Annotated in this window: 219 protein-coding genes, 4 tRNA genes and 1 pseudogene (1 of these 224 running past the window's edge); 137 read left to right on the top strand and 87 right to left on the bottom strand. The window is 73.5% G+C overall.

Annotated features, from left to right (window positions below):
- On the bottom strand, positions 1-87 hold the 5' end (the start) of the coding sequence (locus AB0N29_RS16625) for an SDR family oxidoreductase (protein WP_364868393.1). 795 nt of this gene lie to the left of the window's left edge; only the first 87 of its 882 coding nucleotides appear in the window; it begins with the start codon at positions 85-87; the stop codon falls past the left edge of the window.
- Positions 84-1,853: a GMC family oxidoreductase gene (locus AB0N29_RS16620; protein WP_364868391.1), complete on the bottom strand. Its 1,770-nt coding sequence runs from the start codon at positions 1,851-1,853 to the stop codon at positions 84-86. The genes AB0N29_RS16625 and AB0N29_RS16620 overlap by 4 nt, the downstream gene beginning before the upstream one ends.
- Before the next feature lie 79 nt (positions 1,854-1,932).
- Here AB0N29_RS16620 and AB0N29_RS16615 point away from each other — a divergent pair, with 79 nt between their 5' ends.
- On the top strand, positions 1,933-2,220 hold the full coding sequence (locus AB0N29_RS16615) for a DUF1905 domain-containing protein (protein WP_364868389.1): 288 nt from the start codon (positions 1,933-1,935) through the stop codon (positions 2,218-2,220).
- 90 nt (positions 2,221-2,310) lie between these two features.
- Here AB0N29_RS16615 and AB0N29_RS16610 read toward each other — a convergent pair whose 3' ends face one another.
- Positions 2,311-2,733 (bottom strand): DUF309 domain-containing protein, encoded by a 423-nt coding sequence (locus AB0N29_RS16610; protein ID WP_302267486.1) that lies wholly within the window; start codon positions 2,731-2,733, stop codon positions 2,311-2,313.
- A gap of 50 nt (positions 2,734-2,783) precedes the next feature.
- The gene (locus tag AB0N29_RS16605) at positions 2,784-3,392 is read right to left on the bottom strand and encodes a TetR/AcrR family transcriptional regulator (protein ID WP_302267485.1); all 609 of its coding nucleotides are present in this window, start codon (positions 3,390-3,392) and stop codon (positions 2,784-2,786) included.
- Between the two features lie 93 nt (positions 3,393-3,485).
- Between AB0N29_RS16605 and AB0N29_RS16600 the strand changes: the two genes are divergently transcribed.
- From AB0N29_RS16600 to AB0N29_RS16585, 4 genes are all read left to right on the top strand, one after another.
- Entirely contained in the window at positions 3,486-4,901 is a 1,416-nt protein-coding gene (locus AB0N29_RS16600; protein ID WP_364868386.1) for a cytochrome P450, read from the top strand.
- Positions 4,898-6,724, top strand: coding sequence for a succinic semialdehyde dehydrogenase (locus AB0N29_RS16595; protein WP_364868384.1), 1,827 nt, complete (start codon positions 4,898-4,900; stop codon positions 6,722-6,724). The genes AB0N29_RS16600 and AB0N29_RS16595 overlap by 4 nt, the downstream gene beginning before the upstream one ends.
- Complete coding sequence (locus tag AB0N29_RS16590) at positions 6,714-7,553, top strand: SDR family oxidoreductase (protein WP_364868382.1); 840 nt, start codon at positions 6,714-6,716, stop codon at positions 7,551-7,553. The genes AB0N29_RS16595 and AB0N29_RS16590 overlap by 11 nt, the downstream gene beginning before the upstream one ends.
- Positions 7,554-7,619: 66 nt before the next feature.
- Positions 7,620-8,009 carry a hypothetical protein gene (locus tag AB0N29_RS16585; protein ID WP_364868380.1) on the top strand — a complete coding sequence of 130 codons (390 nt, stop codon included), beginning with the start codon at positions 7,620-7,622 and terminating at the stop codon, positions 8,007-8,009.
- A 10-nt stretch (positions 8,010-8,019) separates the two neighbouring features.
- On the opposite strand, the gene AB0N29_RS16580 is transcribed toward AB0N29_RS16585, so the two are convergent.
- Positions 8,020-8,466, bottom strand: coding sequence for a four-helix bundle copper-binding protein (locus AB0N29_RS16580; protein ID WP_364868378.1), 447 nt, complete (start codon positions 8,464-8,466; stop codon positions 8,020-8,022).
- A 130-nt stretch (positions 8,467-8,596) separates the two neighbouring features.
- Here AB0N29_RS16580 and AB0N29_RS16575 point away from each other — a divergent pair, with 130 nt between their 5' ends.
- Positions 8,597-9,259 (top strand): hypothetical protein, encoded by a 663-nt coding sequence (locus AB0N29_RS16575; protein ID WP_364868376.1) that lies wholly within the window; start codon positions 8,597-8,599, stop codon positions 9,257-9,259.
- A 106-nt stretch (positions 9,260-9,365) separates the two neighbouring features.
- On the opposite strand, the gene AB0N29_RS16570 is transcribed toward AB0N29_RS16575, so the two are convergent.
- Positions 9,366-10,937: an MXAN_6640 family putative metalloprotease gene (locus AB0N29_RS16570; protein ID WP_364868374.1), complete on the bottom strand. Its 1,572-nt coding sequence runs from the start codon at positions 10,935-10,937 to the stop codon at positions 9,366-9,368.
- A gap of 86 nt (positions 10,938-11,023) precedes the next feature.
- Positions 11,024-11,422 carry an adenylyltransferase/cytidyltransferase family protein gene (locus AB0N29_RS16565; protein WP_302267475.1) on the bottom strand — a complete coding sequence of 133 codons (399 nt, stop codon included), beginning with the start codon at positions 11,420-11,422 and terminating at the stop codon, positions 11,024-11,026.
- A 44-nt stretch (positions 11,423-11,466) separates the two neighbouring features.
- On the opposite strand from AB0N29_RS16565, the gene AB0N29_RS16560 reads away from it, so the two are divergent.
- Together AB0N29_RS16560 and AB0N29_RS16555 are read left to right on the top strand one after the other, a co-directional pair.
- Entirely contained in the window at positions 11,467-12,732 is a 1,266-nt protein-coding gene (locus tag AB0N29_RS16560) for a DUF445 domain-containing protein (RefSeq protein WP_302267474.1), read from the top strand.
- Positions 12,732-13,025, top strand: a complete 294-nt coding sequence (locus tag AB0N29_RS16555; RefSeq protein WP_302267473.1) for an RNA-binding S4 domain-containing protein — start codon at positions 12,732-12,734, stop codon at positions 13,023-13,025. Before AB0N29_RS16560 ends, AB0N29_RS16555 begins: the two co-directional genes overlap by 1 nt.
- A gap of 15 nt (positions 13,026-13,040) precedes the next feature.
- Here the strand turns inward: AB0N29_RS16555 and AB0N29_RS16550 are convergent, their stop codons facing one another.
- From AB0N29_RS16550 to AB0N29_RS16525, 6 genes are all read right to left on the bottom strand, one after another.
- Positions 13,041-13,409, bottom strand: a complete 369-nt coding sequence (locus tag AB0N29_RS16550) for an FKBP-type peptidyl-prolyl cis-trans isomerase (protein ID WP_302267472.1) — start codon at positions 13,407-13,409, stop codon at positions 13,041-13,043.
- Positions 13,410-13,434: 25 nt separating this feature from the next.
- The gene (locus AB0N29_RS16545; RefSeq protein ID WP_364868370.1) at positions 13,435-13,845 is read right to left on the bottom strand and encodes a hypothetical protein; all 411 of its coding nucleotides are present in this window, start codon (positions 13,843-13,845) and stop codon (positions 13,435-13,437) included.
- Positions 13,829-15,130, bottom strand: coding sequence for an FAD-dependent oxidoreductase (locus tag AB0N29_RS16540; RefSeq protein WP_302267470.1), 1,302 nt, complete (start codon positions 15,128-15,130; stop codon positions 13,829-13,831). The genes AB0N29_RS16545 and AB0N29_RS16540 overlap by 17 nt, the downstream gene beginning before the upstream one ends.
- Before the next feature lie 29 nt (positions 15,131-15,159).
- Entirely contained in the window at positions 15,160-16,029 is an 870-nt protein-coding gene (locus AB0N29_RS16535; RefSeq protein WP_302267469.1) for a DICT sensory domain-containing protein, read from the bottom strand.
- A gap of 177 nt (positions 16,030-16,206) precedes the next feature.
- Positions 16,207-16,638 (bottom strand): CBS domain-containing protein, encoded by a 432-nt coding sequence (locus tag AB0N29_RS16530; RefSeq protein WP_364868367.1) that lies wholly within the window; start codon positions 16,636-16,638, stop codon positions 16,207-16,209.
- 64 nt (positions 16,639-16,702) lie between these two features.
- Positions 16,703-17,611, bottom strand: a complete 909-nt coding sequence (locus AB0N29_RS16525) for an inositol monophosphatase family protein (RefSeq protein ID WP_302267467.1) — start codon at positions 17,609-17,611, stop codon at positions 16,703-16,705.
- 54 nt (positions 17,612-17,665) lie between these two features.
- Between AB0N29_RS16525 and AB0N29_RS16520 the strand changes: the two genes are divergently transcribed.
- Positions 17,666-18,115, top strand: a complete 450-nt coding sequence (locus tag AB0N29_RS16520) for a DUF2231 domain-containing protein (protein WP_302267466.1) — start codon at positions 17,666-17,668, stop codon at positions 18,113-18,115.
- 31 nt (positions 18,116-18,146) lie between these two features.
- On the opposite strand, the gene AB0N29_RS16515 is transcribed toward AB0N29_RS16520, so the two are convergent.
- Genes AB0N29_RS16515 through AB0N29_RS16495 form a run of 5 tightly spaced genes read right to left on the bottom strand, consistent with a single transcriptional unit; the run spans position 18,147 to position 22,655 of the window.
- Positions 18,147-19,040 carry a GTP-binding protein LepA gene (locus AB0N29_RS16515; protein WP_302267465.1) on the bottom strand — a complete coding sequence of 298 codons (894 nt, stop codon included), beginning with the start codon at positions 19,038-19,040 and terminating at the stop codon, positions 18,147-18,149.
- A 51-nt stretch (positions 19,041-19,091) separates the two neighbouring features.
- Positions 19,092-19,772 carry an RDD family protein gene (locus AB0N29_RS16510; RefSeq protein ID WP_364868363.1) on the bottom strand — a complete coding sequence of 227 codons (681 nt, stop codon included), beginning with the start codon at positions 19,770-19,772 and terminating at the stop codon, positions 19,092-19,094.
- A gap of 45 nt (positions 19,773-19,817) precedes the next feature.
- A complete protein-coding gene (rsgA, locus tag AB0N29_RS16505; RefSeq protein WP_364868361.1) occupies positions 19,818-20,813 on the bottom strand; it encodes a ribosome small subunit-dependent GTPase A in 996 nt (331 codons plus the stop codon).
- Positions 20,814-20,820: 7 nt separating this feature from the next.
- Entirely contained in the window at positions 20,821-22,101 is a 1,281-nt protein-coding gene (gene aroA, locus AB0N29_RS16500) for a 3-phosphoshikimate 1-carboxyvinyltransferase (protein WP_302267462.1), read from the bottom strand.
- 23 nt (positions 22,102-22,124) lie between these two features.
- Entirely contained in the window at positions 22,125-22,655 is a 531-nt protein-coding gene (locus AB0N29_RS16495) for a DoxX family membrane protein (protein WP_364868359.1), read from the bottom strand.
- Positions 22,656-22,740: 85 nt separating this feature from the next.
- Between AB0N29_RS16495 and AB0N29_RS16490 the strand changes: the two genes are divergently transcribed.
- The 4 genes from AB0N29_RS16490 (at position 22,741) to rsrA (ending at position 25,237) form a co-directional block, all read left to right on the top strand.
- Positions 22,741-23,553: an SOS response-associated peptidase gene (locus AB0N29_RS16490; protein ID WP_364868357.1), complete on the top strand. Its 813-nt coding sequence runs from the start codon at positions 22,741-22,743 to the stop codon at positions 23,551-23,553.
- Entirely contained in the window at positions 23,550-24,200 is a 651-nt protein-coding gene (locus AB0N29_RS16485) for an alpha/beta family hydrolase (RefSeq protein ID WP_302267458.1), read from the top strand. Before AB0N29_RS16490 ends, AB0N29_RS16485 begins: the two co-directional genes overlap by 4 nt.
- A gap of 108 nt (positions 24,201-24,308) precedes the next feature.
- Positions 24,309-24,959, top strand: a complete 651-nt coding sequence (locus AB0N29_RS16480; RefSeq protein ID WP_302267457.1) for a sigma-70 family RNA polymerase sigma factor — start codon at positions 24,309-24,311, stop codon at positions 24,957-24,959.
- A complete protein-coding gene (gene rsrA, locus AB0N29_RS16475) occupies positions 24,956-25,237 on the top strand; it encodes a mycothiol system anti-sigma-R factor (RefSeq protein ID WP_302267456.1) in 282 nt (93 codons plus the stop codon). The genes AB0N29_RS16480 and rsrA overlap by 4 nt, the downstream gene beginning before the upstream one ends.
- A gap of 211 nt (positions 25,238-25,448) precedes the next feature.
- Here the strand turns inward: rsrA and AB0N29_RS16470 are convergent, their stop codons facing one another.
- From AB0N29_RS16470 to AB0N29_RS16455, 4 genes are read right to left on the bottom strand one after another with little or no spacing between them, the layout of a single operon-like run.
- A complete protein-coding gene (locus AB0N29_RS16470; protein ID WP_364868353.1) occupies positions 25,449-25,889 on the bottom strand; it encodes a thioesterase in 441 nt (146 codons plus the stop codon).
- A gap of 1 nt (position 25,890) precedes the next feature.
- Positions 25,891-26,373 (bottom strand): GNAT family N-acetyltransferase, encoded by a 483-nt coding sequence (locus tag AB0N29_RS16465; RefSeq protein WP_364868351.1) that lies wholly within the window; start codon positions 26,371-26,373, stop codon positions 25,891-25,893.
- Positions 26,373-28,079: an acetolactate synthase gene (locus AB0N29_RS16460; protein ID WP_364868349.1), complete on the bottom strand. Its 1,707-nt coding sequence runs from the start codon at positions 28,077-28,079 to the stop codon at positions 26,373-26,375. The genes AB0N29_RS16465 and AB0N29_RS16460 overlap by 1 nt, the downstream gene beginning before the upstream one ends.
- Before the next feature lie 25 nt (positions 28,080-28,104).
- Positions 28,105-28,965, bottom strand: coding sequence for a DUF2785 domain-containing protein (locus AB0N29_RS16455; protein WP_364868347.1), 861 nt, complete (start codon positions 28,963-28,965; stop codon positions 28,105-28,107).
- Between the two features lie 88 nt (positions 28,966-29,053).
- On the opposite strand from AB0N29_RS16455, the gene AB0N29_RS16450 reads away from it, so the two are divergent.
- Positions 29,054-30,574: a PAS domain-containing sensor histidine kinase gene (locus tag AB0N29_RS16450; protein WP_302267450.1), complete on the top strand. Its 1,521-nt coding sequence runs from the start codon at positions 29,054-29,056 to the stop codon at positions 30,572-30,574.
- Positions 30,575-30,589: 15 nt separating this feature from the next.
- Here AB0N29_RS16450 and AB0N29_RS16445 read toward each other — a convergent pair whose 3' ends face one another.
- Positions 30,590-30,841: a WhiB family transcriptional regulator gene (locus tag AB0N29_RS16445; protein ID WP_011755173.1), complete on the bottom strand. Its 252-nt coding sequence runs from the start codon at positions 30,839-30,841 to the stop codon at positions 30,590-30,592.
- A gap of 236 nt (positions 30,842-31,077) precedes the next feature.
- Here AB0N29_RS16445 and AB0N29_RS16440 point away from each other — a divergent pair, with 236 nt between their 5' ends.
- Positions 31,078-31,503, top strand: a complete 426-nt coding sequence (locus AB0N29_RS16440; RefSeq protein ID WP_364868343.1) for a hypothetical protein — start codon at positions 31,078-31,080, stop codon at positions 31,501-31,503.
- 22 nt (positions 31,504-31,525) lie between these two features.
- Here the strand turns inward: AB0N29_RS16440 and AB0N29_RS16435 are convergent, their stop codons facing one another.
- From AB0N29_RS16435 to sodN, 3 genes are all read right to left on the bottom strand, one after another.
- Positions 31,526-32,341 carry an RNA polymerase sigma factor SigF gene (locus AB0N29_RS16435; protein ID WP_364868341.1) on the bottom strand — a complete coding sequence of 272 codons (816 nt, stop codon included), beginning with the start codon at positions 32,339-32,341 and terminating at the stop codon, positions 31,526-31,528.
- 2 nt (positions 32,342-32,343) lie between these two features.
- Positions 32,344-32,781 (bottom strand): anti-sigma factor, encoded by a 438-nt coding sequence (locus tag AB0N29_RS16430; RefSeq protein ID WP_364868339.1) that lies wholly within the window; start codon positions 32,779-32,781, stop codon positions 32,344-32,346.
- Positions 32,782-33,025: 244 nt separating this feature from the next.
- Complete coding sequence (gene sodN / locus AB0N29_RS16425; protein ID WP_364868337.1) at positions 33,026-33,427, bottom strand: superoxide dismutase, Ni; 402 nt, start codon at positions 33,425-33,427, stop codon at positions 33,026-33,028.
- 142 nt (positions 33,428-33,569) lie between these two features.
- Here sodN and AB0N29_RS16420 point away from each other — a divergent pair, with 142 nt between their 5' ends.
- Genes AB0N29_RS16420 through AB0N29_RS16400 form a run of 5 tightly spaced genes read left to right on the top strand, consistent with a single transcriptional unit; the run spans position 33,570 to position 37,120 of the window.
- Positions 33,570-33,884, top strand: a complete 315-nt coding sequence (locus AB0N29_RS16420; protein ID WP_364868335.1) for a S24/S26 family peptidase — start codon at positions 33,570-33,572, stop codon at positions 33,882-33,884.
- A gap of 58 nt (positions 33,885-33,942) precedes the next feature.
- The gene (locus AB0N29_RS16415) at positions 33,943-35,166 is read left to right on the top strand and encodes an NADP-dependent malic enzyme (RefSeq protein WP_302267443.1); all 1,224 of its coding nucleotides are present in this window, start codon (positions 33,943-33,945) and stop codon (positions 35,164-35,166) included.
- Between the two features lie 55 nt (positions 35,167-35,221).
- A complete protein-coding gene (locus AB0N29_RS16410; RefSeq protein ID WP_364868332.1) occupies positions 35,222-36,196 on the top strand; it encodes a zinc-binding dehydrogenase in 975 nt (324 codons plus the stop codon).
- Between the two features lie 4 nt (positions 36,197-36,200).
- On the top strand, positions 36,201-36,893 hold the full coding sequence (locus AB0N29_RS16405) for an SDR family oxidoreductase (protein ID WP_364868330.1): 693 nt from the start codon (positions 36,201-36,203) through the stop codon (positions 36,891-36,893).
- Positions 36,894-36,922: 29 nt separating this feature from the next.
- Positions 36,923-37,120, top strand: coding sequence for a hypothetical protein (locus AB0N29_RS16400; RefSeq protein WP_364868328.1), 198 nt, complete (start codon positions 36,923-36,925; stop codon positions 37,118-37,120).
- Positions 37,121-37,129: 9 nt separating this feature from the next.
- Here the strand turns inward: AB0N29_RS16400 and AB0N29_RS16395 are convergent, their stop codons facing one another.
- On the bottom strand, positions 37,130-37,759 hold the full coding sequence (locus AB0N29_RS16395; protein ID WP_364868326.1) for a TetR family transcriptional regulator: 630 nt from the start codon (positions 37,757-37,759) through the stop codon (positions 37,130-37,132).
- A gap of 144 nt (positions 37,760-37,903) precedes the next feature.
- On the opposite strand from AB0N29_RS16395, the gene AB0N29_RS16390 reads away from it, so the two are divergent.
- From AB0N29_RS16390 to AB0N29_RS16380, 3 genes are read left to right on the top strand one after another with little or no spacing between them, the layout of a single operon-like run.
- Positions 37,904-38,983: a ferredoxin reductase gene (locus tag AB0N29_RS16390; RefSeq protein WP_364868323.1), complete on the top strand. Its 1,080-nt coding sequence runs from the start codon at positions 37,904-37,906 to the stop codon at positions 38,981-38,983.
- A 14-nt stretch (positions 38,984-38,997) separates the two neighbouring features.
- The gene (locus AB0N29_RS16385) at positions 38,998-40,164 is read left to right on the top strand and encodes an acyl-CoA desaturase (RefSeq protein ID WP_364868321.1); all 1,167 of its coding nucleotides are present in this window, start codon (positions 38,998-39,000) and stop codon (positions 40,162-40,164) included.
- 35 nt (positions 40,165-40,199) lie between these two features.
- A complete protein-coding gene (locus tag AB0N29_RS16380; RefSeq protein WP_302267436.1) occupies positions 40,200-40,436 on the top strand; it encodes a hypothetical protein in 237 nt (78 codons plus the stop codon).
- Positions 40,437-40,449: 13 nt separating this feature from the next.
- On the opposite strand, the gene AB0N29_RS16375 is transcribed toward AB0N29_RS16380, so the two are convergent.
- The 3 genes from AB0N29_RS16375 to AB0N29_RS16365 form a co-directional block, all read right to left on the bottom strand.
- The gene (locus AB0N29_RS16375) at positions 40,450-41,097 is read right to left on the bottom strand and encodes an acetoacetate decarboxylase family protein (protein WP_364868319.1); all 648 of its coding nucleotides are present in this window, start codon (positions 41,095-41,097) and stop codon (positions 40,450-40,452) included.
- Positions 41,098-41,112: 15 nt separating this feature from the next.
- Positions 41,113-41,289 (bottom strand): DUF6104 family protein, encoded by a 177-nt coding sequence (locus AB0N29_RS16370; protein ID WP_302267433.1) that lies wholly within the window; start codon positions 41,287-41,289, stop codon positions 41,113-41,115.
- Positions 41,290-41,381: 92 nt separating this feature from the next.
- On the bottom strand, positions 41,382-45,179 hold the full coding sequence (locus tag AB0N29_RS16365; protein WP_364868316.1) for a multifunctional oxoglutarate decarboxylase/oxoglutarate dehydrogenase thiamine pyrophosphate-binding subunit/dihydrolipoyllysine-residue succinyltransferase subunit: 3,798 nt from the start codon (positions 45,177-45,179) through the stop codon (positions 41,382-41,384).
- 209 nt (positions 45,180-45,388) lie between these two features.
- Between AB0N29_RS16365 and AB0N29_RS16360 the strand changes: the two genes are divergently transcribed.
- Entirely contained in the window at positions 45,389-46,027 is a 639-nt protein-coding gene (locus AB0N29_RS16360) for a hypothetical protein (RefSeq protein ID WP_364868314.1), read from the top strand.
- Positions 46,027-46,947 (top strand): LCP family protein, encoded by a 921-nt coding sequence (locus tag AB0N29_RS16355; RefSeq protein ID WP_364868312.1) that lies wholly within the window; start codon positions 46,027-46,029, stop codon positions 46,945-46,947. Before AB0N29_RS16360 ends, AB0N29_RS16355 begins: the two co-directional genes overlap by 1 nt.
- 81 nt (positions 46,948-47,028) lie before the next feature.
- On the opposite strand, the gene AB0N29_RS16350 is transcribed toward AB0N29_RS16355, so the two are convergent.
- Together AB0N29_RS16350 and AB0N29_RS16345 are read right to left on the bottom strand one after the other, a co-directional pair.
- A complete protein-coding gene (locus tag AB0N29_RS16350) occupies positions 47,029-48,450 on the bottom strand; it encodes a hypothetical protein (protein ID WP_364868310.1) in 1,422 nt (473 codons plus the stop codon).
- Between the two features lie 281 nt (positions 48,451-48,731).
- Positions 48,732-48,807 (bottom strand) — tRNA-Arg (locus AB0N29_RS16345).
- A gap of 92 nt (positions 48,808-48,899) precedes the next feature.
- On the opposite strand from AB0N29_RS16345, the gene argS reads away from it, so the two are divergent.
- From argS to AB0N29_RS16215, 26 genes are all read left to right on the top strand, one after another.
- Complete coding sequence (argS, locus tag AB0N29_RS16340) at positions 48,900-50,555, top strand: arginine--tRNA ligase (RefSeq protein WP_364868308.1); 1,656 nt, start codon at positions 48,900-48,902, stop codon at positions 50,553-50,555.
- Positions 50,556-50,559: 4 nt separating this feature from the next.
- Positions 50,560-51,960: a diaminopimelate decarboxylase gene (lysA, locus tag AB0N29_RS16335; protein ID WP_364868306.1), complete on the top strand. Its 1,401-nt coding sequence runs from the start codon at positions 50,560-50,562 to the stop codon at positions 51,958-51,960.
- Entirely contained in the window at positions 51,960-53,279 is a 1,320-nt protein-coding gene (locus tag AB0N29_RS16330) for a homoserine dehydrogenase (protein ID WP_364868304.1), read from the top strand. The genes lysA and AB0N29_RS16330 overlap by 1 nt, the downstream gene beginning before the upstream one ends.
- A complete protein-coding gene (thrC, locus tag AB0N29_RS16325; RefSeq protein ID WP_364868302.1) occupies positions 53,276-54,367 on the top strand; it encodes a threonine synthase in 1,092 nt (363 codons plus the stop codon). The genes AB0N29_RS16330 and thrC overlap by 4 nt, the downstream gene beginning before the upstream one ends.
- Positions 54,364-55,269 carry a homoserine kinase gene (gene thrB, locus AB0N29_RS16320; protein ID WP_302267421.1) on the top strand — a complete coding sequence of 302 codons (906 nt, stop codon included), beginning with the start codon at positions 54,364-54,366 and terminating at the stop codon, positions 55,267-55,269. Before thrC ends, thrB begins: the two co-directional genes overlap by 4 nt.
- A gap of 285 nt (positions 55,270-55,554) precedes the next feature.
- Positions 55,555-57,618: a transcription termination factor Rho gene (gene rho / locus AB0N29_RS16315; protein ID WP_364868299.1), complete on the top strand. Its 2,064-nt coding sequence runs from the start codon at positions 55,555-55,557 to the stop codon at positions 57,616-57,618.
- 207 nt (positions 57,619-57,825) lie between these two features.
- The gene (locus tag AB0N29_RS16310; RefSeq protein ID WP_302267419.1) at positions 57,826-58,197 is read left to right on the top strand and encodes a response regulator; all 372 of its coding nucleotides are present in this window, start codon (positions 57,826-57,828) and stop codon (positions 58,195-58,197) included.
- A 41-nt stretch (positions 58,198-58,238) separates the two neighbouring features.
- Positions 58,239-59,846: an ATP-binding protein gene (locus AB0N29_RS16305; protein ID WP_364868297.1), complete on the top strand. Its 1,608-nt coding sequence runs from the start codon at positions 58,239-58,241 to the stop codon at positions 59,844-59,846.
- Between the two features lie 164 nt (positions 59,847-60,010).
- Entirely contained in the window at positions 60,011-60,226 is a 216-nt protein-coding gene (gene rpmE / locus AB0N29_RS16300; RefSeq protein ID WP_302267417.1) for a 50S ribosomal protein L31, read from the top strand.
- Positions 60,227-60,337: 111 nt separating this feature from the next.
- Positions 60,338-61,411 (top strand): peptide chain release factor 1, encoded by a 1,074-nt coding sequence (gene prfA, locus AB0N29_RS16295; RefSeq protein ID WP_364868294.1) that lies wholly within the window; start codon positions 60,338-60,340, stop codon positions 61,409-61,411.
- Complete coding sequence (gene prmC, locus AB0N29_RS16290) at positions 61,408-62,289, top strand: peptide chain release factor N(5)-glutamine methyltransferase (protein ID WP_364868292.1); 882 nt, start codon at positions 61,408-61,410, stop codon at positions 62,287-62,289. The genes prfA and prmC overlap by 4 nt, the downstream gene beginning before the upstream one ends.
- Before the next feature lie 4 nt (positions 62,290-62,293).
- Positions 62,294-62,965, top strand: a complete 672-nt coding sequence (locus AB0N29_RS16285) for an L-threonylcarbamoyladenylate synthase (protein ID WP_364868290.1) — start codon at positions 62,294-62,296, stop codon at positions 62,963-62,965.
- On the top strand, positions 62,965-64,122 hold the full coding sequence (locus AB0N29_RS16280) for an MraY family glycosyltransferase (RefSeq protein WP_302267413.1): 1,158 nt from the start codon (positions 62,965-62,967) through the stop codon (positions 64,120-64,122). Before AB0N29_RS16285 ends, AB0N29_RS16280 begins: the two co-directional genes overlap by 1 nt.
- 67 nt (positions 64,123-64,189) lie before the next feature.
- Positions 64,190-64,720: a hypothetical protein gene (locus AB0N29_RS16275; protein ID WP_364868287.1), complete on the top strand. Its 531-nt coding sequence runs from the start codon at positions 64,190-64,192 to the stop codon at positions 64,718-64,720.
- Between the two features lie 30 nt (positions 64,721-64,750).
- The gene (locus AB0N29_RS16270) at positions 64,751-65,005 is read left to right on the top strand and encodes an AtpZ/AtpI family protein (protein ID WP_302267411.1); all 255 of its coding nucleotides are present in this window, start codon (positions 64,751-64,753) and stop codon (positions 65,003-65,005) included.
- A 10-nt stretch (positions 65,006-65,015) separates the two neighbouring features.
- Positions 65,016-65,837, top strand: a complete 822-nt coding sequence (gene atpB / locus AB0N29_RS16265; protein WP_364868285.1) for a F0F1 ATP synthase subunit A — start codon at positions 65,016-65,018, stop codon at positions 65,835-65,837.
- A 108-nt stretch (positions 65,838-65,945) separates the two neighbouring features.
- Positions 65,946-66,152 carry an ATP synthase F0 subunit C gene (gene atpE, locus AB0N29_RS16260; RefSeq protein WP_300953539.1) on the top strand — a complete coding sequence of 69 codons (207 nt, stop codon included), beginning with the start codon at positions 65,946-65,948 and terminating at the stop codon, positions 66,150-66,152.
- A gap of 37 nt (positions 66,153-66,189) precedes the next feature.
- Positions 66,190-66,756 carry a F0F1 ATP synthase subunit B gene (locus AB0N29_RS16255; protein ID WP_302267410.1) on the top strand — a complete coding sequence of 189 codons (567 nt, stop codon included), beginning with the start codon at positions 66,190-66,192 and terminating at the stop codon, positions 66,754-66,756.
- A 13-nt stretch (positions 66,757-66,769) separates the two neighbouring features.
- Positions 66,770-67,588: a F0F1 ATP synthase subunit delta gene (locus tag AB0N29_RS16250; RefSeq protein ID WP_364868282.1), complete on the top strand. Its 819-nt coding sequence runs from the start codon at positions 66,770-66,772 to the stop codon at positions 67,586-67,588.
- 44 nt (positions 67,589-67,632) lie between these two features.
- Complete coding sequence (atpA, locus tag AB0N29_RS16245; RefSeq protein ID WP_302267408.1) at positions 67,633-69,270, top strand: F0F1 ATP synthase subunit alpha; 1,638 nt, start codon at positions 67,633-67,635, stop codon at positions 69,268-69,270.
- Between the two features lie 3 nt (positions 69,271-69,273).
- Positions 69,274-70,203 carry a F0F1 ATP synthase subunit gamma gene (locus AB0N29_RS16240; protein ID WP_302267407.1) on the top strand — a complete coding sequence of 310 codons (930 nt, stop codon included), beginning with the start codon at positions 69,274-69,276 and terminating at the stop codon, positions 70,201-70,203.
- Between the two features lie 5 nt (positions 70,204-70,208).
- Positions 70,209-71,666 carry a F0F1 ATP synthase subunit beta gene (gene atpD / locus AB0N29_RS16235; RefSeq protein ID WP_302267406.1) on the top strand — a complete coding sequence of 486 codons (1,458 nt, stop codon included), beginning with the start codon at positions 70,209-70,211 and terminating at the stop codon, positions 71,664-71,666.
- Positions 71,667-71,676: 10 nt separating this feature from the next.
- Positions 71,677-72,069 (top strand): F0F1 ATP synthase subunit epsilon, encoded by a 393-nt coding sequence (locus AB0N29_RS16230; RefSeq protein WP_302267404.1) that lies wholly within the window; start codon positions 71,677-71,679, stop codon positions 72,067-72,069.
- An 88-nt stretch (positions 72,070-72,157) separates the two neighbouring features.
- Positions 72,158-72,601 carry a DUF2550 domain-containing protein gene (locus tag AB0N29_RS16225; RefSeq protein WP_302267403.1) on the top strand — a complete coding sequence of 148 codons (444 nt, stop codon included), beginning with the start codon at positions 72,158-72,160 and terminating at the stop codon, positions 72,599-72,601.
- Positions 72,594-73,802, top strand: coding sequence for an MFS transporter (locus tag AB0N29_RS16220; protein ID WP_302267402.1), 1,209 nt, complete (start codon positions 72,594-72,596; stop codon positions 73,800-73,802). Before AB0N29_RS16225 ends, AB0N29_RS16220 begins: the two co-directional genes overlap by 8 nt.
- Positions 73,799-74,119 carry a SelT/SelW/SelH family protein gene (locus AB0N29_RS16215; RefSeq protein WP_364868277.1) on the top strand — a complete coding sequence of 107 codons (321 nt, stop codon included), beginning with the start codon at positions 73,799-73,801 and terminating at the stop codon, positions 74,117-74,119. Before AB0N29_RS16220 ends, AB0N29_RS16215 begins: the two co-directional genes overlap by 4 nt.
- Here AB0N29_RS16215 and AB0N29_RS16210 read toward each other — a convergent pair.
- Positions 74,116-74,709, bottom strand: a complete 594-nt coding sequence (locus tag AB0N29_RS16210; RefSeq protein ID WP_302267400.1) for a cob(I)yrinic acid a,c-diamide adenosyltransferase — start codon at positions 74,707-74,709, stop codon at positions 74,116-74,118. The genes AB0N29_RS16215 and AB0N29_RS16210 overlap by 4 nt on opposite strands.
- Positions 74,710-74,751: 42 nt before the next feature.
- On the opposite strand from AB0N29_RS16210, the gene AB0N29_RS16205 reads away from it, so the two are divergent.
- The 3 genes from AB0N29_RS16205 to AB0N29_RS16195 all read left to right on the top strand — a co-directional run bounded on the left by AB0N29_RS16205 (position 74,752) and on the right by AB0N29_RS16195 (position 77,938).
- Complete coding sequence (locus AB0N29_RS16205; RefSeq protein ID WP_364868274.1) at positions 74,752-75,372, top strand: hypothetical protein; 621 nt, start codon at positions 74,752-74,754, stop codon at positions 75,370-75,372.
- A gap of 102 nt (positions 75,373-75,474) precedes the next feature.
- A complete protein-coding gene (locus AB0N29_RS16200; protein WP_364868272.1) occupies positions 75,475-75,780 on the top strand; it encodes an STAS domain-containing protein in 306 nt (101 codons plus the stop codon).
- Between the two features lie 103 nt (positions 75,781-75,883).
- Positions 75,884-77,938 carry a protein meaA gene (locus tag AB0N29_RS16195; protein WP_364868270.1) on the top strand — a complete coding sequence of 685 codons (2,055 nt, stop codon included), beginning with the start codon at positions 75,884-75,886 and terminating at the stop codon, positions 77,936-77,938.
- 21 nt (positions 77,939-77,959) lie between these two features.
- Here the strand turns inward: AB0N29_RS16195 and AB0N29_RS16190 are convergent, their stop codons facing one another.
- Positions 77,960-78,775, bottom strand: coding sequence for a DUF72 domain-containing protein (locus AB0N29_RS16190; protein WP_302267396.1), 816 nt, complete (start codon positions 78,773-78,775; stop codon positions 77,960-77,962).
- 94 nt (positions 78,776-78,869) lie between these two features.
- Here AB0N29_RS16190 and AB0N29_RS16185 point away from each other — a divergent pair, with 94 nt between their 5' ends.
- From AB0N29_RS16185 to AB0N29_RS16170, 4 genes are read left to right on the top strand one after another with little or no spacing between them, the layout of a single operon-like run.
- Positions 78,870-79,103: a hypothetical protein gene (locus AB0N29_RS16185; protein ID WP_302267394.1), complete on the top strand. Its 234-nt coding sequence runs from the start codon at positions 78,870-78,872 to the stop codon at positions 79,101-79,103.
- On the top strand, positions 79,103-79,627 hold the full coding sequence (locus tag AB0N29_RS16180) for a ferritin (protein ID WP_302267393.1): 525 nt from the start codon (positions 79,103-79,105) through the stop codon (positions 79,625-79,627). The genes AB0N29_RS16185 and AB0N29_RS16180 overlap by 1 nt, the downstream gene beginning before the upstream one ends.
- 33 nt (positions 79,628-79,660) lie before the next feature.
- Positions 79,661-80,623 (top strand): FAD-dependent oxidoreductase, encoded by a 963-nt coding sequence (locus AB0N29_RS16175; protein ID WP_364868267.1) that lies wholly within the window; start codon positions 79,661-79,663, stop codon positions 80,621-80,623.
- A gap of 10 nt (positions 80,624-80,633) precedes the next feature.
- The gene (locus tag AB0N29_RS16170) at positions 80,634-82,085 is read left to right on the top strand and encodes a PAS domain S-box protein (protein WP_302267390.1); all 1,452 of its coding nucleotides are present in this window, start codon (positions 80,634-80,636) and stop codon (positions 82,083-82,085) included.
- On the opposite strand, the gene AB0N29_RS16165 is transcribed toward AB0N29_RS16170, so the two are convergent.
- Positions 82,054-82,626, bottom strand: coding sequence for a DUF952 domain-containing protein (locus AB0N29_RS16165; RefSeq protein ID WP_364868264.1), 573 nt, complete (start codon positions 82,624-82,626; stop codon positions 82,054-82,056). The two genes, AB0N29_RS16170 and AB0N29_RS16165, sit on opposite strands and share 32 nt — an antisense overlap.
- An 11-nt stretch (positions 82,627-82,637) precedes the next feature.
- A complete protein-coding gene (gene nucS, locus AB0N29_RS16160; RefSeq protein ID WP_302267387.1) occupies positions 82,638-83,315 on the bottom strand; it encodes an endonuclease NucS in 678 nt (225 codons plus the stop codon).
- Positions 83,316-83,432: 117 nt separating this feature from the next.
- Between nucS and AB0N29_RS16155 the strand changes: the two genes are divergently transcribed.
- On the top strand, positions 83,433-84,605 hold the full coding sequence (locus tag AB0N29_RS16155; RefSeq protein WP_364868262.1) for a 3-hydroxyacyl-CoA dehydrogenase NAD-binding domain-containing protein: 1,173 nt from the start codon (positions 83,433-83,435) through the stop codon (positions 84,603-84,605).
- Here AB0N29_RS16155 and AB0N29_RS16150 read toward each other — a convergent pair.
- Together AB0N29_RS16150 and AB0N29_RS16145 are read right to left on the bottom strand one after the other, a co-directional pair.
- A complete protein-coding gene (locus AB0N29_RS16150; protein ID WP_364868260.1) occupies positions 84,593-85,498 on the bottom strand; it encodes a hypothetical protein in 906 nt (301 codons plus the stop codon). The genes AB0N29_RS16155 and AB0N29_RS16150 overlap by 13 nt on opposite strands.
- A 1-nt stretch (position 85,499) precedes the next feature.
- Complete coding sequence (locus AB0N29_RS16145) at positions 85,500-86,027, bottom strand: polyketide cyclase (protein ID WP_364868258.1); 528 nt, start codon at positions 86,025-86,027, stop codon at positions 85,500-85,502.
- Between the two features lie 32 nt (positions 86,028-86,059).
- Here AB0N29_RS16145 and AB0N29_RS16140 point away from each other — a divergent pair, with 32 nt between their 5' ends.
- Genes AB0N29_RS16140 through AB0N29_RS16130 form a run of 3 tightly spaced genes read left to right on the top strand, consistent with a single transcriptional unit; the run spans position 86,060 to position 89,152 of the window.
- Entirely contained in the window at positions 86,060-87,553 is a 1,494-nt protein-coding gene (locus AB0N29_RS16140; protein ID WP_364868256.1) for an MFS transporter, read from the top strand.
- A gap of 31 nt (positions 87,554-87,584) precedes the next feature.
- Complete coding sequence (locus AB0N29_RS16135) at positions 87,585-88,343, top strand: hypothetical protein (RefSeq protein WP_364868254.1); 759 nt, start codon at positions 87,585-87,587, stop codon at positions 88,341-88,343.
- A 5-nt stretch (positions 88,344-88,348) separates the two neighbouring features.
- Positions 88,349-89,152 (top strand): endo alpha-1,4 polygalactosaminidase, encoded by an 804-nt coding sequence (locus AB0N29_RS16130; RefSeq protein ID WP_364868252.1) that lies wholly within the window; start codon positions 88,349-88,351, stop codon positions 89,150-89,152.
- A gap of 28 nt (positions 89,153-89,180) precedes the next feature.
- Here AB0N29_RS16130 and AB0N29_RS16125 read toward each other — a convergent pair whose 3' ends face one another.
- Positions 89,181-89,720, bottom strand: coding sequence for a CGNR zinc finger domain-containing protein (locus AB0N29_RS16125; protein ID WP_302267380.1), 540 nt, complete (start codon positions 89,718-89,720; stop codon positions 89,181-89,183).
- Between the two features lie 39 nt (positions 89,721-89,759).
- Between AB0N29_RS16125 and AB0N29_RS16120 the strand changes: the two genes are divergently transcribed.
- The gene (locus AB0N29_RS16120) at positions 89,760-90,728 is read left to right on the top strand and encodes an EamA family transporter (protein ID WP_302267379.1); all 969 of its coding nucleotides are present in this window, start codon (positions 89,760-89,762) and stop codon (positions 90,726-90,728) included.
- A 13-nt stretch (positions 90,729-90,741) separates the two neighbouring features.
- On the opposite strand, the gene AB0N29_RS16115 is transcribed toward AB0N29_RS16120, so the two are convergent.
- The 4 genes from AB0N29_RS16115 to mce form a co-directional block, all read right to left on the bottom strand.
- Positions 90,742-91,917 (bottom strand): AI-2E family transporter, encoded by a 1,176-nt coding sequence (locus tag AB0N29_RS16115; protein WP_364868248.1) that lies wholly within the window; start codon positions 91,915-91,917, stop codon positions 90,742-90,744.
- On the bottom strand, positions 91,914-93,164 hold the full coding sequence (locus AB0N29_RS16110) for a hypothetical protein (RefSeq protein ID WP_364868246.1): 1,251 nt from the start codon (positions 93,162-93,164) through the stop codon (positions 91,914-91,916). The genes AB0N29_RS16115 and AB0N29_RS16110 overlap by 4 nt, the downstream gene beginning before the upstream one ends.
- Before the next feature lie 138 nt (positions 93,165-93,302).
- On the bottom strand, positions 93,303-94,652 hold the full coding sequence (gene ccrA, locus AB0N29_RS16105) for a crotonyl-CoA carboxylase/reductase (protein ID WP_364868244.1): 1,350 nt from the start codon (positions 94,650-94,652) through the stop codon (positions 93,303-93,305).
- Positions 94,653-94,772: 120 nt separating this feature from the next.
- A complete protein-coding gene (gene mce, locus AB0N29_RS16100; protein WP_302267375.1) occupies positions 94,773-95,234 on the bottom strand; it encodes a methylmalonyl-CoA epimerase in 462 nt (153 codons plus the stop codon).
- A 164-nt stretch (positions 95,235-95,398) separates the two neighbouring features.
- On the opposite strand from mce, the gene AB0N29_RS16095 reads away from it, so the two are divergent.
- The 7 genes from AB0N29_RS16095 (at position 95,399) to AB0N29_RS16065 (ending at position 101,635) form a co-directional block, all read left to right on the top strand.
- Complete coding sequence (locus AB0N29_RS16095) at positions 95,399-96,589, top strand: acetyl-CoA C-acetyltransferase (protein ID WP_364868241.1); 1,191 nt, start codon at positions 95,399-95,401, stop codon at positions 96,587-96,589.
- Entirely contained in the window at positions 96,589-97,578 is a 990-nt protein-coding gene (gene meaB / locus AB0N29_RS16090) for a methylmalonyl Co-A mutase-associated GTPase MeaB (RefSeq protein ID WP_364868239.1), read from the top strand. The genes AB0N29_RS16095 and meaB overlap by 1 nt, the downstream gene beginning before the upstream one ends.
- Positions 97,579-97,680: 102 nt before the next feature.
- Positions 97,681-97,842, top strand: a complete 162-nt coding sequence (locus AB0N29_RS16085) for a hypothetical protein (RefSeq protein ID WP_302267372.1) — start codon at positions 97,681-97,683, stop codon at positions 97,840-97,842.
- Positions 97,843-97,849: 7 nt separating this feature from the next.
- Positions 97,850-98,371 carry a PH domain-containing protein gene (locus AB0N29_RS16080; RefSeq protein ID WP_302267371.1) on the top strand — a complete coding sequence of 174 codons (522 nt, stop codon included), beginning with the start codon at positions 97,850-97,852 and terminating at the stop codon, positions 98,369-98,371.
- Positions 98,372-98,408: 37 nt separating this feature from the next.
- Positions 98,409-99,626 (top strand): acetyl-CoA hydrolase/transferase C-terminal domain-containing protein, encoded by a 1,218-nt coding sequence (locus AB0N29_RS16075; RefSeq protein ID WP_302267370.1) that lies wholly within the window; start codon positions 98,409-98,411, stop codon positions 99,624-99,626.
- A 10-nt stretch (positions 99,627-99,636) separates the two neighbouring features.
- Positions 99,637-100,617, top strand: coding sequence for a tetratricopeptide repeat protein (locus AB0N29_RS16070; protein WP_364868236.1), 981 nt, complete (start codon positions 99,637-99,639; stop codon positions 100,615-100,617).
- Positions 100,618-100,684: 67 nt separating this feature from the next.
- The gene (locus AB0N29_RS16065) at positions 100,685-101,635 is read left to right on the top strand and encodes a hypothetical protein (RefSeq protein ID WP_364868234.1); all 951 of its coding nucleotides are present in this window, start codon (positions 100,685-100,687) and stop codon (positions 101,633-101,635) included.
- 47 nt (positions 101,636-101,682) lie between these two features.
- Here AB0N29_RS16065 and AB0N29_RS16060 read toward each other — a convergent pair whose 3' ends face one another.
- Entirely contained in the window at positions 101,683-102,570 is an 888-nt protein-coding gene (locus AB0N29_RS16060) for a LysR family transcriptional regulator (RefSeq protein ID WP_364868232.1), read from the bottom strand.
- Between the two features lie 73 nt (positions 102,571-102,643).
- Here AB0N29_RS16060 and AB0N29_RS16055 point away from each other — a divergent pair, with 73 nt between their 5' ends.
- Complete coding sequence (locus AB0N29_RS16055; protein WP_364868230.1) at positions 102,644-103,036, top strand: EamA family transporter; 393 nt, start codon at positions 102,644-102,646, stop codon at positions 103,034-103,036.
- 18 nt (positions 103,037-103,054) lie between these two features.
- Complete coding sequence (locus tag AB0N29_RS16050) at positions 103,055-103,564, top strand: EamA family transporter (protein ID WP_364868228.1); 510 nt, start codon at positions 103,055-103,057, stop codon at positions 103,562-103,564.
- A gap of 9 nt (positions 103,565-103,573) precedes the next feature.
- On the opposite strand, the gene AB0N29_RS16045 is transcribed toward AB0N29_RS16050, so the two are convergent.
- From AB0N29_RS16045 to AB0N29_RS16020, 6 genes are all read right to left on the bottom strand, one after another.
- A complete protein-coding gene (locus tag AB0N29_RS16045) occupies positions 103,574-104,332 on the bottom strand; it encodes an NUDIX hydrolase (RefSeq protein WP_302267365.1) in 759 nt (252 codons plus the stop codon).
- 53 nt (positions 104,333-104,385) lie between these two features.
- Entirely contained in the window at positions 104,386-105,621 is a 1,236-nt protein-coding gene (locus tag AB0N29_RS16040; RefSeq protein WP_364868225.1) for an acetamidase/formamidase family protein, read from the bottom strand.
- A 119-nt stretch (positions 105,622-105,740) separates the two neighbouring features.
- Positions 105,741-107,942, bottom strand: coding sequence for a 1,4-alpha-glucan branching protein GlgB (glgB, locus tag AB0N29_RS16035; RefSeq protein WP_364868223.1), 2,202 nt, complete (start codon positions 107,940-107,942; stop codon positions 105,741-105,743).
- Positions 107,939-109,384: a phosphotransferase gene (locus tag AB0N29_RS16030; RefSeq protein WP_364868221.1), complete on the bottom strand. Its 1,446-nt coding sequence runs from the start codon at positions 109,382-109,384 to the stop codon at positions 107,939-107,941. The genes glgB and AB0N29_RS16030 overlap by 4 nt, the downstream gene beginning before the upstream one ends.
- A complete protein-coding gene (gene treS, locus AB0N29_RS16025) occupies positions 109,381-111,105 on the bottom strand; it encodes a maltose alpha-D-glucosyltransferase (RefSeq protein ID WP_302271694.1) in 1,725 nt (574 codons plus the stop codon). Before treS ends, AB0N29_RS16030 begins: the two co-directional genes overlap by 4 nt.
- Before the next feature lie 56 nt (positions 111,106-111,161).
- Positions 111,162-113,147 carry an alpha-1,4-glucan--maltose-1-phosphate maltosyltransferase gene (locus tag AB0N29_RS16020; protein ID WP_364868219.1) on the bottom strand — a complete coding sequence of 662 codons (1,986 nt, stop codon included), beginning with the start codon at positions 113,145-113,147 and terminating at the stop codon, positions 111,162-111,164.
- Between the two features lie 194 nt (positions 113,148-113,341).
- On the opposite strand from AB0N29_RS16020, the gene glgP reads away from it, so the two are divergent.
- Positions 113,342-115,918 (top strand): alpha-glucan family phosphorylase, encoded by a 2,577-nt coding sequence (gene glgP, locus AB0N29_RS16015; protein ID WP_364868217.1) that lies wholly within the window; start codon positions 113,342-113,344, stop codon positions 115,916-115,918.
- A gap of 9 nt (positions 115,919-115,927) precedes the next feature.
- Here glgP and glgX read toward each other — a convergent pair whose 3' ends face one another.
- Positions 115,928-118,081 (bottom strand): glycogen debranching protein GlgX, encoded by a 2,154-nt coding sequence (gene glgX, locus AB0N29_RS16010; protein WP_364868215.1) that lies wholly within the window; start codon positions 118,079-118,081, stop codon positions 115,928-115,930.
- Between the two features lie 125 nt (positions 118,082-118,206).
- Between glgX and AB0N29_RS16005 the strand changes: the two genes are divergently transcribed.
- The 3 genes from AB0N29_RS16005 (at position 118,207) to AB0N29_RS15995 (ending at position 120,429) form a co-directional block, all read left to right on the top strand.
- Positions 118,207-118,533, top strand: a complete 327-nt coding sequence (locus tag AB0N29_RS16005; RefSeq protein ID WP_302267358.1) for a hypothetical protein — start codon at positions 118,207-118,209, stop codon at positions 118,531-118,533.
- Between the two features lie 145 nt (positions 118,534-118,678).
- Positions 118,679-119,455 carry an electron transfer flavoprotein subunit beta/FixA family protein gene (locus AB0N29_RS16000; RefSeq protein WP_302267357.1) on the top strand — a complete coding sequence of 259 codons (777 nt, stop codon included), beginning with the start codon at positions 118,679-118,681 and terminating at the stop codon, positions 119,453-119,455.
- Between the two features lie 20 nt (positions 119,456-119,475).
- Complete coding sequence (locus tag AB0N29_RS15995) at positions 119,476-120,429, top strand: electron transfer flavoprotein subunit alpha/FixB family protein (RefSeq protein ID WP_302267356.1); 954 nt, start codon at positions 119,476-119,478, stop codon at positions 120,427-120,429.
- Positions 120,430-120,519: 90 nt separating this feature from the next.
- On the opposite strand, the gene AB0N29_RS15990 is transcribed toward AB0N29_RS15995, so the two are convergent.
- Positions 120,520-121,182 carry a hypothetical protein gene (locus AB0N29_RS15990; RefSeq protein WP_364868212.1) on the bottom strand — a complete coding sequence of 221 codons (663 nt, stop codon included), beginning with the start codon at positions 121,180-121,182 and terminating at the stop codon, positions 120,520-120,522.
- An 87-nt stretch (positions 121,183-121,269) separates the two neighbouring features.
- On the opposite strand from AB0N29_RS15990, the gene AB0N29_RS15985 reads away from it, so the two are divergent.
- From AB0N29_RS15985 to AB0N29_RS15960, 6 genes are all read left to right on the top strand, one after another.
- Positions 121,270-122,529: a glutamate-5-semialdehyde dehydrogenase gene (locus AB0N29_RS15985; protein ID WP_364868210.1), complete on the top strand. Its 1,260-nt coding sequence runs from the start codon at positions 121,270-121,272 to the stop codon at positions 122,527-122,529.
- Positions 122,530-122,555: 26 nt separating this feature from the next.
- Complete coding sequence (locus AB0N29_RS15980; protein ID WP_302267353.1) at positions 122,556-122,711, top strand: hypothetical protein; 156 nt, start codon at positions 122,556-122,558, stop codon at positions 122,709-122,711.
- A gap of 5 nt (positions 122,712-122,716) precedes the next feature.
- Positions 122,717-123,364 carry a nicotinate-nucleotide adenylyltransferase gene (gene nadD, locus AB0N29_RS15975; protein WP_302267352.1) on the top strand — a complete coding sequence of 216 codons (648 nt, stop codon included), beginning with the start codon at positions 122,717-122,719 and terminating at the stop codon, positions 123,362-123,364.
- Positions 123,361-123,738 (top strand): ribosome silencing factor, encoded by a 378-nt coding sequence (gene rsfS / locus AB0N29_RS15970; protein ID WP_302267351.1) that lies wholly within the window; start codon positions 123,361-123,363, stop codon positions 123,736-123,738. Before nadD ends, rsfS begins: the two co-directional genes overlap by 4 nt.
- Positions 123,739-123,741: 3 nt before the next feature.
- On the top strand, positions 123,742-124,398 hold the full coding sequence (locus tag AB0N29_RS15965; protein WP_364868206.1) for a histidine phosphatase family protein: 657 nt from the start codon (positions 123,742-123,744) through the stop codon (positions 124,396-124,398).
- 50 nt (positions 124,399-124,448) lie between these two features.
- Positions 124,449-124,521 (top strand) — tRNA-Ala (locus AB0N29_RS15960).
- A 79-nt stretch (positions 124,522-124,600) separates the two neighbouring features.
- Here the strand turns inward: AB0N29_RS15960 and AB0N29_RS15955 are convergent.
- The gene (locus AB0N29_RS15955) at positions 124,601-125,056 is read right to left on the bottom strand and encodes a hypothetical protein (protein ID WP_302267349.1); all 456 of its coding nucleotides are present in this window, start codon (positions 125,054-125,056) and stop codon (positions 124,601-124,603) included.
- A gap of 140 nt (positions 125,057-125,196) precedes the next feature.
- On the opposite strand from AB0N29_RS15955, the gene AB0N29_RS15950 reads away from it, so the two are divergent.
- Both AB0N29_RS15950 and AB0N29_RS15945 read left to right on the top strand, forming a co-directional pair.
- A complete protein-coding gene (locus AB0N29_RS15950) occupies positions 125,197-126,858 on the top strand; it encodes an acyl-CoA synthetase (RefSeq protein ID WP_364868203.1) in 1,662 nt (553 codons plus the stop codon).
- Between the two features lie 62 nt (positions 126,859-126,920).
- Complete coding sequence (locus AB0N29_RS15945) at positions 126,921-127,448, top strand: DNA starvation/stationary phase protection protein (RefSeq protein ID WP_364868201.1); 528 nt, start codon at positions 126,921-126,923, stop codon at positions 127,446-127,448.
- 28 nt (positions 127,449-127,476) lie between these two features.
- Here AB0N29_RS15945 and AB0N29_RS15940 read toward each other — a convergent pair whose 3' ends face one another.
- Entirely contained in the window at positions 127,477-128,937 is a 1,461-nt protein-coding gene (locus AB0N29_RS15940; RefSeq protein WP_364868199.1) for an NAD(P)/FAD-dependent oxidoreductase, read from the bottom strand.
- Positions 128,938-129,007: 70 nt separating this feature from the next.
- Between AB0N29_RS15940 and AB0N29_RS15935 the strand changes: the two genes are divergently transcribed.
- The gene (locus tag AB0N29_RS15935; RefSeq protein ID WP_364868197.1) at positions 129,008-130,000 is read left to right on the top strand and encodes an AraC family transcriptional regulator ligand-binding domain-containing protein; all 993 of its coding nucleotides are present in this window, start codon (positions 129,008-129,010) and stop codon (positions 129,998-130,000) included.
- Here AB0N29_RS15935 and AB0N29_RS15930 read toward each other — a convergent pair.
- Together AB0N29_RS15930 and AB0N29_RS15925 are read right to left on the bottom strand one after the other, a co-directional pair.
- Entirely contained in the window at positions 129,993-130,754 is a 762-nt protein-coding gene (locus AB0N29_RS15930) for a 3-oxoacyl-ACP reductase family protein (protein WP_302267343.1), read from the bottom strand. The two genes, AB0N29_RS15935 and AB0N29_RS15930, sit on opposite strands and share 8 nt — an antisense overlap.
- A gap of 10 nt (positions 130,755-130,764) precedes the next feature.
- Positions 130,765-131,760 carry an NAD-dependent epimerase/dehydratase family protein gene (locus tag AB0N29_RS15925; RefSeq protein WP_364868194.1) on the bottom strand — a complete coding sequence of 332 codons (996 nt, stop codon included), beginning with the start codon at positions 131,758-131,760 and terminating at the stop codon, positions 130,765-130,767.
- 207 nt (positions 131,761-131,967) lie between these two features.
- On the opposite strand from AB0N29_RS15925, the gene leuS reads away from it, so the two are divergent.
- The 5 genes from leuS (at position 131,968) to holA (ending at position 140,060) form a co-directional block, all read left to right on the top strand.
- On the top strand, positions 131,968-134,469 hold the full coding sequence (gene leuS, locus AB0N29_RS15920) for a leucine--tRNA ligase (RefSeq protein ID WP_364868192.1): 2,502 nt from the start codon (positions 131,968-131,970) through the stop codon (positions 134,467-134,469).
- Between the two features lie 4 nt (positions 134,470-134,473).
- Positions 134,474-135,355 (top strand): DegV family protein, encoded by an 882-nt coding sequence (locus tag AB0N29_RS15915; RefSeq protein WP_364868190.1) that lies wholly within the window; start codon positions 134,474-134,476, stop codon positions 135,353-135,355.
- A gap of 331 nt (positions 135,356-135,686) precedes the next feature.
- Positions 135,687-136,730 carry a helix-hairpin-helix domain-containing protein gene (locus AB0N29_RS15910; protein WP_364868188.1) on the top strand — a complete coding sequence of 348 codons (1,044 nt, stop codon included), beginning with the start codon at positions 135,687-135,689 and terminating at the stop codon, positions 136,728-136,730.
- Positions 136,723-139,017: a ComEC/Rec2 family competence protein gene (locus AB0N29_RS15905; RefSeq protein WP_364868186.1), complete on the top strand. Its 2,295-nt coding sequence runs from the start codon at positions 136,723-136,725 to the stop codon at positions 139,015-139,017. The genes AB0N29_RS15910 and AB0N29_RS15905 overlap by 8 nt, the downstream gene beginning before the upstream one ends.
- A 53-nt stretch (positions 139,018-139,070) precedes the next feature.
- The gene (holA, locus tag AB0N29_RS15900; RefSeq protein ID WP_302267337.1) at positions 139,071-140,060 is read left to right on the top strand and encodes a DNA polymerase III subunit delta; all 990 of its coding nucleotides are present in this window, start codon (positions 139,071-139,073) and stop codon (positions 140,058-140,060) included.
- Between the two features lie 79 nt (positions 140,061-140,139).
- Here holA and rpsT read toward each other — a convergent pair whose 3' ends face one another.
- The 3 genes from rpsT to AB0N29_RS15885 all read right to left on the bottom strand — a co-directional run bounded on the left by rpsT (position 140,140) and on the right by AB0N29_RS15885 (position 142,486).
- Positions 140,140-140,400 carry a 30S ribosomal protein S20 gene (rpsT, locus tag AB0N29_RS15895; protein ID WP_302267336.1) on the bottom strand — a complete coding sequence of 87 codons (261 nt, stop codon included), beginning with the start codon at positions 140,398-140,400 and terminating at the stop codon, positions 140,140-140,142.
- A gap of 149 nt (positions 140,401-140,549) precedes the next feature.
- Positions 140,550-141,512, bottom strand: coding sequence for a hypothetical protein (locus AB0N29_RS15890; protein WP_364868183.1), 963 nt, complete (start codon positions 141,510-141,512; stop codon positions 140,550-140,552).
- Positions 141,513-141,547: 35 nt separating this feature from the next.
- Complete coding sequence (locus tag AB0N29_RS15885) at positions 141,548-142,486, bottom strand: sterol desaturase family protein (RefSeq protein WP_364868181.1); 939 nt, start codon at positions 142,484-142,486, stop codon at positions 141,548-141,550.
- 98 nt (positions 142,487-142,584) lie between these two features.
- On the opposite strand from AB0N29_RS15885, the gene lepA reads away from it, so the two are divergent.
- Positions 142,585-144,471 (top strand): translation elongation factor 4, encoded by a 1,887-nt coding sequence (gene lepA, locus AB0N29_RS15880; RefSeq protein WP_364868179.1) that lies wholly within the window; start codon positions 142,585-142,587, stop codon positions 144,469-144,471.
- A 7-nt stretch (positions 144,472-144,478) separates the two neighbouring features.
- Here lepA and AB0N29_RS15875 read toward each other — a convergent pair whose 3' ends face one another.
- A complete protein-coding gene (locus AB0N29_RS15875) occupies positions 144,479-145,519 on the bottom strand; it encodes a GNAT family N-acetyltransferase (RefSeq protein ID WP_364868177.1) in 1,041 nt (346 codons plus the stop codon).
- Between the two features lie 110 nt (positions 145,520-145,629).
- Here AB0N29_RS15875 and AB0N29_RS15870 point away from each other — a divergent pair, with 110 nt between their 5' ends.
- Positions 145,630-146,748, top strand: coding sequence for a hypothetical protein (locus AB0N29_RS15870; protein ID WP_364868175.1), 1,119 nt, complete (start codon positions 145,630-145,632; stop codon positions 146,746-146,748).
- 2 nt (positions 146,749-146,750) lie between these two features.
- Here AB0N29_RS15870 and AB0N29_RS15865 read toward each other — a convergent pair whose 3' ends face one another.
- Positions 146,751-147,494, bottom strand: coding sequence for a hypothetical protein (locus AB0N29_RS15865; protein WP_364868173.1), 744 nt, complete (start codon positions 147,492-147,494; stop codon positions 146,751-146,753).
- A 21-nt stretch (positions 147,495-147,515) separates the two neighbouring features.
- On the opposite strand from AB0N29_RS15865, the gene AB0N29_RS15860 reads away from it, so the two are divergent.
- From AB0N29_RS15860 to AB0N29_RS15830, 7 genes and pseudogenes are all read left to right on the top strand, one after another.
- Entirely contained in the window at positions 147,516-149,063 is a 1,548-nt protein-coding gene (locus tag AB0N29_RS15860) for an oligosaccharide flippase family protein (RefSeq protein ID WP_364868171.1), read from the top strand.
- Positions 149,060-149,887 (top strand): polysaccharide deacetylase family protein, encoded by an 828-nt coding sequence (locus tag AB0N29_RS15855; RefSeq protein WP_364868169.1) that lies wholly within the window; start codon positions 149,060-149,062, stop codon positions 149,885-149,887. Before AB0N29_RS15860 ends, AB0N29_RS15855 begins: the two co-directional genes overlap by 4 nt.
- Positions 149,881-151,242 carry an O-antigen ligase family protein gene (locus AB0N29_RS15850; RefSeq protein ID WP_364868167.1) on the top strand — a complete coding sequence of 454 codons (1,362 nt, stop codon included), beginning with the start codon at positions 149,881-149,883 and terminating at the stop codon, positions 151,240-151,242. The genes AB0N29_RS15855 and AB0N29_RS15850 overlap by 7 nt, the downstream gene beginning before the upstream one ends.
- Positions 151,239-152,327: a glycosyltransferase family 4 protein gene (locus AB0N29_RS15845; protein WP_364868165.1), complete on the top strand. Its 1,089-nt coding sequence runs from the start codon at positions 151,239-151,241 to the stop codon at positions 152,325-152,327. The genes AB0N29_RS15850 and AB0N29_RS15845 overlap by 4 nt, the downstream gene beginning before the upstream one ends.
- Positions 152,324-153,391: a glycosyltransferase gene (locus AB0N29_RS15840; RefSeq protein WP_364868163.1), complete on the top strand. Its 1,068-nt coding sequence runs from the start codon at positions 152,324-152,326 to the stop codon at positions 153,389-153,391. Before AB0N29_RS15845 ends, AB0N29_RS15840 begins: the two co-directional genes overlap by 4 nt.
- Positions 153,392-153,419: 28 nt before the next feature.
- Entirely contained in the window at positions 153,420-154,688 is a 1,269-nt protein-coding gene (locus tag AB0N29_RS15835) for a Wzz/FepE/Etk N-terminal domain-containing protein (protein ID WP_364868161.1), read from the top strand.
- A 43-nt stretch (positions 154,689-154,731) separates the two neighbouring features.
- Positions 154,732-155,775, top strand: a pseudogene (locus tag AB0N29_RS15830) (glycosyltransferase); the annotation flags it as partial.
- Positions 155,776-155,791: 16 nt separating this feature from the next.
- Here the strand turns inward: AB0N29_RS15830 and AB0N29_RS15825 are convergent.
- Positions 155,792-157,246 (bottom strand): sugar transferase, encoded by a 1,455-nt coding sequence (locus tag AB0N29_RS15825; protein WP_364868159.1) that lies wholly within the window; start codon positions 157,244-157,246, stop codon positions 155,792-155,794.
- Positions 157,247-157,316: 70 nt separating this feature from the next.
- On the opposite strand from AB0N29_RS15825, the gene AB0N29_RS15820 reads away from it, so the two are divergent.
- The 8 genes from AB0N29_RS15820 to hemW all read left to right on the top strand — a co-directional run bounded on the left by AB0N29_RS15820 (position 157,317) and on the right by hemW (position 168,782).
- Positions 157,317-158,123: an aminoglycoside phosphotransferase family protein gene (locus AB0N29_RS15820; protein WP_364868157.1), complete on the top strand. Its 807-nt coding sequence runs from the start codon at positions 157,317-157,319 to the stop codon at positions 158,121-158,123.
- An 89-nt stretch (positions 158,124-158,212) separates the two neighbouring features.
- Positions 158,213-158,860 (top strand): MOSC domain-containing protein, encoded by a 648-nt coding sequence (locus AB0N29_RS15815; protein WP_364868155.1) that lies wholly within the window; start codon positions 158,213-158,215, stop codon positions 158,858-158,860.
- 157 nt (positions 158,861-159,017) lie between these two features.
- A complete protein-coding gene (locus tag AB0N29_RS15810) occupies positions 159,018-160,841 on the top strand; it encodes an AMP-dependent synthetase/ligase (RefSeq protein WP_302267320.1) in 1,824 nt (607 codons plus the stop codon).
- Between the two features lie 88 nt (positions 160,842-160,929).
- A complete protein-coding gene (locus AB0N29_RS15805) occupies positions 160,930-161,592 on the top strand; it encodes a hypothetical protein (protein WP_302267319.1) in 663 nt (220 codons plus the stop codon).
- 2 nt (positions 161,593-161,594) lie between these two features.
- Entirely contained in the window at positions 161,595-163,145 is a 1,551-nt protein-coding gene (locus AB0N29_RS15800) for a DNA polymerase Y family protein (RefSeq protein WP_364868152.1), read from the top strand.
- Positions 163,145-166,561, top strand: a complete 3,417-nt coding sequence (locus AB0N29_RS15795; protein ID WP_364868431.1) for an error-prone DNA polymerase — start codon at positions 163,145-163,147, stop codon at positions 166,559-166,561. The genes AB0N29_RS15800 and AB0N29_RS15795 overlap by 1 nt, the downstream gene beginning before the upstream one ends.
- 45 nt (positions 166,562-166,606) lie before the next feature.
- Positions 166,607-167,512 (top strand): intradiol ring-cleavage dioxygenase, encoded by a 906-nt coding sequence (locus tag AB0N29_RS15790; protein WP_364868150.1) that lies wholly within the window; start codon positions 166,607-166,609, stop codon positions 167,510-167,512.
- A gap of 49 nt (positions 167,513-167,561) precedes the next feature.
- Positions 167,562-168,782: a radical SAM family heme chaperone HemW gene (gene hemW, locus AB0N29_RS15785; protein ID WP_364868147.1), complete on the top strand. Its 1,221-nt coding sequence runs from the start codon at positions 167,562-167,564 to the stop codon at positions 168,780-168,782.
- A 3-nt stretch (positions 168,783-168,785) separates the two neighbouring features.
- Here hemW and AB0N29_RS15780 read toward each other — a convergent pair whose 3' ends face one another.
- From AB0N29_RS15780 to AB0N29_RS15760, 5 genes are read right to left on the bottom strand one after another with little or no spacing between them, the layout of a single operon-like run.
- A complete protein-coding gene (locus AB0N29_RS15780; RefSeq protein WP_364868145.1) occupies positions 168,786-169,301 on the bottom strand; it encodes a DUF4870 domain-containing protein in 516 nt (171 codons plus the stop codon).
- Complete coding sequence (locus AB0N29_RS15775) at positions 169,298-170,149, bottom strand: DUF3097 domain-containing protein (protein WP_364868143.1); 852 nt, start codon at positions 170,147-170,149, stop codon at positions 169,298-169,300. Before AB0N29_RS15775 ends, AB0N29_RS15780 begins: the two co-directional genes overlap by 4 nt.
- Positions 170,150-170,201: 52 nt before the next feature.
- Positions 170,202-170,438 (bottom strand): hypothetical protein, encoded by a 237-nt coding sequence (locus tag AB0N29_RS15770; protein ID WP_364868141.1) that lies wholly within the window; start codon positions 170,436-170,438, stop codon positions 170,202-170,204.
- A gap of 18 nt (positions 170,439-170,456) precedes the next feature.
- A complete protein-coding gene (locus AB0N29_RS15765; RefSeq protein ID WP_364868139.1) occupies positions 170,457-171,302 on the bottom strand; it encodes an MBL fold metallo-hydrolase in 846 nt (281 codons plus the stop codon).
- A 47-nt stretch (positions 171,303-171,349) separates the two neighbouring features.
- Positions 171,350-172,084, bottom strand: coding sequence for a hypothetical protein (locus AB0N29_RS15760; protein WP_364868137.1), 735 nt, complete (start codon positions 172,082-172,084; stop codon positions 171,350-171,352).
- Between the two features lie 168 nt (positions 172,085-172,252).
- On the opposite strand from AB0N29_RS15760, the gene hrcA reads away from it, so the two are divergent.
- Genes hrcA through AB0N29_RS15745 form a run of 3 tightly spaced genes read left to right on the top strand, consistent with a single transcriptional unit; the run spans position 172,253 to position 175,252 of the window.
- Entirely contained in the window at positions 172,253-173,287 is a 1,035-nt protein-coding gene (hrcA, locus tag AB0N29_RS15755; protein ID WP_302267310.1) for a heat-inducible transcriptional repressor HrcA, read from the top strand.
- A gap of 52 nt (positions 173,288-173,339) precedes the next feature.
- Positions 173,340-174,512 (top strand): molecular chaperone DnaJ, encoded by a 1,173-nt coding sequence (gene dnaJ / locus AB0N29_RS15750; protein ID WP_302267309.1) that lies wholly within the window; start codon positions 173,340-173,342, stop codon positions 174,510-174,512.
- The gene (locus AB0N29_RS15745) at positions 174,512-175,252 is read left to right on the top strand and encodes a 16S rRNA (uracil(1498)-N(3))-methyltransferase (RefSeq protein WP_364868134.1); all 741 of its coding nucleotides are present in this window, start codon (positions 174,512-174,514) and stop codon (positions 175,250-175,252) included. Before dnaJ ends, AB0N29_RS15745 begins: the two co-directional genes overlap by 1 nt.
- Positions 175,253-175,259: 7 nt before the next feature.
- Here AB0N29_RS15745 and AB0N29_RS15740 read toward each other — a convergent pair whose 3' ends face one another.
- The gene (locus tag AB0N29_RS15740; RefSeq protein WP_364868132.1) at positions 175,260-176,195 is read right to left on the bottom strand and encodes a Gmad2 immunoglobulin-like domain-containing protein; all 936 of its coding nucleotides are present in this window, start codon (positions 176,193-176,195) and stop codon (positions 175,260-175,262) included.
- Between the two features lie 69 nt (positions 176,196-176,264).
- Between AB0N29_RS15740 and AB0N29_RS15735 the strand changes: the two genes are divergently transcribed.
- Positions 176,265-176,609 carry an HIT domain-containing protein gene (locus tag AB0N29_RS15735; RefSeq protein WP_302267306.1) on the top strand — a complete coding sequence of 115 codons (345 nt, stop codon included), beginning with the start codon at positions 176,265-176,267 and terminating at the stop codon, positions 176,607-176,609.
- Between the two features lie 29 nt (positions 176,610-176,638).
- On the opposite strand, the gene AB0N29_RS15730 is transcribed toward AB0N29_RS15735, so the two are convergent.
- The 3 genes from AB0N29_RS15730 to AB0N29_RS15720 form a co-directional block, all read right to left on the bottom strand.
- Positions 176,639-177,016 carry a hypothetical protein gene (locus tag AB0N29_RS15730; protein ID WP_364868130.1) on the bottom strand — a complete coding sequence of 126 codons (378 nt, stop codon included), beginning with the start codon at positions 177,014-177,016 and terminating at the stop codon, positions 176,639-176,641.
- Positions 177,017-177,381: 365 nt separating this feature from the next.
- A complete protein-coding gene (locus AB0N29_RS15725; RefSeq protein WP_364868128.1) occupies positions 177,382-177,906 on the bottom strand; it encodes a hypothetical protein in 525 nt (174 codons plus the stop codon).
- A gap of 268 nt (positions 177,907-178,174) precedes the next feature.
- Complete coding sequence (locus tag AB0N29_RS15720; RefSeq protein WP_302267303.1) at positions 178,175-178,471, bottom strand: hypothetical protein; 297 nt, start codon at positions 178,469-178,471, stop codon at positions 178,175-178,177.
- Between the two features lie 122 nt (positions 178,472-178,593).
- On the opposite strand from AB0N29_RS15720, the gene AB0N29_RS15715 reads away from it, so the two are divergent.
- From AB0N29_RS15715 to era, 9 genes are read left to right on the top strand one after another with little or no spacing between them, the layout of a single operon-like run.
- Positions 178,594-179,607, top strand: a complete 1,014-nt coding sequence (locus AB0N29_RS15715; RefSeq protein WP_302267302.1) for a PhoH family protein — start codon at positions 178,594-178,596, stop codon at positions 179,605-179,607.
- On the top strand, positions 179,604-180,053 hold the full coding sequence (ybeY, locus tag AB0N29_RS15710) for an rRNA maturation RNase YbeY (RefSeq protein ID WP_302267301.1): 450 nt from the start codon (positions 179,604-179,606) through the stop codon (positions 180,051-180,053). Before AB0N29_RS15715 ends, ybeY begins: the two co-directional genes overlap by 4 nt.
- The gene (locus AB0N29_RS15705; RefSeq protein ID WP_364868124.1) at positions 180,038-181,357 is read left to right on the top strand and encodes a hemolysin family protein; all 1,320 of its coding nucleotides are present in this window, start codon (positions 180,038-180,040) and stop codon (positions 181,355-181,357) included. Before ybeY ends, AB0N29_RS15705 begins: the two co-directional genes overlap by 16 nt.
- Positions 181,354-181,707: a cytidine deaminase gene (locus AB0N29_RS15700; RefSeq protein WP_302267299.1), complete on the top strand. Its 354-nt coding sequence runs from the start codon at positions 181,354-181,356 to the stop codon at positions 181,705-181,707. Before AB0N29_RS15705 ends, AB0N29_RS15700 begins: the two co-directional genes overlap by 4 nt.
- 4 nt (positions 181,708-181,711) lie before the next feature.
- Entirely contained in the window at positions 181,712-182,410 is a 699-nt protein-coding gene (locus tag AB0N29_RS15695; protein WP_364868122.1) for a DUF6226 family protein, read from the top strand.
- 56 nt (positions 182,411-182,466) lie between these two features.
- Positions 182,467-183,825 (top strand): FAD-binding oxidoreductase, encoded by a 1,359-nt coding sequence (locus AB0N29_RS15690; RefSeq protein WP_364868120.1) that lies wholly within the window; start codon positions 182,467-182,469, stop codon positions 183,823-183,825.
- Positions 183,822-185,090, top strand: coding sequence for a class I SAM-dependent methyltransferase (locus AB0N29_RS15685; protein WP_364868118.1), 1,269 nt, complete (start codon positions 183,822-183,824; stop codon positions 185,088-185,090). Before AB0N29_RS15690 ends, AB0N29_RS15685 begins: the two co-directional genes overlap by 4 nt.
- Positions 185,091-185,103: 13 nt before the next feature.
- Complete coding sequence (locus AB0N29_RS15680) at positions 185,104-185,913, top strand: siderophore-interacting protein (RefSeq protein WP_364868116.1); 810 nt, start codon at positions 185,104-185,106, stop codon at positions 185,911-185,913.
- Positions 185,906-186,838, top strand: a complete 933-nt coding sequence (gene era, locus AB0N29_RS15675) for a GTPase Era (RefSeq protein WP_302267294.1) — start codon at positions 185,906-185,908, stop codon at positions 186,836-186,838. Before AB0N29_RS15680 ends, era begins: the two co-directional genes overlap by 8 nt.
- A gap of 181 nt (positions 186,839-187,019) precedes the next feature.
- On the opposite strand, the gene AB0N29_RS15670 is transcribed toward era, so the two are convergent.
- From AB0N29_RS15670 to AB0N29_RS15660, 3 genes are read right to left on the bottom strand one after another with little or no spacing between them, the layout of a single operon-like run.
- Positions 187,020-187,859: a septum formation family protein gene (locus AB0N29_RS15670; RefSeq protein ID WP_364868114.1), complete on the bottom strand. Its 840-nt coding sequence runs from the start codon at positions 187,857-187,859 to the stop codon at positions 187,020-187,022.
- Positions 187,859-188,647 carry a septum formation family protein gene (locus AB0N29_RS15665; RefSeq protein WP_302267292.1) on the bottom strand — a complete coding sequence of 263 codons (789 nt, stop codon included), beginning with the start codon at positions 188,645-188,647 and terminating at the stop codon, positions 187,859-187,861. Before AB0N29_RS15665 ends, AB0N29_RS15670 begins: the two co-directional genes overlap by 1 nt.
- 31 nt (positions 188,648-188,678) lie before the next feature.
- Positions 188,679-189,464 carry a sigma-70 family RNA polymerase sigma factor gene (locus tag AB0N29_RS15660; RefSeq protein ID WP_302267291.1) on the bottom strand — a complete coding sequence of 262 codons (786 nt, stop codon included), beginning with the start codon at positions 189,462-189,464 and terminating at the stop codon, positions 188,679-188,681.
- A 259-nt stretch (positions 189,465-189,723) separates the two neighbouring features.
- Between AB0N29_RS15660 and AB0N29_RS15655 the strand changes: the two genes are divergently transcribed.
- Complete coding sequence (locus AB0N29_RS15655) at positions 189,724-191,631, top strand: SpoIIE family protein phosphatase (protein WP_364868112.1); 1,908 nt, start codon at positions 189,724-189,726, stop codon at positions 191,629-191,631.
- A 16-nt stretch (positions 191,632-191,647) separates the two neighbouring features.
- On the opposite strand, the gene AB0N29_RS15650 is transcribed toward AB0N29_RS15655, so the two are convergent.
- Positions 191,648-192,133 (bottom strand): NAD(P)H-dependent oxidoreductase, encoded by a 486-nt coding sequence (locus AB0N29_RS15650; RefSeq protein ID WP_364868110.1) that lies wholly within the window; start codon positions 192,131-192,133, stop codon positions 191,648-191,650.
- A gap of 292 nt (positions 192,134-192,425) precedes the next feature.
- On the opposite strand from AB0N29_RS15650, the gene leuA reads away from it, so the two are divergent.
- Positions 192,426-194,114, top strand: a complete 1,689-nt coding sequence (gene leuA / locus AB0N29_RS15645; protein WP_364868429.1) for a 2-isopropylmalate synthase — start codon at positions 192,426-192,428, stop codon at positions 194,112-194,114.
- 43 nt (positions 194,115-194,157) lie between these two features.
- Here leuA and AB0N29_RS15640 read toward each other — a convergent pair whose 3' ends face one another.
- Positions 194,158-196,947 carry an ATP-binding protein gene (locus AB0N29_RS15640; protein WP_364868108.1) on the bottom strand — a complete coding sequence of 930 codons (2,790 nt, stop codon included), beginning with the start codon at positions 196,945-196,947 and terminating at the stop codon, positions 194,158-194,160.
- Between the two features lie 31 nt (positions 196,948-196,978).
- On the opposite strand from AB0N29_RS15640, the gene AB0N29_RS15635 reads away from it, so the two are divergent.
- The 4 genes from AB0N29_RS15635 (at position 196,979) to AB0N29_RS15620 (ending at position 201,085) form a co-directional block, all read left to right on the top strand.
- A complete protein-coding gene (locus AB0N29_RS15635; RefSeq protein ID WP_364868106.1) occupies positions 196,979-197,836 on the top strand; it encodes an alpha/beta fold hydrolase in 858 nt (285 codons plus the stop codon).
- Positions 197,837-197,854: 18 nt separating this feature from the next.
- On the top strand, positions 197,855-198,583 hold the full coding sequence (recO, locus tag AB0N29_RS15630; RefSeq protein ID WP_364868104.1) for a DNA repair protein RecO: 729 nt from the start codon (positions 197,855-197,857) through the stop codon (positions 198,581-198,583).
- A gap of 24 nt (positions 198,584-198,607) precedes the next feature.
- A complete protein-coding gene (locus tag AB0N29_RS15625; RefSeq protein ID WP_364868102.1) occupies positions 198,608-199,375 on the top strand; it encodes an isoprenyl transferase in 768 nt (255 codons plus the stop codon).
- Positions 199,376-199,477: 102 nt separating this feature from the next.
- Positions 199,478-201,085: a HAMP domain-containing sensor histidine kinase gene (locus AB0N29_RS15620; RefSeq protein ID WP_364868100.1), complete on the top strand. Its 1,608-nt coding sequence runs from the start codon at positions 199,478-199,480 to the stop codon at positions 201,083-201,085.
- A 104-nt stretch (positions 201,086-201,189) separates the two neighbouring features.
- Here the strand turns inward: AB0N29_RS15620 and AB0N29_RS15615 are convergent, their stop codons facing one another.
- From AB0N29_RS15615 to AB0N29_RS15600, 4 genes are read right to left on the bottom strand one after another with little or no spacing between them, the layout of a single operon-like run.
- Positions 201,190-201,582 carry a Fur family transcriptional regulator gene (locus tag AB0N29_RS15615; RefSeq protein ID WP_364868098.1) on the bottom strand — a complete coding sequence of 131 codons (393 nt, stop codon included), beginning with the start codon at positions 201,580-201,582 and terminating at the stop codon, positions 201,190-201,192.
- Between the two features lie 44 nt (positions 201,583-201,626).
- Positions 201,627-202,628: a metal ABC transporter permease gene (locus AB0N29_RS15610; protein WP_364868096.1), complete on the bottom strand. Its 1,002-nt coding sequence runs from the start codon at positions 202,626-202,628 to the stop codon at positions 201,627-201,629.
- Positions 202,625-203,425, bottom strand: coding sequence for an ABC transporter ATP-binding protein (locus AB0N29_RS15605; protein ID WP_302267280.1), 801 nt, complete (start codon positions 203,423-203,425; stop codon positions 202,625-202,627). Before AB0N29_RS15605 ends, AB0N29_RS15610 begins: the two co-directional genes overlap by 4 nt.
- Positions 203,422-204,447, bottom strand: coding sequence for a metal ABC transporter substrate-binding protein (locus AB0N29_RS15600; protein ID WP_364868093.1), 1,026 nt, complete (start codon positions 204,445-204,447; stop codon positions 203,422-203,424). The genes AB0N29_RS15605 and AB0N29_RS15600 overlap by 4 nt, the downstream gene beginning before the upstream one ends.
- Positions 204,448-204,509: 62 nt before the next feature.
- On the opposite strand from AB0N29_RS15600, the gene AB0N29_RS15595 reads away from it, so the two are divergent.
- From AB0N29_RS15595 to AB0N29_RS15550, 10 genes are all read left to right on the top strand, one after another.
- Entirely contained in the window at positions 204,510-204,827 is a 318-nt protein-coding gene (locus AB0N29_RS15595) for an antibiotic biosynthesis monooxygenase family protein (protein ID WP_364868091.1), read from the top strand.
- Positions 204,828-204,875: 48 nt separating this feature from the next.
- Complete coding sequence (locus AB0N29_RS15590) at positions 204,876-206,276, top strand: glycine--tRNA ligase (RefSeq protein ID WP_302267276.1); 1,401 nt, start codon at positions 204,876-204,878, stop codon at positions 206,274-206,276.
- A 26-nt stretch (positions 206,277-206,302) separates the two neighbouring features.
- The gene (locus AB0N29_RS15585; RefSeq protein WP_364868088.1) at positions 206,303-207,040 is read left to right on the top strand and encodes a hypothetical protein; all 738 of its coding nucleotides are present in this window, start codon (positions 206,303-206,305) and stop codon (positions 207,038-207,040) included.
- Positions 207,041-207,134: 94 nt separating this feature from the next.
- A complete protein-coding gene (dusB, locus tag AB0N29_RS15580) occupies positions 207,135-208,271 on the top strand; it encodes a tRNA dihydrouridine synthase DusB (RefSeq protein ID WP_364868086.1) in 1,137 nt (378 codons plus the stop codon).
- Between the two features lie 133 nt (positions 208,272-208,404).
- The gene (locus AB0N29_RS15575) at positions 208,405-209,295 is read left to right on the top strand and encodes a mucin-2 protein (RefSeq protein WP_302267273.1); all 891 of its coding nucleotides are present in this window, start codon (positions 208,405-208,407) and stop codon (positions 209,293-209,295) included.
- 60 nt (positions 209,296-209,355) lie between these two features.
- Positions 209,356-210,624 (top strand): deoxyguanosinetriphosphate triphosphohydrolase, encoded by a 1,269-nt coding sequence (locus AB0N29_RS15570; protein WP_364868083.1) that lies wholly within the window; start codon positions 209,356-209,358, stop codon positions 210,622-210,624.
- A gap of 35 nt (positions 210,625-210,659) precedes the next feature.
- Entirely contained in the window at positions 210,660-211,574 is a 915-nt protein-coding gene (locus AB0N29_RS15565; RefSeq protein WP_364868081.1) for a 2-hydroxyacid dehydrogenase, read from the top strand.
- A 28-nt stretch (positions 211,575-211,602) separates the two neighbouring features.
- Positions 211,603-213,504: a DNA primase gene (gene dnaG, locus AB0N29_RS15560; RefSeq protein ID WP_364868079.1), complete on the top strand. Its 1,902-nt coding sequence runs from the start codon at positions 211,603-211,605 to the stop codon at positions 213,502-213,504.
- Complete coding sequence (locus AB0N29_RS15555) at positions 213,501-213,992, top strand: hypothetical protein (protein WP_302267269.1); 492 nt, start codon at positions 213,501-213,503, stop codon at positions 213,990-213,992. Before dnaG ends, AB0N29_RS15555 begins: the two co-directional genes overlap by 4 nt.
- 65 nt (positions 213,993-214,057) lie before the next feature.
- Positions 214,058-214,130, top strand: a tRNA-Asn gene (locus tag AB0N29_RS15550).
- A 278-nt stretch (positions 214,131-214,408) separates the two neighbouring features.
- Here AB0N29_RS15550 and AB0N29_RS15545 read toward each other — a convergent pair.
- The 4 genes from AB0N29_RS15545 to AB0N29_RS15530 form a co-directional block, all read right to left on the bottom strand.
- Positions 214,409-214,482: transfer RNA gene (locus AB0N29_RS15545), tRNA-Ile, on the bottom strand.
- A gap of 55 nt (positions 214,483-214,537) precedes the next feature.
- Positions 214,538-214,855, bottom strand: coding sequence for a hypothetical protein (locus AB0N29_RS15540; protein WP_364868077.1), 318 nt, complete (start codon positions 214,853-214,855; stop codon positions 214,538-214,540).
- Positions 214,856-215,035: 180 nt separating this feature from the next.
- On the bottom strand, positions 215,036-216,232 hold the full coding sequence (locus tag AB0N29_RS15535) for a ScyD/ScyE family protein (RefSeq protein ID WP_364868075.1): 1,197 nt from the start codon (positions 216,230-216,232) through the stop codon (positions 215,036-215,038).
- Positions 216,233-216,355: 123 nt separating this feature from the next.
- Positions 216,356-216,877 carry a DUF2243 domain-containing protein gene (locus AB0N29_RS15530; protein WP_364868073.1) on the bottom strand — a complete coding sequence of 174 codons (522 nt, stop codon included), beginning with the start codon at positions 216,875-216,877 and terminating at the stop codon, positions 216,356-216,358.
- 213 nt (positions 216,878-217,090) lie between these two features.
- On the opposite strand from AB0N29_RS15530, the gene AB0N29_RS15525 reads away from it, so the two are divergent.
- Positions 217,091-217,903: an MBL fold metallo-hydrolase gene (locus AB0N29_RS15525; protein ID WP_364868071.1), complete on the top strand. Its 813-nt coding sequence runs from the start codon at positions 217,091-217,093 to the stop codon at positions 217,901-217,903.
- A gap of 28 nt (positions 217,904-217,931) precedes the next feature.
- Here the strand turns inward: AB0N29_RS15525 and AB0N29_RS15520 are convergent, their stop codons facing one another.
- The 3 genes from AB0N29_RS15520 to AB0N29_RS15510 form a co-directional block, all read right to left on the bottom strand.
- Positions 217,932-218,216, bottom strand: a complete 285-nt coding sequence (locus tag AB0N29_RS15520; RefSeq protein ID WP_364868069.1) for a DUF3072 domain-containing protein — start codon at positions 218,214-218,216, stop codon at positions 217,932-217,934.
- Between the two features lie 51 nt (positions 218,217-218,267).
- Positions 218,268-218,885, bottom strand: a complete 618-nt coding sequence (locus AB0N29_RS15515; RefSeq protein WP_364868067.1) for a response regulator transcription factor — start codon at positions 218,883-218,885, stop codon at positions 218,268-218,270.
- 130 nt (positions 218,886-219,015) lie between these two features.
- Positions 219,016-222,228: a response regulator gene (locus AB0N29_RS15510; RefSeq protein WP_364868065.1), complete on the bottom strand. Its 3,213-nt coding sequence runs from the start codon at positions 222,226-222,228 to the stop codon at positions 219,016-219,018.
- Positions 222,229-222,374: the final 146 nt, after the last annotated feature.

Here is a 222,374-nt window from a genome sequence, read left to right as displayed (position 1 = left end):
CAGCGCGGCGCCGATGCCCGAGCCGCCTCCCGTGACGAGGGCCTGGCGGTCGGCGAACCGGTCCTGCGGCGGGTCCTGCTGGGTCATGCGTGCTCCTCGACCGGGGGTGCGGGCGTGACGGGTGTGAGGGGGATCAGCCGGAGCGCGCCCGGGGCGGTGGCCGGCACGGCGGGGGAGCGCGGGGGCACCGGGTCCAGCCGCTGGTACGCCGCACCGAGCGGCGGGCGGGGATCGGGCTCGCCGCGGTTGGGCCAGAACGACATCGCCCGCTCCGCCATCGCGGTGATGGTCAGCGAGGGGTTCACCCCGAGGTTGGCCGCGACGGCCGAGCCGTCGACGACGTGGACGCCGGGGTGGCCGTGCAGCCGGTGCCAGGGGTCGATCACGCCGGTGGCCGGCCCGGTCCCCATCGGGCAGCCGCCGAGGAAGTGCGCGGTGGTCGGCACGTCGAGGACCTCGGTCCACCCGGCGCCGGGGATGCCGTCCATCCGCGCGGCCATCGCCCGGCCGATGGCGTTGGCCTCGGGGATGTGGGTGGGGTTCGGCTCGCCGATGCCCTGCCGGGTCGTCATCACCCGGCCCCGGCCCAGGCGGCGGCGCCGGGTGTAGGTGGTCAGCGAGTTGTCGATGCTCTGCATGACCAGGACCCCGATCGACTGCTCGGACCACCGGCGCGGCACGTGCAGCCGGCGCAGGTCGCGCCGCCCGCGCCACATCTCCCGCGCCATCACCAGCGCGCGGCTGCGCCCGGGCACCGGGTCGGTCATCGTCGCCATCGCCATGCCCATCGCGTTGCTGCCCCGGCCGTAGCGGCACGGCTCCACGTGGGTCCGCTCGTCGAGGTGCACCGAGGAGGTGATCGCGACCCCCTCGGTGTAGTCCATGTCGTCGCCGCGGGCGCGCACCGCCAGGCCCGCCTCGGAGTTGGTACGGGTCAGCTCGCCGAGCCGGGGCGAGACGTGCGGCAGGCTGCCGGAGTCGCGCAGGTGGTGCAGCAGCCGCTGGGTCCCCAGTGCGGCGGCCGAAAGGACCACCTGCTCGGCGGTGAAGGTGCGCCCGCGCCGCCGCAGCGGACCCGTGCGCCGCGTGGACACGGCGTACCCACCTCCGGGCAGGGGCCGCACGTCGGTGACCGTCGTCAGCGGGTGGACGACGGCGCCGGCGGCCTCGGCGAGGTGGAGGTAGTTCTTGGGGAGGGTGTTCTTGGCGTTGTGCCGGCAGCCGGTCATGCACTCCCCGCAGTGCAGGCAGGCGTTGCGGTCCGGGCCGGCGCCGCCGAAGAACGGGTCCGGGACGCTGCGGCCGGGCACCGGGTCGAGCAGCACCCCGACGTCGGTGGGCCGCCAGGTGCCGCCCGCGCCCAGGTCGGCGGCCGCGTCGCGCAGCACGCGGTCGGCCGGCGTCACCCGGTCGTACGTCGTCACGCCGAGCATCCGGCGGGCCTGGTCGAAGTACGGCGCCAGCTCGCCGCGCCAGTCGGTCAGGTCGCGCCAGTGCGGGTCGTCGTAGAAGGCGTCCGTCGGCTCGTAGAGGGTGCCGCCGTAGACCAGCGAGCCGCCGCCGACGCCGGCGCCGCTGATCACCAGTGCGTTGCGCAGCAGGGTCACCCGCTGGATGCCGAGCAGGCCGAGCGCCGGTGCGAAGACGTATCGGCCCAGCCGCCACGACGTCCGCGGCAGGTCGGCGTCGGTGAACCGCCGACCGGCCTCGAGGACGGCGACGTCGTACCCCTTCTCGACCAGGCGCAGCGCGCTCACGCTCCCGCCGAAGCCCGAACCGACGACCACGACGTCGTGGTCGAAGCCGCGCTCGCCGCTCCGCCGGTCCGGCCGGGCCTGTGTCGTCCGCCACACGAGGTCAACACTGTTGACAGGCGTCAGGTCTGTCAATGGCCCGGGCGGGCCGGTCCTCCGCCCACTAGGGTCCGCTGGTGTGGAGCTCGACGTGACCGGACCGGTCTTCGAGTGGCGCGGCCCGGCGCCGCACCACTTCGTGGCGCTGCCCGAGGACGCCGCCGCCGTCGTGCGCGACGTCGCCGCCGCGGTGACCTACGGCTGGGGGATGGTCCCGGTCACCGTGCGGATGGGCGAGGCGCGGTGGACGACCTCGCTGTGGCCCAAGGACGGCACGTACGTCGTGCCGCTCAAGCTCGCCGCCCGCCGCACCGAGGGCGTCGTCACCGGCGACGTCGTCGACCTGGTGGTGACCATCGACGTCTGATCCGTGACCACCGCCGGCCGGTGTCCCCGCGGCGGTCTCTCATATCCCGCCAGGCAGGCCCGCGCCAGCCAGTCGCTAGTCAGTCGCCGATCAGTCGGCGAGCGTCGTGCGCACGCACGCGACGACCGCCGCCAGGTCGAGGTCGTACGTCGGCCCGCCGCCGCGCTCGTGGCTCGCCAGCCGGCCGGCCGCCCGGTCCAGCAGCCGCGCCGCGCCGACGGTGTTGCCGCGGGCGTGGTGGGTGAGCGCCACGCACAGCTGCGCCAGCCCCTGCCAGAGCTCGCGCTCGTCGGCCGGGCAGGACTTCCACCGGACCTCGAGCGCCTCGTGCGCGGCGAACGGCCGCCCCGCGTCGAGCAGCTCCCGGGCGTAGGCGAGGGTCCCGGCCGGCGGCAGCGGCTCCTCGGAGATCGGCTCGACCCCTGTGGCGCCGTACGGCAGCGGGCGGCCGAGCTCGTCGCGCGGTCGCGCCTGCTCGGCGCGGCCCAGGTGGTTGCGGTCGCGGTCGACCACGGCGGCCTCCTTCGGGACGTGGGGGTGCCCGTCTCGGGGCGGTGGGGGAGTCAGCGGAAGACGCCGACGAAGATCCGGGTCGCGGTCTCGACGAGCTCCTGCGGCGTCGCGTCGAGCGCACCGTCGAGCCAGGCGGTGATCAGCTCGGCCATCCCGCCGATGAAGAGCAGGCCGACCAGCTCGCCCTCCCGGGTGCCCCAGTCGACGCCGTGCTCGCGCGCCTCCTCGGCCGCCCGGTGCGCGAAGTGGCGCAGCAGCTGGGTGCGCCGCGGGCGCAGCGCGGGCATCGCGCCGGCCTCGATGATCGCCACGCGACCCTTGCGCGGGTCGGCCTCGATCAGCTCGACGAAGGCCAGCACCGACGCGCGGACCCGGGCGGTGGGGTCGTCGCCCGCGGCGTCGGCCGCCGCCAGGCTGACCTGCTCGATCTCGGTCGCGATCGACTCCACCACCGCCGTCAGCGCGTCGTCGAGGGAGCGGAACGACTCGTAGAAGTAGCGCTCGGTGAGGCCGGCGGCCGCGCAGATCCGGGTCATCGTCGGCCGGGCGCCGGCCGGGTCGGCCCAGACCGCCAGGGTGGCCTCGAGCAGCCGCTCGCGGCGCTCGGCGGCGCGGTCCTCGGCGCTGACGCCGCGGTAGGTACCCGACTGCACAGCCATGTCGCCACCCTCTCACAGAAGGTTGACAGGGTGTCCTGTCTGAATGATGCTGGCGGGACCGCCGTGCCCGTCACCCACCCCAGGGGGCCATCCGTGTCGCTCGACCTCAGCAGTGCGCCCGCCCGGCCCGGCCGCACCGCGCCCGACCCCGCGGAGGTCCGCGACCTCCCGCCGATCCGCCGCGAGGACCGCGGGAAGCCGCTGCTCGGGCGGGCGTTCGAGTACGCCAAGGACCCCTTCGCGCTCTTCCGCCGGCAGTGGGACCACTACGGTCCGGTCGCGCCGATCTCGATGCTCGGCCAGCGCTGGGTGATGCTGCTCGGCCCCGACGCCTGCGAGGAGGCGTTCCGCAACAAGGACAAGGCCTTCGCGAACGGTCCGGCCTGGACCTACCTCGTCGGCCCGTTCTTCGACCGGGGACTGATGCTGCTCGACTTCGAGGAGCACCACATGCACCGCCGGATCATGCAGCAGGCGTTCACCCGCGACCGGCTCGAGGCGTACGCCGCGCGGATGCACGCCCCGATCGAGGCCGGCCTCGCCGGCTGGGCCGCGAGTGGCGGGCGCGCCGGCCGCGGCCGCGACCGGGACTTCCGGGCGTACCCCGCCCTCAAGCAGCTCACCCTCGACGTCGCCGCCGACATCTTCATGGGCGGGGCGGAGGACACCACGCCCGAGCAGATGGTCGAGGTCAACCGGGCGTTCATCGCCTGCGTCCAGGCCGCCGCAGCGGTCGTGCGCAAGGACCTGCCGCTCACCCGCTGGGGCCGGGGTCACCGCGGGCGCGAGGTGCTCGAGGAGTTCCTGCGTCACTACCTGCCCTCGCGCCGCGCGACCGAGACCGACGACCTGTTCTCCCAGCTGTGCCACATCGAGAGCGACGAGGGCGAGCGGTTCAGCGACGACGACGTCGTCAACCACATGATCTTCCTGATGATGGCGGCGCACGACACCTCCACCATCACCCTCTCCACCATGCTGCAGCTGCTCGGCCAGCACCCGGCCTGGCAGGACCGCTGCCGTGCCGAGTCCGAGGCGCTCGGCCCGCGGCCCACGCTGGCCGAGCTCGAGGGGCTGGAGTCGCTGGACCTGGTGATGAAGGAGTGCCTGCGCCTGCGCGCCCCCGTCCCGGTCGTGCTGCGCAAGGTCGTCAAGGACACCGTCGTCCAGGGCGTCCGGATCCCCGCGGGCACCTTCGTCACCGTCGCGCCGCAGTTCGCCCAGGTGATGGAGGAGCTGTGGACCAACCCGCTCGTCTTCGACCCCGAGCGGTTCTCGCCCGAGCGCCGCGAGGACAAGTCGCACCGCTACGCCTGGAACCCCTTCGGCGGCGGCGTCCACAAGTGCCTCGGCATGTACTTCGCCGGAGCCGAGGTCAAGGCCGTCATGCACCACCTGCTGCGCGGGTGGGAGTGGAGCGTCGACCCCGGGTACGTCGCCCCGATGAACAACCACTCGCTGCCCTTCCCCCAGGACGGCCAGCCCATCGACCTGCGGAGGACCCGATGACCGCCACGCTCGAGCCCACCGCCGGCCCGGGTGGCGGCGCCCCCGGCGCGGGTGCCTCGGTCTGGCCCGCCTGGGTCACCGGGGCCAGGCTCGCGTCGTGGAACCGGTGGGTCTCGGTCCCCGTCTCCGGCGGCGACGGCACGCTCACCGCGACCGCGCCGTACGACGCACAGCCCACCGCGCCGGTCCCCGCGTGCACCGCCGACGACGTGGCCGCGACCGTCGTGCGCTCGCGCGCGGCGCAGCCGGGCTGGGCCGGCCTGACCGTGGCGGCCCGGGCCGAGGTGCTGATGCGCTTCCACGACCTGCTGCTCGAGCGGCAGGACGAGGTCCTCGACCTCGTGCAGTGGGAGATGGGCAAGGCCCGCTACCACGCGTGGATGGAGGTCCTCCAGGTCGCCAACCTGACCCGGCACTACGCCAAGCGGGCCGCGGCGTACCTCGCCGACCGCCCGGTGCGCGGCGCGCTGCCGCTGCTCACCAAGGTCCGCGAGGTGCGCGTGCCCCGCGGGGTCGTCGGCGTCGTCTCGCCGTGGAACTACCCGCTCTACCTCGGCGTCGGCGACGCCGTCCCCGCCCTGCTCGCCGGCTGCACCGTGGTCAGCAAGGCCGACCCGCAGACGCCGCTGACCCTGCTGTGGACCCGCGCGCTCATGGCCGAGGCCGGGCTGCCGGCCCACGTGTGGGACGTCGTCGCCGGTCCCGGCGCCGAGGTCGGGACCGCGCTGGTCGGGGCCGCCGACTACGTCTGCTTCACCGGCTCCACCGCCACCGGGCGGGTCGTCAGCGAGGCCGCGGCCCGCCGCCTGGTCGGCGCGTCGCTGGAGCTCGGTGGCAAGAACCCGCTTCTCGTCCGTGCCGACGCCGACCTCGACAAGGCCGCCGCCGGAGCCGTCGACGCGGTCTTCACCAACACCGGCCAGATGTGCATCCACGTCGAGCGCGTCATCGTCCACGAGGGGGTGTACGCCGCGTTCCGCGACCGGCTCGTCGCCGCCACGCGCGCGCTCGCCGTCGGCCAGGCGTTCGACTTCTCCTGCCAGGTGGGCTCCCTGGCCAGCGCGGCCCAGCTCGCCACGGTGGCCGCGCACGTCGAGGACGCCGTCGCGAAGGGCGCGACCGTGCTCTGCGGTGGCCGCGCCCGGCCGGACCTGGGCCCCTACGTCTACGAGCCGACCGTCCTGGAGGGCGTCACCGACGACATGGACGTCTGCCTCGGTGAGACCTTCGGACCGGTCGTCGCCCTGCACCGGGTCGGCAGCGACGACGAGGCGGTCGCCCTGGCCAACCAGGGCACCTACGGCCTGTCGGCCGGCATCTTCAGCCGCGACACCGCCACCGCCGAGCGGCTGGCCCGGCGCATCCGCGCCGGCTCGGTCGGCATCAACGACGGTGCCGCGCTCGCCGCCGGGTCCGTCGAGGCCGGGATGGGCGGCATGGGCGACAGCGGCCTCGGCCGCCGCCACGGCGTCCAGGGCATCCAGCGCTTCACCGAGACCCAGACCATCGCCCTGTCCCGGATCGGCCCGGTCGGCCCGCCCCCGGGCATGCCCCTGGAACGCTTCGTCCGGCTCGGCAACGCCCAGCTGCGCGTGCTCCGTCGGCTGCGCGCGCTGAGGCCTGCGCTCGCACCACCACGATCGTGCAATTGCGCGATTCGGGTGGGCCTGGTGCCGCCGTCCCGCGCCGGGCGCCACCACAGCCGTTCAATTGAACGATCCGGGTGCCCCGCGACCACCTCCACCGTTGACACACCCACCGCCACTGCCCAGACTGACAGGAAGCCCTGTCAGAATCGAGAGGATCCCCGTCATGCCCCGTGAGATCTCCGGCTTGTCCGTCATCGTCACCGGCGGTGCCCGCGGCATCGGGCGGGCGACCGTCGAGCGCTTCGCCCGCCAGGGCGCCAAGGTCGCCATCGGTGACCGCGACGTCGACCTCGCCACGACCGTCGCCGCGCCGTACGGCGACCGCGTCACGGCCGCGGCGCTCGACGTGACCGACCCGGCGTCGTGGCGGGAGTTCCTCGACGCGGTCGCCGCGCTCGGGCCCTTCGACGTGCTGGTCAACAACGCGGGGATCATGCCGCTCGGGTCGGTGCTCAAGGAGCCGGACGCCGTGGCCAGGGCGATCGTCGACGTCAACCTGCACGGGGTCATCAACGGCACCAAGGCGGTCGCCCCTGGCATGGTCGAGCGCGGGACCGGCCACATCGTCAACGTCGCCTCGGCGGTCGGCCGGCTGGCGGTGGCCGACGGGGCGACGTACTCCGCCTCGAAGTTCGCCACCGTCGGCTTCAGCGAGGCCACCCGCTCCGAGCTGCGCCCGCACGGCATCGACGTCACCGTCGTCCTGCCGACCGTCGTGCAGACCGAGCTGGCCGCCGGCGTCCCGGCGGCCAGGGGCGTGAAGCCGGTGACGGCCGACGACGTCGCGAAGGTGATCGAGCAGGCCGTGCGCTCGCCCAAGGCCGAGATGTGGGTGCCGCGCTGGTCCCAGGGCCTGGTCAAGGTGACCTCGATGCTCCCGCGCAAGGTGCAGGACGCGATGGCGAGGATGACCCACGCCGACTCGGTGCTGGCCGAGGCCGACCCGGCGGCCCGGGCGGCGTACGAGGAGCGCGCGCGCCGCTCCGCCGGCCCGCAGGTCTAGACGGCGCGGCCCGGGGGGACCGGGACCGCGGCGTGCGCGTCGTGCGCCCCGGAACCGGAGGTGCCCATGGGTGGCGCGATCCCCCTGCTGATCTTCCTCGTCATCGCCCTGGTGGTGCTGTACTTCCTCAGCACCAGCGGTGTCGTCGCGCTCGGCGGTCGCCGCGCCGGCGGGACGCGGGTGCCCGAGGAGATGCCGGCCGCCCGGCTCGGCTACGCGGTCCCGCTCGGCCAGGACCCGGCGGCGGTGGTGGCCGCCCTCACCCGCCAGGGGTACGACGCGGCGCTGGCGCCCGACGAGGAGGTCGACGGCCGGCAGGTCATCCACGTCGCGCGCCCAGACGACGCCCGGCCCGACCGCGAGGACGTCCGTCGCGTGATCCGGGAGGACGCCACGCTGAACCTCGAGGGGCACCGGCCCGACACCGGGCCGGTGCGCTTCGTCGACGAGACGTAGCCCAGCAGCGTCAGCCCAGCGCCGCGAGCAGGTCGCGGCAGGCCCGCTCGCACCGGCGGCAGGTCTCGGCGCAGGCCCGGCAGTGCTCGTGCATGCCGGCGTGCCGCTCGCACTCGGTGGCGCACGCGCCGCAGGCGGCGGCGCACGCCTCCACCAGCGACCGGACGAGCGAGGGGTCGGTCGGGCGGCGGACCAGCACCGCGGCGGTCGTCGCGCACACGTCGGCACAGGTCAGGTCGGTCCGGATGCACGCGACGAGCTCGGCGACCATCTCCTCGTCGAGGCAGGCGTCGGCACACGCCCGGCAGGCCGCGGCGCACTCGGTGAGCGCCTCGACGGCGTCGGTGAGCACGGTGAGGTCCACGTCGTGCTCGCCGGGGTGGCTGCGGAGGACGGCGGTCAGGCCGGTGCCGGTCGGGTCGGTCGGGTCGGTCGGGTCGGTCGGGTCGGTGGTCATGGTCGCCGGGTAGCCCCGGCCGCTCCGGTCCATACCGCTGCGCGCCTCGGGCTCCGGCCGTTACCGTGGTCGGGCTCGGTCGTTGTCGGCTTCGGGCAACGGGGGAGACGCACGACGACCAGGAGGACCGGTGGGCTTCAGCGCGCCGCTGAGCAGGACCCAGCGCGACCTGCGGCTGGGGTACGGCGCCGTCGGGATCGGCGCCCTGGCCTTCGTCGCGATGACGGTGACGACGCTCGTGGTCACCGACACCGACCTCCCGGGCCTGCCGGTCGCGCAGCCGCCGTCGGCCGGTGCCCCGGACGCCCAGCAGGTCGCCGGCGCGCGGGTGCTCGTGCGCGCCGACCCGGCCACGCCAACCGCGGGGACCGCGGGACCGACCGCCACCGGCGGCCCCGCAGCGGGCGGCCTCGCCGCGACCGGCGGCGTCGTACCGGTCGCCGGCCCCGGAGCCGGGACCTCCGCCGAGGACGGCACCTCCCCGACCGGTGGACCGTCCGCCCCGACCGGCGGCACCGGCGGCACCGGCGGCACCGGCGGCACCGGCCCCTCGGACCCGCCCGGCACCCCGCCGAGCGGGCCGGGCCCCACCGGCCCCGGCCCGCAGGGACCGGTCCGCGGCCCGGTCTCCGCCCTCGTGGACCCCGTCGTGGCAGGTGTCGTCACCGCCGTCGACGGCCTGACCGGCGGCGGGCTCGCCCCGGTCACCGGCACCGTGCAGGGGACCACCGACGGCCTCACCGACACGGTGGACGGCCTGCTGGGCAGCGCCCTGCTCGGCGGTCGTCACTAGCCACCGCCCCACCCGAGCCGGCCGCAGCCCCGCCCCAGGACGCCGCCGGCCCGGCACCTACGCCACGAGGGCGTCGGTGCCGGGCCGGTGAGGGCCGTGCAAGGGGTCAGCGCTTGCGCTTGACCGCCTTGACCTTGACCTTGAAGGACTTCTTCTGGTCCACGGCCTTGCCGCGGCACGACAGGTTCGTGCCGCGCGAGCACCGGTAGCGGGTGGAGGCGTTGGCCAGGGTGATCGTCACGCCGGCGACCTTCGCGCCGTTGAAGCTCAGGACCTTCTTGCCGTGGCCCTTCGCGCTCAGGGCGATGGTCTTGCGCGACCAGGCCCCCTTCTTGTTGCGCACCAGCACGTGCACGGCCGGGCTGGAGGAGCGGTTCGGGGCGTTGACGACGACCCGCAGCCGCCACTTCTTCCCGCGGAGGTCCGAGCCGGGCTTGACCGTGATGCTGCGCGAGGCGAGGTGGTTGATCCGCACCGACGCCGAGCCCTTGCGGTCACCCTTGGTGAGCCGGATCTTCTTGCTCATCGGGGACTTCGGCCACGCCGAGCCCTCGGGGTAGTACCGGGCCGGCACGGTGTTGGAGGCGGCGTACGCCGCGAAGACCGAGGCGAACCCGCCGCCCTTGCCGCCGACGGCCTTCTTCAGCGCCTTGGCGGAGTACATGTTCGGGGCGCCCTTGAACGCACCGGCCTTGTTCCACACCGACTTCACGATGCCGTTGCCGAAGCGGCGGCTGAGGTACTCCCAGAACGTCCAGTTGCCGTACTGCGCGAAGCCGGAGGGCTGGAAGACGTCCAGCGAGCTGCTCGGGTCGGCGACCTGGCTGGCGGAGAGGTACTGGCGGTTGTCGTTGATGTCGTCGGCGACCCGCTCCTCCATCCACGTGGCGGTGGACTCCAGGAGCCACGGGTCCTCGTGGTAGTCGTAGGCGAACTGGACCGCGTGGAAGAACTCGTGCGCGGCCGTCACCTTCAGGCTCTTGGCCGGGGGCGCGCCGTACTGGGCCTGCGCGAAGTCGTTGTCGAGCACGCAGTAGCCGGAGGCCACCCACTTGGTGCCCTTCTTGCGGTACTCCGGGGCGCAGTAGCCGTAGAGCCGCTTGGCGCCCAGCTCCTTGAGGTAGACGTCGAACTTGCCGTTGCCGCCGTGGTTGCCGTCCTTGACCGGCGGGCGGAAGCCCATCTTGCCGACCTCGGTGCGCCAGACCTTGTCGAGCACCTTGAGGTTCCTCCCCACCCACGCCTTCGACGGCGGGGCGTCGGCGGTGCTGGTGACGTAGTGCAGGCAGAAGTGGCTCGAGCACTTCTTCCGGGAGCCGACGGTGTAGCCGTCGCCGTACGGGTCGCGGCTGCCGTTGGTGGGCCGGGCGAGGAGGGCCTCGGCCCGCTCACGCTCGGTGCCACCGAGGGCGGGCACCGCCTCGAACAGGTCGCGCATCAGCAGGGTGGTGTCCGGCGCGTCGGTCACCGCCTCGGCGCCGCCGCCGGCCAGGACGTCGCTCGCCTGCGCCAGGGTGCGGCGGGCGGTCGCCGCGGTCACGGTCCCGTCGTCGACCGGGGTCACGGTGTCGACGACGGGAGCGCCCGGGTCGGTGGTGGCCGCGGACGTCGCCGTGGCGGGGAGCACCGCGAGACCGGTGCTCAGGGCGACCAGGGCGGCCGCGAGGGTACGACGCATGTGAGGGGTTCCTCTTCTCCGGGGTGAGGGGGCGGTGGAGCAAGCCTGCCCGTGGGTCCTGGGACGAAACCGGGGCGTCGAGCGGGTCAGGAGGTGGCGGAGATCTTCTCGATCAGCGCGGTCGTCGAGATGGCGGGCGTGCGCGGGAGGTAGACGACCTCGCACACGTCGTTGAGCTCGTCGAAGCGCCCGGCCCAGTCGTCGCCCATGACGAGGACGTCCGCTCCGTGCTCGAGGATGTAGTCGCGCTTCAGCTCGAGGCTCTCCTCGACGAAGACCGCGTCCACCGGCTTGAGCGCCGCGACGATCGCGAGCCGCTCGGCCTGGCTGAAGACGGGCTCACGGCCCTTCTTGCGCAGGTTCAGCGCATCGGCCGAGACGCCGACGACCAGCCGGTCGCCGAGGGCCGCCGCCCGCTCGATCACCCGGAGGTGGCCGACGTGGAAGACGTCGAACGTGCCGAAGGTGATCACCGTGCGAGACATGCGGGTGATTCTGGCACGTGGGTCCGTGGGCAAGGATGGCGGTGATGACCACGACGATGCCGATGATCACCGCCGACCCCGAGGCCGACGCCCTGCGACGCAAGGGCCTGCGCCAGATGCGGGCGATCGCGGTCGGGCTGCTCCTGCTCGCCGCCGCGGTGTACGCCGCCACCCTCGGCCAGGACGGGGTGCTCGGCTTCGTCAACGCCGGCGCGGAGGCCTCGATGGTGGGTGCCATCGCCGACTGGTTCGCGGTGACCGCGCTGTTCCGGCACCCGCTGGGGCTGCCGGTGCCGCACACGGCCCTGATCCCCAAGCGCAAGGACGAGCTCGGCCGGGGCCTGGAGGAGTTCGTCGGCGAGAACTTCCTGCAGGAGGACATCATCCGCGACCGGGTGACCGCCGCGACGATCTCGCTGCGGGTGGGTCGCTGGCTGGCCGAGCCGGCGCACGCCCAGCGGGTGGTCGACGAGGTGGCCGACGTCGCGGTGATCGCGCTGGGCAAGGTCCGCGACGACCACGTCGAGGGGCTGATCCGCGAGGCGCTCGTGCCGCGGTTCCGCGAGGAGCCGATCTCGCCGCTGCTCGGTGGGCTGCTGAGCGAGACGCTGCGCGACGACCTGCACCACGGGCTGGTCGACCTGGCCCTGACCGAGCTGCACGACTGGCTCGTCGACAACCCCGACACGGTCACCGAGATCCTCGGCGAGCGGGCGCCGTGGTGGTCGCCGCCGAGCGTCAACGACCGGGTCAGCGCGCGCGTCCACCTCGAGCTGGTGCGCTGGGTGGCCGACATCCGCGACGACCCCCGCCACCACGCCCGACGCGCCCTGGACTCGATGCTCGAGCAGCTCGCGCACGACCTGCTCGAGGACCCCAGCACCCAGGAGCGCACCGAGCGGCTCAAGGAGCGGCTGCTGGACCACCCGCAGGTGCTGGCCTCGAGCGTCTCCCTGTGGAACGCGCTGCGCCGCGGGCTCACCGGCTCCCTGCGCGACCCCGAGGGCGCGGTCCGTCAGCGGCTGCTGACCGAGGCGGCCGCCTTCGCCGACCGGCTGCTGGCCGAGGAGGAGCTGCGCGCGCGGCTCGACGGGCTCGCCGCCGACGCCGCCGTCTTCGCCGTCGGTCGGTACGGCGCGGAGCTGACGACCGTCATCACCAGCACCATCGAGCGGTGGGACGGCAAGGAGGCCGCGCGCCGCATCGAGCTGCACGTCGGCCGGGACCTGCAGTTCATCCGGATCAACGGCACGATCGTCGGCGGGCTCGTCGGTGTGCTCATCCACGCGATCTCGGTCATCATCCACTGATGCGCCTGCCGTGGAAGAAGAGCCAGCCGGACCCGGAGCCGGACCCGACGCCCCAGCCGGTGGACGTCGCGATCCGCGACGAGATGATCCGGCTCGGGCAGTTCCTCAAGCTCGCGAACCTCGTCGAGACCGGGGCGGAGGCCAAGCCGGTCATCGCCGACGGGCTGGTGCGCGTCAACGGCGAGGTGGAGCTGCGCCGGGGGCGCCAGCTGCGCGTCGGTGACGTCGTCGAGCTGGCGGGGCAGGCCGCCCGGGTGTCCGACGAGGACGCCGCGGACGACCTGCCCTGGTGAAGCGGGTGCTGCGGGTCAGCTGACGCCGAGCAGGTCGACGACGAAGATCAGCGTCTCACCGGGCTTGATGGCGCCGCCAGCACCGCGGTCGCCGTACCCCAGGTGCGGCGGGATGACCAGCTTGCGGCGGCCGCCGACCTTCATGCCCTGCACGCCGGTGTCCCACCCGGAGATGACCTGGCCGATGCCGAGGCGGAAGCGCAGGGGCTCGCCGCGGTTGTACGACGCGTCGAACTCCTCGCCGGTGGAGTGGGCGACGCCCACGTAGTGGACCTCCACCGTGTTGCCGGCGGCGGCCTCCGGGCCGTCGCCGACGGTGATGTCGGTGACCTGCAGGTCGGTGGGCGGTTCGAAGTCGGGGAAGTCGATCTCGGGCTTGTCCATGCCGCTCACCCTACGGCGGGGTGGCTCAGGCGAGGACGGCCGCCACGGCCGCGACCAGGGCGAGCACGGAGGCGACGGCACGCACCCGGTCGGCGCGGAGCAGCCGCGCCACCAGCCGGTCGTCGCGCTCGGTGAGCCGGCCGTGCAGGGGAGCGGCGAGCGTCGCGGTGGTGCCCAGGGCCACGGCGCTCGCGGCCACGGCCGCCACGTCGGCCGGCCCCGCGTCGGCCAGCGCCGCCGCGCAGGCGGCCAGCACGGCGACGTACACGACGGCGACGAGGGGCGTGATCCGCCGGCTGTGCCGGCCGTGCACGCGGCGCCAGTCGGGGGCCGAGGTCTCGGCCAGCCGGGGGTAGACCAGGACCGTCACCGTCACCTGGAAGCCGGCGTGGAGGGCGGTCGCGCCGAGCAGCAGCGTCTCAGGAGTGCCGGGCACCGGCCCGGTCCCGGGAGGCCAGCACCGCGCGGGCGGCGCGCTGGCCGCTGACCAGGGCACCCTGGATCGAGGCGGTGTCGCGGTGGTCGCCGCACACGACGAGCCCGGGGGACAGCTCGACCGGCTGCCGCGCCGCGAAGGGCACCGGCTGGGCGGGCAGCGCCTGCGGCAGCTCGTGCCGCGCCACCTCCGTCCAGCCCTCGGCCCCGATGCCGAGCAGGTCCGCCGCGTGCCGGCGCATGCGTCCCTCCGAGGGCACGGTGGCGCCGGTCCCGAGCAGCGCGGAGGCCTGCACCAGGTGCCGGCCGGGCGGGGCGTAGGACGGTGCGGCCGAGGAGACCACCGCGGTGTTGACCACCGGGCCGCTGGGCCGGGTCCGGGCGTCCACGGCGAGCACGCCGGGCGCCTCGCGGTCACGACGGCCGGTGAGGTCGTCGACCGCCCACCACTGGGTGACGACGCCGCGGGGGACCGGCGTGGGCGTCCCGACGAGGCGGTGCGCGGTCGCCCCGTCGGTTGCCACGACCACGTGCCGGGTGCGGGTCGTCCCGGCGGCGGTCAGCAGCACCGGCTCGGGGCCGGTGGTGTCGACCGCCTCGACCGGCGTGCGCAGCAGGACCCGGTCGCCGAGCGCGGCCGCGAGCTGGGCCGGCAGCGCCTGCATGCCGGCCGCCGGCAGCGAGGGGGTCCCGGTCGCGAAGCTCCGGGCGAGCAGGAGGGCGTAGGCGTCGGCCGTCGACCCCGACGCGTCGAGGACGACGCCGGCCAGGAAGCGGTCGACGACGTTGCGCAGGAAGCCGTGGACACCGGCCCGGTCCAGCGAGTCGCGCAGCGTCACGTCGCCGCGCCGGGGCGTCACGCGGTCGGCCAGCCCGGTCCCGCGGCCCACGAGCGGCCGCGCCCAGCGCAGCACGGCGAGCACCTCGCGGGGCCGGACCGCGACCGAGCGCGCCGTACGACCCGTGAGGCCGAGCTCGCGCAGCGGGTCGGCGAGCAGCTCGGCGTCCTCGGCGGTCCGGGCCAGCACGCCGGCCGGGAACGGCTGCAGGTCGAGCGCGTCGACATCGACCCAGCGCCGGACGGCCGGGTAGGCGGGGTTGAGCAGCTGGAAGCCCTGGTCGACCAGGAAGCCGTCGACCCGGTCGGTCCGGACCCGGCCGCCCACCCGGCCGGTGGCCTCGCAGACCACGACGTCCAGGCCGGCGTCCTGGAGCACGCGGGCGCAGCGCAGGCCGGCCAGGCCGGCTCCGACGACCACGACGTCGGCCTCGGTGCGTCCACCCACGGTGTCCCCTCCTGACGATCCGCGCGGCCTCAGCCGCGCCCGTAGCGGTCGACGTACCCGACGACCCGGTTGAACAGCGTCGACACGGTGGCGAGGTCGACGACTCCCGGTGCAGGGTCGTCGGCCAGCTCGAAGAGCACCGGACGCGCCGCGGCCACGCCGGCATCGGCGGCCACCCGCGCGCAGACCCGCGCGGCGTCGCGCACCGCGCCGGGGTCCACGCCCCACACCGCCTCGAACACACGCTCGCGGTCGGGTACGTCGTCCTGGCCCGGCAGCTCCCAGGCGGCCAGGACGGCCGGGAGGTCGACGGAGTCGCAGACGACCGTCCACTCGCGGCGCAGCGGGGAGTCCTCGGCGAGCGGCACGTGGTGGACGTGCGTCGCGCGCGGGTCCGGGCCGCCGGCGGCCAGCGCGAACGCCGCCCGCGAGACCCGGGCCAGCTCTTCCCATCGGGGCGCCGCCGGGGCGTAGAACCGCTCGTCCTGGAACGACCCGAAGATGGTGGCCCGGTCCGCGCGGGCGCAGAACTCGTCCTCGATCGCCCAGGACAGCGCCAGCAGCGTCGCCTTGCTGAGCCGCTGCGGCTGCAGCTGCGGGTGCCGCCGGCGCAGCTCGGCGAAGACCGAGTCGGGTGTCGGCGCCGCCGCGGCCCGCGCCTGCTCGACCGCGTGGCCGATCGCCCGGTCCAGCCGCACGCCCTCCTCGCGCCGGCGGACCACCTCGCGGACCGCCTCCACGTCGGACTCGGCGTACCGCCGGTGGCCGGACTCGCGCCGGACCGGCTCGGGGAAGCCGTGCCGGGTCTCCCACATCCGCAGCGTCGCCGGCGACACCCCGGTGCGGTCGGCCAGGTCACCGATGGACAGGCCCGGCTCAGACTTCAACAGGTTGTTCACATTTCCCACTGTAGCCCTCGACGGCGTGATGCAAACCGTCCGCGGAAGTTTCATCGGCTGGCCGATGAAACTGTCGGTTGGCCGCTGAAGCTTCATCGGCCAACCGCGAGTTCCAGCGGCTGGCCGCTGAAGCTCCCGCGCGACCGCACGGACCCCGACCGGCACGACGCCCACGCCTCAGGTCTGGTGCACGTAGCTGTCGAGCTGGTCGCGCTCGAACTGGAGCTCGCCGATCTTGTGCTTGACCAGGTCGCCGATGCTGACGATGCCGACGAGCCGGCCGTCCTCGACGACAGGGACGTGCCGGACGCGTCGGTCGGTCATGGTCCGCATCAGCTCGTCGAGCGCGGAGGCGGGGGAGCAGGTGGTGACCTCGGAGGTCATGATCGCGGCGACCGGCACCTCGGCGACAGCGGCGTCGGCGTGCAGGCGGCGCACCACGTCGCGCTCGCTGACGATGCCGTCGACCGACGTGCCGTCGACGCTGACGACCAGCGCGCCCACGTTGTGCTCGGCCAGGAGGGCGACCAGCTCGCCCACGACGGCGTCCGGGCGGATGGTGACCACGTCGGAGCGCGGCTTGCGGCTGAGGACCTCACCGATGTGCACAGGACACCTCCGGTCGGACGGGTCCCTCGCACGGTACTCAGCCGGCGGGGTGCTGGATAGTGCTTCAGTCCAGCGGCAGGTCGCCGACCTCGGGGCGGCGGCGCGAGCGCAGGTCGGAGACGGAGCCCGGGCCGGTGCGCGGCCAGTCCGGGTCGTCGGGGTCGCCGCCGAGGTCGGGCAGCGCGCCGATGAACGACAGCGCCGCCTCGTGGAGGTGGCCGTTGGAGGCGAGCGCGTTGCCGCCGAACGGCCCGTCGACCCCGTCGAGGGAGGTGAACCGCCCGCCGGCCTCGCGCACGATCACGTCGAGGGCCGCCATGTCGTAGACCTCGAGCTCGGGCTCGGCGGCGATGTCGACCGCGCCCTCGGCGAGCAGCATGTAGGACCAGAAGTCGCCGTAGGCGCGGGTGCGCCAGACGCGCCGCATGAGGGCGAGCAGGTCCTCCAGCCGGCCGCGCTCGTCCCAGCCGGAGAGCGAGGAGTAGGACAGCGACGCGTCCTCGAGGCGACGTACGTCGGAGACGCGGCACTGGGTCGCCTTGAGCAGCGACCGGCCGGTCCAGGCGCCTCCGCCCACCGAGGCCCACCAGCGGCGCTGCAGCTGCGGGGCGGACACGACGCCGAGCACGACCTCGTCGTCGACGACGAGGGAGATGAGCGTCGCCCACACCGGCACGCCGCGCACGAAGTTCTTCGTGCCGTCGATCGGGTCGACGATCCAGCGCCGCTGGCTGTGCCCGGTCGAGCCCTGCTCCTCGCCGGTGACGGCGTCGCGCGAGCGGACCCGCGAGAGCGTGCGCCGGATCCCCTCCTCGACGGCCTGGTCGGCGTCGGTCACGGGGGTCAGGTCCGGCTTGCTCATGACGTGCAGGTCGAGCGCCTTGAACCTCGCCGTCGTGAGCGAGTCGGCGTCGTCGGCGAGCACGTGCGCGAGGCGCAGGTCGTCGGTGTAGTCGGGGTGCGGGGTGGCCACGAACGCACAGGCTACTTTCAGCCACCGCCGAGCGGGGTGGTGCAACATTCATCCATGGAGATCAACGGCCTGCCGCTGCACGCACTCGTCGTCCACGCCGCCGTCGTGCTGGGTCCGGTGGCGGCCCTGTTCGGCATCGCGTACGCCGCCGTGCCGCGCTGGCGGGACTGGATCCGGTGGCCCATGGTCGCCCTCGCCGTGCCGGCCGCGATCGCGGTCTGGGTGGCGTACCTCTCCGGCGAGCAGCTCACCGAGGCCAACCAGTACGGCGGCCCGCTGCTCGCCCTGGTCGAGACCCACGAGTCGCGCGCCGAGGTCTTCCGGCTGGTCGTGCTCGCCTTCGCCGTCGTCGCGGTGCTCGCCGCCGCGCTGCACCGCCGCGCGGGTGCCGTGCGGTGGGTCCTCGCCGCGCTGGTGGCCGTCTCCGGCGTCGCGACCGTCGTCTACGCGGTGCTCACCGGCGACGCCGGGGCGCAGGTCGCCTGGTACGGCGTGGAGGGCTGACCGGGCCGCCGCCCCCGGGGCGGCAGGCCGCTCAGGCGGCCAGCGCCACGCGCTCCCGGGCGAGCTCGAGGCACTCGCGGAAGGACCGCACGATGTACGGCGGCACCGCCAGCCCGGCCTCGGCCGCCCCGAGCAGCTCGGCCTCGGTCCGCGCGACCGTCTGCACGAACTCCTCGGACGCCTCGGGGGTGCCGATGCCGAGCGCGATCATCATGTCGCCGACGTCGGCCTTGCGCGTGTCGTCGCCGGCGGCGACCGGCGCGAACGACACCGCCCGCAGCCGCCGCACCAGCCAGCGCTGCCACTCCGAGAGCCGCGCCCACAGCCCGCGGGCGGAGAGCTGGTAGAAGGCGAAGTGGCCCGGCTCCTGGCGCCGGATCGGCGCGATGACGGTCCGGACGACGGCCGTCTCGCCCATCTCGGTCAGGCCGTCCTGGAGCCGGTGGTAGGCCAGCAGCGCGGAGCGCTCGGTGGTCATGCCGGTCAGGTAGTAGAGCATCCGCACGACGTCCTGCAGCGCGCCGACGTGGGCGAGCGCGCCGACCGCGCGGATCTTCGGCGAGATCGTCGTGAGGTCGGTCAGCGCCGGCGGGAGCCCGAGCCGGACCTGCAGCTCGTCGAGGGCCAGGCCGTGGCGGGACTCCTGGGGCTGCCAGACCTCGCGGTAGAAGTACCGGTCGACGTCGGGGGCGTGGGGCAGCAGGACGCCGAGCTCGAGGGTGTTGCGCTCGACCTCGAGCTCGGCGCGCGCCATGTAGTCCAGGACCGGCGCGAACCGCGCCACCACCGCGTCCCGGTCGCGGACGGTGAAGTCGCAGGTGGCGAGCTCGATCGGCGGGTGCTCCTCGGCGAGCCGGTCGACGTGGGCGACCAGGCGGGGCTCGGACCAGGGCTCGGGACGGCGGAGGGTGGAGGAGAGACGCACGGGACGGGTTCGGAGCCGGACCGCCGACGGATCGGTCCGGCTCCCGCCCGGTCAGACCTTCGGCCGGAGCACCACGGTGGTCGTGCAGAGCATGTCGGCGAACGTGCGGTTCTTGGCGTCGAACAGCGGCCACACGAAGCCCAGGTAGCAGGGCAGCGCGTCGAGGATGTGTGCGAAGCTCCGCCCGATGTTCAAGGCGATGCCCGGCGGCACGTCCGTGCCGTCCTTGACCAGCTTGATGCCCAGCACCTGCTTGCCGAGGGAGTAGCCGGTGCGGCCCTGGCGGATCCACTGGTTCCAGATCGTGAAGGCCAGCGCGACGAGGTAGAGCACCGCGGCGACCGCCAGGCCGGTCGCGGTCGGGTCGGTCGTGGTCTCGGTGCGGGTGCCGAGGAACGCGTCGGTCGTGGTCCGGGTCGTGGTCTCCGACGTCGCGGCCAGCACGCCGCCCGCGATCGCGTACGCCACCAGCGGGATCACCCCGTCGACCAGGTAGGCGGCGATCCGGCGCCCCCAGGAGGCGTACGTCGGCGCGGGCCCGCCGTACGGCGCCCCGCCGTACGGCTGGCCGTACTGCGGCTGGCCGTAAGGGGGCTGGCCGTAAGGGGGCTGGCCGTACTGCGGCTGGCCGTACTGCGGCTGCGCCGGGGGCTGTCCGTAGGGCGGGCCGGGCTGCTCGGGCTGCTGGCCGTGGGGAGGGGGACCGGGGTTCTGGCCGTAGGGGTCGCTCACGGGTGGCTGCCTACCCGAGGGGGAGGCGGGCAAACCGGGGGGAGCTCAGTAGTCCGGACCAGTGCTCCGCGCGGCGAGCAGGCGGCGGAAGGACTGCACCCGCTCGGGATCGGCCTGGCCGGCGGCGACCGCGTCGTCGAGCCCGCACTCCGGCTCGTCCTCGCCGTGGGTGCACCCGCGGGGGCAGTCCTCGGTCATCTCGTCGAGGTCGGGGAACGCCTCGATCAGGTGCTCGGGCTCGACGTGGGCCAGGCCGAAGGAGCGGATGCCGGGGGTGTCGATGATCCAGCCGCCCCGGCCGCCGGGCAGCGGGAGCATGTACGCCGACGTCGAGGTGTGCCGACCGCGACCGGTCACCGCGTTGACGTGGCCGACCTCCCGGTGGGCCTCGGGCACCAGCGCGTTGACCAGGGTGGACTTGCCGACCCCGCTGTGGCCGACCAGCACGCTGGTGCGGCCCTCGAGCCGGGCGCGCACCTCGGTGAGGTCGTCGCCGCGCCGGGTGACCACCCAGGGCACGCCGAGCGAGCGGTAGGTCACCAGCAGCGACTCCGGGTCGCGCAGGTCGGACTTGGTCAGGCACAGCAGCGGCTGCATCCCGGCGTCGTACGCCGCGACGAGCGCCCGGTCGATCAGCCGCGGGCGCGGCTCGGGGTCGGCCAGGGCGGCCACCACGACCAGCTGCGAGGCGTTGCTGACGATCACCCGCTCGACCGGGTCGTCGTCGTCGGCGGTGCGCCGCAGCACGGTCTCGCGCTCGCGGACCTCGACGATCCGCGCCAGCGAGCCCGGCGCGCCGCTCGTGTCGCCGACCACCCGGACCCGGTCGCCGACCACCACGCCCTTGCGGCCCAGCGGACGCGCCTTCATCGCCATCACCGTGGCGCCGTCGACGAGCAGGGTGAACCGCCCGCGGTCGACGGTGACGACGACCGCGTCCACCGCGTCGTCGTACGACGGGCGCTCCTTGGTCCGCGGCCGGGTGTGGCGGCGCGGCCGCTCGTAGTGCTCCTGGTCGTGCTCGTAGTAGCGACCCGACATCGCGTCCTCAGCCGAGCAGCCCGGCCCAGAAGCCGGCGAAGTCGGGGAAGGTCTTCCCGGTGGTGGCGACGTCCTCGACGAGGACGCCGTCGACGGCGGCGCCCACGACCACGCCGGCGTGGGCCATCCGGTGGTCGGCGTAGGTGCGGAACACGCCGCCGTGCAGGGGCGCGGGACGCAGCTCGAGGCCGTCGGGGTGCTCGGTGACGTCGGCGCCGAGGCGGCCCAGCTCGGTCGCGAGCGCGGCGAGCCGGTCGGTCTCGTGCCCGCGGATGTGGGCGATGCCGCGCAGGTGCGAGGGGGTCGAGGCCACCGCGCACAGGGCGGCCACGGCGGGGGCCAGCTCGCCGACGTCGTGCAGGTCCAGGTCGACACCGAGGAGCCGGTCGGGTCCGGTCACCGAGAGGCCGTCGTCGGTGAGCGCGACGGTGCACCCCATCGCGGCGAGGATGCCGCGCAGCGCGTCCCCGGCCTGGGTGGTGCTGCGGGGCCAGTCGCGGACGGTCACCGTGCCACCGGAGACCGCCGCCAGCGCCAGGAACGGTGCGGCGTTGGACAGGTCCGGCTCGATGACGTGGTCGACCGCGCGCACGGGACCGGGCGCGACCGCCCAGCGGTCGGGCTCGGCGTCGTCGACCTCGACGCCGTGGTCGCGCAGCATCGCGACGGTCATGTCGATGTGCGGGAGCGAGGGGACCGGTGCGCCCTCGTGCCGCACCTCGACGCCACGGTCGTAGCGGGCGCCGGCCAGGAGCAGCGCCGAGATGAACTGCGAGGAGGCCGAGGCGTCGACCACGACGGTGCCGCCCGGGACGGAGCCGGTGCCGCGGACCGTGAACGGCAGGGCGTCGCCCTCGACGTCGATGCCGAGGCCGCGCAGCGCGCCGAGCACCTCGCCGACCGGGCGCTTGCGCATGTGGGGGTCGCCGTCGAACGCCACGGCCCCCGACGCGAGGCCGGCGACGGGGGGCACGAAGCGCATCACGGTGCCGGCCAGGCCGCAGTCGACCCGTGCACCGCCGGCCAGCGGTCCGGGCGTGACGGCCCAGTCCTCGCCGGAGGTGTCGACGTGCGCGCCCAGCGAGGTGAGGGCCGCGGCCATCAGCGTGGTGTCGCGCGAGCGCAGGGCGCGGCGCACGACCGAGGGGCCGTCGGCCACGGCGGCCAGCACCAGCGCGCGGTTGGTGAGCGACTTGCTGCCGGGCAGCGTGACGGTCGCGCGGACCGGCCCCCGTGCGCGCGGCGCGGGCCAGGGGTCCTCGACGGCGGGGCGCGCGGGCTCGGTCACGCGCCGCACTCTATCGGCGCCGCTCAGGCCACCTTCGCCTTCACCAGCTTGGCCTCCTGGCGGGCGGAGACGGCGAGGTGCCGGGCCTCCCGGCGGGCGTCCTTGGCGACCCGGCGCGCGCGCCAGGCGACGCCCGGTCGGCCCTCGGTGTCGCCGGCGGCGATGAGGAGCCCGCCGAGCACCGAGAGGTTCTTGAAGAAGTGGAGCTGCTGCTGGGTCTTCGTGGCCTGGTCGTCGGCCTCCCAGAACCGGTGGCCGGCGAGCGTCGTCGGCGCGAGCGACGCGGCGAGCACGGCGGCGGAGGTGCGGGGACCGCGGCCGGTCGCGAGCGCGGCGGCCGCGGCGATCTGGACGGCGGCGTTGATCCGGACCAGCGTCTGCGGGTCGTCGGGCAGGGGCGCCTGCGGGACGGCCTTCTTGATCGTCCCGACCAGGGTGTCGGTGACCGGCTCGGCCTTGGCGGCGAGCGCACCGCTGTTCTTCAGGGCGTTGACGGCACCCACCACGAAGACCGAGGCGAGCATGGGACGGGCGACGAGTCGGCTGAGGGACATGCCGCCTCGATACCCGCTCGGTCGCCCCGGTACACGACGCCGTGCGCGACGGGACCGGAGTCGAGGCGGCACTAGGCTGCGTCGCATGTGCGGTCGCTACGCCTCCAGCCGCCGGGCCGAGGACCTCGTCGAGGAGTTCGAGGTCGACGTCCTGCGGATCGCCGAGCCGCTCGAGCCCGACTACAACGTGGCGCCCACCAAGGACGTGTACGCCGTGGTCGAGCGGCCGCCGTCGAAGGAGCACGCCGAGCGCTCCCGGCAGCACGACCCCGAGCAGCACGACCCCGAGCAGCACGACTCCGGTCAGGACGGCCCCGAGCGGCAGCTGCGCGTGGTCCGCTGGGGGCTGGTGCCGTCCTGGGCGAAGGACGCCTCGATCGGCAACCGGATGATCAACGCCCGGATGGAGACGGTGGCGGAGAAGCCGGCGTACAAGCGCGCCTTCGCCAAGCGGCGCTGCCTGCTGCCGGCCGACGGCTACTTCGAGTGGTACCCCACCCAGCAGACGACGAAGGCGGGCAAGCCGCTCAAGCAGCCCTTCTTCATCCGACCGCGCGACGGCGGCTCGCTGGCGATGGCCGGGCTCTACGAGATCTGGCGGGACCCCGCGCGGCCCGACGACGACCCCGACCGCTTCCTGTGGAGCTGCACGGTGATCACCACCGACGCCGAGGACGAGCTGGGCCACATCCACGACCGGATGCCGCTGATGGTCGAGCGCGACCGGTGGTCGGCCTGGCTGGACCCGACCGCGTCGCAGGGGACGCTGCTCGACCTGCTGGTGCCGGCCGCGCCGGGTGCCCTGGAGGCGTTCCCGGTCTCCCGCGAGGTCAGCAACGTGCGCAACAACGGCCCGAGCCTCGTCGAGCCGCTGCCGCTGGAGGAGGTCGTCGAGTGACCCGCAGCGAGCGCGTCGTCGACACCCCGCACGGCCCGGCCCGACTGGTCACCGATCGCGCGCCCCGACCGGTCGGCACCCTGCTGCTCGGCCACGGCGCGGGCGGCGGCATCGACGGGCCGGACCTGACCGCGCTGGCCACGCACCTGCCGCGGCAGGGCTTCACCGTCGTCCGCCTCGAGCAGCCGTGGAAGGTCGCGGGTCGCCGGATCGCACCGGCGCCGCGGATCCTCGACGAGGGGCTGGTCGCGGCCTCGGACCGGCTGCGGGTGCGGACCCCGCTGGTCGTCGGTGGCCGCTCGGCGGGCGCGCGGTCGGCGGTGCGGTGCGGCCGGCGCCTGGGCGCCGTCGCCTGCCTGGCGCTCGCCTTCCCGCTGCACCCCCCGGGCAAGCCGGAGAAGTCGCGGCTCGAGGAGCTGCGCGGCGCCCGGCTGCCCACCCTGGTGGTCCAGGGGGAGCGCGACGCCATGGGCCGGCCCGAGGAGTTCCCCGAGGACGTCGAGATGACGGTCGTCCCGGGCGCCGACCACGGGTTCGGGGTGGCGGCCGCGGGGCCGCTCTCCACGGCCGAGGCGATGGACCTGCTCGTCGAGTGCACCCTGGAGTGGCTGGTGCGTGAGGTGACCGGGAACAAGCACCCGGGGTGAGGTGTTCTGACCGGCGTGACCGCACTCATGGAACGCCCTCCGATCCTGGTGCCGGTGGTCGAGCCTCTCGGGACTGCCGGGCCCGCCGCGCGGGTACCCTGGACGACGATGACTGACTCCGTCACTGACCCGCTGGAGGCCGCGACCGCCGACCCGGTCGACGTCGCCTCCGAGACCGACGAGGAGCGCTCGCTGCGCTTCGAGCGCGACGCGCTGCCGTTCCTCGACCAGCTCTACTCCGCCGCGATGCGCATGACGCGCAACCCGGCCGACGCCGAGGACCTCGTGCAGGAGACGTTCGCCAAGGCGTACTCCTCCTTCCACCAGTTCAAGCCGGGCACCAACCTCAAGGCCTGGCTGTACCGGATCCTCACCAACACCTTCATCAACACCTACCGCAAGAAGCAGCGCCAGCCGCAGCAGTCGATGTCCGAGGACGTCGAGGACTGGCAGCTCGCCCGGGCCGAGTCGCACACCTCGACCGGCCTGAAGTCCGCGGAGATGGAGGCGCTCGAGCACCTGCCCGACTCCCAGGTCAAGGACGCCCTGCAGCGCCTGCCCGAGGAGTTCCGGCTCGCCGTCTACCTCGCCGACGTCGAGGGGTTCGCGTACAAGGAGATCGCCGAGATCATGGACACGCCCATCGGCACCGTCATGTCGCGGTTGCACCGCGGACGTCGCCAGCTGCGCGACATGCTCTCGGACCACGTCCGGGCCAACGACCTGCTGACCGTCGGCCGCGACGGGGGCAAGCGATGAGCGAGCCGGGCCGCAGCCACGACCACGTGGACCCGCAGGAGTGTGCGGACTACCTCGAGCAGATCGTGTACTTCATCGACAACGAGCTCGCGGAGGCCGACTGCGCCGCCGTCCGGGTCCACCTCGACACCTGCAACCCGTGCCTGGAGAAGTACGACCTCCAGCGCACCGTCAAGCAGGTCGTCGCCCGCTCCTGCTCCGAGCCGGCGCCGAGCGAGCTGCGCGAGCGCGTCATGCTCCGCATCCGCGAGGTGCAGGTGCGGATCACCGAGGGCTGAGGCCCGGCGCCCCGCGCCGCCCGCACCAACCGCACCAAAGCAAGGACCCCCGGCCGTTCGGCTCGGGGGTCCAGTGCTGTGTGGCAGCGCTCAGGCGTTGGGGCGCTTGCCGTGGTTCGCGCCCTTCTTCTTGCGAGCGCGGCGCTTGCGGCCGGTCTTGCCCATGGTGTCCTCCTGGGGATCGATGTACGTCGCCCCGAGGGGCCAACGATCAGTCTCCCAGATCGGCCGGGGCAGGCGAAATCCGCCCCAGGAACCGCTCGGCGTCCACGACGACCCGGGTGACCTCGCCCGTGGCGACCACCTTGCCGGGCACCGGGCCCTCCGGTCCCACCTCCACGTGGCGGGCGGCCACGCTGAACCGGCGCAGCCGCCCGTCGGCGTACGAGGTGGTGGCGGTGACCTCCACCAGGCGGCCGACCGGGCTGGCGCCCTGGTGCTCGAGGGTGACCCGGGTGCCGACCGACGTCTCGCCGTCGGCCAGCGACGGCTCGACCGCGGCGCACGTGACGGCCTCGCACCAGGCGAGCAGCCGGGGGGTCCCGAGGACCGGCAGCGAGCCGGAGCCGACGGCGAGCGCCGTGTCGTCGTCGGTCACCGTGAAGTGCAGCGTGGCCGACGTCGAGGTCGAGGCGCTGGGGGTGGTGTCCATCTCAGAGGTCCCTTCCGAAGGCGAGCAGGTGGACGTCGGGCACGGGGGAGAAGTCCCGGTCGGGCAGGCGGGTGAACCCGCGCCGACCGTAGAGCCGGTGCGCGCCGGTCATCTCCGGCAGGCTCGAGATCACCACCGCGCGGGCACCGTCGGCGCGGAACCGCTCGAGCACCAGGTCGACCAGGGCGATGCCCACGCCGCGGCCCTGCGCGGCCGGGTCGACGGCGAGCATGCGGAACTCGCCCTCGCCCTCGCGGGACACCTCCCGCCACGGGGACCCCGGCGGGCAGACCGTGACCGACCCGAGGACGGTGCCGTCGTCGTCGGCGGCCACCCACAGCTCGGCCTCGCGGTCGCGGCGGGCGGCGTCGCGCAGCCGCGCGACGTACGGGTCGTCCTCGCCCAGGACGAAGCCGGCGTACGCCGCGACGGTGATGCGCCCGACCTGCTCGAGGTCGCCGGGGGCGGCTCGTCGCAGCAGCATCAGATCCCGAAGGTGCTGCGCGGGTAGGCCGCGTCGACGTCGGTGATGACGTTGACGAGGTAGGGCACGTCCGCGGCGAACGCGCGGTCCAGCGCCGGTCCCACCTGGCGCGGGTCGGTGACGGTCTCGCCGGCGCCGCCGAGCGCCTTGACCACCTCGTCGTACGCCGTGCGCGGCGCGAGGTCGGCGACCACGTCGTAGCCGTAGAGCATCTGCATGGGGCCCTTCTCCAGGCCCCACGCGGAGTTGTTGCCCATGACCATCACGACCGGCAGGCCGTGGCGGACCAGCGTGTCGACGTCCATCAGGGAGAAGCCGGCCGCGCCGTCGCCGAGCAGCAGCACGACCTGGGCCGACGGGCGGGCGATGCGGGCGGCGATCGCCGCGCCGAGGCCGGCGCCCAGGCAGCCGTACGGACCCGGGTCGAGCCACCCGCCGGGCCGCTTGGGCTCGACGAACTTGCCGGCGAAGCTGACGAAGTCGCCGCCGTCGCCGATCACCACGGCGTCCTCGGCGAGCCGGGGCACCAGCTCCCCGTAGATCCGGGCGGGGTGGATCGGGTCGGCCTCCGCGGTGAGCAGCGCCCGGTCGCGCTCGACGCCGGCCCGCACGGTGTCCTGCAGCGTGCTGGTCCACGCCGACCAGTCCGGTCGCCGCGGCGAGCGCTCGAGGCCGGCGAGGATGCCGTCCAGGGCGGTGGTCAGGTCGCCGGCGACGGACGCGGCGAGGTTCGCATGCGCGGAGAGCTGGCCGGGGGAGTCGGCGACGTGGACGACCAGCGCGTCGCCGAAGACGCCGTAGGAGAGCCGGAAGTCCAGCGGCGTGCCGACCACGACCACCAGGTCGGCCTCCTTGAGGGCCTGGCTGCGGGCCTTGGTGACCAGCAGCGGGTGACCGCCGGGCACGACGCCGCGGCCCATGCCGTTGGTCAAGGTCGGGATGCCGGCGGACTCCACGAGGCGCAGCGCGGCCTCCTCGGCGCGGTCGGCCCACACGTCGGTGCCCAGGACGAGCACCGGGCGGGAGGCGTCGGCCAGCAGGCCCGCGATCCGGCCGACGGCCTCGCTGTCGGGCTCGGCGCCGCGGGGCAGCACGCCCGCCGTGGCCGCGGGCACGGTCGCCTGCGCGAAGAGCTCGTCCATCGGCACGTCGACGAAGACCGGGCCGCGGTGGGAGGAGCCGGCGGCGCGGAACGCCCGGTCCAGGCCGGGGGCGACGTCCGCGGCGGTCATCAGCGTGCGGGCCTCCTTGGAGACCGACGCGACGATCGGCGGCTGGTCGAGCTCCTGCAGGCTGCCGCTGCCCCAGCGGTTCTGCGGGGCGCGGCCGCCGACGACCACCATGGGCGAGCCGGCGAACTGCGCCTGCGCGATCGCGCTGACGCCGTTGGTGACGCCCGGGCCGGCGGTCAGGACGGCCAGGCCCGGGACGCGGGTCAGCTTGCCGGTCGCCTCGGCGGCGAACGCGGCGGTCTGCTCGTGCCGGACGTCCAGCAGCCGCATCGGCGTCCCGGCCTTGACCGCGCCGTCGTAGAGCGGGAACACGTGGGCCCCCGACAGCGTGAACATCGTCTCCACGCCGTGGGCCTGCGCCACCGCCACGGCCAGCTCACCGGCGTGGCCGCGCACGTGGCCCTCCGGCACGGGGGTGTCGGCCGTCAGGTCGGGCCAGGTCTCAGCGGTGTCGGGCGTCGCGGCGTCGGTCATGCCCGAAGGCTATGTGCAACGCACGTCACACGGGGGCCGAAGCGCCCGTCGGCGACAGCCACGGGTTCGTGTGCCGCAGCGCGTCCACGACGACGAGGAGGAGGTCGGACCGGACGGCGGGCGGCCGGGAGCCGAGGGCGAGCTGGAGGTGCAGCGCGCGGAGGAACGCCTCGGCGTTGCCGCCGGCCAGGTGCGGGTCGCGGTCGTCGTACGTCGCCCGGCCGGTCGCGCCGGCGGCGAGCCGCGCGATCCAGGGCTCCAGCACCTGCAGCGGCACCTCGTCGCGCCGGAGCACCGCCATGGTGGCGGCCGCCAGGCGGTCGGGCTCGCCGTTGACGAAGAGGCTGTCGACCGGCTGCAGCACCCGGTCCGCGACCACGTCGAGCACGACGGTCAGCTCCGGCGTGCCCAGGTGGGGGGAGCGGGCCAGCGCGGCGAGCGCGTCGGCGCCGTGGCCGACGGCGAGCGCCCACCCCTTGCCGGGCACGAAGCCGCGGGTGTCCTGCTCGCGCAGCAGCCAGGTCGCGACCCGGTCGCCCCAGTCGAGCACCGTCCCGGTCGAGACCAGCCCGTGGACGTTGTCGCGCTCGAGGCACTCCGCGATCACGCGGGCCGACCAGCTGCGGCGGAAGACGGTGTCGGTGCCGGTCTCGCCGAGCCCGGTCCGCAGGCCGGCGGCCATGCCGTCGCCCAGCCCGACCAGCAGGTCGTCGTACACGCCGCGGCCGATCCACGTCGACAGCGCCGGGAAGGCGGTGCCGTCGCGGAGCTCGGGGTCGGTCTCGCCCAGCATCGCGGTGAGCTCGGCGGTCAGGTCGCCCAGCGGCCGGTCCTCGGGGACCGCGAGACCGCGGGCGTGAACCTGCTTCCAGTACTGCCCCGACATGCGGCCCATCCTGCCAGGGACCGACGCGTAGACCGAGCCCGCGCGGGCCTCGGGGGAGCCGCAGGTCGGCGTCGGTAGGGTCACGGAGGTGCCGACCCTCCCCGACCTGGTGCGCAGCCACACCGACCTGAGCGACGAGGACGTCGCCTGGCTGCAGCTGCTGCAGGCCGACTGGCAGATCATCGCGGACCTCTCCTTCGCCGACCTGGTGCTGTGGCTGCCCGACCGGTCCGGGGCGGGGTTCTGGGCCGGCGGCCAAATGCGGCCGACCACCGGACCGACGGCGTACGTCGACGACGTGGTCGGCACGTTCGTGCCCGCGGGACGGCGCCCCCTCCTCGACGCGGCGTACGCCGAGGGGCGGCTCGTCCGCGAGGGCGACCCCGAGTGGCGCGACGACGTGCCGGTGCGCGTGGAGACCATCCCCGTGCGCCGCGCGGACCGGGTGATCGCCGTGGTCGCGCGCAACACCAACCTGCTCGGTGTCCGGACCCCCAGCCGCCTGGAGCTCTCCTACCTGCAGACCGCCGCGGACCTGACCCAGATGATCGCGCAGGGCTGGTTCCCCGGGCCGGGCCAGCGCAGCGACCACGCGGACTCACCGCGCGTCGGCGACGGCTTCCTGCGCGTCGACGCCCGGGGGCACGTGGTCTACGCGAGCCCCAACGCGCTCTCGGTGTACCGCCGGCTCGGCCTCTCCGGCGACCTCGCCGGGCTCTCCCTGGCCGACCTGACCCGCGAGCTGGTCCCGCCGCGGCGCCGGCCCGACGAGGAGACGCTCAGCGCGGTGCTGGGCGGCCGGGCGCACCGCGACACCGAGATCGGCACCGACACCGTCTCGCTGATCGTGCGCGCGATCCCGCTGCGGCCGGAGGGCACGCACATCGGTGCGCTCGTGCTGGTCCGCGACGTCACCGACCTGCGGCGGCGCGACCGGGAGCTGGTCACCAAGGACGCCACGATCCGCGAGATCCACCACCGGGTGAAGAACAACCTGCAGACCGTCGCCGCGCTGCTGCGGCTGCAGGCGCGGCGCATCGACTCCGAGGCGGCCAAGCTGGCCCTGGAGGAGGCGGTGCGCCGGGTGGGCTCGATCGCGATCGTCCACGAGACGCTGAGCCAGGCGGTGGAGGAGAACGTCGACTTCGACGAGATCGCCGACCGCCTCGGCTCGATGGTGACCGAGGTCAGCGCGGTCGGCGGACGGGTCCGGGTCGTGCGCGACGGCGGGTTCGGCACGCTGCCCTCGGAGTCGGCCACCGCCCTGGCGATGGTGCTGACCGAGGTGCTGCAGAACGCCGTGGAGCACGGCTACGAGGTCGACCAGTCCGTCGAGCCCGCGGTGCCGGCGGACCTCACCGACGTCGGCCACGACGGTGCGGGCGGCACGATCACCGTGACGGTGCGTCGCCTGGTCGGCCGCCTCCACCTCACCGTGGACGACGACGGGCGCGGCCTGCCGGAGGGGTTCGACCTCGACGGGTCGACGAACCTCGGGCTCTCGATCGTGCGCACGCTGGTCGAGTCCGAGCTCGGCGGTCAGCTCGAGCTCGGTCCGGTGCCGGGCGGGCGCGGGACGCGGGCGGCTGTCGACGTACCTCTCGGGTGAGGGAGGTGGCTGCGGTCAGGCGGTGCGGACGCGGGCCCGGGCGTTGCGGCGCTTGAGGGCGCGACGCTCGTCCTCGCTGAGGCCGCCCCAGACCCCGTGGTCCTGACCGGCCTCGAGCGCCCACGCGAGGCACTGCTCGCGCACCTCGCAGCGTCGGCACACCTGCTTGGCCTCCTCGATCTGGAGAATGGCCGGACCGGTGTTGCCGATCGGGAAGAACAGTTCCGGGTCCTCGTCGAGGCAGGCGGAACGGTGGCGCCAATCCATGGCTGGGAAATCCCTACTCTCTACTACGTACGTGCAGGCAAGGGGCAGCTCAGGCCTGCGGGGCTCGCGCGCGGGGGCACGGCGTTTGAACGCGTTCGGCGAGCGAGTGTCCAGCCTGGCAATCTTTGGAACGTTATACAAGCGTTTGCGATGGTCTCTTCCGTCACAAGCGTCCCGCCTGGGCGCCCCTCGTGCCGGTCCGGGTCCCGCCTGTCGGGCCCGGCTACCCTCGACCGGTGCCCCCGAGCGACCACCTCGATACCGCCCCCGGCGCCGCGCCCGAGCAGAACCCGGCGCCGCTGGTCGTCGCCGCCTCCCTGACCGCGGTCGAGGGGGCGGTCCTGGTCCTGCTGGCCCTCGCCGAGGTGGTCCACCTCTCGCCCGAGCGGGTCACCATGAACGTCACCACCACGGCGTTCTTCGCGCTCTGCGGCGCGGCGCTGCTGGTCTGCGCCCGCGGGCTGCAGCGGCACGCGACGTGGTCCCGCAGCCCCGCCGTCCTCGCCCAGCTGATCGCGCTGGGGGTGGCCTGGTCCTTCCGGGGCGGCGACACCACGCTGCTCGCGGTGAGCCTCGCGGTGGTCGCCGCGGTCGTGCTCGCGGGCATCTTCCACCCGGCCAGCACGGCCGTCCTCACCGACGACCCGACCCGCTCGGAGTGACCGCCCGCGGGCGTCGGGCGGTCTAGTCCGCCTGCTCCAGGGAGGCGCGCAGCTGCACCAGGGTCCGGTTGAGCAACCGGGAGACGTGCATCTGGGAGACGCCGATCTCCTCGGCGATCTGCGACTGGGTCATGTTCTTGAAGAACCGGAGCAGGAGGATCTTCTTCTCCCGCGGGTCCAGGCGGTCCAGCAGCGGCTTGATCGACTCGCGGATCTCGACGTGCTCGAGGCCGGCGTCGTCCACGCCGATCGCGTCGAGCATCGAGGCGGCGCCGTCCTCGGAGTCGTCGCTGGCGTCGAGCGACAGCGTCGAGTAGGCGTTGCTGGACTCGATGCCCTCGATGATCTCCTCGACCGTGCAGCCGATCGCCTCGGCGAGCTCGCGCGGGGTGGGGGAGCGGCCCAGGGACTGGGTGAGCTCGGCCGTCGCCGAGCCGATCTGCATGCGCAGCTCCTGCAGCCGGCGCGGGACCCGGATCGCCCAGCCCTTGTCGCGGAAGTAGCGCTTGATCTCGCCGATGATGGTCGGGGTGGCGTACGTCGAGAACTCCACGCCGCGGTCGGTGTCGAAGCGGTCGACGGACTTGATCAGCCCGATCGTGCCGACCTGGACGAGGTCCTCGAACGGCTCGCCGCGGTTGCGGAACCGGCGCGCGCAGTGCTCGACGAGCGGCAGGTGCAGGTGGACGAGGTCGTCACGCGCGCCGTCGCGGACGTGCTGGGGCGCGTCGGCGTCGTGCAGGTCGCGGAACAGCTCGGCACTGCGCTGACGGGTCAGCTCGACACCGGTCAGCGGTGCCTCCGCCTCCGGTACCTCCTGCGTGCGCGAGCCGTCCATGGTCAGAGACCGGCTCCGAGCGCTGCTTCGAGGTCGGTCCCGAGGTCGAGTGCCTTCATGGTCATGGTGACGCCGAACCGGCCGTCGGCCGACTGCACCGACGCGCTCGAGGCCAGCGTCGTGAGGACCTGCCAGGCGAAGCTGTCCTCGTCGGGGGCGGAGGGGGCCGCGGAGGCCACGCTCACCGACACCGTCATCCGGCCCGGGTGCAGCCAGAAGCGGCACAGCAGCTCGGAGTCCGGGTCGGCCTCCGGCAGGACCATCGCGCTCGCCTCGCCGACCGCGATCCGCAGGTCCTCGATGTCGTCGATGGTGAAGTCCAGGCGCGCGGCGAGGCCGGCGGTGGTGGTCCGGAGCACCGAGACGTAGGCGCCGTCGGCGGGGATCCGCAGCTCGACGTCGGCACGGTCCTGGTCGGGACCGCTGGCCGTGACAGACATGTGGTTCGTCCTTCTTCCCTGGGGCCGTCGGGCTGACCATAGTGGTCGGGGCCGGCCACCGGGTGCTTCCCCGGTGACCGGCCCCGCAAACAGCCGTGCTGGCGAGCCTCAGGCCTTCTTGTCACGACGACTTCGCGAGCTCAGTCGTCGATGAAGACGAAGAGGCTTTCGCAAGCTCAAGCCTTCTTGTTACGACGACTTCGCACGCTCAGTCGTCGATGAAGACCAAGCTGGCCCTCGTTCCTCAGGCCTTCTTGGTCTCCCAGAAGATCTCGGCGATCTCGTCGATCTTCGCGAGCAGCTGGTCGGCCTTCTCCGCGTCGAAGACCGCCTTGGTGCCGGTGCCGCTGGCCAGCTTGCACGCCTCGTTGACCAGCATGTGCAGCTGCGGGTACTTCTCGAAGTGCGGCGCCTTGAAGTAGTCGGTCCACAGCACGGTCAGGTGGTGCTTGACCAGCTGGGAGCGCTCCTCCTTGATCAGGATGGCGCGGGTGCGGAAGTCGGGGTCGTCGTTGTCGGCGACCTTGCCGATGATGGCCTTGATGGACTCGGCCTCGATGCGGGCCTGGGCGGGGTCGTAGACGCCGCACGGCAGGTCGCAGTGGGCCGAGACCTCGATGGTGGGAGCGAAGAGTCGCGCGAACATTGCCGTCCTCTCAGATGGGTGGCTCGGGGAGATTGAGCTGTGGCGTTGATCGGGGTGGGTCCACCGGGTGGACCCTGGTCCGCCTGCGACACTACTCCGCGTGTCACGTGACGCACGAGCAGGTCGCCGCGGCTCCCGACCAGTGCCCAGGATCGGCCTCGCGCACGTCTCGGGGGAGTCGATGCGGCCCACGCTGGCACCCGGCGACCAGCTCCTGGTCGTGCACGGCGCGCTCCCGCGACCGGGTCGGCTGGTGGTCGCCCGGTTCCCCGACGGGACGGTCGCGGTCAAGCGGGCCGTCGAGCGCCGTACGACGGCGGCGGGCCGCCCGGGGTGGTGGCTGCTGAGCGACGCCCCGGACCGCGGGATCGACTCGCGCCACCGCGGGCCGGTGGCCGAGGAGGCCGTCGTGGCGGTCGTCCGCGCGCGGCTCTGGCCCCGCCCGCGGCTGCTGTGATCCACACCATGATGGACAGCACGGACCGCCGTCCCCGGCTGTGCCAGAGTGGCCGACCATGGCGACACCGCACGAGACGACCGACGCTCCCGAGGCACCGCAGGCCGCAGCCCCCGACCACCCCCTCGCCGGGGACCCGGTCTTCGACCTGCACGTAGGCGGGAAGCTCGAGACGGTCTCCACGGTCTCGCTGGCGGGCGCCGAGGAGCTGTCGATGGCGTACACCCCCGGGGTCGCCCGCGTCTGCACGGCCATCGCCGAGGACCCCTCGATGACCCAGCACTACACGTGGGTCCCGAACACGGTCGCGGTCGTCACCGACGGCACCGCCGTCCTCGGCCTCGGCGACATCGGCCCGGCGGCCGCGATGCCGGTGATGGAGGGCAAGGCGGTGCTGTTCAAGCAGTTCGGCGGCGTCGACGCCGTGCCGATCTGCCTCGACACCACCGACACCGAGGAGATCATCGAGACCGTCGCCCGGCTCGCGCCGAGCTTCGGCGGCATCAACCTCGAGGACATCTCCGCGCCGCGCTGCTTCGAGATCGAGGACCGGCTCAAGGAGCGCCTCGACATCCCGGTGTTCCACGACGACCAGCACGGCACGGCCGTGGTCGCGCTCGCGGCCCTCAAGAACGCGCTGCGCCTGACCGGCCGCACCCCGGCCGGCACGCGCGTCGTCATCTCCGGCGCCGGCGCGGCCGGTGTCGCCGTGGCCCGGATCCTCCTCGAGGCCGGGATCACCGACCTCGCGGTCACCGACCGCAAGGGCGTGCTCAGCTCCGACCGCGACGACCTCACGCCGGTCAAGCGCGTCGTCGCCGAGCTGACCGCCGACAACACGGGCCGCTCGGGGTCCCTGGCCGACGTCCTCGTAGGCGCGGACGTCTACATCGGGGTCTCCGGCGGCACGGTGCCCGAGGAGCACGTCGCGACGATGGCCGACGACGCCATCATCTTCGGCCTGGCCAACCCCACGCCCGAGGTGCTCCCCGAGGTCGCCCACCGCCACGCCCGCGTGGTGGCCACGGGCCGCTCGGACTTCCCGAACCAGATCAACAACGTGCTGGCCTTCCCGGGGATCTTCCGCGGCACCTTCGACGTGCGCGCGACCGCGATCACCGAGGGCATGAAGCTCGCGGCGGCCGACGCGCTGGCCGGCCTGGTCGGCGACGACCTCGCCGAGGACTACATCATCCCCTCGCCGTTCGACGACCGCGTCGGCCCGGCGGTCTCGGCCGCCGTCGCCGAGGCGGCCCGCCGCGACGGCGTGGCGCGCCGCTGACCACGTCCGCACCAGCCGGCCGCTGAGCCGCCGCCGAGAGGGGAACCGGGCCGCCGTGCTCGCCGTCTACGCCGACCGCTTCGCCCCCGACGACCCGCTCTCCGCCCTCGTGGTGGGGGAGCGGCCGAGCCCGCAGGTGCCCGAGGGGTGGGCGGCGGTGCGGATCCGCGCCGCCGCGCTCAACCACCACGACCTGTGGACCCTGCGGGGGGTCGGCATCAAGGCCGAGGCCCTCCCGATGGTCCTCGGGTGCGACGGGGCGGGGGTCGACGAGGACGGCAACGAGGTCGTCGTCCACGCGGTCATCGGCGACCCCGGCGTCGCCGACGACGAGACGCTCGACCCCGACCGCGCGATCCTCTCCGAGCGGCACTGGGGGACCTTCGCCGAGACGGTCGTCGTGCCCCGGCGCAACCTGGTCCCCAAGCCCCCCTCGCTGAGCTTCGAGGAGGCGGCGTGCCTGCCGTCGGCCTGGCTCACGGCGTACCGGATGCTCTTCACCCAGGGGGGCTGCCGCCCCGGCCAGACCGTGCTCGTGCAGGGCGCCGGCGGCGGGGTGTCGACCGCGCTGGTCATGCTCGCGAGCGCCGCGGGCCTGCGGGTGCTGGTGACGAGCCGCGACGAGGCCAAGCGCGAGCGGGCGCTCGAGATCGGGGCGCACGAGGCGTACCCCTCCGGCGAGCGGCTGCCGGTGAAGGTCGACGCGGTGATGGAGACCGTCGGCCGGGCCACGTGGTCGCACTCGGTGCGCTCGCTGCGTCCCGGTGGCGTCATCGTCGTCTCGGGGACCACTTCCGGTGCCCAGCCCGACGACGCCGAGCTGACCCGGATCTTCTACCGCCAGCTGCGGGTCGTGGGCTCCACGATGGGCACCCGCAACGAGCTGGCCGCGCTGGTGCAGATGCTGGACGCCACCGGGGTGCGCCCGCTCGTCGACCGGGTGCTGCCGATGCGCGAGGCCCGCGCCGGGTTCGAGGCGATGGCCGGGGGAGACCTGTTCGGAAAGGTGGTGTTCACCCTCCATGACTGAGCCGATGCCTACCCCGACGACCGCCCGCACCCACCTGGTCACCGGCGCCGGCTCCGGCATCGGCGCCGAGCTCGCCCGCCGCCTGCACGACCGCGGGGACCGCCTGGTGCTGCTGGCCCGGTCCGCCGGCCGGGCCGAGGACCTCGCCGCGGCGTACGCCGGCGCCAGCGTGCTCGTCGCCGACCTGGCCGACCCCGCCGCCCTCGATGCGCTCGAGCTGCCCGACCGGCTGGATTCGGTCGTCCACGCGGCCGGCGTCGTCGAGCTGGGCGCCGTCGGCGAGCTGTCCACCCAGGCCTGGCAGGAGACCGTGGCGGTCAACCTCGTCGCCCCTGCCGTGCTGACCCGGCTCGCGCTGCCCGCCCTGCGGGCCGCCCGAGGCACGATCGTGCTCGTCAACTCCGGCGCTGGCCTGGTCGCCAACCCGCAGTGGTCGGCGTACGCCGCCTCCAAGCACGGCCTGCGCGGGTTCGCCGACGCGCTGCGGGCCGAGGAGGCGGGCGCCGGCGTGCGGGTCACGTCGGTCTTCCCCGGGCGGACCGCCACGCCGATGCAGGAGGAGGTGCACCGCCAGGAGGGCAAGGAGTACGACGCCGCCGCCTGGATCCGTCCCTCGACCGTGGTCGACCTGGTCCTGCACGTGCTCGACCTGCCCGAGGACGCGGTCGTGCCCGAGGTGGTCGTCAAGCCGCGCTGACGCTGGCACACTCGGTCCAGGAGGCCCTCATGACCAGCACCCGGACCACCAGCACCAGCAGGACCGCCGGCACCGCCGGCACCGACGGCGGCCCCGGCCGCTACCGCCGGCTGCCCGCGCCCGTGCGGCTCGAGGACACCGTGACCTCGCAGCAGACCGCGGTGCCGCCCGACAGCCCGCCGGAGAAGGACCCCGAGCGCGACTTCATGCTCCGCTACGTGGGCTGACCGGCCTGCTCACGGCTCCGAGCGCCACTGCAGGGCGCCGACGAGCACCATCCGCAGCTGGGTGCGGGCGGTCTCGGCGACCTGGCGCTCGGCGTCGGGCCGTCCCGCGGCGCCGAGGATCGCCTCCGCGGTGGCCACCATCGCGGTGACGATGAGGTTGGAGAGCACCCGGAGGTCCTCGCCGGACCACTGGTCGGTGCCGGGGAAGCGGGCGAGGTCGGTGGCCAGCTCGCGCTCGCAGAGCTCGATCTCGTGGCGGATCGCCGCGCGCACCGACGGCGGGCCGGCCGCCCGCTCGCGCGCGATGAAGAGGAAGTGCTGGCGCTGCTGGTGGACGTGCTCGACCAGGATGCTGACCGAGGAGTCCACGATGCCGGCGAACCCGCCGGTCGCGGCGTCGGCGCGGCGCACGTCGCGCAGCATCGCCCGCAGCGAGACGAACGACTCGTCGACGAGAGCCAGTCCCAGCGCCTCGATCGAGTCGAAGTGCCGGTAGAAGGCCGTCGGCACGATACCGACCTCCTTGGCGACCTGGCGCAGCGACAGCGCGACCAACGAGCTGTCCTCGCACAGCGTCAACGCGGCATCCAGGATCGCGCGGCGGGTGCGCTCCTTGCGCTCGACCCTGGTCTCGGTCATCCCCTCATCGTAGCCGCCGTCACATCGACGGTGGACGTGTGTGCACCCTCACCCGGCAGCTGCCTTGACCCTGCGCCCTGACCCTCGGCACAGTGTGGGTGCACAGTCGTTCACCGAACCAGTGCCGCCACGAAGGAGCAGCCCATGGGGATCGCCACCTCCGTCCTGCGCAGCCGCACGCTCGCCGCGCTCACCTCGCCCCACGGCGTCGACCGCTACCTCGAGCTGGTCAACCCGATGTGGGCGGCCCACGAGGTCCGCGCCCGGGTCGTCGACGTCCACCGCGAGGTCGACGTCCCCGGCCACCCGCCGGTCGCCACGATCACCCTCCAGCCCACCTCGACCTGGCGCGGCCACCGCGCCGGGCAGCACGTGCAGGTCGGCGTGGAGGTCGACGGTGCACGCCGCACCACGCGGGTCTTCACCATCTCCAGCCCCGACAGCCGCCCCGGGGACCGCTTCACGATCACGCTGCGGGCCAACCCCGACGGCGTGGTCTCCCGCCACCTCGTCGAGCAGGCCCGGCCCGGCACGACGGTCCACCTCTCCCAGGCGCAGGGCGAGTTCGTCCTGCCCGACGCGGTGCCGGAGCGGATCCTGCTGGTCTCCGGCGGCTCCGGCATCACGCCCGTCATGTCGATGCTGCGTTCGCTCCAGCGCCGCACCCACCGCGGCCACGTGACGTTCCTGCACTACGCCCAGAGCCCCGAGCACCAGATCTTCGCCACCGAGCTCGACGAGATCCGGCGGTCGGGCCACGGCATCGACGTCCGGCTCCTGCACCCCGAGCTCGGCGACCCGGCGCTGTCGCCGGCGTACCTCGAGCGGCTGGTGCCCGGCTACCGCGACGTGCCCACCTGGGCCTGCGGCCCGGCGCCGCTCATCGAGGCCGTCCAGCGGTGCTACGGCGACTCGCCGGCCCTGCGCCTGGAGTACTTCAAGCCGCCGCGGGCCGCCGGCTCCGACGCGGCCGAGGGCGACGTCGTCTTCAGCCGCTCCGGGGCCTCCGGCGCCAACACCGGCGACACCCTGCTCGACCAGGCCGAGGCGCTCGGCCTGCAGCCCGAGTCCGGCTGCCGGATGGGCATCTGCTTCTCCTGCGTCTCCCGCAAGAGCGAGGGGACCGTCCGCAACGTCCTGACCGGCGAGCAGTCCTCGCTGCCGGACGAGGACATCCGCATCTGCGTCTCCGCCCCCGTCGGCGACTGCACCGTCGACCTGTGAGGAAGGACCACCCGATGACCACCAGCCTGAACGCCCCCCGCACGACCCCGGACGACCCGACCGGCGCCCCCGCGGGCACCGCCACGATCCCCGGCCGGCTCACCCCCGAGCAGCTCGAGACGTTCGGCGAGGAGATGGACGCCATCCGCCAGCGCGTCCTGGCCGACCTCGGCGAGGCCGACGCGGCGTACATCCGCAACGTCGTGAAGGCCCAGCGCGCCTTCGAGGTCGCCGGCCGTGCGCTGTTCTACCTGCCGCCCGCCTGGCCGCTGGCCGTGGCGTCGCTGAGCGTCTCCAAGATCCTCGACAACATGGAGATCGGCCACAACGTCATGCACGGCCAGTACGACTGGATGGGCGACCCGGGGCTGAACTCGCGGATGTACGAGTGGGACAACGTCTGCCCCAGCGAGCAGTGGAAGAACAGCCACAACTACATCCACCACACCTACACCAACATCCTCGGCAAGGACCGCGACATCGGGTACGGCGTCCTGCGGATGGACGAGGACCAGCCCTGGCACCCGTACTACCTCGGCAACCCGCTCTACGCGTTCCTGCTGATGGTGTTCTTCGAGTGGGGCGTGGCGATGCACGACCTCGAGGTGGAGAACCTCGTCGCCGGCAAGCGCAAGGTCTCGGAGAACAAGGCGCTGCACGCCGGGATCATGCGCAAGGTCAAGCGCCAGGCGGTCAAGGACTACCTGCTCTTCCCGGCGCTGACCGGTCCGCTGTTCCCGCTCACCTTCGCCGGCAACGCCACGGCCAACCTGGTCCGCAACGTCTGGGCGTTCAACATCATCTTCTGCGGTCACTTCCCGGCCGGCGTCGCGACCTTCTCCCAGGAGGAGTGCGAGGACGAGAGCCGCGGCCAGTGGTACTTCCGCCAGCTCCTCGGCTCGGCCAACATCACCGGCGGCAAGCTCTTCCACCTGATGACCGGCAACCTCAGCCACCAGATCGAGCACCACCTCTTCCCCGACCTGCCCGCCCGGCGCTACCCCGAGATCGCCGAGGAGGTCCGGGAGATCTGCGAGCGCTACGAGCTGCCGTACAACACCGGCCCGCTGGGCAAGCAGCTGTTCAGCGTCGCCCGGAAGATCTGCCGGCTCGCGCTGCCGGGCCGGCCCTCGGCCGCCGCCGACACCGCGCCCGTCCCCGAGGCGGCGGTGGCCGCCTGAGGGCGGTCCCGCCGCCCCTGGGCCACACTGGTGCCATGAAGGACCACCTCAGCAAGGCCGAGATCCGCAAGGACGCCGTGCAGGGTGCGGTCGAGGCGACCGCCACCACCGTCGGCGACGTGGCCACGATCCTCACCCGGGCCGTCCGTGAGGTCGCGGGCGCCCTGGGCGGGCTCGCCACGGAGGTCTTCGAGCTCCGCGACGCCGCCCGCCGTGCCTCGGTCGAGTCCGGCGACGAGCGCGCGGAGCACCCGGGGCTGCCCGAGGCCTGAGCGGCGCGCCGGCTCAGCCGAAGGACATCCGGAAGCCGCTCATCCGGAACGACGCGATCGCGCGCCGTCCCGCAAGCCAGCCCAGCGGGCCGTCGGCGTCGAACTCCCACGCGCCCCAGCACGGCATCGCCTTCGCCGACCCCTGCAGCGTGGCGCGGCGCTCCTCGCCGCCGGTGTCGGCGATCCCGGGCTGCCAGGTCTGGCCCTTGAACGGCACCCGGGGGACGACCCGCGCGGCGTCGGTGAACCGGGCGCTCGCGATCGGCCGGCGGTCCAGGGCGGCCGACCACTCGGTGCGGGCGAAGGGTCCGCGGTGCTCGGACTCGAGCCGGAAGTCGCACAGCCCCTTCGGGATGGCCCACAGCTCGCGGCCGCCTGCCACGGACGCGGGCGAGTCGACCCAGATGTCGGTGATGCTCACCCGTCGGCCGCGTCCGCCCGGCACCTTCACGGGGCGCGCGACCAGCAGCTCGGAGTAGCTCAGTGGGCTCGGCTCCTCGTAGGAGACGAACGCCGCGCCGTACACGCCGGCGGGACGGAGCTCGTCGACCGCGGTGGGGACCCGGAACAGCGACAGGAACAGCTGTCCGGTCATCTGCCAGGGCGCTGCGGGGTACGCCGGTGCGCCGGCCGAGGGCGCGGGGGAGGACGTCTCGGTCATCCCCGCATCATCGCCTCAGTCCTCGGGGTCGTCCAGCCGCGCCAGCCACGTGGCGAGACGCTCCACGGCCACCTCGAACTCCGGGTGGGAGTCGGTGAACGCCTGCAGCTGCTCGGCGAGCCACGCCAGGGTGACCTCCTCGTCGCCCCGTCGCCGCTCGAGCTCCTCGATGCCTCGGTCGGTGAAGTACATCCTCGTCTCCTCGTGTGTCGGTGCCCAGACGCGAGATGGCCCGCGTCCGCTGCCGGACGGGGCCATCTCGGTCCTGCGTGCGTGTGCGTCGGTCAGGCGAACGCCCGGGCCAGCAGCTCCTTCTGCTCGGCCTGGTGCCGCTTGACGGTGCCGACGGCGGGAGAGGACCCCTCCGGCCGGCAGACCGGCACGACCTTCGCGTCGACCTCGGGCGCGACGTTGAGCGCGTAGTGCGGCCACGGGCCCATGTTCTGCGGCTCGTCCTGCACCCAGCGCACCTCCTTGAGGTGGGGGTAGCGCGCGATCTCGGCCCGGATGTCGTCGATCGGTCGCGGGTAGAGCTGCTCGACCCGGCCGATCGCGAACCGCTCGCCGTGCTCCTGCTTGGCGCGCTCGACCATGAGGTCCCAGGTGACCCGGCCCGAGCACAGCAGCAGCGTGTCGACCTTCTCCGGGTCCGCGTCCGCGTCGGCGATGAAGGGACGGAACGTGCCCTCGGTGAAGTCCGACGGCTGCGAGGCCGCCTCCTTGCGCTTGAGCATCGACTTCGGCGTGAAGACGATCAGCGGGCGGTGCCGCTCGCCGAGCGAGTGCTGGCGCAGCAGGTGGAAGTGCGACGCCGGGGTGCTCGGCTGGGCGACGACGAACGCGTCGTCCGCGGCCATCGCGAGGAACCGCTCGATCCGGGCGGACGAGTGGTCGGCCCCCTGGCCCTCGTAGCCGTGCGGCAGCAGCAGCACGACGCCGGACTGCTGGCTCCACTTGCTCTCGCCGGCGGTGATGAACTCGTCGATGACGATCTGCGCGCCGTTGACGAAGTCGCCGAACTGCGCCTCCCACAGCACCAGCGCCTCGGGGCGCGCGACGGAGTAGCCGTACTCGAACCCGAGGGCGGCGTACTCGGAGAGCAGCGAGTCGTAGACGTGGAACTTCGCCTGGTCCTCGGTGAGCGAGCCCAGCGGGGTCCACTCGTCGGCGTTGCGGCGGTCGATGATCGTCGCGAACCGCTGCACGAAGGTGCCGCGACGCGAGTCCTGCCCGGCCAGCCGGACCGGCCGGCCGTCCATCAGCAGCGAGCCGAAGGCGAGGATCTCGCCGGTGCCCCAGTCGATGGGCCCCTCGGTGATGGCCTGCGAGCGGCGCTGCAGCTGCGGCATCACCTTCGGGTGGACGGTGAAGCCCTCCGGCGGCGTGGTGTAGGCGTCGGCGATCCGCTTGAGGACCTCCTGGGAGACCGCCGTGCTGGTCTCGCTGGCGGGCTTGTCCGGGTAGTCCGGGACGGTCGTCCACTCCGAGGGCTGCGTGCTGGCCTCGCGGACCTCGGTGAAGACCCGCTCGAGCTGCTGCTGGTAGTCGCGGAGGACCTGCTCGGCCTCCTCGACCGTGATGTCGCCACGGCCGATGAGGGACTCGGTGTAGAGCTTGCGGACCGAGCGCTTCTGCTCGATGAGGTCGTACATGAGCGGCTGGGTGTACGACGGGTCGTCGCCCTCGTTGTGACCGCGGCGGCGGTAGCAGACGAGGTCGATGACGACGTCCTTGTTGAACGCCTGGCGGTACTCGAAGGCCAGCCGCGCGACGCGGATGCACGCCTCGGGGTCGTCGCCGTTGACGTGGAAGATCGGCGCCTGCACCATCCGCGCCACGTCGGTGGCGTAGAGGGAGGAGCGCGAGGACCCCGGCGAGGTCGTGAAGCCGACCTGGTTGTTGACGATCACGTGGATCGTGCCGCCGGTGCGGTAGCCGCGCAGCTGGGAGAGGTTGAGCGTCTCCGCGACCACGCCCTGCCCCGCGAACGCCGCGTCGCCGTGGACCAGCAGGGGGAGCACGGGGTACTCCGCGCCGCGGTCGAGCACGTCCTGCTTGGCGCGGGCGATGCCCTCGAGCACCGGGTCGACCGCCTCGAGGTGCGAGGGGTTCGCCGCGACCGAGACCTTGACCTTGTGGCCGGAGTCTGCCTCGAACTCGCCCTCGGCGCCGAGGTGGTACTTCACGTCGCCGGAGCCCTGGACGGTGCGCGGGTCGATGTTGCCCTCGAACTCCCGGAAGATCTGGGAGTACTTCTTGCCCACGATGTTCGCCAGCACGTTGAGGCGGCCGCGGTGGGCCATGCCGATCGCGACCTCGTCGAGGTCGGCCTGCGCCGCGGCCTCGCAGATCTCGTCGATGACCGGGACCGTGGTCTCGCCGCCCTCGAGGGAGAACCGCTTCTGCCCGACGAACTTGGTCTGCAGGAAGGTCTCGAACGCCTCGGCCTGGTTGAGCTTCAGCAGGATCCGCAGCTGCTCCTCGCGCGGCGGCTTCTGGTGCGGCTGCTCGACGCGCTGCTGGATCCACTGCCGCTGCTCGGGGTCCATGATGTGCATGTACTCGATGCCGGTGGTGCGGCAGTAGGAGTCACGCAGGGTGCCGAGGATGTGGCGCAGCTTCATGAAGCGCCGGCCCTCGCCGCCGAAGGAGCCGGTGGGGAACTCCCGGTCCAGGTCCCACAGGGTCAGCCCGTGGGACTCGATGCGCAGGTCGGGGTGGCTGCGCTGGCGGTACTCCAGCGGGTCGGTGTCGGCCATCAGGTGGCCGCGCACGCGGTAGGCGTGGATCAGCTCGAGGATCCGGGCCTGCTTGTCGATCTCGTCGTCGTGGGAGGCCGAGACGTCGGCGTTCCAGCGGATCGGCTCGTAGGGGATGCGCAGCGAGCGGAAGATCTCGTCGTAGAACCCGTCCTGGCCCAGGAGGTACTTGTGGACCTGGCCCAGGAACTCACCCGACTGCGCGCCCTGGATGACGCGGTGGTCGTAGGTGGAGGTCATGGTCATGATCCGCGAGATCGCGTTGCGCGAGATCGTCTCCTCGGAGGCGCCCTGGAACTCCGGGGGGTAGTCCATGGAGCCGACGCCGATGATGGCCGCCTGGCCCTGCATCAGGCGCGGGACCGAGTTGTTCGTGCCCAGGCCGCCGACGTTGGTGAGGCTGACCGTCGTGCCGGAGTAGTCCTCCATCGTCAGCTTGTTGTTCTTGGCCTTGCGGACGATGTCCTCGTAGGCGGTCCAGAACTGCGCGAAGTCCATCGACTCGCAGGCCTTGATCGACGGGGCGACCAGCTGGCGGCTGCCGTCGGACTTGACCTGGTCGATGGCGAGGCCGAGGTTGATGTGCGCGGGGGTGACCAGGGTCGGCTTGCCGTCGACCTCGCCGTAGGTGTTGTTCATCGCCGGCAGCGCCTTGATCGCCTTGATGATGGCGTAGCCGATGAGGTGGGTGAAGGACACCTTGCCGCCGCGCGCGCGCTCGAGGTGACCGTTGATGACGATCCGGTTGTCCCACAGCAGCTTGACCGGCATGTTGCGCACGGACGTCGCGGTCGGCACCGACAGCGAGATGTCCATGTTCTTCGCCGTGGCCGCGGCGATGCCGCGCAGCACGGTGAACGACGGCTCGTCGCTCGCCGTGGCGGGGTCCGCCGGGCGCGACTCCTTGGGGGTGGGGGAGGAGGTGCCCTTGGCCGGCTCGGCGGCCTTCGTCTCCGGGCGCGGCGTGGCCTTGGGCTCGGTCGGCTGCGCGGCCTTCGCCGGCGCGGCCTTCGCCGGCGCGGCCTTCGCCGGTGCGGCCTGCTTGGGTGCGGCCTGCTTGGGGGCGGGCTCGGCGGCCTTCGGCTTCGCGGGCGCCTGCTGGGTCGGCCCGTTCGCGGAGGCGCCGTTCGGCGCGCCGTTGCCTGCTCCGGCGCCGGCCTCGTCGCTCGTGAAGTACTTCACCCACATCGGGTCGACGCTGCCGGGGTCACGCTTGTACTGCTCGTGCATCTCCTCGACGAGCCACTCGTTGGCTCCGAAGTCAGCGGGTGGTTCCGAGACGGACGAACGTTCGGAGGAGTGGTTGCCAGAGGACTGCGGCACGACTTGCTTCGCCTCTTCCCAAGTGAGCGCGCGGGGGTGGGTGTCGAGGGCCAAGGCTAGTCCCCCGGGGAAGGGAATGCGCGGGTCAGGGTCGCCTGTCGAACGCGGTATGACCCGATCCACACCGGCGCGGCTACCGTCGTCCCGTCGCCCGTGGGTGAACATGAGTGCGCTCGATCGACTTAGTGCACTCAAGGAGCGCGGCCACGATGACCCGGACCCCTCACGGGACGCCCCTCGACGGGCCTCGAGGGCCCCGACGGCCCGGACGCCTCGTCGCGACGCTGGTCGCGGCGGCGCTGATGCTGGGCGCCACCGCGTGCTCCGGCGACGGCGCGCCGGACGCCGAGCGGGGCGGCCACCGGCAGGCGGCCCTCGTCCGCGCGGAGGCGGGATCCGTCCCGACGACGACCACGGTCACGGAGGTGACCGGCCGGCTGCCCGCCGCCCGGCGGGCGCGGCTGAAGAAGGACGTTGCGCGCGTCGTCGACGGCTGGCTGGACGCGGCGTACGTCGGTGGCGACTTCCCACGCGAGGGCGGCTTCCGGCAGGCGTTCCCCGGGTTCAGCAGCGGGGCGAAGGACGAGGCGCGCCGCGACCTCCGGCTGATGACGAACGTCGGCCTCGCCGGCCGCATCGACGGCGTCGACGTACGTCGCCGCGAGCTGCGCCTCGACGTGCTCGCCGTGCGCGGCCGGCCGGTCGGCGTGACGGCCCGGGTGCTGCTCGGGTTCACCACGAGCGGGCAGGTCGAGCGGCGCGACCGCGTGCAGGGGCGGCTGTACCTCGCCCGTCGCGAGGGCGCCTGGCAGGTCTTCGGCTACGACGTCTCGCGGGGGAGGTCCTGATGCGGTCCCGGTTCGCACGGGTGCGGAGCGCGGTGCGGGCCGGCGTGCTCGCGGCCGTCCTGGCGACGGCGGCGCTCGTCGTCCCCGACGCTGCGGTCCACCCCACCGACCTGGTGCTGGTCGAGGTCGACCGCGCCGACGGCGTGGCGGTCCAGGACTCCGACGTGCTGTGGGTGCTGGCGGTCGGGTCCGACGCCCGTCCCGGCCAGTCGATGCTGGACGTGCGCGCCGACGCCATCCAGCTGGTCGGCCTCAACACCCGCACCGGCTCGGCGGTCGCGATCGGCGTGCCGCGGGACTCCTGGGTCCCCATCCCCGGGCACGGCCACGGCCGGGTGAACTCGGCACTGACCTACGGCGGGCCCCAGCTGGTCGGCCGGACGGTCGGGGACCTCGTCGGCGTCCAGCCGCAGTACGTCCTCGTGACCCGGTTCCCGTTCTTCGAGGACATGGTCGACGACATCGGGGGCATCCACGTCCGCAACCCGCGGCGCTTCTCCGACGAGCACCTCAAGCCCCAGGGCTTCGCGCGCGGCCGGATCAGGCTCGACGGGTACGGCGCCATGGCGTTCTCCCGGGTCCGCAAGTCGCTCGCCGGCGGGGACTTCGACCGCTCCGCGAACCAGCAGCGCGTGCTGCGCGGGATCCAGCAGGCCGTCCGGGCCCGGGCGGACGAGCCGGGCTTCATCGCGCGCGGCGTGCTGACCGTCATGGAGCACCTCCACACCGACCTCCCGCCCGACGAGCTGTTCCGCCTCGCCCAGGCGCTCGCGCACATCGACCCGACGAAGGTCACGACCTGCGTCGTCCAGGGCACGATCGGCACCGTCGGTCCCGCCTCGATCGTCCGGCCCTCGGTCGCCCAGGCGCGCCGGTACGGCGCCGCGGCGCGCTCCGACGCCTCCCTCCGGGGCTGCTGAGCGACCGGCCGGCGCACCGACGACAGCCGGGCCGGCCCCTCGAGGGGGCCGGCCCGGCGGGTCTATCGGGTCGTGCGGGCGTCAGCGCGGGAAGATGCGGCCCGCGGACGAGGCCAGGTCCAGGACGCCGATGCCGGCGAGCTGGAGGGTCAGGCCGTGGACGCCGATCCCGTGGAAGGTGCGGTCGAAGAGCTTCTTGAAGTTCAGGAAGTTCCCGTCACCCAGGTCGTAGGAGTCCCCGGCGCGCAGGCTGACGGGCCGGCCGTCGTGCAGGATCTGCAGGTACTTGGTCGTGACCCTGGGCGCCACCTTGCCGGAGGTGGTCGAGCGCTTGAGGTGCACCAGGGAGGAGAGGCCCTTGATCTCCAGGCCCAGGGTCGGGACGGCGACGGTCCCGAGGTCGGTGCCGATCATGGCCTTCGCCGCGCCGCCCCTGAGGTGGTCGCCCATGAGCTTGTAGGTCACCCCGCTGACGTCGACGAGCCCGCCGAGCAGCGAGTAGTGCGCGGCCTTCTGGGTGACGACCCTGCCGTCGGTGCCCTCGCAGGGGATCGATCGCTGGCCGAGGTTGCCGAGGTTCAGCAGCGGGACGTCGCCGAGGATGTTCGCGCCGGTGGCGGTGCCGCGGAAGACGCCGGCGGGGCCGGCCTCGGAGATCCGGGTGCGGGCGCGGCCGAGCTGCAGGACCGTCGGGTTGCCCGTCGCGGTGATCTCGAGCTTGAGGGCGTACGCCTCGGAGGTGCCGGAGGTGGCGTTCGCGCTGCCCTTGGCGGTGCCGAGCGCGAGCGAGCCCAGCCCGGGGATCCGGATCGCCTGGCCGGGCAGCAGGCTGGTCAGCAGGTCGATGACCTGGTTGACGACCTGGGAGACCGGCGCGGTGACCTGGTTGAGGATGTCGAGCAGAGCGGCGAGCGGCGTGCCGTCGACGACGGTGCCGTCGTAGTCCAGCGAGATGCCCTTGAAGCCGAAGGACTCCTCGTGGTCGAAGGAGCGGCCGTCGTGGAAGGCGTCGGCGACCGACTGCAGGCCCTCGATCTTGAGCCGGGGGAGCTCGCCGAGGCCGGGGACCTCGCCGCCGACGGCGATGTCGGCGATGGTGCTGATCCCGCGGACGCCGGTGCGGCCGCCCTCCTGGTAGGTCTCCGAGCGCTGCTTGGTGAGGGAGAGGTCCACCAGCGGCACGAGGTCCTCGGGCAGGGCGAGCTGGGACTGCTTCTCCGCGACGCGGCCGGCCATGGTCGTGCAGCGCTGCTGGGCGTAGCCGTCCTTGAGGCCGCGGACCTCGACGCCCTCGAGCAGCACCTTGGCGCCGAAGACGTCGGCCTTGTAGCCGAAGCCGGTCCTCTCGAGCCGGCCGCTCGTGGTGAGCGCCCCGGCCGGGGCGGAGACGGCGGCCTTCGGGGCGGTCTCGGCGGTGGCGGTGGGGGTGACGACGAGAGCGGCGGCGAGGCCGGCCGTGCTGGCCGCGGTGACCGCGACCGCCCTGCTCAGGGTCTTCTTCACGCTTTCCTGCTTTCGTGGCTGGCGTCGCTCGACCCTCCCCGGCCGGGCGACGGGACCTGGTGACCGGACCGCGAGGGGCCCGTGGCCGGTGCGGACAGCCGAGGCCCGTCCTCCGGGAGCCGGCCCGGGGAAGCCGCCTCACCGCCTGCAACGGGCACCCCGAGGGTTCGTTACGTGCGTCACGTGGGAGGGGGAGGGGTGTCTAGACCCGTGCGGGCGGGTACCCGGTGGGGCCAGGAATACGGAACGGCCCCCCGGGATGCCCGGGAGGCCGTTCGGTGTGGCGCCTCCGGCAGGATTCGAACCTGCGACACCTGGTACCGGAAACCAGTGCTCTATCCCCTGAGCTACGGAGGCACGCGCCGCCCCAGCACTTCGGGGCGCGCGGTGGAACCGTACCCGGCCCCGGCCGTGCGGGAGAAACCGGTGCCCGCCGATAGGCTTGGACGGTGACTCCCGCGCAGCTCTCCACGACCATCGTCGACGGCCTGACGGCCCTCGTCGAGCAGGGTGCGCTCACCTTGCCCGACGGCGTACCCGCGGAGGTCACCGTCGAGCGTCCCCGTCAGAAGGGGCACGGCGACTACGCCACGAACGTCGCGCTGCAGCTGGCCAAGAAGGCCGGGACGAACCCCCGTGCGCTGGGCGAGCTGCTGGCCGACCGACTGCGCGCCGCCGAGGGGATCAGCGACGTCGAGGTCGCCGGGCCCGGGTTCCTCAACATCACCGTCGAGGCCGCGGCCCAGGGCGTGGTGGCCGCCGAGATCGTCGCGGCCGGTGAGCGGTACGGCCACACCGCGACGCTCGCCGGACAGCGGGTCAACGTCGAGTTCATCTCGGCCAACCCGACCGGCCCGCTGCACCTGGGGCACACCCGGTGGGCGGTGCTCGGCGACGCGATCGGCCGGGTGCTCGCGGCCGCGGGCGCCGAGGTGACCCGCGAGTTCTACATCAACGACCGCGGCGTGCAGATGAACCACTTCGCCGACTCGATCATCGCCGCCGCGCTCGGCCGGCCCGCGCCGGAGGACGGGTACGCCGGCGCCTACATCGGCGACCTGGCCAAGGCCGTCGGCGAGGCGAGCCCGGGGATCTTCGACCTCCCGGCCGAGGAGCGGCGCGCGGCCGTGCGCGAGAAGGGCTACGAGCTCCAGCTGGCCCAGCAGCAGGCGCAGCTCGCGGCGTTCAACACCCACTTCGACGTGTGGTTCTCCGAGCTCTCGCTGCACGAGTCCGGCTCGGTGCCCGAGACGCTCGCGCGGCTCAAGGAGCTCGGCACGGTCTACGAGGAGGGCGGCGCGCTGTGGATGCGCACGACCGACTTCGGCGACGACAAGGACCGGGTGCTCATCAAGTCCGACGGCGAGCTGACGTACTTCGCCTCCGACACCGCCTACTACCTCGACAAGCGGGGCCGCGGCTTCGACCGCTGCATCTACCTGCTCGGCGCCGACCACCACGGGTACGTCGGCCGGCTGCGCGCGATGGCCGCCTGCGTCGGGGACGACCCCTCGCAGACGCTCGAGGTCCTCATCGGCCAGCTGGTCAAGATCCTCCGCGACGGCGAGGAGCTGCGCCTGTCGAAGCGCGCCGGCACCATCGTCACCCTCGAGGAGCTCACCGACGAGATCGGCGTCGACGCCCTGCGCTACTCGCTGGCGCGCTACCCGGCGGACTCCCCGCTCGTGCTCGACGTCGCCGAGATCACCCGGCAGTCCAACGAGAACCCCGTCTTCACCGTGCAGTACGCCCACGCCCGCGTCGCGAGCCTGCTGCGCAACGCCGCCGACCTCGGCGTCGAGGCCGCCCCGCACCCCGAGCTCCTCACGCACGAGAAGGAGGGGCTGCTGCTGCGGGCGCTCGCGGAGTTCCCGCGCGTGGTCGCGAGCTCCGCGGAGCTCCGCGAGCCGCACCGCGTCGCCCGCTACCTCGAGGAGCTGGCCGGCACCTACCACCGGTTCTACGACAGCTGCCGCGTGCTGCCCATGGGCGACGAGGAGACCACCGACCTGCACCGGGCGCGCCTGCTGCTGGTCCAGGCGACGCGGACCGTCCTGGCCAACGGCCTGGACCTCCTCGGCGTCACCGCCCCCGACCGGATGTGAGCAGATGACCCACGAAGCAGGCTGGGCGCACGCGCCCGGCGCCTTCCGCGGCCCCTCCTGGCTGCGCCCGCCCGCCGACCCCAACGACCTGGTCCCGCAGCTGTGGTCGACCACGGCGCACAAGGACGACGCCGGCGTGCTGACCGTCGGCGGCGTCGCGCTGACCGACCTGGTCGCCGAGCACGGCTCGCCGGCGTTCGTCCTGGACGAGGCGGACTTCCGCGGGCGCGCCCGCGCCTTCCGCGACGCCTTCGCCGACTACGACGTCTACTACGCGGGCAAGGCCTTCATCTCCGTGGCGGTCGCGCGCTGGATCGCGGAGGAGGGGCTCTGCCTCGACGTCTGCAGCGGCGGCGAGCTCTCGGTCGCCGAGCGCGCGGGGTTCCCGATGGAGCGGGTGGAGTTCCACGGCAACAACAAGTCCGAGGGCGAGCTGCGCCGCGCCGTACGACTCGGTGTCGGGCGGGTCATCGTGGACTCCTTCCACGAGATCGAGCGGCTGGCCCGGATCGCCGCCGAGGAGGGCGCCAGCGTCCCGGTGATGGTCCGCGTGACCGCCGGGGTCGAGGCCCACACCCACGAGTACATCGCCACCGCCCACGAGGACCAGAAGTTCGGCTTCTCGATCACCTCCGGCCACGCCCTGGACGCAGTACGTCGCGTGCTCGCCGCCGAGGCGCTCGAGCTGCGGGGCCTGCACTCCCACATCGGCAGCCAGATCTTCGACTCCGCGGGCTTCGAGGTGGCCGCCCGCCGGGTGCTGGCGCTGCACGCCACCGTGTCCCGCGAGCTCGGCGTCGACATGCCGGAGATGGACCTCGGCGGCGGCTTCGGCATCGCCTACACCACCCAGGACGACCCGGCCGAGCCCGCACGCCTGGCCGCCGAGATGACCGCGATCGTCGAGCACGAGTGCCGGGCGCTCGGCATCGACCGGCCGGCGCTGTCGATCGAGCCGGGCCGCGCGATCGTCGGACCCTCGATGTGCACCGTCTACGAGGTCGGCACCGTCAAGGAGGTCAGCCTCGACGGCGGCGCCTCGCGCACCTACGTCTCCGTCGACGGCGGGATGAGCGACAACATCCGCACCGCGCTCTACGACGCCGACTACTCCTGCACGCTCGCCTCCCGCACCTCCGACGCAGACCCGGTGCTCGGCCGCGTCGTCGGCAAGCACTGCGAGGCCGGCGACATCGTGGTCAAGGACGAGTTCGTGCCCGGCGACCTGGCTCCCGGCGACCTCGTCGCCGTCCCCGGGACCGGCGCCTACTGCCGCTCGATGGCCTCCAACTACAACCACCTCCTGCGGCCTCCGGTGATCGCGGTGCGGGACGGTGCGTCGCGCGTGCTCCTGCGGCGGGAGACTGAGGACGACCTGTTGGCGACTGACGTGGGTGATCTGTGATGGAGGGCGACAAGCGACCCGGCACGCTCCGGGTGGCGGTGCTCGGCTGCGGCTCGGTGGGCTCCCAGGTGGTGCGGCTGCTGCGGGACCAGGCCGACGACCTCGCGGCCCGGGTGGGCGTGCCGGTCGAGCTGGCCGGCGTCGCCGTGCGCCGCCTCGACGCACCGCGCGAGGTGGAGGTCCCCGACGGCCTGATCACGACCGACGCGGCGGGCCTGGTGGCCCGCGACGACGTCGACCTGGTGGTCGAGGTGATCGGCGGGATCGAGCCCGCCCGCTCGCTCATCCTCTCCGCGCTGGAGAACGGCGCGAGCGTGGTGACCGCCAACAAGGCGCTGCTCGCCGAGGACGGTCCGACGCTCTTCGAGGCCGCCGAGAAGGCCGGGCGCGACCTCTACTACGAGGCGGCCGTCGCCGGTGCCATCCCGATCCTGCGGCCGCTGCGCGAGTCGCTGGCCGGCGACCGCGTGACGCGCGTGCTGGGCATCGTCAACGGCACCACGAACTTCATCCTCGACAAGATGGACTCCTCCGGCGCCGGCTTCACCGAGGCCCTCGAGGAGGCCCAGGAGCTCGGGTACGCCGAGGCCGACCCCACCGCCGACGTGGAGGGCTTCGACGCCGCCGCGAAGGCCGCGATCCTGGCCTCGCTGGCGTTCCACTCCCGCGTGACCGCCTCCGACGTGCACCGCGAGGGCATCTCCGAGGTCACCGCCGCCGACGTCCGGTCCGCCGCCGACATGGGAGCGGTCGTCAAGCTGCTCGCGATCTGCGAGCTGCGTTCGGGCGAGGACGGCGAGGAGGCGGTGGCCGTCCGCGTCCACCCCGCCATGATCCCGCGCTCGCACCCGCTCGCCTCGGTCCGCGAGGCCTACAACGCGGTGTTCGTCGAGTCCGAGGCCGCCGGACAGCTGATGTTCTACGGCCCCGGAGCCGGTGGGTCGCCGACCGCCTCGGCGGTCCTCGGCGACCTGGTCACGGTGGCGCGGAACCTGCTCGCCGGCACGCGCGGCGCGGGGGAGTCGGCGTACGCCGACCGGGCCGTGCTGCCGATGGGGGAGGCGCGGACGCGCTACCACGTCGCGATCGACGTCGACGACCGCGCCGGCGTGCTGGCCGCGGTCGCGACCGCCTTCGCCGAGCACGGCGTCTCGATCCAGACCGTCCGCCAGGAGGGTCGTGACGACGACGCCCAGCTGGTCGTGGTCTCGCACGAGGCGACCGACGCCCAGCTGAGCGCCACCGTGGAGCACCTGCGGGGCATGGAGATCGTCCGCGAGGTCACCTCGGTGATGCGGGTGGAAGGGGAGCAGGAGTGAGCACGCGCACGGCCACCCACCAGTGGCGGGGTGTCATCGAGGAGTACCGCGACCTGCTGGAGATCCCCGCCGGCACGCCCGCGGTCACCCTCCGGGAGGGCGGCACGCCGCTCGTCCACTCCGGCTGGCTCTCGGGCCTCACCGGTGCCGACGTCTGGCTCAAGGTCGAGGGCAGCAACCCGACCGGCTCCTTCAAGGACCGCGGCATGACCGCGGCCATCTCCTGCGCGAAGGCGGAGGGTGCCGAGGCCGTGGTCTGCGCGTCGACGGGCAACACGTCGGCGTCGATGGCGGCGTACGCCGCGAAGGCCGGCCTCAAGCCGCTCGTGCTCGTCCCCGAGGGCAAGATCGCCGCCGGCAAGATGGCCCAGGCGATCATGCACGGCGGCCAGGTGGTCATGGTCCGCGGCAACTTCGACGACTGCCTCGCCCTGGCCCGCCAGCTCGCCTGGGACTTCCCTGTCGCGCTGGTGAACTCGGTCAACCCGGTGCGGCTCGAGGGCCAGAAGACCGCCGCCTTCGAGATCGTCGACTTCCTCGGCGACGCCCCCGACTACCACCTGCTGCCGGTCGGCAACGCCGGCAACATCTCGGCGTACTGGCTCGGCTACACCCAGTACGCCGCCCTCGGGATGGCGACGCGGACGCCGGTCATGCGCGGCTTCCAGGCCGAGGGCGCGGCGCCGCTGGTGACCGGTGAGCCGTTCCCCGACCCGGAGACCAAGGCGACCGCGATCCGGATCGGCAACCCGGCCTCCTGGAAGCTCGCCGAGGCCGCCCGCAACGAGTCCGGCGGCCGGTTCGGCTCGGTCAGCGACGACCAGATCCTCAGCGCGCAGCGCCAGCTCGCCGCCCACGACGGGGTCTTCGTGGAGCCCGCCTCCGCCGCCGGCATCGCGGGGCTGCTGCAGGAGCTCGCGGCCGGGGAGTCCTACGCCGGCAGCACCGTGGCGATCACGGTCACCGGCCACGGGCTCAAGGACACCGCCACCGCGCTCGAGGGCTTCGCCGCCAGCGGCCAGAGCATCGTCGACACCGTCATCGACGCCGACGTCACCGCGGCGGCCGAGGCCGCCGGCCTGGCGTGACCCGGTTCGTCGAGGGGCCGGTGCGGGTCTCCGTGCCGGCCACCTCGGCCAACCTGGGCCCCGGGTTCGACAGCCTCGGCCTTGCCCTGGACCTGCGCGACGAGCTCGAGGCGGAGGTGCTCGCGGACGGCCTCGTGGTCGAGGTCGACGGTGCCGGAGCGGGCTCGGTGCCGCTCGACGGGTCGCACCTCGTCGTCCGGGCGATGCGGGTCGCCTTCGAGGCCCTCGGCGCCGAGCCGCCGGGGTTCCGCCTGCGGTGCACGAACGTGGTGCCGCACGCCCGCGGGCTCGGCTCCTCCTCCGCCGCGATCGTCGGCGGGCTCGCCCTCGCGCGCGCCCTCGTGGCTGGCGGCACCCTCATCCTCGACGACGCGGCGCTCTTCGAGCTGGCGGCGCGGATGGAGGGCCACCCGGACAACGTCTCGCCGGCGCTGCACGGCGGCTTCACGATCTCGGGCCACGACGACGACGGGTTCTGGACCGTCGGCTCGCCGGTCGACCCCCGCGTCGCGGTGGCGGTGTTCGTCCCCTCCGACCCGGTCTCGACCGAGGTCGCCCGCGGCCTGCTGCCGGCACAGGTCCCGCACGCGGAGGCCGCGGCGGACGCCGGGCGCACGGCGCTGCTCGTCGCCGCCCTCGCCGGGCGGCCCGAGCACCTGCTCCGCGCCACCCGCGACTACCTCCACCAGGAGCAGCGCCGGCCCGCGATGCCGGCCTCCCTGGCGCTCGTCGACGCGCTGCGCTCCGACGGCGTGCCCGCGGTCGTCTCCGGCGCCGGTCCCACGGTGCTGGCCTTCGTCGACGGGCCGGCCGGGGGGAAGCGGCTGCTCGACCGCTGCCCGGACGGCTGGGCCGCGCACGTGCTGGCCGTCAGCACCGACGGCGTCCGCGTCCTCGACTGAGCCGACCCACCCCGCCGCGCCGATCCCCGTGGTCCGCCCCACGGCCGTCCGGGCCGGTGGTACATTGACGGCGCGCCGCACATCTGGCGTAGCACCCGATCGCGACTCCCGGGCCAGTCCGGACCCGGCGGGTGCACACTCCCTCTCGTTCGTCGCGGAGATCCTCCGCGCACCGGTCCGTCCTCGCCGCTGGCGACGCCGGCCCGGGAGTGGGAGCCCTGACGAGCAGCCGGACGGACCGCGTGGGCGGCCGCGGCACTGACGACGTGGGAAGGACCCCCTCACGTGACGGAGACGATCGAACCCACCACCTCCGGCGGCGCAGCCAGGAAGCGCGGTGGCGGGCTCAGCTCGATGCTCATCGCCGACCTGCGCTCGATGGCCGGCGGCATGGGCATCCCGGGCGCGGCCACGATGAAGAAGGCCCAGCTCGTCGAGGCCATCAAGGGCGCACAGACCGGCGGGCGACCCGCCGCCGAGCCGGCCGCCGCGGAGCCGGCCGCCGCGGAGCGACCGGCGGACCGACCGGCCCGTGGCCGGGGCGCCAAGCGTGGCGGCCAGCCCGGCGAGGCGACCGAGCAGGCCGCCGAGCAGCCCGCCGAGCAGCCCATCCCGCAGTCCACGGAGCAGCCCACCGTGGTGCGCGCCGAGCCGCAGGCCGAGCTCCCCGTCGAGCCGGCCGCCGAGCAGCAGCCCGCCGGGCAGCAGGACGGCGAGCGCCGCCGCGAGCGCAACCGGGACCGGCAGCAGGAGCGCCAGGGGCGCGACCGCCAGGACCGGGCGCAGGGCAGGTCGCAGGACCGGGCGCAGGACCGGGCGCAGGACAAGGCCCCGGAGAAGGCCCAGGAGAAGCAGGACCAGGACCGCCAGGACCAGGGCGGCCGGCAGGGTGGCCAGAAGCAGGGCCAGCGCAACCAGGGACAGAAGCAGGAGCGCCGCGACCCGCAGGACCGCCAGGACCGCGACCGTCAGGACCGGGACCGCCAGGACCGCGACCGCCAGCAGGAGCGCGAGCGGCAGCAGGACCGGGACCGCCAGCAGGACCGGGAGCGGGAGCGCCAGCAGGACCGCGTGCGCGAGCAGCAGGACCGCGACCAGCAGGACCGCGACGACGACGACCACGACGGCGGCGGGCGGAACCGGCGTCGCCGGGGACGCGACCGAGAGCGCGGTCGCGGGCAGCGCAACGAGCCCGACACCACGATCCTCGAGGACGACGTCCTCGTCCCGGCCGCCGGCATCCTCGACGTCCTGGACAACTACGCGTTCGTGCGGACCAGCGGCTACCTGCCCGGGCCCGACGACGTCTACCTGTCGCTCTCGATGGTGCGGAAGTTCGGCCTGCGCCGCGGCGACGCGGTCGTCGGACAGGTCCGCCAGCCGCGCGAAGGCGAGCGCCGGGAGAAGTTCAACCCGATGGTGCGCCTCGACAGCGTCAACGGCACCGACCCCGAGGCGAGCAAGCACCGCGTCGAGTTCTCCAAGCTGACACCGCTCTACGCCAGCGAGCGGCTGCGCCTGGAGACCGGCCCGGACAACCTCATCGGGCGGGTCATCGACATCGCGGCACCGATCGGCAAGGGCCAGCGCGGCCTCATCGTCTCCCCGGCCAAGGCCGGCAAGACGATGGTGCTGCAGTCCATCGCGAACTCGATCACCACGAACAACCCCGAGTGCCACCTGATGGTGGTCCTGGTCGACGAGCGGCCCGAGGAGGTCACCGACTTCGAGCGCTCGGTCAAGGGGGAGGTCATCTCCTCGACGTTCGACCGGCCGCCGGCCGACCACACCATGGTCGCCGAGCTGGCGATCGAGCGCGCCAAGCGCCTGGTCGAGCTCGGCCACGACGTCGTGGTGCTGCTCGACGGCATCACGCGCCTGGGCCGGGCCTACAACCTGTCGGCGCCGGCGAGCGGACGCATCCTGTCCGGCGGCGTGGACTCCGCGGCCCTCTACCCGCCGAAGCGGTTCTTCGGCGCCGCCCGCAACATCGAGAACGGCGGCTCGCTGACGATCCTCGCGACGGCGCTGGTCGAGAGCGGCTCGAAGATGGACGAGGTCATCTTCGAGGAGTTCAAGGGCACGGGGAACATGGAGATCCGCCTGCGGCGGGACTTCGCCGACAAGCGGCTCTTCCCGGCCATCGACGTCGTGCAGTCCGGGACCCGGCGTGAGGAGCTGCTCCTCTCCAAGGAGGAGCTGGCGATCATCTGGAAGCTGCGCCGGGTGATGTCGAACCTGGAGAACCAGCAGGCGCTGGAGCTGCTGCTCGAGCGGCTGCGGAAGTCGCAGACGAACATCGAGTTCTTGATGCAGGTCCAGAAGACGACGCCGGCCGACGACGACTGAGCCCGCTCGTACGACGAGCCCGGACCCGCGCCGCGCGGGGCCGGGCTCGTCGTACGCCGCGGCGCGACGGGGCCGGTGCGCCGATCTGCGCAACCGCCGTCCGCGCCGCACGCGGACCCCGTAGGCTGACCGCCACGAGCGGGCTCCCCGACTCGGCACCGACGAAGCGGCAGCCCGGCTGCCCGACGAACCAGGGAGGGCAGGACCGTGGCACGCATCCTGGTCGCTGACGACGACGTCGACATCCGGGAGCTGGTCGAGTTCAAGCTCTCGACGCTGGGTCACGACATCGTGGCCGTCGCCGACGGCGCCGCGGCCGTGGAGGCCTGCCAGGCCGAGCGTCCCGACCTCGCGGTCCTCGACGTGATGATGCCGGGCTTCTCCGGCCTCGACGCGATCCGCGTCATCCGCGCCGACCCCGCGCTCGCCGACCTGCCGGTGATCCTGCTGACCGCCCGCGCGCAGGAGTCCGACGTGGAGACCGGGTTCGATTCCGGCGCCGACGACTACATCACCAAGCCGTTCAGCCCGCGCGAGCTCGCCTCCCGGGTCGAGGCGCTCCTCGCCCGGGCCCAGTGACACCGGACGTCCCGTCCCGGTGACCGCTCGATGAGCGCTCGATGACGACCGCCCAGCGTGGCCGTCCCGCCACCGGTGCGCCCGCCGCCCCGGCTCCCGCCGGCGGGCGGCCCGTGGCGCGGCTGCTGGCGCCGGTGCTCCTGCGCCTGGGCCTGCTGCTCGCCCTGATGGCGGCGATCTGCGTGGCCGGTGTGCTCGCCTCCACCCAGGCCGTCGACCACCTGACCGACGAGCTGCTGCCAGCGGCCAGCGCCAACGAGGACGTCCTGCAGGACCTCACCGACATGGACGCCGCCGTCGGGGCCTACGCCCGCAGCGGCGACCAGGGCGCCCTCGCGGACTACGAGCAGGCCCTCCAGCGCTTTCCCGGGCACGAGCAGCGGGTGCGCGAGTTCGCCCGCGGCGACGCGGGGCTCGAGCTGCTGGTCACGCGCCAGCAGGACGCCGCCGACGCCTGGCTGACGCAGTACGCCGAGCCGCGGGTCGAGGCGCCCGGCGGGCCGGGCACCTTCCAGCGGGCGCGCTACACCCGCGGCCAGCGCCTCTTCGACGAGGTGCGTGAGGCCCACCTGGCCACGCACGCGGAGTTCGACCGTCGTCAGCGCGAGGCCAGCTCGGACGCGCAGTGGCGCTTCCGGGGCACGATCGTCGCGGTCGTCGCCCTGGGCCTGCTCGGCTGGTTCCTCGTCGGGCGCGCCCGGCGCCGGCTCGAGCGCGAGCTGTCCGAGCCGCTGCTGGCGATCGAGTCCACCGTGCAGCGGATCTCGCGCTCGGAGCCCGACGTGCACGCCGCGGTTGCCGGCCCGCGCGAGGTGCGGGCGGTCGCCGTGGCGCTCAACGACCTGGTCGAGCAGCAGGCCCGGGCCCGGGCCGTCGAGACGCGGATCCAGTCCGAGCTGCGGGCGCTCGACACCGCGCGCGACGACTTCGTCTCCAACGTCTCCCACGAGCTGCGGACCCCGCTGACGACCATCAGCGGGTACCTGGAGATGGTCGCCGAGGAGTTCGAGGACGACATGGCGCCCCGCCACGAGCGCATGCTCGAGGCCACGCGGCGCAACGTCACCCGGCTCAAGACGCTCATCGACGACCTGCTCACGCTGTCCAAGGCCGAGAACCGGGGGACCGACCTCGAGCAGGTCGACCTCGACCAGGTCGTGCGCGACGCGGTGACCGACGTACGGATCACCGCCGCACGCCGCGGCATCCGCGTCGAGGTGACCGCCCCCGGTGACCCGCTGCCGGTCCTCGCCGACCGGGCAATGCTCAACCGGGCGTTCCTCAACATCCTCAGCAACGCGGTGAAGTTCAGCAAGGACGGCGACCCGGTCGAGGTCGAGGTGACCGCGTCGATGGGGACGGTGCGGGTGGCGGTGACCGACCACGGCATCGGCATCCCGGCCGCCGAGCTCGACCGCCTCGGCACGCGCTTCTTCCGCGCGTCCAACGCCGTCTTCAACGAGATCGCCGGCACCGGCCTCGGGGTGCGGATCGTGCAGACCATCATCGACAAGCACCAGGGCGAGGTGCTCTTCGAGTCCGAGGAGGGTGCCGGCACGACGGTGGTCGTCGTGCTCCGTCTCCAGGGCGATCGCGTGCCGCCCGCACCGGCTCCCGCCGAGCTCGAGGCCGGCGCGCAGCAGGCGTGACGCACGGCACGAGGCCGGTGGTGTCCGGTGGGCGGCACGGGCCGGCCACCGGGGAACAACCACGATTGGGCCGGCGTTCGTACCGGTGGCACAATTCCGTGCTGGTTCCGGTTCACGTCCCGGCCGCAGGGCGCGGCGGACGACCCGGCGACTGAGAGGACACCATGAAGAAGGACATCCACCCCGAGTACGTCGAAACCCAGGTGACCTGCACCTGCGGCGCCGAGTTCACGACTCGCAGCACCGTCTCGTCCGGCCAGATCCGCTCGGACGTCTGCTCGCAGTGCCACCCGTTCTACACCGGCAAGCAGAAGATCCTCGACACCGGCGGCCGCGTCGCCCGCTTCGAGGCCCGCTACGCCAAGGCAGCCAAGAAGTAGCTGTCACCGAGCGCCGGTCCCTGCCGCATGGCGGGGGCCGGCGCTCGTCATTTGTCCGTCACCCCCAGCCACCCGTCCCGGCCACCGTCCCAGGACCTGCGAGGAGCGCCGATGTTCGAGGCCGTCGAAGGCATGCTCGTCGAGCACAGCGCGCTCGAGCAGCAGCTCGCCGCCCCGGAGACCCACGCGGACGCACGGCTCGCGAAGCGGCTCAACCAGCGCTACGCCCAGCTCTCCTCGGTGATCGGGGCGTGGCGGGACTGGCAGGGGCTCGAGGACGACCTCGGGGCCGCCCGCGAGCTGGCCGCCGAGGACCCGACGTTCGCCGAGGAGGCCGAGGCGCTGGTCCCGCGCCTGGCCGCCGCGGAGGAGCGCCTGCGCCGGCTGCTCGTGCCCCGGGACCCGGCCGACGACAAGGACGCGATCCTCGAGCTGAAGTCCGGCGAGGGCGGCGAGGAGTCGGCGCTGTTCGCCGGCGACCTGCTGCGGATGTACACCCGCTACGCCGAGACGCGCGGCTGGAAGGTCGAGCTGCTCGACGCCACCGAGTCCGACCTGGGCGGCTACAAGTCGGTGACCGTGGCCGTCAAGGCCAAGGGGACCCCCGAGCCCGGCGAGGCGCCGTACGGCCTGCTGAAGTTCGAGGGCGGTGTCCACCGCGTCCAGCGGGTCCCGGTGACCGAGTCCCAGGGCCGGGTGCACACCAGCGCCGCCGGCGTGCTGGTGCTGCCCGAGGCCGAGCAGGTCGACGTCACGGTCGACGAGAACGACCTGCGCATCGACGTCTTCCGCTCGAGCGGTCCCGGCGGCCAGAGCGTCAACACGACCGACTCGGCCGTGCGGATCACCCACCTGCCGACCGGCATCGTGGTGTCCTGCCAGAACGAGAAGAGCCAGCTGCAGAACAAGGAGCAGGCCATGCGCATCCTGCGCGCGCGGCTGCTCGCCGCCGCGCAGGAGGCCGCCGACGCCGAGGCGAGCGACGCTCGGCGCAGCCAGGTGCGCACGGTCGACCGCTCCGAGCGGATCCGCACCTACAACTTCCCGGAGAACCGGATCTCCGACCACCGCACCGGCTACAAGGCCTACAACCTCGACCAGGTGCTCGACGGGGACCTGCAGCCGGTGCTCGCCTCCTGCCTCGACGCCGACCTCGCCGGCCGGCTCGAGGCGCTCGAGCAGTGACCGCGCCGGGCACGCCGGCCACGCCGGCCGCGCGCCGCACCGTGCTGGCCGAGGCGACCGCGCGGCTGCGCGAGGCCGGGGTCGCCAGCCCCGACCACGACGCGGCCGAGCTGCTCGCCCACGTCCTGGGCACCACCCGCGGCCGGCTGGTGCTGGTCGACCAGGTCGGCCCCGCCCACCTCGAGCAGTACGCCGCGCTCGTCGCGCGGCGTGCGGCGCGCGAGCCGCTGCAGCACCTCACCGGGTCCGCGTGGTTCCGCCACGTCGAGCTCGCGGTCGGCCCGGGCGTCTTCGTGCCGCGGCCGGAGACCGAGCTGCTCGCCGGGTGGGCCGTCGACCGGGCCACCGCGCTGGTCGAGGAGGGCCGGACACCGGTCGTGGTCGACCTCTGCACGGGCTCCGGCGCGATCGCGAAGGCGGTGGCCCACGAGGTGCCGCAGGCGGTGGTGCACGCGGTGGAGCTGGACGAGCCCGCGCACCGCTGGGCGGTCCGCAACCTGGCCGGCACCGGGGTCGACCTGCGCCAGGGCGACCTGGCGACCGCCTTCGACGACCTGGCCGGCGAGGTGGACGTGATCACCTGCAACCCGCCGTACATCCCGCTGGACGCCTGGGAGTCGGTCGCGCCCGAGGCGCGGGACCACGACCCGCACCTGGCGCTGTTCTCCGGCGACGACGGGCTCGACGCGATGCGGGTCCTCGAGCGGCGCGCCGCGCTGCTGCTGCGGCCCGGGGGAGTGGTCGGGGCGGAGCACGCCGACGCGCAGGGCGACCTCGCCCCGGCGGTCTTCACCGCGACCGGCCGGTGGACCGAGGTCCGCGACCACCTCGACCTGGCAGGTCGGCCGCGCTTCCTGACGGCGCGGCTGGCACGATGACCGGGTGAGCGAGCGCTACCCGACCGACACCGAGGAGGCCCGCGAGGCCGCCGTCGAGGCTGCGACGCTGGCGGTCCAGCGCGGCGAGCTCGTCGTGCTCCCGACCGACACCGTCTACGGCATCGCCGCCGACGCCTTCGACCCCGCCGCCGTCCGCGACCTGCTCGACGCCAAGGGCCGCGGCCGCGACATGCCGCCGCCCGTCCTCGTCAGCTCCCCGACGACGCTCGACGCGCTCGCCGTGCGGGTGCCCGGGTACGCCCGGGCGCTGGTCGAGCGGTTCTGGCCCGGGCCCCTGACCGTGGTCTGCCACCAGCAGACCTCGCTGCAGTGGGACCTCGGCGACACCCGGGGCACGGTGGCGGTGCGCATGCCCGACCACCCGGTGGCCCTGGAGGTCCTGGAGCGGACCGGCCCGCTGGCGGTCTCCTCGGCGAACCTCTCCGGCATGCCGGCCGCGACCGACGCCGACCAGGCCGAGGAGATGCTCGGCGACGAGGTCGCCGTGCTCGTCGACGCGGGGGAGTCGCCCGGCGGCGAGGCCTCCACGATCGTCGACTGCACCGGCGACCAGGGCCGGGTCCTGCGCCGCGGCGCCCTCTCGCTCGAGGCGCTGAACGAGGTCCTCGAGCCGCTCGGGGCGACGCTGACCGACGAGGGCCGGGCGACCACGTAGTGCGGGAGTACCTCCTCGTCTTCCTCGTGGCCGCGACGGTGACCTACCTGCTCACCGTCGTGGCGCGGGAGATCGCGATCCGGACGGGCGCCGTGGCCGCCGTGCGCGACCGCGACGTGCACGACGAGCCGATCCCCTACCTCGGCGGGCTGGCGATGCTCGGCGGGCTGGTGGCGGCGTACCTCGTCGCCCGGGAGCTGCCGTTCCTCTCCCTCAGCGGGCCGTTCGTGTTCCGCGACGCGGGGGTCGTGCTCATCGCCGGCGCGCTGATCTGCGCGGTGGGCGTGCTCGACGACATCTTCGAGCTCGACGCGCTCACCAAGCTCGGGGGACAGGTCCTGGCGGCCGGGTTCCTCATCGCCTTCGGGATCCAGTACGTCTTCTTCCCGCTCACCAACGGCGACATCTTCTCCCTGGACCCCTCCCAGGGCGCGCTGCTGACCGGGTTCGTCGTCGTCGCCACCGTCAACGCGGTGAACTTCGTCGACGGTCTCGACGGCCTGGCCGCCGGCGTGGTCGGCATCGGCGCGATCGCGTTCTTCGTCTTCTGCTACCAGCTCACCCGCCTCAACGACGCCCCGCGCGCGACGACCGCGGCGCTGCTCAGCGTGGCGCTCGCCGGGGTGTGCCTGGGCTTCCTGGTGCACAACTTCCACCCCGCGCGGCTGTTCATGGGTGACTCCGGCTCCATGCTGATCGGGCTGGTGCTCTCGGCGAGCGCGGTGACGCTCACCGGCCAGTTCTCCGGCACCGAGATCTCCCGCGGCGCCTCGGGCACGCAGGCGAGCCTGCTGCCGACGCTGCTGCCGGTCCTGCTGCCCGTCTCGATCCTGCTGGTCCCGCTGCTGGACCTGGTGATGGCCGTGGTCCGGCGCACCCGGGCCGGACGCTCGCCGTTCGCCCCGGACAAGCAGCACCTGCACCACCGGCTGCTCGAGATCGGCCACTCCCAGCGGCGCGCGGTGATGATCATGTGGCTGTGGGCGGCCCTGATCGCCTTCGCCACGGTGCTCGCGAGCCTCTACACCGGGGTGTGGGTGTGGCTCGCGGTCGGGGCGCTCGCGCTCGTCACGGTGGTGCTCACGTTCGTGCTCCCGGTGCTGCGCAAGCCCCAGGTCCTGGAGGTGCTCGATGAGCCCTCGCCGGAGACCTTGTGATAGTTTTCACGAGCGGCCCCCGGGCCGCTGACGACCGCGACGAACCCCTCCCAGAACGGCCGCCGAGATGACGACCGAGACACCGCGCGAGACCGCGAGGACCCGCCGTGACGGTGGGACTGCGGTGCTCCTCGGGGCCGCGCTCGGGACCGTCGTCGCCGGCCTCGCCGCCGCGGCGGTGGGCGCCCTGGTCGACGGCAGCCCCGCGGCGTACGGCGCTCTCGTCGGCAGCGCGCTGGTGGTCGTCGTCTTCGCCTTCGGCTCCGCGACGGTGCACGCCGTCGCCGGGCTGCTGCCCGCGGCCTCGCTGGTCGTGGCGCTGCTGACCTACGCCCTGCAGCTGCTGGTCGTCCTGGTCGTGCTCTCGGCGCTCGACGCCTCGGGCGCGGTCGACGACACGCTGTCGCGGGGGTGGCTCGCGGGGGCCGTCATCTGCGGCGCGCTGGCCTGGACCTTCGTCCAGGTGGCGCTCGCGTCCAGGGTGCGGATCCCGGTCTACGACCTCTCCGCGGGCGACGGTGCCACGGGCGCCGGCGCCGCCGAGGAGGCCCCGGGTGAGGCCACCCTGACCACCTCGCAGCCCGGGTGTGATCGATGACCTCCCGACCCTGCTATCGTCCGGGGCGCCATGAGTCAGCAGGACCAACCAGCTGTTCCTCAGGACGGCCCGAAGGGCGATCCGTGGCACGCCTTCGGCTACATGGTCTCGGGCGTCGCGGTGTACGGCGTCCTGGGGTGGCTCGCAGACCGGTGGCTCGGCACGACCTTCCTCGTTGCTGTCGGCATCCTGATCGGTGCCACGCTCGGGATCTACATGACCTTCGCTCGTTTCAACCGTGCCCGGCCGGACGACCAGCCGCACGAGCAGTCGCACGACAAGTAGAGGAGAACTGGTGAACGTCGCAGCCGTGGTGCGTTCCGCAGACGGGTTCACCCCGCCCGGACCGGCCGACTTCGACCTCCCCGCCATCGGCGGCGGCTCGACGATGGACTTCCTCGGTCAGGAGGCGGTGCTCGGTGTCACGAAGCCGATGCTCCAGCTGGTCCTGGCGGCCTTCCTGGTCTTCGCTTTCTTCAAGGTCGCCTCGGCCAAGCGCGCGATGGTGCCCGGGAAGCTGCAGTTCGTGGGCGAGGAGGCGTACGGCTTCGTCCGCAACTCCCTCAGCCGCGACATCATCGGCAGCCACGACTTCCAGAAGTACACGCCGTACCTCTTCTCGTTGTTCTTCTTCATCCTGCTGAACAACCTCTTCGCGTCGATTCCGCTCCTGCAGTTCCCGACGTTCTCCCGTTCCGGGATGGTCTACTCGCTGGCCCTGCTCAGCTGGGTCGTCTACAACGTCGCCGGCATCCGCAAGCACGGCTTCGTCGGCTACTTCAAGCTGCAGTCGGTCCCGGCCGGCATCGGCGGCCCGATGCTGATCCTGCTCGTGCCGCTCGAGTTCATGTCCAACATCCTGGTCCGCCCGGTCACCCTGGCGCTGCGACTCTTCGCGAACATGTTCGCCGGCCACCTGCTGCTGATCCTCTTCGCTCTCGGCGGCGAGTACCTCGTGACCGAGATGGCGATCCAGTACGCCCCGGTCGGCATCATCGCGTGGCTGCTCTTCATCGCGGTCGCCTTCCTGGAGATCCTGATCCAGTTCCTCCAGGCCTACGTCTTCGTCCTGCTCAACGCCATGTACATCAGTGGCGCGATCGCGGACGAGCACTGAGCAGCGGCCCCGCCGCACGCACCTCGCTCAGCCAGCAGCACCCCTGACCAGCACCACCCGAGTTAGTAGCAGGAACACACCGAAAGGAAGATTGCCGTGGAAGGCACTCTGAACGGCTCGCTCAACATGATCGGCTACGGCCTCGCGGCCATCGGCCCCGGTATCGGTATCGGTCTGATCTTCGCGGCCTACATCGCCGGCGTGGCCCGTCAGCCGGAGGCCCAGAGCCGCCTGCAGTCGATCGCGATCCTCGGCTTCGCTCTCGCCGAGGCGCTCGCCATCATCGGCATCGCCCTCGCGTTCGTCCTCAGCTGATCACGCCCTCCGCCTGTAGGACCCGGAAGGACCTGGCATGCAAGCACTTGTGACCTCCATGGTGGTGAGGGCCGCCGAGGGGGAGGAGCACGAGCTCAACCCGCTCATCCCGCACCCGATCGAGCTCGTCCTGTCGCTCGTCGTCTTCGCGATCCTCTTCTTCCTCGTGAAGAAGTTCGTCGTGCCGGCGTTCGAGACGACCTACGCCGAGCGCACCAAGGCGATCGAGGGCGGCCTCGCCGCGGCCGAGACCAAGCAGGCGGAGGCCGACGCCAAGCTCGCCGAGCTCGAGAAGCAGCTCGGCGACGCCCGGCACGAGGCTGCGCGGATCCGCGAGGAGGCGCGCGAGCAGGGGGCGGCGATCATCGCCGAGATGCGGGAGCAGGCCCAGGCCGAGTCCACCCGCATCGTCGAGCACGGCAAGGCCCAGATCGAGGCGGAGCGCCAGCAGGCGGTCACCTCGCTCCGCGCCGAGGTCGGCACCCTCGCGACCTCGCTGGCCGGCCGCATCGTCGGGGAGTCCCTCGACGACGACGACCGCCAGCGCCGCGTCGTCGACCGCTTCCTCGCCGACCTCGAGGCCGGCACGCCGGGCCGGAACTGATGGGGGAGCACTGATGTCCGCCTCGTTCCGCGGCGCCTCGGCAGAGTCGCTGGCCGCGCTCGTCGACGAGCTCGGTGGTGCTGTCTCGGGCTCCTCGGAGTCCGCGGCAGTCGTCGCCGGCGACCTGTTCTCGGTGTCGCAGACCCTGCGGTCCGAGGGCGCCCTGCGCCGGTTCCTCACCGACGTGTCCCTCCCGGCAGAGGCCAAGACCGGCCTCGTCGGGCAGGTCCTCGGGGGCAAGGTGTCCGACGCGACCCTGGTGGTCGTCCGCGCCGCGGTCTCGCGCCGGTGGATCTCCACCGGTGACCTGCCGAACGCGCTCGAGCACCTCGGCGTCGTCGCTGCCGTCCGCTCGGCCGGCGACCAGGCCGGTCGCCTCTCCGACGAGCTGTTCTCCTTCGCCCAGACGGTCAAGGACAACCCCGCGCTGCGGGACGCGCTGTCGGACCCGGCGCGTACGCTGGAGGCCAAGGCCGGGCTCGTGCGGTCGCTGCTGGAGGGCAAGGCCCTCCCCGCGACGGTCGCACTGGCCATCCAGTCGCTGGCCGGCACCCACCGCACGGTGGGCGCTGCGCTCGCGGAGTACCAGAAGGTGGCGGCCGAGGCCCACGGCCAGCGCGTGGCCACGGTCCGTGTGGCCCGCGACCTGACCGACGGTGAGCGCGACCGGCTCGCCGCGGCGCTCCACCAGCAGTACGGACGGCCCGTGCACCTCAACCTGCTCGTGGACCCCGCGGTCCTCGGCGGGATCCGCGTCGAGATCGGTGACGACGTCATCGACGGCACCGTGTCCAGCCGGCTCGACGACGCCCGTCGTCGACTCGCCGGCTGACCCACCCCCGCACTTCACGAAGAGACAAGAGAGAAGGAACCGAGATGACGGAGCTCTCCATCCGTCCGGAGGAGATCCGCGACGCGCTGCAGAAGTACGTCGCCGACTACCAGCCCGAGGCGGCCAGCCGCGAAGAGGTCGGCCTCGTGGCGGAGGCCGGCGACGGCATCGCGCGCGTCAGCGGGCTCCCGTCGGCCATGGCCAACGAGCTGCTGCAGTTCGAGGACGGCACCCTGGGCCTCGCCCTGAACCTCGACGCCCGCGAGATCGGCGTCGTCATCCTCGGTGACTTCGACAAGATCGAGGAGGGCCAGACGGTCCGCCGGACCGGCGAGGTCCTCTCGGTCCCCGTCGGCGAGGGCTACCTCGGCCGCGTCGTGGACCCGCTGGGCAACCCGATCGACGGCCTCGGCGACATCGAGACCTCGGGCCGCCGCGCCCTCGAGCTGCAGGCGCCCTCGGTGATGCAGCGCAAGTCGGTGCACGAGCCGCTCGCCACCGGCATCAAGGCGATCGACTCGCTGACCCCGATCGGCCGCGGCCAGCGCCAGCTGATCATCGGCGACCGCGCGACCGGCAAGACCACGGTCGCGATCGACACGATCATCAACCAGAAGCAGTACTGGGAGACCGGCGACCCGAGCAAGCAGGTCCGCTGCATCTACGTCGCCGTCGGCCAGAAGGGCTCGACCATCGCCTCCGTGCGTGGCGCCCTCGAGGAGGCCGGCGCGCTGGAGTACACCACGATCGTCGCGTCGCCGGCGTCGGACAGCGCGGGCTTCAAGTACCTCGCTCCGTACACCGGCTCGGCCATCGGCCAGCACTGGATGTACGACGGCAAGCACGTCCTCATCGTCTTCGACGACCTGACCAAGCAGGCCGAGGCCTACCGCGCCGTGTCGCTTCTGCTGCGCCGGCCGCCGGGCCGCGAGGCCTACCCGGGTGACGTGTTCTACCTGCACAGCCGCCTGCTCGAGCGCTGCGCCAAGCTCTCCGACGACCTCGGTGCCGGCTCGATGACGGGTCTTCCGATGGTGGAGACCAAGGCCAACGACGTGTCGGCGTTCATCCCGACCAACGTCATCTCCATCACCGACGGCCAGATCTTCCTGCAGTCGGACCTCTTCGCCGCGAACCAGCGCCCGGCGATCGACGTCGGCGTCTCGGTCTCCCGCGTGGGTGGTGCGGCGATGACCAAGGCGCTCAAGGCCGTCACCGGCTCGCTCAAGGTCGACCTCGCGCAGTTCCGCGCGATGGAGGCGTTCGCGATGTTCGCCTCCGACCTCGACGCGGCCTCGCGCCAGCAGCTCGACCGCGGCCAGCGCCTGATGGCGCTGCTCAAGCAGCCGGCCTACTCGCCGTACCCGGTCGAGGAGATGACCGTCTCCCTGTGGCTCGGCACGACCGGTCGCCTCGACCGCGTCCCGGTCGACGACGTGCTGCGCTTCGAGCGCGAGTTCCTCGACTACCTGCGCCGCTCCCACGAGGGCATCCTCAGCGCGATCCGTGAGTCCCTGAAGTTCGAGGACGACACGGCCTCCGCGGTCGAGGGCGCCTACACCTCCTTCCTCGACCAGTTCGAGACCTCCGAGGGCGGGTCGATCAAGGTCGGCCACGAGGCTGCGGCCGAGGCGCTCGAGGACGAGGACCAGGAGCAGATCGTCAAGCAGAAGCGGGGCTGACGCATGGCCGTATCGCTGCGTGAGTACCGCGCGCGGATCAAGTCGACGGAGTCGATGAAGAAGATCACGCGCGCCATGGAGCTCATCGCTGCGTCCCGGATCATCAAGGCGCAGCAGCGGGCGCAGGCGGCAGCGCCGTACGCCCGTGAGCTGACCCGTGCGGTGTCGGCGGTGGCGACGTTCTCGAACGTCGACCACCCGCTGACCCGCGAGGAGGAGAACCCCAAGCGGGCGGCCGTGCTGATCGTGACCAGCGACCGGGGCCTCGCCGGTGCCTACTCCTCGAGCGTGCTCAAGGAGGCCGAGCGGCTCGCGGAGAAGCTGCGTGCCGAGGGCAAGGAGATCGACACCTACATCTGCGGCCGGAAGGGCGAGGCGTACTACAAGTTCCGCCAGCGCCCGATCGTGCAGGCGTGGACGGGCTTCTCCGACCAGCCGTCGTACGACGTGGCCGCCGAGATCGGTGCCGCGCTGATCGAGTCGTTCCTCAAGGAGCAGGGTGAGGACGGCGACGTGGACGAGGTCCACCTCGTCTACACGCGCTTCCGCTCGATGCTCACCCAGGAGCCGACGGCCGTGCGGCTGCTGCCGCTCGAGGTCGTCGAGGCCGAGGAGAGCGTGCAGGGCGAGAAGCCCGGCGCGTCCGACGTGCTCCCGCTCTACGAGTTCGAGCCGTCGGCAGAGGCGGTCCTCGACGGGCTGCTGCCGCAGTACGTCCAGAGCCGGATCTTCTTCGCGCTGCTCCAGGCCGCGGCCTCGGAGCTGGCCGCGCGCCAGAAGGCGATGAAGTCCGCGACCGACAACGCCGACGAGCTGATCAAGAAGTACACGCGCATCGCCAACCAGGCCCGCCAGGCCGGTATTACCCAGGAAATCAGCGAGATCGTCGGTGGCGTCAACGCACTCGCCGACGCGAACTCCGGGAGTGAGTGAGAGACATGACTGCCACCTTCGAAGAGACCCAGCAGGGCTCGGCGGCCGGTGCCACCGGCCGTGTGGCCCGGGTGACCGGCCCCGTCGTCGACGTCGAGTTCCCCGCGGACGCGATGCCGGAGATGTACAACAAGCTCGAGGTCGACCTCGAGCTCGAGGGCGAGACCAGGACCCTGGTCCTCGAGGTCGCGCTGCACATCGGTGACGGCGTCGTCCGCGCCATCTCGATGAAGTCGACCGACGGCCTGGTCCGCGGTGCCTCGGTGCGCGACACCGGCGGCCCGATCACCGTCCCCGTCGGCAACGGCACCCTCGGAAAGGTCTTCAACGCGACCGGCGACGTGCTCAACCTCGAGGAGGGCGAGCGGTTCGAGGTCAACGAGCGCTGGGGCATCCACCGCAAGGCGCCGGCCTTCGACCAGCTGGAGTCGAAGACCCAGATGTTCGAGACCGGCATCAAGGTCATCGACCTGCTCACGCCGTACGTCCAGGGCGGCAAGATCGGCCTCTTCGGTGGTGCGGGCGTCGGCAAGACCGTCCTCATCCAGGAGATGATCGCCCGCGTCGCCAAGGACCACGGTGGTGTGTCGGTGTTCGCCGGCGTCGGTGAGCGCACCCGCGAGGGCAACGACCTCATCGTCGAGATGGAGGAGGCCGGCGTCCTCGGGCAGACCGCCCTCGTCTTCGGCCAGATGGACGAGCCGCCGGGCACCCGCCTGCGGGTCGCGCTGTCCGCGCTGACGATGGCGGAGTACTTCCGCGACGTGCAGAACCAGGACGTGCTGCTCTTCATCGACAACATCTTCCGGTTCACCCAGGCCGGCTCGGAGGTCTCGACCCTCCTCGGCCGGATGCCGTCCGCGGTGGGCTACCAGCCGAACCTGGCCGACGAGATGGGCCAGCTGCAGGAGCGGATCACCTCGACCCGCGGTCACTCGATCACCTCGATGCAGGCGATCTACGTCCCCGCGGACGACTACACCGACCCGGCGCCGGCGACCACCTTCGCCCACCTCGACGCCACGACCGAGCTGTCCCGCGAGATCGCGTCGCTGGGCATCTACCCGGCCGTGGACCCGCTGACCTCGACCTCGCGGATCCTCGACGCCCAGTACATCGGGCAGGCTCACTACGACTGCGCGATCCGCATCAAGCAGATCCTCCAGCGCAACAAGGAGCTGCAGGACATCATCGCGATCCTCGGTGTCGACGAGCTCTCCGAGGAGGACAAGATCATCGTCTCCCGGGCCCGTCGCATCCAGCGGTTCCTGTCGCAGAACACCTACGTGGCCAAGCAGTTCACCGGCATCGAGGGCTCCACGGTCCCCGTCGCCGACACCATCGAGGCGTTCAACAAGATCGCCGACGGTGAGTACGACCACGTGGCCGAGCAGGCGTTCTTCATGTGCGGCGGTCTCGACGACGTCGAGGCCAAGTGGGCCGAGATCCAGAAGAACCTCTGAGGACCTGACGATGGCTGAGAACCTCACGGTGGAGCTCGTCGCGGCCGACCGCACGGTCTGGTCCGGCGAGGCCACCATGGTCATCGCCCGCACGGTGGAGGGGGACGTCGGCGTGCTGCGCGGTCACGCGCCGATGCTCTCCCTGCTCACCGACGCGGTCGTCGAGATCGCCGAGACCGGCGGCGACGTGGTCGTCGCGGCGGTCGACGGCGGGTTCCTCTCCGTCGCGGCGGACCGGGTCTCGATCCTCTCCGAGCGGGCCGTGCTCGCCTCGGAGGTGGACGTCGACCAAGCGCGCGCCGAGCTCGACGAGGCCCGTGGCCTCGTCGGCGCGGAGGACGAGGCCGAGCGCCGCGTCCGCCGGGCCGAGGCGCGGATCCGCGCCGTCGAGCGGGCCCGCTGAGGCCCGTCGTACGACCTGCACGACCCGGCACCTGTCCCGCCGTCGCCGCCCGCTAGGGTGACGGCACTTCGTAGGGAAAGGGGACCAGATGCCGGTGTGGCAGTGGCTGCTCGACGCAGCCGGCCTGCTGCTCCTGCTCGTCCTGCTCTACGGCGTCGCCCTGATCGTGCGCCGCCGAGTGCTCTCCCGCAACGGGGGCACCTTCGAGCTCAGCCACCGCGTCCGGTCCGAGAGGGCCGGACGCGGTTGGCTTCTCGGGCTCGGGCGCTACTCCGGCGAGACGCTGGAGTGGTTCCGCATCTTCTCCCTCTCGCCCCGGCCGAAGCGGTGCTGGCAGCGCGACGAGATGGCCTACGACGGGCGGCGCGAGCCCGAGGGGCCCGAGCAGATGTCGCTCTACCCCGACCACGTCGTCATCTCCTGCCACACCCGCGAGGGCGAGGTGGAGCTGGCGATGAGCCCCGCCTCGCTGACCGGCTTCCAGGCCTGGCTCGAGGCCCGACCTCCTGGCACCGACTGGACCCGTGGCTGACACCTCGACGCCCCCCGCCCCCACCGGACCGACCGACCCCGCACTCCTGCGCACGCGCAACTCGGTGGGGCTGGCCTTCGGCCTCAACGGCTTCCTCTTCGCCACGCTGGTGGCCCGGCTGCCCGACATCCGCGAGCACCTCGACCTCGACAACGCCGCGCTCGGCCTGCTGCTGCTCGCGATCTCGATCGGCTCGATCCTCGCGCTGCCGGCGACCGGTCGGCTGATCGGGCGGTACGGCGCCTCGCGGGTGGTCCGCGCCGGCGTCGTGGCGTGCGCCGTGGGGCTCTCCGCCGCCGGCCTGGCCGCGGGCGTGCTCGAGTCGGTGCCCGCGACGGCGGTCGCCTTCTTCGTCTACGGCATCGGCATCGGGGTCTGGGACGTCGCGATGAACGTCGAGGGCGCCGAGGTCGAGCGGCGGCTCGGGCGCACCGTGATGCCGCGCTTCCACGCCGGCTGGTCCTTCGGGTCGATCGCGGGAGCGGGGCTCGGCATCCCGCTGACCGCGCTCTCGCTGCCGATGCCGGTCCACGTCGTGGCGGGCTGCCTGGTCGCGGTGCTGGTGGTCTGGCCCGCCGCTGCGACGTTCCTGCCGTCCGAGGCGCCGCCCGAGCACACCGAGAAGCCGCGGTCGGCGTGGACCGAGCCCCGGCTGCTGGCCCTGGGCGTGATGGTCCTGGCGTTCGCGGTCGCCGAGGGGTCGGCCAACGACTGGCTGGCGCTGGCGCTCATCGACGGCTACGGCGCGGAGCACTGGGTCGGGGTGGCCGGCTTCTCGCTGTTCGTGACCGCGATGACCGGTGGCCGCCTGCTGGGCCCGGTGCTGCTGGACCGGTTCGGCCGGGCGCCGGTGCTGTGGGCCAGCTGCGCCGCCGCGTGCGCAGGCATCCTGCTCGTGGTCCTGGGCGGCCACGTCGTCCTCGTCTCGGTCGGCATCCTGGTGTGGGGCCTGGGCTCGGCGCTCGGGTTCCCGGTCGGCATGAGCGCCGCGGCCGACGACCCCGTCCGGGCCGCGGCCAGGGTCAGCGTGGTCTCGACCATCGGGTACGGCGCGTTCCTCGCCGGCCCGCCGCTGCTCGGCCTGCTCGGGGACCACGTCGGCACCTTGGACGCGCTCCTCGTGGTGTCGGCGCTGATGGTGCCGGCGGCCGTCGCCGTCCTGGCCGCACGGCCGCGGGTCCCGGCGGGGGAGGCCGGGTGACCTCTCGCCCCCGGGTCGCCATCACCTACTGCCGGCAGTGCCGGTGGTTGCTGCGGGCGCAGTGGTACCAGGGCGAGCTGCTCACCACGTTCGCCGAGGAGCTCGGCGAGGTGGCGCTGGTCCCGGCCACCGGTGGCGTCTTCCGCGTCGACGTCGACGGTGAGCCGGTCTGGAACCGCAAGCGCGACGGCGGCTTCCCCGAGGTCACCGAGCTCAAGCGGCGGGTCCGCGACCTCGTCGCCCCGGGACGCTCGCTCGGCCACGCCGACCAGGCCCCCGGCCAGGAGCCGGGCGATCCCGGCGACAGGTCCGGCTAGTCGGACCGGCCCGGCCGGCTGCGCTCGCCGCCCGGCACCCAGAGCACGTCGCCCTCGTGGCGGTTGGCGTGGCGGGCGAGGATGAACAGCAGGTCCGAGAGCCGGTTGAGGTAGGTGATCGCGAGCTTGTTCATCGACTCCGCATGCACCTCGAAGGCGGCCCACGCCGAGCGCTCCGCACGCCGGACGACCGTCCGGGCGACGTGGAGGTGGGCGGCGCCCTCGGTGCCGCCGTTGAGGATGAACGAGCGCAGTGCCGGCAGCGCGTCGTTGTACTGGTCGCACCAGGCCTCGAGCCGGTCGACGTAGTCCTGCTCGATCCGCAGCGGCGGGTACTCGGGGTCCGGCACGACCGGGGTGCAGAAGTCCGCGCCGACGTCGAAGAGGTCGTTCTGCACGTGGGTGAGGACCGCGACGACGTCCTCGTCGAGCCCGCCGCGGACCACGGCGAGGCCGAGGTGGGCGTTGGCCTCGTCCACGTCGGCGTAGGCGTGCAGCCGCAGGTCGTTCTTGGTGGTGGTGCTCATGTCGCCGAGACGGGTCTCGCCGCCGTCGCCGGTCCGGGTGTAGATCCGCGTCAGGTTGACCATGACCCGGAGGCTATCCACCGTCCGGTCGGTACGGTCGTCGGCATGGACCGCCGGGCGTACGCCGTGCTGCTCGCGCTCCCGGGCCTCGCGCTGGCCGGTGTGGGCCTGGTCCACCCCCACCACCTGTCCTACGAGACCGCCGACCGCTGGTTCGGGGTGCACCTGCCCGGCCTCGTGGTCTTCCCGCTGGTGGGGCTGGCGCTGGCGGCGCTGGTCGGTCGGCGCACCGACGCCGTCGCCTGGCTGGTCCGGCTGGCGGCGTACACCTACGCCACCTTCTACACCGCCCTCGACGTCGTCAGCGGGATCGCCGCCGGCTGGGTGACGCGCGAGCTGGGCCCGGGGGTCCCGCGGCCCGACGAGGTGCGCCTGCTGTTCCGGATCGGCACGCCGCTCGGGGAGGTCGGCTCGTGGGCCCTCCTCGTCACCGTGGTCGTGCTGCTGGCCGACCAGCTGCGCCGGCACGGCGTCCGGGCGGCCGGGGGAGTGCTGCTGCTCCCGGGTGCCTGGCTGGTGCACACCGACCACATCTTCTCGCCCGGCGGGGTCGTCGGGACGGTGCTCCTGGGCCTCGGCACCGCCGCTCTCGCGCTCGCCCGCCCGGTGGCAGGTGCGGTCGTGGTTGAAGAACCCACGACCGACACGCGAAGAAATCGCCCGTAGGGAGGCAACCTTCCCGGTTCCTGCGGCGTCACTATGGGTGAAGCGGGGGACGACCGCAGGCGAGCCCAGCACCGGAGGACCTCCGGGACGGGAAGGGGCGACATGGACATCGTGGCCGACGGACCCACGCTCGTGCTGAGCGGTGACTTCGACGTGCGGAGCACGACGGAGGCCCGCGACGCCATCTACGACCACCTCGCCGGGCACGACGACGTCGTCCTCGACCTGACCGAGGTCTCCACCGTCGACCTGACCGCGCTCCGGCTGCTGGCGGTCGCCACGCTGGTCGCCACCCGCGACGGGCACCACATGGTGCTGCGCGGGTGCGGGCCGGCGGTGCGCCGGATGCTCCACCTCTCGCGGCTGCGCAGCGTGGTCGAGCTCGAGCGCGAGGCCGTGAGCGCCTGACCGGTGCCCCCGCGGCGGTGCCGCGGTCGGGCCCCCGGTGTGTCGGCCATCCCACACGGACGACCGGTTACCAACCGGTATCAAGCGTCCTACCCTTCCCTCCATGACGCAGATGGATCGCCCCCAGACGGACCGGCCCCAGCGCGACCGGCCCTGGGTGATGCGGACGTACGCCGGCCACTCGACCGCCGAGGCGTCCAACGCGCTCTACCGCTCGAACCTCGCGAAGGGGCAGACCGGGCTCTCGGTGGCCTTCGACCTGCCCACCCAGACCGGCTACGACCCGGACTCGGTGATGGCGCGCGGCGAGGTCGGCAAGGTCGGAGTGCCGGTCCCGCACCTGGGTGAGATGCGCAAGCTGTTCGACTCCATCCCGCTGACGGAGATGAACACCTCGATGACCATCAACGCCACGGCCATGTGGCTGCTGGCGATGTACCAGGTGGTGGCCGAGGAGCAGGCGGGCGTGCCCGAGGGGAGGGCGACGCCGGAGGAGGTCGCCGCGCAGCTGGCCGGCACCACCCAGAACGACATCATCAAGGAGTACCTCTCGCGCGGGACCTACGTGTTCCCGCCGGAGCACTCGCTGCGGCTGATCGGCGACATGATCGCCTACACGGTCCACCAGATCCCGAAGTGGAACCCGATCAACATCTGCAGCTACCACCTGCAGGAGGCCGGCGCGACGCCGACGCAGGAGCTGGCGTACGCGCTGTGCACCGCGATCGCCGTGCTGGACCAGGTGAAGGCCTCGGGCCAGGTCTCCGAGGACGACTTCGAGAAGGTCGTCGGTCGCATCTCGTTCTTCGTCAACGCCGGCGTGCGGTTCGTCGAGGAGATGTGCAAGATGCGCGCCTTCGTCGAGCTGTGGGACGAGATTACCCGCGAGCGGTACGGCGTGACGGACGCCAAGATGCGCCGGTTCCGGTACGGCGTGCAGGTCAACTCCCTCGGCCTGACCGAGGCCCAGCCGGAGAACAACGTCCAGCGCATCGTGCTGGAGATGCTCGGCGTGACGCTGTCCAAGGACGCCCGCGCCCGGGCGATCCAGCTGCCTGCGTGGAACGAGGCGCTCGGCCTGCCCCGCCCGTGGGACCAGCAGTGGTCGCTGCGGCTGCAGCAGGTGCTGGCCTTCGAGTCCGACCTGCTCGAGCACGACGACATCTTCGCCGGCTCGACGGTCGTGGAGGCCAAGGTCGCCGAGCTCGTCGCCGGCGCGAGGGCCGAGATCGACCGGGTGCAGGCGATGGGCGGGGCGATCGCCGCGGTCGAGTCGGGCTACATGAAGCAGGAGCTGGTCTCCGCGCACGCCGCCCGCCGGGCCCGGATCGAGTCCGGCGACGAGGTCATCGTCGGGGTCAACAGGTTCGAGACCACCGAGCCCTCGCCGCTGACCGCCGACCTCGACGGCGCGATCATGACCGCCGACCCGCAGGCCGAGGCCTCCGCGATCGCCTCGGTGCAGGCGTGGAAGGCCGAGCGCGACGAGGACGAGGTCGCCCGCGCGCTGGCCGCGCTCGCCGACGCGGCCAAGACCGATGCGAACCTGATGCTCCCCACCCTGGCCGCAGCGCGGGCGGGTGCGACCACCGGCGAGTGGGCCGGCACGCTGCGCGAGGTGTTCGGCGAGTTCCGCGCCCCGACCGGCGTCTCCGGCGCCGTCGTGGCCGCCTCGGCCGGCAAGGCCGGCGCGGAGCTGTCGGCCGTGCGCGAGCGGGTCCAGGCGACGGGGGAGGAGCTGGGCGGCCGGCTGCGGCTGCTCGTGGGCAAGCCCGGGCTCGACGGGCACAGCAACGGCGCCGAGCAGGTCGCGGTCCGCGCCCGCGACGCCGGCTTCGAGGTGATCTACCAGGGCATCCGCCTGACCCCGGAGCAGATCGTGTCGGCCGCGGTCGCCGAGGACGTCCACTGCGTCGGCCTCTCGATCCTCTCCGGCTCGCACATGGAGCTGGTCCCGGCCGTCCTCGAGGGCCTGCGCGAGGCCGGCATGGGCGACGTCCCGGTCATCGTCGGCGGGATCATCCCCGACTCCGACGGGCGCCGGCTGGTGGAGCAGGGCGTCGCGGCCGTCTACACGCCCAAGGACTTCGGCCTCACCGAGATCATGGGCGGCATCGTCGACGTCATCCGGCGGGCCAACGGCCTCGCGGCCGGCTGAGCGCCGGCGCCGGGCCGGCGCTCAGCGGCCGACGCGCTCGATGAGGGCGAGCGCGTCGTGCGGTGCGTACCCCTTGGCGTCGTTGTCGAAGTAGACGAAGACGTCGCCGTGCTCGGCCCAGGACCGGCACTTCTCCGCCCAGCGGTCGAGCGCCTCGGGGCCGTAGCCGCTCGCGTAGAGCTCGGTGTCGCCGTGCAGGCGCACGTAGACGTGGTCGGAGGTGACCTGCTCGGGCATCGGGAAGCGGCGGGCGGTGTCGGCGACGACGCAGGCGACGTCGTGGCGCCGCATCAGGTCGAAGGCCTCGTCGGTGCACCAGGTCTCGCTGCGGAACTCCAGCGCGTGCCGCAGCGGGCGCTCGGCGTCGGCCACCGTCAGCGCGCGGTCCTCCGGCACCTTGTCGTCGTGGCCGGCGGCCAGCGTCGCCGCCTCGGTCGTGGTGCGGGGGAGGCGGGAGAAGAAGTCGTCGACGAGCCCGGCGTCGAAGGCCAGCCGTTCGGGCAGCTGCCACAGGAACGGCCCCAGCTTCGGGCCCAGCGCGAGGACGCCGGAGGCGAAGAAGTTGGCCAGCGCCGTGTCGACGTCGCGCAGCCGCTTGAGGTGGGTGACGTAGCGGCCGCCCTTGACCGCGAAGACGAAGTCCTCGGGCGCCTGGTCGCGCCACGCGGCGTACGACGTCGGGCGCTGCAGGGAGTAGAAGGAGCCGTTGACCTCGATCGAGGTCATCCGCTCGGCGGCGTACGCGAGCTCGCGGCGCTGGACCAGGCCGGTCGGGTAGAAGTCGCCCCGCCACCCGCGGTAGGTCCAGCCGGAGATGCCGACGCGGATCCGTCCCATGGCTGCGCGGTGCCCGCTCGGTCCGCCGACCACACCGCGAGACGTGACCGGGAAGACAGGTGAGGCTCACCTAACCCGCTGCTACAGTCACGGCGTGGGCAAGAAGGACAAGAAGCGCGACGGCAAGAAGTCGGCGGTCGCGACCGCGGAGAAGCCGCGCAAGCTCCCCAAGCGGGAGTGCTGCGTCTCGAAGACCAAGTGCGGCCGCTGCCCGCTGCGCATGCTCAAGGAGGGGACCCTCCCCGAGGGCTACACCGTCAAGAAGCGCAAGCTGGTCCGCGTCGACGGGGGCAAGGTCACCAAGAAGTCGCTCGGTAAGGTCGCCTGATGGTCGCCCCCCGTTTCGTCGAGCAGCTCAACGCCCAGATCGGGCACGAGCTGGCCGCCCACAACCAGTACCTCGCCGTCGCCGTGCACTACGACGCGCTGACGATGCCGCAGATGGCGGCGTTCTTCTACGCCCAGGCGCTCGAGGAGCGCGACCACGCGATGATGATGGTCCAGTACCTCCTCGACACCGACGCCGAGGTCGTCATCCCCGGGGTCGACGCCCCGGTCCCGACCTTCGACGGGGTGGTCGTGCCGGTCGCCCTCGCGCTCGAGCAGGAGAAGCGGGTCACCGAGCAGATCAACGGCCTGCTGCGCACCGCCCGCGAGGAGTACGACTTCGCCTCCGAGCAGTTCATGCAGTGGTTCATCAAGGAGCAGGTCGAGGAGGTCGCGACGATGAGCGACCTGCTCGCGGTCGTCACCCGCAACGCCGACGACATCGACGACATCGAGGACTACGTCGCCCGGGAGCAGGGCGGCGAGGGCGCCGACCCCACCGCGCCCCGCGTCGCCGGCGCCTGACCCCACGACCCGGTCCCTGCCAGACTGCCCGTCATGGCACGGGTGATCGTGGTCGGCGCGGGCGTCAGCGGCCTGACCTGCGCCGTCCGGCTGCTGGAGGCGGGCCACCGGGTCGACGTGCTGGCCCGGGACCTGCCGCACGAGACGACCTCGGCCACCGCCGCCGGGCTCTGGTACCCCTACCGCGCGCTGCCCGAGGACCGGGTGACGGCCTGGGCGCGCACGTCCTACGAGGTCCTCGCCGACCTCGCCGGGCAGGAGGGGACGGGCGTGCGGCTGGTCGCCGGCACCGAGGTGCACACCGGCGACGGCGACGTCACGGGGCGTCCGGACCCGTGGTGGGCCGCGGCCGTGCCCGGGTTCGCACGCACCGAGGCGGTCCCGGAGGGCTGGTCGGGCGGCTGGTCGTTCACGGCTCCGGTCGTGGAGATGCCGACGTACCTCACCTGGCTGGTGCGCCGGGTCGAGCACCTCGGCGGCACCCTCACCCGGCTCGGCATGGGCGGCCTGCCGCCCGGGGGCGACGTGGTGGTCGACTGCGCGGGGATCGGCGCCCGGCTGCTGGCGGCCGACCTCTCGGTCGTGCCGGTGCGGGGACAGGTGGTCCACGTCGAGCAGGTCGGCCTCGACCGGTGGTGGCTCGACGCCGGTGAGGGGTCCGGGAGCGATGGCCTCCGCCCGACGTACGTCGTGCCGCGCAGCGCCGACATCGTGCTCGGCGGCACCGTCGAGGAGGGTGACTGGAGCCGGACGCCGTCGCCGGAGTCGGCGCGCGACATCCTCGGGCGGGCCCGGCGGCTGGTGCCCGAGCTCGCCGACGCCCGGGTGCTGGGCCACCGGGTGGGGCTGCGGCCGGTGCGTCCGACGGTCCGGGTCGAGCGGACGGGGCGGGTCGTGCACTGCTACGGGCACGGCGGGGCCGGCGTCACCCTGAGCTGGGGGTGTGCGGCCGAGGTCACTGGGCTGGTCCACGCGGAGGACGCGCGGACCGCCTAGAGTTCGGCCCATGACACCAGGGGCCGGCGACGGCGCGCTGTTCGCCGGTGTCTTCGAGGCTTCCCCCGACGCGATCGTCGTCACCGACGCCGCCGGGGTGATCGCGGCCGCCAACAGCCGGTGCGAGGCCGTCTTCGGGCTCGCCCCGGCCGAGCTCGTCGGGCGCCCGGTCGAGGACCTGGTGCCGGTGGCCGCCCGTTCGGCGCACCCGGTGCGGCGCGACGGGTTCACCCGGGCACACGGACAGCGGCCGATGGGGCTGCTCCAGCTCGCCGCGGTCCGCGCCGACGGCGAGGAGTTCCCTGCCGAGATCTCCCTCGCGCGCATCGACGTGGCCGGCGCGACCTACGTCTGCGCCACCGTCCGCGACGTGACCGAGCGGCGGCGGCAGGAGCGTCAGTTCCGCGAGGTGATCGAGGCCGCGCCCGACCCGACGGTCATCGTCGACGGGTCCGGGACGATCGTGCTGTCCAACCGCCAGGTGCACCGGGTCTTCGGCTACGAGCCCGGCGAGCTGGTGGGGGCGCCGGTGGAGAAGCTCGTGCCCGAGCGGTTCCGGTCCGGCCACCACGCCCAGCGCTCGGGGTACGCCGCGGCGCCGGTCGTGCGCGGCATGGGCCAGGGTCGCGAGCTGTACGCCGTGCGGAAGAACGGCGAGGAGTTCCCCGTCGAGATCTCGCTGTCCCCGATCGACACCGACGACGGGACCCTGGTGGCGGCCGCCGTCCGCGACGTGACCGAGCGGCGGCGCATCCAGGAGACGGCCGACCGGATCCGCGAGGAGTTCCTCGCGACGGTCTCCCACGAGCTGCGGACGCCGCTGACCTCCATCGTCGGCTACACCGAGCTGCTCGGAGACCTCGACGAGGACCAGGTCGGCCCGCAGGCGCGGCGCATGCTGCAGGTCATCGACCGCAACGCCCGCCGCGAGCTGCGGCTGGTCAACGACCTGCTCACCCTCGCCCAGCTGCAGGAGGAGGGGATGCAGGTCCAGCGCGCGCGGGTCGACCTGCTCCTCGTCGTCCGCGCGTCGGTCGAGGACGCCCGGCTCGCCGCGCGCAGTCGCGGGGTCACGGTCAGGATCGAGTCGGCGCGCGAGGAGCTGTGCGTGGTCGGCGACGCCCAGCGGCTCGGCCAGGTCGTCGGCAACCTGCTCGGCAACGCCATCAAGTTCACCCCGCCCGGCGGCCGCGTCGTCCTGGAGGTCGAGGACGTGCCTGCGGGGCACGTGACCCTGCACGTGGTCGACACCGGGCCGGGGATGACGGCCGAGGAGGTGGAGCAGGTCTTCGACCGGCTCTACCGGGCGCCGTCCGCGGTGCGCGAGCAGGTGCCCGGCGCGGGCCTCGGGCTGTCCATCGCGCGGGCCGTGGTCGAGGCGCACGACGGTGCCATCGAGGTCAGCTCCGAGCCCGGCGTCGGGACGACCGTCAGCGTCCGTCTGGTGGCAGCAGACCGCTGAGCGCGCGCTCGCGGCGCCGGGACAGCGCGACGGCGACCGGGACGCCCACGAGGAGCCCCGCCGCGGTGCCCAGCACCGCGCCCCAGCCGGCGGCGGGGACCACCGCCTCCCCGAGGAGGGCGAGCGCGACCACGGTGGTGAGGACGACGCAGGCCAGCGCCGTCCGGTGGAGGAGCTCGCCGAGGAACAGCCGGCTGAACGAGGCGTCCACGTCCCGGGCGCCGGGCCCGTCCAGCGGCAGGACCTGCACGACCGCGGACGTCTCGATCGCCCCGTAGACGTGCGGGAAGGTCTCGCTGGTCCCCGGAGCGGGCTCCTCGACGACCGGCGCGGAGAGCCGGTCGGTCTCGATGACCAGCAGCACCAGCGGCTCCGTCGCGTCGGCGTACCACCGCTCGCGGACCGCCTGCCACTGGTCGGCGCGGCAGGCGTGGACGAACCCCTCGTCGGCGAGCGTCACGCCGTACGTCGACGTGGTGTAGCGGCCGGTGCGCTGCGCCTCCCGCCAGTCCGCCAGCGTGGCGATGTGGAGGATGCGCACCGGGAGCCCGGTCAGAACAGCCGGTGGCTGGGGTCGTCGAGCCCGCGGAGGGCGTCGTAGTCGACGACGGCGCAGGCGATGCCGCGGTCGGTGGCCAGGACCCGGGCCTGCGGCTTGATCTCCTGGGCCGCGAAGATCCCGCGCACGGGGGAGAGCAGCGGGTCGCGGTTGAGCAGCTCGAGGTAGCGGGTCAGCTGCTCGACGCCGTCGATGTCGCCGCGCCGCTTGATCTCGACCGCGACGCTCGCGCCGTCCGCGTCGCGGCACATCAGGTCGACCGGTCCGATGGCGGTGGGGTACTCCCGCCGCACCAGCGTCAGCCCGGGCAGGAGGCTGGCGGGGTGGTCGGCGAGGAGCTCCTGCAGGTGCTTCTCGACGCCGTCCTTCTGCAGCCCCGGGTCGATGCCGAGGTCGTGCACCGACTCGTGCTGGACCTCCTCGATCAGGATCCGCAGGGTGTCGTCGGACTTCGGGCTCGTGACGGTCCACTCGACCTGGCCCTCCTCGGTCGTGCCCTCGCGGAAGGTGCACGGTGGCGACATCCAGTTCAGGGGCTTGTAGGAGCCGCCGTCGGAGTGCACCAGGACCGAGCCGTCGGCCTTGATCATCAGCACCCGGGTCGCCATCGGGAGGTGGGCGGTGAGCCGTCCGGCGTAGTCGACCTGGCAGCGCGCAACGACGAGTCTCACGGGCGGCGAATCTACCGGTCCTCGCCGTCGGCGCCGCGTCGAGGAGTGTGACGAGCGCCTCGTCCGGTGGGCGTTCGAGGGGTTACCAGTCGGTAGGACACCTGTCATAGTCCCGGCATGACGACGAACGAGCAGATCGCCCGGACGCTGGTCCTCCCGTACCTCAACCACGCGGTCCGGATGTTCGAGTCCGGGTACGCCTCGGCCGCCGACATCGACGCCGGCATGCGCTTCGGCTGCGGCTACCCGCAGGGCCCGCTGGCGACGGTCGACGAGATGGGAGCCGCGACGGTCCGCGACGGGCTCGCCGAGCGGTACGCCGAGACCGGCGACCCGCTGCACCGGCCGGCCGACCTGCTGGAGAAGCTGGCCGCCGAGGGCTCGACCCTCGCCGAGGCCGCCGCCGGGGGCGAGCAGGCGCAGCCGCAGCTGCGCCACGAGATCTCCACCGTCGGTGTCGTCGGCACCGGCACGATGGCTTCCGGCATCGCCCAGGTCTTCGCCGCCAAGGGGTACGACGTCGTCTACGTCGGCCGCTCGGAGGAGAAGGTCGCCAGCGTCCAGGCCGCGATCGCGAAGTCCCTGGACCGCCTCGTCTCCAAGGGCAAGCTGGAGGAGTCCGAGAAGGAGACCGTGCTCGCCCGCCTGACCGGCGCCACCTCCCGCGAGGCGCTCGCCACCGCCGACATCGTCGTCGAGGCGATCGCCGAGGAGCTGTCGGTCAAGAAGGAGCTCTTCGGCGACCTCGACCGGATCTGCAAGCCGGGCGCGATCCTGGCGACGACCACCTCGAGCCTCCCGATCGCCGAGTGCGCGTCGGCCACGTCGCGCCCCGAGGCGGTCATCGGCATGCACTTCTTCAACCCCGCCCCGGTCATGAAGCTGGTCGAGGTGGTCACCACCGAGCAGACCGGTGCCGACGTCGACGAGACCGTGCGGGCGCTGTGCGCGAAGGTCGGCAAGGTCGCGGTCTCGTGCGGGGACCGGGCCGGGTTCATCGTCAACTGCCTGCTCTTCCCCTACCTCAACGACGCGGTCAAGCTGCACGAGTCGGGCGCGGCCTCCCTCGAGGAGATCGACGCCGCGATCAAGGAGCAGGTCGGCTTCCCGATGGGTCCCTTCGAGCTGCTGGACGTGGTCGGCAACGACGTGTCGCTGGCGATCGAGCAGGAGCTGCACGCGGAGTTCGGCCACGACGGGTTCGCCCCCGCCCCGACGCTGGAGAAGCTCGTCGCCGACGGCCACCTGGGCCGCAAGACCGGCAGGGGCTTCCACGACTACGCCCGCTGAGGCGGCACCCCGCTGACCTCCAGGCGCAGCAGCAGCGAGGGCACGTCGGCGTCGTCGGCGTCGACGGTGGCCACGAGCCGCCCGCCCGCGCCGCTGCTCGCCCAGGACTCCAGCGCCACGCCCTCGACCTTGACCACGGCGCCCTCGACGGGCGGCAGCGGCGCCAGTGCGCGTACGTCGGTCCCGTCCAGGACCGCGAGGGCCGCGGAGCCCACCGGCCCGTCGGCGTAGGTGTCAGCACTGTCCTCGGTCGCGGCGCTGACCAGCACCCCGCCGTCGGGGAGCACGACCGCGTCGGTGACCGCGAGGTCGGCGCCCAGGTCGAGCACCCCGGTCCCGAGCAGGCCGACGGGCACCGCGCCGCCGCCGAGCACGGCGGCGACCAGCGCGTCGAGGTCCAGGTCGACCCAGGCCGCGGGGACACCGGCGGCCGGCAGCCCCCGCTGGAACCACCGCAGCCGGCCGTCGACGACGCACGCGCCCTCGAGGTTCAGCTCGCCGGGAGCCAGGCCCAGCTCGGCGCGGACCGCGGCGTGCACGGGCGCGAGGTCGGCCACGTGCACGGCCCCGGCCGGCTCGACCAGGACCGCCCGCGTCCGGGCCGGCGTGGAGCCGGAGCCGAGGAGCAGGGCCCCGGCCGCGGTGCGGCAGGCCGCCTCGAGGTCGGGCTTGAGGTGCTTGGTGCCCTCGGCCTCGGAGAACCGGTCGTGGCCCTCGACCGGGGGCAGCAGCCGCACCGGCCGGACCTCCCCGTCGCGGACGAGGGCGCCGTGGGTGGCGTCGTCCTGCGCGACCAGCCAGCCGCCGTCGTGCTCGACGAGGGCCGAGGCCGCCCGCACGGGAGTGCCGTCGTCGAAGACCAGACGCTCGACCGAGAGGACCTCGACGCGCACGTCAGCCCCTCGGGTAGCCGCGGCGGACGGTGCGGTCGAGGATGCCCAGGGTGGCCCGCAGCGCCGCCTCGGAGATGACGGGGAAGATGCCGGCCGCCCGCCAGTCGGGGTGGATGTCGCTCCAGTCGTAGTACGACGTGGCGCGGGTGCCGGCGGTCCCGTCGGGGAGCTCGGCGGGCTCGAGCAGGTAGCCGTAGACGTGCCCGATCTGAGGCCGCACCCGGCCCAGGACCGTCCACGAGACGTGCCGGTCCGGGACCAGGTCGCGGATCGTGACGGTGACGTCGTACCGCCCCATCTCGGGGAGGTCGTCGAGCGCCTCGCGGTCCATGTGCACGACGAACGTGTCACCCGCGGCGCGCACCGGCTCCCCGGTCGCGCCCTGCAGCATGCCCGAGGAGTCGATCGCGACGTGCCCCTGCGGGTCGCACAGGACCGAGAAGACCTCGGGCGGGGTCGCCGCGACCAGCCGGTCCACCTCCAACCTTGTCCTGCCGGCGGGAACTCCTGGCTCCGTGAGGTCGTTCATGCAGCGATCGTGCCATGGGTACATGCGGCGGCATGGCAGTCGAAACCGGTCGGATCACCACCGACATCCCCGCGCGTCTCGACCGGCTCCCGTGGGCCCGGTGGCACTGGATGGTCGTCATCGGCCTGGGCACCGTGTGGATCCTCGACGGGCTCGAGGTCACGATCGTCGGGTCGATGTCCGACGCCCTCAAGGACGGTGACACCGGCCTGGGACTCAGCAACTTCGACGTCGGCCTGGCGGGCGCGGTGTACGTCGCCGGTGCCTGCCTCGGCGCGCTGTTCTTCGGCCAGCTCACCGACCGGCTGGGTCGCAAGAAGCTGTTCCTGCTGACCCTGGCGGTCTACACCGTCGCGACGGTCGCGACGGCGTTCGCGCCGAACCCGCTGTGGTACTTCATCGCCCGGTTCTTCACCGGGACCGGCATCGGCGGGGAGTACGCCGCCATCAACTCCGCCATCGACGAGCTGATCCCGGCGCCGTACCGCGGGCGGGTCGACGTCGCCATCAACGGCTCCTTCTGGATCGGCGCGGCCGGCGGGTCGCTGCTCACCATCCCGCTGCTCGACCCCAACGTGATCGACGCCCAGTGGGGCTGGCGGCTGGCCTTCGGGCTCGGCGGCATCCTGGCCATCGGCATCCTCGTCGTCCGGCGGCACGTGCCCGAGAGCCCGCGCTGGCTGTTCATCCACGGACGCGAGGACGAGGCCGAGGACATCGTCCGCGGCATCGAGCACACCGTCGAGGAGGAGAGCGGGAAGCGGCTCGACCCGGTCTCGGAGACGATCACCATCCGGCAGCGGAAGTCGATCGGCATGGGCCTGATCGCCCGCACGGTGTTCACGCTCTACCCGAAGCGCACGATCGTCTGCTTCTCGCTCTTCGTGGGCCAGGCGTTCCTCTACAACGCCTTCTTCTTCACCTACGGCGACACCCTGACCACGTTCCTCGACGTCGAGCAGACCGGGTGGTACCTCGCTATCTTCGCGCTCAGCAACTTCGTCGGCGCACTGGCGCTCAGCCCGCTGTTCGACTCGATCGGCCGGGTCCAGATGATCACGTTCACCTACGTGCTCTCGGGCGTGCTGCTGGGCGTGACCGGCTTCTTCCTCGACGGGTTCACCGCCACCACGCTGACGCTGATGGGCGCGATCATCTTCTTCTTCGCCTCCGCCGGGGCCAGCGCGGCGTACCTCACGGCCAGCGAGGTGTTCCCGATGGAGACGCGCGCGCTGTGCATCGCGTTCTTCTACGCCATCGGCACCGCCGCCGGCGGCATCTCCGGCCCGCTGCTCTTCGGCTGGCTGATCGAGCGCGCCTCCGACAGCGGCGACATCACCAAGATCGCCATCGGCTACTTCATCGGTGCGGCGCTGATGATCGCCGGCGGCATCGTCGAGGCCTTCCTCGGCGTGCGCGCCGAGGGCAAGTCCCTGGAGAGCATCGCCCAGCCGCTCACGGCCGACGACGACGAGCCGCAGCCCGGTGGGACGGAGGAGGACCGCGCCGCCCCGGCGCCGGCCTGAGCCGCGACCGCGGAGTACGTAGGCTGGGGTCATGGCAGAGCTGCTGGTCGTCCTCGTCCTGCTCGCGGTGGTGCTCGTCGCCGTGGGCGTCTCGAGCCGGCGCAAGCAGGCCCGCGAGCTCGAGCGGCAGCAGGCCGAGCTCGAGCCGGTCCGGAAGCTGGCCTCCGAGGACATCACCGCGCTCGGCGTGGAGCTGCAGGAGCTCGACGCCGACCTGGCCGGGCAGCCGCTCGACGCGGGTGCCCGTTCGGACTACCAGCGTGCGCTGGACTCCTACGAGGCCGCCAAGACCGCGGCCGACCGGCTGACCCGGCCCGAGGACATCAAGCACGTGACCGAGATCCTCGAGGACGGCAAGTACGCCATGGCGTGCGTCCGCGCGCGGGTGGCCGGTGAGCCGCTCCCGGCGCGGCGGCCGCCGTGCTTCTTCGACCCCCGCCACGGGCTGTCGGTCGAGGACGTGCCGTGGACCCCTCCCGGCGGCGCCCGGCGCGACGTGCCGGCCTGCGCGCTCGACGCGGAGCGGGTCAAGGTTGGTGCCGCCCCCGACATCCGGCAGGTCATGGTCGGCTCCCAGCGCGTGCCGTACTGGCAGGGCGGGCGGGCCTACCAGCCCTACGCCGCCGGCTACTTCGGCAGCTTCGCCGCGATGGACTTCATGTTCATGGGCCTGATGTTCGGCGCGTTCGGCGGCTTCGACGCGCTGGGCGAGATCGGGGAGGGGCTCGGCGAGGGCCTCGGCTCGATCGGCGACGGCATCGGCGACATGTTCGACGGCTTCGACTTCTGATGGCCGTGACGATCCTCCTGCGGCTGCTCGCCCTCGCGCTCGGGCTCGCCCTCCTGACCGGCCCGGCCGCGGCGGCTCCCGACCCGGCTCCCGCCCCGTCCCCGGAGGCGGCTCCGGACATCGCCCCGCTCCCGGTCGGCACGGACGCCGACTACCAGCTCGGCGGGGCACGACCGGTCCCCGCGCGCGTGGGGATCGTGGTGCGCGACCGCCGTGCCGAGCCCGCCGGGCGCTACGACGTCTGCTACGTCAACGCCTTCCAGACTCAGCCCGACGAGCACCGGTCGTGGAAGAAGCGGATGCACCTCGTGCTCCGCTCGAAGGGCGAGCCGGTCGTCGACGAGGCCTGGGGCGAGTGGCTGCTGGACCTGCGGACCGGGGCCAAGCGCGCGGCGCTCGCGCGGATCGTCGGCCGCTGGGTGGACCGGTGCGCTGCGGACGGCTACGAGGCGGTCGAGTACGACAACCTCGACTCCTTCACCCGCAGCGGCGGCCTGCTGAGCCGGCGGCAGGCGCTCGCCTACGCGCGCCTGGTGGTCGCCGAGGCGCACGAGGCCGGCCTCGCGGTCGGGCAGAAGAACCTGGCCGGCCTCGACGGGAGCCGGATCGGCTTCGACTTCGCCGTGGCGGAGGAGTGCTCGCGCTACCGCGAGTGCGGCGCGTACGTCGCGGCGTACGGCCGGCGGGTCGTGGCGGTCGAGTACCGCCGCCAGGACTTCCGCCGCGGCTGCCGCCAGTGGGGCGACCGGCTCCCGATGGTGCTCCGCGACCTCAACGTGAGCCCGAAGGGCGTCCGGCGCTTCTGCTGACCCCGGCCGTCGTCGCCGGGTCCCGCGGTCAGCCGTCGGCGGCCTGGCGGGCGCGGTAGGCCGCCACGGCGTTGCGGTTGCCGCACGCGGTCGAGCAGAAGCGGCGCGAGCGGTTGCGCGAGAGGTCCAGCACGAGCCCGCCGCACCCGTCGTCGGCGCAGACGCCGAGCCGGCCCAGGTCGTCGGCGCGGATGACGTCGACCATCGCCATCGCGGTCTCGACGGTGATCCGGGCGACCAGTGGTGCGTCCGAGGTGATCGCGTGCAGGTGCCAGTCGAACCGGTCGTGGCGCACGAGCCGGGGGAGGGCACGCGCGTCGGCCAGCATCGAGTTGACCAGGTCGGCGGCGGTGTCCCGGTCGGCGGTGAGCAGCTCGCGCAGCGTCGGCCGCAGGGCCCGGACCTGTTCCAGCTCGGCACGGGTGCGCTCGTGCCGACCGGTGTACTCGAACCGCTCGTAGAACGCGTCGAGCTCGGCCACGGTCTCCAGCGTGTCCGGCGGCTCGGCGGTGTTGACGAGGGTGACCGCCGCGATCAGCGAGGTCTCGGTGTCATGAGCGAAAACCACGTTGACAGATTACCAGCGGCGCACGTAGCGTCATGGGTCATGAGCGCTTTGACCAATGACACGCCCCTCGTCGCGAGCGGCACCCGGCTGGCCGGCGGCCTGTCGTTCGCGGTGGTCTCGGCGCTGAGCTTCGGACTCTCTGGCGCGCTGGCGAGCGGGCTGCTCGACGCCGGCTGGTCCGCGGGGGCCACGGTCCTGGTCCGCGTGGGCGTGGCCGCGCTCGTCGTCCTCCCGCTGGGGCTGTGGGCGCTCGAGGGGCGCTGGGAGGTGCTGCGCCGCAACGCCGCCACGATCGTGCTGTACGGCGCGCTGGCCGTCGCGGGGGCGCAGTTCTGCTACTTCTCGGCCGTCCAGCACATGCAGGTCGGGCCGGCCCTGCTGATCGAGTACACCGCGCCCGCCGCGGTGGTCGTGTGGCTCTGGTTGCGGCATGGGCAGCGGCCCGGTCCGCTCACGCTGGCCGGCGCGGGCGTCGCCGCCCTCGGGCTGGTGCTCGTCCTGGACCTGCTCTCGGGCGCCGACCTCAGCCCGGTCGGCGTGGCGTGGTCACTGGCGGCGATGGTCGGCGCGGCGTCGTACTTCCTCATCTCCGCGGACGCCTCGACCGGCCTGCCGCCGCTGGCGCTCGCGGCCGGCGGCCTCGTCGTCGGCACCCTCGTGCTCGGCGTCCTGGGGCTCGTCGGCGTGCTGCCCATGCGGGCCAGCACCGACGTGGTCACCTACGCCGACAGCGAGGTGGCCTGGTGGGCGCCGCTGCTGCTGCTGGGCGTCGTCACCGCGGCGGTGGCCTACTGCACCGGCATCGCCGCGGGCCGGCGCCTCGGCTCGCGGCTGGCGTCGTTCGTGGCGCTGCTCGAGGTGGTCGCGGGCGTGCTCTTCGCCTGGCTGCTGCTCGACCAGCTCCCGCGTCCCGTGCAGCTCGTCGGCGGACTGCTCGTCCTCGCCGGCGTCGTGGGGGTCAAGCTGGGGGAGCGGCAGACCGTCCGCGCCGAGCCCACCCCCGCGTGACCGGGGGACCGGCCTAGCGGGCGTCCTGCCGCCGGACGACGACCTCGCGGGTCAGCATCAGGATGGCGGCGGCGGTCGGGATCGCGAGCAGGGCGCCCACGACGCCGAGGAGCGCGGCCCCCACCAGCGCCGCGATCACGGTGACCGCACCGGGGACGTCGACCGCCCGCGACATCACGCGCGGGTAGATCAGGTAGTTCTCGGCCTGCTGGTAGATGAGGTAGAAGATCGCGCAGGCGATGCCGATCTTGGGCTCGGTGGCGAAGCCGATGGCGGTCACGAGCACCGCGCCGATGGTCGCGCCGATCATCGGGATGACGTCGAGCAGGGCCACGACGAAGGCCAGCGCCACGGCGTACTCGCCCAGCCCGACGACGAACAGGAAGACCAGCGAGGACAGGCCGGCGCAGAGGGCGACGATGAAGGCACCGGAGACGTAGCCGCCGACGCCCTCGATGACACGGTCGCCGAGCCGCGTGACCCGCTCGCGGCGCGAGGCGGGGGCCAGGCGGTAGAGAGCGCCCTTCGTGGTCTTGAGCGAGGAGAGGAAGTAGAGCGTCAGGACCGTGACGATGAAGGTGTTGGCGAGCGCGGAGAGCACCGCCAGGCCGACGCCGAGGACGCCGCCGAAGATGCCGCTGGCGTAGTCGCCGGCGGCGACGTACTCGCGGACCTTGTCGATCACGCCGTACTTCTCGTCGAGCTCCTGGACCCGCCTGTTCTCCTGCAGGCTGTCGAGCCAGTCGGGGGCGTTCCTGCTCAGGGAGGCGACCTGGTCGCTGATCACCGGCACGATCGCGACGACGAAGAGCGACAGTGCGGCGATGACGCCGATGATCACCACGAGCACGGCCCAGGAGCGGCGCAGGCCGGCGCGGCTCTCGAAGAACCGCACCGCCGGGTCCAGGCCGGCCGCGAGGAACATCGAGACGACGACGAGGATCAGCGTCGGTCCGATGGAGACGACGAGGTCGCCGAGCCACCAGGCGATGAAGACGCCGAGCCCGCCGAAGAAGCCGACGACGAACGGGGAGCGGCGCAGCGGCGCGCCGAGCTCGCCGAGGTAGGCCTCGTCCTGGTCAGCCGCGTGGCCAGCGGGCGCCGCGGGCGGCGGCCCCTCCGGCTCGTCGACCCGCAGCGCGGCCCGCTCGTCATCCTCCTCGGTGACCCCCTGGGGGCCTGGGGTCACGACTGGTCCTCGCCGAACCCGGCGACGACGTCCCGCAGGGAGGCCAGCTGGGCGACGATCGCGTCCCGGCGCTTGGTCAGGCGGTCGAGCTCGGCGCGCACGGCAGCGGCCTCGCGCTCGGCCTCGGCGTGCCCGGTCGAGGTGATCGACTCGGCCTGGGTGCGGGCCGAGGCGACGATCTGCTCGGCCTCGCGGCGGACCCGGGCGAGCAGGGCCTCGGACTCCGACTGGGCGGTCGCCCGGTGCTCGGAGGCCTGCTGCGTCGCCTGGCGGGCCCGCTCCTCGGCGGCCGCGGCGCGGGCCTCGGCCTCCTCGACGAGTCGTCGGGTCTCCGCGGTCGCGTTGTTGTGGTGGTCGGTGGCCTCGCGGGCGAGGCGCTCCTTCTCCACCGCGAGGGCGCGGCGGGCCTCCTGGACCTCCCGGTCGGCGGCGGCGCGGGCCTGCTCGACCTCGCGCTGGGCCGAGGTGCGCATCTCGGTGGTCTCCTGGGTGGCCGCCAGGCGCAGCTGGTCGGCCTCCCGGCGGGCGGACGCGAGCAGGTCCTCGGCCTCGCCGCGCGCGAGCGCGCGCTCCTGCTCGGCGTCGGCGATCGAGCGGCTGCGCATCTCGTCGAGCTCCTTGAGCTGGACCATGCGCATGTCCTCGGCCTCGCGGGAGGCGTCGGCGCGGATCGCCTTGGCGTCGCGGTTGGCCTGCTCGAGGATGTCGGTGGCGTCGCGGCTCGCGACCGCGCGGATCTCGTCGGCCTCCTCCTCGGCGAGCCGGAGCATCGCGGAGGCGCGGCCGCCCAGGCCGGCGTACGACGGCTGCTCGTACTCGCGCAGCTCCTCGCGGGCCGCGACGAGCTGGGCCTCGAGGTCGGTGGCGCGGCGCTCGGTCTCAGCGATCCGGGAGGTCAGCTCGGCCTGGTCGGCGAGCAGGCCGCGGAAGCGCTGGTCGACGGCGTCGCGGTCGTAGCCGCCGCGCCGCACGACCGGGAAGTCGGCGGCGACGGGGGCGGGCGGCGGCGTCGCCGGGCGGCCCGCCGGGGCCCGCGTCACGGCGGGGCGCTGCTGGGTCCGCTGGCCGGCCGGCTGGCCGGGCTGGGGAGCCTGGGCCGCCTGGGGTGCCGGCGGCGTGGGCCGCGAGGCGGCCGCGTCGTCCGCCGGGACCACCGGCATCACCTGGGTGGTCTCGTCCGTCGTTTCCACGTCGGCGGGCTTGCGCTCCGGGTCGTTGTTGAAGATGGACAGACCCTGGTCGCTCATCAGCTTCATCCTCTGGTCGATCGCGGTGGTGACGGCCGAGCCCCCATCTTCCACGATCCACCTGAGACGCCGCACCCCGGCACCGGACGCGCCGGTGCCGGGGTGAACGGCTTCAGGAAGGGGGCTCCGGAGGGGGTCTCAGACCCCTCGGAACCGGTTGATCTCGGTCTCGTGCTTCGCGCGCATCTCGGTGTCGCGGACGCCGAGACCCTCCTCCGGTGCGAGGCAGAGCACGCCGACCTTGCCCTGGTGGGTGTTGTGGTGGACGTCGAGCGCGGCCTGGCCGACGTCCTCGAGGTTGTAGGTCTTCGACAGGGTGGGGTGGATCTTGCCCTGGGCGATGAGGCGGTTGGCCTCGTACGCCTCGCGGTAGTTGGCGAAGTGGCTGGAGACGATCCGCTTGAGGTTCATCCACAGGTAGCGGTTGTCGTACTCGTGCATGAAGCCCGTGGTCGAGGCGCAGGTGGTGATGGTGCCGCCCTTGCGGGTGACGTAGACGGATGCGCCGAAGGTCTCGCGGCCCGGGTGCTCGAAGACGATGTCGATGTCCTCGCCGCCGGTGAGCTCACGGATCCGCTTGCCGAGGCGCTGCCACTCCTTGGGGTTCTGCCGGGTGTTGTCCTCGTTCCAGAACTGCCAGTTCTCCTCGGAGCGGTTGATGACCATCTCCGCGCCCATCGAGCGGACGATCTTGGCCTTCTCCTCGTTCGAGACCACGCAGATCGGGTTGGCGCCGCCGTTGAGGGCGTACTGCGTCGCGAAGCCACCGAGACCGCCGGAGGCGCCCCAGATGAGGACGTTGTCGCCCTGCTTCATCTGCCCGGCGTTCTTCGAGACCAGCTGCCGGTACGCCGTGGCGTTGACGAGACCGGGCGAGGCGGCCTCCTCCCACGTCAGGTGGGCGGGCTTGGCGAGCAGCTGGTTGGACTTGACCAGGGCGATGTGCGCCAGGCCGCCGAAGTTCGTCTCGAAGCCCCAGATCCGCTGCTGCGGGTCCATCATCGAGTCGTCGTGGCCGGCCGGGTCCTCCAGCTCGACCGACAGGCAGTGCGCGACGACCTCGGCGCCGGGCTTCCACGCGGTGACGCCGGGGCCGGTCTTGAGCACGACGCCGGCCAGGTCGGAGCCGACCACGTGGTAGGGCAGGTCGTGGCGCTTGGTCAGCTCCGAGACCCGCCCGTAGCGCTCGAGGAACCCGAAGGTGGAGACCGGCTCGAAGATCGAGGTCCACACGGTGTTGTAGTTGATCGCCGAGGCCATCACGGCCACCAGGGCCTCGCCGGGGCCGAGCTCGGGGAGGGCGACCTCCTCGACGTGCAGGGACTTGCGGGGGTCCTTGTCGCGGGACGCGAGACCCTCGAACATGTCGACCTCGTCCTTGTGCACCGTCGCGGCGCGGTAGGACTCGGGCAGCTGCAGGTTCGCGAAGTCCTCGCTGGTGGCGTCACCGGTCTGGCCGGCACTGATGGCGTCCAGGATGTTCTGCACGGGTGCGGTCTCCTCAGGGGAAGGGCGGGGCTGCGGACGGGTGCGGCGAAGATACCGATCGGTAACCTTCGCGCCTAGGGGTTGGTGAGGGACGTCTCAACCACAGTGCTGCGAGCTCGCTCAGTGGGCCGCGCCGGCGGCCGGCTCCACGAGCTCGACGAGCACGCCGCCGGCGTCCTTGGGGTGGATGAAGTTGATCCGGGAGTCCGAGGTGCCGCGGCGCGGTGCGTCGTACAGCAGGCGGACGCCGCGCTCGCGCAGGATGGCGCTTACGGCGTCGACGTCGGTGACGCGGTAGGCCATCTGCTGCACGCCCGGGCCGGAGCGCTCGAGGAACTTCGCGATCGTCGAGCTCTCGTCCAGCGGCGCGAGGAGCTGGATGTGGGAGCCCGAGTCGCCGACGGCGATCATCGCCTCGCGCACGCCCTGCTCCTCGTTGGTCTCCTGGTGGGCCAGGCGCATCCCGAAGGTGCGCTCGTAGAACGCGATCGCCTCGTCGAGGTCACGGACGGCGATGCCGACGTGGTCGATGGCGGTGAACAGGTGCTCGGGGATCTCGAGCGGGGTGCTGGAGTCGGTCATGCCGTCATGCTCGCGGAGCCCACCAGGGGCCGCGACCCCTTGTGACGAGTGCCTCACGCGGCCCCGTCCGAGACGGTCTTCCGGCGGTTCCTACGCGTGGGTAGTGTCCGCCGGAACGGGCGTCGCCGAGCGCGGCGCCGCCGTCCCCATGCTGGAGGAGCACCATGTCCGGAACCGTCATCGTCGCCGGAGCGCGCACCCCGATCGGCCGCCTGTCCGGCGGCCTCAAGAGCCTCTCGGCCCCGGACCTCGGCGGCCACGCGATCAAGGGCGCGCTGGAGAAGGCCGGGGTCTCCGGCGAGCAGGTCGAGTACGTGATCATGGGCCAGGTCATCCAGGCCGGCGCCGGCCAGAACCCCGCCCGCATGGCGGCGGTCAACGGCGGCATCCCGATGCGCGTCCCGTCGATCACCATCAACAAGGTGTGCCTCTCGGGCCTCAACGCCATCGCGATGGCTGACCAGCTGATCCGTGCCGGCGAGGCCGAGATCATCGTGGCCGGCGGCATGGAGTCGATGACCAACGCCCCGCACTTCCTGCCCAAGTCCCGCGAGGGCATCAAGTTCGGCGACGTCAAGCTGGTCGACTCGATGGCCTACGACGCGCTGTTCGACCAGTTCACCTCCCAGGCCATGGGCCTGCTGACCGAGGAGTGCAACGCCGCGAGCGCCAACCTGACGCGGGCCGAGCAGGACGAGTTCGCGGCGCAGTCGCACCAGAAGGCCGCGACCGCCTGGAAGAACGGCGTCTTCGACGCCGAGGTCGTGCCGGTCCCCATCCCGCAGCGCAAGGGCGACCCGGTCGTCGTCAGCACCGACGAGGGCGTCCGCGGAGAGACCACCGCCGAGTCGCTGGGCAAGCTGCGCGCGGCGTTCTCCAAGGAGGGCACCATCACGGCCGGCTCCTCCTCGCAGATCTCCGACGGTGCCGCCGCGGTCGTCGTGATGAGCAAGGCCAAGGCCGAGGAGCTCGGCCTGGAGTGGCTCGCCGAGATCGGTGCCCACGGCCAGGTTGCCGGCCCCGACTCCACCCTGCAGCTGCAGCCGGCGGCCGCGACCGCGAAGGCGTGCGAGAAGGAGGGCATCGACCCCGCCTCCCTCGACCTGGTCGAGTTCAACGAGGCGTTCGCCGCGGTCGGGATCTCCTCGGCCCGCGAGCTCGGCCTCGACGACGCCAAGGTCAACGTCAACGGCGGCGCGATCGCGCTGGGCCACCCGGTCGGCATGTCCGGGACCCGCGTCGTGCTGCACCTGGCCCTGGAGCTCCAGCGTCGCGGCGGCGGCGTCGGCGCGGCCGCCCTCTGTGGTGGCGGTGGCCAGGGCGACGCGCTGATCGTGCGAGTCCCGAGGAAGTAGTGCCACCTCGCACCGAGGCGGACGTCCCGGGCCTCGTCGAGCGCGCACGCGCCGGCGAGGCCCGGGCCGTCGCACGCCTGATCTCCCTCGTCGAGGACGAGTCCCCGCGCCTGCGCGAGGTCACGGCGGCGCTCGCGCCGCACACCGGCCGGGCGCAGGTGCTCGGCCTCACCGGCGCGCCCGGCGTCGGCAAGTCGACGACGACCAACGCCCTCGTGCGCGAGCTGCGCTCGGCGGGCAAGCGGGTCGGGATCCTGGCCGTGGACCCGTCCTCGCCGTTCTCCGGCGGGGCGCTGCTCGGCGATCGGATCCGGATGCAGGACCACGCCGGTGACAAGGACGTCTACATCCGGTCGATGGCCTCGCGCGGCCACCTCGGCGGTCTCGCCTGGTCGACCCCGCAGGCGGTGCGGGTGCTCGACGCCGCCGGCTGCGACGTGGTCGTGGTCGAGACCGTCGGCGTCGGGCAGAGCGAGGTCGAGGTCGCCGGCCTCGCCGACACCACGCTCGTCCTGCTCGCACCGGGGATGGGCGACGGCATCCAGGCCGCCAAGGCCGGGATCCTCGAGGTCGGCGACGTGTACGTCGTGAACAAGGCCGACCGCGACGGGGCCGACCAGGTGCGGCGCGACCTGCGCTCGATGGTCGCCCTCGCGGACCGGCCGGATGACGGGTGGGCGCCGCCGATCGTCAAGACGGTCGCCCAGGCCGGCGAGGGGCTGACCGAGCTCGTCGTGGAGATCGAGCGGCACCACGCCTGGCTGCGGGAGACCGGCGAGCTGCAGCAGCGTCGTACGCGCCGGGCGCGGGCCGAGGTCGAGGCGATCGCCCTGGCCTCGATGCGCCGCACCTGGGCGGGCCTGGGCGGACGGGCCGGCCGCGCCGGGCTCGACGAGCTCGCCGCCGCCGTGGCCGCGGGGGAGACCGACCCGTGGGCGGCCGCCGACCGGCTGCTCCAGCAGGCCGGCGCCTCGCCGCAGCACGCGTGACCCGCGGCTCGTGACCGGCGCGCCTCCTCCGCCGTCGCGCGGGGGTCGGGGAGGATCGCGCCGAGCCATGTCCTGACTCGGTCGTCTTTAGGTGGAACGCAGATGCAGAAGCTGGTGCTGGTCCTGGTCGTCGTCTTCCTGGGCTTCTGGATGTTCACCGACCCCAGCGGCCTCGCCGACGCCGGCGGGTCGCTCGGTGGGCAGCTGGTCGACTGGACCGGGAACCTGTTCGACGCCGTGATCCGCTTCGTCGACGAGCTCTGAGCCGACGGTGCACCAGCCCCGGCCGCTCGGCGGGCCCGACATCGGCCGCCACCTCCTGCGCGAGGAGGGCGAGGTCATCGTCGACGAGGTGCGCCACCACTGGGCCGCCTACACCGTCCCGATGCTCGAGGGGCTGCTCGCGGTCGCCGTGCTCGCCTTCGTGCCGGTCATCCACATCGACCTCGCCGGGTTCGCGCTGCTGCTCGCCCTCGGCCTCTCCCTCCACGCCGGCTGGGGTGCCCTGCGCGAGCACCGCGACCGGTTCGTGATCACCAACATGCGGGTCTTCCGGGTGCACGGGGTGCTCTCGACCAAGCTCGCCACCATGCCGCTGCACCGGATCCTCGACATCACCGTCGTGCGGCCGCTGCACGGGCGGATCCTCGGCTTCGGCCACTTCTGCTTCGAGTCCGCGGCGCAGGACCAGGGCCTGCGCGACATCCGGTACGTCGGGCGGCCGGTGCAGCGCGACCTCGCGATCCAGCGGGTCGTGCAGCGCTCGGGGCTCCGCGGCCCGCGCGTGGGCTGACCCCCGGGGCTCCCGGCCGTCTGCTGGGATGGGGCACGTGGACCTCACGACCGCTCTGCGCCGCCTGCCCGAGAACCCCCGCGTCGTCGTCAGCGGCAACCACGCGACGCCGTGGCACACCCTGCGCCTGCTCGACGCCGCGCTGCCGGCGTACCGGCTGTGGGCGCTCAACGGCCAGCCGGGCCTGCCCGACCGGGACGGCGTCGTGCTCGAGTCGTCGTTCGTGGGGCCGGGCCAGCGGCGCAGCCCGCGGTTGAGCTACGTGCCCTCACGCCTCTCGATGGTGCCGACGCTGTTCGCCGGCGCGATGCCGCCGGACCTCGTGCTGGTGCACACCACGCGGCCGCGCGGCGGCAGGGTCTCCCTCGGCACCGAGGTCAACGTGCTGCCCGCCGCCATCGAGGCGGCGCGGGCGCGCGGCGGGCTGGTCGTCGCGCAGGTCAACGACCACCTGCCGTGGACCTACGGCGACGCCGAGCTCGACGAGTCGCTCGTCGACGTGATGGTGGAGGCCGACGAGCCGCTGGTGCACGCTCCGGTGCTGCCCATCGACGAGGACTCCGCGCGGATCGGCGCCCTGGTCGCCGAGCGGGTGGGGGACGGGGCGACGCTGCAGGCGGGCATCGGCGCGGTGCCGGACGCGACGATGCGCGGCCTGGTGGGCCGCCGGGGCCTGCGGATCTGGACCGAGATGTTCTCCGACTCGGTGCTGGCCCTCGAGCGGGCCGGGGCGCTGGACGAGACGGTGCCGATCACCGCCTCGTTCCTCTTCGGCTCCGAGGAGCTCATCGACTGGGTCGACGGCAACGGGCGGATCGCGATGGCGCGCACCGAGACCACCAACGACCCCGGGCGGATCGCGCGCAACCAGGCGATGGTCAGCGTCAACACCGCCCTGCAGGTGGACCTGTTCGGCCAGGCGAACGCCTCGCGGATCCGGGCGCGGATCCACTCCGGGTTCGGCGGCCAGACCGACTTCATCGTCGGCGCGCTGCACAGCCCCGGCGGGCAGGCCGTCATCGCGCTGCGCTCGTGGCACCCGCGCGCGGACGTGTCCACGATCGTGCCGCTGGTCGACGAGCCGGTGACGTCGTTCCAGATGAGCGCGGTCGTCACCGAGCAGGGCGTCGCGGAGGTCTTCGGCCACGACCAGCGCGAGCAGGCCCGTCGCCTGATCGAGCACGCCGCGCACCCGAGCGTCCGCGAGGAGCTCCGCGAGGAGGCGGTCGAGCTCGGGCTGGCGGGTCCTCTCTAGGATTGCGCCCATGACGCAGCAGCCGTTCTCGCGCCCGGGCGCCATCGACCTCTCGGCGTTGAAGCGACCCGCCCCGTCCGCACCTCCCGCCGGGCCGGGCGGACCCGGTGCGCCCGCCACCGGTGCGCCCACCGGCGGTGCCCCGACCGCGGCGGCCGGCGGCTCGTCGTACGCCGTCGACGTGACCGAGCAGAACTTCCAGACCGTCATCGAGTCCTCGATGACGGCGCCGGTCCTCCTGGTCTTCTACTCCCGCACCCGGATGCCGGAGAGCGGTCAGCTCGCCGACGACCTCGCGGTCGTCTCCGGTGAGTTCGAGGGCCGCTTCCTGGCCGGCCTGGTCGACATCGACGCCGCCCCGCAGATCGCCCAGGCGATGCAGATCCCCTCGATCCCGCTCGTGGTCGCCGTGCTCGACGGCCGGCCCGCGCCGCTGCTGCAGGACGCCGTGCCGATCGAGGAGCTGCGCGCCGCGCTGACCCAGGTCATGCAGCAGCTCACCGCGCAGGGCATGACCGGCCGGCACCAGCCGCTCCACGCCGTCGCCGGCCCCGACGACGGCGCGGAGGAGCCGCCGGTCGACCCGCGGTACGCCGCCGCGCAGGACGCCCTGGGCGAGGGCGACATCGACCGGGCGGTCGCGGAGTACCAGAAGCTCGTCGACGCCAACCCGGCCGACGCCGAGGCCGCCGCCGGGCTGGCGATGGCCAAGGTGCTCCAGCGCACTCAGGGAGTCGACCTCAACGAGGCCCGCGCGGCCGGTGCGGCGAACCCAGACGACGTCGACGCCCAGACGATGGTCGCCGACCTCGACATGCTCGGCGGGCACGTCGAGGACGCCTTCGCCCGTCTCGTCGAGCTGGTGCGGCGTACCTCCGGTGACGAGCGGAACGCCGCCCGCGAGCACCTCCTCGGCCTCTTCGCCGCGGTCGGCAACGACGACCCGCGGGTCGTCCGCGGCCGCCAGGCGCTCGCCTCCGCGCTGTTCTGAGCGCTGCTCCACAGGCTCCGTCTCCGGCGGTGGCGCGCGCCGGCGGGCAGCGGCAGCATCGGCGTCCGTGGGGACGGAACCGGATCGGACGGGACTCGCGCACCTGCTGCGCTTCGTCCAGGACGGCGTGGTCTCGCGGCGGCAGCTCGAACGGCTGGGCTTCAGGCCGCACGACCTCGAGCGGATGCTGCGCCGCCGCGAGCTGAGTCGCGTGCACCCGGGGGTCTTCGTGGACCACACCGGGCCGCTGACCCGGGACCAGCGGGCCTGGACCGCTGTCCTGGTCCACGAGCCTGCGGCGCTGACCCGCCGCTCCGCCCTGCCAGGCCCCCCGGGGCGGGCGCCGATCGAGGTGGCCGTGGACGCTCGGCGGGCGGTGCGACCGGTCGACGGCGTGGTGGCCCACCGGACCACGCGTCTCGCGGCGCGGATCGACCCGCTGTCGTCGCCGCCGCGGCTGCGGCTGGAGGACGCGGCGATCGAGGAGGCGCTGCGGTGCCCGAGTGCTGCCGACGCCTACACACTGCTGGCAGACCTGTGCCACACGCGCCGCACGACACCCGCGCGGCTGGCCGCCGAGGTGCGCTCGAGGCCGCGGGTGAGGCGGCGCGGGCTCCTGCTCGAGCTGCTCGACGACCTCGCCCTCGGCGCCTGCTCGGTCCTCGAGCGGGAGTACCTCCACCGGGTCGAGCGACGCCACGGCCTGCCGGCCGGGAGCCGGCAGGTGCGCGACGCCGCCGGCGCCCGCACGGCGTACCGCGATGTCGACCACCCCGCGTGGGGCCTGGTGGTGGAGCTGGACGGGCGGCAGCACGCCGTGCCGTCAGCCCGTCGACGGGACCTGGAGCGGGACCTCGACGTCGCGGTACGGCGGGACCGGCGGACGGTCCGCCTCGGCCACGCCCAGGTCCTCGACGACGCGTGCCGGACGGCCGCTGCCGTCGCTGCCCTGCTGCAGCGGGGTGGCTGGCCGGGTCGCCTCGTCCCCTGCGAGGACTGCCCGGTCACTGGTGCGTGATCCTGGCGCACCCACCACGTCAGGACCACGCACGAGAGTCAGCCGGCTCAGTCGCGGAGCGCCGCGAGCACCGCGGCGACGGCGGGGGAGTCGGTCATGCTGCGCCGGTGCAGGGCGACGACGTCGCGTGTGGGGACCGGTTCCGCGGCCGGCACGGCCACGAGGTCGGTCCCGAGCGGCTGACGGCCCAGGCGGGGGACCAGGGCGATGCCGAGCCGCGCGCGGACCAGCGCGAGGTGGGAGTCGAACTCCATCGACTGGTGCGCGATCCTCGGCAAGCGGCCGGTGCCGTCGTACATCCGGTGCAGCCACTGGCGGCAGATCGTCCCCTCCGGCGTCGCGACCCAGTCCTCCTCCAGCAGGTCGTGCGGGGTGACGACGTCCCGCGTGGCGAGGGGGTGGTCGCGGTGCACGACGACGTCCGCGACGTCGGTGGCGACCGACGTCGTCACGAGGTGGTCGGGGACCGCGAGGGGCACGTCGCCCCAGCGGTGGACGACGCCGAGGTCCGCGCGGCCGGTGGAGACCAGGTCCACCGAGTCCCAGGGCTCGCACTCGTGCAGCGACACCTCCAGGTCGGGGTGGGCGTCGATGAGCACGCGCAGCCGCGGGGCGACGAGCCCCCGCACGGCGGTCGAGAACGCCGTCATCCGCAGCCGCCCCGCCACCGCGCCGGCGCCGCGGTGGAGGCCCGCCTCGAGCTGCTCGAGGTCGGCGAGCAGCCGGCCGCCCTCCTCGACCAGGTGCCGGCCGTGCTGGGACAGCACCACCCCGCGCCCCACCCGCTCGAGCAGCGGCACCCCCGTCTGCCGCTCGAGCCGCTTGACCTGCTGGGAGACCGCGCTGGGGGTGAAGCCGAGGGCGTCGGCGGCCGCCACGACCGAGCCGTGCGTGGCGACGGCGCGGAGCGACGCGAGGGCGGTGAGGTCGATCATGAAGGGACCGTACCGATAATCCGGAGCAACACATCGCTGGTGCTTCACGGTCGCGAGTGCCGAGACTGGTCCGGTGAACCGCCGCGACAGCCTCCTCGCCGCCCTGGTCGCCTCGGTGTGGGGCTTCAACTTCGTCGTCATCGACTGGGGCATGGGCGACGTCCCGCCCCTGCTCTTCTGCGCGGTGCGGTTCCTGCTCGTGCTGGTGCCGGCCGTCCTGGTCGTGCGGCGCCCGCAGGTGTCCTGGCGCACGCTGGCGCTGGTCGGGGCGACGATGTCGCTGGGCCAGTTCGGCTTCCTGTACGTCGCGATGGCCGCCGGCCTGCCGCCGGGGCTCGCCGCCCTGGTGCTCCAGGCGCAGGTGGTGTTCACGATCGTGATCGCCGCCGGGGTGCTGCGCGAGCGGCCGACCACCGCCCAGGTCGTCGGGGTCCTGCTCGGGACGCTCGGCCTGGTGGTGGTCTAGGTCGGGCGCGGCGGGCACGTGCCGCTCACGGCGCTGGCGCTCTGCCTGCTCGGCGCCCTCTCCTGGGGCATCGGCAACGTCGTCTCCCGCGCGTCGGGCGTGCCGGGCGGCCTCGGGCTGACCGTCTGGTCGGCCGTGGTCGTCCCGGTGCCGCTCGTGGCCCTCTCCCTGCTGGTCGACGGCCCGACAGCGGTCGTGGACGGGCTCGCCGCCTTCGGCTGGCAGGCCGCCGTCTCGACCGTCTACACCGCCGGGCTGGCCTCGCTCGTGGGGTACGGCGTGTTCAACACGCTGCTCGGCCGCAACCCCTCGGCCGCGGTGGTCCCGTGGGTGCTGCTCGCACCGGTCGTCGCGACGGCCTCGGCCTGGGCGCTGCTGGGCCAGGCACCGAACGCCGCGGAGAGCGCCGGCGGCCTGCTGCTGGTCGGCGGGGTCCTGGTTGCGCTGCGGCGGCCGCGGACGGCAGCCCGCCCGCCTCGTGATGCCCAGCGAGCGCCGGAGCGCGCGCTCAGCAGCACGAGGCGGTGAGAAGGAGCGTCAGCCGCGCCCGGACTCGGTGTACGCCGGGCCCCCGCCGAGGTTGGCGACAGCCGAGCGCAGCCGGCGGGCGGTGAAGTCCGCGCAGAGCCGGTCGGCCTCCTCGAGGGTGCAGAACTCCGCGGAGCGGATCTCGCGGGCCTGCTTGACGATCCGGTCGGTGATCGAGGCGTCGTGGACGCCACCGTCGAAGACCAGGCACAGCGCGTCGTCCCAGCCGCTCCACGGCGGCAGCCAGTCGGTGAGCAGCAGGGGACCGGTGGGGACCTGGAGGCCGAGCTCCTCCTCGACCTCGCGGCCCACGGCCACCTGGGGCGACTCGCCGACCTCGACGACGCCGCCGGGCAGGTCCCAGTCCTGCTTGTAGGTCAGCTGGCACAGCAGCACGCGGTCGTCGTGGTCGCGCAGGAGCATCTGCCCGATGGCGCGCTTGCGCGGCAGGAAGGAGTTGAGCAGGGCCCGGAACCCCTCCGGCTCGGAGGTGGGCACGTCGGTCGCGAGCCGGGCGTAGACGATCCGGTCGACCGGCTTGCCCTCCACGGTCACCCCGCGCATCACCCCCTCGCGGCGCATGCCCGACCAGGTGGCGGTGCGCTGGGCGTCCTCGTCGACGGGGTCGACCAGGGCCTCCACACGAGCGTGGCCGACGAGGGCCGCCGCCACCTCGCGGCGTACGACGTCGACCGGCTCCCCGGCGGACCAGGCGATGCGGGCGACGCCCTCGGCGACGGTGGTGACGGTCGTCGGCTGGTCGGTCACGGGATCACCCTAGGACCCACCCGGTGACCGCGCGGCGGCCACCCGCAGGCCCCTCAGCCGAAGTCGGCCTTCCGGATCAGGGCGTGGATGCCGGTGGTGCGGTCGACCACCTGGGAGACCTGGAAGTCCGTCGCCGCGGACAGGTAGGCGTAGGCCACCGGGCCGGCCATGCCCTTCTCCTCGACCAGGAACGCGAGGGCCTGCTGCACGGCGTCCTTCATGGCCAGGTCCAGGCTGGTGGCGTTCGTGCCGCCCTCGGGCCCGTCGGCGTCGGAGAGGCCGATCGGCAGCCAGAAGTCGGGCGTCTCGGCGAACGGGTGGTCGAACGCCTGCCGCGGCACCTTTCGGCTGCCCCGCGGGAGCACCGTCAGCCGGAGCGTCGCGCGCAGCGACCCCTCCATCGCGGTCAGCGCGACCTCGCCGTCGCCCTGCGCCATGTGCGGGTCGCCGGCGAAGAAGAGCGCGCCGGCCACCTGCACCGGCAGGTACAGCGTCGAGCCCACGACCAGGTCGTTGATGTCGAGGTTGCCCCCGGCGTCGGTCGGCGGGACGGAGTCGACCATCGCGTCGGTGTCGCGGGCGACCCCCATCAGCCCGAGGAACGGCGCCAGGCCGAAGCCGACCGGGACGTCTCCGGGGAGCCGGGCCCGGAGCCCGTGCCCGGTCGTCCGGCGCACGGACGCGAAGACGCTGATGTTGCCGCCCTCGTTGACGTACGGCGCGTTGGCCGGGTCGTCGACGAACCGCTCGGGGTAGGTCCCGGGAAGCGCGCCCTTGCCGTGCCGGTTGGAGATGACGCCGTAGGGGACGCGCAGCGGCAGGGCGAGGACCTCCACCTTCAGCACGTCGCCGGGCTCGGCGCCCCGCACCGCGATCGGGCCGGTGACCACGTGCGGCCCCGGGCCGGCGTGCTCGGCGCGCGCGGCGACGGCGACCGCGTCGCGGAGGACGTGCTTCTCGGGCACCCCGAAGCTCTCGAAGTACTGCCGCGGGTCCTGGCCCTGGTCCTCCAGCAGGCCCTCGTGCGAGATCGTGTCGATGGTGACGACCGATCCGGAGTCCACCACGGCGACCGGTTCGGCCGTCCGGTTGGGCAGGTGCCCCCACCACACCTCGTCGGCGCGGGAGCGGACGTAGCGGCCCCGCAGCTTCCCCTGGCCCGGCTGCAGGATCGTCACGCCCCGGCTGGTGGGTGCGGCGTACGCCGCGGAGCCGGCGGCCCCGGTCAGCGCGGCGCCGGTGCCGAGCGCGCCGGCGGCGGTCGCCCGCAGCACGGCGCGCCGGGCCATGGCCGAGGCGAGGGCCGACGTGGGGCCGAGGTGGGGGAGGAGGCGGCGGGTGAGGTGTCCATGCCGGGCACCTCACCAGCGGGACGTCACCGCCGCGCTCCTCCCGCGTTGCCGTGCGGTTACGCCTTGCGCCGGAACCAGACCGTCGCCAGCGGCGGGACCACGATGTCGGCGTGCGCCGGCAGCCCCTGGTGCTCCCCGGCCACGCCGGTGATCGCGCCGAGGTTGCCCACGCCCGACCCGGTGTAGGTCTCGGCATCGGTGTTGAGCACCTCCTCCCACACCCCCTCGGCGGGCAGCGCGAGGCGGTAGCCCTCGTGCGGGACCGCGGCGAAGTTCGCTACGACGACCAGCTCCGGCACCGCGGACCCGTCGGGCACGCGGCGCACGAAGGAGAAGGTGTTGTGGCCCGCGTCGTTGGCGTCGATCCACTGGAAGCCGGCCGGGTCGTGGTCGGCGGCCCACAGGGCCGGCGAGCCGGTATAGACCCGGTTGAGGTCGCGCACCAGGGAGTGCACGCCACGGTGCTCGGGGTGGTCCATCAGCCACCAGTCGAGCTCGCGGGACTCCGCCCACTCCGACTCCTGGCCCAGCTCGGCGCCCATGAACAGCAGCTGCTTGCCCGGGTGGGCCCACATGAAGCCGAGGTACGCGCGCAGGTTCGCCAGCTGCTGCCAGCGGTCGCCGGGCATCTTGCGCAGCAGGGAGCCCTTGCCGTGCACGACCTCGTCGTGGCTGATCGGCAGCACGTAGTTCTCCGACCACGCGTAGACCAGGGAGAAGGTCATCTCGCCGTGGTGGTAGGCGCGGTGGACCGGCTCGTGCGCGACGTACCCGAGGGAGTCGTGCATCCAGCCCATGTTCCACTTGAAGCCGAAGCCCAGGCCGTCCGCGGAGGTCGGCCGGGTGACGCCGGGCCAGGAGGTGGACTCCTCGGCGACGGTGACGATCCCCGGGACGCGCTTGTAGACCGTCGCGTTCATCTCCTGGAGGAACTGCACCGCCTCGAGGTTCTCGCGGCCGCCGTGCTTGTTCGGCGTCCACTCACCCTCCTCGCGGGAGTAGTCCAGGTAGAGCATCGAGGCGACGCCGTCGACGCGCAGGCCGTCGGCGTGGAACTCCTCGAGCCAGTACACCGCGTTCGCGTAGAGGAAGTTGCGCACCTCGTTGCGACCGAAGTTGAAGATGTGGGAGCCCCACTCCTTGTGCCACCCGCGCTGCGGGTTGGGATCCTCGTAGAGCGGGGTGCCGTCGAAGCGCGCCAGCGCCCACTCGTCGGTGGCGAAGTGGCCGGGCACCCAGTCCAGGATGACGCCGATGCCGGCCTGGTGCAGCCGGTCGACGAGCAGCTTGAAGCCGTCGGGGTCGCCGAAGCGGGAGTCCGGCGCGAAGTACGACGTCACGTGGTAGCCCCACGAGCCGCCGAACGGGTGCTGCATCACCGGCATCAGCTCGACGTGGGTGAAGCCCAGGTCCGCGAGGTACGCCGGCAGGTCGTCGGCCAGCTCGGCCCAGGACCAGAAGCGGCCGTCGGGGTGCTTCTTCCACGACGCCAGGTGCATCTCGTAGACCGACATCGCCTCGGCGACCGGCTGCTTGGCGGGCCGCTCGGCCATCCACGCGTCGTCGCCCCACTCGTAGGTCGACTCGAAGACCAGCGAGGAGGTGGCCGGCGGCTGCTCGGACCAGGCCGCCAGCGGGTCGGCCTTCTCCCGCCACTCGCCGTCCTGGCCGAGGATGGCGTACTTGTAGGCCGTCCCGGTGCCGAGGCCGGGGACGAAGAGCTCCCAGACACCCGAGCTGCCGAGCTGGCGCATCGGGTGCTCGCGCCCGTCCCAGCTGTTGAAGGAGCCCTTGATCCGGACGCCGCGCGCCGACGGGGCCCAGACGGCGAAGGACGTGCCGGTCACCTCGCCGGCGTAGTGGTGGACCCGCGCGCCGAGGACCGTCCACAGCTGCTCGTGGCGTCCCTCGTTGATCAGGTGCAGGTCCATCTCGCCGAGCGTCGGCAGGAAGCGGTAGGGGTCGTCGACCTCGACCGGCTCGCCCTCGTAGGCCACGCGCACCCGGTAGGCGGGCACGTCGGCCACCGGCAGGACGCCGGCCCAGAAGCCCTCGTACTCGTGCTCGAGCCGGGTCTCGCCCCAGTCGCCGGCGACCGTCACGCTCGAGGCGAGGGGCTTGAGCACGCGGACGGTGACGCCGCCCTCGTGCGGGTGGGCACCCAGCACGCTGTGCGGGTCGCCGTGGCCGCCGCCGAGGATCAGGTCGAGCTCCTCGCGGGCGACCGGCTTGGTGGAGGGGGTGGTCGGCGTGGTCATGCGGCTCCGATCCGTGCGACGGCCTCGAGCGGGATGGACACCCATCCGGGCCGGTTGCGGGTCTCGTAGACGGTCTCGTAGACGGCCTTGTCGGCGACGTACGCCGCCAGCAGCAGCTTCGCCTCGTCGGTCGGCTCGCCGCCGGCGTAGGCCGTCAGGAAGTGGTTGCGGTTGCGGTGGGCCCACTCCTCGGCCCGGTAGGCGAGCTGGGCGGCGGCCTCGGCGTCGTCGTCGGCGAGGTCGACGCTCTGCTTCTCGACCACGCGGGGGGCGTAGTCGAAGGAGCGCAGCATGCCGGCGACGTCGCGCCAGGGGCTGTCCGGTTCGAGGCGCTCGACGAGCGGCTTGGCCGGCTCGCCCTCGAAGTCGACGATCTTCCAGCCCTTGGCGGTCCGCATGGTCTGGCCCAGGTGCAGGTCGCCGTGGATGCGCTGGACCTCCAGCCCGTCGAGCCCCGCCACCGCGTCGTACGTCGCGCGCAGGGCGTCGGCGTGCTGGGCCAGCTCCGGGACGACCTCGAGGGCGGCGTCCAGCCGGTCGCGCATCGCGGCCGCCAGCGTCCGGGCGGCCTCGGGCCCCCGCCGCTCGGCGGGGAAGTGCGTGCGCAGCGCCTCGTGGACCTCGCGCAGGGTGAGCCCCAGGCGCTCGGACTCGCCGGCGAAGTCGCCGCCGACCTCGTGGGCGTGCAGGTCGCCCTCGGCGAAGAGGTCGCGGACGCTGGCCAGGGCCAGGTCCCACCCGTCCGTGGCCGTGCGGAGGAACTGCTGCAGCATCGCGAGGTGGTACTCCTCGCCCGCCGGGTCGGTCCACGACATCCAGCCGTAGAGCCCGGCCACTTCGGTGGACCCCGCGCGGGTCATCGCCTCGTGGATGGTCACGTCCGGGTTCGGCCCGGGGGTGACCTTCCGGAACAGCTTCATGATCGAGTCCTCGCCGAAGGCGACCGAGGAGTTCGACTGCTCGCCGGTGAACAACGAGGCGACGCCCTCGGCGTCGAGGTCGTGCCCGGGCAGGCGGTGGAAGGTCAGGCCGGTGGGCCCGGCGACCGGACCCTCGGCGGCGGCCACGAACGAGCGCAGCCAGCAGGCCATCGCCTCCCGGTCGTGGAGCGCGTCGTAGGCGTGCACCCAGCCCCGCTCGGGCTCCTCCCACCAGCCGATGAAGGCGTGGTCGAGCCGCTGCTCGGGGTCGGCGTACAGCGAGATCGGCACCTGGTAGAGCTCGGTGCCGCCCTCGGCGTCGCCGTAGGTGAGCTCGACGAGGTGGTCGACGACGGCCGGGCCTGCGTCGACGCACCCGGGCACCTGGCCGATCCGGTGCACCGCGGTCACCTCGAAGGGGCGTCCCTTGCCGCCGAACCAGCGGGTCTTCTCGAAGTAGTCGACGAAGACCTGCCGGTCGAGGTGGTCGGCGGTGGGGTGGTCCAGCGGGTTCTCGCTCACAGCAGCTGACCCTCCTCGGGGTTGTCCGGCCTGGTCAGGCGGAACCAGTAGAAGCCGTAGCCGGTCATGGTCAGCAGGTACGGCAGCTCGCCGATCGCCGGGAACGGCACCCCGCCGAGCAGCTCGACGGGCACCATGCCCTCGAACCGCCGCAGGTCGAGCTCGACCGGCTGCGGGAAGCGGGAGAGGTTGTTGACGCACAGGATGACGTCGTCCTCGCCGTCCTGGGCGTGCTCGCGCACGTAGGAGAGCACCGAGGGGTTCGAGCCGCCGAGGTCGCTGAAGGACCCCAGGCCGAACGCCGAGTGGTGGCGGCGGGCGTGGATCATCCGGCGGGTCCAGTGCAGCAGCGAGGAGGTGTTCTCCATCTGCGCCTCGACGTTGACCGCCTGGTAGCCGTAGACCGGGTCCTGGATCGCCGGCAGGTGCAGCTTGCCGGGGGTGGCCGAGGAGAAGCCGGCGTTGCGGTCCGGGGTCCACTGCATCGGCGTGCGGACGCCGTCGCGGTCACCGAGCCAGATGTTGTCGCCCATGCCGATCTCGTCGCCGTAGTAGAGGACCGGCGACCCCGGCAGCGACAGCAGCAGGGCGGTGAACAGCTCGATCTGGTTGATGTCGTTGTCGAGGAGCGGCGCCAGGCGCCGGCGGATGCCGATGTTGGCCTTCATCCGCGGGTCCTTGGCGTACTCGTTCCACATGTAGTCGCGGTCCTCGTCGGTGACCATCTCGAGGGTCAGCTCGTCGTGGTTGCGCAGGAAGATGCCCCACTGGCAGCCGTGGGGGATCGGCGGCGTCTGCTCGAGGATCTCCGAGATCGGGAAGCGCGACTCGCGGCGCACCGCCATGAAGATGCGCGGCATCACCGGGAAGTGGAAGCACATGTGGCACTCGTCGCCACCGGACTCGAAGTCGCCGAAGTAGTCCACCACGTCCGCGGGCCACTGGTTGGCCTCGGCCAGCAGCACCTTGCCGGGGTACTTCTCGTCGACGTAGCGCCGGACCTTGCGGAGGAACTCGTGGGTCTCGGGCAGGTTCTCGCCGTTGGTGCCGGGCCGCTCGTAGAGGTATGGCACCGCGTCGAGGCGGAAGCCGTCGAGACCCATGTCGAACCAGAACGCGATCGCGTCGAGGATCGCGTCGTGGACCGCGGGGTTGTCGAAGTTGAGGTCGGGCTGGTGGGAGAAGAACCGGTGCCAGTAGTACTGCTGGCGCACCGGGTCCCACGTCCAGTTCGACGGCTCGGTGTCGACGAAGATGATCCGCGCCTCCTGGTAGAGGTCGTCGTTGTCGGACCACACGTAGAAGTCGCCGTAGGGGCCCTCGGGGTCCTCCCGGCTGGCCTGGAACCACGGGTGCTGGTCGCTGGTGTGGTTCATGACGAAGTCGATGATCACGCGGATGCCGCGCTTGTGCGCCTCGTCGAGGAAGTGGTGGAAGTCCTCGACCGTCCCGATCTCGGGGAGGATGTTGGTGTAGTCGGCGACGTCGTACCCGCCGTCGCGCAGCGGCGAGGAGAAGAACGGCGGGATCCACAGGCAGTCGACGCCGAGCCACTCGAGGTAGTCGAGCTTCTCGACCAGGCCCCGGAAGTCACCGGTGCCGTCGCCGTTGGAGTCGCGGAACGAGCGGACCAGCACCTCGTAGAACACCGCGGTCTTGAACCACTCCGGCTGCCGCGCGGTGTCGTCGGGGAACGGGTCGCCCTCGGGGGCCTGGCCCATCGGGCTCAGCTGCTGGGACGGGTCGGTCTGCTCCGGCGTGCTCGTCGGGGCATCGGTCACCGGGTCCTCCTCACGGTCAGGACGTGCGCGGGCTCGTGGTAGGGGTCGAGCCGGACGTAGTTGTGCTGGGACCAGCTCCAGTCGGCGCCGGTGATCTCGTCGTGGACGACGAAGGACTCGCCGTGCTCCATGCCCATCGCGGGCAGGTCGAGGTGGACCATCGTCTCGCGCGTGGCGTGCGGGTCGAGGTTGATGACCACGACGACGTCGTCGGCCACCCCGTCCACGACGGCGTGCTTGCTGAAGACCAGCACGTTCTCGTCGTCGCTGGAGTGGATGACGACGTTGCGCAGGAGGCGGAGCGCCCGGTGCTGGCGGCGGACCTCGTTGAGCCGGGTGAGGTACGGCGCGAGGGTGCGGCCCTCGCGCGCGGCGCCCTCCCAGTCGCGGATCCGGACCTGGTACTTCTCGGAGTCGAGGTACTCCTCGCTGCCCGGCTTCACCGCGACGTGCTCGTAGAGCTCGTACCCGGCGTACACGCCCCAGCTCGGCGAGCCGGTCGCGGCCAGCGCCGCGCGGACCTTGAACGCCGCCGGGCCGCCGTACTGCAGGTAGGCGTGGAGGATGTCGGGGGTGTTGACGAAGAAGTTCGGCCGCATCACGTGGTCGGACTCGGTGGCCAGCTCGCGGAGGTACTCCTCGATCTCCCACTTGGCGGTGCGCCAGGTGAAGTAGGTGTAGCTCTGGTGGAAGCCGACCGCGCCCAGGCCGCGCATCATCGCCGGGCGGGTGAACGCCTCGGAGAGGAACAGGACGTCGGGGTCGGTGCGGCGCACCTCCTTGAGCAGCCACTCCCAGAACGCCACCGGCTTGGTGTGGGGGTTGTCGACGCGGAAGATCCGCACGCCGTGCGCCATCCAGTGCTTCACGACGCGGAGCACCTCGCGGCAGATGCCGGTCGGGTCGTTGTCGAAGTTGATCGGGTAGATGTCCTGGTACTTCTTCGGCGGGTTCTCCGCGAAGGCGATCGTGCCGTCGGCCCGGGTGGTGAAGAACTCGGGGTGCTCGACGACCCAGGGGTGGTCCGGGGCCGCCTGCAGGGCCAGGTCGAGCGCGACCTCGAGGTCCAGCTCGCGGGCCCGCGCGACGAAGGCGTCGAAGTCCTCGATCGTGCCGAGGTCGGGGTGCACGGCGTCGTGGCCGCCGTCCTTGGAGCCGATCGCCCACGGCGAGCCGGGGTCGTCCGGGCCGGGGGTGAGGGTGTTGTTCGGACCCTTGCGGTTGACCTCGCCGATCGGGTGGATCGGCGGCAGGTAGATCACGTCGAAGCCCATGGCGGCGACCGCGTCGAGCCGCTGGGCGGCGGTCCGGAACGTCCCGCTGGTGACCTTGCCGGTCGCCGGGTCCTGGGCCGCGCCCTCGGAGCGCGGGAAGAACTCGTACCAGCTGCCGAACAGCGCGCGCTCGCGGTCGGCCCAGAGCGGGTAGGGCCCCTCGACGGTCACCAGCTCGCGCAGCGGGTGGGCGAGGAAGATCGCGTCCAGCTCGGGGGACTGCAGGACGGCCAGGCGGGCGGCCTCGGGACGGGAGGTGTCGGTGCAGGCGTCGATCGCCGCCTCGACGACCTCCCGGGCGGCGGCGTCCTTGCCGTCCAGGTCGCCGCGGACCCGCTCGAGCAGGAGCCTGCCCTCGGTGAACATCAGCTCGGTGTCCACGCCGGCGGGAATCTTCACGCCGGCGTTGTGCTGCCAGGTCGCGACCGGGTCGGACCAGGCCTGGATCTCGAAGGTCCAGGCGCCGCCGGCGTCCGGCGTCACCCATGCGTCGTACCGGTCCGGGACCTCGGCGTGCTTGGTCATCCGGACCGGCGCCCGGCGGGTCCCGGAGGGGTCGGTGAGGACCACCTCGGCGCCGAGCCGGTCGTGGCCCTCGCGGAAGACCGTGGCGCGCACGGGCAGGGGCTCGCCGACGGTCGCCTTGGCCGGTTGCCGGCCGAGGTCGACCACGGGCATGACGTTCATGACGGGGATGCGTCCGACCATTTCTCCAACCTAGTGGCGGGCGGCGACGGCTGCGCAAGTCGTCGCGCCGCCGTGTGAGGGGCGGTGCTGAGTACGGGGCATGTACCCACCCCGGCGCGGCCCGAACGGGGTACGACCGCCGTTGTCCCGCCCGTCCACCGCCGATCGGGACGAAACGGTTGGAACGATCAAAGAATCTCGCTAGCGTCGGTCCCGTGCGAGCCATCCGACGATTCACCGTCCGCCCTGTCCTCCCGCCCGCGCTCGCCGCGCTCGGCGACCTCGCCGGGAACCTGCGGTGGTCCTGGCACCCGGAGACCCAGGACGTCTTCGAGCGCGTCGACGCCGCGCTGTGGCAGTCGACGGGCAAGGACCCCGTCAAGCTGCTCGGCTCCGTGGGCCGGGCGCGCCTCGACGAGCTCGCCGGCGACCAGGGCTTCCTCGACCAGCTCGCGGCCGCCCGCGCCAGCCTCGAGGCGTACCTGACCGAGGACCGCTGGTACCAGCAGCGCGGCCCCGCTGACGGGCCCGCGTCGATCGCCTACTTCTCCCCGGAGTTCGGCATCACCGCCGTGCTCCCGCAGTACTCCGGCGGTCTCGGCATCCTCGCCGGCGACCACCTCAAGGCCGCGAGCGACCTCGGCGTCCCGATCGTCGGGGTGGGCCTGCTCTACAAGCACGGCTACTTCAAGCAGTCGCTCTCCCGCGAGGGCTGGCAGCAGGAGACCTACCCCGTCCTCGACCCCGACGAGCTGCCGATCTCGCTGCTGCGCGAGCCCGACGGTTCGCGCGCCACGATCTCGCTGGCGATGTCCGACGGCCCCGACCTCGTCGCCCGGATCTGGGTGGCCAGCGTCGGGCGGGTCCCACTGCTGATGCTCGACACCGACGTCGAGGAGAACCCCGAGCACTACGTCGGCGTCACCGACCGGCTCTACGGCGGCAACTCCGAGCACCGCCTGCGCCAGGAGCTGCTGCTCGGCATCGGCGGCGTGCGCGCGCTGCGTTCCTACTCCCGCATCACCGGCCACCCCGCGCCGGAGGTGTTCCACACCAACGAGGGCCACGCCGGCTTCCTCGGGCTGGAGCGGATCCGGGAGCTGACCGTGGACGACGGCGGGCCCCGCCTCGACCTCGACACCGCGATCGAGGTCGGCCGCGCCTCGACGGTGTTCACGACCCACACCCCGGTCCCGGCCGGCATCGACCGGTTCCCGCGCACGCTCGTCGAGCAGTACCTCTCCGAGGGCGGCCCGGTGCCCGGCGTGCCCGTCGACCGGATCCTCGCCCTCGGCGCCGAGGACTACGAGGGCGGCGACGGGTCGGTCTTCAACATGGCGGTGATGGGCTTCCGGCTCGCCCAGCGCGCCAACGGCGTCTCCCAGCTGCACGGCCACGTCAGCCGGGAGATGTTCAACGGCCTGTGGCCGGCCTTTGACGAGGCCGAGGTGCCGATCGGCTCGATCACCAACGGCGTGCACGCCCCGACCTGGGTCGCCCGCGAGGTCTTCGAGCTGGCCGCGGACGTCGGCGCCGACCCGGCCGACCTCGACAGCTTCTGGGCGGCCGCGGACAAGATCCCCGGCCGGCGGATCTGGGACGTCAAGCGCCAGCTGCGCGAGCGGCTCGTCGCCGACGCCCGGCGCCGGATGCTGCGCTCCCAGGAGAAGCGCGGCCACGCCCGCGCCGAGCTGGGCTGGGTCGACACCGCGCTGGACCCCGACGTGCTGACCATCGGCTTCGCGCGCCGCGCCGCGTCGTACAAGCGGCTCACCCTGCTGCTGCGCGACCCCGACCGGCTCAAGCGGCTGCTGCTCGACCCCGACCGGCCGGTGCAGCTGGTCATGGCGGGCAAGGCGCACCCGGCCGACGACGGTGGCAAGAAGCTGATCCAGGCGATCGTCCAGCTGGCCGACGACCCCGAGCTGCGGCACCGGATCGCCTACCTGCCCAACTACGACATCGCGATGGCCCAGCCGCTCTACCCCGGCTGCGACGTGTGGCTGAACAACCCGCTGCGCCCCTACGAGGCGTGCGGCACCTCGGGCATGAAGGCGGCGCTCAACGGCGCCCTCAACCTCTCCATCCTCGACGGCTGGTGGGACGAGTGGTACGACGGCGAGAACGGCTGGGCGATCCCGTCGGCCGACGGGGTCGAGGACACCGACAAGCGCGACGACCTCGAGGCGGCGGCGCTCTACGACCTGATCGAGAACGAGGTCGCGCCGCGGTTCTACGACGTCGACGACGAGGGCGTGCCCACCCGCTGGCTCGAGATGCTGCGGCACACCCTGAAGTCGCTCGGGCCCAAGGTGCTCGCGACCCGCATGGTGCGCGACTACACCAAGCAGCTCTACGTCCCGGCCGCCGGCAACGCGCGCCGGCTCAACGACGACTACGCCGGTGCCGCCGAGCTCGCCGGGTGGAAGCGGCGGGTCCGGACCGGGTGGTCCGGCGTCCGCGTCGAGCACGTCGAGAGCAGCGGCGTGGGCGACGCCCCGGAGGTGGGCGCCGACCTCTCGGTGCGCGCGTTCGTCGCGCTCGGCGACCTCTCCCCGGCCGACGTCGCGGTGCAGCTGGTGCACGGCCGCACGACCAGCGAGGACGAGCTGCGCGACACCTCGGTCACCGAGCTCACGGTCGCGGAGAGCTACGACGGCGGTCGCCACCGCTTCGACGGCGACGTCGTCCTCGACCACGCCGGCGCGTTCGGTTACACCGTCCGCGTGGTGCCGCGCAACGAGCTGCTGGTCTCCCCGGCCGAGCTCGGGGTGGTGGCGCTGCCGGGCTGAGCCGGCGGCTCAGCTCTCGCGGAAGACGACGACGGTACGGCGCCCGAGGGCGAGGCGGTCACCCGCCTCGACCTCGGTGCCGACCGGCAGCTTGACGTCGGTGGACAGCACGACCGTGCCGTGCTGGACCCAGTCGTTCTCCGGCAGCTCGATGCTCTGGGGCAGCCAGGTGGCGTTGAACCAGAGCATGAAGGACTTGTCGACCTGCTGCTCCCCGCGCGGGCCGGGGGAGCGCAGCGGCGCCCCCGAGACGAACATCCCGATCGTGCGCAGGTCCGGGTCGTGCCAGTCGTCGGGCCGCATCTCGCGCCCCGAGGGGTGCAGCCACGCCAGGTCCTTGGGGCCGCCGAGGATGGCAGGCCGGCCCTCGAACCAGTGCCGCTGCCGCAGGGCGGGGTGCTCGCGGCGCAGGCGCAGCGCCATCTTGGTGACCTCGTAGACGTCGAGCCAGGCGTCGTCGGGCCGCCAGTCGATCCACGAGGTCTCGTTGTCCTGGCAGTAGGCGTTGTTGTTGCCCCGCTGGGTCCGCCCGCGCTCGTCGCCGGCGGTGATCATCGGGACGCCGTTGGACAGGCAGAGCGTCGCCATCATGTTGGCGGCCTGCCGGCGACGTACCGCCTGCAGCGCAGGGTCGTCGGTCTCGCCCTCGACGCCGTGGTTCCACGAGCGGTTGTTGTCGGTGCCGTCCCGGTTGGCCTCGCCGTTGGCCTCGTTGTGCTTCTGCTCGTAGCTGACCAGGTCGCGCAGGGTGAAGCCGTCGTGCGCGGTGATGAAGTTGATCGAGTTGTACGGCGACCGGCCGTCGTCGGCGTAGAGGTCGCTCGAGCCGGCGAGGCGCGTCGCGACCTGGCGGATGCCGGGGGAGTGGTTGCGCCAGAAGTCGCGGATCTCGTCGCGGTACTGGTCGTTCCACTCCACCCACGGCGGCGGGAACTCGCCGACCCGGTAGCCGTCCATCGAGGCGTCCCACGGCTCGGCGATCAGCTTGACGTGCCGCAGCACGGGGTCCTGGCCGATCGCGGTGAGCAGGTGGGAGCCCATGTCGACGCGACGGTCCACGCGGGCGAGCGCCGACATCAGGTCGAAGCGGAACCCGTCGACGTGCATCTCGGTGACCCAGTAGCGCAGCGAGTCGAGGATCATCCGCAGCGCGAACGGGTTGGCCGCGTCGACGGTGTTGCCGCAGCCGGTCACGTCCCAGTAGGTGTCCGGTGCCGGCTCGCCGGGGACGTCGCCGGCGGCGACGCGGTAGTAGACGGAGTCGTCGAACCCGCGGAAGGACAGCGTCGGGCCGAGCGAGCCGGCCTCGGCGGTGTGGTTGTAGACGACGTCGAGGATGACCTCGAGCCCGGCCTCGTGGAAGGCCTTGACCATCGCCTTGAACTCGGTGACCTGCTGGCCGCGGTCGCCGGAGGCGGCGTAGGCGTTGTGGGGGGCGAAGTACCCGAGGGTGTTGTAGCCCCAGTAGTTGGTGAGGCCCCGCTGGGCCAGGGCCGGCTCCGGCACGAACTGGTGGACCGGCAGCAGCTCGACCGCGGTCACGCCGAGGTCCTTGAGGTAGTCGACGACCGCCGGCGTCGCCAGCCCGGCGTACGTCCCGCGAAGCGCCTCCGGGACGCGGTCGTGCAGGGCGGTCATGCCCTTGACGTGCAGCTCGTAGATGACGGTGTCGCGCCAGCGTCGCCGCATCGGGCGGTCATCGCCCCAGTCGAACGCCTCGTCGACGACCACGCCGACCGGGACGTACGGCGCGGAGTCGGCCAGGCTCATCACCTCGGGGTCGCCGAGGGTGTAGCCGAAGATCGCCGGGTCGACGGTCAGTGAGCCGGAGACGGCCCGCGCGAACGGGTCGAGCAGCAGCTTGTTCGGGTTGAAGCGCAGGCCGGCCGCGGGGTCCCACGGGCCCTCCACGCGGTAGCCGTAGCGGGTGCCGGGGGCGATGCCGGGGATCGCGCCGTGCCAGATGCCGAGGGTCTGCTCGGTGAGCCGGTGCCGGGTCTCGCCGCCCTCGTCGTCGAGCAGGCACAGCCAGGCGGCGGTGGCCCGGGGCGCGTGCACGGCGAAGTTCGTCGACTCCGGTGACCAGGTCGCGCCCAGCGGCCAGCCGCGCCCCGGCCAGACGGCGGCGCGCTCGCCCTCGCTCCTCCACATCCTCGGACTCACCGCGCCATTGTCGCCGACATCGGGGACCCGCCGTGCACAATGCCCTCCGACGGTGTTCCAGGACACGTCGGCACGACCTCGGGATCGACGACACCGCGCGGGCAGCGCGACGGACAGGGAGCGGCATGGCACGCGAGAAGGGCCTCACCGGCGGCAAGGCGGTGCGGGCGAACGTCGCCACCGCGCTGTGGACGCTCTTCGCGCTCGCCGCGATCTTCCTGGCCGTGGGCGCGCTCTGCGTGGCCCTGGACGCCAACCGGGACAACGGGCTGGTCTCGTTCGTGCTCGACGTCGCCGACGCGGTCGACCTCGGCATCTTCTCCCGGGACAACGGGATCAAGCAGTTCGACGGGGGCAACGCCGAGACCAAGAACGCCCTGTTCAACTGGGGTCTGGGCGCCGTGGCGTGGCTCGTCGTGGGACGGATCGTCGAGCGCGTCGTACGCCCCTGAGCGGCGCCGCGCCAGGGTTCGGGCCTGTGAGGTAGTCCACCGTCGGCCTCTGTTTCGTGCATGTTGACGCGGCGGTAGCCTCACGAGCACATCCGAGTGCACAGGAGGGGCCGTCCCGGCCGACACCATGAACATTGTTGTCTGTGTGAAGTACGTGCCCGACTCCACTGCCGATCGGCAGTTCGAGTCGGACAACACCGTGGACCGAGTCGGCGTCGACGGGCTCCTGTCGGAGCTCGACGAGTACGCCGTTGAGCAGGCGCTCCAGCTGAAGGAGAAGAACGAGGGCGCCACCGTGACCGCGCTGTGCGTGGGTCCGGAGAAGGCCGTCGACGCCGTCCGGAAGGCGCTGCAGATGGGCGCCGACCAGGGCATCCTCGTCACCGACGAGGCGATCGCGGGCTCCGACTACGTCGCGACGTCGCTGGTGCTGGCCAAGGCCATCGAGAAGGCGGGCGCCGAGAACAAGGTGGACCTCGTCATGTGCGGCATGGCCTCGACCGACGCCTCCGGCTCGGTCGTGCCGGCGATGCTCGCCGAGCGCCTCGACCTGCCCCAGGTCACCTTCGCCTCCGTCGTGGAGACGCAGGGCGACCAGGTGCGGATCAAGCGTGACTCCGACACCGCCACCGAGGTCATCGGCGCCACCATGCCGCTGGTCATGTCGGTGACCGACCAGACCGGCGAGGCGCGCTACCCGTCGTTCAAGGGGATCATGGCGGCGAAGAAGAAGCCGCTGGAGACCTGGTCGCTGTCCGACATCGGCGTCGACGCCGGCGAGGTCGGCCTGTCGGTGGCGTGGACCGAGGTCACCGACACCACGGCCCGTCCGCCGCGCACCGCCGGCGAGATCGTCAAGGACGAGGACGGCTCCGGCGCCAACGCGCTGACCGAGTTCCTCGTGTCGAAGAAGTTCATCTGAGGACCGAGGGGTAACGAGAGATGTCTGAAGTCCTGGTCGTCGTCGACCACGTCGACGGCGCGATCCGCAAGCCGACCTTCGAGCTGCTCACCCTGGCCCGCCGCCTGGGCGAGGCCTCGGCGGTCTTCTTCGGCTCCTCCGACAAGGGTGCCGAGGTCGCGGCGAAGCTCGGCCAGCTCGGCGCCGAGAAGGTCTACGTCGTCGACGACGCCGAGATCAAGGGCTACCTGGTGGCCCCCAAGGCCGAGGCCCTGGCCCAGCTGGTGGAGAAGACCTCGCCGGCCGCGGTGCTGTTCGTCTCCGGCTACGAGGGCAAGGAGGTCGCCGCCCGCCTGGCGATCAAGACGGGCTCGGGGATCATCACCGACGCCGTCGACATCGAGGAGGGCGGCGTCGTCACGCAGGCCGCCTTCGCCGGCAACTACACCGTGAAGGGCAAGGTCACCAAGGGTGTCCCGCTCATCACGGTCAAGCCCAACTCCGCCCCGGTGGAGGAGGTCGGCGCCGCCGGCACCGTCGAGGAGTTCGCCGCGACGATCTCCGACTCGGCCAAGAAGGCGCAGATCGTGGCCCAGCAGCCGCGCAAGGCGTCGGGTCGCCCCGAGCTGACCGAGGCCGCGATCGTGGTCTCGGGCGGTCGTGGCACCGGCGGCAACTTCGAGCCGATCGAGGGCCTCGCCGACGCGCTCGGCGCGGCCGTGGGCGCCTCGCGTGCCGCGGTCGACTCCGGCTGGATGCCGCACACCTTCCAGGTCGGCCAGACCGGCAAGGTCGTCTCGCCGCAGCTCTACGTCGCCAACGGCATCTCCGGTGCGATCCAGCACCGCGCCGGCATGCAGACCTCCAAGACGATCGTGGCGGTCAATAAGGACGAGGAGGCCCCGATCTTCGAGCTCGTCGACTTCGGTGTCGTGGGTGACCTGCACTCGGTCCTCCCCGCAGCCACCGAGGAGATCAACAAGCGCAAGGGCTGAGCCTCCGGCTCGACCGACCGACAGGGGAGGTCCTCCCGCACCAGGTGCGGGAGGACCTCCCCTGTCGCGTACGGCGCCGGGCGGCCGCGCTCAGCAGGCGCCGGCGGCGACCCGGGTGCCCACCGCGGCCCGGACCGTCTGCGGGACGCCGTCGGCGCCCTCGTAGGTGATGTCGACGCCCTCGACGACGACGTCGGTGGCCGCGACGCGGAAGCCCAGCAGCGGGAGGATGCGCTCGCCGTCGGCGACCTCGCGGCCGACGAGCGGGCCGCGAGCGGCCCAGTCGGTCTTCCTCCGCAGCACCGCGTCGCCGCGGATCGGCCACTCCTCGCCGATCGCGACGCCGGGCCCGAAGCCCTCCTCGGAGGTGACGGTCACGACCTGCTGGTCCTCCAGCAGCGCGACGGTGCCATCGGAGGGGGCCGCGTCGACCCGCGTGATCGTCACGTCGCCCTCGGCCACCAGCGTCGGGTCGTGGACGGTGTAGCGGTCCCCGCGCCGCACCCGCTCCAGGCAGGAGGCGCCGGACCCGTTCCGCTCGGCCACGAGCCGGGCCGGTGTCGCGGTCGTGCCGGCCGACGCGCCGGCGGTCACGCCTGCCGAGGCGCCGGCGGTCGCGGAGGCCGAGGCGGAGGCCGTGCCCGCGTCCTCGGGGGCCGGCCCGGCCTCGTCGTCGCCGGAGCACCCAGCGGTGAGAGCGGTGAGTCCGGCGAGCAGGAGGGCGGCGGCGTACGCCGAGCGGTGGCGGGTCACGGGCGGCTCATGCCCGCCCGGTCACCCGGGGAAACCGCGGGCCGGGACGGCGGAGCCCGGCCGGCGCCGCCTGGCTACGCTCCGGCCATGAGCACCGGCACCACCGAGCAGGACGTCGTCGACCTCGCCATCCGCGCACGCGAGGCCTCGCGGGCGCTCGCGCTGGCCACCCGGGCAGAGAAGGACGCCGCGCTGCTGGCGATGGCCGCCGCCCTCGGGACCCACGCCGAGCCGCTCCTCGCCGCCAACGCCGAGGACGTCGCGCGCGCCGAGGAGGGCGGCACGCCGCCGAACGTCGTCGACCGGTTGCGGCTGACCGACGAGCGGCTCGCCGGGATGGCCCAGGGGCTGCGCGACGTGGCCGGGCTCCCCGACCCGGTGGGCGAGGTCGTCCGGGGCGGCACGCTCGCCAACGGCCTGGAGCTGCGCCAGCTGCGGGTCCCGTTCGGCGTGGTCGCGATGATCTACGAGGCGCGACCCAACGTGACCGCGGACGCGGCCGGGATCTGCCTGAAGTCGGGCAACGCGGTGCTGCTGCGCGGGTCCTCCAGCGCCGCGGCGAGCAACGCGTCGATCGTCGAGGTGCTGCGCGGGGCGGCCGCGGCCACGGGGCTCCCGGCCGACGTGGTGCAGCTGGTGCCGAGCGACTCCCGCGCGACCGTCCAGGCGCTGATGCGCGCCCGCGGGCACGTCGACGTGCTGATCCCGCGCGGCGGTGCCGGCCTGATCCGGTCGGTGGTGGAGGGGTCCACGGTGCCGGTGATCGAGACCGGCGTCGGCAACTGCCACGTGTACGTCGACCGCGCCGCCGACCTGGACCGCGCGCTCGCCATCGTGCTGAACGCCAAGACCCACCGCACGAGCGTGTGCAACGCCGCGGAGTCGCTCCTCGTCCACGCCGACGTGGCCGAGGCGTTCCTGCCCCGGGTCGTCGCCGCGCTCCGCGAGGGCGGGGTGACCGTCCACGGCGACGAGGAGTTCGCGGCGCACGACGGCGTCGTGCCGGCGACCGAGGAGGACTTCGCCACCGAGTACCTCTCCCTCGACATCTCCGCGGCCGTCGTGCCCGACCTCGACGCGGCGCTCGCGCACGTCCGGCGCTTCTCCAGCGGCCACTCCGACGCGATCGTCACCGAGGACCAGCGGGCGGCCCGCCGGTTCGTCGCCGAGGTGGACTCCGCGGCGGTGCTGGTCAACGCCTCGACCCGGTTCACCGACGGCGGGGAGTTCGGGTTCGGGGCCGAGATCGGCATCAGCACCCAGAAGCTCCACGCCCGTGGCCCGATGGGCCTGCCCGAGATGACGACGACCAAGTACGTCGTGACGGGGGACGGGCACGTCCGCTGAGCCGGGCGCCCGGTAGGCTGCCCCCCATGCTGAACGCGCTCGTCGTCCTCGCCGCCGCCGAGGAGTCCCACCACGAGGTCGACCACGCCCTGAGCTGGGGCGTCGGGGCCGTCGCCCTCGTCATCCTCCTCGGCATGATGCTCGCCCTCGTGGCCTTCGGCGGCGGGCGCGAGCACAGCTGAGCACCGTGACCGAGCGCCGGCGCCGCGTCGGCGTGATGGGCGGGACCTTCGACCCCATCCACCACGGCCACCTCGTGGCGGCGGCGGAGGTGCAGTCGTGGTTCGACCTCGACGAGGTCGTCTTCGTCCCCGCCGGCGACCCCTGGCAGAAGTCCGACCGGGGCGTCTCGCCGGCCGAGCACCGCTACCTGATGACCGTCGTCGCGACGGCGTCCAACCCGCGGTTCACGGTCTCCCGGGTCGACGTCGACCGCACGGGGCCGACGTACACGATCGACACCCTGCGCGACCTGCGGGCGGCGATGCCGGAGGCCGACCTCTACTTCATCACCGGCGCGGACGCGCTGGCCGACATCTTCACCTGGCGCGACGCCGAGGAGCTGTTCTCGCTCGCGCAGTTCGTCGGCTGCACCCGGCCCGGCTACACGATGGACGAGGCGACGTTGTCCTCGATCCCGGCCGACCGGGTCACCATGGTGGAGATCCCCGCCCTGGCGATCAGCTCGACCGACTGCCGCGCGCGGACCCGCCGCGGCGAACCCGTCTGGTACCTCGTGCCCGACGGCGTCGTGCAGTACATCGCCAAGCACGACCTCTACCCACCGGACGCCCCGGTGGCCGACCCGCCGGACCCCACCCTCGGAGACTCATGACCGCCACCGACCACGCCCTCGAGCTCGTCCACGCCGCCGCCCGCGCGGCCAGCGACAAGCTCGCCCAGCAGATCATCGCCTTCGACGTCAGCGAGCAGCTGGCGATCACCGACGCCTTCGTCCTCGCCTCGGCGACCAACGACCGCCAGGTCAAGGCCATCGTCGACGAGGTCGAGGACAAGCTCCGCGAGATCGGCGCCAAGCCGATCCGCCGGGAGGGCGAGCGCGACGGCCGCTGGGTCCTCATCGACTACGGCGAGATCGTCGTCCACGTCCAGCACGAGGAGGAGCGCCAGTTCTACGCCCTCGAGCGGCTGTGGCGCGACTGCCCGAGCATCCAGCTGCCCGCGGACGTCGTCTCGCACGAGCGCTGAGGCGTGGTCGGGCAGGTCCCGGCCCGCCGGCTGGTGCTGCTGCGGCACGGCCGGACGGCCTGGAACGCGGCGCGCCGGGTGCAGGGCCAGCTCGACGTCGAGATCGACGAGCTCGGCCACCAGCAGGCGGCCGCGGCCGCGGTGGTCGTCGCCGCGATGCGTCCGGCCGCCCTGTGGTCCTCCGACAGCGCGCGGGCGCGCCAGACCGCGGCGTACGTCGCGAAGGAGACCGGGCTCGACCCGACGTACGACGCACGCCTGCGGGAGTACTTCCTCGGCGAGCGGCAGGGCCTGACCCACGAGGAGTACGCCGCGCTGGCGCCCGAGGAGTTCGCCGCCTTCCGGACCGGTGACTTCGACGTGGTCCCCGGCGGGGAGCGCGCCCGTGCGGTCGCCGACCGCGTCCGGGCCGCGGTCGGCGACCTGCTGGCCGCGATCGGCCCCGGCGAGCTCGGGGTGGCCGTCTCCCACGGCGCTGCCATCCGCGACGCCGTCCCGGCTCTCCTCGGGTGGCCCGTGGAGGAGCGGGCCGCGCTGCACGGGCTCACCAACTGCGGGTGGGTCGAGCTCGACCAGGCCGAGCCGGGGGCGCCGATGCGGCTCGTGGCCTACAACCGGACCGCCACCGACACCCGGATTTCGTCTTCGGAACGCGTATGAGTAACATTCTGCGAGCCGCCTGACGGGGAGACCCGGACGGCGACAGGCTTGGGGCTGTGGCGCAGCTGGTAGCGCATCTGCATGGCATGCAGAGGGTCAGGGGTTCGAGTCCCCTCAGCTCCACCGAAGAAGATCAGCAGGGCGCGTCTCCTCCACGAGGAGGCGCGCCCTGTCTGCTTCTCGCTGCGTCGTGCGTGTGGGGTCAGCGGCGCTGCGGGAGGTCGAGCGAGCGCACGACGAGGTCGTCGCGCTGGACGAACTTCGCGAACAGACGGGCGAAGACCTCCTTCTCCTCGAGCGTGAACTCCTCGAGGCTGTCGAGGATCCGCCCGCGCCGCTCGTCCGCGGCGTCGGCGAGGGACGCGGCGGCGCGCTCGCTCAGCTGCAGCACCGCCCGCGGCCGCGACCCGGTCCGGGACACCAGGCCGCGCGCCACCAAGTCGTCGACGAGGCGCCACATGTCCTCGGTGGGCACGCGCAGCTGGGCGATGAGGTCGCACTCGCGCAGCCGGCGGTAGCGGTCGATGCGCATCAGCACGACCAGGCCGAAGCGGCCGAGCCCCGGCGAGAGCCGCTCCGCAGCCCGCGCGAGGTAGGCGTCGCCCTGCACGGCGTACTCCGACAGCGCCTCGTGCACGAGGTCCTCGACCCGGTCCATCCTCTGTCCCCTCCCGTCGGCCACGGCGTCCCCTCAACGAGGAAGCCGCATCTCCGTCCCTGGTACAGGACCGTAACGCTCGTCACACCGGCGTGCTGGTGCTCTACGGTTTCTGCAACCTGTTCCACCCAGGAGGCGCGATGAGCCCGCAGCAGTTCAACCTCTCGACGGTGTTCCGGACCGTGGCCGAGGCCGTGCCCGACCAGGAGGTGCTGGTCTGGCGGGACCGGCGGCTCACCTACCGCGAGCTCGACGGCCGGGTGGACGGCCTGGCCCACCACCTGCGCGCCGCGGGCCTCGGCTGCCGCACCGAGCGCGCCGGCCTCGCCGGGCACGAGTCGGGCCAGGACCACGTGGCGCTCCACCTGCGCAACGGCAACGAGTACCTCGAGGGCATGCTCGCCAGCTACCGCGCCCGCGCGACGGCGGTCAACGTCAACTACCGCTACGTCGAGGAGGAGCTGGCCTACCTCCTGGCCGACTCCGCCGCGACCGCGCTGGTCTACCACGCGGAGTTCGCCCCGCGGGTGGCCGCGGTCCGCGAGCGGCTGCCGCAGCTGCGGGTCCTCGTGCAGGTCGCCGACGGGTCCGGGAACGAGCTGCTGCCCGGCGCGGTCGACTACGAGCAGGCGGTCCGCACGCCGGAGCCGCCCGACGGGATGCCCGAGCCGTCGCCCGACGACCTGTTCGTGCTCTACACCGGCGGCACGACGGGGATGCCCAAGGGCGTGCTCTGGCGCCAGGACGACATCTACGTCACCTCCATGGGCGGCACGCCGTTCGGCACCACCGAGCCGCACGCGTCGTACGACGCGATCGCGGAGACGGCCCGCGCCGCCGGCGGCGGGATGACGCTGCTGATGGCCCTCCCGTTCATGCACGGCGCCGCCCAGTGGTCGACGTTCCACACCATCACCGGCGGCGGCAGGATCGTGCTGCCCCACCATGTGGACCACCTCGACGCCGCCGACGTGCTCAGCACCGCGATCCGAGAGGGGGCGGTCAGCATCCCCGTGGTCGGCGACGCCGTCGTGCGCCCGCTGATCGACGAGATCGAGCGGGGCGACTACGACCTCTCCGGGCTGGCGGCGATCAACAACGGCAGCGCCCCGCTGACGCCGGCGGTGCGCGACCGGTTCCTCGAGCTCGCCCCGCACATGGTGGTCATGGACGCGGCCGGGTCCTCCGAGACCGGCCTGCAGATGAGCTCGATGTCGCTGAGGGGGATGGCGGCCGACGCCGCCACGTTCGCGCCGGTGCCGGCGACGACGGTGGTCGACGACTTGCTGACGCGGGTGCTGCAGCCCGGGGAGGGAGGTGGCTGGCTGGCGCAGCGCGGCCGGGTTCCGCTCGGCTACCTGGGCGACGCCGCCAAGACGGCGCGCACCTTCCCGGTCATCGACGGCGAGCGGTTCTCGATCCCCGGCGACCGCGCGGACCTGCTCGAGGACGGCCGGATCCGGCTGCTCGGCCGGGACGGGGTCACGATCAACTCCGGCGGCGAGAAGATCTTCGTCGAGGAGGTGGAGCGCGCGCTGGCCCACCACCCCGCGGTGCGCGACGTCGTCGTGGTGGGTCGGCCCTCCGAGCGGTGGGGGAGCGAGCCGGTCGCGGTCGTCCAGCTCGCCGACGGGGCCACCGCCACCGACGAGGAGCTGCTCGCGGAGTGCGCGAAGCACGTCGCGCGCTACAAGGTGCCGCGGGCCGTGGTCCGGGTCGGGCTGGTGGAGCGCTCCCCGTCGGGCAAGGCGGACTACCGCTGGGCCAAGGTACGGGCGACGGCGGAGCCCGCCCCCGCCTGACGGTGCTTAGGGGAGCCTCTCCTTTCTGGAACGGATCCAGAAAAGCCGATATCGTCCTGCCCATGACCGAACTCCTGCACCCCGACCAGACCCACGTCGCCAAGCCGGCCTTCACCGCCTCCGAGCAGCTCGCCTCGCACCTGCAGCAGCTCAGCGTCGACCTGATCGAGCTGCACCTGCAGGGCAAGCAGGCCCACTGGAACGTCGTCGGCCTGAACTTCCGCGACCTCCACCTGCAGCTCGACGAGGTCGTCGACGCCGCCCGGGAGTACTCCGACCAGGTCGCCGAGCGGATGCGCGCGCTGTACGTCGTCCCCGACGGCCGCTCCGCGACGGTCGCCGCGCAGACCTCGCTGCCGCCGTTCCCGAACGGCGAGGTGAACACCGCCGAGTGCGTCGACCTGGTCACGACCGCGATCTACGCCGTCACCGGCACCGCGCGGCGCATCCACGACGACGTCGACGCCGAGGACCCGACCTCCGCCGACATCCTCCACGTCATCATCGAGCGCCTCGAGCAGCTCGCCTGGATGATCGACGCCGAGAACCGGGTCGCCAACCGCAGCCTGCCGCGCTCGCTGCACCGCTGACCCGCGGCCGGCGGCCGCGGTCGGCGGGTCAGGCGAGCTGCAGCTCGTCCCAGTCGACCTCGGCGGTCCGGGCCTGGTACTCCGCGACCAGGCCCGGCCAGTTCGTCGTGATGCGCGGCCCGTCGACGTACCAGCTGTTGCACCCGGCCCAGGCGCTGGTCGCCAGTCGCGACTGCATCTCCCGGTCGTAGGCGTCGGCGGCGACGGCGGTCGGCTCGACGGTCCGCAGCCCGCGGTCCGCGAGGCGCCGGACGACCCGGGCGACGTAGCCGGCCTGGCCCTCCATCATGGCGATGATCGAGCTGCCGCCCAGGTTGGTGTTGGGTCCGTAGATGCAGAACAGGTTCGGGAAGCCGGGCACCGTGATCCCCAGGTGGGCGCGGGCGCCGTCGGACCAGTGCTCGTGCAGGTCCCGGCCGCCCCGCCCGGTCACCTTCATCGGCGCCAGGAACTCCGTCGCGGCGAAGCCGGTGCCCCAGATGAGCACGTCGGCCTCGTGGAGGCGACCGTCGGCGGTCCGGACGCCGGTCGCCTCGAGGCCGGTGACCTCCTCGGGCACGACCTCGACGTGCTCGCGGGCCAGTGCGGGGTACCACTGGTTGCTGAAGAGCACCCGCTTGCAGCCCAGCGGGTAGTCCGGGACGAGCCGGCGGCGCAGGGTAGGGTCCTTGACCCGGGCCCGCAGGTGCGCCCTCCACGTCGCCTTGATCGCCGCCATCAGCGGCCTGGTCCCGGGTGAGTCGCCGGCCAGGGCGCCGTTGAAGCGCTCGGTCAGCCAGAAGACCGCCCGCCGCTCGGCGCGCAGGGCCGCCGGGAACCGCTCAAAGAGACGGTGGTGGTGCGCCTGGTACTCCTGGTCGGGCTTGGGCAGGACGTAGGGGGCCGAGCGCTGGAAGACCGTCATCGACCCGACGCGGTCGACGATGCCGGGCACGAACTGGACGGCGCTCGCGCCGGTCCCCACGACGGCGACCCGCTTGCCGTCCAGGTCGACGTCGTGGCGCCACTGGGCGGAGTGGAAGGCCGGGCCCTCGAAGTGGCCGGGCACCTTCGGCAGTGCGGGGTTGGAGAGTTGTCCGACCGCCGAGACCAGCACCTCGGCCTCGTAGGTCTCGCCCGCGGCGGTCTCGACGCGCCAGGCCGCGGTCGCCTCGTCGTACGCCGCGGAGGTGACCTCCTGGCCGGTCCGGACCAAGTGGAGCAGGCCCTCGTCCCGGGCGGCGGAGCGGAGGTACTCCAGGATCTCGGGCTGGGTCCCGTAGCGGCGGCTCCAGTGGGGGTTCTGCGCCCACGACCACGAGTAGAGCGGCGACGGCACGTCGCAGGCGGCACCCGGGTAGGTGTTGTCCCGCCACACCCCGCCCACGTCGTCGGCGCGCTCCAGCACGGTGATGTCGGTGATGCCCTGCTCGCGCAGCGCGCGGGCCGCGCCCAGGCCGCCGAAGCCGGCGCCGATGATCACCACGCGGGGTCCCTGCTGGTCTGCCATGGCGACGAACCTAGGAGCGGCCGGGGTGGCGGGGGAGGCGTCGCGCCCACCGTGCTTGATAATTCCGGCCATGGAGGACGACGCGCACCCCGTGCAGGTCGTCGAGCCGGCCGCGCGGGACTGGGAGTTCCCACGGGCCGCGGCGGGGACCGCCCACCTCGTGGGGTACGCCGCGGCGCGCGGCGTGGGTGCGGACGTGGTGCTGGCCGGCACCGGCCTGCGGGCGGCCGACCTGGCGGTGCCGGGCCGCGAGGTGACCGCCGCGCAGGAGCTGCTGGTCGTGCGGACGCTGCAGCGGCTGCTGCCCGGGTCGGGCGGCCACGTCGGGGCGACGTACCGGGCCTCGTCGTTCGGCGTCCTGGGCTACGCGCTGCTCGCCAGCCGGACGGTCCGCGAGGCCATGGAGGTGACGCTGCGCTTCATCGACCTCTCCTACGCCTTCGCGCTGCCGCGCGCGGAGCTGTCCGGCGACCGCGTGCGGCTGGTCGTGGACGGCAGCGGCCTGCCCGGTGACGTGCGGGCCTTCCTGGTCGCCCGGGACACCACGGCGATCCACGTCGTCGCGGACTCGCTGGTGCCCGGCGGGCTGGGGGCCACGCGGACCCTCGGGACCGACCTGGGGGTGCTCGACCTGGCCGCCTCCGAGCTCGACCGGCCGCTGCCGCGCGACACCTCGACGGCCGGCGCGCAGCTCGCCGAGGACATGTGCCGCGACGTCGTCGCCCGCCGCCGCGAGCGCACCGGGGTGGCGCGCGACGTGCAGGTGCTGGTCACCCAGCGGCTGCCCGAGGGGGCGCCGATGGCGGCGGTCGCCGGCGGCCTCGGCCTGAGCGAGCGCAGCCTCCGGCGCCGGCTCGCCGACGCCGGGGTCGGCTACCGGGCCCTCGTCGAGGAGGTCCGGGAGTCGCTGGCGCGCTCGCTGCTGGAGTCGCGCGCGACGCTGCCGGTGGCCGACGTGGCGCGCCGGCTGGGGTACGCCGACGCGGCGGCGTTCACCCACGCGTTCACGCGGTGGACGGGCGTGCCGCCGGCGGCGTACGCCCGGGGCGAGCGGCTCAGGTGATCGTCATGCCGCCGTCGACGACGAGGGTCTGGCCGGTGATGTAGCCGCCCGCGGCGGAGGCGAGGAAGACCCCGGCCGCGGCCAGCTCGGCGGGCTCGCCCTTGCGGCCCAGCGGGATGCGGTCCTGGCGGGACTCGAGGTAGCCCGGCGGGTACTGCTCGGTCATCTCGGTGTCGAAGAAGCCCGGCGCGATCGCGTTGACGCGGATGCCCTTGCGGCCGGTCCACTGCTGCGCGAGGTCGCGGGTCAGGCCGATCAGGCCGGCCTTGGTGGCGGCGTACGCCGCCTGCGGGAGCCCGGCGGTGGTGAGGCCGAGGACCGAGGAGATGTTGACGATGCTGGAGCCGGGCTGCATGACGCGTCCGCACGCCTGGGCCATCCAGTAGCAGCCGTTGAGGTTGACGTCGACGACGCCGCGGAACTGCTCGGGGGTCTCGCGGGTGGCCGGGACCGCGGTGCCGATGCCGGCGTTGTTGACCAGGACGTCGACGTGGCCGAGCTCCTCCATCGCCAGCGCGACGAGGTTGGTGCAGGAGTCGGGGTCGGCGACGTCGGTAGGCACCGGCAGCGCCCGGCGGCCGGCGGCCTCGACCAGGCGGGCGGTCTCGGCGAGCCGGTCGGCGCGGCGCGCGCCGAGGACCACGTCGGCGCCGGCCTCGGCGAAGGCCTGGGCGAACGCGACGCCGAGGCCGCTGCTCGCACCGGTGACGACGGCGACCTTGCCGTCGAGTCGGAACATGTCGGTGACGGTCATGGCGGGCACTCTAGGCCCGCACCCCGAGCGTCTCGCGCAGGCCGTCGGCAGCGCTGACCCGGGGTGTCCAGCCCAGCTGCTCCTTGGCGCGCGTGGTGTCCATGATCGCCGGGTGGGCCAGCGCCTCGACCCACTGCGCGGGCTGGGGGAGGCCCGGCACGGCCGCCGCGAGCCGGGCGGCCGCGTGCGCCGGACGGGCCGGCAGCGGGACCGGGACGCCGCCCAGGACGCGCACCACGTCCGCCGCGGTCAGCGTGTCGTCCGCGGCGATGTTGTAGGCGCCCGGCGGGCCGGCGGCGACCACGCACCGCAGCAGCGCCTGCCCGACGTCGGACTCGTGGACCAGCTGCAGGGGGAGGTCCGGGACCGGCACGGGGACCGGCGGCAGCCGCGTGGGCAGGTGCCGCAGCACGGCACCGAGGCCACGGGCCCACTCCGGCAGCCGCACCTTGCCCCCGACGGCGTTCGGGCCGACGACGATCGGCGGGCGCAGCAGGTAGAGGCCGATCCCCTCGCGCTCGGCGGCCTCCTCGCGCAGCAGCACCTCCAGCTCGGCCTTCTCCCGGGCGTAGAAGAGCCGGTCGGCCGGGCGGACCGGCCAGTCCTCGGTGATGCCGACCGGGTTGTCGGGGTGGAAGCCGTACGCCGCGACCGAGCTGGCGTGGACGAACCGCCGGGCCCCCGCGTCGGCTGCCGCGCGGAACGCGTTGAGGGTGCCCTCCACGTTGATCGCCCGGGTCGCCTCGGCCGAGCCGCCGACGATGGCGAAGGCCAGGTGCACCACCACGTCGGCCCCGGCGAACGCCTCCGCCAGGGCGGCCCGGTCGCGCACGTCGCCACGCCGGTAGGTCGTCTTCACCCAGCCGCGCGCCGCCGGGTCGACCTCGCTCCGGGCGACGCCCACCACGCGCCGTACCCGCTCGTCGGCCTCGAGCAGCGGGAGCAGCCCCGCGCCGAAGGTGCCGGTCGGCCCGGTGACGGCCACGGTCAGGTCGGTCTCGGTCATGGCGGCCCCGTACCCCCGGCGCCGGTCGCGGTACCATGGCCGCCATGCGCAGGACCCTGCTCCTTACCTAGCCGCGTCGACGAGCACGACCCGACGCGGCTGCCCCTCGCGAGAGAGGGGCCTTTTTTGTGTGCGCAGTCATGCCCGGGCGTGACCGGGACCGAGCAGGACGACCACCTCACGCACAAGACGGGAAGAGACACGCAGATGAGCGAGCAGGCGGGCCGGCCGGACGAGGCCGCGACGTACGACATGACCGCGGCGCAGGAGAAGTGGCGCGGGGTCTGGGAGGACCTCGACCCGTTCCGCGCCGGCAGCGCCGCGCCCGGGGCGGAGAAGCGCTACGCGCTGACGATGTTCCCCTACCCCTCCGGCGACCTGCACATGGGCCACGCCGAGGTGATGGCGCTGCACGACGTCATCGCGCGCTACTGGTGGCAGAAGGGCTACGACGTCCTCAACCCCATCGGTTGGGACTCCTTCGGCCTGCCCGCCGAGAACGCCGCGATCCGCAACGACGAGCACCCGGCGACCTACACCTACGCCAACATCGAGACCCAGGCGGAGTCCTTCCGCCGCTACGGCATCTCCTTCGACTGGTCGCGGCGCCTGCACACCTCCGACCCGGAGTACTACCGCTGGACCCAGTGGCTGTTCCTGAAGTTCCGCGAGCGGGGCCTGGCCTACCGCAAGAACAGCCCGGTCAACTGGTGCCCGAACGACCAGACGGTGCTCGCCAACGAGCAGGTCGTCGGCGGCATGTGCGAGCGGTGCGGGGCGGAGGTGACCAAGCGCGAGCTGAACCAGTGGTACTTCAAGGTCACCGACTACGCCCAGCGGCTGCTCGACGACATGGACGCGCTCTCGGGCACCTGGCCCGACCGCGTCCTGGCGATGCAGCGCAACTGGATCGGCCGCTCCGAGGGCGCGCACGTCGACTTCGACATCGAGCTGGCCTCGGGGGAGTCCCGGACGGTCACGGTCTTCACGACCCGCCCCGACACGTTGTACGGCGCGACCTTCATGGTGGTGGCCGCGGACGCGAAGCTGGCCGCCGAGGTCGTCGCGCCGTCCCAGGAGCCCGCGCTGGCGGCGTACGTCGAGGAGATCCGCAAGGCCTCCGACATCGACCGGCTCTCCACCGAGCGGCCGAAGTCCGGTGTCGACCTCGGCGTCACCGCGGTCAACCCGGTCACCGGCGAGCGGATGCCGGTCTGGGCCTCGGACTACGTGCTGGCCGACTACGGCACCGGCGCGATCATGGCCGTCCCCGCGCACGACCAGCGCGACCTGGACTTCGCGAAGGTCTTCGGGCTGCCGGTCCGGCGCGTCGTGGCGGTGCCCGACGAGGAGGGCAACCCCGAGGAGACGTACGTCGTCACGACCGGTGACGGCACCTACGTCAACAGCGGGCCGCTGGACGGGCTGAGCGACAAGGCCGCCGGCATCAGCCGGATCATCGAGCAGCTCGAGGCCGACGGCCGCGGCACCGGCACGGTGAACTTCCGGCTGCGCGACTGGCTGCTGAGCCGCCAGCGCTTCTGGGGCGCGCCGATCCCGATCGTCCACTGCCCCGACTGCGGCGAGGTCCCGGTGCCGGAGGACCAGCTGCCGGTGCGGCTGCCCGACGACCTCAGGGGCGCCGACCTCAAGCCCAAGGGCGTCTCGCCGCTGGCGGCCGCGGAGGCGTGGGTCAACACCGAGTGCCCCTCCTGCGGCGGCCCCGCCAAGCGGGACAGCGACACGATGGACACCTTCGTCGACTCCTCGTGGTACTACCTGCGCTACCTGGACCCCTCCTACGACCAGGGACCGTTCGACCCCGAGCAGGCGCGCGAGTGGATGCCGGTCGCGCAGTACGTCGGCGGCGTCGAGCACGCGATCCTGCACCTGCTCTACTCCCGGTTCTTCACCAAGGTGCTGCACGACATGGGGATGGTCGACTTCGTCGAGCCGTTCTCGGCGCTGCTCAACCAGGGCCAGGTCATCAACCAGGGCAAGGCGATGTCGAAGTCGCTGGGCAACGGCGTCAACCTCGGCGAGATGATCGACACCTACGGCGTCGACGCGGTGCGGCTGACGATGGTCTTCGCCGGCCCGCCCGAGGACGACATCGACTGGGCCGACATGTCGCCCGGTGGCGCCGTGAAGTTCCTCCAGCGCGCCTGGCGCCTGGCCGGTGACGTCACGGCCCCGGCCGGCACGCCCGTCGAGGGCGGCGACCTCGCGCTGCGCAAGGCGACCCACAAGACGCTGCACGAGGTGGAGCAGTTGATCGAGGGGCACCGGTTCAACGTGGTGGTCGCCCGGACGATGGAGCTGGTGAACACCACCCGCAAGGCCATCGACTCCGGCTGCGGCCCGGCCGACCCCGCGGTGCGCGAGGCCGTGGAGGCGGTCGCGGTCCTGCTGTCCCTCGTGGCGCCGTACACCGCCGAGGAGATGTGGGAGCGGCTCGGTCACCAGCCGACCGTCGCCCGCGTCGGCTGGCCGACGGTCGACCCCGCGCTGCTGGTCGAGGACACCGTGACCGCGGTGGTCCAGATCCAGGGCAAGGTCAAGGCCCGCCTGGAGGTCGCCCCCGACATCTCCGAGGCCGACCTGGAGCAGCTCGCGATGGCCGACCCGGCGGTGGTCCGGGCGATCGACGGGCGCCCGGTCCGCAAGGTGGTCGTCCGGGCGCCGAAGCTGGTCAACGTGGTGGTCTGAGGCCATGCCCGCCGACTCGCCGGTGTCCTCCGGACGCACCGTCGTCGTCACCGACTCGACCGCCAGCCTCCCCGCGGAGGTGGTGGCCGAGCACGGTCTCCTCGTCGTGCCGCTGCAGGTCGTCATCGGCGCGCAGGTGCACGACGAGGGCGAGCACGGGGCGACCCCCGACATGGTCGCGGCCGCGCTGAAGTCCTTCACACCGGTCAGCACCTCGCGGCCCTCCCCGGCGACCATGGCGGCGGCGTACGAGCGCGCGGTCGCCGACGGGGCCACCTCGATCGTGTCGGTCCACATCTCCGGCGACATGAGCGGGACCTTCGAGTCCGCGCAGCTCGCGGCTCGCGAGGCCTCCGTCCCGGTCATCGCCGTCGACTCGCGCCAGGTGGGGGTCGCGACCGGGTACGCCGCGCTGGCGGCCGCCGAGGTCGCCGCGGCCGGCGGCTCGGCCGAGGAGGTCGCCGAGGCGGCCCGCGCCCGCGCCGAGGCCTCGTCCTCGCTGTTCTACGTCGACACCCTGGAGTACCTCCGCCGCGGCGGCCGGATCGGCGCCGCCGCCGCGCTGCTCGGCGGGGCGCTCGCGGTCAAGCCGCTGCTGACCATCAGCGACGGCCGGGTCGAGTCGCTCGAGCGGGTGCGCACCTCCCAGCGCGCGCTCGCCCGGCTCGAGGAGCTCGCCGCCGAGGCCGCCGGCGACCAATCGGTCGACGTGTGCGTCGCCCACCTCGCCAGCGCCGACCGCGCAGCCGCCCTCACCGACCGGCTGGCCGAGCGGCTCGCCGACCAGCTCGAGGGCCGCGACGTCTGGTGCGGCGAGCTCGGCGCCGTCCTCGGCGCCCACGTCGGCCCCGGCATGCTGGCCGTCTGCGTCGCGCCTCGTCCCTGAGGTCGCCCGGCTGGCGTCGCAGGCGTGCTGCAGGAGTCCCCGGTCCACCGGGGACTCCTGCGCTTTCCGGGGTAGATCTGCCCCGGTGAGCGAGGGACTGCCCCGGAAGGTCGTCGGGGCGGGGTGGTGGCGTGCCGGTTTCCCCGGGGCCCCGGGGAAACCAGCGCTTCTCAGGGGAAGCATCGCCTGAGAAGCACAGGTTTCCCCTGAGGAGCCGGCGGTACGGCGCCGGCGCCCGGTTGTCGCGCACAGGCCGGCCGCCGCGCAGCACGGTCCACAGCCGGTGCCCGGCCGCGGGCAGCGGCGGCCCGGCGTACCTAGCGTCGCAGGCATGCGTACCCGCCGTGCCACCGCCGAGCACCAGGAGGCCGTCGCCCGACGGCTGGCCCTGCTGAGCGCCGAGCTCGCCGCCGAGCGGCCGCCGGCCTGGGGCCCGCCCCTGGAGCCCTCACCGGGGCGAGAGCCCGAGCCGTACGCCGCGCCCCTGACCGAGCCGCCGCCCACCGAGCCGGACTGGACGAGCGAGCACACCCGGATCCGACCCCGGGTCGCGGCGGCCGAGCCACCTCCGGACCCGGAGCCCGCGTGGCAGCCGCCGGCGGTGCCGGTGCCCGGACGGCACGCGGCCCGCCGTCCGCGGTCGCTCGTGCCGGCGGCGGTCGGCGCGGTGCCGGAGACGCTGCGCGGCCGGGCGGCGCTCGGCAGCGCCCAGCTGACCGTCGTGGCCGTGGTGGTGGCGATCGGGCTGGCGGTGACCTGCTGGTGGGTCGTTCGGGGCGACCCGTCGGCGCCCGTGGCGCCCACGCCGGTGGAGACGTCGCCGGTCGCGGACCTGGTGGAGGTGCCGCCGGCGGCGGCGCCCGCGCCCGCGCCCGCACCCGCAGTCGGCACGGATGACGCCACCGCGGCCGCGGCCGCCGAGCTCGTCGTCGACGTGGCGGGCAAGGTGCGCCGGCCCGGCATCGTCGTGCTCGAGAGCGGCGCGCGGGTCGTCGATGCACTCGAGGCGGCCGGCGGCGCGCGACCGGGCGCGGACCTGTCCGGCCTCAACCTGGCCCGGCTGCTGGTCGACGGGGAGCAGGTCGTGGTGGGCAGGCCGGCGACCGCGCCGGCAGGCGTCCCCGGGACCCTTCCCGGCACCTCGGGGACTCCTGGGACGCCGGGCGCGCCGACCGCCCTGGTCGACCTGAACCTGGCCACCCCCGTCGAGCTGGAGGCGCTCCCGGAGGTGGGGCCGGTGACGGCCGCGGCGATCGTGGCCTGGCGCGAGCAGCACGGTGGCTTCAGCGCCGTCGACGAGCTGCTCGAGGTGGACGGGATCGGTGAGGCGACGCTCGGGCAGGTGCGGCCCTACGTGACGGTGGGAGGTGGCTGAGCGCGTCGACGTCCGGATGCCGCTGCTCGCCGCCGGCGCGTGGCTCGCCGGCCTCGCGGCGCAGCTGCTGCCCGGGCCGCTCCTGGGCCTGGCCGCCGGGCTGGTGCTGCTGGCGGCGCTCGCCGCGGTCGCATGCGACCGCGGGCGGCTGACCACCGTCGCCGCCGTCGTGCTGGTGGTTGCGGCCGTCGGGTGCTCGGCCGCAGTGCGGGCCGAGCAGACGGCGACCAACCCGGTCGCCGACCTCGCCCGGGAGCGCGCCGCGGTGACCGTGACCGGGACGGTGGTGGCCGACCCGCGTCCGGTGGAGGGCGGGTTCGCCGACCGGGTGCTCACCCGGCTGGAGGTCGTGGAGGTCACCGGGCGGGGGACGACCACGCGGCTGGTCACCCGGGTGCTCGTCCTCGGCGACGAGCCCTGGGCCGAGGTCAGGCTCGGCTCGACGGTCCGGGTCACCGGGCGGCTGGACACCGCGGAGGGCGAGGACCTCGCCGGAGTGCTGGTGGCGGGCACGCCGCAGCTGCTCGCCGGCCCCGGCCCGTGGTGGCGCGGTGCGGACGCGGTCCGCTCCTCGATCCGCGACGCGGTGGCCCACCGGCCCGCTGACCAGGCGGCGCTGGTCCCGGCGCTGGTCACCGGCGACGACCAGCTGCTCGACGAGGAGCTCGAGGAGGACTTCCGGACGACCGGCCTCACCCACCTGCTCGCCGTCTCCGGCACCAACCTGACCCTCGTCGTCGGGTTCCTGCTCCTCCTGGCCCGGTGGTGCGGCGTCCGGGGGCGGGGCATGTACGTCGTGGGCGCCCTCGGCATCGTCGGGTTCGTGCTGCTCGCCCGCACGGAGCCAAGCGTGCTCCGCGCCGCGGTGATGGGCTCGGTCGCGCTGCTGGCGCTCGGTGTGCACGCGCTGCAGCGGGGCTTCCGGGCGCTGGGCGTGGCGGTCGTGGTCCTGCTGCTCGTGCAACCAGGCCTGGCGGTCTCGCCCGGGTTCGCGCTGTCGGTCCTCGCGACGGCCGGCATCCTGGTGCTCGCGCCGGTCTGGCGCGACGCCCTGGCCCGCTGGACACCGAGGTGGGTGGCCGAGGCGGTGGCCGTGCCGCTCGCTGCCCAGCTCGCCTGCACCCCCGTCGTCGCTGCGCTCTCCGGCGAGGTCAGCCTGGTCGCGGTCGCGGCGAACCTCGTGGTGGCTCCGGTGGTCGGTCCCGCGACCGTCCTGGGGCTCGCCGGCGGCCTGGTCGGGCTGGTCTGGGAGCCCGCGGGGCGGGTGCTCGGCACCGGTGCCGGGTGGTGCGTGGGGTGGATCGTGGCGGTGGCCGACCGGGGGGCCGACCTGCCCACGGCCGCGGTGGGCTGGGGCACGGGCCCCGTGGCGCTCGCGCTCCTCGCGGTCGGCTGCGTGCTCCTGGCCCTGGCGCTGCGGCCGCTGCTCGCCCGGCGGTCCACAGCGCTGGCGCTGGCCGCGGTCCTCGCCGTGGTGGTGCTGGTGCGTCCGCCGACCCCGGGGTGGCCGGCGGGGGACTGGGTCGTGGCGATGTGCGACGTGGGGCAGGGCGACGCGCTGGTGCTGCGCTCGGGGCCGGGGGAGGCGGTCGTCGTGGACGCCGGGCCCGAGCCGGGAGCTGTCGACCGGTGCCTCGACGACCTCGGGGTCGAGCGGGTGCCGCTCGTCGTGCTCACCCACTTCCACGCCGACCACGTCGACGGGCTCGCGGGCGTCCTGGACGGCCGCGCGGTCGGTGCGGTCGAGACGACGCCCGTGCTCGACCCGGCCGGCGGCGTCGCGGACGTCGACGCCGCGGCGGCAGCGGCCGGGCTGGAGGTCCGGGCGGCGTCGTACGGCGCGACGCGGCGGGTGGGGCAGGTGACGCTGCAGGCGCTGTGGCCGCTGCCCACCGCCACGACGCGGCCGACGGGGGAGCCGGGGGAGTCGGCCAACGACGGGAGCGTGGTGCTGCTCGCCGAGCTGGCGGGTGTGCGCGTGCTGCTCACCGGGGACCTCGAGCCCCCGGGCCAGGCCGCGCTCGCCCGGGCGCTGCCCGGCCTGCGCGTCGACGTGCTCAAGCTGCCGCACCACGGCAGCAGGTACCAGGACCTGCCGTTCCTCGCCTCGCTCGAGGCTCAGGTGGTGCTGGTCTCGGTGGGCCGGGACAACGACTACGGCCACCCCGCCGACGACGTGCTGGGACCGCTGGCGGCGGCCGGCGCCGAGGTGCGACGCACCGACGAGGACGGCGACGTCCTGGTCCTGGCCACCGCGGACGGTCCCGCCACCCGCACCCGCCGGTGAGGGGGCGGCCGAGGCGCGGCGCCGTCGGTCGGCTGTGGGAGGCTGGGCGCACCATGGCAGCAGCAGGTCCGAAGGCAGCAGACGTCCTGGGCCGGGTCACCCTGGTGACCGGCAAGGAGGAGTTCCTCAACGAGCGCACCGTCTCGGCGGTGCGCGAGGCGGTGCGTGCGCACGACGCCGAGGCGGAGCTCACGGAGACGTCGGCCGGCGACCTGACGCTGGCCACCCTCGGCGAGATGTCGGCCCCCTCGCTCTTCTCCAGCACCCGGTGCGTGGTCGTGCGGGCCCTGGAGAACCTCCCCGAGGAGTCGGTCGCGGGGCTGCTGTCCTACGCCGACGCCCCGGTCGAGGACGTCGCCCTGGTGCTCGTGCACGGCGGAGGGCCGAAGGGCAGCGGGGTGCTCACCAAGCTCCGCAAGGCGGCCGGCGTCACCGAGTCGAAGTCCGGGGAGCTCAAGGCCTCGGAGTTCCCGGGGTTCGTCGCCGCCGAGGTGCGTCGGCACGGCTCGACCATCGACCAGGAGGCGGCATCCTTCCTCGTCTCGGCCGTCGGCCAGGACCTGCGCTCGCTGTCCGCCGCCGCCCACCAGCTGACCCACGACTTCCTCGGCCAGCCTCTGGACACCGAGAAGGTCAAGCGGTACTTCGGCGGACGGGCCGAGGCCAAGTCCTTCGCCGTCGCGGACGCGGCGTTCTCCGGCCGCCGCCAGGTCGCGCTCGAGGAGCTGCGGTGGGCGATCGACGGTGGGACGGCGCCGGTGCTGGTGACCTCGGCCTTCGCCGGCGGGGCGCGTGGGCTGGCCCGCTACCAGGGGGCGCCGCGCGGCATGCGGGAGGCCGACCTGGCCCGCGAAGTCGGCGTACCGCCGTGGAAGCTGCGCTCGATCCGCGACCAGTCCCGCGGCTGGTCCGAGCAGGGCCTGGCTCGCGCGATCCGCGCGGTCGCCCAGGCCGACGCCGACATCAAGGGCGCGGCCAGTGACGCGTCGTACACCCTCGAGCGGCTGGTGCTGACCATCACCGCCCTGCGCGACACCCGCTGACGACCCCGCGGCCGCCGAGCGGGCCCACAACGCGAAGAAGGCGTCGACCCGAGGGGTCGACGCCTGTTCGCGAGGGGCCTCAGAGAGAGGCGGCCTTCTTGGCGATCGCGGACTTGCGGTTCGCGGCCTGGTTCTTGTGGATGACGCCCTTGGAGGCGGCCTTGTCCAGCAGGCGCGACGCGTCTCGGGCCGCGGTGGACGCGGTCTCCTTGTCGCCCGCCTCGGCGGCCTTGCGGAACTTGTTCACGGCGGTCTTCAGGCCGGTCTTGACGGCCTTGTTCCGCTCGTGACGCTTCTCGTTCTGCTTGTTCCGCTTGATCTGGGACTTGATGTTCGCCACTACTGCGCCTTCGTCGTAGGTGTGGGGTGCTGTGCTGGGTGGTGCTGGTGGTGCAGGTCCTCGGTGCTGTCGGCGCCTCCGCCCATGGGGTGGGCGCCGGACATGCGACGTACGAGATTAGCAGCGGGCGTTCGGGCCGCCCAAATCGCTCACGACCAGCCGCGACGCTGCGCCAGCCAGCCCCACGTCGCCTCGGCCCGCCGGCGCTGCGAGGTCCGGAGGAACGGCGAGGTCGCCGGTACCCGCTGGGCCTGCATCACGAGGAAGTATCCCGCGTGCAGCGCCAGGACCGCGTCGACGTGGTCGGCCGGCACGTCCCGCGTCAGCGGCGCCCGCGCGAGCACGGCGTCGACGTCCAGCCCGTCCTCGCGCGCGCCGATGAGCAGCGCGACGGTGTCGAACCACGCCGCACCGCGGACCGGCCAGGTCCAGTCGCACAGCAGCACCCGGCCGTCGGCGGCGAGCAGCACGTTGTCGTCGCGGACGTCGGCGTGGACGAGCGTGTCGCCGGCGGTCACCGACAGGGCGAGCCGGGCCAGCCCGGCGGCCTCCGCGCCGTGCTCGGCCAGCCCCGGGACGGCGAGGCCGCGGCCCAGGTCCTGGAGGAGGACGCGGTCCCAGCACGACGGCCAGCCCGCCATCTCCTCGGCCGCGGTGGCCGTAGCCAGGCCGGGGGGCGCCGGGGTGAGCGCCTCCGCCACGACGCCGAGCATCGCCACCGCCCGGTCGAGGTCCTCGGTGCGCCAGGGGCGGGGCGGGGTGACGTGCTCGACGTGCTCGATGCCGAGCACGACCCAGTCGTCGTCGTGGGACCAGCGCAGCGACGGCGCGGGCACCGCCGCGGGCAGCGCCCCGAGCGCACGCGCCTCCTCGCGGTAGGACTCCGCGAACGCCCGCTGGGCGACGACCGAGGCGGCCTTGACGAAGTGACGGCTGCCGTCCTCGCAGGTCAGGACCGACGCGAAGCCGGGGGTGAAGCCGCTCGTCTGCGAGCGGGCGCCCACCACCGGCGAGCCGCAGCGCTGCGCGACCAGGTCCCGCACGTGCGGGGGCAGGAAGTGCCACTCCAGCCGACGTGCGGTGCGGCCGTGCGGGACGGACAGGACGCTCACCGGAGCATCCTGCGGCACGACGGGCGCACCCGGCGCTACCGGGCCGGCGAGGCGTCGTCGAGGGCCGTGGCCGCGGGCGCGCCGACCGGGCGCGGCTCCGGGCGCCAGCCGGGCGGGCCGAACACGTACCCGAGCTTGGCCCGCAGCGTCGGTGCGCCCCGCACGTCGCGCGCGATCGCGGCGTACTCGTGGGTCTGCAGCCGCAGCACGTGGTAGGTCCCGACCGGCGACGTGAGCCCGTACGTCGGGCGGTGCAGCTCGGGCTGGAAGGTCCCGAAGAGCCGGTCCCAGACGATGAGGATGCCGCCGTAGTTGCGGTCGAGGTACTCCGGGTCGCTGCCGTGGTGCACCCGGTGGTGCGAGGGGGTGTTGAGGACCAGCTCGACGGGCCGCCAAAGGGTCCGGACCCGCTCGGTGTGGACGAAGAACTGGTAGACGAGGCTGAGCGAGAAGCCGAGGAAGACCAGGGCCGGCGGCACGCCGAGCAGCGGCAGCGGCGCCCAGATGACCAGCTCGTGGGAGTTGTTCCACTTCTGCCGCAGCGCGGTCGAGAAGTTGAACTGCTCGCTGGAGTGGTGGGCCTGGTGGGTCGCCCACACGAGCCGCACCCGGTGCGCGACGCGGTGGGCCCAGTAGAAGAAGAAGTCCACGCCGAGCACCGCCAGGAGGACGGTCCACCAGGCGTCCACGGGCAGCTGCCACGGGGCGACGTGCACGAAGAGCACCGTGTAGACCGCGAGGCCGAGCAGCTTCCACAGCGCCATCGTCACCACGGACACCGAGCCGAGCAAGACGCTGGTGACGGCGTCGCGCCGGTCGTACCGCGGGCTGCCGTCGGGGCGCTCGTCCTCCAGGAAGTACGCCGCGAGCGCCTCCACGACGACGAAGAGCAGGAAGAAGGGCATCGCCAGCACGACCGGCTCCCGCAGCGCGTCGGGGATCGAGTGCCAGGTCGACTGGAGGACATCGGTCACCCGGGGATCCTGCCGCATCCGGCGAGTCGGGGTGAGGTGTTCTGGCATGGGAGGATGGGCCGGTCCGTCCTCACCACCACGTACGTCGAGAAGAGCCCGTGCCCCAGACGCCTGCGCCGAAGCCCGGCCACACCGATCCCGCGATCATCCGGAACTTCTGCATCATCGCGCACATCGACCACGGCAAGTCGACCCTCGCCGACCGGATGCTCCAGCTCACGGGCGTGGTGGGGGAGCGCGAGGCCAAGGCGCAGTACCTCGACCGCATGGACATCGAGCGCGAGCGCGGCATCACCATCAAGTCGCAGGCGGTCCGGATGCCGTGGACGGTCACCGAGGAGGCGGCCGCGGAGCACGACATCGAGGCCGGAGCCGGCACCTACGTCCTCAACATGATCGACACCCCCGGGCACGTCGACTTCACCTACGAGGTGTCCCGCTCGCTGGAGGCCTGCGAGGCCGCGATCCTCCTCGTGGACGCGGCGCAGGGCATCGAGGCCCAGACACTGGCGAACCTCTACCTCGCCATGGGTGCGGACCTGCAGATCATCCCGGTGCTCAACAAGATCGACCTGCCCTCGGCGAACGTCGACAAGTACGCGCTCGAGCTGGCCAACCTGGTCGGCTGCGACCCCGAGGACGTGCTCCTCACCTCCGCCAAGACCGGGGTCGGCGTGGAGGCGCTGCTCAACGAGATCGTGAAGCAGGTCCCGGCGCCCGTCGGCGTCGCCGACGCCCCGGCCCGCGCCTTGATCTTCGACTCCGTGTACGACACCTACCGCGGCGTGGTCACCTACGTCCGCGTCGTCGACGGCTCGCTGAAGCACCGCGACCGGATCAAGATGATGTCGACCGGAGCGGTCCACGAGATGCTCGAGGTCGGCGTGATCAGCCCCGAGCCGATGAAGGCCGGCGAGCTGGGGGTCGGCGAGACCGGCTACCTCATCACCGGCGTGAAGGACGTCCGCCAGTCCCGGGTCGGCGACACGGTCACCAGCCAGCACCACGGCGCCACCGAGCCGCTCGGCGGCTACGCGCACCCCAACCCGATGGTCTACGCCGGTCTCTACCCGATCGACGGCGACCAGTACCCCGAGCTGCGCGACGCGCTCGAGAAGCTCCAGCTCAACGACGCCTCGCTCACCTACGAGCCGGAGACGTCGGGCGCGCTCGGCTTCGGGTTCCGCTGCGGCTTCCTCGGCCTGCTGCACATGGAGATCACGCGCGAGCGGCTCGAGCGGGAGTTCGACCTCGACCTCATCTCGACCGCCCCGAACGTGGTCTACGAGGTCGTCATGGAGGACGGCACGCAGCTGACGGTGACGAACCCCAGCGAGTACCCCGACGGCAAGATCAGCGAGGTCCGCGAGCCGGTCGTCAACGCGACGATCCTGGCCCCGGCGGACTACATCGGCACGATCATGGAGCTGTGCCAGCAGAAGCGCGGCACGTTGCTCGGCATGGACTACCTCTCCGAGGACCGGGTCGAGATGCGCTACACGCTGCCGATGGGCGAGATCGCCTTCGACTTCTTCGACCAGCTGAAGTCGAAGACCAAGGGGTACGCCTCGCTCAACTACGAGCGGTCCGGGGAGCAGACCGCCGACCTGGTCAAGGTCGACATCCTGCTGCAGGGCGAGCCGGTCGACGCGTTCTCCGCCATCGTCCACCGCGAGGCGGCCTACGGGTACGGCGTGATGATGGCCGGCAAGCTCAAGGAGCTGATCCCGCGGCAGCAGTTCGAGGTGCCGATCCAGGCGGCCATCGGCGCCCGGGTCATCGCCCGCGAGAACATCCGCGCCATCCGCAAGGACGTCCTGGCCAAGTGCTACGGCGGTGACATCACCCGCAAGCGCAAGCTGCTGGAGAAGCAGAAGGAGGGCAAGAAGCGGATGAAGATGGTCGGCCGCGTCGAGGTCCCCCAGGAGGCGTTCGTGGCCGCGCTGTCCACCACCGCGTCGGCGGAGAAGAGCGGCAAGAAGTAGCCGCTCGTCAGGCCGGCGCCGGTCCGCGACGGCCGCGCAGCCGGCGCAGGCGACGTACCGCCGCGCGGGCGGCGACCTGCCCGAGGAGCGCCGCCCGGGCCCGGACTCCGTGGGCGGCGCGCACCCGGGTGAGCACCCGACGGTGCGTGGCGAAGCCGGACTTGTACGCCTCGTCCCCGCGCAGCAGGTCGACCTCCGTGCACCCCTCGAGCGCCGCCCGCTCGACGACCCGCACCAGCAGCGCGGTCCCGGCACCGTCGTGGTGGCGCTCGGTCGAGCGCGCCAGCTGGTAGAGCGCGAGCCGGCCGGCGACCAGGAACGCCACGGACACCGCCGCGGGCCGGCCGCCGACCTCGAGGACGTCGACCCTCGCCTCGCCGCACGCGACCGCCTCGGTGATCGCGGGCCGCAGCCGCGCCATCTCCCGCAGCAGGGGAGCCCGGTCGGGTCGGTCGCGGTGCAGTGCCTCGAAGGCGTCGAGGGCCGCACCGACGTCCGCGGAGGTGGCTGTCCACTGCTGCGCGCCGAGGTCGGCGAGCCGCTTCTCGGTGCGTCGCACGTTGCGCCGGAAGGACGCCGAGCGGGTCGCGAGGAAGGACCGCGTGAGCGGTTCGTACGGCGCCACGTCCACCGGCTGCGCAGCGACCCCGAGCGCGGCCGCGGCCAGGGACCGCTCGGGCGCGCCGGAGAGGTCCAGCAGCCGCGCCCCGGGCCGGGCGAACCACCGCCCGAAGGCCTCCGCGACGTCCTGCTCGCGACCCGGCAGCGCGACCAGGTCGACGTGGTCGGGGCAGGGCACCCCGTGGCCTGCGGGGCGCAGGACCTCCACGCCGAGCCGGCGGCGCGAGGTGAGCGCGATGCCACCGACCGGCCCGTCGGCGTCGTGGATGAGCAGCGGTGCCGGTGTGTCCTGCGTCACGTGGCGCACCCACCAGGGCCGGGTGAACGGGGACGGATGAGGCTGCTGGGACAGCAGGTGCGGCCACGCCGCCCAGAACGCCCGGGGGTCGGTGCTGACCCGTACGGTCGGCGACTCCAGGGCTGCCACGCGCGTCACCGTAGGGGACCGCCGGGGGACAGGCAGAAGGTTTACGACTGCACCACCCCGGGCAGCCTTCAGTTCACATCTGTATACCGAGCACGTACTGGGGGACGTACATGGCTTCGCAGGGGGACGACCACATCAACGTGGGCGACGGACGGGCAGGGGGCCCGGGCTCGTCGCCCAGCACCGGAGAGCAGGTCGAGGCGGCTCGAGCGGCGTTCGCCGCTCGACGCGAGGCGGAGAACGTGCTGGCGGACGCCAGCAAGATCCGCGCGTCGGCCGCCGCCGATGCAGACGCGTTGCTGGTCGACGCGCAGATCATGGCCGACCGGCTCCAGTCGGAGTCGCTGGCCGAGTACGAGCGCCTCGTCCGCGAGGCCACCGAGCGCTCCGACGGGATCCTGGCGCGGGCCCGGATGGAGGCCGACCGCCTCCGCGCCGAGGCGCAGGGCCAGGCCGAGGCCATCCGGCTGCGGGCAGAGAGCCAGCTCGACCAGATGCGGGCCCAGGTCCGCGAGGAGCTGCGCGCCGAGCAGATAGCCACGCTGGGCACCGTCCGGCACCGCTCCGACGGCCTGCTGCGCGACCTCGAGTCGGGCGTCCTGGACCTCGGCACCACCTTCGAGCGGGCGAACGCGTCGGTCGCCGACGTCGTCGCGACGATCGGTCAGCTCCGCACCGTGACCGAGTCGGCGCTGCCCGCCGCGCCCGCCCCGGCCGCCGAGCCCGCCTCGGACCTCGCCCGGACGTCGGTCCTGGTCGAGGAGCCGGTCACCGAGCCGGTCACCGAGCCGGTCACCGAGCCGGTCATCGCACCGGCACCCGTGGTCGAGGCGCCCGTCGCCGAGCCCGTCCGCGCGCCCGTCGTGGAGGACACGCGCGAGGACGCTGCGCCCGAGCAGCGCGCCGCGATCGCCACCCCGACCGACGAGGTGCCCGACCGGGACCACGAGCGCCGGGAGCACGAGGGGCAGGACTCCGAGGACCGTGGGCCGGGGGCCGCCGCCGGGGAGGCGCCGATGATCGGTCGCATCTCGACCGCGGCGGTCAGCGTCCCGCAGCCGGTCGCCGACGAGAACGCGACCAGCTTCCTCGGCACCGACCCGCCGCGCCCGGTCACCGACTGGGCCACCGGGCCGGCCGCCACGGCGGGGGGCGACCCGGTCGCCGCGCCGCTGGGCGCGGGTGAGGGCTCCCGGCCACTCGGCTGGCTCTTCCGCGCCACCTCCTGAGGTCAGGACGCCGAGGCGTCCTCGCACCCGGCGGCCACCGCGCTGTCCGGGTGCACCGCGACCGAGTCGACGACCGAGCCCCGAGGCACCCGACGGAACAGCTGCATGAAGATCCGTCGGGTGCCTCCGGGCGCGAAGCACGACCACGTGCCCGACACGACGGCGACCAGCCCTCCGTCGGGGTCGGTCACCACCGCCTGCACGACGGCGCTCGGCACGTCGGCGTCGGCGGTGACGTCGGCCAGGACCACCGAACCGCGCGGACCCTCCTCGATCCGCACGGGCTCCGCACGCACCTCGGGGACACCCGCGCCGTCGGACCACGAGACGTCGCGGTAGGTCACGTCCACGGAGGCCACCTCCGAGGCGGGACCGTCGACACCGACGTACACGCCGTACGTCGCACCAGGACGAAGGGAACGCACCGTGCAGCAGCCGTCGCCGCCGCCGCGCGTCGCCACGGCCGTCGAGGCCAGCGCCGTGCCGCGCGGGTCACGCAACGTGACCACGGCCTCGGCGCGCCGCAGCACGCGGTCGGTGGGGTTGCGGACCAGCACGGAGACGAGCCCGTCGAGCTCGGCCCAGCCGACGGTCTCCAGCAACGAGCCCGCGCTGGCCGCCGTCGTCGCGGCGGTCGGGTCGACCTCCTCGCCGGCCAGCTGGTCGGAGATGGCCGAGCACCCGGTGAGGGCCACCACCAACGCCCCTGCCGTCACGGTCCGCAGCACCCTTCCCGAATCCCCCATGCCGGTCAGGGTAGGGGCGACGTGAGCCGGCCGGTGGTGCCGCTCGTGCCGCGGTCGAGCGTCGCGGTCCTGGGCCAGGACCCGGCACTCGCGACGGCGCCCACGGCGCCCGGTGGTCCGGACGCCGGGGCGCGTGCCACCGGCGAGGCCGGCCGGGCGGCGCGCGGCGTGGTCTGGCTGGCGGCGAACGGCGTCGTGGTGAAGACCGCGCAGACCGTCGTGCTGCTGTCGCTGGCCGCGATGCTGGCGCCGTCCGCGCTCGGCCTGGTGGCGTTGGGGACCCTCGTCGCCAACGTCGCGGTGCAGGTGTCCGGCCTGGGCACGGCCAGCGCGCTGGTCTACTGGCGCGGGGACGTGCGCCGCGCCGCCCGCACCGCCGCGACGATCAGCGTCGGCTGCGCCGCGGCCATCTCCGCGGCGCTGTGGGTCGGCGCTCCGTGGCTCGCCTCGGCGCTGGGTGCGGCCGACGGCGGTGCGGCGGTGATCCGCGGCCTGACCGTCGTGCTGCCGTGCACCGCGCTCGCCGGGGTCAGCTACGAGCTGCTCCGCCGGGAGCTGCGCTTCCTGCGCCGGGTGATCCCGGACGCGGTCGCCGCGGTGGTCGGTGCGGTGGTCGCGATCGCGCTCGTCGTCCAGGGGTCCGGGGTGATGGCCCTGGTCGCCGGGCAGGTCGTCCAGGCGGTCCTCGCCCTGCTGCTCGCCTGGTGCGTGCACCCGCCGGTGCTGCCCGGCTGGGACGCCGAGGACGCCCGCGGGCTGCTGTCGTACGGCGGGCCGTTCGCCGGCACCCACCTGCTCGAGCTCGTCCAGCTCAACATCGACTACGTGGTCGTCTCCGCGGTCCTCGGCACGGTGGCGCTCGGGCAGTACTCCCTGGCCTTCCGGCTGGCGTTCATGCCGTACCTGATGATCGTCGTCGTCGTCACCGGAGCGGCCTTCCCCTACCTGTGCCGGGTGCGCGGGCCCGAGCTTGGCCGAGCGGTCGTCTCGGTGACCACGGTGACGACCACGCTCGTGGCGCCCCTGTGCCTGGGCATCGCGCTGGTCTCCGACCACCTGGTCGTGCTGGGCGAGAAGTGGTCGCCGGCGGTGCCCGCAGCGGCCTGGTTGGCGGCGTACGCCGCGCTGCTGAGCATCGGCCTGCTGGTGCAGACCGCCGTGAACGCCGCCGGCCGACCCGTGCTGGCGCTGGGGCTGCGCCTGGCGCACCTGGTGCTGCTCGTCGGTGCCCTCCTCGTGGTCGTCGACCGCGGGATCACCGTGGTCGCGGCCGCGCAGGCCGCCGTCGCGGCGGTCGTCGCCGCGCTGGCCCTCGGCCTGGCCCGGCGGACGGTGAGCGGGTTCTCGCTGCGCGACCTCGCGGTCGCCCTGCGCCCCGCCGCGCTCAGCGCGCTGGCGCTCGCCGCCGCCGTGCTGCTCGTGCGGGCACTGCTCGGCGACCTCGTGCCCAGCCCCGCGACGCTCGCGCTGCTCGCGGTGACCGGCCTCGCGGCGTACGCCGGCCCGCTGTGGCTCCTGGACCGCCACCGCCTGCTGGCGGCGGCCGCGCTGCTGAGGAGGTCGCAGTGAGGACCGGGACCCGCACCGTCGCCACCGTCCTCCGCCCGGTCGTGCTCGCCGGACGTGCCGTGGCGACCACCCCCGGGCTGACGCTCGTCGGGTGGCACCGGGTGGACGGGCGCACCTCCGACGGCCTCTCGACGGGCACCGACGACTTCCGCCGCCACCTCGACGCCCTCGAGCGGTGGGGCGCGCAAGTGCTGCCGCTGGACGACGCGGTCGCCCGGCTGCAGGACGGCACGCTGCCCGCGCGTGCCGTGGCACTGACCTTCGACGACGGCTACGCCAGCGTGGTGGGGACGGCCTGGCCGCTCCTGCGCGAGCGCGCGCTGCCGGCCACGCTGTTCGTGGTCAGCGGCACCCTGAGCGGCCACCGGTTCCCGTGGGACGCCCACGAGTCCGCGCCCTGCCGCAGCGGCCGGCTGCGGACCGCGACTGCCGAGGAGCTCCTCGCGGCCGCCGCCGAGGGGCTGGACATCGGCTCGCACACCGTGACCCACCCGTGGCTGCCGGCCCTGGACGACCGGACGCTCGAGCAGGAGCTGACCGGGTCGCGCGCGGTCCTCGAGGACCTGCTCGGCCGACCGGTGCGGTCGCTGGCCTACCCGACCGGGGGCTGGGACGCGCGGGTGCGCGCCGCCGCCGCCCGGGCGGGCTACCGCGTCGGGGTCACGGTCGACCGCGGGCTCAACACCGGCCGGGTCGACCCGCTCTCGCTGCGCCGGGCCTTCGTGCCCACGGACCCCACCGACCTGCGGCACGTCCTCGACGGCGCGTACACCTTCCTCCGCCCGCTGGACCGCTGGCGCGCCCGCGGGGGCCCGGCATGGTGACCCAGGACGTCGCGCTCGCCCTCGGCCTGCGCCGGCCGGCCCCCGACACCCGGCCGCGCACGGCCGGGACGGTCGTGCTCCCGCTGCTCCTCGCCGTGCTCGGCGGGCTCGCGGTCGGCTACGCCCCCTCGCTGGCGCTCGTCGGCGGAACGGCGCTGGCGCTCGGGACGGCGCTCCTGGTCCGCCTGGAGTGGGCCGCGCTGGCCGTGGTGGCGACCGCGGTCTTCGAGGACTACCTCGCGCTGGTCGACCCGCGGCTGACCAAGCTGCTCGCCGTGGTCCTGGTGGCCGCCTGGGTCGTACGCCGCTGCCAAGGCCCGCTCCGCGGGGCCACGCACCCGATGGCCGGCGCCCGCAGCAGCGGCCGGTCGGCGGTGCTCGCCGCGACGCTCGTGCTGGTGGTGCTCCTGCTCGCCTCGACGGTGCTGCACCCCCACGGCACCACCGGTGCCACCGTGCTGGCCCGCTGGGCCGGCTTCGTCGTCGTGCTCCTCGTCCTCGTTGACGCGATGCGCGGGCCGGTGCCGCCGCGCGCCGTGGCCCGCACCTACGTGCTCGCCTGTGCCGCCGCGTCCGTCTGCGGGATCGTGACCTACGCCGTCGGAGCCGACCGGCGGGTCAGCGGCCCGGTCGGCGACCCCAACGACCTCGCCTTCTTCCTGCTCGCCGCGATCCCGCTGGGCACCGCCCTGCGCGTCGGCGCGCGCCGCGCGTGGGTGTACGACGTCGCCGTCGTCGTCAGCCTCGCCGCGCTCATCGGCACCCTCTCCCGGGGTGCGCTCCTGGGCCTGGCCGTCTCCGTGGGGATCGCGGTGCTGACCCGCCAGCTGTCCGGCCGGGCGGTCCTCGCGCTCGTGCTCGCCGGGGGCGCCACGGTCGCGCTCGCGCTGGCGACCGTCCCCCACCTGGTCGAGACGAGCCTGGAGCAGAAAGGCAGCGTCGCGGACCAGAACGTCTCCGAGCGCCTCGACCTGTGGGAGTCCGCCGCGGACATGACGCTCGAGGCGCCGGTGCTGGGTCACGGGCCGGGCTCGTTCTCCCTCGAGCACCGCGAGCACCTCGACCGGCTGCCCGACGCGGTCGACCACGACCTCGACGTCGCGCACAACACCTACCTCGAGACCGCCGCCGAGCTGGGCGTGCTCGGGCTGGCCGCCCTGCTCGTGCTCCTGGCCGCGGGCTACCTCGCCGCCCGCTCGGGCCGGGTGGCCCGCGGTGACCGGCTGGCGGGCGCGGTCTGCGTCGCGCTGGCGGGCACGGCGGTCGCCGCGGTGTTCGTCACCGAGCAGTACTTCCTCCCGCTGTGGCTGCTGTGCGCCCTCGGTGCGGGACTCGCACGGGAGGTGCGGTCGTGACGCGCGTCGTGCAGGTCCTGACCCAGGGCACGGGCGGCCCGGTCGACCATGCGGTCGACGTGGCGACCGAGCTGGCCCGCCGCGGGGTCGACAGCCACGTGCTCGGCCCGCGGCCCGTCGACGCCCCGGGCGTCACCTGGCACGCCACGACCGTCGCGGGCAAGACCGACGGGCGGGGTGCGCGCGACGCGCTGGCGCTCCTGCGGGCGCTGCGCGCCGACGTCGTCCACGCGCACGACCGCCGGGCGGGCTGGCTCGCCCGGCTGGCGGCGCCTGTGCTCGCGGCGCCGGTCGTCTACACCCTGCACGGGGTGCCCGACGGGCTCTCGGACCTGGTCCCGGGCAACATGCGGGCCGCCGGGCGCCGGCGCCGCGACCGGCTCTACTACCTGACCGGCGAGCGGCTGGTGACCCGCTGGGCCCGGGCCCGGGTCGTCGTGCCCAGCGCCGCCGTGGCGACGTACGCCGTGGAGCGGGTGGGCCTGCCCGAGCGCGCCGTGTCGGTGGTGCACAACGGCGTCGACCCGGACCGCTGGCGGCCGGCGCCCGTGCCCGGGGGGCCGGTGACGGTCCTGTGGAGCGGCGTGCTCGGCGGGGTGAAGCGGGTGGGCCTGCTGCTCGACGCGCTCGCCGCCGTGCCGCACGCGCGGGCACTGGTCGTCGGCGACGGCCCGGAGCGCGGCCTGGTCGAGCGGCGCGCGGCCGAGCCGGCCCTGGCCGGTCGGGTCGAGCTCACCGGTTGGCTGGAGGACCCGGCGCCGGCGTACGCCCGCGCGCACGTGCTCGCCCTAACCTCCGCCGCGGAGAACCTCCCGCTCACCCTCCTCCAGGGGATGGCGTGCGGGCTGCCGGCGCTCGCGACCGCCGTGGGCGGCGTGCCGGAGGTGGTCCGCGACGGCGTTGACGGGCTCCTCGTGCCCGCCGACGACGCCGCGGCCCTCACCGCCGCCCTCCGGACGCTGGCCGGCGACGCCGGGCTGCGCGAGCGGGCGGGGAGGTCCGCCCGGGACCGGGTCGAGCAGTCGTTCTCCCTGGACCGCTGCGTCGACGGGCTCGAGCGGGTCTACGCGGAGGTCCGCGGATGAGGACGCTGATGGTGATCGCCGAGATGGGCTCGGGCGGCGCGGAGGCGGTCGTGGCCGACCTCGCGCTCGACCGCCTCGGGCGCGGCGACGAGGTCGCGGTGGCGAGCGACCGTGGCTGGCGCACCGGCGACCTCGCGGTCCGCGGGGCGCGCCTCGTGCCGCTGCCCCTGCGCAGCCCCAGCGCTCCCGCCCTCGCCCGGTCCGGTGCCCGGCTCCGCCGGCACCTGCGGGACCGTCCGGCCGACCTGCTGCACACCCACAACGTCCGCGCCACCTTGGCCGCCCACCTCGCCGTGCACGCGGCCCGGCGGTCGACGCCGCCCGTCGTGGCGACGGTCCACGGGCTGGCCGGGCCGGACTACGCCCGCGCCGTCCGGGTGCTCGACCGGTGCGCCGACGTCGTCGTGGCCGTCTCCGAGCACGTGGCCGACCGGCTGCGTGACGCGGGGCTCCCGGACGCCCGGCTGCGCGTCGTGGAGAACGCCGCGCCGCTGCCCCGTCCGCCGGCCCGGGCCGCCGCACGCGCGGCGCTGGGCCTCCCGGCCGACGTGCCGGTGGCGGTCTGCGTCGCCCGGCTCGTCGCGCCGAAGCGGCACGACCTGGTCGTCGACGCGTGGGGGAGCCTGCCCGGCGCCCCGGTCCTGCTGCTGGCCGGGGACGGCCCCGGTCGTGCCGACCTCGTGCGCCGTGCCGCCTCCGCCGGCGTGGCCGACCGGGTGCGCCTGCTCGGCGACCGCCGCGACGTCGAGCGGCTGCTGGCCGCCGCCGACCTGGTGCTGCTCCCGAGCGACCGCGAGGGCCTGCCGGTCTCGGTGCTCGAGGCGATGGCGGCCGGCGTCCCGGTCGCCGCGTCCGCGGTCGGTGGGCTCGTCTCGCTGGCGGGAGCCGTCGAGCTGGTCGACCCCGCCACGCCCGAGGCCTGGGCATCGGCGGTGCGCCGGCTGCTCGAGGACCCCGGCCGCCGGTCGGACCTGCGCGCGGCGGCCTCCGCGCTCGTCGACCGGCGGTTCTCGCCGGTGGCGATGCGGGCGTCGTACGACGCGATCTACCGAGACCTGATCTGAATCGCATGGAAATCCTGGGGGGATCCTGATGGAGCTGCACCACATCGGTGGCGCACTGTGGCGCCAACGCCTGCTCGTCCTGCTCGTGCTGCTGCTGACCGGCTGCGCCGTGGCGGTGGGCGTCTCGCTGGCGCCGAAGACCTACCGCGCCACCGCCGTGCTGGCGGCGACCGCCGACCCGGGCACGTCCGAGTCGCCCGACGACCTGGACGCGCTCCGCGGCACCCTGGCCGAGCTGGCCAGCAGCCGCGAGCTGCTCACCGAGGTGCAGGGCGAGCTGGACGTCGACCGCGACGTCAGCGACCTGCGCTCGGCGGTGTCGGGGGAGTGGGTCGGCGGAACCATCCTGATCCAGGTCGTCGCGGAGGACGCCGACCCGCAGGTCGCCGCGGACCTCGCCAACCAGGTGGCGATGACGCTGCCCTACTACGACCCGAGCGCCAACGCGTTCCTCTTCACCCAGACCAACGAGGCGCAGGCGCCGCGGACCTACAGCAGCCCCGACCTGCTGCTGGCCATCGGTGTGGGCGCCGCGCTGGCCATCGTCCTGGCCGTGGCCGCCGCCGTCGCGCGGGACCGCCGCACCAGCACCGTCGTCGACGGCGCTGCTCTCGAGGACGCCACGGACACCCCGCTGCTCGGCCACGTCCCCGTGCCGCGGGACCCCACCACCCTGCCCGCCCTCTACCCCGGCACGGCCGCCGCCGACGTCTTCCGCCAGCTGCGGATCGCGCTCGAGGCGCAGGCCGCGGGCAGCCCCGTCAGCCGCGTCGTCGTCGCCGGGGTGACCCCCGGCGAGGTCAACGTCTGGCTGGGCGCCAACCTGGCCATCTCGCTGGCCAACGTCGGCCGCACCGTCCTGCTCGTCGACGGCCGGATGGGGCCCCGCCACGGGCGCTCGATCGCCGCGGAGCCCGACACCCCCGGCCTGTTCGACGTGTTGGCCGGCACCGACCTGGGCCGGGCGGTCAGCCCGGGGCCGGTGGACCTGCTGGCCGTCCTGCCCGCGGGCGACGCCGGTGCCGAGCCGCACGAGTCGATGCTCGAGACGGTCTTCGCCGACCGGATGGCCGAGGCGGAGGCGGCGTACGACGTCGTGATCGTGCTCGCGCCCGCCCTGGAGACCTGCGACGACGCCCGGGTGATGGCGGCCCGCGGCGCGCTGCTGATGGTCGTCCCCGAGGGCCAGGTCTCGGCGGAGGCGCTGCGGGCGCACGCCGACCGGGTGCGCTCGGTCGGCGCCAGCCTGCTCGGAGCGGTGCTCGTCGGGCGCCGGGCCGAGCGGGTGCTGACCTGAGGAGGGCGGCGTGAGCAGGCGACCGGCGCAGCCCCGGGGCGGGATGCGGCGCCGGCTCCACGTGGCCCACGTGTCCGAGCCCTCCAGCGAGGGCGTGGCCGTGGTGCAGTACGCCTACATCCGCGAGCAGCTGAGGCGCGGGTGGAAGGTGACCGTCATCTGCCCGACCCACGGGTGGCTGGGCTACTCCGCGCGGGCCGCGGGCGCGGACGTGCGCTGGTGGCAGGCGACCCGCGGCCCGGGCCCCTCGGTGCTCCGCGAGACCGCCGACCTGCGGCGGATCCTCGCCGAGGTCGACCCGGACGTCGTGCACCTGCACAGCGCCAAGGCCGGCCTGGCCGGCCGACTGGCCGTGCGCGGCCGGCGCGCCACCGTCTTCCAGCCGCACGCGTGGTCCTTCCTCGCCGCCGAGGGTGCGGTACGCCGCGCCACCGAGCACTGGGAGCGGCTCGCGGCGCGCTGGACCCACCGCCTGGTCTGCGTGAGCGAGGCGGAGCGGCTCGCGGGCGTCCAGGTCGGCGTGGAGGCGCCGACGGCGGTGCTGGCCAACGGCGCCGACCTCCTCCGCCTCGAGGTGCAGGGACGCAAGCAGCGCGACGACGCGCGCAGCGGGCTCGGCCTGGCGGACGTCCCGACCGTCGTGTGCGTGGGCCGGCTGACCCGGCAGAAGGGTCAGGACGTGCTGCTCGACGCCTGGCCCTCGATCCGCGAGCGCGTCCCGGACGCCCAGCTGGTGCTGGTCGGGTCCGGCCCCGACCGCGCCGAGCTCGAGCGGCGCGCGGCCGGGCTCGCCGGCGTCCTGCTGGTGGGCTCGCGCACCGACGTGCCCCTGTGGTTCGCCGCCTCGGACGTGGTCGTGGCCCCCTCCCGCTGGGAGGGGATGCCGCTCGTGCCGCTGGAGGCGATGGCGTGTGGCCGCAGCGTGGTCGCCACCGCCATCCCCGGCATCGAGGAGGCCGTGCCCGACGACGCCGGCCAGCTGGTGCCCGAGGGCGACGCGTCGGCGCTGGCCGACGCGGTGGTCTACCGCCTGCAGTCACCCGAGCAGACGACCGACGAGGGCTGGGCCGGGCGGCTCCACGTGGAGGACCACCACGACGAGCTCACCGCTGCGCGGGGGGTCCTCCGGGTGTACCTGGCCGTGCTGCGCGAGCGACGGGGAGACGGACGGCGCCGACCTCTCCTCGCGGTGCTCGCAGGACGACCGGCAGGGTCCGGCACAGGATCTTGACGTCGCTCCACAGCGACCAGTTCTCGATGTAGAAGTTGTCGACCCGGGTGCGCTCGGCGATCGAGGTGTCGCCCTTGAGCCGGTGCACCTGGGCGAGCCCGGTGAGCCCGGTCGGGACGCGGTGCCGGTCGGCGTACCGGCTCTCGGCCTGGCTGAAGGCGTCGACGAAGTAGGGCCGCTCGGGCCGCGGGCCGACCAGGCTCATGTCGCCCTTGATCACGTTGACCAGCTGGGGCAGCTCGTCGAGGCTGGAGGCACGCAGGAACCGGCCCACCGGGCCGATCCGGTCGTCGCCGTCGATGTTCCAGCGGGTCGCGCTCTCGGTCTCGTCGTCGGGCTTGAGCGAGCGGAGCTTGTAGAGGGTGAACGGCTTCCCGCCGACCCCGACGCGGGTCTGCTTGAAGACGACGCCGGGGCCGGTCTCGATGCGGGAGGCCAGCGCGCAGGCGGCGATGACGGGGGAGGCGACGAGCAGCCCGGCGGAGGCCAGGACCACGTCGAGCGTGCGCTTGCCCCAGCGGGCGAGGGGCCGGTGGCCCCAGCGCCGCAGCCGCATCAGCGTGACGCCCTGGACCACCTCGGTGCCGCGGGTGCCGGTGGCACCCATCAGCTCGTGGAACCGCGGGACGACGAAGACCTGGTGGTCGCGCTCGACGCAGCGGCGCACGACCGCGACGGTCTCGGCGTCGGGCGGGGCGGGGAAGGCGAAGACGACGTCGTGCACGCCCAGGTCGACCATCGCCTGCTCGAGGTGGTCGATGCCGCCGAGGAGCGGGACCGGGAGCCGGCGGGCGCTGGCGCCGCGCTCGATGATGCCGACGGGGCGCAGGCCCAGCTGCGGCTGGTCGAGCAGGGTGGCGGCCAGCGCGGAGCCGACCGGTTCGCCGCCGACGATGACGACCGGGTGCCCGGCGTGCCCGCGGCGGCGCAGCGCGTGGATCGAGGCGTACGCCGCGACGCGGAGCACGACGAGGAGCACCGCGACCGCGGCGGCGAAGGCGGGCACCACCGACCACGTCGACCGGGCGGTCACGCCGATGCCGGGTGCGGCCGCGACGAGGGCCAGCGCGCCGAGCCCGGCGGCCAGGAGCAGCCGGGGGAGGTCCTCGAGCGCGGAGAGCACGAGGCGCGGGCGGTACAGGTCGGCGCTGTGGCAGGTCAGGAACACCGCCGCGGTCGCGGCGGCGATCGCCAGCGGCCCCACGTCGACGGTGCTGACGACCGGCACGGCCGCCACGAGGACCGCCACCACGTCGAGCAGCAGGAGCAGCGGTCGCTGGCTACGCAGCCACGGCAGCCGGTCGATCAACCGGTCGGTCAAGCGCATGCGAAAAACCCCCCCGCGGGCTGTCTACCCCCTCGCGCGGCGCCCCAATCCTGTCCCGCAGGATGGATCCGTGGAGCGCGCCGTCGAGGACCTGTTGGCCGAGTGGGGCCTGGTCGTGGACGGGCCCTCGCCGGCCGCGGGTCGCGCCACGGTGCTCCCGGTCACCGGGGACCGCGGCCCGGCCGTGCTCAAGGTCGCCGTGGTCGAGGAGCGCACCGAGCACGAGGCGCTCGCCCTGCAGCGGTGGGGCGCCGCGCCCCGGCCCTGGGCGGCTCGCCTGCTGCGCGCCGACCCGCACCGGCGGGCGCTGCTGCTCGAGCGGCTGCCGGGCCCGGACCTGGCCGACCACTGGGACGTCGAGGCCTGCGAGCTCGTCGGGGCACACCTGGCCCGCCTGCACGTCGACCCGCCGCCGCAGGTCCCCACGCTCGCGTCGTACGTCGCGGAGCGGACCGCCGCGCTCGCCGCGCTGCCGCGGGACGCGCCGCTGCCGCACCGCCTGGTGGAGCAGGTCGTCTCGCTGGGGCGGGACCTCCTCGCCGACCCGGGGGAGCAGCGGCTGCTGCACACCGACCTGCACTACGCCCACCTGCTCGGTGCAGGGGACGACTGGCGGGCGATCTCGCCGAAGCCGCTCGCCGGCGACCCGCACAGCGAGCTGGCCCCGCTGCTGTGGCACCGCTGGGACGACGTCGTCGGCGACGTGCGGGGCACCCTGCGGCGGCGGTTCCACGCGGCGGTCGACGCGGCCCTCCTCGACGAGGACCGGGCGCGCGACTGGGTGGTCGTCCGGACCGTGCACCGGGCCCTCGACGCGCTGGCGGACCGGGCGCTGGTGACCCGGTGCGTCGCGGTGGCCAAGGCCGTCCAGGACTGAGCCCGTCCCCGTTCCGGACGGCTCCACCCGGCCGGGTGACTTCGGCCGATCGATTCGCACCGGGGCCGCCGCCGGGGGAGGATCTGCGGGTGTCCCAGCTCGTCTCCGTCAACGTCGGCATGCCCCGCGAGGCGGCCTGGACCGGCATCGGCCGCACCAGCATCGACAAGGCTCCCGTCGCCGGGCCGGTGGAGGTCGGGCTGCTCGGGCTGGCCGGCGACCAGGTCTCCGACACCCGGCACCACGGCGGCGTGGACCAGGCGGTCTACGCCTACGCGCGCGAGGACCTCGACCGCTGGGCGGTCGACCTGGGGCAGGAGGTCCGCGACGGGCAGTTCGCCGAGAACCTCACCACCCGCGGGGTCGAGGTCACCGAGGCCGAGGTGGGCGAGCGCTGGCGGGTCGGCACGACGCTGCTGGAGGTCGCCTACGTCCGCACGCCGTGCAACGACTTCAAGAGCTGGATGGGCCGGTGCGGGTTCGACAACCGGGCCTGGGTCAAGCGGTTCACCCTCGACGGCGCTCCCGGGGCCTACCTCCGGGTGCTCGCGCCGGGCGAGGTGCAGGCCGGCGACGACGTGGAGGTCGTCCACCGTCCGGGCCACGGCGTCACGATCGCGACGATGTTCCGCGCGCTGCACACCGAGCCGGCGCTGCTGCCCCGGCTCCTCGAGGTCGACGGCCTGGCCGCGAAGGCCCGCCGCAAGGCCGAGCAGTACGTCGCCGCACGGGCCTGAGCCGGCCTCCGCGCCGGATGTTTTGCCGAGCACGTCCAGGAAGCGGTCTGGTCCGGTTACCGACGGGTCGCAAGTGACGTAGGTTACTGGGCAACGATCCGCCGACGGGAGACGCGGCCGCTTCGGCCTACCCTCCCGGCCGTCACCCAGGAGAGCCATGCCCGTCAACCACGACACCAGCTTCGTCGACCACCTGAGCCCCAACGTGGCGGTGCAGTTCCTCGACCGGGTGGAGAAGTCCTCCGGGGCCGAGGCGTTCCGCTTCCCGCGGGGCGAGGCCTGGGAGTCGGTCACCTGGGCGCAGGCCGGTGACCGGGTACGTCGCCTCGCCGCCGGGCTGCTGGCGCTCGGCCTGGAGTCCGAGCAGCGCGTCGGGATCGCCTCCGGCACCCGCTACGAGTGGATCCTCGCCGACCTGGCGGTCATGTGCGCCGCCGGTGCGACCACCACCGTCTACCCGACGACGAACGCCGAGGACGTGGCGTACATCCTCGGCGACGCGGAGTGCCGCGTCGTCTTCGCCGAGGACTTCGACCAGATCACCAAGCTCACCCTGCACAAGAACGAGCTGCCGCACCTGATGAAGGTCGTGACGTTCGACGGCGCCGGCGACGGCGACTGGGTCATCACGATGGACGACCTCGCCGAGCTCGGCGAGAAGTACCTCGCCGAGCACCCCGACGTCGTCGAGCAGACCGCCCGGGCGATCGCGCCGGACCAGCTGGCGACGCTGATCTACACCTCCGGCACCACCGGCCGGCCCAAGGGCGTCCGGCTGCGCCACCGCTCCTGGGTCTACGAGGGCGCGGCGATCCAGGCCCAGGACATCCTCCACGAGGACGACCTGCAGTTCCTGTGGCTGCCGATGGCCCACTCCTTCGGCAAGGTGCTGCTCTCCAGCCAGCTCGCGTGCGGCTTCGCCACCGCGATCGACGGCCGTGTCGACAAGATCGTGGAGAACCTCGGCGTCGTGAAGCCGACGTTCATGGGCGCCGCCCCGCGGATCTTTGAGAAGGCCCACGGTCGGATCGTCACCATGCAGCAGGCCGAGGGCGGTGCCAAGGAGAAGATCTTCAAGAAGGCATTCGAGGTCGGCACCAAGGTCGACCGGCTCCGGCGCGACGGCAAGTCCGTCCCGCTGCCGCTCAAGGTGCAGCACGGCCTGTTCGACAAGCTGGTGTTCAGCAAGGTCCGCGACCGCTTCGGTGGCCGGGTCCGGTTCTTCATCTCCGGCTCCGCCGCGCTCAACCAGGAGATCGCCGAGTGGTTCAACGCCGCCGGCATCCTGATCCTCGAGGGCTACGGCATGACCGAGAACGCCGCGGGCGCCACGGTCAACCACCCCGAGGACTACAAGATGGGCACCGTCGGCCCCGCGCTGCCGGGGGCGCAGGTCCGCATCGGCGAGGGCGACGAGGTCCAGATCAAGGGCCCGCACGTGATGGAGGGCTACCACAACCTGCCCGAGGAGACCGCGAAGGCGTTCACCGAGGACGGCTGGCTGCGCACCGGTGACAAGGGCTCGCTGGACGCCGACGGGTTCCTGACGATCACCGGCCGGATCAAGGACCTCTTCAAGACCTCCGGCGGCAAGTACATCGCCCCGTCGGCGATCGAGTCGAAGTTCAAGGCGCTGTGCCCCTACACCAGCCAGTTCATGGTCTTCGGCAACGACCACAACTACTGCGTCGCGCTGGTGACCCTCGACCCCGACGCGATGGCGACGTGGGCCGAGGAGAACGGCATGTCGGGCAAGTCCTACACCGAGGTCGTCTCCTCCCCGCAGGTCCAGGAGATGGTCGCCGGGTACGTCGAGCAGCTCAACGGCCGGCTCAACCGGTGGGAGACCATCAAGAAGTGGGAGATCCTCGACCACGACCTCACGATCGAGTCCGGTGAGCTGACCCCCTCGATGAAGGTCAAGCGCAACGTCGTGGAGGACAACAACAAGGCGCGGATCGAGGCGCTCTACGCCTCCTGAGCACCTGATCCACCCGCCGCTCCGCGGAGCGGCACCGAGGCGGCCACCCCCCGGTTGACGCGTTCGAACGCGTGTTCGATACTGGGGCGTGGCCACCTCTTCCCCTGCAGCAGGCGAGATCGACCGCCTGCGTGAGCGCATGCAGCGGATGACCGACGGCGTGCCGCGGCGTCCGCTGGCCACCCACCCGGCGCTCGGCGGGCTGGTCCAGCTGCGCACCGGCGGCAGCTACGAGGTCGACAGCACGACCCTCGCGCTGGCGCTCATGGCCGGCCCGTCCCAGGCGGGGGACTGGTGCGCGGTCGTGGGCGTGCCGGACTTCGGCGCCGAGGCCGCGGCCGCCGCCGGCGTCGACCTGGGCCGCACCGTCCTGGTCCCCGAGCCCGGCGAGCAGTGGCTGGAGGTCACCGCCGCGCTGGTCGACGTCCTCCCGCTGGTCGTGCTGCGCCCACCGCCGCGGGTGGGCGAGCACGTCGCGGAGAAGCTCGGCGCGCGGCTGCGCAAGCGCTCGGCCGTGCTGGTCGCGCTCGGCCCGTGGCCGCGGTGCGAGGTGCGACTGTCCACCGCCGAGCCGCGGTGGACCGGTGTCGGCCTGGGCCACGGCCACCTGCACAGCCGGCAGGTGGTCGTCGAGGCGCGTCGCGGCTCGGCGCCGCCGCGCCGCACGGCGCTGTGGTTCCCCGGCGAGGCGGGCGCCCCGGCCCCGGCCGCCCCGGTGGTCGTCCCGGGCCCCGTCGCGGTGGCGGGCTAGCCGTGCCCACCCGCGCGCTGGTGGTGTGGTGCCCGGACTGGCCGGTGGTGGCCGCGCTGGCCGAGGAGGCGCTCCCGCCCCGGCAGCCGGCGGCGGTGTTCGCGGCGAACGTCGTGCAGGCCGTCAACGGTCCTGCCCGCGACTTCGGCGTGCGCCGGGGCATGCGGCGGCGCGACGCCCAGGCGCGGTGCCCCGAGATCGCCGTCCTCGCCGCGAACCCCGACCGGGACGCGCGGGCCTTCGACGACGTGCTGGCGGTGCTGGAGCAGCTGCGGCCGGGCATCGCCCCGCTCCGGCCGGGGCTGGTGGCGCTCCGCTCGCCCGGCCGGTTCTACGGCGGGGAGGCCGAGGCGGCGGCGGTGGTCGCCGAGCGGCTGGTGCGGCACGGCGTCTGGGACTGCCGGGTGGGGATCGCCGACGAGCTGTTCACCGCCGAGCAGGCCGCACGCCGCGCGGCGCCCCAGGACAGCGTCGTGGTGCCGGCCGGGGAGTCGGTGCCGTTCCTGCGCGACCTGCCCGTCGAGGTGCTCGACGACCCCGAGACCGTCGGCCTGCTCAAGCGCCTGGGGCTGCGGTCGCTGGGCCAGCTGGCCGACCTGGGCGCCGGCGACGTGCTGGCCCGGTTCGGCCGCCAGGTGGCGTGGGTGCACCGGGTCGTCTCGGGCCGGGGCGAGACGCTGCTGGCCGAGCGGACGCCGCCCCCGGACCTCGAGGTCCACGTCGACTTCGAGCCGCCGCTGGACTCCGCGGAGACCATCTGCTTCAGCGCCCGGCGCACCGCCGACGCCTTCGTCGAGCAGCTGGCCCGCCAGGGCCTGGTCTGCACCGAGCTGCTGGTGCAGGCCGAGGCCGACGGGGTGGTGGCGTCCTCGCGGCGCTGGGTGCACCCGCGCTGGTTCGGCGCGGCCGAGGTGATCGACCGGCTGCACTGGCAGCTGCAGGGCGCCATGAACGGGCTGAGCCGTGGCGGGGCGGTGCGGGCGCCGGTCGAGCGGGTGCGGTTCGTCCCCGAGACCGTCGTGCCGGACTCCGTGCACGCCGACGGCCTGTGGGGCGGCACCGACGAGCGGGTCCAGCGCGGGATCGCCCGGGTGCAGGGGATGCTCGGCCACGAGGCGGTCGTGGTGCCGGTGCTCCAGGGCGGCCGCGCGCCGGCGGACCGGCAGGCGATGGTGCCGTGGGGCGAGCGGCCGGTGGGGCTGCGGCCGACCGGCCTGCCGTGGCCGGGCAGCATCCCGCCGCCGGCCCCCGCCCGGGTGCTGGCCGACCCGTGGCCGGCGGCGCTGGTCGAGCCGGGTGGTCGCCCGGTCGTCGTCGACGAGCGGGGTGCGGTGCGTGGCGAGCCGACGCGGTTCCGGCCCAGCGCCGACGAGCCGTGGCAGCCGGTCGCCGCGTGGGCCGGGCCGTGGCCGGTCGAGGAGCTGTGGTGGGAGGGCGCCCCGCGACGGGTGGCCCGCTTCCAGGTGGTCGGCGTCGACGGCCGCGCCTGGCTGATGACGTACGACCAGGCCGCGGCGGAGTCGGTCTGGTGGACCGAGGCGGGGTACGACTGATGGGCTGGAACAACCCGACGATGCCGTGGTCGGAGCTCGAGCGACGGCTCTCGGGCCGGCCCGACCTGTCCTCGGAGGCACCGATCTCGCGGCGCAAGCGGAGGCCGCAGCAGACCGACGTCGCCGCGCCCGACGGGCCGGTGGTGCCCTACGCCGAGCTGCACTGCCACTCCAGCTACAGCTTCCTGGACGGGGCCAGCTCGCCGGACCAGCTCGTGCTCGAGGCGATCCGGCTCGGGCTGGACACGCTGGCGATCACCGACCACGACGGCTTCCACGGGGCGCCGCTCTTCGCCGAGACCGCGCAGGTCAACGCGGCCCCCTCCGGGCGCTCGGACCTGCGCACGGCGTACGGCGCGGAGCTCTCCCTCGGCCTGGGCCGGCCCCAGCAGGGGGTGGCCGACCCCGAGGGCACCCACCTGCTGGTGCTGGCGCGCGGGGTGGAGGGCTACCACCGGCTGGCCGCGGCGATCACCGACGCGCACCTGCGCGGGGAGGAGAAGGGCCGGCCGGTCTACGACCTCGCCGAGCTCGGCGAGCGGGGGCGCGGGCACTGGCTGGTGCTGACCGGGTGCCGCAAGGGCGCGGTCCGCTCCGCGCTCCAGGCCGAGGGCGCGCCGGGCGCGGCCCGCGAGCTGCGCCGGCTGGTCGAGCTCTTCGGCCGCGACTCCGTGGCCGTGGAGCTGGTCGACCACGGCTACCCGACCGACTCCGGCCACAACGACCTGCTTTTCGCCCTGGCCGCCGAGCACGGCCTGCCCGCCGTGGCGACCAACAACGTGCACCACGCCCGGCCCGGCGACCACCGGCTCGCCGCCGCGATGGCCGCGATCCGGGCCCGGCGCAGCCTGGCCGAGATGGACGGCTGGCTGCCGGCGAGCGGCGCGGCCTGCCTGCGGTCGGGGGAGGAGATGGCGCGCCGGTTCGCCCGCTACCCCGGCGCGGTGAGCCGCTCGGTCGAGCTGGCCGACCAGGTCGTGCTCGACCTGCAGAAGGCGACGCCGCGGCTGCCCAAGGACGGCATCCCCGACGGGCACACGCCGATCAGCTGGCTCAAGGTGCTGACCTGGCGGGGCTTCGAGGAGCGGTACTACGGCACCGACCTGGAGGCCGAGGCACGGGCCAAAATCCTGCACGAGCTGGAGGTCATCGAGCGCAAGGACTTCGCCGGCTACTTCGTCATCGTCCACGACATCGTGGCCTTCGCCCGCTCGCGCGGGATCCTCTGCCAGGGCCGCGGCTCCGCGGCCAGCTCGGTGGTCTGCCACGCCCTCGGCATCACCGCGATCGACCCGGTCTTCTACCGGCTGCCCTTCGAGCGGTTCATCTCCGAGCACCGCGACGAGGAGCCCGACATCGACGTCGACTTCGACTCCGACCGCCGTGAGGAGGTCATCCAGTGGGTCTACGAGCGCTACGGCCGGCACAACGCCGCGCAGGTCGCCAACGTCATCAGCTACCGCCCCAAGATGGCCGTCCGCGACGCCGCCAAGGCGCTCGGGTACTCCCCGGGCCAGCAGGACGCGTGGTCGAAGTCGATCTCGAGCTGGACCAAGGTCGAGCCCGACGGCGACCCCGGCGAGGCCGAGATCCCGTCGCCGGTCGTCGCGCTGGCCAACCAGCTGCTCTCGGTGCCGCGGCACCTCGGCATCCACTCCGGCGGCATGGTGCTGACCGAGCGGCCGATCGGGGAGGTGTGCCCGATCGAGCATGCCCGGATGGAGAACCGCACCGTCCTGCAGTGGGACAAGGACGCCTGCGAGTTCATGGGCCTGGTCAAGTTCGACCTGCTCGGCCTGGGGATGCTCTCGGCGCTGGACCACATGATCCGCATCGCAGGGGAGCACCTCGGCGACCACTGGGAGCTGGCCACGATCCCCAAGGAGGAGCCGGCGGTCTACGACATGCTCTGCCGGGCGGACTCCATCGGCGTCTTCCAGGTCGAGAGCCGGGCCCAGATCGGCACCCTCCCGCGGTTGCAGCCGCGCTGCTTCTACGACCTGGCCATCGAGATCGCCCTGATCCGTCCCGGCCCGATCCAGGGCGGCGCGGTCCACCCCTACGTCCGCCGCGCCACCGGCCGGGAGCCGGTCGACTACCCGCACCCCGAGCTGGTGCCCGTCCTCGAGCGCACCCTCGGCGTCCCGCTGTTCCAGGAGCAGCTGATGGACATGGCCAAGACGATCGGCGACTGCACCCCCGACGAGGCCGACCTGCTGCGCCGGGCGATGGGCTCCAAGCGCGGCGTGGAGCGGATCGAGAGCATCAAGCACAAGCTGTACGCCGGCATGGAGCGTCGCGGGATCCTCGGCGAGGACGCGGACGCGATCTACGTCAAGATCCTGTCCTTCGCCAACTTCGGCTTCGCCGAGAGCCACTCGCTCTCCTTCGCCAAGCTCGTCTACGCCAGCTCCTGGTTCAAGCTGCACTACCCGGGGGCGTTCCTCGCCGGGCTGCTGCGCGCCCAGCCGATGGGCTTCTACTCCCCGCAGTCGCTCGTCGGCGACGCCCGCCGCCACGGCGTCACCGTGCTCAAGCCCGACCTCGAGCGCTCCGGTGCCCGGGCCGACCTGGAGCCGCTGGGCCCGGACGCGCGCACCACCGGGATGGACTCCTGCCTGCTCGACCACCCCGGCAAGACGTTCTTCGTGCCGGGCACGCCCGACCCCACCCCGCAGCACCGGCGCGACGCGGCGTACGCCGTGCGGCTGGGCCTGGACTCCGTCCGCGGCATCGGCGCCGACGTCGCCGCGCGGATCGTCGCCGCGCGTGCGGAGCGGCCCTTCGCCGACCAGGTCGACCTCTCGCGGCGCGCCGGCCTCGACGCACGGCAGCTCGAGGCGCTGGCGACGGCCGGCGTCTTCGACAGCAGCGGGCTGAGCCGCCGGCAGGCGCTGTGGAACGCCGGGTGGACCGAGCGGGAGGACCAGCTCGAGGGGGTCCGGGTCGCCGGGGACGCACCGATGCTGCCCGAGATGGACGAGGTCGAGGTGACGATGGCCGACCTCTGGGCCACCGGGGTCACCACCGACAGCCACCCCTTCGGCCACCTGCGCGACCAGCTGCGCCGGTCGGGGGTCAGGTCGGTGGCCGACCTGGCCACCACCGAGCCGAACCGCCGGATCAGCGTCGCCGGGCTGGTCACCCACCGCCAGCGCCCGGGCACGGCGGGCGGGGTGACCTTCCTCAACCTCGAGGACGAGACCGGCATGCTCAACGTCATCTGCACCGTCGGCGTGTGGCGCCGGCACCGCAAGGCGGCCGCGGGGTCCTCGGCGGTGGTGATCCGCGGGATGCTCGAGCGCGAGGACGGCGCCACCAACCTGGTGGCCGACAAGATCTCCTCCCTCGAGGAGCTCCACCCCGAGGCCGGCCGGGCGCTGCGCGAGAAGCACCGCTCTCGTGACTTCCGCTGAGCCCGCCCACAGGGTCCGCACAGCCGCTCCGGCTTCGCTGGGGCCATGACCGACCACCGCCCTGATCACCGCCCCGACACCGACGGCCTCGAGGACCACGACCTCGGCCTCTCCCACGACCTGCCGCGCATCCTCGGCCGCCGCCGGATCCTCGGCCTCGCTGGCGGGGTCGGCGTCGCGGCCGCCCTGGTCGCCTGCGGCACCGACGACGGCGTCGACCTGACCGCGGCGGGGCAGCGGCCGGAGCCGCCCGCCGGGGTCGGCGGCGGTCCGGGCGGGCCGGGTGGCGGGTCCGGCGGCGCGGCGTCGGACGTCGAGGTCGCCGAGGGCGAGATCCCCGAGGAGACCGCCGGGCCCTACCCGGGCGACGGCTCGAACGGCGCCAACGTCCTGACCGAGTCCGGGGTGGTGCGCAGCGACCTCACCACGAGCTTCGGCTCCGCCTCGGGCACCGCCGAGGGCGTCCCGGTGACGATCAGGCTCCGGGTGCAGGACCTCTCCGGCGAGGACGTCGCCCCGCTGGCCGGCGCGGCGGTCTACCTGTGGCACTGCGACCGCGACGGCGAGTACTCGATGTACTCGGAGTCCATCGCCGAGGAGAACTACTTGCGCGGCGTGCAGGAGACCGACGCCGCCGGCCGCGTGGAGTTCACCAGCATCTTCCCCGCCTGCTACGACGGCCGCTGGCCGCACATGCACTTCGAGGTCTACTCCTCGCTGGCGTCCGCCACGACGTACTCCAACAAGATGCGCACCTCCCAGCTCGCGCTGCCCGAGGACGTGTGCCGCGAGGTCTACGCGACCGAGGGCTACGAGCAGAGCGTCACCAACCTCGAGCGCGTCACCCTCGACTCCGACAACGTCTTCTCCGACGGGCACTCGCTGCAGCTGGCGCGGGCCACCGGGTCGGTCGAGGAGGGCTACGTGGTCAGCCTCAACGTCCCGGTCTGAGCCGTCCGCGGATGTGGCCGGCCCGGCCCCCGGTGGGAGGATGGAGCGCGTGCCTTCCGTCCTTCCCGCCGGTGACCCGGTGCCCGAGGACGGCACCCTCCCCGAGGAGTCGCTCGCACGGCTGGGGGAGCGTCCCTTCGGCTTCTACGTACACGTGCCGTTCTGCACCGTGCGCTGCGGCTACTGCGACTTCAACACCTACACCGCCTCCGAGCTCGGGGCGGGTCCGGGCGGGATCTCGCGCAGCTCCTACGCCGCGGCCGCGGTCGAGGAGGTACGTCGCGCGCGGCGCGTGCTCGGCGACCGGGACCTGCCGGTGGAGACGGTGTTCCTGGGCGGCGGCACCCCGACGCTGCTGAGCCCCGCCGACCTCGGGTCGGTGCTCACCGCGATCGACGAGGAGTTCGGCCTCGTCCCGGGCGCCGAGGTGACCACCGAGGCCAACCCCGACAGCGTCGACCTCGGCTACCTCGACGGTCTCCGGGCTGCCGGGTTCACCCGCGTCTCGATCGGCATGCAGTCGGCGGTGCCGCACGTGCTCCGCGTGCTCGACCGCACCCACGACCCGCTCCGCGTCCCGGCCGCCGTGGAGTGGGCCCGGGCGGCCGGCTTCGACCAGGTCAGCCTCGACCTCATCTACGGCACGCCGGGGGAGTCCCTCGACGACTGGGCGACCTCGCTCGACGCCGCACTGGCCTGCGCGCCCGACCACGTCTCGGCGTACGCGCTGATCGTCGAGGAGGGCACCGCCCTGGCCCGGCAGGTGCGCCGTGGCGAGGTGCCGATGCCCGACGACGACGACCTGGCCGACAAGTACCTCCTCGCCGACGAGCGGATGTCGGCCGCCGGCCTGGGCTGGTACGAGGTCTCGAACTGGAGCCGCGACCAGGCATCGCGGTGCCACCACAACGAGCTGTACTGGACCGGCGCCGACTGGTGGGGCGTCGGGCCGGGTGCCCACTCCCACGTGGGCGGGACCCGCTGGTGGAACGTCAAGCACCCCGCGGCGTACGGCGACCGGATCGCGGCCGGGCTCAGCCCCGCCCACGCCCGCGAGGTGCTGGAGCCCGAGGACCAGCGCGTCGAGCGGGTGCTGCTCGAGCTGCGCCTCGCCGACGGCCTGGACCGTGCCGTCCTCGACGCGGCCGGGAACGCAGCAGTCCCCGACCTCGTGGGCCGGGGACTGCTGGTGGAGCGGGGGGACCGGCTGGTGCTCACCCGCGACGGACGGCTGCTCGCCGACGCCGTGGTGCGCGACCTGCTCGGGTGAGCCTCAGCTGACCATCCGGATCGTCAGCGGGTAGCGGTACAGCTCGCCGTTGCTCGCCTTGACCGAGCCGATGATCGTCAGCACCAGCCACGCGATGCCGACGATCGGCAGCAGCAGGAAGCCGATCAGCACGAAGACCAGGACGAACGACACGAGCCCGTAGATCAGGATCGAGAGCTGGAAGTTCAGCGACTCCACGGCCTGCGCGCGGACGTAGCCGGACTGGTTGCCCTTGACGAGCATCACCAGCAGCGGGCCGAGGAACGCCATCGCCACGAAGGCGCCGATCAGGGCCGACCAGTGGGCGGCGCCGCCCCAGGTGCGCTCGTCGGGGTTCATCGGGCCGCCGCCCTGGTAGGGCTGGTACGGCGGCTGGCCGCCCGGCGGCTGCTGGCCCCACTGCGGCTGGCCCCACTGCGGTGCGGGCTGCTGGCCGTACTGCTGCGGGGGAGGCTGCTGTCCGTGGGGCGGCCGGTCGGCCGGGTCCTGGGACGGCGGCGGGCCGTAGGGGTCGCTCACGGTTGCTCCTCGGTGACGAAGTCGATCAGTTCCTCGACCCTACCCAGCAGCGCGGGCTCGCAGTCGCCGAACGAGTGCACCTTGGAGAGGATGTGCTTCCAGGCCCGCGCGATGTCGGCCTGGTCGCGGTGGGGCCAGCCCAGCTGCTGGCAGACGCCCTTCTTCCACTCCAGGTGGCGGGGGACGTCCGGCCAGGCATCCAGGCCGAGCCGCTCGGGCTTGACGGCCGCCCAGATGTCGATGAACGGGTGGCCGACGATCAGCACGTGCTTGCCGACCGGCGTGCGACGGACGGCGTCGGCGATCCGGCTCTCCTTGGAGCCCTTGACGAGGTGGTCGACGAGCACGCCGACGCGCCGGTTCGGGCCGGGTCGGAAGTCGCGCAGCTGCTCGGAGAGGTCGTCGATGCCGTCGAGGTACTCGACCACGACGCCCTCGATGCGCAGGTCGTCGCCCCAGACCTTCTCGACGAGCTCGGCGTCGTGGCGGCCCTCGACGAAGATCCGGCTGGCGCGCGCGACGCGGGCCTTGGCGTCGTGCACCGCGATCGAGCCCGACGCGGTGCGCGTGGGCCTGGCCGGTGCCGTACGGCGGACCGGGGCGGTGAGGATGACCGGCTTGCCCTCGAGCAGGAACCCGGCCCCGAGCGGGAAGGTGCGGCGGCGGTCGCGCCGGTCCTCGAGGGTGACGGTGTGCAGGTCACGGTCGACGGCGACGATCTCGCCCACCCAGTCGGTGCTGACCTCCTCGACGACGGCCCCGATCTCGGCGGGTGCCTCGACGGCGCGGCCTCGCTTCGGGGCGCGCCAGTCGGTGGAGAGGACGTCGGGTCCGTAGCGGTCGCTCACCCGACCGACGCTAGGCGGGGCCGCCGACGCTCGCGCGCACGGCGCGCCGGGGTCAGCCGTCCTGTGACGTGCCCGACCCCTGCTGGGCGCCGCCCTGCTCCTGGGCCTGCTCCTGGGCCTGCTCCTGGTCGGTGTGCTTGCCGTCCTCGAGGAGGTCGCCGGCGGTCTCGCCGGGATCGAGCCCCTCGGCGAGCGGGTTGTCCTCGCCGGGCTGGAGGTCCTCGGGCAGCTGGTCGTCGCCGATGCCGGTCGCGTCCCGGCCGGCGTCCTCGGGGGTGGGCTCGCTCATGGCGGCCCGTTACCCGGATCAGATCAGCGGCAAGCGCCGCTGGCTGCGCGGCAGCTGGGCGTAGGCGCGCGCCACCGCGGTAGCCACGTGCTCGCGCGGCCAGGGCCACTCGGCGGCGTCGAGCGCCTCGCCGAGGGGCACCCCGCGGGTCGCCAGGTCGCGTGCGGTCTCGGCCAGCACGCCGATGGTGTTGCGCTGCTCCTCGACGAACTCGCGGTCGACGACCGGTCCGTGCCCCGGCACGACGACGGAGGTCGCCGTGGTCAGCCCGAGCACGATGTCGAGGCTCAGCGGCCAGTCCATCGGCCAGGAGTCCTCGCCGAACGACGGCGGGGCCGAGGACTCCACGAGGTCGCCGGCCACCAGCACGTCGGCGTCGGGCACGCGGAGCACGAGGTCGCCCGAGGTGTGGCCGCGGCCGGGGTGCACCAGCTCGAGGGCGCGGTCGCCGAGGTCGAGGACCCGGGCGGAGGAGAAGGTGTGGTCGGGCGGCACGACGGTGCTGGCGAGGAGCTCGTCGCGGTGCTCCTTGTCGGTCCCGGCCTGCTCCTCGAGCGCGGCGACCGCGCCCCGCTCCAGCTCGGCGAGCGCCTCCTCGTGGGCGTGCACCGGGACCTCGGGCCAGACCTCCCGGAACGCCTCGTTGCCCAGGAGGTGGTCGAGGTGCCAGTGGGTGTTGACGACCGCCACGACCTCACCGGCGCCGAGGGCGCGCACGTCGCGAATCAGCTCGCGGCCCGCGGCGGTGGAGGCGTGGGTGTCGACGACCACCAGCCCGCGCTCGCCGCCGACGACGGTCGTGGTCACGTCGTACCAGGGGCGACGGGTCACCCAGACGCGGTCGGCGATCTCGGTGAAGGTCACTCGGGGAGCCTAGGTGCACCTGCCCCGGGCGTGCCCCGGGCTCTCGGTCAGCACATGCCGTGGTGCAGCTCGCGGCGCAGCATGTCGCCGAGCTCGGCGGTGGTGCGCGCCGCGCGGGGGAAGTGCAGCACGGTGCGGTCGGCCCCCTCGGGGCCCACCCACTGCAGCTCGACCCGGTCGGCGCGCAGGTCCGCCAGCGCCACGCCGACGACGTCGCCCATCCGGGTGCCGGTCGTGGTGGAGACCGCGCGGCGCAGCTCCTCCTGGTGGTGGCTGTTGGCGTGCTCGACCGAGCGCTGGAGGTAGCCGCGGTTGAGCTGGTGCTCGCCGGCGCGGAAGCTGGCCACGTCGACCCGCAGCTGCTGCTCGGCGCCGGCACCCCGCCGGCCCAGGGCGACGAGGTCCGGCTCCAGGGCGACGACGTCGCGGGGGTCCCCGCAGCACTCGCAGGTCTCCCGGCCGCGGACGACCAGGCGCCCGGCGATGCTCAGCGTGGCCTCGCGGTCCTCCGAGCCGGGGCGGCCCAGCCCGCTGTGCACGGTGAGCAGGGCGCGGCGACCGGCGGCCGCCACCACGGCGAGGTCGGAGCCGAGCGCGGTGGAGAACGTCGGCTCGCCTCCGCAGTCCTGCATGCCCGTGCCCTCGGCCTCCGGACCCTCCAGGACGTCGGGGGCGCCGTCGACGACCAGGTGGACGCTCGCGGGACAGGAGAGGATGCTGCGGGCGGCGGCCGCGAGGCGGCTCGGGTCGTGGCGCGTGGTGCTGCTCGGGACGACGGTCATGGTGCTCCCTCGGCAGGGCCGGCAGTGGGTGACTTAGGTGAGCCTAACCTATGCGTCGGTGGTGGCTCTCGGGGAAGGCGACGTCTCGGTCGGCGAGACCCGAGGCGGTACCGCGGCGCGCTACAGTTGGCACTCAGTCGTGACGAGTGCCAGAGGTAGGGAGGCGACGTGCAGGAGGACCGCAGGCTCGCCGTGCTGCGGGCCATCGTCGAGGACTACGTGGCCACCGAGGAGCCGGTCGGCTCCAAGGCCCTGGTCGAGCGCCACGGGCTGGGCGTCTCGCCCGCCACGGTCCGCAACGACATGGCCGTCCTCGAGGACGAGGGCTACATCACCCAGCCGCACACCAGTGCCGGCCGGGTGCCGACGGACAAGGGCTACCGGCTCTTCGTCGACCGGTTGAGCACCGTCAAGCCGATGACCGGCGCGGAGAAGCGCGCCATCGCCTCCTTCCTCGACGGGGCGGTCGACCTCGACGACGTCGTGACCCGCTCGGTGCGGCTGCTCTCCCAGCTGACCCGCCAGGTCGCCGTGGTCCAGTACCCCACGCTCTCGCGCTCGACGGTGCGCCACGTCGAGCTCGTCGCCCTCACGCCGAACCGTCTCCTCGTCGTGCTCATCCTCAGCACCGGTCGCGTCGAGCAGCGGCTGGTCGAGCTGCCCGCCGAGCTGTCCGAGGAAGCCCTCGCCGACCTCCGCTCGCGGGTCAACCACGCCGCGACCGGCGAGGTGATCTCCGACGCCGTGCGCCGCCTTCGCGAGGCGGTGCCGGAGGTCCCCGGGGACGCCCCCGACCGCGACGACGGCGTGACCCGCGCGGTCGTCGAGACCCTCGCCGACGCGATGGAGGACCACCGCTCCGACGAGCGGATCGCCGTCGGCGGTGCCGCCAACCTCGCGCGGTACGGCGACTCCTTCGACTCCGCGGTCCGGCCGCTCCTCGAGGCGCTCGAGGAGCACGTCGTGCTGCTCCGCCTGCTCGGCGAGGCCACGACCGGTGGCGCCGTCACGGTGCGCATCGGCGCGGAGGGCCCCTACGAGCAGTTCGCCTCCACGAGCGTCGTCGCCACCGGCTACGGCCCCCGCGACGAGGCGCTCGCCACGTTGGGCATCGTCGGCCCGACCCGCATGGACTACCCGGGCACGATGTCCGCGGTGCGCGCCGTCGCCCGCTACGTCTCCCGCATCCTCGACGAGGGCTGACCGCCCCGCGTCGCGGCGTACCTCTCTCACCTCGATCACCGAAGGAACCCAGTTGAGCCAGGACCTCTACGAGCTGCTCGGAGTCGACCGCGACGCGGACGACACCGCGATCAAGAAGGCCTACCGGCGGCTGGCTCGGCAGTACCACCCCGACGTCAACCCCGACCCGGACGCGCAGGAGCGGTTCAAGGAGGTCTCCACCGCCTACGAGGTGCTCTCGGACCCGCAGAAGCGTGCGGCGTACGACCGCGGCGGCGACCCGTTCGGCGGCGGCGCGGCGGGCTTCGGCCAGGGGGCGGGCTTCTCGTTCACCGACATCATGGACGCCTTCTTCGGCGGCCAGCCCGGCGGCGCGGGCGGCGGGCGGGGCCCGCGGCCCCGCGTGCGCCGCGGCCAGGACGCGCTGATCCGGCTCGAGGTCGACCTCGCCGAGGCGGCGTTCGGCGTGACCCGCGAGATCAAGGTCGACACCGCGGTGCTCTGCACCACCTGCCACGGCGACGGTGCCGCGCCGGGCAGCCACCCCGTGCCCTGCGAGACCTGCCGCGGCCAGGGCGAGGTCGCCCAGGTCCAGCGCTCGTTCCTCGGCGAGATCCGCACGCTGCGCCCGTGCGCGGCCTGCCGCGGCTTCGGCACGATCATCCCCGAGCCGTGCCGGGAGTGCTCCGGTGACGGCCGCGTCCGCTCGCGCCGCACCCTGACGGTCAAGATCCCCGCCGGCGTCGACACCGGCACCCGCGTCCAGCTGGCCGAGCAGGGCGAGGTCGGCCCCGGCGGCGGCCCCGCCGGCGACCTGTACGTCGAGATCCAGGTCGCGGCGCACCCCGTCTTCACCCGGCACGGCAACGACCTGCACTGCACCGTCACCGTCCCGATGACCGCCGCCGCGCTCGGCACCTCGCTGACGCTGCCCACGCTCGAGGCCGACGTCGAGCAGGGCGCCGACTCCGGGGTGGAGACCGAGTTCGCCCTCGAGATCCCGGCCGGGACCCAGTCGGGCACCGAGCAGGTGCTGCGCGGTCGCGGCGTGCCCGGGCTGCGCGGCGGTCGCGGCGACCTCGTCGTCTCGGTCGCGGTGGAGACCCCGCAGCGGCTCGACCCCCGCCAGGAGGAGCTGCTGCGCGAGCTGGCCGCGATCCGTGGCGAGGAGACCCCGACCGGCCAGGTCAAGCCCGGATCGAAGTCGTTCTTCGGGCGGCTGCGCGACGCCTTCGACGGTCACTGATGTCGCTCCCGGTCCACCTCGTCCCGACGCTGGCCGGGGTCGGCGCCGGGGCCACCGTGACGGTCGAGGGCGACGAGGCGCACCACGCCGTCGCCGTGCGCCGGATGCGGGTGGGGGAGCCGCTGGTCCTCACCGACGGCTCCGGCACGTCGGTCACCGGCGAGGTCGCCTCGACCGGCAAGCGCGTCCTGGACGTGCGGGTGAGCGACGTGCGCCGCGTCGAGGCGCCGTCGCCGTCGGTGGTCGTGGTCCAGGCGCTGCCCAAGGGGGAGCGCGGCGAGCTGGCGGTCGAGGTGCTCACCGAGATCGGGGCGACGACGATCGTGCCGTGGGCGGCCTCGCGCTCGGTGGCGGTCTGGAAGGGCGAGCGCGCCGCGAAGTCGTTGGCCAAGTGGCGCTCGACCGCCCGTGAGGCGGCCAAGCAGGCCCGGCGCTCGTGGTTCCCCGAGGTCGCCGAGCTCGCCTCGACGGCGGAGGTCGTGCGCCTGGTCGCGGACGCCTCGCTCGCCGTCGTGCTGCACGAGGAGGCCGCCGTGCCGCTCGCCGCGCTCCGGGTGCCGAACGACGGCTCGATCGTCGTCGTGGTCGGCCCGGAGGGTGGGCTGACCGAGGAGGAGGTCGCGGTCTTCACCGCGGCCGGCGCCTCCTCGGTGCGGATGGGCGCCGAGGTCCTGCGCACCTCCACCGCCGGCGTCGCCGCCGTCGCCGCGCTCCTGTCGCGGACCTCGCGCTGGGGCTGAGCCCCCGCTACTCCACGACGATCGTCTTGCTGTCCTCGGTCGGCCCGCCGCCCTCGCCGCCGGAGGGGTCGTCGGTCATCGCGACGAAGGTGTAGGTGCCCGGGTCGAGGCTCGACACGTCGACCTCGCTCTCCCAGGGGTAGAGCTTGTCCATCCAGCCCTCGGCGGTCGCGAACCCGTCGAGCACGACCTCCCCGCCGCCGTCGCGCACCTGCCACGGGACGGTCGCCTCGAACGACGACGCGACGCCCGCGGCGGTGAAGGTGTCGGCGACCGTCGCGCCCTCCTCGGGGCCGCTGACGCTGACCAGCGCGAGGACCTCCAGCGGCGCCGCCTGGGTGATGTCCCCGTCGATGCCGAACAGCGCCACGGGCGTGCCGCTGCCGTCGACCACGCGCACGGGCAGGCGCTGCTGCTCGACGCCCTGCAGGGTGTAGACGAGCTGCTGGGCGGCCAGGCGCGCGCCGTTCGCGGAGAGCCCGCCGCGCGCGGACCAGGAGTCGTCGTCGACCTGCGCGACGATCGCGCCGTCCTGGACCGACACGGAGCCGAACGTGCCCTCGGGCCACAGCGACCGGTAGTTGGGGTCCAGCGCGTCGCCGGTGGTGAGCAGCTCGGCGGCCTCGGTCAGCGGGTCCCCGCTGACGCGGCGGAACTCGCGGTAGAGGCGCACGCCCTGCGGCGTCTCGCCGGCGAAGTAGACCGGCACGGTGGTCTCCGGGCCGCCGTCGCTCCCGCTGCCGCCGTCGCCGGCCCCCTCCGTGGGGCTCGCGCTCGCGCTCGCGCTCGGCGTCGCGCTGGCGCTGGGCTCCTCCGAGGCGGTGCTCGTGCCGCCCGCGGGCGTGGGGTCGTCCGTGGCGGTGTCGTCCTCGCCGCACGCCGCGAGGGTGAGTGCGAGGGCGGAGGTGGTCAGCAGGGCGGTGATCCGCAGGCGGGCGTCCATGGGGTCATCCTCCCGGTCGGGGGCCGTCGTGCCGGTGAGACGCGCGCGGGTCGGCGCTAGGTTGCGTGCATGAGCGATGCGGACTGCCTGTTCTGCAAGATCGTCGCCGAGGAGGTGCCGGCCGAGGTCGTGCACGTCACCGAGCGCACCGTCGCCTTCCGCGACATCAACCCCCAGGCGCCGACCCACGTGCTGGTCGTGCCCCGGGACCACTACGCGAACGCCGCGGCCCTGGCCGCCGGCGACCCGGTCGCCTCCGCGGAGCTGGTGACGGCGGCGGCGGCGATCGCCACGGCCGAGGGGCACGAGGACTACCGGCTCGTCTACAACACCGGCGCCGGTGTCGGGCAGACGGTCTTCCACACCCACCTGCACGTGCTTGCCGGCCGGTCGATGACCTGGCCCCCCGGCTGAGCGTCCCGTCCGCGGAGCGCTGCCGGGCGCTACCGGTAGCCGACCAGGGTCGGCGTCGCCGTCAGCACCCGCAGCCCGACCGGCGCCCCCGGGATGGTCACCGTGCCGCTCACCGGCTGCCACGGCCCGCCGTCGACGCTGAACTCCGCGGCGTACGTCGTGTCCACGCTCGGCGCCACCCGCCCCGCCCGCCGGTAGTCGTGGGTCACCTGGAGGTCGGGGTACGGCGCACCCGGCTTGCTCGTCGTGCTGGTCGTCCCGTCCCCGAAGCTCCACGTGTAGCTCGTCGGCCAGATCCGCAGGTCGACCCGCCGCCCCAGCAGGCTGACGCTCCGCGTCAGCTCCCCGCGCTCGGTCCAGAAGTTCGTGGCGAAGTTGACGAGCGTGCGGCCGTTCGCGGGTTGCACCTGCAGCGTCGCCGGTGGGAGCGGCAGGCGGCGGAAGGCGGCTGCGACCATTCCGGGGGTTAGTTGGGGTACGGATTCGGCTTGATCGCCGGGTGCCGCGCAGAACTCGAACGGGTCGAGGCCGATACTGATAGCCGATCGAACACAAACGGCGTCCAGGTCGGAATCACGCGGAGGCAATGGCCCATCCGGCTCACCTGCCGAACTTGCAGTGGATGGATTCGACGTGCAGACGTAGTGGCTGCTAACCGTCGCCATACCCTGAACAAGGACGACCTCTTCGACGTAGCCGCAGCCCGCGTAGGCCGGGTCCGCGGCGACGAAGAGTCCAGTGACCGTAAACAGAAGCGCCATCGCCATCCGAGTCATGACAAGTACCCGATGAAATCCACCAGCCAGATCTCATCTGCACGCACCAGTCGGAAGACTGCTATGTGCTTCTCCTCCCCATACCGCACCGGCTCGGCGCCGGCCGACGGTGTAGTGCTGCCGCTGGCATAGATCAGGGCGGTGTCGATCTCGATCTGGCCGCGACCCTCTCGCTTGATATTCGTGCCAGCTACTCGCCACCCGGGCGTATCGAACTCGCCTCCCTCGGCGTGAACTGTCTCAATCGGCCGCAGCAAGTCCTCGCAGGTCTTGCAAGACGGTGAGCTGAGCTTCCGGACGGCGGTTGTATTGCCTTCCTCTAGCGCCTCGTTGCGAGCCTCCACCCAGGCGCGGACCACACCCTCCGGTCCTAGCCCGGACGCATGTCCTGAAGGTGATGCAGTTGCAGGGGAGTTCAATGCCGACGGTTCCGGCGCGACCTTGGGCTCCGGGTCGTCCGAGCACCCGGAGAGCACGAGCGCGACGGACAGCGAGAGTGCGGCGAGGAGTCGGTGCGGCATGACGTGGTCCTTCCCGAGACAGCAGGGCCCAGACCGAGGCGCCCGAAACGGACGATAACCACGTTCCGGTGCGCTGGCGACCGTCCGGAACCGCCTTGTGGACGGGAGCGACGGAGGCTCTCGGAACGCCTGTCACGACCGTCCCACCTGCCACAACCGCGACGACCAGAATCGCGCAATTGAGCGATTGCGACGCCTGGAAGCGCTTCCAACCCGTCGCAACCGCGCAATTGAACGATTACGGCGGGCCGAGACCCGCACGGCAGCCTCAGAACAGTTGCAGCACCCGCACCACGGCGAACACCACGGGCAGGCCGAAGACGACGAGCATCACCCAGGCGGTGATCCGGTGCCGGCGGTTGGAGGAGTCGAGCCGGCTGGCGAAGTCCAGCAGCGCGCCGTCGGGGACGTGGTGGGTCAGGCCCATGCGGCGGGCGTCCGGCGGGAGGTGCAGGCCGGCCTCCCAGTACGGCGGGGTGTCGTCGTCGTGGTCGTCGTCGTGCCCGTCGCCGTGGCCCTCGGCGTCGTCGCCGAGGTCACGCGGGTCGACGGGAACAGGGGGCACGCCCTCGACGCTACGCCAGGTGCACAGAACCAGTGCACAGATCTCGCTGGGGAGCGCCGAGCCGCTCCCGTAGCATGGCCAGGCACCCACCGTCGACGAAAGGCCGCCCGGACCGGGCATCCATGACTGACAGCCAGACCCACACCACGCGGCACACCGTCGTGGTCCCGAACAGCATCAACATGGTGAGCCTCCTCGGTCCCGGCGACGAGCACCTCGCGCTGATCGAGCAGGCCTTCGACGCGGACGTGCACGTCCGCGGCAACCGGATCACCCTGTACGGCGAGCCGGGCGAGGTCGCGCTGGCCGAGCGGCTGCTCGACGAGCTGGTGACGATCATCCGCACCGGCCAGGGCGTCACGGGCGAGACCGTCGAGCGCGTGCTGGCGATGCTGCGCGCCGAGACGACCGAGCGCCCGGCGGACGTGCTGAGCCTCAACATCCTCAGCAACCGCGGCCGGTCGATCCGCCCGAAGACGCTGAACCAGAAGCGCTACGTCGACTCCATCGACAAGCACACGATCACGTTCGGCATCGGCCCGGCGGGCACGGGCAAGACCTACCTCGCCATGGCCAAGGCAGTGCAGGCCCTGCAGAGCAAGAACGTCAACCGGATCATCCTCACCCGCCCGGCCGTCGAGGCCGGCGAGCACCTCGGCTTCCTGCCGGGCACGCTGAGCGAGAAGATCGACCCGTACCTGCGGCCGCTCTACGACGCGCTGCACGACATGATGGACCCCGAGACGATCCCGAAGCTGCTGGCCGCCGGGACGATCGAGGTGGCGCCGCTGGCGTACATGCGCGGCCGCACGCTCAACGACTCCTTCATCATCCTCGACGAGGCGCAGAACACCACGCCCGAGCAGATGAAGATGTTCCTCACCCGCCTGGGCTTCGGCTCCAAGGTCGTCGTCACCGGCGACATCACCCAGACCGACCTCCCCGGCGGGGTCCGGTCCGGGCTGCGGATCGTCGAGGGCATCCTCGACGGGGTCGAGGACATCTCCTTCAACCGCCTCTCCAGCCACGACGTCGTCCGGCACCGCCTGGTCGGCAAGATCGTGGCGGCGTACGACGAGTTCGACGCCGAGCGGGAGCGCACCAGCGAGCAGCGGGCCAAGGACGCGAGCCGGTGAGCATCGAGGTCCTCGACGAGTCCGGCCACGAGCTGGACGTGCGGTGGCTGGCCGACCTCAGCCGGTTCGTGATGGACCGGATGCGCGTCCACCCCATGGCCGAGCTGTGCATCAAGGCGGTCGACGAGGCCACCATCGCCGAGCTCAACGAGCAGTGGATGGAGAAGGAGGGGCCGACCGACGTCCTCGCCTTCCCGATGGACGAGCTGCGCCCCGGCCTGGTCGACGAGGAGCCCGAGGAGGGCGTCCTCGGTGACCTCGTGCTCTGCCCGGAGATCGCCGAGAAGCAGGGGGAGACCGCCGGTCACGGCAAGGCCGCCGAGATCGAGCTGCTCACCGTGCACGGCATCCTGCACCTGCTCGGCTACGACCACGCCGAGCCCGAGGAGCACCGGGAGATGTTCGGCCTGCAGGACGAGATCCTGAAGGAGTGGCGCTCCCGGTGAACGCCGAGGACCTCTGGCTGCTGGTCACGGCGGCCGGCCTGGTCGTGCTCGCGGGACTCTTCTCCGCCGTCGACGCCGGCATCAGCGCGTTCTCGCGCGCCCGCGCCGAGGAGCTGGTGGGGGAGGAGCGCGCCGGCGCCAAGCGGCTGCTGGCCCTGCTCGACGACCCGGTCCGCTACCTCAACACCGCGCTCTTCCTGCGCATGCTGTGCGAGGTCGCCGCGATCGTGCTGGTCACCCTGCAGATCGACGACGGGCTCGACGGCGCGTGGTGGGCCAGCGTGCTCATCACCATCGGCGTGATGCTGGTCGTGAGCTTCGTCGTCATCGGCGTGGCACCCCGCACCCTGGGCCGCCAGCACTCCGAGACCGTCGCGCTCTTCTCGGCCGGCCCGCTGATGGCGGTCAGCCGGGTGCTCGGCCCGCTGCCGCGGCTGCTGATCGTCGTCGGCAACGCGCTGACGCCGGGCCGCGGCTTCCGCGAGGGGCCGTTCTCCACCGAGACCGAGCTGCGCGAGCTGGTCGACCTCGCCGAGGCCTCCGCGGTCATCGAGTCGGGGGAGCGGCGGATGATCCACTCGGTCTTCGAGCTCGGTGACACGACCGCCCGCGAGGTCATGGTGCCGCGCAACGACGTGGTCTACGTCGAGCGCCACAAGAACCTGCGCCAGACGCTCTCGCTCTTCCTGCGCTCCGGGTTCTCCCGGGTGCCGGTCATCGACGAGAACCTCGACAACATCGTCGGCTTCGCCTACCTCAAGGACGTCGTCCGCCGCGACTTCGAGGCACCCGAGGTGGAGTTCACCCAGCGCATCGACGAGGTCATGCGCCCGGTCTCCTGGGTTCCGGAGTCCAAGCCGGTCGACGCGCTGCTCTCGGAGATGCAGGCCAACCGCCAGCACATCGCGGTCGTCGTCGACGAGTACGGCGGCACCGCCGGCATCATCACGATCGAGGACCTGCTCGAGGAGATCGTCGGGGAGATCACCGACGAGTACGACGAGGAGCAGGTCGAGACCGAGCGGCTCGAGGGCGCCGAGGGCTGGCGGGTCTCCTCGCGCTACCCCGTCGACGACCTCGACGAGCTCTTCGGCTTCGACGTCGAGGAGGAGGACGTCGACAGCGTCGGCGGCCTGATGGCCAAGCACCTGGGCCGGGTGCCGATCCCCGGCTCGGTCGTGGTGGCGCACGGTCTGCGCTTCGAGGCCGAGGGCCCGTCGGGCCGTCGCAACAAGGTCGCGACCGTCCGGATCCTGCCGGTCAGCGACGCCGATCCCGACGAAGACACCCCGGAGGACGAGTGAGCGACCCCACCGACCAGCCCAGCGCGGAGGACCGCAAGCTGGTGACCCTCGCCCGGGCCACCCGGGCCCGCACCAGCGCCGCGGAGGGCGCCGCCGTGCGCGACGCGGACGGCCGCACGTACGCCGCGGCGACCGTCGACCTGCCCTCCCTGCAGGTCTCCGCGCTCGGCGTGTGCGTCGCCATGGCCGTCGCCTCGGGCGCCACCGGGCTCGAGGCCGCCGTCGTCCTCACCGACGCCGACGCGGTGGCCGAGGGGGACCTCGGGGCGCTGCGCGACCTCGGCGGCGCGGGCGTGGTCGTCCACCGGGGCGACCCCCGCGGGACGCTCCTCGCGACCGCCACGACCTGAGCCCGTGACCGCCGAGGAGCAGGCGCTGCTCGCCGCGGTCGAGGCACGGTTCGCCGTCCTCGGCGCGGGCACCCCGCCCTGGGACGACCCGCACCCGGGCGCGGAGTCGCCGGCCGAGGAGGAGTACTCCCGGCTGCTGGACCCCGCCAAGTACCGCATCCTGGCGGCCCGGGCCCGTGCCTGGACCGAGGTCCTCGTCGCGGCACGGCTGGCGCGCGTCGAGGAGGTGGCCGAGCCAGCGGTGCTCGCCTGCCACCCGACGACGCCCCTGGAGCGATCCTGGTGGCTGCGGCCCGTGCGTGCCGGCGCGCTGCCGCTCCTGGTCGGCCTGCGCAGCATGGACGGCGTCACCGAGACCGTCGCCGAGCTGTGGGTGGCCGAGCCCCCGGTGCTCGTCACCGTCGTGCCCGACTGCGGCTGCGACGCCTGCGATGAGGGATCGGCGGGCTACCTCACCGAGCTCGACGAGCACGTCCTGCACGTCGTCCGCGGCGGGTTCGTGCGGGTCGAGCTTCCCGGCGGGTCGCACGCGACCAGCGACCCGAACGGCTGCTCGGCGAGCGGCTTCAGCATCCCCGACGACTACGTCGCCGAGGTCGAGCGCGCCCGGGCCGGCACGTCGCCGTACCCCAGCACCTCCGGCCGGTCCTGGTTCGCGCCCGACGGGCCCGAGGCGGCCGTCGTGACGCCCGCCACCGCCTGACCTGGGCCGAAGGACCCTCGCGCAGAACGCCCGCGCACCGGAGTAACTTGTTGCCCGTGACAACCGTCAACGCCTGGCAGCAGCACGCGGAGGCGGTCGACCGGCTGCGCGCGTCGTACGCCGCGATCCCGGCCGGTGTCCCGGTGCGGCTGGCCAAGCAGACCTCGAACCTCTTCCGGCCGCGCGCCACCACGACCGGCCCCGGCCTGGACGTCAGCGGCCTCACCGGCGTCATCGCCGTCGACCCCGTCGCCCGCACGGCCGACGTGCAGGGCATGTGCACCTACGAGGACCTGGTCGACGCCACCCTGCCGCACGGGCTGATGCCCTACGTCGTGCCGCAGCTGCGCACGATCACGCTGGGCGGCGCGGTGACCGGTCTCGGCATCGAGTCCACGAGCTTCCGCAACGGCCTGCCGCACGAGTCGGTGCTCGAGATGGACGTGTTCACCGGCGCGGGCGAGGTGGTCACCGCGCGGCCCGGCGACGAGCTGTTCGACGCCTTCCCGAATTCCTACGGCTCGCTCGGCTACGCCACCCGGCTGCGGATCGAGCTCGAGCCGGTGCCGTCCTACGTGGCGCTGCGCCACGTTCGCTTCGACGACGCCGCAGCCCTGGCCGCGGCGGTCGAGGACATCGTGGCGACCCGCGAGCACGACGGCGTCCGGGTCGACGGCCTCGACGGCGTGGCGTTCTCGCCCGACGAGCTCTACCTGACCCTGGCGACGTGGCAGGAGGAGCCCGGGCCGACCAGCGACTACACCGGCCAGGACGTCTTCTACCGCAGCATCCAGCAGCGGGAGACCGACCTGCTGACGACCTACGACTACCTGTGGCGCTGGGACACCGACTGGTTCTGGTGCTCGGGGGCGTTCGGCGCGCAGCACCCCGTCGTGCGCCGGGTGTGGCCGCGCCGCTGGCGCCGGTCGGACGTCTACCACCGGCTCGTGGCGCTCGAGCGGCGCTACGGCGTGGTCGACCGGCTCGACCGCCGGGCCGGTCGCCCCCAGCGCGAGCGCGTCATCCAGGACGTCGAGGTGCCAGTCGGGCGCCTCGCGGACTTCCTGTCGTGGTTCGACGAGGCCGTCGGCATGCGCCCGGTGTGGCTGTGCCCCCTCGTCGCCAAGCGCGACTGGTCCACCTACCCCCTCGAGGCCGGCGCGACGTACGTCAACGCGGGTTTCTGGGGAACGGTGCACGTGGGCCCCGAGGCACCCGAGGGTCCGCTCAACCGGGCCATCGAGGAGGAGGTGCACGAGCTGGGCGGCCACAAGTCGCTCTACTCCGAGGCCTTCTACGACCGCGAGACCTTCGACCGGCTCTACGCCGGCGAGCACCTCGCGACGATCAAGAGCACGTACGACCCCGACAACAGGCTGACGAGCCTCTACGACAAGGTGGTGAGGAGACGGTGACCTCGATCTCGATCGGCGACGCGGTGGCGTCGCTGCTCCGTGACGGGATGCCGGTGCGGTTCGAGGCGTACGACGGGTCGGCCGCCGGCCCCGCCGACGCCGACATCCGCCTGGAGCTGAAGAACCCCCGCGGGCTGGCCTACATCATGACCGCGCCGGGCGACCTCGGCATGGCGCGCGCCTACGTCTCGGGCGACCTCGAGGTGCACGGCGTGCACCCCGGCGACCCCTACGACGCGATGACCCTGCTCATGAACCACCTGCGCTTCCGCAAGCCGAGTGCCGCCGAGGCGGTCCGGCTCGTCCGTGGGCTCGGCATCAACCACCTCAAGCCCCCGCCGCCCCCGCCGCAGGAGCACCTGCCGCGCTGGCGCCGGGTGGTCGAGGGCGTGCGGCACTCGCTCTCCCGCGACGCGGAGGTCATCAGCCACCACTACGACGTCTCCAACGCCTTCTACCGCCACGTGCTCGGCCCGTCGATGGCCTACACGTGCGCGGTCTTCGCCGACGAGTCGGCCTCGCTGGAGCAGGCGCAGGCCGAGAAGTTCGACCTGGTCGCCCGCAAGCTCGACCTCCAGCCCGGCCAGCGCCTGCTGGACGTCGGCTGCGGCTGGGGCGGCATGGTCATCCACGCCGCCAAGGAGTACGGCGTGAAGGCGCTCGGCGTCACGCTGTCGCGCGAGCAGGCGTCGTGGGCGAAGAACGCCATCGACGAGGCCGGCGTCGGCGACCTGGTCGAGGTCCGGCACTCCGACTACCGCGACGTGCTCGAGTCCGACTTCGACGCGATCAGCTCGATCGGCCTCACCGAGCACATCGGGGTGCGCAACTACCCGGCGTACTTCGGCTTCCTGCGCGACCACCTCAAGCCCGAGGGCCGGCTGCTCAACCACTGCATCACCCGGCCGCACAACCGCCCGGCGAGCACCGGCGCGTTCATCGACCGCTACGTCTTCCCCGACGGGGAGCTGACCGGCTCGGGCACGATCATCACGACCGCGCAGGACGCCGGCCTCGAGGTCATGCACGAGGAGAACCTGCGGCTCCACTACGCGATGACCCTGCGTGACTGGTGCCGCAACCTGGCCGAGAACTGGGACGCGTGCGTCGCCGAGGTCGGCGAGGGCACCGCCCGGGTGTGGGGCCTCTACATGGCCGGCTCGCGGCTGGCCTTCGAGCGCAACGAGATCCAGCTCCACCAGGTGCTGGCGGTCAACACCACCGAGGACGGCTCCGACGGATTCCCGCTGCGTCCGACGTGGTGACTAGCCTGACCCGGTGAGCACCCGGGCCCAGCAGCACTCCGCGCAGGTCGTGAGCCGTACCCAGGTCTCCGACCACCTCGTGCGGCTCGTGCTCGGCGGGCCCGGGCTCACCGGCTTCACATCGACCGGCGTGCCGGACGAGTGGGTGGGGCTGGTGGTGCCCGGGCAGTTCCAGAGCCGGTACTACACCGTCCGGTCGTGGGACCCCGCCGCCGGCGCGGGTGGCGAGCTCGCGCTGGACGTCGTCGTGCACGAGGTCGGCCTGGTCACCGAGTGGGCCCGCCGCGACGTGGTCGGCGAGACCGTGACGGTGACCGAGCCGAAGGGCTCCTTCGCCATGCCCGACGACGCCGCCTGGCTGCTGCTCGTGGGCGACCTGACCGCGCTGCCGGCGATGGCGCGGATCCGGGAGTCCGTCGACGTGCCGACGCGCGTCTGGGCGGAGGTGCCGGCCGCCGACGAGCTGGCGGGCTACCTCCCGGCCGGGGCCGACGTGACCTGGCTGGAGCAGCCGGGGGACGGGGAGAGCCGCCTCGCCGCGGCCGTCGAGGCGATCGACTGGCCCGCGGGCGAGGGCTACTTCTGGATGGCGGGGGAGTCCGCCCAGATGCGGGCGGTGCGCAAGCACCTGATGCACGACCGGCGGCTGCCGAGCACGGCGTACGACGTCATGGGCTACTGGCGCGCGAACGCGAAGCGCCAGCCACGCGCCGTCGACCCGGGCCCGGTGTGGCGGGCCGGGAAGGCCGCCGGCAAGAGCGACGACCAGATCTGGGCCGACTACGACTCAGCCGCAGCGACAGACAGGGCCTCCGATGGCTGAGCAGCAGACCCCCGAGCACCGCAGCGGCTTCGCGTCGTTCGTCGGCCGGCCCAACGCGGGCAAGTCGACGCTGACCAACGCGCTGGTGGGCGCGAAGGTCGTGATCACCAGCTCCAAGCCGCAGACGACCCGCACCGTGGTGCGCGGCATCGTGCACCGGCCCGACGCCCAGCTGGTGCTGGTCGACACCCCCGGGCTGCACCGTCCGCGCACGCTGCTCGGCGAGCGGCTCAACGACCTCGTGAAGACCACGCTGGCCGAGGTCGACGTCGTCGCGGCGTGCTTCCCGGCGAACGAGAAGATCGGGCCCGGCGACCGGTTCATCGTCAACGAGATGGCCAAGGTCAAGCGGACGAAGAAGGTCGCGATCGCGACCAAGACCGACCTCGCCACCCCCGAGCAGGTCGGCCAGCACCTGCTCGACATCCAGGCGCTCGGCGCCGAGACCGGCACCGAGTGGGCCGAGATCGTCCCCGTCTCGGCGCAGGCCGGCGACCAGGTCGAGCTGCTCGCGGACCTGCTCATCGGGCTGCTGCCCGAGGGCCCGCAGCTCTACCCCGACGGCGACCTCAGCGACGCCCCGGAGGAGATCCTCGTCGCGGAGCTGATCCGCGAGGCGGCGCTGGAGGACGTCCGCGACGAGCTCCCGCACTCCATCGCGGTGGTCGTCGAGGAGATGGGCCTGCGCGAGGACCGGCCCGAGGACAAGCCGCTGCTCGACATCCACGCCAACGTGTACGTCGAGCGCGACTCCCAGAAGGGCATCATCATCGGCCACAAGGGGTCCCGGCTGCGCAAGATCGGCACCGACTCCCGCAAGCAGATCGAGGCGCTCCTCGGCACGCCGGTCTACCTCGACCTGCACGTCAAGATCGCCAAGGACTGGCAGCGGGACCCGCGCCAGCTGCGCAAGCTCGGCTTCTGACCACCCGCTGGTCGAGCACGAAGGCGCGCCAGCGGCCCGCCGCGACCAGGTGACGTACCCACTACCGTAGGCCTCTCACCGGGTCTCGACACGCCCGTCGCGACCTCGTCCCTCGGTCGCGGGGCTCGCTCGACCTTCCTTCGCGACGCCGCCCGCTCGTTCCTCGCGGGCGGCTGCTCAGTCAGTCCGGCGCCCAGCAGCGGCCGAAGGTCATCCCGGCGTCCCACTGCTCGGCGGTCGGCCACTCGTAGCCCCACTCGAAGCTGAGCGGGTCCGCGGCGGCCGCCCGGCCGGCGTCCTCGCACGGGCCCTGGCCGGCCGCGCGGGCCGGCCCTGCGCCCGGGTAGCGCCCGGTGCCGAGGTCGACGACCGAGACCGCGCGCCAGGCGTGCGGGGCCGAGCACAGCACCCGCCGGAAGTCCCGCGCGTCCGGACCGGCGGTGCCGCACATCGCCCACCGCTGCGCCGCCGCGGGCCGGTCGAGGACGCCGGCGACCCGCCCGGTGAGCGGCGCGAGCCGCTCGGGGCCGGCGAGCGCGACGACGTCGCAGCGGAACCAGTCCGCCCCCGCGTCGGACTCCTCCACGGTCGGGGTGAACCACACCGACCGCAGCATGCTCAGCCGCAGCGCCGTGCGGTCGCCGCCGACGAAGGACCCGAGCCGGCGGGGGCACTCGGCCGCGACCTGCTGCTGGACCCGCTCGGAGTCGACGGCCAGCAGGTGGCCGCCGACGACGGTGTCGAGCTCGCCGACGGCGTACGTCGTGGAGGTGTGCGGCTCCGAGCACGGCACCGTGGGCGCCGCGGTGGTCGGCGCGACCGCCTCGGCGTACGCCATCCGGTAGCAGGCCCGGTCCCGCGGCTCGCGCAGGGGCGCCGCGGACGCGGGCGGGGCCGACGTGGCGGCCGACGACGAGGGGGAGCGGTCCGGCTGCTCGTCGGGCTCGGAGGAGCAGCCGGCGAGCGCGGCCGGCCCGAGCAGGACCAGGCCGAGGACGACGGCGGCGCCGCGCCGACGCATCAGTCCGGGGTCCGGGCCCAGCACACCGAGCGGCGGTTGCCGGCCTGCCAGTCGGCCTCGTGGAACCAGGTGTAGCCGAAGTCGTACTCCACGGGGTAGCCCAGCCAGGCACCCACCGACTCCGAGCAGTAGTCGCGCGTGGTGACCTCGACGATCCGGTCCCCGGGGTATTCGTCGCCCTTGTCGCCGACCTTGATGGTCGTCACCGCGCGCCAGTCGTGCTTCGCCGAGCACGGCACCTTGGTGCCGGCGTCGACGGAGGGGCCGACCGCGCACACCATCCACTTGTCCTGCGGGCGGCCCATGAGCAGACCCTCCGCGGTCTCGGGCAGCGCGACGTACTCGGTGCTCTGCTCGCCGCCGCCGACGACGTCGCAGCGGTACCAGCGCGCCCCGTCGTCCCAGGCATCCTCGGAGGGCCGGAACCAGGCCCAGCTCACGACGGTGCGCATCACGAGGCTCTCGTCGGCGCCCAGCAGCTTCTGGAAGCCCGTCGAGCAGGTCTCGTAGGCGAAGGCGCCGAGCTCCTCGGAGTCGTACGCCGCGTCGTGCAGGTCCTCCGGCAGGTCACCGACCGCGAAGGTCTGGGCGGTGTGCCGCTCCGAGCACTCCACCGTGCGGGTGGCGTTGCTGGCCTGGGCCACGTCGTCGGGGCCGAGCACCCGGCACGCGCCGAGCGCCGGCGCCTCGACGGAGTCGACCTGGTCGGGGTCGGTGTCGCCGCCCTGGAGCTCGCCGCAGCCGGCCAGCAGGACCAGCGGGAGCAGCAGGGCGGGGAGCAGGCGCACGCGCCGGATGCTACCCGCGACCGGTGGGCCCTCAGGCGAGCTCCGCACGCATCCGGTCGAGGATCTTGCCCAGCAGGCGGGACACCTGGACCTGGCTGACGCCGAGGTCCGCGCCGATCTCGGCCTGGCTGCGGTCCTCGAAGAAGCGCAGGTAGAGGATCCGCTGGTCGCGCTCGCCGAGCGACCGCACGACCGGCGCCAGCGCGACGCGTGCCTCGCTGACCGCGTGCGGGTCGTCGACGCCCTCCTCGGGCAGCAGGTCCATCAGTGCGGCACCCTCGTCGCTGCCCACGGGCTGGTCCAGCGACCGGGGCGCGAAGCAGCCCCACGCGCCGGCCACCTCGTCGTACTCCTCACGGCTCAGGCCCAGCGCCTCGCGGATGTCGCTGTCGGTCGGCTCCCGGCCGAGCTCCTGGTGGAGGTCGTCGACGGTCCGGTTGAACCGGCTCTGCAGCTCTTGGACCCGCCGCGGCGGCCGCACCGCCCAGCCGTGGTCGCGGAAGTGGCGGGTGATCTCGCCGCGGATGGTCGGCACCGCGAAGGTGAGCAGGTCGTGGCCGCGGTCGGGGTCGAACCGGGTCACGGCCTTGGTCAGGCCGAGGTAGGCGACCTGGGCCAGGTCGTCGTCGGCGAGGCCCCGGCCGCGGTAGCGCTTGGCCACCGCCTCGGCGACGCCACGGTTGACCATCACCAGCTCCCGGCGGAGGTCCTCACGACGGTCCTCGTCGGCGCAGTCCCGGAGCCGCTCGAGGAGCGCCTCGGTGCGGGCGGCGCGCTCGGCGCGGGGCAGGCGGGTGGTGTGGTGAGCAGACGTCATGGTTCGGTCCGTCCCGAGGTGGAGGAGCTCGTGCCGCCGTCAGCGGGTACGTCCCCACAGAACCCTCCGCCCCAGGTGCCGTACCTCATCCCCCCGGGTGAAAGGTGGGCGATCTCACCCTTGTCGGACGCGCGGCGGCGCCGCTGTGACCGGTGTGACGCAGGCGATCGGGGGAACCGAGGGTCGAGCGCTCCGAGACCTGTGAGGATTGCCACCGTCGCGGGGGTGACCCAGCCCGCTGATTGGGCACAGGAGGGCCATGAGCGAGCAGCACCAGCGAAGGGACGCCATGGACGGGTCGTTCGACTCCGGCCGGTCGGCCGCCTTCCAGCAGGCCCCGGGACTCCTCGCCCTCTTCGAAGGCCCTGACCTCCGGCTCGCCGAGGTCAACGAGGCCGGGCGTGCGTTGCTCGGCGGTGACGACGTCTCCGCGCTGGCCGCCGGCTCGGCCGCCGGGTCGCCGGTGGGTCCGGTGACCGGAGACCTGCTCGCCCTGGTCCGTGCGGTCCACGAGACCGGTGAGCCGCGCGTCGGCGAGGTCGAGCCGGGCGGCGCCGGCCCGCTCGTGGTCGGCGTCGCGCCGTGGCGCGACCCCGACGGCGTCCTCCGCGGCGTGGTCGCCCAGGCGCTCGCCGGCCCCGCCCGCCCTGCCCCTTCCGCCCCCTCGCGCCCGGCCGCGCCCGCAGCGCCGGCCGGCCCCGACCAGACCCTCGTCGCGCTCCAGGACGCGCTGCTCCCCGGCGGCGTGCCGATCCCGCGGGGCGTCCGGCTGGCCGCCCGCTACCTCCTCGCCGACGAGGGCACGGTCGCCGGCGGCGACTGGTTCGACGCCGTCGCTTTGGAGGACGGCCGCTTGGTGCTCGCCGTGGGCGACGTGGTCGGCCACGGCGTGCGCGCCTCGGTCGCCATGGGCGAGCTGCGGGCCCTGTTCGAGGAGCGCGCGCGCCTCGACGGCGACATCGAGGCCGCCCTGGAGCTGCTCGATTCACGCGCCCGCCGCGTGCCGCCGGCGCGCGCGGCCACCGTCTGCGCGGCCGTGCTGGACCCGCAGACCGGCGAGCTCGTCTACTGCACCGCCGGGCACCCGCCGCCGATGGTGGTCAGCCCGAGCGGCGAGACCACTTTCCTCCCGTCCTCCGGCGCCGGACCGCTCGCGTCCGGGCTCCCGTTCGACCTGGCCGAGCACCAGCTCGAGGAGGGCGACGTCCTGGTGATGTACAGCGACGGCATCGTCGAGCGCCCCGGCCGCACGGTGGCCCAGTGCACCGTCGACCTGGCCGAGGTCGTCCGCGAGGCCGTCCTCGCTGGCCCCGACCTGGAGCGGATCGACGAGCGGGTCCCGGAGCGGATCTGCCGGGAGTCCATCGAGCGGCTGGCCGGCTCGACCGGGGTCGCCGACGACGTCACGGTGCTCGCGGCCGAGCTGGTCGAGCCGATGCCCGACCTCGAGCTCACCTACCCCGCCATGCCGGACACGCCCCGCGTCGTCCGCGCCGAGCTGGCCGAGTGGCTCGACGAGCTGCAGGTCGGACCGCTTGACGAGGTCGCGCTGCAGCACGCCGTCGGCGAGGTGGTCACCAACGCCTGCGAGCACGCCTACTCCGCCGCCACCCGGCGGACCGAGGCGGTCGTCGAGCTGGTCGCCCACCTCGACGACGAGGGCTACGTCGAGGTGACCGTCCGGGACAACGGCACCTGGCGCGTCCCCGGCGCTCCCGGGAGCCGCGGGCGGGGCCTGGCCATGGCCCGCGGCTTCACCGACGAGTTCGAGATCGAGCACGGCGAGCAGGGCACGACCGCGCGGCTGCGGCTGCGCCCCACCCGCTCGGTCGGCATGCTGACCGCTTCCGGTTCGCGTGCCGCGACCCGCGAGCCGCTCACGATCGAGGAGCGGCCGGGCGTCCTGGTGCTCAGCGGCACCGTGGACCACCGCTGCACCGACGAGCTTCGCCGCCGGCTCGCGCACGCGTCGTACGGCGGCACCTCGGACCTGGTCGTCGACATGTCGGCGGTGACGCTCCTGGCCAGCGCGGGGGTGCAGGTCCTCTACGAGGCGATCGCACCGGTCAGCGGCCCGGGGCTCGGTGTGCTCCACCTGGTGGCGCCCCTCGGCTCGCCGGCCCAGCACGTGCTCGAGATGGTCCGGCTGCCCTACACGACCAGCTGATCGGGGCGGGCGCCGCTCACCCGTCGAGCAGCGCCGCCACCGTGCCGCCGAGCTCGTACGCCGCGTCCCGCTCCGCCCCGCCCACGTCGCCGAGGACCTCGAGGACCGCCGCGGACTGGCGCCAGGCGAGTGCCCCGACGATCGAGAGGACCGACCGCACCGCGCCCGTGGTGTCGTAGCGGCCGTGCACCCACAGCCCGAACGGCTTGGCCTCGCCGGCGCTCGCGGCGGCGCCGCCGTCGTCGGTCAACGCTCCGCCGGCCTCGAGGAAGATCGTGTCGAAGAAGTGCTTGAGCGCGCCCGACATGTACCCGAAGTTCGCCGGCGTGCCGAGCAGGTAGCCGTCCGCGCCCAGGACGTCGGCGGCCGTCGCCTCGAGGGCGGCGCGCACCACGACGTCCACGCCCTCGATCGCGTCGTCGTGCGCGCCGGCCACGACCGCGTCCGCGAGTGCACGGACGCCCGGGGTCGGCGCGTGGTGGACGATGAGGAGGGTCGGCACCTCCCCAGCATGCCTGGCCGGCTGCCCAGATCGTGACCGGCGCCGCGAGCGCCGGAGCAGGTCGGCTAGGGTGGCGGGGTCATGATGCGTCAGCACCTCCTCCTTCGCTGCCGCAGCGAGGTCTGAGCCCAGCCGGACCCCCTCGCTGCGGAGTGCTCGCGCGGCCGGCGCCCCTGGGCCCCACCAGGCCCCACCCAGCAGACAGCCGAGGATCCCCATGACCACCGAGCCCGTCCAGCCCACCCAGCCCCGCCGCACCGTCCACCAGGCGGCGCACCAGAAGCCGAGCGGGATGCCGTTCGAGCGCTACCGTGCCTTCCCGCCGGTCGACCTGCCCGACCGCACCTGGCCCTCGCAGACGATCACCCAGGCGCCGCGCTGGCTCTCCACCGACCTGCGCGACGGCAACCAGGCCCTGATCGACCCGATGAGCCCTGCGCGCAAGATGCAGATGTTCGACCTGCTCGTGAACATGGGCTACAAGGAGATCGAGGTCGGCTTCCCGGCTGCCTCGGAGACCGACTACTCCTTCGTCCGCCAGCTGATCGAGGGCGACCGGATCCCCGACGACGTCACGATCTCGGTGCTGACCCAGGCCCGCGAGGACCTGATCGAGCGCAGCGTGCAGTCGCTGGTCGGGGTGCCGCGCGCCAACATCCACCTCTACAACGCGGTCGCGCCGCTCTTCCGCCGCGTGGTGTTCCGCGCGAGCACCGACGAGATCAAGGACATCGCGGTCCGCGGCACCAACGCGGTGATGAAGAACATCGAGAGCTACCTCGACGCCACGGTGATCGGCTACGAGTACAGCCCCGAAATCTTCACCGCGACCGAGCTGCCGTTCTCGGCCGAGGTGTGCGAGGCGGTCACCGACGTGTGGCAGCCCGAGGACGGTCGCGAGATCATCCTCAACCTGCCGGCGACCGTCGAGATGGCGACGCCCAACGTCTACGCCGACCAGATCGAGTGGTTCTCCCGCCAGCTGACCCGGCGTGAGCACACCGTCATCTCGCTGCACCCGCACAACGACCGCGGCACCGCGGTCGCCGCCACCGAGCTGGCGATGATGGCCGGCGCCGACCGCGTCGAGGGCTGCCTGTTCGGGCACGGCGAGCGGACCGGCAACGTGTGCCTGGTGACCCTCGGCATGAACCTGTTCAGCCAGGGCATCGACCCGCAGATCGACTTCAGCGACATCGACGAAGTGCGCCGCACGGTCGAGTACTGCACCCAGCTGCCGGTGCACCCGCGGCACCCCTACGCCGGCGACCTGGTCTACACGGCGTTCTCCGGGTCCCACCAGGACGCGATCAAGAAGGGGCTGGAGGACCTCGAGCGCCAGGCCTCCGAGCAGGGCGTCCCGGTCGAGCAGCTGCCGTGGGAGGCGCCGTACCTGCCGATCGACCCGCACGACGTCGGGCGGTCCTACGAGGCCGTCATCCGGGTCAACAGCCAGTCCGGCAAGGGCGGCGTGGCCTACGTGCTGAAGAACGAGCACAAGCTCGACCTGCCGCGCCGCGCGCAGATCGAGTTCAGCCGGGTCATCCAGGAGCGCACCGACGCCGAGGGCGGCGAGATGACCGCCGAGGCGATCTGGGAGGTCTTCCAGGCCGAGTACCTCACCCGCGAGACCCCGCTGCGGCTCGAGACGGTGCACAGCTCCTCGGCCGCGGGTGAGAAGGACCGGCTCACCGTCGAGGTGCAGGTCGAGGGCGAGCGGCGCACGCTCGAGGGCACCGGCAACGGTCCCATCGCGGCGTTCGTCGAGGTCGTCAACGGCCTCGAGCTGGCCCAGGAACGTGGCTGGGACGTCCGCGTCCTGGACTACGCCGAGCACGCCCTCTCCGCCGGCGGCGACGCCTACGCCGCGGCGTACGTCGAGTGCGCCGTGGGCGACCAGGTGCTGTGGGGCATCGGCGTCGACCACAACATCGTCACCGCCTCCCTGAAGGCCGTCACCAGCGCCGTCAACCGCGCCTGAGCAGGCCGGCGCCCCGCGCCCCGGCGCGGGGCACCGGGCCGGGTCAGGCCGCGAGCGGGAGCCGGACGGTGAACGTCGTCCCCTGCAGGTGCTCGGAGTCGACGCTGATCCGGCCGCCGTGGGCCGTGACGATGGCGGCGACGATGGACAGGCCCAGGCCGGTGCCCTGGATGGCGCGCTGCTGAGCAGTCGTGGAGCGGAAGAACTTCTCGAACAGACCGTCCTGCTCCGACCGCGGGATGCCGATGCCGGTGTCGGCCACCTCGAGCACCGCCTCCCCGGCGTCGCGGTGCACGCGACAGGTCACGGTGCCACCGTCCTCGGTGAACTTCACCGCGTTGCCGACCAGGTTCAGCACGACGCGCTCGAGCTGCGCCCGGTCGCCGCTGACCGGGACCGGCCCGGGGCCGGCGTGCCAGGTGACGTCGAGGCGCCGCCCGCCCAGCAGGGGGCGGACCGACTCCTCGACGGCCGGCACGACCGCGGCCAGGTCGAGCTCCTCGCGCTGCCACGTCGTGGTGCCGGCGTCGAGCCCCGAGAGCGCCAGCAGGTCGTCGCACAGGGCGATGAGGCGCTGGCCGTTGCGGCTGATGCTGTCCAGGAGCCGCAGCTGCTGGGGGTGCGGCTCGACCGGGTCGCCGTCCTGGAGCATCTCGGTGTAGCCGACGATGCTGGTCACCGGGGTGCGCAGCTCGTGGGAGACGGTGGAGACGAACTCGTTCTTCGCGTCGTCGAGGGACCGCAGCCGCTCGACCGCGTGCCGCTCCTTCTCCAGCGCGGCGACGAGCAGCTCCCGGCTCTCCCGCTGCTCGGTGACGTCGCGGCCGACGACCAGGTAGCCGACGTGGTCGCCGAAGGCGTCGGTGGTCGTGCTCAGCGTCATCGAGACCACGCGGCGCTGGCCGCCCCGGGAGACCCAGGTCCAGTCCCGCGCGGCGGACTCCCCGCCCGCCCCGAGCGTGGCGGCCAGGACCGCGAAGGCGGCCTCCGGGTCGACGGTGCCGGTCCGCTCCCGCAGCTCGCCGGGGTCGAGCAGCTCGGCGAGCGGTCCTCCGACCGCCGCGTGCGGGTCCAGCCCGAGCAGGTGGGCGGCACCGGACCCGAGCACCGTGACCCGACCCCGCACGTCGAGGCCGATGAGCGCCGTGGTGATCGCCGCCTGCATCAGGTGCGTGACGAGCCCGGCGCTCGTGCGCTCGCCGGTGACGTCGACGCCGGTCATCACGGCGTACGTCGCCGTGCCGTGCTCGTCGCGCACGACGTTGTTGTTCCACACCATCCGCAGGCGCCGGCCGTCCCGGGTCACCAGGTCCCGCTCCCGGATGACCGGCTGTCCCGACCGGTTCGGCCAGACGAAGAGCGCCTCGATGTCGTGGGTCCCCGACGGCGACACGGGGGTGTCCCACACGGGGCGGCCGAGCAGCTCCTCCTCGCCGTACCCGGTGATCGCGGTCGTGGCGGCGTTGACCCGCACGATCCGGCCGTCGGTGTCGGTGACGAGGATGACGCACGCGGCCGTGTCCAGGGTCGCGCCCGTCAGCCGCTCGGCGGCCTCCAGCCGCTGCCGCGCCTCGTGCTCGGCGGTCACGTCGAGGACCTGGGCGGAGAACACCGCGTCGTCGCCGGCGCCGGACAGGAGCACGAGGGCCACCTCGACGCGGGCGCCCGGACGGTCGGGGACCAGGCACGACCCGGACCAGCCGTCGCGGCGTCCCACCAGCAGGTCGCGGACCACGGCGCTCAGCGGCTCCGGCGCCGCGACCACCTCGTCGAGGGGCCGCTCGAGCAGGGCGTACCGGTCGCCGCCGAGGACGGCGACCGCGCGGTCGTTGAGCTCGACGGCGTGCAGCCGGTCGCCGTGCACGCGCAGCAGCAGCATGCCGAGCAGCGACTCGGTGAAGTTGCGGCGGAACAGTGCCTCGTCGGCACTGACCCGCGCCAGGAGCGTGTGCCGCTGCTGCACCGCGATGGCCAGCGGGAGGGTGATCAGGACGGCGCAGACGAGGTAGCCCTGGGAGAGCGCTGCGACCTCGAGCGGTCCGACGTCGCCGTCGGCGTACGCGTGGCCGAACGGCCCGTGTCCTTGGCTCGTCGCCACTGTGTTGAGCAGCGCGAACAGGCCCAGCTCCCACGCGACGGTGCGCACCGAGAGCCGGAGCGCACCCCAGACGAGCAGCGGGAGCGGGGCGATCGAGAGCGCGAGCGACCGGTCGACACCGAGCACGAGCGCCGCGACCAGCAGGGTGGCGCCGCCCTGGAGCAGCGCCTCGAGGTCGCTGCCCGTGCGGTGCCCGCGGTGGCGGGCGAGGGCGATGGGCGTGACGGCGAGCACCGCCGAGAGGTGCGAGAACAGCACCAGTGGAGCGGTCCCGACGCTCGACCCGCCCACGGTGGCCTCGACGGCGGCCGTCGCGCCCACCGCCACGACGGCGCCGCCCGCGACCCCGGCGAGGACGAGACGGACGAAGTCGTCGTGGGCGGACAGGCCCGGCACGCGGTCGCGGAGCCCCTTGAGCACCAGCCCGGCGGCCAGCGCGCCGAGGGCGTTGACCACCGCGAAGGCCCCCGCGAGGTCGCCGCCACGGCCGGCAACCAGGTTCGCGAGGAGCGTGGCCAGTGCGATCGCCACGGTCAGCAGAGGGGCGCGACGCAGGGGCGAGAGCGCCACCAGGGCCGCCGCCAGGCCGGCACCCGGCCACCAGCTCGCGACGGGAAATCCCTCGGGCGAGAGCTCGATCGCCAGCCAGCCCGCCACGGTCGTCGCGACGAGCAGCAGCGCGGTCCACGACCAGCCGAGCGTTCGCCGGTCTCCCCGGGCCGCGGGTCTGGTCACCGGGTGATTGTCCTGCACTAGGGTGCCGAGCATGCTGGTTTCCGAGCGGATCGGGCAGTTCTTCGTCGAGGGCGACAGCGGCCGGGACCGGTTGGAGTACACCGAGTACGGCGCCGGCGACTCCTGGGTCGTGCTCGTGCACGGCCAGCTCATGCCGCGCCGCATGCACGCGCCGCTGGCCCGCCGGCTCGCGGCCGAGGGCCTGCACGTCGTCACCCTCGACCTGCTCGGCCACGGGCGGTCGGACCGGCCGGCCGACCCGCTCGTCTACTCGGTCACGGCGTTCGCCGAGCAGGTGCTGGCCCTGCTCGACCACCTCGGCGCCGCGCAGGCCGTCGTCGGCGGCACGTCCATCGGGGCGAACGTCGCGCTGGAGACGGCGGTCCTGGCCCCCGAGCGCGTCCGCGGGCTGATCTGCGAGATGCCCGTGCTCGACAACGCGGTCGAGGCCGGCATCCTCACCTTCGCGCCGCTGCTGATGGCGGCCCGCTTCCTGCCGTTCACCGTCAACACCGTGCGCCGGCTGACCCGCCCGGTCCCGCGCGGGATCGTGCCGTTCTGGGCGGGCATCGCCCTGGACTCCCTCGACCAGCGCGCGGACGCGCTCGCCGCCGTGGTCCACGGGCTGTTCTTCGGGCGGCTGGCCCCGCCGTCGAGCCAGCGCCGCCGGATCGCCGTCCCGGCGCTCGTCGTCGGCCACCCGGCCGACCCCGTCCACCCGGCTGCCGACGCCGCCATGCTGGCCCAGGAGCTGCCGCAGTCCACCTTCGTCAAGGCCCGGTCGATCCTGGAGTGGCGGGTCTCGCCGGAGCGGCTGGACCGCGCGGCGGTCGGCTTCGCGCTCGGCTGCTGGCGCTCGACGGGGCGGCGTCGTCGTACCGGCAGCTGAGTCGCGCACAATGGAGGGGTGCCTCTCTACCGCGACGAGGCGATCGTGCTCCGCACCCACAAGCTGGGGGAGGCCGACCGCATCATCACCCTGCTGACCCGTCACCACGGGCGGGTCCGCGCGGTCGCCAAGGGGGTGCGCCGCACCACGTCGCGCTTCGGCTCGCGCCTCGAGCCGTTCACCCACGTCGACCTCCAGCTGGCCGAGGGGCGCAACCTCGACACGATCACCCAGGCCGAGACGCTGACGCCGTTCCACTCCGAGATCGGCCTGGACTACGACCGCTACACCGCCGGCACCGTGATGCTCGAGACCGCCGAGCGGGTCGCCGCCGAGGAGCGCGAGCCGTCGCTCCAGCAGTTCCTCCTGCTCGTCGGCGGCCTCCGTGCGATGTCGACCGGCCAGCGCACGCCCAGCCAGGTGCTCGACTCCTACCTGCTGCGCTCGCTGGCGGTCGCCGGCTACGCCCCGTCGTTCGAGCACTGCGCCCGCTGCGGGCTGGAGGGCCCGCACCGCTGGTTCAACCCCTCGATGGGCGGCGTGCTCTGCGCGACCTGCCGGGTGCCCGGCTCGGCGTCGCCGGCCGCGGAGACCCTCGTGCTGCTCGGTGCGCTGCTCGCCGGCGACTGGCCGGTCGTCGAGGCCGCCGAGCCGCGTCACCTCAAGGAGGCGAGCGGGCTGGTCGCGGCGTACCTGCAGTGGCACCTCGAGCGCGCGCTGCGCTCCATGGCCTACGTCGAGCGGTGACCGGGCACCTCTAGGCTCGCCCGCGTGAAGCGCGCCGTCCGCCAGCCCACGCCGCACCCCTCGGGCGCCCGGCCCCCCGAGCTCCCGCGTGAGCTCGTCCCGCGCCACGTCGCCGTCGTCATGGACGGCAACGGCCGCTGGGCCAAGGAGCGCGGGCTGCCGCGGACGCGCGGCCACGAGGAGGGCGAGTCCTCGCTCTTCGACGTCGTCGAGGGGGCCATCGAGATCGGCGTCAAGGCCGTCTCGGCGTACGCCTTCTCGACCGAGAACTGGTCGCGCAGCCCCGAGGAGGTCCGGTTCCTGATGGGGTTCAACCGCGACGTGATCCGGCGACGCCGCGACGAGATGCACGAGCTCGGCGTCCGCGTCCGGTGGGCCGGCCGTGCGCCGCGGCTGTGGAAGTCGGTCATCAAGGAGCTGCAGGTCGCCGAGGAGCTGACCCGCGGGAACGACGTGCTGACGCTGACGATGTGCGTGAACTACGGCGGGCGCGCCGAGGTCGCCGACACCGCTCGCCGGATCGCCGAGGAGGTCGCCGCCGGACGGCTGGACCCGCGCAAGGTCGACGAGAAGGTCTTCGCGCGCCACCTCTACGTCCCCGAGCAGTCCGACGCCGACCTGGTCTGGCGCACGTCGGGGGAGCAGCGGCTCTCGAACTTCATGCTCTGGCAGGCGGCCTACGCCGAGCTCGTCTACTCCGACGTGCTGTGGCCCGACGTGGACCGCCGGCACCTGTGGGCGGCGATCGAGGAGTACGCCCGGCGCGACCGCCGCTACGGCGGCGCGAAGTGACGTCCGGGCTCGCCGGGCGTGTGACGGATCCTCGAGGTGACTGCTGGGTGAAGACCCTGCGGTTCACCTGCTGAAACGTCCGCGGCACGCCACACTGGCCCCGTGCCGGGGGAGGGTGGGACCGGCCGTCGCTGGACGACGGCCCTGCGCGGGGTGCTCCTCGCGTCCACGACCGACCCCCGTGCGATCCAGACCGGTTTCGCCCTGCTCGTCGCCGTCGACGTGGCGCTGCGCTGGGTGGGCGGCGTGCGGGTCGGCCTGTCGCTGCCGGCGGTCTCCGTGCTGGTGGTCCTGGTCCTCCTCGCGGTCACGTTCCTCAGCCGGGGCCGGCTGCCGCTGCGCGCGGTCGAGGCGGTCCTCGTGCTCGACATCGCCGCCGTCGGGCTCGCCCGGCTGAGCCCCGACGGTGGTTCGGGCCTCCTGGTCGTGCTGCCGGCGCTCTGGCTCGGGCGGTTGCTGGGACGTCGTGGCGCGGCCGTCGCCGGCGTCGCGACGGTGCTCCTCGTGACGGTCCCGGGGCTCCTCTACACCGGTGCCGAGGGCATCTTCCTCAGCCGGTCGGTGAGCATCCCCGTCGTGGCGGTGATCGCCTCGCTGGCCATCGCCGGAGGCATGGAGCAGGTCGGGCGGGCGATGGAGACCGTCGAGCACCAGCGCCGGGTCTCCGACGCCACCCTCGACACCGTCGACGTCGGCCTGGTCCTCCTCGACCGCCGCGGCGGGTACGTCGGGCTCAACCGCCGCCACCGCGACTTCATGGCGCTGGCCTACCCCGGCGGCCACTCCGGCCGGGCCGGGCAGGTGGGCGAGGTGCTGGACTCCGACGGCACCACCCCGCTCGCGGCGGAGCAGATGCCGACGTACCGCGCGGCGCAGGGCGAGGAGTTCGACGACTGCCGGATCTGGGTCGGCAGGGACCCGCTGACCCGCCGCGCGCTGTCGGTCTCGGCGCGGTCGGTCCGCGACGAGCGCGGGACGTTCGCCGGCGCCGCCCTGGCCTACAAGGACGTCACCGACTTCATGCGCGCCATGGAGGTCAAGGACGAGTTCGTCGCCTCGGTCTCCCACGAGCTGCGGACGCCGCTGACCTCGATCGTGGGCTACGTGCAGATGCTGCTCGAGGACGGCGAGCTCGACCCGGTCGCGGTGCGCCAGCTGCAGGTGGTCGACCGCAACGCCCAGCGGCTGCTGCGCCTGATCACCGACCTCCTCGACACCGCCCAGATCGACGCGGGACCGGTGGCGCTGACCCGGGCGCCGTGCGACCTGGCCCAGCTGGTCCGCGCGTGCGTGGACGCCGCGCGGCCGGCGTACCGCGCCGCCGGCATCAGGCTCGAAGTGCACGCCCCCGCGGCGCTGCCGACGCTCCTGGACGAGCAGCGCATCGAGCAGGTGGTCGACAACCTGCTGACCAACGCGATGAAGTACAGCAGCCGCGGCACCGAGGTCTGCGTCGAGCTCGTCGTGCAGGACGGCCGCGCCGTGCTCAGCGTGCGCGACCAGGGCATCGGCATCTCCGCGGCCGACCGCGACCGGCTGTTCACCCGCTTCTTCCGCTCCCGCGACGCCGAGGACCGCTCGATCCAGGGCGTCGGCCTGGGGCTCAGCATCACCCGGGGGATCGTCGAGGCCCACGGCGGCCGGATCGAGGTCGACAGCCAGCTCGGCGTCGGCAGCACCTTCCGCGTCCGGCTGCCCGTCGCGACCTGACGGCGGAGCGGACGGCTCTGACAGGCGCCGTTCCCGCCTCGTGATGCCCAGCGTGCGCCCCGGCGCGCCCTGGGCATCACGAGGCGGGCATCGGGAGGGGCCCGTCAGCGGCAGGCGGGGCAGGTCCCGAAGATCTCCAGGGTGTGGCTGACGTCGGAGAAGCCGTGCTCGGCGGCGATGCTGCGGGTCCAGCGCTCGACGGCCGGGCCCTCCACCTCGACCGTCGCGCCGCAGGTGCGGCAGACCAGGTGGTGGTGGTGCGTGCCCGAGCAGCGCCGGTAGACCGCCTCGCCGTCCTCGGTCCGCAGCAGGTCGACCTCGCCGGCGTCGGCGAGCCGCTGCAGCGTGCGGTAGACCGTGGCCAGCCCGACCGGCTCGCCGCGCCTGCCGAGGAGGTCGTGGATGTCCTGGGCGGAGCGGAAGTCGTCGACGGACGCGAGGGCCTCCGCGACGGCGACGCGCTGGCGGGTCGGCCGGAGAGTGGTCTGCTCGGTCATGGGCTGGTCCCGTCGTTCAGTGCTCGTCGTTCAGTGCTCGTCGTTCAGTGCTCGTCGTAGTGCTCGTCGTGCGGCGCGTGCCGGTGACCGTCGTGCACGTAGTCGACGTGGTCGTCGTGGGGCACCGCGAGGTGGCCGCAGGCCGGACCGTGGTCGTGGGGGTGGTCGGTGGTCTCGTGCCCCTCCACCGGCTCGGCCGGGAACGGCGCGCGCAGGCGGTCGCGCCGGCGCTGCCAGGCACCGAGCGGCCAGGTGCCGACGAAGCACGCCAGCGCCAGCAGCACGATGGTGGAGCCCGGGGCGAGGGAGACGTCGTGGCGCACGGAGGCGTACGCCGACACCAGCAGGCCCCCGACGGCCGAGCCCGCTCCGACGAGGACCGCTCCGACGACCGTCCTGCGGAAGGACCGCGCCAGCTGCTGGGAGGTCGCCACCGGGACGATCATCAGCGCGGAGACGAGCAGCAGCCCGACGGTCCGCATCGCGATGGTCACCGTGACCGCGGCCAGCACCGCCACCAGCAGGTTGTAGGCGCGCACGTTGAGCCCCGCGACGCGGGCGAAGTCCTGGTCCTGGGCGACGGCGAACAGCTGCGGCAGCAGCCCCAGCCCGACCACGATGATGACCAGCGCCAGCCCGAGGGTGAACCAGATGTCGGCGACCGAGATGGAGGTGATCGAGCCGAAGAGGTACTGGTTCAGGGTGGCGCCCGTCTGACCGGCGAGCCCGGTGATCATCACGCCACCCGCCAGGCCGCCGTAGAACAGCAGCGCGAGCGCCAGGTCGCCGCTGGTGCTCCCGCGCTCGCGGATCACCTCGATGGCCACCGCGCCGAGCACCGCCACCAGGACGGCGGTCCAGGTCGGCGCCAGGCCGGTGAGCAGCCCGAGAGCGACGCCGGTGACCGCGACGTGGCCGAGGCCGTCGCCGAGGAGGGCGAGGCGCCGCTGGACCAGGTAGGTGCCGATCACCGGCGCCGCGAGGCCGGTGACGAAGGCGGCGATGAGGGCCCGCTGCATGAAGGTGTGGCCGAGGAGGTCGATCACCAGGACACGTCCTCTCCGGACCGGTCGAGCGGGGCCACCACGCCGGGGTGGTGGTCGGTGCGCCGGGGGCTGGGGTGGTGGTGGCCGTGGGCGTCGTCGAGCTGCAGCGGGGCGCCGTCGTACACCACCCGGCCGTCGCGCAGGACCACGGTGCGGTCGACGAGCGGCGCGAGCGGACCGAGCTCGTGGGTGACGAGCACGACGGTGCTGCCGGTCGCCGAGAGGGCGCCGAGGGCCGCGGCGAGCGCCTGCTGGTTGGGCAGGTCGACGCCCGCGGTCGGCTCGTCGAGGAAGAACAGGTCCGGCTCGCCGGCCAGGGCCCGCGCGATGAGCACGCGCTGCTGCTGGCCGCCGGAGAGGGTGGCGACACTGTCCCGGGCGCGGTCGGAGAGCCCGACGAGCTCGAGGGCGGACGCGACGGCCGCGCGGTCCGCCCGCCCGGCCGGGCGCAGCAGCCGCCGGCGGGTCAGCCGGCCGGAGGCCACGACCTCGGCGACCGAGGCCGGCACGCCGCTCGCCGCGCTCGAGCGCTGCGGCACGAAGCCGAGCCGGTGCCAGTCGCGGAAGGACTCCAGCGGCGTGCCGAAGAGCCTCAGCGAGCCCAGGGTCAGCGGGCGCAGCCCGGTCAGCGCGCGCACCAGCGTGGACTTGCCGGAGCCGTTGGGGCCGAGCAGCGTCACGAACTCGCCCTGCCGGACCGTGAGGTCGACGTGCCGCAGGATCGGCCGGCCGCCGATGGCGACCGCGCCGTCGTGCAGCTCGACGACCGGGGTGCCGGACGGGTGCGAGGGGCTCAACAGCCGTTCGCCTCCTGAAGGGCGGCGAGGTTGGCGCGCATGAGGGAAAGGTAGTCCTCGTCCGCGGTGTCGTCGGTCAGGCCCTCGATGGTGTCCAGCACGTCGGTGCGCACGCCGGCGTCGTCGGCCAGCACCTCGGCGGTCTTCGGGCTCACCAGCGACTCGGAGAAGACCGTGGTGATCCCGTCCTCGCGGATCAGGTCCTGCAGGTCGGCGAGGGCGCCGGGGCTGGGCTCGGCGTCGGGGGAGATGCCGGCGATCGACTCCAGCTCCAGGCCGTACTTCTCCAGGTAGCCGAACGCGTCGTGGTTCGTGACGACCGTCGACGTCCTGCAGTCGGCGAGCCCCGCGACGTACTCCTCGTCGAGCGCCTCGAGGTCGGAGCGGAGCGCGTCCGCGTTGGCGGTGAAGGTGTCGGCCTCGTCCGGGTCGATCTCGGCCAGGCGCTCGGCGACGGCGTCACCGAGCTCGGCCATCCGCAGGGGATCCTGCCAGAAGTGCGGGTCGAGCTCGCCGTGGTCGTGGCCCTCGTGCCCCTCCTCCTCGGCGTGCTCGTCCGCGCCCTCCTCCTCGTGCCCCTCGTGGTCCTCGTGGGCGTGCTCCTCCTCGTGCGTGTGCTCGCCCTCGAACGGCATCAGGTCGACGACGGCCGCGGCGTCGAGCACGTCGCCGCCGGCGTTCTCCTCGGCCGCGGCGTCGACGGCGGGCTGGAGGGAGTCGACGTACACGAGGAGGGCGGAATCGCTGACCAGCGCGGTCTCGCGGACGCCGAGCTCGAGGTCGTGCGGCTCCCCGCCGGGGGAGGTGAGGTTCTCGACGTCGAAGGCGTCGCCCGCCACCCGCTCGGCGACGTACGCCAGGGGGTAGAGCGCGGCCGCGACCGTGCGCGAGCCCTCGCCCGAGCCGCCCGAGCCGTTCGCGTCGTCCCCGCCGGTGAGGGCGGCGCAGCCGCTGAGGGACAGGGTCGCGGACAGCGCGCCGACGGTGAGCGCGGCGGTGGTGGGACGACGGCGGAGATTCATGAGAACGATTCTCAGTAGAAGTGAGAACCGTTGTCAAATCGCTTCCGCACTAGGCTCGACCCGTGCTGGTGGTCAACCGTTTCCGCGTGCCCGAGGGCGACGACCGCTTCCGCGCGGACCTGCAGCGGGCGCACGAGACGCTCGCCGCGCGCCCGGGGTACGTCGCCGGGCGGATCGGCCGCAACGTCGACGACCCGACCCTGTGGGTGCTCACCACGACCTGGCGCGACGTCGGGTCCTACCGCCGCGCACTGTCGTCCTACGAGGTGAAGCTGGACGCGGTGCCGGTGCTGAGCCGGGCCCTCGACGAGCCCAGTGCCTACGAGTCCGTCGACCCGGGGACCGTGCTCAACGCCGGGGTGCCCCGCTCGCTAGGCTGACCGCTCGCTCATCCGAGTTCCGCCTGCAGTCCGCTCGAAAGGTTCATCGTGGCCAAGCCGCCCGCAACCACCGTCGACCACGTCGTCTCCCTCGCCAAGCGGCGGGGCTTCGTCTACCCGTGCGGCGAGATCTACGGCGGTACGCGCTCCGCGTGGGACTACGGCCCGCTCGGCGTGGAGCTGAAGGAGAACATCAAGCGCCAGTGGTGGAAGTCCATGGTCACCATGCGCGAGGACGTCGTGGGCCTGGACTCCAGCATCATCCTGCCGCGCCAGGTCTGGGAGGCCAGCGGCCACGTCGACACCTTCAACGACCCGCTGACCGAGTGCCAGTCGTGCCACAAGCGGTTCCGCGCCGACCACCTCCAAGAGGCCTACGCGGAGAAGAAGGGCATCGAGGACCCCGACACCGTCGACCTCGCCGAGGTCGCCTGCAGCAACTGCGGCACCCGCGGCGCGTGGACCGAGCCCCGGCAGTTCTCCGGCATGCTCAAGACCCACCTCGGCGTCACCGAGGACGAGACCGGGCTGCACTACCTGCGCCCGGAGACCGCCCAGGGCATCTTCGTGAACTTCGCGAACGTCGTCACCTCGAGCCGCCAGAAGCCGCCCTTCGGCATCGCCCAGATCGGCAAGAGCTTCCGCAACGAGATCACGCCGGGCAACTTCATCTTCCGCACCCGCGAGTTCGAGCAGATGGAGATGGAGTTCTTCGTCAAGCCCGGCGAGGACGAGGAGTGGCACCAGTACTGGATCGACCAGCGCACCCAGTGGTACACCGACCTCGGCATCGACCCGGCCAACCTGCGGCACTTCGAGCACGCGCAGGAGAAGCTCAGCCACTACTCCAAGCGCACCGTCGACATCGAGTACCGCTTCGGCTTCACCGGCTCGGAGTGGGGTGAGCTCGAGGGCATCGCGAACCGCACCGACTTCGACCTCTCCACCCACGCCAAGCACTCCGGCCAGGACCTGTCGTACTTCGACCAGGCCAACAACGAGCGCTACACGCCGTACGTCATCGAGCCGGCAGCGGGCCTCTCGCGCAGCCTGATGACCTTCCTGGTCGACGCCTACACCGAGGACGAGGCGCCCAACACCAAGGGCGGCGTCGACAAGCGGACCGTGCTGCGCCTCGACCCGCGCCTCGCGCCGGTCAAGGTCGCGGTGCTGCCGCTGAGCCGCAACGCCGACCTCTCGCCCAAGGCCAAGGACCTCGCCATGGAGCTGCGCAGCGCCGGCTGGAACGTCGACTTCGACGACTCCGGCGCGATCGGTCGCCGCTACCGCCGCCAGGACGAGATCGGCACGCCGTACTGCGTCACGGTGGACTTCGACACCCTCGAGGACCAGGCGATCACCGTGCGGTCGCGCGACACCATGGAGCAGGAGCGCGTCTCCCTCGACCAGGTGACGTCGTGGTTCGCGCAGCGATTCGTCGGGTGCTGACCGGACGGCCCGTGCACAATCGAGGGATGCGCTCCACCCGAACCGCTCTCGCGGGCCTGCTCGCCGCGGGCCTGCTGCTGACCGCCTGCTCCGACGACTCCGAGGGCTCGGCCGATCCCGGCTCCGGGGACAGCTCCTCGCCGGCCGGCGAGGCGGGGTCCGCGTCGGCCAGCGCGACGCCGTACCTCCCCGTCCCCGACGGCGTCGAGCTGACCCCCCAGGGGACCGAGCTGTCGGTCGGCGACGAGGCCGTCGTGGCCTACGAGCCGCGGCAGGGCCAGGTGGGCGTGCTCGGGATCCGGGTCGACCGGCTGGAGCGGACGACGTTCAAGGAGTCCTTCAGCGGTTGGCAGCTCGACGCCGCCACGAAGAAGTCCAACCCCTACTTCGTCCGCGCCACCCTCACCAACGAGGGGGACACCAAGCTGGGCGGCCGCCCCGTCCCGCTCTACATCGTCGACGGGAAGAACACGCTGATCGAGGCCTCCTCGTTCGCCAGCCGCTTCGCGCCGTGCCCGAGCGGGCCGCTGCCGAAGAAGTTCGGCCCGGGCGCGAAGACCGACGTCTGCCTCGTCTACCTGGCGCCGGACAAGGGCGACCTGACCGCGGTGAGCTTCCGTCCGACCCAGGAGTTCAACCCGATCACCTGGACCGGTGACCTGGAGAAGGTCGGCGGCGACAAGGGCGGCAAGGGCGACAAGGGCGACAAGGGCGGCAAGAAGGGCGGCAAGACCGGCGGCAAGACCGGCGGCGCGAGCCGCTGAACCCACCGCGGGTGGGGCCTCGCGGCGGGAGGCACGTCGCGCACACGGGTGAGCGATTTTGGCCGCTCCGGGGCCCCGCCGGACAATGGACGACATGGTCCTGCCCTCCTCGTTGACCCTCGGGTCCGTGCGCGTCGACGTGCCCGTCGTGCTCGCGCCGATGGCGGGCATCACGAACGCGGCCTACCGCCGGCTGTGCGCCGAGCAGGGCGCCGGGCTCTACGTCTGCGAGATGATCACCAGCCGTGGCCTGGTCGAGGGCGACCAGCACACCCGCGACATGCTGGTCTTCGACGAGCTCGAGACCACCCGGTCGGTCCAGCTCTACGGCACCGACCCGGTCTACGTCGGGAAGGCCGCGGAGATCCTCTGCGCCGAGTACGGCGTCGCCCACATCGACCTGAACTTCGGCTGCCCGGTCCCCAAGGTGACCCGCAAGGGCGGCGGCGGCGCGCTGCCGTGGAAGCGCGCGCTGCTCGGCCGGATCCTCGAGCACGCCGTGGCCGCGGCCGCGCCGTACGACGTGCCGGTGACGATGAAGACCCGCAAGGGCATCGACGAGGACCACCTCACCTACCTCGATGCCGGCCGGATCGCCCAGGAGTCCGGTGCCGCGGCCATCGCGCTGCACGGGCGGACCGTCGCCCAGGCCTACTCGGGCGAGGCCGACTGGGACGCGATCGGGGAGCTGGCCGCGGCCGTCGACATCCCGGTGCTGGGCAACGGCGACATCTGGGAGGCCGCCGACGCGGTGCGCATGGTCGAGCAGACCGGCGCGGCCGGTGTGGTCGTCGGCCGCGGCTGCCTGGGCCGCCCGTGGCTGTTCCGCGACCTCGCGGCGGCGTTCGGCGGGCAGGAGGTCAAGACCCTGCCGACGCTGGGCGAGGTGACCGCCATGATGCGCCGCCACGCCGAGCTCCTGTGCCAGCACATGGGTCAGGAGCGGGGCTGCAAGGAGTTCCGCAAGCACGTCTCGTGGTACCTCAAGGGCTTCAGCGCCGGTGGGGAGATGCGTCGCTCGCTCGGGCTGGTCGACAGCCTCGCGGGGCTCGACGCGCTGCTGGCTGGCCTCGACCCGGACGAGCCCTTCCCGACCTCCGAGCTCGGCACCCCGCGAGGACGCCAGGGCTCGCCGCGCGCGAGGGTCGCGCTGCCCGAGGGCTGGCTCGACGACACCGACGGCCTGGGCTGCGTGCTCGCCGAGGACGCCGACAGCGCCACCGGCGGGTGAGCCGACACACAGCGGAATTTGCCGTTCAACTTTCACACAGGACGGCGGGTCTGTGTCACGGTAGGTGACCGTGCCGGTCCAGCGACGAGCTGACCGGCCGTCCCATGTACGCAACAGCAAAGGATTCAGCGCTGTGGCAGACCACCGCCACAAGCGGGACACCGATGCCCGCCGCAAGCCCCGGGCCGCCGTCATCGCCGGCCCGATCGCCCTCCTCGCCACCGCAGCCGCCGTCACCCTCGGCGTCGTCGGCACCCCCGCGGGCACCGAGCTGGTGACCGCCGACGCCGAGCAGGCGTCCGTGCCCGGCCCCTCGATGGAGTTCGAGCGCCAGCCGGTCGTCTCCCGGGCCTCGGACCGCATCGAGCGCAAGCCCACCCGGGCCGAGCTCGTCACCGCGCCCGCGAAGGTGCGCCGGGCCGTCGCGAACGCCGACACCAAGATGTGGACCACCACGGTGCTGAACCTGTGGGACCAGCCGGGGGAGAAGGCCGCCAAGGTCGGCCAGCTCGACGAGCTGGAGAAGGTGCTGGTCACCGGGCGCTCGCTCTTCGGCCGCGAGGAGGTCGTCGTCGACGGCACCGCGCGCTGGATCAGCACGGGCTACCTGGTCGCCGAGAAGCCCGAGACCGAGACCGAGGTCGAGGAGGGTACGGCGACCGCGCGGCAGCTGGGCGGTGCCTGCACCAACGGGTCGTCGGTCTCCTCCGGCGTCAGCCCGAACGTCGTCAAGGTGCACGAGGCGGTCTGCGCGGCGTTCCCCGAGATCTCGACCTACGGCACGTTCCGCGGGGACGGCGAGCACGCCCAGGGCATCGCCGTCGACATCATGGTGAGCGGTGACCGCGGCTGGGAGGTCGCGGAGTTCGTCCGCGCCAACTACGCCGAGCTCGGCGTCTCCTACCTCATCTACGCCCAGAAGATCTGGTCGGTGGAGCGCGCCGGCGAGGGCTGGCGTGCGATGGAGGACCGCGGCTCGACCACGGCCAACCACTACGACCACGTCCACGTCACGACGTACTGACCCCTCGGGTCCCTCCTCGTCGCCGTCGTGTCGGGGGCGCGCCCTAGGCTCGCCCCCGACATGACCACCGAGGAGCTGTACGACGACGCCGCCCGCGAGCGGCTCGTCCCGGAGCCGCCCAAGCGGGTCGACGCCCCCGAGCGGACCGCCTTCGAGCGCGACCGGGCGCGGCTGGTCCACGCCGCGGCCTCCCGGCGGCTCGCCGCGAAGACCCAGGTGGTGGGGCCGCAGACCGACGACTTCGTCCGGAACCGGCTCACCCACAGCCTCGAGGTGGCCCAGGTGGCCCGCGACCTCTCGCGCGCCCTCGGCAGCCAGCCCGACATCGCCGAGACCGCGGCCCTGGCCCACGACCTCGGCCACCCGCCGTTCGGCCACAACGGCGAACGGGTGCTGGCCGAGCTCAGCGGGTCGTGCGGCGGGTTCGAGGGCAACGCCCAGACCCTGCGGCTGCTGACCCGGCTGGAGGCCAAGACCTTCGACGCCGACGGGCGCTCCGTCGGGCTGAACCTCACCCGCGCCACGCTCGACGCCTGCACGAAGTACCCCTGGGCGCGGGCCCGGGCGGAGTCGCCCCGCGGCGTGCACGCCGACGGCTCCCCGCGCGAGGTCAGCAAGTTCGGGGTCTACGACGACGACCGCCCGGTCTTCGACTGGATGCGGCTCGGCGCCGTGGGCGACCGCCAGTGCCTGGAGGCACAGGTGATGGACCTCGCCGACGACGTCGCCTACTCCGTGCACGACATCGAGGACGGCATCGTCGCCGGGCGCGTCGACCTCACCGCCCTCGACACCGCCGCGGTCTGGGAGACCGTCCGAGACTGGTACGTCCCCGACGCCACCGACGAGGTGCTCGACGAGGTGCTCGCCGGCCTGCGGACCCAGGGGTCCTGGCCGGTCACGCCGTACGACGGCAGCCGCCGCGGCCTCGCGGCGCTGAAGAACCTCACCAGCGACCTGATCGGCAGGTTCTGCGGGGCCGTGCAGCACGCGACGTACGCCGCGGGGGAGGGGCCGTTCGTGCGCTACCGCGCGGACCTGGTGGTCCCGCCGCGGACGCTGCTGGAGATCGCGGTGCTCAAGGGCGTGGCCGCGCGGTACGTCATGCAGGCCGAGGACCGGGTCGCGGTGATGGAGCGGCAGCGCGAGCTGCTCGCCGAGCTGGTGGCGGCGCTGGTCCACCGCGGTCCGGACGCGCTGCAGCGCCCGCTCGCCGACGACTGGCGCGAGGCGGCCGACGACGCAGCGCGGTTGCGCGTGGTCGTCGACCAGGTCGCGTCCCTGACCGACGCGAGCGCGATCGAGTGGCACGCGCGGCTGTGCCGCTGACCGGCCTTGAAAGCCGACCGGTAAGGTCGAGTTTCATGAGCGACCGACTCGTCTGGCTGCCGTTCGACCCCGCCGAGCTCGGCGACCCGCCCGAGGGGCTGCGCTACGAGGTCGTCGACCCGACGCAGGACGTGCCGGACTCGGTCGAGGACGTGCGCTTCTACGTGCCGCCGTACCAGATGGGGCCGGCGATCGGCGACGTCCTGCCGCGGATGCGGAGCCTCGAGGTCGTCCAGCTGCTCTCGGCGGGTGTCGACAACGTCCGCTCGCGCGTGCCGGAGGGCGTCGCGCTCTGCAACGGCCGCGGCATCCACGACACCTCCACCGCCGAGCTCACCCTCGCGCTCGTCCTCGCCTCGCTGCGGGGGATCCCCGACTTCGTCCGGGCCCAGGACCGGCACGAGTGGACGCCCGGGTGGCGCCCCGCGCTCGCCGACCGCCGCGTCCTGCTGGTCGGGCACGGCGCGATCGGCGAGGCCATCGAGAGGCGGCTGCTGCCGTTCGAGGTCGACGTCGTCCGCGTCGCCCGCACCGCGCGCGAGGGCGTGCACCCGATCGAGGACCTGCCCGCGCTGCTCCCCGACGCGGACGTCGTCATCCTCGTCGTGCCGCTGACCGACGCGACGCGGGGGCTGGTCGACGCCGACTTCCTCGGCCGGATGAAGGACGGCGCCCTCCTGGTCAACGTCGCCCGCGGGGGCGTCGTCGTCACCGACGACCTGGTCGCCGCGCTGCACTCCGGGCGCATCCGCGCGGCGGTCGACGTGGCCGAGACCGAGCCGCTCCCGGCCGACAGCCCGCTGTGGGACGCACCCGGCCTGCTCGTCAGCCCGCACGTCGGCGGCGCCAGCAGCGCGATGTGGCCGCGGGCGCACCGGCTGGTCCGCGACCAGCTGCACCGGTACGCCGCGGGGGAGCCCCTCCACAACCTGATGACCGGCGAGTACTGATCCCCGTCGGCCACCTAGGATCGGCCCCGTGGCAGGCCTGATCCGCGAGGAGAGCATCGCCGAGGTGCGCGAGAAGGCGCGCATCGACGAGGTGGTGGGCGAGCACGTCTCCCTGCGCAACGCCGGCGGCGGGTCGATGAAGGGCCTGTGCCCCTTCCACGACGAGAAGTCGCCGTCCTTCCACGTCACCCCGTCGCGAGGGTTCTTCCACTGCTTCGGCTGCCAGGCCGGCGGCGACGTCATCAAGTTCGTCATGGACATCGACGCGCTGTCCTTCGCCGAGGCGGTCGAGCGGCTGGCCGACAAGTACGGCGTGCAGCTGCGCCGCGAGGAGGGCGACGTCCGGGAGGACCGCCCCCGCGGACCGCAGCGCAACCGGCTGATCGAGGCCCACCGCGTCGCCCAGCAGTTCTACGCCGAGCAGCTCGCCACGCCCGACGCGCTCGTGGCGCGGCAGTTCCTCGGCGAGCGCGGGTTCGACCAGTCGGCCGCCGAGACGTTCGGCGTCGGGTTCGCCCCGCGTGACGGCGACGCGCTCTTCAAGCACCTGCGCCAGAAGGCCTTCTCCGAGGAGGAGCTGGTCGCCGGCGGCCTCGTGGCGGTCGGCCGCTCGGCGTACGACCGGTTCCGCGGCCGGCTGCTCTGGCCCATCCGCGACGCCAGCGGCGACACGATCGGCTTCGGCGCGCGCCGGATCTTCGACGACGACCGGATCGACGCGAAGTACCTCAACACCTCCGAGACCCCGATCTACAAGAAGAGCCAGGTGCTCTACGGCATCGACCTGGCGCGCAAGGACATGGCGCGGTCCTCCCAGGCGGTCGTGGTCGAGGGCTACACCGACGTGATGGCCTGCCACCTCGCCGGGGTCACCACCGCGGTGGCGACGTGCGGGACGGCGTTCGGCGACGAGCACGCGCGGGTGCTGCGCCGCTTCATGCACGACCACGAGGAGTTCCGCGGCGAGGTGATCTTCGCCTTCGACGGCGACGCCGCCGGCCAGAAGGCGGCGCTGAGGACCTTCGGCGGGGACCAGAACTTCGTGTCCCAGACCTACGTCGCGGTCGAGCCCGACGGCCTGGACCCCTGCGACCTGCGGATCAAGCAGGGCGACGCCGCGGTCCGCGAGCTGGTCGCCCGACGGGTGCCGCTCTACCGGTTCGTGCTGTCCAACGTGGTCGGCAAGTACGACCTGGACCGCGCCGACAGCCGCGTCGACGCACTGCGCGAGGGTGCCCGCCTGGTCTCCAGCATCCGCGACCGCTCGAAGGTCGACGCCTTCGCCCGCGAGCTGGCCGGCATGGTGGGCATCGACATCGAGCAGGCCCGCGCCGAGGTGCGCCGCGCGACCAACCGCGGGCCAGCGAAGCCCGACCAGCGCGGCGGCCGGCGGGCGGAGCCGCAGCCCGAGCAGCCGGCCGAGCGGGCTCCCCGCACGCCGGTCCCGGACCTGCGCGACCCGCGCTTCGCGCTCGAGCGGGAGACCCTCAAGCTGGTCATCCAGCACCCGATGGCGATCGGCCGGACGACCTCCGACATCGGCCCCGACGACTTCACCCACCCGGTCTACCGCGCCGTGTGGGGGCTCGTCGCCGCCGCGGGCGGGCCGGTCGCCGGCTCCGGGGACGCGCAGTGGGCCGGCCGGCTGCGCGACGCGGCCACCGATCCGCTCGTCTCCTCCACGATCAGCGCCCTGGGTGTCGAGCCGATCCTCTCCGCGAAGGAGCCGGACGCGGCGTACGTCTCCATGCACGTCTTCCGCCTCCTCGAGCTGACCGCGATGCGCCGGATCGCCGACGTGAAGTCCAAGCTGCAGCGCACCAACCCGGTGGAGAACGCCGCCGAGTACAACCGGATGTTCGGCGAGCTGGCCGCGCTCGAGCAGCACCGCCGCACGCTGCGCGAGCGGGCGGTCGGGAGCACCACGTGAGGCTGCGGCCCCGCCGGGCGCCCCGGCCCGACCTCGCCGTACGACGCGGGGAACGCCTGCTGGCCTGGACCGACACCTCCGTGGGGCCGGTCGGGGGCACCCGCGAGGCGCTGTACCTGCCCGACCGCCGGGTCCCGTGGGAGCACGTCGAGTCGGCCCACTGGGACCGCGACACCTCCGAGCTCGTCGTCCGCGAGGTCGGCAGCTGGGGCGAGCCGCGACCGGTGCACCGGGCGCTCGTCGACGAGCCCGGGCGGCTGCTCGAGCTCGTCCGCGAACGGGTGACCGCGAGCGTCGTGCTCCAGCGGCACGTGCCCGTCCTCGGGGAGCGCGGGCTGCGCGTCGTGGCGCGCCGCGGGTCCTCGGGCGCCCGCGCGCTGACCTGGACCTACGACCTCGACGACGGGCTCGACCCCGACGACCCCGCGGTCCGCGCGGCCGCCGAGCGCGGGCTCGCAGCAGCCCGCGCCGAGGTCGAGCCGGGCTGAGTCACGCCGGACCCCCGAATTTCTCCGCGCCGCGGAGCCTTGCTAATGTGTGCGCGCTGCACCGATCCCCTGTAGCTCAACTGGCAGAGCATTCGGCTGTTAACCGGAGGGTTGTTGGTTCGAGTCCAACCGGGGGAGCAGAGATCGAGGGTCCGGCACCACGTGCCGGGCCCTCGCTGCGTCTCGGCACCTGGTTGCGGGCGGCTGGGCGGTTCGGTTGGATGGGTCGCCATCGGCGCAGCCACGTGGCCGGACTGACCGCGACCCCCTGGCGGCCAGCACATCTGCGTGACGGCCGGTCCCTCCTCGGCGCGGACTCAGCAGAGGGTCGGTCGAGGAGGCGTACCGCGGGCAGCCGGCGCGGCGACAGTCGTCGGCCCCCTGGACCTGCCTGCGGCCAGCGGTCCACGTCCGGGTAGGGCGTGTGGGGCTCGAACCCACGACCCAGGGATTATGAGTCCCTTGCTCTGACCGACTGAGCTAACGCCCCGCGAGCCCGGGAGCCTAGCCGGGCGCCGACGCGGCGGAGGCCGCGGGTGCCCGCCTCACCCGTCGCCCTCGTCCCCCTCGACGTCGTCGGCCTCGACGTAGTCCTGCCGCACCTGCTCCAACCAGCGCGACGCCGGCTGCCCGGTGACCGCCACGAGGTAGTCGACGAGGTGCATCGCGATGTTCGCCAGGTCGAGGATGGCCATCTCGCTGGCGGTGCTGGCGCCGAACGCCGACTCGAGCTCGGCCCAGCCCTGCTGGTAGACCTGCTCGAAGTCCGTTGGCAGCCACTCGCCGGAGGGGGTGTTGACCCGCATGGTCAGCAGGGACATCGCCCAGTTGGTGATCGCGTCGAAGTCCGGCTCGCCACTCATGGGACAACAGTGCCCGGTGGGTGGCAGCAGTCGACCCGCCCCCCGTGGGGACCGAGGGCGGGCCGACCTGCGCCGCGCTGGACGGGCCGGCCCCTGCAGGGACCGGAGCCGCCGTCGTCCAGGTGGTGCACCACCACCTGTCCCGACGGCCCTCCCGCGTTACACGCGCGGTGGAACCGGTCAGTCGAGCTTCATCAGCGCGCCGGGACCGAAGACCGGCCCGGTCAAGTAGATGTCGCCGTCCTTGGCGACGTCGACGCCGCCGGGCAGCGTGAGCTCGCCCGGGACGAGCTCACGGACGTGGGAGTGGTGCCGGTGCGGGGTGATGCGGAACAGTCCGCCGACCTCGGCGCCCGGCGTCCCGGACTCGGCCTGCAGCCACCCGGCCTTCGACAGGCTCACGGCGTAGATCGCACCCCGGCGGTCGGCGGCGAGGTCCATGATCGAGGTGAGGCCGTCGGCGTAGCGCGTGCAGCTGCTGCGGTGCTTCACCGGGTGCTTCGCCGCGCGGTAGTGGCGCCGGTCGTACGCCGCGGGGTCGCACACCGCACCCAGCGAGCCCGGCTTGATGCGCCACACCTGCGAGGTGCCCGGCGTCGCGGGGAAGCCGCGCAGCTCGCCGACGTACCAGTAGCCGTCGGCACCCACGGTGACCGAGGTCGGGACGGACTCCGCCGGCGTGGTCGGCGCCTCCGGCTCCGGCTCGGGCGCGCCCCGGTCCATGCGGCGCAGCGGGCCGGCAGGAGGCTCCGGCAGGTCGTCGGGAACGGCGACCACGCGCGGCTTGAACACCGCGACGGTCTTCACCGTTCCGTCGGGCCAGACCCGCAGGAGGTCGTTGCCGCCCGCGTCGACGACGAGCACGGTCCCGTCCTTGAGGGCGTGCAGGCCGAACGGGTTCGTGTCGGTCGGGACGCCCTCGAGGTCGTAGGGGTCCCCGTCGCCCTCCTGGTGCCCGCCGATGTCCGCGAGCGGCTCGAGCGTGCCGCCGGACCACACGTAGAGCGTCGCGGCGCCGGGCGGCAGGCCTTCGGCGGCGCCACCGCCCCCGGTGAGGAAGTAGACCTTGCCGCGGGCGGCGGAGATGGCCTGGGCGAACCCGGCGGCCGCCGGGAGGCCGCCCAGCTCGCGCACCACGGCAGTCCCGTCGCGGCGCTCGACGACGAGGCTGAAGGTGCCGTCGTCCTCGGTGACGAGGGTCAGTCCACGGCCGACCGAGTCGACGCCGCGGGGCCCGCTGAGGGCGGTGATGGTGGTGAGGTCGTCGGGTTCGTGGCGGGGATGGGCGTCGGCGGGCACGAGGGCGGCGGCGGCGAGGGCGGCGCTGGCGGTGCTGGCGACCAGCGCCGAGAGCAGCACGGTCCGTGGACGGGTCATGGGGAACCTCCTCCTGTGGCGGGGTGGGTGGGGGTGCGGGGGAGCGCACCATCCACCACCCAAGTCCGCTGCCCGGCGCAGGCGCATCTCCCACATGGGGGAAGTCTGGGCGCGGCCCCGGGCTCAGCGGGGCGTGGTCGTGCGGGGCTGCGCTCGCGCGACGTCGCGCGCACCGCGGCGGTGCACCAGCCACCCGACGACCACCAGCAGGGCGCCGGCGGCGAGGAAGCCGAGGTCCCAGGACAGGGGGGCCCCGAGGTCGTCCCGGACGTGGTGCACCCCGAGGAGCTGGTGGTCGACGAGCCCCTCGACGACGTTGAACAGCCCCCAGCCGGCCAGGACGAGCCCGAGGTGGAAGGACCAGGTGGGCGCGAGCCGCCCCTGCTGCCACGCCCGGACGGTCAGCACGGACGCGGCCACGACGCAGAGCCACGCCAGCACGTGGAACAGCCCGTCGGCGAACGTGTTGGCCTCCAGGCCGGCCACGGTCGTGGTGGGGGTGTCGTCGACGTGGCTGACCATGTGGTGCCACTGCAGCAGCTGGTGCAGGACGATGCCGTCGACGAAGCCGCCGAGCCCGATGCCGTACAGCAGCCCGGCCGCTCTCGTGGGACGGCGGTCGGCGGGTGTCTCGGAGGTGGCCATGGCGGCGCGGTACCCACGCCGGTCCTAGGACCTCTACCCGCTCGAGAATCGTCCGTTCGGACGATGCCGTGCGGACCACCGCCGACTAGTTTCTGCTTCGCCGGGCCGTGGGCACACCCCCCAGGTCCACGGCCCGGCTCTGACCACCGCGTCCCAGGACGCCGGCGGGAGCCGCGCGGTTTGTGCACGTCGGCCGACGGGAACCCGGGCCGCATGAGCATCCCCGCGAACGCCGGTCCCACCGCGGCGTCACTCGAGTTCGTCGGCACGGCGACGACGATCCTCCGGTTGGGTCCGTTCACCCTGCTGACCGACCCGAACTTCCTGCACCGGGGGCAGCGGGCCTACCTCGGCAAAGGGTTGTTCTCCAAGCGGCTCACCGAGCCGTCGCGGCAGCCCGCCGACCTGCCGAGGCTCGACGGGGTGGTGCTCAGCCACCTGCACGGTGACCACTTCGACCGCATCGCGCGCGAGCAGCTGGACCGTCAGCTGCTCGTCGCGACGACGCCGGCCTCGAGCCGGAAGCTCGGTCAGTGGGGCTTCCTCGGCGCGCACGGGATGCGCACCTGGGAGGACCTCTCGCTGACCAGCGGCGACAGCCGGCTGCGCATCGTCGCCGCGCCCGGGCAGCACGGTCCGGGGCCGGCCAAGCACGTGATGCCGCCGGTGATGGGCAGCGTCCTGGAGCTGGAGGAGCCGGGTCGGCCGGTCTTCCGGGTCTACATCAGCGGCGACACGTTGTTCCGGCCCTACCTGCGTGACGTCGTCGAGCGCACCGGGCCGCTCGACGCGGCGGTGGTGCACCTGGGCGGCACGCGTGCCTTCGGCGTCCTGGTGACCATGGACGACCGGCAGGGCGCCGACCTGGTGGAGCTCCTCGAGCCGGCCGTGACGGTGCCGGTGCACTTCGACGACTACACGGTCTTCCGGTCCGACCGCGCCGAGTTCCTGGCGCGTTGCCGCGAGCGCGGCCTGCCGACCCACCTGCGCACCGTCGAGCGGGGTGGGCGGGTCGAGCTCATCTGAGCCGACCCCGCGGGGGAGGGCGGAGGCGTCAGCCGTCCGTGCCGCGCCCGGTCGCCTGCTGGAGGCGGTCGATGTGCTCGGAGGCCTCGGCCTTGGTCAGGTCGGCCGGGATCGTCTCGCCGGCCTGGCGGGCCAGCGTGTCGAGGTAGCTGCGCTGGGCGCCGGTCATCGGCTCGTCGCCGGTGACCCAGTCCTCGGGGTCCTTCTGGGCGTTGGTGGGGGCGTCCTGACCGTCGGAGTTCTCGGCGCCGAGGACGTCGCCGTCGGCCGAGGGGTTCATCGCGGCGTTCGCATCTGTGTTCGAATCACTCATGTCCGCCCCGTACCCGACGCACCGGCCGGCAAACCCGTCCCTGGGGCGGGATCAGTAGCCGCGCTCGATGCCCCAGGCGACGGCCTGCGAGCGCCGGGCGACGCCGATCTTGTGGTAGATCTGGCGGATGTAGGTCTTTACCGAGTTGACCGAGACGTAGAGCTCGGCCGCGATCTCCAGGTTGCTCCGGCCCCGGCAGATCAAGGAGAGCACCTCGGCCTCGCGGCCGCTGAGGGAGTCGCTGGTCGGCATGGTGGCGGCCGGTGCCTGGACGACGTCCCCGTCGTGCACGAGCTCGACCACGCGGACCAGCTCGTCGGAGTCCACGGACTTCGACACGAAGCCCTGTGCGCCCGCCGACACGGCTCGCCGCACGCTGCCCGGGTCCAGCCGCCAGGTGTAGACCACGATGCGGCCGCGGCTGCGGCCGGCGACCTCGGACAGGTACGCCTCGATGTCGACGCCCCGGCCCACGGGGTCGCAGAGGACCACGTCGGCGACCTCGGGCTCCACGTGCGCGACCCGGCCGGGGTGCTGGGCGAGCATGCCCTCCACGCCGGTGGCCACGAGCTCGGACTCGTCCACCAGGCCCACCCGCACCGGCCTGCTGCCGGCTGCCCTCGCGTCGTCCGTCGCGTCGTCCGTCGCGTCGTCTGGAGCGTTCTTCATGATGAGTACGAACCTAAGCCGGACCGAGGGTCGACATGGACCGCAAGAGGTCGCCCGAAGGGGTGAAAAGTGCTGGTCGGAGCGGTTCTCGGTCAGGATCCGGTCGTCCCCGACCGGTACGGCGAGTGCCTCAGCCGGCCGAGGAGTACGCCGCGCGGTACTCCTCCAGCAGCCCCTGGCCGCGCCGTACGGCGGCCGCGAGCGCGTCGACCAGCGGTTCCGCACCCTGGGTGGTCCCCGCGTCGCCGAGGAACTCCAGCTCCCGGGCGGCGGCCCCCACCTCGAGCACGCCGAGGTTGAGGGCGCTCCCCGCCAGCTTGTGCGCGGCCTGCCGCATCGCGTCGGCGTCGTCGTCGGCGACGGTCTCGCGGATCCGGTCGACCGCCGGCCCCGAGTTGGCGAGGAAGTTCCCGATCGCCCGGTCCAGGTAGGCCGTGCTCCCGGGGTCGAGGTCCCGCAGCATGTCCAGGCGCTCGACGTCGAGCCCCTCGACCGGCGTGGACGGTGGCATCTCCATGACTTGCTCCTCCTCGGGTGGTGGGACCGAGCCCGGCCCCACCCACTGTGACAACACGGACCCGAGCGCCGCCGGGTCCACCGGCTTCGTCAGGAAGTCGTCCATCCCGGCCGCCAGGCAACGCTCGCGCTCGCCCTCGACGGCGGCGGCGGTCATGGCGATCACAGGCACGCGGCCGACGCCCCCCGCACCGCCCTCGCGGCGGCGGAGCTCCCGCGTCGCGGCGTACCCGTCCATGCGGGGCATCTGGACGTCCATCAGCACGGCGTCGAAGGACTCCCGCTCCAGCACCTCGAGCGCGGCGACGCCGTCCTCGGCCGTCACCACGTCGTAGCCCATCGACTCCAGCAGCCCCGTCGCCACCATCTGGTTGACCGGGTTGTCCTCGACGACCAGGACGCGCTGTTCGCGCCCGGCCTGCGGCTCGGGGGCGGACGCCACCGGTGCCGCGTCGACCTCGGCCAGCGCCCCGACGAGGACGCCGCGCAGCACGGGTGCGAGCACGGGCTTGGTCAGGCAGCTGGCGATCCCCGCCTCCGCGACCGCGGCGGGGTCGACCTCCGAGAAGGAGGTGAGCATGACCAGGCGCAGCGCGTCGTACGTCGCGTCCCGGCGCACCGCGCGGGCGAGGTCGAGTCCGTCGCGTCCCGGCATCGCCAGGTCCAGGAGGGCCCCGTCGAACGGATCGCCCTCGGCGACCGCCCGCGCGAGCGCGCGCTCGGCGTCGTCGGCGGTCGCGACGCTGACCGGCCGGACGTGCCAGCAGCGCAGCTGCTCCTCGAGGATGAGGCGGTTGTGCGCGTTGTCGTCGACGACCAGGACGCGCTGGCCGGCGAGCCAGGTCCGGGCGTAGGCGTCGCCGGGGTCGGTGGTGGTGCCCGCGGGCCGGTCGAAGGTCGCGGTGAAGGAGAAGGTGCTCCCGCCGGCGGGGTTCGGCTCGAACCAGATCTCGCCGCCGAGCGCGGCCACGATCTCCTTGGAGATCGCCAGGCCCAGCCCGGTGCCGCCGTAGACGCGGGTGGTGGAGGCGTCGGCCTGGGTGAACGGCTCGAAGAGCCCGGCGACCTTGGCCGGGTCGACGCCCATGCCGGTGTCGGTGACGTCCACGCGCAGGGTCGTGCGGCCCTCCGCGGCGGGTGCGCACGTCGCCCGGACGAAGACCTCGCCGGCCTCGGTGAACTTCACGGCGTTCGAGACCAGGTTCGTGAGCACCTGGGACAGGCGCGTCGGGTCCCCGGCGATCACGTCGGGCACGTCGGGGTGGCAGGAGACGATCAGCTCCAGGCCGCGCGAGCGCGCGCCCTCGGCCATGACCGCGGCGACCTGGTCGAAGACCGGCCGCACCTCGAAGTCGACGACCTCCAGCTCCAGCCGGCCGGCCTCGATCTTGGAGAAGTCCAGGATGTCGTTGATGACGTTGAGCAGGGCGCGGCTGGCCACCTGGACCCCGGACGCCAGTCGCAGCTGGTCGGGGGCGAGCCCGGTGCGCAGCAGCAGGTCGTTGAGGCCGATGACGCCGTTGAGCGGGGTCCGGATCTCGTGGCTCATCGTCGCGAGGAACTCCGACTTCTGCCGCGAGGCCTCCATGGCCTGGTCGCGGGCGTCGGCCAGCTCGCGCTCGGCATGCTCGCGCTCGACCACGCGCGCCATCTGGACGGTCACCGCGTCGACCATCTCCTCGATCATGCGGTGGCGGTAGAGGGGCGGGGCCGAGGTGATGGTGACGACCGCGTGCACCTGCCCGGCGTACGACACCGGGGCGGCGATCATCAGCCGTTGGTCGTCCCACACAGGGCGCTGGTCGTGGAACGCCCGCTGGGCCAGGGCCAGCTCGCGGGCCGCGACGTCGGGCGCGCCCGCGTCGGCGAGCCGGTCCTCCTCACTGATGTAGTACGGCGCGACGCCGGTGCCGTCCTCGGCGACCAGGAAACCGCGGCCGCGCTCCCAGTCGTCGTGCAGCAGCACCAGGTCACGGGCCTGGCCGAGCAGATCGTGCAGGGACCGGGCCTCGTTCGCCGCGGACGCCACGGCCTGCATCAGGACGTTCTGGTTGACCTGGTCGACGAGCGCCAGCTCGGTCTGCTTGACCTCGGTGATGTCCTGGTGGGTCCCCGACATGGCGACGGCCCGCCCGTCGGGGTCGCGGTGCACCACCCCCCGGCCTCGCGTCCACACCCAGTCCTTCGCGCCGAGCACGCGGGCGACCCAGAGGAAGGTGTCGGCACCGTCCAGGGCACCGCGCACCTGCTCGTCCACGTGCGCCCGGTCGTCGTCGTGGAGGATCGCGAGGAACTCGTCGTACGACGCCGGGAACCCGCCGGGCTCGAAGCCGTAGAGCTCGTGGATCTCGGCGGAGCCGACGACCCTGTCGTGCACCAGGTCCCAGGACCAGCTGCCGAGCCGGGCGATGCGCTGGGCCTCGGCCAGCCGCCCGCGGCTCTCGACCAGCTCCTCGAGGTCGCGGCGCCGGTCGCTCCAGTCGGTCATCCGGTGCAGGACGCCGGTGACCTCGCCGTCGGGCCCGCGCAGCGGGGACTCGCTGGCCAGGACCCAGGTCGCGGTGCCGTCCGCGCGCTGCAGCCGCACCTCGACCTCGCGCTCGTTGAAGCGCCCCTGCCGCACCTGCTCCAGGTGCGCGGAGAACTGGGCTCTGCCCGGCTCGTCGAGGGTGTCGAAGACGGTGAGCTGCTGAGCACGCTCGCGGGTGACGCCGACCATGCGGGCCAGCGCGGGGTTGGCGTAGAGGATGCGTCCGTCGAGGTCGAAGACCCAGATGCCGTCCGGGGCCGTCTCGACGACGTCGCGGTACAGCGGTCCCAGCTCCATGCCCACCTCCCGCGCTCACCCTAGGGGCTGGCGGAGCGTCGTCGTGACGCCCTAGCTGTACTGACCACGGACGTTAGGTACGGCGTGGTTGCTGGACCATGACGAAGACCTCCGGGTGAGGTGTGAAGCGACCAAGCATTCGCATC

This window comes from Nocardioides sp. NPDC092400, from assembly GCF_040684155.1.
Lineage (GTDB): Bacteria > Actinomycetota > Actinomycetes > Propionibacteriales > Nocardioidaceae > Nocardioides.
This window is presented reverse-complemented; position numbering and strand designations above follow the sequence as displayed.

What these genes read in the sequence shown, in the direction of transcription:
- AB0N29_RS16240 (WP_302267407.1), top strand. Translation starts at nt 69,274, where the DNA reads ATGGCCGTATCGCTGCGTGAGTACCGCGCGCGGATCAAGTCGACGGAG.
- AB0N29_RS15865 (WP_364868173.1), bottom strand. Translation starts at nt 147,494, where the DNA reads ATGGGGGATTCGGGAAGGGTGCTGCGGACCGTGACGGCAGGGGCGTTG.
- AB0N29_RS16005 (WP_302267358.1), top strand. Translation starts at nt 118,207, where the DNA reads ATGGCACGCGAGAAGGGCCTCACCGGCGGCAAGGCGGTGCGGGCGAAC.
- lysA (WP_364868306.1), top strand. Translation starts at nt 50,560, where the DNA reads ATGACCCACGAAGCAGGCTGGGCGCACGCGCCCGGCGCCTTCCGCGGC.
- AB0N29_RS15535 (WP_364868075.1), bottom strand. Translation starts at nt 216,232, where the DNA reads ATGACCCGTCCACGGACCGTGCTGCTCTCGGCGCTGGTCGCCAGCACC.
- AB0N29_RS15655 (WP_364868112.1), top strand. Translation starts at nt 189,724, where the DNA reads ATGAGCGAGCAGCACCAGCGAAGGGACGCCATGGACGGGTCGTTCGAC.
- AB0N29_RS16275 (WP_364868287.1), top strand. Translation starts at nt 64,190, where the DNA reads ATGACGACCGAGACACCGCGCGAGACCGCGAGGACCCGCCGTGACGGT.
- AB0N29_RS15840 (WP_364868163.1), top strand. Translation starts at nt 152,324, where the DNA reads ATGAGGACGCTGATGGTGATCGCCGAGATGGGCTCGGGCGGCGCGGAG.
- leuS (WP_364868192.1), top strand. Translation starts at nt 131,968, where the DNA reads ATGAGCGAGCAGGCGGGCCGGCCGGACGAGGCCGCGACGTACGACATG.
- AB0N29_RS16110 (WP_364868246.1), bottom strand. Translation starts at nt 93,164, where the DNA reads ATGAGCGACCAGGGTCTGTCCATCTTCAACAACGACCCGGAGCGCAAG.
- AB0N29_RS15915 (WP_364868190.1), top strand. Translation starts at nt 134,474, where the DNA reads ATGCCCGCCGACTCGCCGGTGTCCTCCGGACGCACCGTCGTCGTCACC.
- AB0N29_RS15670 (WP_364868114.1), bottom strand. Translation starts at nt 187,859, where the DNA reads ATGCGTCGGCGCGGCGCCGCCGTCGTCCTCGGCCTGGTCCTGCTCGGG.
- AB0N29_RS16210 (WP_302267400.1), bottom strand. Translation starts at nt 74,709, where the DNA reads ATGGTCAACCTGACGCGGATCTACACCCGGACCGGCGACGGCGGCGAG.
- AB0N29_RS15985 (WP_364868210.1), top strand. Translation starts at nt 121,270, where the DNA reads ATGAGCACCGGCACCACCGAGCAGGACGTCGTCGACCTCGCCATCCGC.
- AB0N29_RS15725 (WP_364868128.1), bottom strand. Translation starts at nt 177,906, where the DNA reads ATGCCGCACCGACTCCTCGCCGCACTCTCGCTGTCCGTCGCGCTCGTG.
- AB0N29_RS15570 (WP_364868083.1), top strand. Translation starts at nt 209,356, where the DNA reads ATGACCACCGAGGAGCTGTACGACGACGCCGCCCGCGAGCGGCTCGTC.
- AB0N29_RS16180 (WP_302267393.1), top strand. Translation starts at nt 79,103, where the DNA reads ATGGTCGCCCCCCGTTTCGTCGAGCAGCTCAACGCCCAGATCGGGCAC.
- AB0N29_RS15980 (WP_302267353.1), top strand. Translation starts at nt 122,556, where the DNA reads ATGCTGAACGCGCTCGTCGTCCTCGCCGCCGCCGAGGAGTCCCACCAC.
- AB0N29_RS15910 (WP_364868188.1), top strand. Translation starts at nt 135,687, where the DNA reads ATGCGTACCCGCCGTGCCACCGCCGAGCACCAGGAGGCCGTCGCCCGA.
- treS (WP_302271694.1), bottom strand. Translation starts at nt 111,105, where the DNA reads ATGGGCCAGGCCCCCGAGGGCGACCCGTTCCCCGACGACACCGCGCGG.
- AB0N29_RS16370 (WP_302267433.1), bottom strand. Translation starts at nt 41,289, where the DNA reads ATGTACTTCACCGACCGAGGCATCGAGGAGCTCGAGCGGCGACGGGGC.
- AB0N29_RS16095 (WP_364868241.1), top strand. Translation starts at nt 95,399, where the DNA reads ATGTCCGGAACCGTCATCGTCGCCGGAGCGCGCACCCCGATCGGCCGC.
- AB0N29_RS16040 (WP_364868225.1), bottom strand. Translation starts at nt 105,621, where the DNA reads ATGGCCCGGCGCGCCGTGCTGCGGGCGACCGCCGCCGGCGCGCTCGGC.
- AB0N29_RS16400 (WP_364868328.1), top strand. Translation starts at nt 36,923, where the DNA reads ATGACCAGCACCCGGACCACCAGCACCAGCAGGACCGCCGGCACCGCC.
- AB0N29_RS15615 (WP_364868098.1), bottom strand. Translation starts at nt 201,582, where the DNA reads ATGACCGAGCAGACCACTCTCCGGCCGACCCGCCAGCGCGTCGCCGTC.
- AB0N29_RS15760 (WP_364868137.1), bottom strand. Translation starts at nt 172,084, where the DNA reads ATGACCGTCGTCCCGAGCAGCACCACGCGCCACGACCCGAGCCGCCTC.
- AB0N29_RS15565 (WP_364868081.1), top strand. Translation starts at nt 210,660, where the DNA reads ATGAGCGACCGACTCGTCTGGCTGCCGTTCGACCCCGCCGAGCTCGGC.
- AB0N29_RS15835 (WP_364868161.1), top strand. Translation starts at nt 153,420, where the DNA reads ATGGAGCTGCACCACATCGGTGGCGCACTGTGGCGCCAACGCCTGCTC.
- AB0N29_RS15930 (WP_302267343.1), bottom strand. Translation starts at nt 130,754, where the DNA reads ATGACCGTCACCGACATGTTCCGACTCGACGGCAAGGTCGCCGTCGTC.
- AB0N29_RS16060 (WP_364868232.1), bottom strand. Translation starts at nt 102,570, where the DNA reads ATGATCGACCTCACCGCCCTCGCGTCGCTCCGCGCCGTCGCCACGCAC.
- AB0N29_RS16435 (WP_364868341.1), bottom strand. Translation starts at nt 32,341, where the DNA reads ATGGACGGCTCGCGCACGCAGGAGGTACCGGAGGCGGAGGCACCGCTG.
- AB0N29_RS16305 (WP_364868297.1), top strand. Translation starts at nt 58,239, where the DNA reads ATGACGACCGCCCAGCGTGGCCGTCCCGCCACCGGTGCGCCCGCCGCC.
- AB0N29_RS16480 (WP_302267457.1), top strand. Translation starts at nt 24,309, where the DNA reads ATGACTGACTCCGTCACTGACCCGCTGGAGGCCGCGACCGCCGACCCG.
- AB0N29_RS16555 (WP_302267473.1), top strand. Translation starts at nt 12,732, where the DNA reads ATGCGCCTGCCGTGGAAGAAGAGCCAGCCGGACCCGGAGCCGGACCCG.
- AB0N29_RS16560 (WP_302267474.1), top strand. Translation starts at nt 11,467, where the DNA reads ATGACCACGACGATGCCGATGATCACCGCCGACCCCGAGGCCGACGCC.
- AB0N29_RS15850 (WP_364868167.1), top strand. Translation starts at nt 149,881, where the DNA reads ATGGTGACCCAGGACGTCGCGCTCGCCCTCGGCCTGCGCCGGCCGGCC.
- AB0N29_RS16455 (WP_364868347.1), bottom strand. Translation starts at nt 28,965, where the DNA reads ATGTCGGGGCAGTACTGGAAGCAGGTTCACGCCCGCGGTCTCGCGGTC.
- AB0N29_RS16595 (WP_364868384.1), top strand. Translation starts at nt 4,898, where the DNA reads ATGACCGCCACGCTCGAGCCCACCGCCGGCCCGGGTGGCGGCGCCCCC.
- rsfS (WP_302267351.1), top strand. Translation starts at nt 123,361, where the DNA reads ATGACCGCCACCGACCACGCCCTCGAGCTCGTCCACGCCGCCGCCCGC.
- AB0N29_RS16200 (WP_364868272.1), top strand. Translation starts at nt 75,475, where the DNA reads ATGGACATCGTGGCCGACGGACCCACGCTCGTGCTGAGCGGTGACTTC.
- atpD (WP_302267406.1), top strand. Translation starts at nt 70,209, where the DNA reads ATGACTGCCACCTTCGAAGAGACCCAGCAGGGCTCGGCGGCCGGTGCC.
- AB0N29_RS15950 (WP_364868203.1), top strand. Translation starts at nt 125,197, where the DNA reads ATGAGCCCGCAGCAGTTCAACCTCTCGACGGTGTTCCGGACCGTGGCC.
- AB0N29_RS15520 (WP_364868069.1), bottom strand. Translation starts at nt 218,216, where the DNA reads ATGAGTGATTCGAACACAGATGCGAACGCCGCGATGAACCCCTCGGCC.
- AB0N29_RS16460 (WP_364868349.1), bottom strand. Translation starts at nt 28,079, where the DNA reads ATGACCGACGCCGCGACGCCCGACACCGCTGAGACCTGGCCCGACCTG.
- AB0N29_RS15600 (WP_364868093.1), bottom strand. Translation starts at nt 204,447, where the DNA reads ATGAATCTCCGCCGTCGTCCCACCACCGCCGCGCTCACCGTCGGCGCG.
- AB0N29_RS15935 (WP_364868197.1), top strand. Translation starts at nt 129,008, where the DNA reads ATGGAGGACGACGCGCACCCCGTGCAGGTCGTCGAGCCGGCCGCGCGG.
- AB0N29_RS16565 (WP_302267475.1), bottom strand. Translation starts at nt 11,422, where the DNA reads ATGTCTCGCACGGTGATCACCTTCGGCACGTTCGACGTCTTCCACGTC.
- AB0N29_RS16415 (WP_302267443.1), top strand. Translation starts at nt 33,943, where the DNA reads ATGGCGACACCGCACGAGACGACCGACGCTCCCGAGGCACCGCAGGCC.
- AB0N29_RS16360 (WP_364868314.1), top strand. Translation starts at nt 45,389, where the DNA reads ATGACCCGGACCCCTCACGGGACGCCCCTCGACGGGCCTCGAGGGCCC.
- AB0N29_RS15810 (WP_302267320.1), top strand. Translation starts at nt 159,018, where the DNA reads ATGCCCGTCAACCACGACACCAGCTTCGTCGACCACCTGAGCCCCAAC.
- AB0N29_RS16155 (WP_364868262.1), top strand. Translation starts at nt 83,433, where the DNA reads ATGACGACGAACGAGCAGATCGCCCGGACGCTGGTCCTCCCGTACCTC.
- AB0N29_RS15735 (WP_302267306.1), top strand. Translation starts at nt 176,265, where the DNA reads ATGAGCGATGCGGACTGCCTGTTCTGCAAGATCGTCGCCGAGGAGGTG.
- AB0N29_RS16390 (WP_364868323.1), top strand. Translation starts at nt 37,904, where the DNA reads ATGGGGATCGCCACCTCCGTCCTGCGCAGCCGCACGCTCGCCGCGCTC.
- AB0N29_RS15660 (WP_302267291.1), bottom strand. Translation starts at nt 189,464, where the DNA reads ATGACGTCTGCTCACCACACCACCCGCCTGCCCCGCGCCGAGCGCGCC.
- AB0N29_RS16020 (WP_364868219.1), bottom strand. Translation starts at nt 113,147, where the DNA reads ATGGTCGGACGCATCCCCGTCATGAACGTCATGCCCGTGGTCGACCTC.
- AB0N29_RS16085 (WP_302267372.1), top strand. Translation starts at nt 97,681, where the DNA reads ATGCAGAAGCTGGTGCTGGTCCTGGTCGTCGTCTTCCTGGGCTTCTGG.
- AB0N29_RS16190 (WP_302267396.1), bottom strand. Translation starts at nt 78,775, where the DNA reads ATGGGACGGATCCGCGTCGGCATCTCCGGCTGGACCTACCGCGGGTGG.
- AB0N29_RS16490 (WP_364868357.1), top strand. Translation starts at nt 22,741, where the DNA reads ATGTGCGGTCGCTACGCCTCCAGCCGCCGGGCCGAGGACCTCGTCGAG.
- AB0N29_RS16580 (WP_364868378.1), bottom strand. Translation starts at nt 8,466, where the DNA reads ATGACCACCGACCCGACCGACCCGACCGACCCGACCGACCCGACCGGC.
- AB0N29_RS16070 (WP_364868236.1), top strand. Translation starts at nt 99,637, where the DNA reads ATGACGCAGCAGCCGTTCTCGCGCCCGGGCGCCATCGACCTCTCGGCG.
- AB0N29_RS16355 (WP_364868312.1), top strand. Translation starts at nt 46,027, where the DNA reads ATGCGGTCCCGGTTCGCACGGGTGCGGAGCGCGGTGCGGGCCGGCGTG.
- AB0N29_RS16255 (WP_302267410.1), top strand. Translation starts at nt 66,190, where the DNA reads ATGCAAGCACTTGTGACCTCCATGGTGGTGAGGGCCGCCGAGGGGGAG.
- AB0N29_RS16140 (WP_364868256.1), top strand. Translation starts at nt 86,060, where the DNA reads ATGGCAGTCGAAACCGGTCGGATCACCACCGACATCCCCGCGCGTCTC.
- AB0N29_RS16465 (WP_364868351.1), bottom strand. Translation starts at nt 26,373, where the DNA reads ATGCTGCTGCGACGAGCCGCCCCCGGCGACCTCGAGCAGGTCGGGCGC.
- AB0N29_RS15955 (WP_302267349.1), bottom strand. Translation starts at nt 125,056, where the DNA reads ATGGACCGGGTCGAGGACCTCGTGCACGAGGCGCTGTCGGAGTACGCC.
- AB0N29_RS16230 (WP_302267404.1), top strand. Translation starts at nt 71,677, where the DNA reads ATGGCTGAGAACCTCACGGTGGAGCTCGTCGCGGCCGACCGCACGGTC.
- AB0N29_RS16270 (WP_302267411.1), top strand. Translation starts at nt 64,751, where the DNA reads ATGAGTCAGCAGGACCAACCAGCTGTTCCTCAGGACGGCCCGAAGGGC.
- atpA (WP_302267408.1), top strand. Translation starts at nt 67,633, where the DNA reads ATGACGGAGCTCTCCATCCGTCCGGAGGAGATCCGCGACGCGCTGCAG.
- AB0N29_RS15825 (WP_364868159.1), bottom strand. Translation starts at nt 157,246, where the DNA reads ATGCGCTTGACCGACCGGTTGATCGACCGGCTGCCGTGGCTGCGTAGC.
- AB0N29_RS16175 (WP_364868267.1), top strand. Translation starts at nt 79,661, where the DNA reads ATGGCACGGGTGATCGTGGTCGGCGCGGGCGTCAGCGGCCTGACCTGC.
- AB0N29_RS15635 (WP_364868106.1), top strand. Translation starts at nt 196,979, where the DNA reads ATGCTGGTTTCCGAGCGGATCGGGCAGTTCTTCGTCGAGGGCGACAGC.
- AB0N29_RS16405 (WP_364868330.1), top strand. Translation starts at nt 36,201, where the DNA reads ATGCCTACCCCGACGACCGCCCGCACCCACCTGGTCACCGGCGCCGGC.
- AB0N29_RS16330 (WP_364868304.1), top strand. Translation starts at nt 51,960, where the DNA reads ATGGAGGGCGACAAGCGACCCGGCACGCTCCGGGTGGCGGTGCTCGGC.
- AB0N29_RS16445 (WP_011755173.1), bottom strand. Translation starts at nt 30,841, where the DNA reads ATGGATTGGCGCCACCGTTCCGCCTGCCTCGACGAGGACCCGGAACTG.
- AB0N29_RS15795 (WP_364868431.1), top strand. Translation starts at nt 163,145, where the DNA reads ATGGGCTGGAACAACCCGACGATGCCGTGGTCGGAGCTCGAGCGACGG.
- sodN (WP_364868337.1), bottom strand. Translation starts at nt 33,427, where the DNA reads ATGTTCGCGCGACTCTTCGCTCCCACCATCGAGGTCTCGGCCCACTGC.
- AB0N29_RS16520 (WP_302267466.1), top strand. Translation starts at nt 17,666, where the DNA reads ATGGAGATCAACGGCCTGCCGCTGCACGCACTCGTCGTCCACGCCGCC.
- AB0N29_RS16395 (WP_364868326.1), bottom strand. Translation starts at nt 37,759, where the DNA reads ATGACCGAGACCAGGGTCGAGCGCAAGGAGCGCACCCGCCGCGCGATC.
- AB0N29_RS16585 (WP_364868380.1), top strand. Translation starts at nt 7,620, where the DNA reads ATGGGTGGCGCGATCCCCCTGCTGATCTTCCTCGTCATCGCCCTGGTG.
- AB0N29_RS16120 (WP_302267379.1), top strand. Translation starts at nt 89,760, where the DNA reads ATGAGCGCTTTGACCAATGACACGCCCCTCGTCGCGAGCGGCACCCGG.
- AB0N29_RS16550 (WP_302267472.1), bottom strand. Translation starts at nt 13,409, where the DNA reads ATGGACAAGCCCGAGATCGACTTCCCCGACTTCGAACCGCCCACCGAC.
- AB0N29_RS16570 (WP_364868374.1), bottom strand. Translation starts at nt 10,937, where the DNA reads ATGCGTCGTACCCTCGCGGCCGCCCTGGTCGCCCTGAGCACCGGTCTC.
- AB0N29_RS15995 (WP_302267356.1), top strand. Translation starts at nt 119,476, where the DNA reads ATGTCTGAAGTCCTGGTCGTCGTCGACCACGTCGACGGCGCGATCCGC.
- AB0N29_RS16205 (WP_364868274.1), top strand. Translation starts at nt 74,752, where the DNA reads ATGGACCGCCGGGCGTACGCCGTGCTGCTCGCGCTCCCGGGCCTCGCG.
- AB0N29_RS15540 (WP_364868077.1), bottom strand. Translation starts at nt 214,855, where the DNA reads ATGAGTGGCGAGCCGGACTTCGACGCGATCACCAACTGGGCGATGTCC.
- AB0N29_RS16385 (WP_364868321.1), top strand. Translation starts at nt 38,998, where the DNA reads ATGACCACCAGCCTGAACGCCCCCCGCACGACCCCGGACGACCCGACC.
- rsgA (WP_364868361.1), bottom strand. Translation starts at nt 20,813, where the DNA reads ATGTCGGGTCGCTACTACGAGCACGACCAGGAGCACTACGAGCGGCCG.
- AB0N29_RS16590 (WP_364868382.1), top strand. Translation starts at nt 6,714, where the DNA reads ATGCCCCGTGAGATCTCCGGCTTGTCCGTCATCGTCACCGGCGGTGCC.
- AB0N29_RS15515 (WP_364868067.1), bottom strand. Translation starts at nt 218,885, where the DNA reads ATGAAGAACGCTCCAGACGACGCGACGGACGACGCGACGGACGACGCG.
- AB0N29_RS16430 (WP_364868339.1), bottom strand. Translation starts at nt 32,781, where the DNA reads ATGTCTGTCACGGCCAGCGGTCCCGACCAGGACCGTGCCGACGTCGAG.
- AB0N29_RS15870 (WP_364868175.1), top strand. Translation starts at nt 145,630, where the DNA reads ATGGCTTCGCAGGGGGACGACCACATCAACGTGGGCGACGGACGGGCA.
- AB0N29_RS16470 (WP_364868353.1), bottom strand. Translation starts at nt 25,889, where the DNA reads ATGGACACCACCCCCAGCGCCTCGACCTCGACGTCGGCCACGCTGCAC.
- AB0N29_RS15740 (WP_364868132.1), bottom strand. Translation starts at nt 176,195, where the DNA reads ATGGACGCCCGCCTGCGGATCACCGCCCTGCTGACCACCTCCGCCCTC.
- AB0N29_RS15790 (WP_364868150.1), top strand. Translation starts at nt 166,607, where the DNA reads ATGACCGACCACCGCCCTGATCACCGCCCCGACACCGACGGCCTCGAG.
- AB0N29_RS15585 (WP_364868088.1), top strand. Translation starts at nt 206,303, where the DNA reads ATGCGCTCCACCCGAACCGCTCTCGCGGGCCTGCTCGCCGCGGGCCTG.
- AB0N29_RS16195 (WP_364868270.1), top strand. Translation starts at nt 75,884, where the DNA reads ATGACGCAGATGGATCGCCCCCAGACGGACCGGCCCCAGCGCGACCGG.
- AB0N29_RS16375 (WP_364868319.1), bottom strand. Translation starts at nt 41,097, where the DNA reads ATGACCGAGACGTCCTCCCCCGCGCCCTCGGCCGGCGCACCGGCGTAC.
- AB0N29_RS15510 (WP_364868065.1), bottom strand. Translation starts at nt 222,228, where the DNA reads ATGGAGCTGGGACCGCTGTACCGCGACGTCGTCGAGACGGCCCCGGAC.
- prfA (WP_364868294.1), top strand. Translation starts at nt 60,338, where the DNA reads ATGTTCGAGGCCGTCGAAGGCATGCTCGTCGAGCACAGCGCGCTCGAG.
- leuA (WP_364868429.1), top strand. Translation starts at nt 192,426, where the DNA reads ATGCCGTTCGAGCGCTACCGTGCCTTCCCGCCGGTCGACCTGCCCGAC.
- AB0N29_RS16250 (WP_364868282.1), top strand. Translation starts at nt 66,770, where the DNA reads ATGTCCGCCTCGTTCCGCGGCGCCTCGGCAGAGTCGCTGGCCGCGCTC.
- AB0N29_RS16225 (WP_302267403.1), top strand. Translation starts at nt 72,158, where the DNA reads ATGCCGGTGTGGCAGTGGCTGCTCGACGCAGCCGGCCTGCTGCTCCTG.
- holA (WP_302267337.1), top strand. Translation starts at nt 139,071, where the DNA reads ATGGCAGCAGCAGGTCCGAAGGCAGCAGACGTCCTGGGCCGGGTCACC.
- AB0N29_RS15945 (WP_364868201.1), top strand. Translation starts at nt 126,921, where the DNA reads ATGACCGAACTCCTGCACCCCGACCAGACCCACGTCGCCAAGCCGGCC.
- AB0N29_RS16170 (WP_302267390.1), top strand. Translation starts at nt 80,634, where the DNA reads ATGACACCAGGGGCCGGCGACGGCGCGCTGTTCGCCGGTGTCTTCGAG.
- AB0N29_RS16495 (WP_364868359.1), bottom strand. Translation starts at nt 22,655, where the DNA reads ATGTCCCTCAGCCGACTCGTCGCCCGTCCCATGCTCGCCTCGGTCTTC.
- rpmE (WP_302267417.1), top strand. Translation starts at nt 60,011, where the DNA reads ATGAAGAAGGACATCCACCCCGAGTACGTCGAAACCCAGGTGACCTGC.
- AB0N29_RS15715 (WP_302267302.1), top strand. Translation starts at nt 178,594, where the DNA reads ATGACTGACAGCCAGACCCACACCACGCGGCACACCGTCGTGGTCCCG.
- AB0N29_RS15525 (WP_364868071.1), top strand. Translation starts at nt 217,091, where the DNA reads ATGAGCATCCCCGCGAACGCCGGTCCCACCGCGGCGTCACTCGAGTTC.
- AB0N29_RS15530 (WP_364868073.1), bottom strand. Translation starts at nt 216,877, where the DNA reads ATGGCCACCTCCGAGACACCCGCCGACCGCCGTCCCACGAGAGCGGCC.
- AB0N29_RS15925 (WP_364868194.1), bottom strand. Translation starts at nt 131,760, where the DNA reads ATGACCGAGACCGACCTGACCGTGGCCGTCACCGGGCCGACCGGCACC.
- AB0N29_RS15940 (WP_364868199.1), bottom strand. Translation starts at nt 128,937, where the DNA reads ATGGCAGACCAGCAGGGACCCCGCGTGGTGATCATCGGCGCCGGCTTC.
- era (WP_302267294.1), top strand. Translation starts at nt 185,906, where the DNA reads ATGGCTGAGCAGCAGACCCCCGAGCACCGCAGCGGCTTCGCGTCGTTC.
- dusB (WP_364868086.1), top strand. Translation starts at nt 207,135, where the DNA reads ATGGTCCTGCCCTCCTCGTTGACCCTCGGGTCCGTGCGCGTCGACGTG.
- AB0N29_RS16135 (WP_364868254.1), top strand. Translation starts at nt 87,585, where the DNA reads ATGGCAGAGCTGCTGGTCGTCCTCGTCCTGCTCGCGGTGGTGCTCGTC.
- rsrA (WP_302267456.1), top strand. Translation starts at nt 24,956, where the DNA reads ATGAGCGAGCCGGGCCGCAGCCACGACCACGTGGACCCGCAGGAGTGT.
- glgB (WP_364868223.1), bottom strand. Translation starts at nt 107,942, where the DNA reads ATGACCACGCCGACCACCCCCTCCACCAAGCCGGTCGCCCGCGAGGAG.
- mce (WP_302267375.1), bottom strand. Translation starts at nt 95,234, where the DNA reads ATGACCGACTCCAGCACCCCGCTCGAGATCCCCGAGCACCTGTTCACC.
- AB0N29_RS16145 (WP_364868258.1), bottom strand. Translation starts at nt 86,027, where the DNA reads ATGAACGACCTCACGGAGCCAGGAGTTCCCGCCGGCAGGACAAGGTTG.
- AB0N29_RS15745 (WP_364868134.1), top strand. Translation starts at nt 174,512, where the DNA reads ATGTCGCTCCCGGTCCACCTCGTCCCGACGCTGGCCGGGGTCGGCGCC.
- AB0N29_RS16380 (WP_302267436.1), top strand. Translation starts at nt 40,200, where the DNA reads ATGAAGGACCACCTCAGCAAGGCCGAGATCCGCAAGGACGCCGTGCAG.
- AB0N29_RS15770 (WP_364868141.1), bottom strand. Translation starts at nt 170,438, where the DNA reads ATGAGCGAGCCCACCCCCGAGGACGCCGGCCGGGACGCGACCGGCATC.
- AB0N29_RS16605 (WP_302267485.1), bottom strand. Translation starts at nt 3,392, where the DNA reads ATGGCTGTGCAGTCGGGTACCTACCGCGGCGTCAGCGCCGAGGACCGC.